This is a genomic window from Paenibacillus sp. FSL H8-0175, assembly GCF_045040615.1.
Classification (GTDB): Bacteria; Bacillota; Bacilli; order Paenibacillales; family Paenibacillaceae; genus Paenibacillus_AQ; species Paenibacillus_AQ odorifer.
In genome coordinates this window covers 5418895-5649580 of the sequence record NZ_CP150299.1, presented here as the reverse complement: position 1 = coordinate 5649580, position 230686 = coordinate 5418895, and the positions used below count along the sequence as shown (strand labels likewise).

The window sequence follows — 230686 nt, the reverse complement described above, 5'->3', positions numbered from 1 at the left end:
ATCCTGATATGTTCCGCTCCGCGTTTAATGGATTACCTAGTACATTGTTTGATATTGTGGCACCCGGAAGTTATACTGTATTAGGCGCTGACGGCTCTACCGCCACAATTAGCAGCTCGCAGAGTGCTGGCGTGCTTTCCGCATCGGGGAAGGTTAATGTGAATGGCAGTGGAACTGTAGTGATGGGCGGAGATTCTGCGGCCAGAGTGATCACTAACAGCTCGGGCTTTCTGTTCATTGGACAAGGCAACGGCCATGGTCTAGGCATGTCGCAGTGGGGCGTGAAAGGCATGGCGGACAGCGGGTATGATTACAAGCAAATATTGCAACACTATTATAAGAACGTTACTATAGTTAAGGAATGAAGACAGACCATGAATGTAGATGCTTATGATTTTCATTTGCCGGAAGAATTGATTGCCCAGACACCTCTCGCTGATCGCAGTGCTTCTAGACTGCTTCTAGTGAATAAGGAGGATGGAGAGCTGGCTCACCGGCATTTTACCGATATTATTGATTATTTTAATCCCGGAGACACGCTTGTTCTAAATGATACGAGAGTCATTCCAGCGAGATTGTTTGGAGTGAAAGAAGATACTGGTGCTAAGGCGGAAGTGCTTCTCCTAAAGAATCTTGGGGATGATCGCTGGGAAGCACTTGTAAAGCCAGGGAAAAAGCTCAAGACAGGCGCGGTGATTATCTTTAGTGATGAGCTTCGTGCCGTTATCGAGGACGAAGCTGATATGGGCGGCCGTACGCTTCGTTTCATATATCAGGGTATTTTTCAGGAGATTCTGGACAGGCTGGGAACGATGCCGTTGCCACCTTATATTAAGGAAACACTGGATGATCGTGAACGATATCAGACTGTGTATGCTCGGCATGAGGGATCGGCCGCTGCGCCTACCGCAGGGCTTCATTTTACCCAAGAATTGCTGAAACAGATTGAGGCTAAGGGTGTAAATATCGCTTATATCACCCTTCATGTAGGTCTCGGTACTTTTCGTCCGATGTCTGTAGAGAAGGTTGAAGAGCATGTTATGCATTCTGAGTATTTCGTAATGTCTCAAGAAACGGCAGATACCATAAATGCTACTAAGGCACGAGGCGGCCGTATTATTGCAGTTGGCACAACGTCTTGTCGGACACTTGAAACGGTCGGAAGACAATGTGAAGGTGGTCCGCTTGTGGAATGCAGCGGCTGGACGGATATTTTTATCTATCCAGGGTATAAGTTCAGTGTAGTAAATGCGCTAATTACTAATTTCCACCTGCCAAAGTCTACTTTGGTTATGTTGGTTAGCGCTTTGGCAGGTCGGGAACATATTCTAGCTGCTTATGAAGAAGCGATAGAGCAGAAGTACCGATTCTTTAGCTTTGGAGATGCAATGTTTATTTATTAAGGTAAGAGGATGGGTTAACTTATGGCAGCAATTACTTATGAGCACATCAAAACGTGCAAACAATCCGGAGCCAGACTTGGAAGAGTCCACACTCCACATGGTGTGATTGAGACACCAGCATTTATGCCAGTCGGCACACAAGCTACAGTTAAGACCATGAGTCCTGAAGAGCTGAAAGAGATGGATGCCCATATTATTTTGAGCAATACTTACCATCTATTTCTAAGACCAGGCCATGATATTGTTCGTGAAGCTGGTGGACTGCACAAGTTCATGAACTGGGATCGTCCGATTCTGACAGACAGCGGCGGGTTTCAAGTATTCTCGTTAAGCGACATGCGCAAGATTACGGAAGAAGGAGTTCATTTCCGTTCCCATTTAAATGGGGATAAGAAATTCCTGTCTCCGGAAGTAGCGATGGAGGTTCAGAACTCTCTGGGTTCAGATATAATGATGGCATTTGATGAATGTCCTCCATTCCCGGCTGAATATGATTATGTGAAAAAATCCCTAGAGCGCACCACGCGCTGGGCAGAACGTTGCCTGAAAAGTCATGCTCGTCCTAACGATCAGGGTCTTTTTGCTATCGTGCAAGGGGGCATGTATGAAGATCTGCGCCGTCAGAGCGCGGCTGATTTGACTTCCATGGATTTCCCGGGGTATGCTATTGGGGGGCTCAGCGTCGGAGAGTCCAAGCAGCTAATGTATGAAGTGCTGGATTATACAGTTCCCCTGCTGCCACAAGGCAAACCTCGCTATTTGATGGGCGTGGGTTCACCGGATGCGCTGCTGGAAGGATCAATCCGAGGAGTAGACATGTTCGATTGTGTCTTGCCTACTCGTATTGCCCGTAATGGAACAACGATGACCAGTCAGGGAAGACTCGTTGTACGCAACGCTAAGTATGCCCGTGATTTTGGGCCGCTTGATCCGGAGTGTAATTGCTATACATGCCGGAATTATTCCCGCGCTTATTTGCGCCATCTAATCAAAGCCGATGAAACCTTCGGACTTCGATTGACGACATACCACAATTTGCACTTCTTGTTGGATTTAATGCGTAAAGTGCGTGAAGCCATCAAAGAAGATCGGCTGCTTGATTTTCGCGATGAGTTTTTTGCCAAATACGGATTATATGATAATCTTAAAGGCTTTTAGGGTTTGATTTAAGAGTCATGCTTTAATGTACTTTGAAAGGGGGGAGAAATATGATTCAATCGTTTCAATATGCAGCTGGCGCAGGTGGTGGAGGTAGTATACTAGGCCTGGTAGGTCCCTTTGTCCTTATGTTTGTAGTATTCTACTTCTTGCTGATTCGTCCGCAACAAAAGAAGACCAAAACTCGTAACGCAATGTTGAAAGCTCTGAAAAAGGGCGATAAAATCGTTACTATTGGAGGACTTCACGGTACGATCATGGAGATTTCCGATGATATCGTGGTTCTGCGGGTCAACGATGTAACTAAGCTGACTTTTGATCGCGGTTCCATCAGCCACGCTGTGGCGACGGATGTCGAAGAGAAAGTATAGAATTGTTATTTAAGTACATAAAAAGCGGTGTCTTCTCATTGGAGAGGACACCGCTTTTTTGATCTTTAAGGTTATTAAGATTTAGCAGTTTAACTTTAACGTACATTTGTTACGCGGCTCGGAACGGTAAGCGACTCTTCACGTCCCCGCAAAGTTAATTTGGCGAGTTGAACGCCAACTGTAGAGGCTAGTACAGCTAGCAAGGTTCCACCAATCATATCTGTAAGCCAATGAATGCCCAGATAGAAAATTCCAAAGACGATTACAACTGCGGAAATACTAGTGATGGCCATCCAGCGGCGGTTCCCTGAACGGAAGGCCAGAAGTGCCATTGTAACAGATATGGACGTATGTAGACTCGGGAAGCAGTTATTGAGACCGGATAGCGGTCTATATTCCTGTTCGAATTTCGGAAATACATCCAGCATAGTAAATTTGACGCCCGCTGGCAGATAGGACCAAACCTCGTTTACCGGGAAGTAAAGATAGAATGGAATCGCCAAGGCATAGTTGATAATAATAGCATAGCAGGTGGCATATAACATCACCCGGTTTTTATCTAACAGATAGACCCCTAATGATGCTGCTAGAACAGACTGAAGCATGAAAATGTAGAAAAAGACGATGATCGGTGTTAACCATGGACTGTAGAATATATCCTGAACGGCTTGGACAAAATGACCCTCTAGACCAAATATAAACGGCGTATAATCAGAGGTAAGATGCATTTTTTGTTCAATTTGCAGTTCATATTTATTTATGGCTAATACGCCAAACATTCCTGCAATCAGCAACAAAAACTTATAGGATCGCAGCATCTCTTTCCCAATTTCAACCAATGCCATGAGTGGATTACGTTTAGCGCCAATCCATACTAATATCACTACTAATGCAACTGTGTACAAAACAATATGGTTCATTGATTGGTAAAACAAAGCAATCGAAGCCTCCTTGATCTCTTAATGAAGTCAGATGATCACAGTTTAACATATTTTCAAGGAATGTTTCGAATTTAATGGAATTATAATTTTAGCTTTTTTGTAAATTAACGCCAAACATTCCGCCGAGAGCGCCAATTGCAGCAGCTGCCAGAACCCATAGCAGATCCACACCAGAGGGTGCGCTGTCCAGTGCCAAAAAACCGATCAACAGAACGATAATTCCATAAAATGCGCCTGTAAGACTTCCTTGATACCAGCCTTTGCTCGTGGCTCTGCGACCGGCGGTTAGTCCTCCGAATGCTGCAGCTATGCCGTGTACAATGTATGTGTACATTGAGAGATCCTGCTCCTTCAGACTGCTGCCCCATAACAAAAGTGAGAGGACAAACGCACCCATCAGCATCCAAAGGAATGATCGACATAGGCCAGATAACACAGGATTGGCTATTCTCCACGAGAACATGCGCCGGATTAAATACATGGTACAACCTCCTAAAGTTTTTTTGAGGAAAAAGAATCAACATAGTTATTATTCATTGTATGGGATGGCTTGCCCCAATAGTACAAGAAAGGGCATTGCAGCCTTTTTACCATTAATTAATATGCCGGCTTCCGAATGTTCCCTGCACAGAGCGGTCAGAATAGGGTTACATTAATCCACCCGGGAAAACAAGTCTGCGGGTGAGAATGGAGGGGAGCGAAGCTATATGTTCCAGCATATCTCTACCCATATTTTCTTGACCGTGCTGATGTATTTCTTCATATTCCTGTGTATGCGCATCATGGGGAAGAGGGAAATAGGTAAGCTGTCTGTATTTGATTTAACGATCTCCATCATGATTGCCGAGATTGCTGTTTTTGTGCTTGAGGATATTAATCGGCCGATCTATGAAGGAGTCGTTCCGATGGCAACATTGGTGTTGATACAGGTAATTGTGGCTCAGCTCAGTCTTAAGAGCAGAAAGCTCAGACTTTTAATGGACGGCAAACCGAGCATACTCATTTCTGGCGGCAAGCTGCACCGGGGTGAAATGCGTAGGCAGAGATATAATATCGATGATCTGCTGCAGCAATTGCGTGGACAGAACATCGCCAGTCCTGCTGACGTGGAATTTGCAATCCTGGAGCCTAGTGGACAGCTAACGGTATTCGAGAAAGAGAAGGGGAGTTCATCCTCTAACCCATCAGGCAATAGCAGTGCAGCTGCTGAGCATAAAAAGAGTGACGATAATAAAGGAAATAAGAACCGTAAGATAGAGCTGCCGAAGAATAAGATCAGATATGAAGGACTTCCAATCCCTCTGATTATGGATGGCAAGGTGCAGGATCAGAATTTAGAGATGATTGGAAAAACCAGATTTTGGTTAAGAACTCAAATTCGTCAAAAAGGAGTATCTGATTTCAAAAATGTATTTCTATGCTCCATAGATCATAAGGGCAGAATTTATGTCGACCGTTTGGACAACAGATAGCTTTTTAGAGCCTGCGTTTGATAAACGGCAGACGGTCCAAATCACGAATTGAGATAAGGCCAGCTAACAGACTGATTCCGAAATACAGGACCATTCCTATCGCAGAGGCAAATATAAATTGAATCCATTGTACATCTGCAATGGGAATGGAAGTGTATACATAATGCACGCCCGCTCCCATAATGACCATTGCACATAAGGTTTTTATGGTTTCGGTTACTCTTAAAGATAATGAAATAAGACTGACCACACTGTATCCGTGAAGCATCGTAACCAGAATGCTGTTCACAATAATGGCTATGATGGCGCCGTAAATTCCATATTCAGGTTGCGATGCCAGTATTACGATCAGAATGATTTTGACTACTGCTCCAATTAAGGTATTGATGAGTGCCCTGCCCGGTCGATCCATAGCTTGCAGCGCAGCTTGTAAGGGAGCTTGAACATAAATGAACAAGGCGAATGGAGCCATGAGCTTCAGCATAGGAGCTGTATCCGCGTTACCATATAACAAATTGCATAGCGGAACCGCCAGGATATACATAAGAACAGCAAAAGGAGCCCCTGTTACCAGCGCAAGCCGCAACGCTTGATGCATACGCTTGTGAATGGTGGGCAAGTCCTTTCTTGCCGCAGCTTCTGATATGGAAGGAACCAGAGACACAGCAAGTGAAGAGGTTAATGCCCCGGGCAGCAGCAATAAAGGAACAACCATCCCTTGTAAAGACCCGTACTGAGCTGTAGCGGCAGCAGCGGCTATACCTGCCAAGGCGAGACTGCGCACAGTAATAATAGATTCCAGCAGATAAGAAAAAGAGCCTACAAGCCGACTTGCCGTAACGGGAATGGATATGCCTAGTAACCGCCGTAATATGGGGGAGTTGGCTTTCACACCTTGTGTATCAGATGGGATAACCTCCGGCTCGAGAGCGGGTTGCTCTGGAGTCGGATTTGTCTGCTTTTTATCTTTTTTAGTAATGACATAATATTGCCACAGAATCGCTAACATTCCGCCAATTTCTCCTACCGTCACACCTAACATCGCTCCAGCCGCCGCCATAGCAATACCCTTAGGAAGCAACAACCAGGAGAACCAGAGCATAAAGAATATTCGAACTAAAGATTCGAAGATGGAGGAGAGCGCCGATGGTATCATGTTCTGCTTGCCTTGGAAATAACCGCGGTAAATTGCAGATACGGCGACAATCCCAATCATTGGGATCATGGCAATAAACGTATAATAAACCCGATGGTCTGTTAAGATAACATTGGAGACCCATGAGGCACTTACCAAAGCAACCAATGTAAAGAAGATTGCAAGTCCAATACTAAGAGCAAGTCCAGTACGTAAAATCAGCCGTGATTTTTCAGGCCGATTCTCTCCTTCTGTTTCCGCCACCATCTTGGCTATCGCCAGTGGAATCCCGCCTGTAATGACAGTAACCAGCACAAGAAAAAAAGGATACGCGAGCTGATACAGACCCACGCCTTCTGCTCCGATAATACGGGGTAAAGCAATCCGGGGAATAAATCCAAGCATCCTATTAATGATGCCGGCGGCTAGCAAGATTAAAGTTCCTTGTATAAAGCTCTGTTTCTTCAAAGGTCACGCCTTCTTCCCAAAATGAAATAAAACGCTGGCGAACTTGTCTATTCTTATGGATATGCTGTACCCCTATCTCGGCATGCCTTGTTTTAGTGGCATTAACTTTTTGTGACGGAAGAAGGAAAGCGAAGAACAAGAGTCGAATATCTATGGTGAGCATACGAACATGAGCGATCTTTGGAGGTGTCAACACGTGGAATCGGAACAGTGGAATCATGATCAACATAGTGAAGAAATCGAAGCCATGTGCCGCAGCAAAGCTGAAGAATTCCGGCTCCTCGGCTATGAGTATGTAACCAGCAAGGATATTTGGGATTGCATCAGCCGTAATTATGATAAGGAAGGCTTGCCTCCCCTACATAAGCTGGTAAACGACATTTATTCCTTGAAAGCCAATAGTTACATGAATTATTTGACTATTGCGGCCTATCGGGGGTTGAACTGAACAATAAACCACATATTTCTTTTTGCGAACTGCCTGATAAAGCAGTAAAGTAAGAGAATAATAACTCCACATCTCCTATTAAAACGGATGTCTTGCTGATTTAGGCAGGGGCGGCCGTTTCTTTGTGTGAGTATAGCTCTATCAATGCTGTGAATTGACGGTCATTTCGCGTGTAGCTATAATAGGAATATTGAGTTAATGAAAGGGGAACTAGCTAGAGCATGAAGAGACTAATGGGCTTTTTTATTACCGTGCTCGTTTTGACAGGCGTTATGGCATTTACTACTCCTGGACTGCTGGACAAGGTTAGACTTGGTCTTGACCTGAAAGGCGGATTTGAGATTTTGTATCATGCTGAGCCTATGGAAGCGGGAGCAGCATTGTCCCGAGCTTCTCTGCTGAAGACAGCGGAAAGCTTAGAAAAACGGGCGAATGCGCTCGGAACAAGTGAACCAGAGGTAACTACTGAAGGTACGGACCGTATCCGTTTGAAAATTGCGGGCGTAACGGATGAAGCCGAGGTTCGTAAAAAAATGAAGGAACCTGCAGTTCTGACTTTCCGTAGTGCTGCTGAAGGTGACGCTGAGGGAACTTACAGCAAAATCGAACTGGTAGGTAGTGATTTTGTTGAAGGTGCTGCAGAAGTTGGACGGGATAACCTGAATCAGCCAATCATCAGCATCAAGATTAAGGACAAGGACAAATTTGCAGAGATTACTAAACGTCTCTTGGGAAAGAATCTCGCAATTTACTTGGATGAGAACAAACTATCTGACCCTACGGTACAAGCAGTACTTACCGATGGCAGTGCTTCTATTTCTGGTAACTATACAATTAAGGAAGCGCGCGAACTTGCAGACACGATTAACCTAGGTGCATTGCCACTGAAGCTGACGGAGAAATATTCCCAAAGTGTGGGTGCTACCCTGGGTAAGCAATCGCTTGATCAAACGATTCGAGCAGGTCTGCTGGCTTCTGTGATTATCCTTATTTTCATGATCGGAATGTATCGTTTGCCAGGTCTTTTGGCTAGTTTTGCCTTGCTCTTGCATACATGGGCGCTAATTGCGGTCTTCGTCTTCGCGGACTTCACCTTGACGCTGCCTGGTATAGCCGCATTTATTCTGGGTATAGGTATGGCGGTCGATGCCAATATCATTACCAACGAACGGATAAGGGAAGAAATGCGCAGTGGAAAAAGTATACTGTCCTCCGTTAAGGCAGGGAATAAATCCTCTTTCCGGACAGTAATGGACTCCAATGTGACTACTATTATTGTAGCAGCAGTTATGTTTGCCTTCGGTACAGGTGCGGTCAAAGGCTTTGCATTGGTGCTGATTGTAGAAATCGTGCTGAGTATCGCCACGAATCTTTATTTCTCCCACTGGTTGCTTAGCCAGCTTGTCAAAGCGGGTAAGCTGAACAAACCGAAGAGCTTCGGTGTTAAGGAGAGTGAAATCCGTGCGCTTTAAGAAAGAGCTTGATTTCGTACATTTGAGTAAATATTTCTATATTTTCTCTATCGCATTGACAGTAGCAGGATTGATTTTCCTGGCGACATTTGGCCTGAATTACAGCGTTGACTTTAAAGCTGGATCTAATGTGGACATCTCCCTATCCAAGAATTTGAACTTGGATCAGGTTAAGACTGCAACTAGTGCAATCGATGTCGATCATGAACCGACGATTTCGTTTGGTGATCAGCGTGTGAATATTCGTTATGACGAAGTTCTTGATGAGGCTCAAGATGAAGCCCTAAAAGCTGAAATCCTTAAGCTGGATGACAAAGCATCATTTGAAATTAACACCGTGGACACTGAAATGGCTAAAGAATTGGCACGTAATGCTATTTATGCAGTTCTGATTTCTTGTCTGGGGATTATTATTTATGTAAGTATTCGTTTTGAATGGCGTTTCGCCGTGGCATCGATTGTGGCCTTGCTCCATGATGCCTTTATCGTAGTCGCGCTCTTCTCTATCTTCCGCTTGGAAGTGGATTTGACGTTCATTGTAGCGGTGCTTACGATCATCGGTTATTCCATCAATGATACGATCGTTATCTTTGACCGTATCCGTGAGAATTTACGTTTTGGTAAACAGAAAACTTATGAAGACTTGAAACACCTTGTGAACAAAAGTGTGGCTCAAACGCTCATGCGTTCTCTCTATACTGCATTTACCGTATTTATTGCGGCGTTCTTCCTGTTATTGTTCGGAGGCGAGTCGATTAAGATGTTCTCGCTTGCGATGGTAATCGGTTTGCTCTTCGGAGCTTACTCTTCCATCTTTATTGCAAGTCCACTCTGGTTAGTGCTTAAAAAGCGTGAGAAGGTTAAAGTGAAGAGCAGCCCGAATAAAGGTTAGAAGAAATTAGCATCGAAGTTCTACTTTTCTTATACGTTTAAGAAAGCCGCGTCAAATGCGACGCGGCTTTCGAAATCTTTAGGGTCATGTCATGTGTATTGAATCATCATGAGATTACTTGCTATTGGTAAGGAGGGCCTCGTATGAATAAAGAACGATCACCGCAAAGCGAGACGGTTGCTTGGACAGGGATCATTAGCGATGTTACTTTGGCAGTAGCTAAGGGGAGTTTTGGCTATATTTCAGGGAGCAAGGCATTAATGGGGGATGCTTTGTATTCCGGAGCAGATGCAGCAGCTAAACTGGCGGATATTCTTCCGTGGCGCTCTGAGCAAGGGAGAAAGAGTAAGCAACGGATCGAAGAACGGCGGGGCACTAAGGAGCCGCTGCTGGCTATACTTTTTTCGGTATTTATTCTTATGGGGGGACTGCAGATCGCATTCTCTGCAATCCGCGACTTAACAGATGGAAAATCATCTACACACGGACAGCTGGCGTTTGTAACCGTCTTAGTATCTATTGTGTTTAAAGAAGCTGTTTTTCAATATCAATATCGCTACTTTAAAAAAATAGGTGATGGCAGTCATGCTGCATATGTTAATAGTCATCGTTTCAGCTTATATACATCTATCACAGTATTAGTCGGAATTTCGTTATCCATGGGTGGTACCTATTGGCATCCTCTATCTTATATGGATCCTATTGCTGCACTCTTAACCGGAGTTTTAATTCTTCGTAAAGGCTATTCACTCATTGCTAGCTCTATTAACACTAAAAATGCGCAGGAGCTTCCTTCGGAGGAAGCCGCTAATTTTATTGAAACAGTGCAACGTGTTCATGGCGTCATTCGCGTAGAACATTTGAAGGCACTTGAGCAAGGGAATTATGTGAATCTTCAAGTGAAAATCAGTGTAAATCCGCGGATTACGGTGATGGAAGCACAGGATATTTCGGAATGCGCTAGGAAGCTGCTGCAGCACCGGTTTGTTCATGTCGGTGAGGTGCATATGGACGTTGTTCCTTATGATCCCGGCTATCCGTACAAAAGCAATTATGAATTGCCGGATAATGATATTCCTACGTTGCTTCAGTAGTTTGCAAGGTGAGAGAAAGGTGAGTTCTATTGCTTTATTCAAAAACAAGATGGCAATCTCCGGCAGCCAATCCCGACACAGTTAGGGATATGGCCCGGAGCCTTTCTATTTCTCCACTCTTATCCTCACTATTAGTAAATAGAGGAATGAACACGCCTCATGAAGCTCTAAGCTTCATGGATGGCAGTGAGGAAGAACAGCATGATCCGTTCCTACTCAAAGGAATGGCTGAAGCGGTTCCTAGAATTAGAAAGGCTTTAAAAGATGAAGAACATATTCTTATTTATGGCGATTATGATGCCGACGGGGTGTCCAGCACAGCACTTATGATTCATCTGCTGCGCTATTTAGGCGCTTCCTTTGATATTTATATCCCACACCGCTCTAACGAGGGTTATGGGCTGCATAATCATGCCCTGGATTGGGCTTTACAGCAAGGTGTCTCCTTAATCATTACAGTAGATACTGGCATTAGCGCTTATCATCAGGTTGCTTACGCTAATGAACTGGGGATCGATGTGATCGTTACGGATCACCATGAACCTCCTGAGCTTTTGCCAGAGGCCTATACGCTTATTAATCCCAAGCTGCCAGATTGCCCTTATCCGTTCAAAGGATTAGCGGGTGTAGGTGTGGCTTATAAGCTTGCTCAGGCTATTCTAGGGGAAGAGACTCCCACAGAATGGGCAGAGATTGCAGCGATAGGAACGGTTGCGGATTTAATGCCGCTGCTTGGCGAGAACCGTGAGATTGTTAGAAATGGCTTGGAAAGTATGCGGCATTCAAGTTTCCCGGGGATTCGTGCCTTACTCGCTGTCAGCGGTGTGAACATGAGCACTGTGAGTGCGGTCAATATCGCTTTTGGCATGGCGCCGCGCATCAATGCCAGTGGTCGCCTGGATCATGCTGGACGGGCTGTGTCCCTCCTCACTACCGAGCATGCGGCTGAGGCAGAGCAGCTAGCTGGAGAGCTTGACCTGCTTAACAAAGAACGCCAATTGGTGGTAGAAAGAATTGTTGTTGAGGCCACTGCCAAGCTGGAGCAGATGACACAGGGTGGCGAAATCCCAGACATCATTGTTCTTGCTGATCATGGCTGGAATGTAGGTGTGGTAGGTATAGTGGCTTCCAAACTACTGGAGCGTTATTATCGGCCTGTGATCATTCTGGATATACATCCAGAGACCGGAATGTGCAAAGGTTCTGCTCGCTCCATACCTGGACTTGATATCTACGCTGCACTTTCTTCTTGTTCTGATTTAATGGATCATTTTGGAGGTCATCCAGCCGCTGCGGGAATGAGCCTGCATCGGGATGGATTAGAAGCCTTTGCTGCAGCATTAAATGAATATGCGTCCGGGGTGTTAACGCCAGAGCATTTCGTTCCTGTTGCTTCCGCTGATGCAGAGGTGTCAATCTCGGATTTATCACTGCAGACCGCGCTAGAATTGGAAAGGCTTGCACCTTTCGGAATGTCTAATCCGTTGCCAAAGTTTATTATTCGTGGGGCTACCGTGAAAGAGACACGTACAATGGGTCAAGATGGAAAACACCTGAAGATTGTATTGCAGCAGGGGAAAAACAGCATTGAAGCCTTGGCGTTTGGTAAAGGCGCTTTATCCAGGCTGCTACCGGCGGGTACTACGATCAACGTGTTAGCTGAGCTGTCGATCAATGAATGGAATGGCTCACGCAAATCACAGCTGATGCTGCAGGATTTATCTGTGCAGGATGCCCAGTTATTCGATCTTCGTGGTGCTGCTGATGCCGTACGGCAAGCCGCACATATTAGGGAACTACTTCTTCCTTATAGCGGTGCGGGTCCGTATAGAGCTGCTGCAGTGTTTCAGAACGGACGTAGTACGCCTGCAAGTGAATTGATAGGAATGTCTTTATGGGTATATGATAATGAAGCTGGCATTAGCGCTGCTGTTAAGGATGAGCCCCTTCAGGAATCAGGGCATGTCTCTCTGTTATGCTTACTGGATATGCCGGAGACTCCTGAACAACTGGATGCGCTACTCCAAACCTTTCCTAATGCTGATAATATTGCGTTATTGCATTCTATCAAGGATGGCCGAGAACGACTTATTACTCCGACACGGGATCATTTCAAAATACTATATAAACTGTTGGCTTCGATCACCTCAGTTGCAACGCCTGAGAACGAAGTTTTGCTGCGGTTAAGCCGCCAGTCCTCGTTAAGTATCCGCATGCTTAACAACATGCTTGATGTGTTTGAGGAGCTTGATTTTATTAAAAGAAGTCAGGGAAGTGTGGCATTTATTACTCAGCCAGTAGCTAAAAGTCTGACAGCATCGAGTCATTTTGTTAGACTGGGACAGATGGCGGAGATGGAGCAATACTTCATGGAGGGCAGCCTGTCAGAGTTACAGGACTGGATGTTATCGCGTCGTTTAGGCGTATCATAATCCATGCAAATATGAGCTGCTGAGCGTACCCAATGGTGTATAAAAATGCAACGCTCATATAACAAAGCGAATGCTTACGAAGCAAGTTTTGCCGATCTGAAATCAATGCAGCTATGCTAACAAAACAAAGCGAATGCTTACGAAGCAAGTTTTGCCGATCTGAAATCACTGTAGCTTATGCTTACAAAACTTATAGGAGATGATAAATTTGGATTTTAAAGATAGTATTCGTGTGATTCCTGATTTCCCTAAAGAAGGTATTAGTTTTAAAGATATCACCACATTGCTTAAAGACGGTGAGGCTTACCGCCAAGCGATTGACGCGTTGAAAGCTCTCGTAGCGCACTTGGAAATCGACGTTATCGCTGGACCAGAAGCACGTGGCTTCGTAGTTGGAGCACCTCTTGCTTATGCGATGGGGGTAGGTTTTGTGCCGATTCGTAAAAGCGGTAAGCTTCCATATGAAACTATAGAGGTAGGTTATGATCTTGAGTATGGCAAGGACACCCTTGCTGTTCACACAGATGCTATCAAGCCTGGTCAAAAAGTATTGATCGCTGATGATTTATTGGCTACTGGTGGAACCATTGCTACTTCGGTTAACCTTGTAGAACAGCTTGGCGGTAAAGTGGTAGGTGCTGCTTTTCTGATTGAGCTGGTTGAGCTTGCTGGGCGTAATAAGCTTTCTGGAGTTGAAGTTCTTTCCTTGGTGAATTACGAGGATTAATCTTGTGAAGTTTGTCTTTTCCCGGGAAATAAACGGGGATTCGGCTCGAATTATGCTGAAAAGTGCAAAGATTAGCGCGTGACGCAAAGGGTGGAAGTTAAACAGTAATTGGAAAATGTAAGATAATAACAGCAGCTGTCTGCCTTGTGGCGGAGAGTTGCTGTTTTGTATCTGCGTTAATAAAAAAAGCTGCCCAAGTCCATAAATGGATGTTGGAGCAGCTTTTTTAAAATTCTATTTTTACAATCGATTAATGGGCAGTTTTATCACTTTCTCCGCCATCATTAGACAGTCCAAGCACTTCAATGAGTTTGAAGAACAATGCCAATACGATACCAACAATTGTAGCCAGCGCCATACCACTTAGTTTAACGTTGCCCATAGTAAGGGTTGTACCACTGATTCCGACAACGAGTACCAACGTAGCCATGATCATGTTCGTAGCCTTGGAAAAATCAACTTTTTGCTCAACGAAAATACGTAATCCGGAAGCCGCAATTACACCAAACAGCAACAGGGATACACCACCCATTACAGGGGTTGGAATATTAGCGATGACGGAGGAGAAAGTACCAGAGAATGAAAGCAGAATAGCAATCACCGCTGCGCCGCCGATTACATATACCGAATATACTTTAGTCAAAGCCATAACCCCGATATTTTCACCGTAGGTTGTATTTGGAGTAGAACCGATAAAACCGGAGATAATTGTAGATATCCCGTTCCCCATCAGAGAGCGGTCAAGTCCAGGATCTTTTGCCAAGTCTCTGCCGACAATATTGCTTGTAACAAGTAAATGTCCAATGTGCTCAACAATAACAACTAATGATACCGGGATAATAGTGAATATTACATTCCAATCAAATGAAGGAGTAACAATGGAAGGATGCGCTAAAAATTTTGCATTAGAGATAGCAGCGGTATCCACCATTTTCAAAATATATGCTAAACCATAACCAGTGACGATACCAATAAGGATGTGAATGATTTTTGGAAAACCGCGGAAGAGTACAGCTCCAATTACAGTTACACCAAGTGTCACCATAGAAAGTGCGATTGTTTTGCCATCTGGAGTCCAGTCTGCAACTGCAACGCCTTCAGGAGCAATAAGTCCTGCCATTCGTGCGGCAACAGGTACAAGTTCAAGTCCGATCGTAGCTACGATCGCTCCCATTACTGCTGGAGGGAAAACAACATCAATCCATTTGGTTCCTGCATAACGAATGATCAATGCCACGAGCACGAATATAATACCAGTGACGATAAAAGCACCCAAAGCAAGCGAGTATCCTTTCATGTGATCATTTGGGTAACGACTGAGTACTGACAATACCGGTGCAATAAAGGCAAAGCTGGAACCAAGGTACGCAGGGATTTTACCACGACAGATCCAAATGTACAGCAATGTACCGATACCATTCATAAGCAAAATCATTCCAGGGTCGACCCCGAACAAGTTAGGCACTAGCACTGTACTGCCAAACATGGCAAACAAATGCTGGAGACTTAATAGAAAGCCTGGGCCCCATGGAAGTTTTTCGTTAACTTGAATTTCGCGTTGCAATGGAGTTCACTCCTCTTTCTTATCTGATATTAGGTTGTCCGGCGAAAATCCGCCTTTACTAGATTAAATAGAACTTGGCTTTTTTACAACAACATTTTCACAAGTGTTATTAATTTGTCCGAATTTAATTACTTTTACTTCTGGAATACCATGAGATGGCAAGTGTTGACGTAATCCTCCTTAAGCCTCATAATTATAGACAACTTTGAATAAGGGCGTAAGTAAGCTTGGACAAATGAAATGATTGGAACCTGCAGATTTTTGAACAGTTGCGGGTTCATTTTATTATAGAAAGGAATCGGATACGACGAGAATGGGCATTGAGCGATTAATTGATAAGGCTGGCGCCTATATAAAAGATAAAGATCTTCTCCGCATCCGGGAAGCTTATGAATTTGCCGATCAGGCTCATCACGGGCAGATCCGCAAGTCGGGGGAGCCATACATTCTGCATCCGCTGGCGGTGGCAGATATTGTCGTCAATATGCAAATGGATGTTATATCTATTGTTGCAGCGCTTTTGCATGATGTGGTGGAAGATACGACGGTCTCACTGGAACAAATCCGCGCTAAATTTGGCGATACCTGCGCAATGCTTGTTGACGGCTTAACGAAGCTGGAACGTATTCGCTTTCGCTCAAAGGAAGAGCAGCAGAACGAGAATTACCGCAAAATGTTTATTGCTATGGCCCAGGATATCCGGGTCATTGTCATTAAACTGGCGGACCGTCTGCATAATATGCGAACGTTAAAATACCAATCTGAAGAGAGCCAGCGCCGTATTTCTTATGAGACGTTGGAGATCTTCTGTCCTGTAGCTGACCGGCTGGGGATTTCCGCGATTAAGTGGGAGATGGAGGATATTGCGCTTCGTTACTTGAACCCGCAGCAGTATTACCGGATTGCTAATCTGGTGCATAAGAAGCGGGCTGAACGTGAGCAATTTATCGACAGCGTAATTGGCCGTATTCGTGCCAAGCTGGATGAAATGGGCATTGAAGGTGATCTTTCCGGTCGCCCGAAGCATATTTACAGTGTTTATAACAAAATGAGCACAAAAAATAAGCAGTTTAATGAAATTTATGACCTGCTGGCCATTCGTATCATTGTGGATAATATCAAGGACTGTTATGCAACCCTTGGAATTATTCATACCTTATGGAAGCCAATGCCGGGGCGTTTTAAAGATTATATAGCTATGCCAAAAGCCAATATGTATCAATCTCTGCATACTACTGTGGTAGGACCAGGCGGAGAGCCTACTGAGGTGCAAATTCGCACCTGGGAAATGCACCGCACGGCAGAATACGGGATAGCCGCACACTGGGCATACAAAGAAGGCAGCAGTAATAATGCTAATCCGGAGAATCGGATGCCTTTCTTTCGCGAAATATTGGAGCTGCAGCATGAAGCTAAGGATGCCGAAGAGTTCGTAAAATCACTAAAAATGGATTTTTTCTCAGACCTCGTGTTTGTATTTACTCCTAAAGGTGAGGTTATTGAGCTTCCTGCCGGTTCTGTGCCTCTTGACTTCGCGTTCCGCATTCATACAGAAGTGGGCAATCGTACGATTGGTTCCAAGGTGAATGGGCGGATCGTGCCGCTTGATCACAAGCTGAAGACGGGCGATATTGTTGAGATTTTGACGTCTAAGCATTCTTACGGACCTAGCCGTGACTGGCTCAAAATTGCACAATCCTCTCACGCAAGAAGCAAAATTAAACAATGGTTCAAAAAAGAAAAACGTGAGGAAAATGTCGAAAAAGGTCGCGAAGCGATTGAACGTGAGCTGAAGCGCCTGAATGTTGAAGTTTCCGAGTGGATTTCTGATGAAAAACTGTTGGAAGCTGCGAAAAAATTTGCTTTTAATGATGTAGAGGATATGTTGTCTGCCGTTGGTTTTGGTGGGATTACCGCTTCGCAGATTGCCTCCCGTTTGACGGAGAAGCTGCGCAAGGAGCAGGAAGAAGCTGCTAACCACTTGGAGCTTACTTCAGAGATGAAGGAGATCAAGTCTTCCGGCGAGAGACGAAATCAACCCACCAATGGCGTTAGTGTAAAAGGAATTGAAAACTTACTTGTTCGTTTTGCACGATGTTGCAACCCGGTTCCGGGTGACGACATTGTAGGTTATGTTACACGGGGCCGGGGCGTATCTGTACACCGCCAGGATTGTCCTAACATTCCGGGTGAAGGTGACGGAGAAGAAGCAGCTAGAGTGATTGAAGTGGAATGGGAAGGCACGATGGAAGCAAACTATAGTGTGGATATTGAGATTACAGGCCATGACCGCAATGGACTGCTCAATGAAGTACTGCAGGCTGTGTCCGAGAGCAAAACGAACATTTCAGCGGTCACTGGGCGCTCTGACAAGAATAAGATGGCAATGATTCATATGACCATCCTTATTCGTAATACGGAGCATCTGCAATCCGTTGTAGATAAAGTGAAACGAGTCAAGGATGTATATACAGTGAATCGGATCATGCAATAAGGCAAGGAGCGAAGTAGTGCGATGAGAGTTGTAGTACAGCGTTGTAAGGACGCCAAAGTAACCGTGGATGAGACAGTGACCGGAGCGATTGGCAATGGCCTGATGCTGCTTGTCGGCGTTACCCATGAAGATACAGAGAAGGATGCCAAATATTTAGCGGATAAAATAGCTGGACTGCGTATTTTTGAAGATGATGCTGGCAAAATGAACTATAGTGTCACGGATACTAACGGGGCTATTCTTTCAGTGTCCCAGTTTACTTTATACGGAGATTGCCGTAAGGGAAGACGGCCGAATTTCATGGGAGCTGCAGCTCCTGCGGAGGCCGAGCGTCTTTATGATTATTTTAATCAAGAGCTTAGAGCTGGAGGTCTTCAGGTGGAGACGGGCATATTTGGAGCGATGATGGATGTGTCGCTGACCAATTGGGGCCCAGTTACTCTCATTCTGGATAGCCGCAGCTAACGAAATAGAGGATGTCGAAGATTGCTTCTGGCCGGAGCTAACTTTCGACATCTTTTTTTTATGCGGATAGAGCTTCTTTGGGCTGGATAAACTAAATGCAGGCAGATATCACGCATAAGGCAGGGAGTTTAAGAATGAGACAATCACAGAAGGCATGGGTATGGAGAAGTATCCCGGCATTACCGACTGGGAGTCCTATGGAAGCCTGTGCATTAGCCAAAAAGCTAGACGGCGAGACCGAACCACTAGTGATGAAAGGAAGAAGCCGCAATCTCTTGCCGCGTACCTGAAGCGGGTGGAAAATGCGGCTTTTTCGGTGTTGTGAAGGAAGCCTTTTTTCCGATTAAAGGTTAGAAAGCATCCTCATAAGGGTAATAGACCACAAGAAAGAATAATTAGAACATCATTAATTGCTAAAGACAGAGAGGAGAAACTATTACATGAGTAACGTTGCTTTCTTACTGGCTAATGATTTTGAAGATTCTGAAATGAAGGTTCCTTATGATGAAATTATAAAGGCAGGACATCAAGCTGACATTATTGGTTTGAAAAAAGGGGAGACCTTGCTAGGTAAAAAGAAAGAAGTCTCCTACGCATCAGACAAGGCGATCGCCGATGTTCAAGCAAGTGATTATGACGCGATTGTCATCCCGGGTGGTTCTTCCCCCGAGAATTTACGGCAAAATGCCGATATTTTGAAGTTTGTAAAAGAAGCAAATGAAGAAGGCAAGCCTATCGCCTCTATTTGCCACGGACCGCAAATTCTGATCAGTGCAGACTTGCTTAAGGGACGCACCATTACCTCTTATCCTCCGCTGAAGGATGATGTTGTGAATGCCGGCGCGGAGTTTAAGGATGAGGAAGTAGTGGTTGATCGCAATTACATTACTTCGCGTACACCAAAAGATGAGCCTGCATTTGTTCGTGAAATATTGAAGGTCCTGAAATAAATAAGCATTTTTTATTTTAGAGTCTTATAATCCAAGGAGGTAATGGCAATGAGCAGAAAAATCCAAGCGTATTTCAGAACTGAAAATGAAGCAGAAGGCGCAAAAACAGCATTGATTAGCTATAAGGTGGATGGCTTGGAGGTTTGGCCACTCACAGACCCTATCGGCAATGATCGTAATATTCTGTTTCCAATCATTCCACTGGATAGTGCATCTGTAGTCGCAGGCACAACTGGAACGCTTGGAACGGCTAGCACACCTGCAGCTGGAGCTATGCTGGTTCCTGGCATTGCCGCTTCCGACACTCGGGCTGACCCTGAAACACATTATAGTGTGAATGAAGATCAGGTTAGTGCGAACGTGGCAGAAGGAGATCTCGAAGATGGGGATTTAAGTGAACTTCGTTATGTGATGGAGCTAAGTATAGCAGAAGAAAATTATAATGAAGTTGTGGAAATCCTTCGGGGCAAAGGGGCCTATGTTGAACAATTCGAATAGTATTCTATTAAAAATAAACCGCTTTCATGGAATGTAATATAATCGTAATATTACGTACATGATTCCTTAATATAGCGTGTTTATAATAAAGGCATGACCCCCTTTTTAATAATATATGATGATGGACCTGCAGCATTCGGCTGCAGGTCATTTTTTTTGTTACAATATAATTGCTGAATAAAAAACTCGGAAGCTGTCAAAATTTATACCAGGCATCCTTTTTACTTCCTTGACTTTAATGCAGTAGTTCAGTAGAATATTAACAATATACGATTTTATCATATGGTTTTGATGACGGGACCAAGTAATTCGAGAACCCACAACTCCAGAGAAGAATCCCTTGTCGATTCGGATGACATCTACTTAAGTGGATGATGAACCGGTATCGCTTGGCTGCAAGGATTCTGTTGATGAGCGAATGAATGACCTCCCCGAGAACGTACGGCGAAAGTGGGCAGTGTTGATTGCCGCGATCAGTAGCCGTTTACGCGTAGGCGGGCGTTAACCGCTTTGAGCGGCTTCAGTATATTTTTACTGATCCGGAATGTGGGTGGTACCACGTGGTGTATTATTGGTTATGATAATCCCTCGTCCCTGTTTTTTTATAAAACAGGGCGAGGGATTTTTTGCTTTTTCTGCAATAGAAACAGATGAAGAGAACAGCTTTAGAGGGGTTATTTTTTAGGAGGGATAGACTGTGGCTAAAGAAAGATTCGAGAAACCAACAGGAACGCAGGACGTGCTTCCGGGTGCTGTGGAGAAATGGCAGTATATTGAGGGGAAGGCCAGAGATTTATGCCGCCGTTTTAACTACCGGGAAATTCGCACACCTATGTTTGAGCACACAGGGTTATTCGAACGTGGAGTAGGCGAAACAACGGATATCGTGGAAGGCGAAATGTATACGTTCAAGGACAAAGGCGACCGTGATTTGGCTCTTCGTCCAGAAGGAACGGCTGGTGTCGTGCGGGCTTACGTTCAGAACAAGCTATACGGTGAACCTGATGTAAGCAAGCTGTATTATATCGGACCTATGTTCCGTTATGAGCGTCCGCAGGCCGGAAGATATCGCCAGTTCCATCAGTTTGGGATTGAGGCGTTTGGGGCCGTGGATCCGGCTATTGATGCAGAAGTAATCTCTATGGGCTATCAATTCTATAAGGATCTAGGTCTTAAGGATGTAAGAGTGGAGCTTAATTCCGTGGGTAATGCACCAAGCCGTGCGGCTTACCGGGAGAAGCTGCTGGGATTCCTTAGACCGATGAAGGATAACCTCTGCAGTGACTGTCAGCGTCGAATCGAGCGTAATCCGCTTCGTGTGCTGGATTGCAAGGTGGATCAGGATAAATTTACAGATGCGCCTTCCATTTTGGACAGTTTGGATGATGAATGCATAACTCATTTTGAGAAGGTTAAGATGCATCTCGACATCATGGGTGTGGAGTTCACGATTAATCCTCGTCTTGTACGTGGTTTGGATTATTACACGCATACTGCGTTTGAATATAAAGCAGCTGGCATTGGCTCTATTGATACCGTAGGCGGCGGAGGCCGTTACAACGGTTTAGTTGAAGAAATCGGTGGACCGGATCAACCGGGTATTGGTTTTGGGATCGGGCTGGAGCGTATTCTTCTTATTCTGGAAGATCAGAAGGTAGAGCTGGAGACTGCGAAGCCACTGGATGTGTATTTTGTAGCTCTTGGCGAAGAGGCTGACATTGAAATCTCCAAGCAGCTATACTTTCTGCGTAGCCAAGGGTTCTCGGCAGAACGCGACTACCTCGGCCGGAAGATGAAGGCGCAGATGAAGTCAGCTGACCGTATGTCGGCACGTTATACTGCGATTCTTGGCGAAGACGAGCTGAAGAATGGTGTAATTGCGCTGAAGTCGATGAGCACAGGGGAACAGCAGACTGTGAAGCTCGAAGAGCTGGCTCAGGCGTTGGTATAGAAGAAGACTTTTTAAATAGAAACTTATTTTTAACTAAAAAGGGGAATGGTGAATTATGCAAAGAAGTCATAACTGTGGGCAATTAACACCAGAACATATTGGACAAACGGTAACCTTGAACGGATGGGTCCAGACCCGCCGCGACCTTGGGGGCGTACTTTTTATTGACCTGCGTGACAGAAGCGGTATTGTGCAAGTTGTATTCAACCCGGACTACTCCGGCGAAGCACTGCAAATTGCGGATAAGGTTCGCAGTGAGTATGTTTTGGCTGTCAAAGGAAAAGTGGTTAAACGTGATGAAGAAACCATTAACCGCAATCTGCCAACAGGTGAGATTGAAGTTCAAATTACAGATATCGAAGTGCTGAACGCTGCTAAGACCCCTCCATTCTTCATCGAAGATGGAGTGGAAGTAGACGAATCTCTTCGCCTGAAATATCGTTACCTGGATCTGCGTCGTCCAGAAATGCAAAAAACATTGTTGCTACGCTCGAAAGCTTCTAAGATTTTCCGCGATTTCCTTGACAGTGAAGGATTTATTGATGTAGAAACACCAATCCTAACTAAGAGCTCACCGGAAGGTGCGCGTGATTATTTGGTGCCAAGCCGTGTGCATGAAGGCGAATTTTTCGCATTGCCGCAATCTCCACAAATCTACAAGCAGCTATTGATGGTGGGTGGCGTTGAACGCTATTATCAAATTGCTCGTTGTTTCCGTGATGAAGATTTGCGTGCTGACCGTCAGCCGGAATTTACACAAGTGGACATCGAGACTTCATTCCTGTCTCAGGATGAGCTGCTTGGCATGATGGAGAACCTGATGCAACGTCTGTTTAAAGAAACTGTAGGAGCGGATATTCAGCTTCCATTCCAACGTTTGACTTATGCTGAGGCTATGGGCAAATACGGTTCAGACAAACCTGACCTGCGTTTTGGATTAGAGCTTGTGGAAATGAACGATATTGTTGCCACAAGTGGCGTGAAGGTATTCGCTTCCGTGATCGAAAAAGGCGGAGAAGTGAAATGTCTAAATGCTAAAGGCTGTGGGACTTGGACTCGTAAAGAAATCGATGATCTCGGACCTTATGCTGCGCGTTATGGAGCGAAAGGTTTGGCTTGGATTCAAGTGAAAGACGGCGAGTTCAAAGGGCCGATTGTCAAATTCTTCACTGAAGAAGAAATTGCCGCTGTGAAGGAGCGTACAGGCGCTGAAGAAGGCGACCTACTGTTGTTCTCCGCTGATACCAAAAAGGTTGTAGCGGACGTTCTAGGTGCCCTTCGTGTCAAAATCGGACGTCAGCTGGGTCTGATCGACGATAACGTGTTCAAGTTCGCTTGGGTGACTGACTTCCCATTGCTTGGTTATGATGAAGATCAGAAACGTTATGTAGCAGAACACCATCCGTTCACTCGTCCACGTGAAGAGGATCTGCATCTGTTCGACACAGATCCAGGTGCAATTCGTGCACAAGCCTACGATATCGTTCTGAACGGTTATGAAGTAGGCGGCGGCTCCATGCGGATTTACAAACGTGAAGTACAGGAAAAAATGTTCCAAGCTCTCGGCTTCTCAGATGAGGTTGCTTACGAGAAATTTGGTTACCTGATGGATGCGTTCGAATATGGTACACCTCCACATGGTGGTATTGCCTTCGGTTTAGATCGTCTAATTATGCTGCTGGCGGGTCGTACAAATCTGCGCGAAACCATCGCATTCCCGAAAACGGCAAGTGCAACGGACCTGCTTATGGATGCACCTGCACCAGTAGACGGTTCACAATTGGAGCAACTGCATATTAAGCTGGCTCTTAAACCAAAGAAAGAAAAAGAAAAAGAATAATTAAATAAAGCGGGCGAGGCAGATTTCTGCTTCGCCATAGCTTTTGAAGGAGGCTGACCTCATGCTGCATCAGTTCTCACGTACGGAACTGGCGATCGGACCGGAAGGTCTGGAGATTATGAAGAACAGCACAGTAGCGGTACTTGGTATCGGCGGTGTTGGCGGTATGGCTGTTGAGGCATTGGCTCGTAGCGGGATCGGCAGACTGATTCTGATTGATAAGGATTCCGTCGACATTACCAATGTGAATCGGCAGATCCACGCACTTACTACAACGGTTGGGCAAAAGAAGGCCGAACTGATGGTAGACCGTGTGAAGCTGATTAATCCGGAATGTGAAGCGATTGCGCTGAACATGTTCTATACGGAAGAAACCTATGAGGAACTGTTCAAGCTGAAACCGGATTATGTGATTGATGCCTCGGATACGATTATCTACAAGGTCCATTTGATTAAAGAATGTCTGGCACGTGGAATTCCTATGATCTCAAGCATGGGCGCTGCCAACAAAATGGATCCTACAAGATTCCAGGTAGCGGACATTTCCAAAACAACGTATGATCCGATTGCCCGGGTCATTCGCCAGAAGCTGCGTAAGGATGGGATTAAGAAAGGCGTGAAGGTGGTTTTCTCTACGGAGCCGCCAATGAAGCCACGTCAGGATGTTACGGACAAGATTGTTCCGGAGAATGCGCCGGATCGACGTAAAGCGAAACAACCGCCAGCCAGCAATTCATTTGTTCCACCGGTAGCCGGCCTAATTATGGTCAGCGTTGCCGTGCGTGACTTGCTTGAGGCTGGAGGCGTCAGCTTGTAAGTGAATCGCTGAGCTGAGGCTGTTTCAATTATAGTTATAGGATTAGAGTAATGGACAAAAGGGCGAGTAGCTGGAATCCGGCTGCGTACGCCCTTTTGTTGTCCTTAAACAGGCGGGTTCTGCAAGAAGCAGGCCACAAATAGGCATAATAGCTGAACCGGGATGAACGGCTGATTATTAGATTTATAATCCGGGTAATATCCGCCTGCGGAACTTAATATCAGTGGAGGTTTTTGTACATGAAATCGAATTTTTGGCGAAATAGTGTGGGGCTTGCGCCTGAGAATGACTGGAAACGGGAATGGGCTGCAGGGATTCTCTCCTATTTTGCTTCAGTTTATATTGTTATGGTGAATGCGACGATTCTCCATGACGCGGGGATGCCGCTTAGACCGGCAATGGTGGCTACACTGTTGACCGCAATTACCGGCTGTCTGCTGATGGCTTTTGGCGGGAAGACGCCTATCATCGTGGTTCCCGGGATGGGGATTAACGCATTTTTCACTTATACGCTTGTTCATTCCATGAAGCTGGACTGGAGAGAGGCGCTTACTGTAGTTGTTATAACAGGCGTGTTATTCGCTATCGTGGCCTTCACATCACTTTATCGTATTCTTAGTGAGGCAATTCCCCAAAACCTGCAGCATGCCATTACAGTCGGTATAGGGCTGTTTCTGACCTTTATAGGGCTGCAAAAGAGTGGGATAGTGATTGCCCATCAGACTACTTTTGTTGCCATAGGACATTTTAGTGATCCTGCAGTTATTACATCCTGTGTGACTTTATTGCTGGCTTTAGTGTTATTTATCCGGGGAACTAACGGAGGCCTGCTGATAAGTATGCTGGTCGGTACAGGACTAGCCTACCTGCTGGGAGCTGCACATGCACCGGAAAAACAGGCCTCAGGGCATGTATTCTCAGGTTATGGCAGCCTATTTTTCGGAATGGACTGGAGCGGCATTGTGAGCCTGGTGTTCTGGATTGCTGTATTCCTGTTATTGTTAATCGTTGTATTTGAAAATATCGGTCTTGTAGCCTCGCAGACGATGATGGCAGGCCGTCCAGAACGCTTCAAAAGCAGCCTGCGTGCGCTCTCGCTTGCTAATATCGCCGCGGGTCTTTTCGGAAGCAGTCCGGTCGTGGCCGCTGCAGAATCTAATGCAGGAATAGCTGCGGGCGGGCGTTCGGGTCTCACCTCGCTGGTAACAGGGCTTCTATTCGGGGCGACCTTCTTATTCCTACCGCTGTTATCCTATATTCCCGATAGTGCGATCGCACCGATCCTGATTGTGATTGGCGGGCTAATGGTACAGAATGTGCGTGAGATGGACTTGAGTGATTTGACCGAGCTGTTCCCGTCTTTTCTAATCATGGTTATGATTCCATTCACCTATAGCATCGTGGACGGTATGGCTTTTGGTTTTATTACCTACCCAATTGTGAAGCTGGCGCTGGGCAAAGGGAAGGAAGTGCCACCTGCGCTGTATGGAATTGCTGGTTTGTTTGTGGCTAACTTTATTTTGCAGGCTGTGCTATAGTGCGGCATCCAGTTTCTTTGATTGCGAGGGACCTGTTGCACACTAATCAGCTCTATTAGCCAGCGTTGAAATTAAAGAGGTAAATGCCGTTGTGCCGCTGATTGGAGCAAATGTGCGTAGACGTCGAAAAGAAAGGGATAAATACCGTTGACTGGAGCTAAATGCGTGTAGACGACGAAATCTAAGGTATAAATACCGTTGAATGGGGCTAAATGTGCGTAGACGTAGAAAACAAAGGTATAAATACCGTTGATTGGGGCTAAATGCGCGTAGACGACGAAAACAAAGGTATAAATACCGTTGATTGGGGCTAAATGCGTGGAAGCGCCGAAAACAGAGAGATAAATACCGTTGATTGGAGCTAAATGCGCGTAGACGACGAAAACAAAGGTATAAAAACCGTAGATGGAAGCTAAATGTGCCTGGACGTCGAAACCAAAGGCAAAAATGCCTCTGATTGGAGCCAAAAGTGTGCGAACGCCGAAACCAAAGGCAAAAATGCCTCTGATCGGAGCTAAATGCGTGTGAACGCCGAAACCAAAGGCAAAAAAGCCTCTGATCGGAGCTAAATGCGTGCGAACGCCGAAACCAAAGGCAAAAAAGCCTTTGGTTTGTCCCAAACATTCGGCGCTTGTGCATGCTAAGGTGCACCAAAGGGCTTTAGGTTGGAGAACAACTTATAAGTTTAGTCAAATCATTTGAAAGATTTGGTATTTAAGTGCTGATTGTGCTACAATGGGTATCCTTTTGCGTGAGAAATGGGCGTAGGAGCATGAAAATTTAAGCTCGATAAACTTTTAGGAGGTAACTGAAATTGGAAGACAACTTTCAAAGTGCCTATCAAGAGGAAGAAGACAGGCTGAATCAAGCGCTTACTGAAATTGACACTTTGCTGGAGAAGCTCCAGCAGACACCAGTGTACACGGGACATGACTATACGGAACAGGTGCTGGAAGCGAACCGTGATCAGAAGCGCAAAGATCTTGCTAAGCTTAGGCAGGAGCCTTATTTCGGACGGCTTGATTTTCAAGGCAATGATGAGAATGAACGGAAGGCACTCTATATAGGCAAAATCGGCGTAGACCGTGAGCAGGTAAGCGACCGTCCGCTAGTCATCGACTGGCGCGCACCGGTAGCAAGCCTGTTTTATTCGTTTACCGGCGGTACCGAGCCAGCCTCCTATGAAGCCCCTGAGGGACTAATAGAGGGGCTAGTATACCTCAAACGCAACGTGGTGATTCGGAAGCAAATTCTGGAGCGGGTCGCGGATACGTACAATCGGGAAAGCGATGCACCGATTGTATCAGATGAGTTTCTCGTCTATCGACTTGGGGAGAACAAGGATAATCGTCTACGGGATATCGTATCGACCATTCAAGAGGAGCAGGACAAGATTATCCGTGCTGCCAAAAATACAGCGCTAATCATTCAGGGCGTGGCAGGAAGCGGTAAAACAACCGTTGCACTGCACAGGCTTGCTTTTCTGCTGTATCAATACAAGGATCAGGTTTCTGCGGAAAAAATGATCATTTTTGCACCAAACCGGATGTTTTTGGATTACATCTCGGACGTATTGCCTGAGCTCGGGGTAGGTAATATTGCTCAAAGTACATTTCCGGATTGGGCGGCTAATGTACTAGGACTGGAATTGCCGGAACAGGATGCGACAGAGACGATGAACCGCTGGTTCGAAACCCCTGGCGGCATGCCGGTAATTACAGAAGAGACGCCGGGGCGCCTCAAGGGTTCCACGGTGCTGATGGGAATCATAGAGTCCAGCATCAAGCTATTGGAAAGCAGCTCTGTACCTGAGGGTGATTTTAGCCCGTGGGAGGGTGCGGTGCTACGCCGTTCTATGATTTTGCGCTGGCATAATGAGGAGTATGCTCCCTATCCTCCAGCCAAGCGCAAGGAACGGGTAATGGCGCGGATTCATCGCTGGATTGAGATGGAACTGAAGAAGAGTCCGTCAGCTGCTGCTATGAAGGATCGCAAGAAAAAAGGCGCGCAGCGAGAGAAGGCTTATAGTGCCAAATGGCCTAAATATGATCCATTAACGATCTATAAGCAAATTTTCCGAGCAGCTAAACTTCCTGAGGATTGGCCGGTTGAACCGCCTGAGGAAATTCCGGCAGCTGTACTGAAGGAAACGGCAAAAGAGCTGAAAAAAGGCATCATACGTGAAGAGGATTTACCTCCGCTGCTGTATATCCATTATCTTTTGAATGGTGATGAGGGCGTTACTCGCTTTGACCATGTAGTAATCGATGAGGCTCAGGATTTTTCACCTTTCCAAATTGCCGTTCTGGATTTATATGTGCGAGGCCATTCCTTTACGATCCTGGGTGATCTCTCGCAGGGCATACATGCCTATAAAGGCGTACACGCGTGGGAAGAGATGCAGACGTTGTTTGCACCTGAGAACACGGCTTATCACGCGCTGACACGCAGCTATCGTTCTACTATGGAAATTATAGACTTCGCTAATGGAATTCTATCTTCAGGTGTGGAGAGCTCATTGCTGGCTGTTCCTGTGTTTCGTAGTGGAGATCCCGTGCGTATGATCGCCTATGGCGAGGATGCCGGGGAACTGGTGGCTGATGAGCAAGCTCGCTTGCGGACAATAACCTCTGCACTGAAGTCTCTGTCAGGAAGGGAATACCGTACGGTGGCTGTCCTAACAAGAAATCTTCATGAGGCTGCAGAACTATATGCGGAGCTGGCACAGCATTTTGAAGATATTCATCTGATTGATGGCAGTATGACGCAATATCAGGGCGGGTTATCGGTGCTGCCTGTCTATTTATCAAAAGGTTTGGAGTTCGATGCGGTGATCTTAGCAGATGCCGATCAAGACCATTATGGAGCGACGGCTTGGGACGCGAAGCTGATGTATGTCGGCTGTACACGTGCTCTCCATGAGCTGTGGCTGCTCCATAATGGGGAAGTTCCTTCCTATGTGCAAACGGCGGCTGGAAGCGATTCTGAGGGAGAATAAGACTGGTGGAGAATGGTTATAACTGTTCTTGGTCTTGTAACTCCCCCATAGGTATGGCTTAATAATAAGTGTCCGGCCGGGCAAGAACACTTCTGGAAGGAGGCTGATTGAAATGATTTCAGTATACGAGGTGGTTTCCGTTTAAGACGGAAACCTGCTTAAAGCGAGGAGGCCTTACGGCCTCCTTATTACTAACATAAGAAGTACCACACTTATCCATAAGAACGAAATTTATGAAATCGAATGTAGACGCTACCAAAAGGTTTTTATATAATGAAATTACGGATTTTTCCAAATATGAGGAGAAGAAAGGAGGCAGGTGACGTGATTATAACTAAAAACTTAGTTGACCGACGCATAGGGACACACCTGTTGAAGGAGGAAATGCAAGTTGAGTTATGTAAATGGGAAGGATGTGCTCCCCCCTGGCTTGCTCGAAGAGCTTCAGGGATACATCCAAGGTGAACTGCTCTACATCCCAAAGAAGACGGAAGAGCGGGTTCGATGGGGCGAGAACAGCGGTTCGAGGAAAGAAATAGCGAACCGGAACAAGGAAATTTTCAGTTGTCATCGAAGCGGTGATTCCGTAGCGGAGCTTCAGAAGAAGTACCATCTATCGGAAGAAAGCATTCGTAAAATCATATCAAAAATGCGGCTGGCAGTAAATTGCTAGCTTGCAATTCAAGCATAAACGCCTCTGGTGTCCTTAGAAGGACGGTAAGCGTTATGCGAGAAATCATAAGGATAAAGTATAGCGTGAAACCTATACTTTCTTATATTTTGAAAAAAGAGCATGGCTCCCGCCTTTCTAAGACGAGATCATGCTCTTTTTATTTTGGCGTAAAATAAGTCTATGCTGATACTGTTACCTTGACCCGGCAGGGCATCCTAATCCTTCCCTGTGATATGGTATGATAGAGAGGATTTACATTGAGCTTTTACAAGAATATAGCAAGGAAGTGGAGTTATGGATTTATTTTCTTTCGGAGAGGACACCGGGGGCGGACGGCTGCTTGCGGACCGGATGAGACCGGAGAATCTTGATGAATATATTGGTCAAGAGCATATCATAGGTCGGGGGAAGCTGCTGCGAAGAGCGATTGAGGCGGATCAAGTCTCTTCGATTTTGCTCTATGGCCCCCCGGGATGCGGCAAGACGACACTCGCGCATATTATTTCTCATCACACGCAAGGAGAGTTCGTACGTCTGAATGCGGTGGAAGCTACCGTGAAGGATGTACGGGAGGTTATTGAGCGAGCTCAGAACAATCAAACATTGTACGGCACTAAGACGATCCTGTTCCTGGACGAGGTGCATCGATTTAATAGCTCACGCCAGGATGCGCTTTTGCCAGCAGTAGAAAAAGGGACTATTACCTTCATTGGAGCGACTACAGAGAACCCGTTCCATTATGTTAATGGGGCGCTTATGAGCCGCTCCACCTTATTTCAGCTGGAGGCATTAACGAGTGAACACAGCTTGATCGCAATGCGCAGAGCCTTGGCGGACAAAGAGAAAGGTCTTGGATTTATGGAGCTTCAGGTCGATGAGGAGGCTTTGTTGCATATTGCAACAATGGCTAATGGAGACATCCGGCGGGCACTAAATGCACTGGAGCTGGCAGCCCTGACTACCGCACCACAAGTTGATGGAAGTGTTCATATCACGCTGGAGGTGGCGGAGGAATCCATTCGGCGCCCCATTGTGAAGGCTGATGAATCTACGCAGTATGATGTGCTATCCGCTTTTCATAAAAGTATTCGCGGTTCCAGCGACGCCGCGTTGTTTTGGTTTCTGTATGCGGTAGAAAAGCTTGGAATGGACCCTATGACTTTTATTCGGCGCCTGATTGCAGCCAGCAGTGAGGATATCGGCTTGGCTAATCCCCAAGCTATGGTTCAAGCGGTGAGTGCGCTGGATGCGTATCGAAACAATGGTTGGCCAGAGGCGAAGCTGAACATTGCCCAAGCTATTCTTTTTGCAGTGGAAAGTCCGAAGTCTAATGCTGTGGTTATGGCTATTTCCAATGCAATGGCAAGTATGGATGAGATCAAATCAGCGGAGGTACCGCTGCATCTGCGTGATACGCACTATAAAGGTGCAACTGCGTTAGGGCATGAAGGATATCAATATCCGCACAATTTTCCGGGGCATTATGTGAAGCAAGAGTATTTGCCTAAGGAGATTTCTCAGCGTGTTTTTTATCAAGCTACTGAGCAAGGCAATGAGATTAAGATTCGTCATAATCAAAAGCTTCGGCGGGAGCAGTGAGCAGCTAGCGACTGTAATACCTTCCAATTTCATGCTGGAAAGCCAAAGATTTTAACTTTCAGTCGAACTAAATAATTCCCAAAAAAAGGCGGCCTAGAGCCGTTTTTTTGTTGCCTACGTTACTTTTAATCACATCGATTGAAAATTTTTTATAGGAAAAGATTGATAATTTACCATAAGTTAATTAAAATGAACTACAAAGTTACGAGATGTTCATTTTTATTTCCGATTGAACTACTGGTAGTATTCTTAACAGTGTTAATTATCATCACATTGGTTATTTCAAAATGTTTCATGAAAATCAACACTATTTATATCAAAATTTACATAATATTTTCATTGTGTTAATTTTGAAATCCTTGTCGTTAGGGTGATGAATATGGGCGAAGAACTACTAGAAATCAAAAATTTGTCGACATCGTTCAGAATTGCAGACGACTATTATGCTGCGGTTGATGATGTTACCCTGTCTGTTCGCAAAAATGAAATTCTGGCTATCGTTGGAGAATCTGGTTCAGGAAAAAGTGCGCTCGCCTTTTCTATTATGGGGCTGCATACCAGAGCCAGAATTGACGGACAAATCAAATACAAGGGCCAGGACATCGTTACTATGTCTCCTGCTGCACTAAACAAGCTGCGCGGCCAAGAAATGTCTATGATTTTTCAAGATCCTTTATCCGCTTTAAACCCGCTAATGATCATCGGTTCACAGATTGAAGAAGTACTTATCCTACATGATTCCAAGCTTTCTAAGAAACAGCGAAAAGAGAAGGTCATTGATCTTTTGACCAAGGTTGGAATTTCCCGTCCCGAGCATACATATCAGCAGTACCCCCACGAATTATCCGGTGGCATGAGGCAGCGGGTGGTTATCGCCATTGCGATAGCCAATGGACCCAAGCTTTTGATCGCCGACGAGCCTACCACAGCACTAGATGTGACTATCCAATTACAAATCCTTGAACTTATTAAAAAATTAAAAAACGATATGGAAGCAGGCATTATCTTAATCACTCATGACTTAGGGGTTGTAAGCGAAATGGCTGACCGTGTTGCGGTGATGTATGCCGGACAAATCGTCGAAATCGCAGATATTTTTACGTTGACGTCTAATCCGAAACATCCATATACGAGATCCTTATTAAACTCCATTCCAACGGCAAAAGAAGAAAAATCCAGGTTGCATGTGATTCAGGGGATTGTTCCACCACTGCAAAACCTTCCGCGTAAGGGCTGCCGTTTCTCGGCACGGACGCCTTGGATTCCTGAATCGGAGCATGAGGAGAACCCACAGCTGCATGAAGTCGCACCCGGACATTTCGTTCGCTGCACCTGTTATAACAATTTCCATTTCCCTGATACTAACGAGGAGGCAATCCACAATGGGACTTCTTGAGGTTAAAAATTTAGCAGTACATTTTCCGATCCACGGCGGTGTTTTTCGAAGGGAAGTTGGCGTAGTTAAGGCTGTCGATAATGTTAATTTTACCATTGAAGCTGGGCAAACCTATGGTCTGGTTGGTGAATCTGGTTCCGGAAAGACGACAACGGGTCGCGCGATTATAGGTCTTAATTCTATTACTAGCGGCAGCGTGATTTTTGAAGGGCAAGATTTGGCCTTGAGGGGTGTACGAAAGCAAAGAAATGTCCGCAAAGACATTCAGATGATCTTTCAGGATCCGTACTCTTCCTTAAATCCTAAGAAGCGTGTACTCGATATTATTGCAGAACCGTTGCGTAATTTCGAAAAAATGTCTCCAGGGGAAGAAAAACGCCGGGTGCAGGAATTGCTTTTACAAGTAGGCTTAAGTCCTGAGAACATCCTGAAATATCCGCATGAATTTTCTGGCGGCCAGCGGCAGCGGATCGGAATTGCCAGAGCAATTGCACTCAAGCCAAAACTTATTATTGCTGACGAGCCGGTATCTGCGCTAGATGTCTCAGTACAGGCACAGGTGCTTAACTTCATGCAGGACATTCAAAAAGAGCTGAATCTTACTTTTCTATTTATCAGTCATGATCTCGGGATCATCAGGCATATGTGCGATCATATAGGGATTATGTATAAAGGACGACATGTGGAGCAAGGGACTGCTAAAGATATTTTTGACAATCCTCAGCATATTTATACCAAACGACTCATTGCCGCCATTCCTGATATTGATCCGAAACAGAGAGAAAAGCAGACGGAATTCAGAAAATCAGTAAGCAAGGAATATGAACAAGCGCACCGGAATTATTTTGATGAAGAAGGCATGGCTTATCCATTAAAATCAATTTCCGAGACTCATCTGGTAGCCTTGCCTGAGAAAGGTTGAGAATATGTGGAAGATTATCGTTCGTAGAATTCTTATAATGATCCCTCAAGTAGTTCTATTAAGTATTCTTGTTTTTCTTATGGCGAAGGCGATGCCTGGTGACGCACTCTCAGGAATGCTCGATCCGAATATTGATCCGGCGGCCATTGATGCGATGAGAGAAAAGCTCGGTCTAAATGATCCATGGTACATCCAGTACTGGGATTGGATCACTAAAGCGATACAAGGGGATTTCGGCCAGTCCTTCCGTTTCAAAATGCCGGTCTCAGAGCTAATCGGACAACGCCTGATGAATACACTTTGGCTGGCGATTGTTACGCTGATTCTTACATACCTTATTGCTATCCCGCTTGGTATTACCAGCGGACGTTATAACGATTCGTGGCTGGATCGCTTGATAACTGGCTATACCTATATTGGATTTGCTGCACCGTTGTTTATTTTTGCACTTTTAATGGTATGGGTTTTCGGATTTCATTTTCATTGGTTTCCTACCAGCGGCAGTGTCAGTCCCGGGGAAGTTCCAGGTACACTAAGTCACTTCTGGAGTAAATTCTACCATCTGCTTCTGCCTGCGTTATCTATGGCGCTAATTGCAACGGTTGGGACCGTACAATATCTGAGAAATGAGATCATTGATACGAAGCAAAAAGATTTCATTCTCACTGCTAGAGCTAAAGGGGCTTCAGAGTCACGCGTATACAATCGTCATATTTTGAGAAACTCCTTGCTGCCGATCGCTGCATTTTTTGGATATGAGATCACTGGGTTAATCGGTGGTACGGTGTTCGTTGAAACGATCTTCAGCTATCCAGGAATGGGTTTGCTGTTTCTAAGTTCGATAACGATTCGGGATTTCAGCGTGGTAACAGCCCTCGTTCTTCTGTATGGGGTTGCTTCCATCGTCGGTGCGTTGTTATCAGACATTATTTTAAGTATCGTAGATCCTCGTATCCGGATTAAATAAGAAGATGAACACTTTGGGGTGAATGAAATGGCAAAGACGAGCGCAGAGATAGCTCTGCTGCAGGAAACTGATAAAAGTCCATCGGGCTTCAAAATTGTTTGGCGGGAGATGGTGCGGGATAAGCTGGCACTGGTCTCGTTGATTTTCCTATTTACGATTATTGCTGCTGTATATGGGATCTCCTTATTTTTAGATCAGAAAGAAATTGTCACGGTTGACTTGTTCGCCCTATATGAGAAGCCTTCGGCTGTGCATTGGCTGGGGACTGATTATGGAGGACGGGATGTATTCGGTCAATTAATTATAGGAACACGAAATTCCATGTCTATTGCCTTTATGGTTACATTTTTTACGGGAATTATCGGTATTCTGGTAGGTTTAGTCTCAGGTTACTTTGGGGGAACGGTAGATAATGTCGCGATGCGTATTGTAGATTTCTTCATGATTCTACCTTTTCTAATGATTGTTATAGCTTTTGTCAGCGCAGTTCCTAAATACAATACGTTGACCTTCTCCTTTATCATGACAGCATTTCTTTGGATGGGGATTGCCAGGCTCATTCGTTCCAAGACATTACAAGAGAAGGAATTGGATTATGTTCAGGCATCTAAGACCCTAGGCTCCTCCAATCTAAAAATTATGTTTACGCAAGTTCTGCCGAACTTAAGCTCAATCATTATCGTAACAATGACCTTGAATCTGGCAGCTAATATTGGATTGGAATCAGGCCTATCCTTTCTAGGTTTTGGTTTTCCAGAAAGTACACCCAGTCTGGGTACTCTAGTAAGCTATGCGAGAAATCCGCAGACTCTTGAGTTCAGATGGTGGATCTGGTTACCCGCATCATTGCTGATCCTGGTATTGATGTTGAGTATAAATAATGTGGGTCAAGCGCTAAAACGTGCGACCGACGCAAGACAAAGAAAAGGATAATAAGGGAGGAAATGATTAAATGAGAAAAGCCATTCGTTCAAAAGCTTTACTAGTTTCATTAATGTTTGTAATGTTGTTCGCTCTTGCGGCTTGCGGCTCCAAGAACAACAACGAAGCGGCTGAATCAACAGCAGCTCCTAACGCCAGCGCACCTGCGGCAACCGCAGAAGCAACGGCCGCGCCTGAGGCAGAAGACGGACTTTATAACATTAAAGATTTCAGTAACGTTAAGACTAACCAAGGTGAAGCTATTGACGGAGGGACAATTACATTTGGACTTGTTTCCGATAGTCCATTTGAAGGCACTTTGAACTGGAACTTCTATTCTGGAGATCCAGATGCTCAAGTTCTGAACTGGTTTGATGAAGGTTTGTTAACTTGGGATAAAGACTATGTTTATACTAATGATGGTGCGGCTACTTATGAAGTTGCAGAAGATGGACGTACCTTTACCTTTACGATTCGCGACAATGTAAACTGGCAGGATGGTAAGCCAGTAACGGCTGAAGACTGGTTGTTCGCCCATGAAGTTATTGGTAATCCTGCTTATGATGGTCCTCGTTACGGTTCTGACTTCACTAATATTGAAGGCATGGATGAGTACCATTCCGGTAAGGCAAAGACCATATCCGGGATTAAAGTGCTGGGTGATAAGAAACTGCAAATTACTTATAAGCAATCTACACCTTCCTTGTTAACGGGTAGCGTATGGATTTATCCATTAGCCAAACATATCTTTGGCGGCATGGATGTTGCCAAAATCTCCTCTTCCCCTGAAGTCCGCCAAAAGCCAATTGGCTTCGGAGCTTTTAAAGTAGAGAGTATCGTTCCTGGTGAGTCTGTAGTATTTGTTAAGAATGAAGATTACTGGCGTGGAGCCCCTAAACTGGATAAAGTAATTTTGAAGGTTATCAACCCAACAACGATTGTACAAGAACTGAAATCTGGTGGAGTTGACTTGGTGGATTCCTTCCCTATTGATCAATTCCCAGATAATGCGAAGCTATCAAATGTTGAGTATCTCGGGGCGGTTGACCGTGCGTATACGTATATTGGATTTAAGCTTGGCAAATGGGATGCAACGAAAAAAGAGGTTGTTACCGATCCTAAAGCTAAAATGGCGGATGTGAATCTTCGTAAAGCAATGTGGGCTGCGGTTGACAATGATACTGTTGGTAAAAAGTTCTATAATGGTCTGCGTTGGAATGCGACTACCTTGATTCCACCATCCCATCCAGAATTCCATGATACTACCAATCCGGGCGTAGCTTTTGATCCAGAAGCAGCTAAAAAGATCTTGGATGACGCTGGTTACAAATTAAACGGTGAATTTAGAACGAATCCAGATGGCAGCGAGCTGAAGATTAATTTCATTTCGATGACTGGTGGAGACATTGCTGAGCCGCTGGCTCAATATTATGTACAATCCTGGAAAGCGATTGGTCTGAATGTAACTTTGGAAATGGTAGAGTTTAATACCTTCTATGATCGCATAGGTCAAAATGGTGAGGATGATCCTACTGTTGATGTGTACCAAGGTGCTTGGGGGGTAGGGATTGACGTTGACCCATCAGGCCTGTACGGTAAAGATGCAATCTATAACTTCCCACGTTACTCCAGTGCAGAGAACGATCGTTTGCTCGCCGAAGGGATCTCTGAGGCTGCATTTGATGTAGACAAACGTAAAGAAATCTATAAAGAGTGGCAACAATTTATGGTTGATGAGATTCCAGTATTCCCAACACTTTATCGTGCTGTGATTGTGCCGGTTAATAACCGTGTTCTAAACTTTGCAATTGGTGATGGAACCGGACTCTATTATAACGACATTGCGGTTTCTGCAGATAAAGCTACGGTGGCTCAGTAAGAGGGGATTAATGAACAGCAGTTCAAGGAGAAATCCTGAGCTGCTGTTTTTTATTTTCCGTTAAATTAACAATTATTCCTATATTTTGTGCATTATTTACTGTAAAAATATAGTGTTTTAATGAAAGATATGGTATATTTTGGGTGAGAGCGAAACTTTCGCTTAAATATAGCTCTTAGAGTGAGGTGAGTGGATGATCGCAATGACAGGTACCTGATTCGAGTGAGGGAGGTGTTACGGGACTGAGGTGTAATCTTTCTTGTGGCATTCACTGAAGAGAGGGGCAGTAGAAATGATCAAGAGGTATAGGAAACAAGGACTGGTGTTCAGTTTGTTGTTTACGCTTACATTTTGTTCAAATGCTGCATTTCAACCGGCGATAGCAGAGGCAGCGGCCGGAGACTACAACTATGCGGAGGTTCTACAAAAATCTATTTATTTCTACGAAACCCAGCGGTCTGGTGAATTGCCAGATAACAATCGGGTGGAATGGCGGGGCGATTCCGGTCTTTTGGACGGGGCGGATGTGGGACATGATCTGACTGGTGGTTGGTACGATGCCGGTGATCACGTTAAATTCGGTTTGCCTATGGCTTATTCTACAACGATGCTGGCGTGGTCGGTTTATGAGTACAAGCAAGGATATGAGGGGTCTGGGCAGCTGGAGGAAATTTTAGACAATATTCGCTGGGCAACCGATTATTTTGTGAAAGCTCATACCGCTCCTAACGAGCTGTGGGGACAAGTTGGTAACGGAACAACCGATCATAATTGGTGGGGACCCGCAGAAGTCATGCAGATGCAGAGACCTTCCTACAAAATTGATGCCACTCATCCCGGATCAGATCTTGCCGGAGAAACAGCTGCAGCGTTAGCTTCAGCATCCATTATTTTCAGGGATACGGATGCCGTATACGCGGACAAGCTGCTGCTGCATGCTAAACAGCTTTACAATTTTGCAGACACTTATCGCGGCTCCTATTCCGACAGCATTACCGACGTCAAACAATATTATAATTCTTGGAGCGGTTACGCGGATGAATTGAGCTGGGGGGCTGTCTGGTTGTATTTGGCGACTAACGATCAGCAGTATCTCAATAAGGCTATTGCAGCAAGCGATCAATGGGGAACGAATCAGGCTGGAAACTGGGGGTATCAGTGGACACAGTCTTGGGACGACAAGCATTATGGCGCTCAATTACTGTTGGCACGAATCACCGGGCAGACCAAGTTCATTCAATCCACTGAACGGAATATGCAGTATTGGACGACTGGAGTGGGTGGAACAAGTGACCGTGTTGCCTATACACCTGGCGGACTAGCCCATCTGGATCAATGGGGCGCATTGCGTTATGCAGCCAATCAGGCTTTTATGGCCTTCGTTTACTCAGACTGGGTGAGCGATCCGGTGAAAAAAGATACGGCGCGCTCTTTCGCGGAGAGACAAATTACGTATATGCTTGGTGACAATCCACGAAACAGCAGTTATGTTATCGGTTTTGGTAACAATTCTCCTCAGCATCCCCATCATCGAACCTCACATGGATCATGGAATGATAGTCAGAGCGTTCCGGTAAATCATCGCCATGTCTTGTACGGAGCGCTAGTTGGAGGCCCGTCCAAAACAGACAGCTACACCGACTCCATTAACGATTATGTCTCGAATGAAGTTGCAACCGATTACAATGCAGCTTTTACAGGAGCTATTGCAAAAATGGTGCTGCTGCATGGACAAGGGCAACAGCCGCTTGCACAATTTCCACCTGCAGAGACACGTGAAGATGAGATGTTTGTCGAAGCCTCTGTGAATGCTAGTGGCAGCAATTTCGTAGAGATTCGAGCATTGCTGAATAACCGTACGGGCTGGCCGGCAAGGGCCAGTAAAGAGATGTCTTTTAACTATTATGTGGATCTTAGTGAAGCGATAGCGGCTGGTTATGGTCCTGAGGATATTACGGTTACAGCGGGAGGCTACAATCAGGGTGGAACGGTGTCTGCACTTCAGCCTTACGATGCAGCTAACCATATCTACTATACTAAGGTTGATTTTACAGGTACTTTGATTTATCCGGGTGGACAATCTGCTCATCGTAAGGAGATTCAATTCCGAATTGCAGCTCCGCTGAACACTAACTTCTGGAATAATGCTAATGATTTTTCATTCCAAGGGGTGGCAGCTCAAGGAGTAACTCCTGTAAAAACAGCGAACATTCCGGTGTTTGATGCAGGTGTACACATGTATGGAGAACTTCCAGCGGGTGGCGGACAACCTGGAGAACCTCAAGTCCCTGCACGTCCGACTAATGTTCAGGCTGTAGCAGGTAATGGAACGGTCCATTTGACTTGGAATGCGATTAGCGGGGTCAGTGAATATACCGTTAAACGCAGTGAAGTGAGTGGAGGCCCGTATACGGTGCTTGAGAATGTCACGGGAACGGATTACATGGATAGTGGACGGGTGAACGGAACCACTTATTATTATGTGATCACTGCCACGAATAGTGTAGGGGAGAGCTTGCCATCTATACAGGTTAGTGCTAAACCCCAAGAACCGACACAGCCCACAACGGGAAATTTGAAGGTGCAATATCGTACGAATGATACGAATGCCAGTGATGGACAGCTGCGCCCTCAGTTCCGAATTATGAATACAGGAACCGAGTCTGTGGCACTTAGCGGCTTGAAGCTGCGTTATTATTTCACTGTGGATGGGGATAAACCACAACAGTTTCATTGTGATTATGCTGTTGTGGGCAGTGGTAATTTAAGCGGCAGTTTTGTTAAGCTGAATCCCGCCAGTACGGGCGCGGATTATTATCTGGAGATTTCTTTTGGTGCAGGGGCTGGAAGTATAGCGCCTGGTGGAGATAGCGGCGAGATTCAGGCTCGCACCAATAAGACGGACTGGACGGCTTATAATGAAACGGATGATTATTCCTACAGCGCGGTTCAGCAGACATTTGCCGATTGGAATAAGGTTACACTTTATCAAGGTGAAACACTTGTATGGGGCTTAGAACCATAAATATATCCAAGAGAGGGAGCTTGCCTAAGATGATGAAATTGAGCTTAATAAAGAAGCCTGTTTCTGTAATAATGGCCGCAGTCCTGTTTCTCTCACTCATGACCGGTCTATTTAATTTTAGACCTCAGACTGCTCACGCTTCAACTACGGAGCAGACGCGATTTCTGCAATTATATGCGCAGCTAAAAGACCCCGCAAATGGTTATTTCTCTGCCGAAGGAGTACCTTATCATGCGGTAGAGACCTTGATGAGTGAAGCCCCTGATTACGGACATATGACGACCTCGGAGGCTTACAGTTATTGGATGTGGCTTGAGGTACTCTATGGTTATCACACAGGGGACTGGACTAAGCTGGAATCCGCTTGGGACAACATGGAGAAGTATATCATCCCTATTAACGAAGGTGATGGCAAGGAAGAGCAGCCAACCATGAGTTATTACAATCCGAACAGCCCGGCTACGTATGCAGCGGAGCATGCTCAGCCGGATCAGTATCCAAGTCAGCTAGGTGGCCAGTATACAGCAGGTAAAGATCCGCTAGATGCTGAATTGAAGGCGACGTATGGCAACAACCAGACCTACTTGATGCACTGGCTGGTAGACGTGGACAACTGGTACGGCTTCGGCAACTTGCTGAATCCTACGCATACAGCTGCTTATGTGAATACATTCCAACGGGGTGAACAAGAGTCCGTTTGGGAGGCGGTCCCTCACCCGTCTCAAGATGACAAAACGTTCGGAAAAGCAAACGAAGGCTTCATGAGTCTGTTCACAAAAGAAGCTAACGTGCCTTCCGCTCAATGGCGTTACACGAATGCTACAGATGCCGATGCACGGGCAGTACAAGCAATGTACTGGGCTAAAGAGCTCGGCTACAACAATACAGTGTATTTGAATAAAGCTAAGAAAATGGGCGATTTCCTGCGTTACGGTATGTATGATAAATACTTCCAAAAAGTAGGAAGTGCTGCTACTGACGGCACCCCTGATGCCGGGACTGGCAAAGACTCTAATCAATATCTTCTGGCTTGGTATACCGCATGGGGCGGTGGACTTGGAGCAACAGGAAACTGGGCTTGGAGAATCGGTGCGAGCCATGCCCACCAAGGGTATCAGAATGTCGTGGCTGCCTACGCACTTTCTGATTCGGATGGTGGTCTGATTCCGTCATCAGCTACAGCTGGGCAGGATTGGGAAAACTCTCTGAAACGTCAATTGGAATTTTATACTTGGCTGCAGTCCTCTGAAGGGGCAATTGCCGGTGGAGCGACCAATAGTTATCAAGGCGCTTACAAGGCTTATCCAGCTGGAACCAGTACTTTTTATGGCATGGCCTATGACGAAGCTCCAGTCTACCACGATCCTCCATCCAATAACTGGTTCGGAATGCAGGCATGGAGTGTGGAGCGGGTAGCGGAGCTGTACTATATCCTTGCTTCTAACGGAGACACTACATCTGAAAACTTCCAAATGGCAAAACAAGTTATAGAAAATTGGGTAGATTGGTCTAAAGATTATGCCTTTGCCAACAAACGTCCAGTTACGGATGCAGAAGGTTACTATCTGAACAGCCAAGGAAATCGAATTCTTGGAGGCGCCAATCCGCAAGTGGCTACAGTCTCTGCACCAGGAGAATTCTGGATTCCAGGGAATGTGGAATGGACAGGACAACCTAATACGTGGAATGGCTTCAGTGGTTCTGCCGCAAACAGTAACTTGAAAGCTGTAACTAAGAGTCCAAGCCAAGATACAGGTGTACTGGGCAGCTATATTAAGGCACTTACCTTCTATGCGGCTGGCACCAAAGCTGAACATGGCAGCTACAGTACTCTGGGAGGAGAAGCTCAGGTACTGGCTAAATCTTTGTTAGACACGGCATGGGGTTATAACGATGGAATTGGTATTGCAACTACCGAAAGCCGTGCAGATTATTCTCGCTATTTCACTAAAGAAGTCTATTTCCCAAGCGGCTGGACAGGTACATTCGGCCAAGGAAATACAATCCCTGGTACATCAACAGTGCCTTCCGATCCTGCTAAAGGCGGAAATGGGGTATATGCAAGCTATACCGATATCCGTCCAAATATCGTAAATGACTCCAAGTGGCAATATCTGCTGGACAAATACAATACTTCTTTTAATAAAGTGACTAAAACTTGGGACAATGGAGCCCCTGAATTTACCTACCATCGCTTCTGGTCGCAAGTAGATATGGCAACTGCTTATGCAGAATACGATCGACTGATCAACAGCAGCGTGCCTACTGAGCCAGTAGCTCCAAAAGCACCTTCTAAACCAAGTGCGGTCGCTGGTAACCAAGTTGTAGATCTTAGTTGGAACAACGTAACTGGAGCTACAAGCTATACTGTGAAAAGAGCTGCAACAACTGGCGGTCCTTATAGCGATGTGGCTGTTGTCACTCAAGCTACTTACAGTGATGCTTCCGTGGTTAACGGTACGGATTATTACTATGTAGTTAGTGCTTCCAACGTGGTTGGGGAGAGTCCGAATTCCCCTGAGGCACACGCCAAGCCTATGGATGTACCGATTCCGGCACAAGGAGATTTGGTGGTGAAGTATCGGACAAGTGATACCAATCCGGGAGATAATCAGTTCCGCCCGCAGCTGCAAATTGTTAACAATGGGGATACGGCTGTAGCGCTTAGCGATGTAAAGCTGCGGTATTATTACACGATTGATGGCGATAAACCTCAACAATTTAATGTTGACTATGCTAACATCGGTGGAAGTAATATACAGGGAACATTCGTGAAGGTAGACCCTGCCAAAACTGGAGCGGACTATTATTTAGAAATCTCCTTCGGCGCAGGTGCAGGCAGTCTTGCACCGGGAGCCAACACGGGTGATATCCAGATCCGGGTCAACAAAACGGACTGGAGTAATTACAACGAGGTTGGAGACTACTCTTATGACCCTACCAAAACATCGTACACGGAATGGAATCATGTGCCGTTGTACTTGAATGGTGCTCTAGCATGGGGACTTGAGCCTTAAAGTCTAAATGAGGGAAGCCCTAGCCATTTGGCTGGGGCTTTTTTTGTTATTGGCTGGTTAGCGACTGCACTGCGACTAATTGTGGCTTCATGTCCATTTTAATTGTATTTCCTACAACTAAAATAGGCTCTAGCCGCGCCAACGTAATTTAATTGCACTTCATACAACTATTTATCAGTATATGGATACTTATTGAGATATAAGCTCAGTTTAACTGTACAATGTGCAACTAAAACCCAAAAAGAAATAAAAAAGCACGAAATAGCTGTATTAAATACAACTATTTCGTGCTTTTGGTATGTTAGTTAGATATTGTGAGTTACTACGAATACTTGTAGATCAAGCTTTTATAGAAGCTTGGTTTACATTCACACTTGTGCTGAAGGAACAACCTTCTCCGCGTATTCTATCGTTCCGCCGCCGAGACATTGCTCACCGAGATAGAAGACAACGGCTTGACCAGGGGTGATCGCTTTTTGTGGAACATCAAAGGTTACATTAATCGTTCCATCTTCCCGCGCTGTAAGGGTCACGCCTTGATCTGGCTGGCGATACCGGAATTTGGCGGTGCATTTCAGCGGCTCTTGCCCAAGCGCTTGACCGTCAATCCAGTTAACACCGGAAGCAATCAGGCTAGTGGAGTACAGGCTGTGGTGCTTGTCTCCTTGTACTACATAAAGAATGTTGCGGCTAAGATCTTTTTCAGCCACAAACCACGGTTCGCCGTTGCCAGAGCCACCAATACCAAGGCCTTGGCGTTGGCCTAACGTGTAATACATAAGTCCGTCATGGCGGCCTTTGATCTCTCCAGTTACTATGTCAACCATATCGCCAGCTTGTGCCGGGAGATATTGGCTGAGGAATTCGCGGAAGTTGCGCTCGCCGATAAAGCAGACGCCTGTGCTATCTTTTTTCTTGGCAGTGTAAAGTCCTGCTTCTTCAGCAATTCTCCGCACTTCAGGTTTCGGCAGATGTCCAATAGGGAACATTGTTTTAGAGAGTTGATGTTGCCCCAGTGCATTCAGGAAATAGGTTTGATCCTTATTGTTGTCTACGCCGCGGAGCAGCTTGTACACACCATCTTCTTCTATAACACGTGCGTAATGTCCAGTTGCGACATAATCGGCACCAAGCTGAAGAGCTTTGTTCAAAAATTCTCCAAACTTAATCTCGCGGTTGCACATGACGTCAGGATTTGGCGTCCGGCCGGCCTTATATTCATCGAGAAAATAAGAAAATACCTTATCAAAGTATTCCTTCTCGAAATTAACGGTATAGTAAGGAATATCAATCTGCTCGCATACGCGGCGAACATCCTCTGCATCGCTTTCGGCCGTACATACTCCGAATTCGTCGGTATCGTCCCAGTTCTTCATGAAGATGCCGATGACGTCATAGCCCTGCTGCTTGAGCAGAAGCGCCGTGACGGAGGAATCGACCCCTCCGGACATGCCGACGACGACACGGGTGTCTTGTTTTGCTTTTGTCATCGTAATCACCATTTCTGTACCCAAAATACCGGTCATTCATGGAACACCCGGCTCAAAATGTATTATAACATACCTGTCTACTCTAAACCTCTGAAATAAGAGACTGGAAACAACAAAATGTCCACCTGGGGTGAACATTCTCGTAAAATGTTTTGTTTTCCATTTCATTTGTGACTTCGGATATGATAACATAAACTGAGAGTAATTATCGGAATACCTTGATATGACAATCCAAATGACTTGCCGAATCAATAGTATACAATAATCAGACATTAAACTGAAAGAGGTGCCCCTTTGAAAATATCAACTAAAGGTCGTTACGGACTAACAATTATGATGGAGCTTGCACTGAAATTTGGTGAAGGACCAACTTCACTTAAGAGTATCGCTGAGAAAAATGGTCTTTCCGAGCATTATCTGGAGCAACTAATTGCTCCTCTGCGCAATGCAGGACTTGTAAAAAGTATTCGTGGAGCATATGGCGGATACATTTTGTCGCGTGAGGCGAATGCTATCACTGCCGGTGATATCATCCGTGTGCTGGAGGGCCCTATCTCTCCTGTAGACTTCACGGAAGAGGACGATGCAGCGAAACGGGATTTATGGTTGCGTATTCGCGACAGTATTGCCGATGTGCTGGATTCCACAACACTTTATGATTTGATTAACTACAAAGAAGAAAGTTTGGCTGACAATTACATGTTTTATATTTAGATCTCCAATGAAAGATAACTCAACAGTATTATGAATCAACCTTTAGGCTCCCATTTGGGAGTCTTTTTTTATCTTTTATTATCTGTGATTCTATTTGTTCTTACGTTTATTAAGGAGCGCAATCCAGCAGCAAAAGGCTCCGATGAACGCTGCGAGAATCGGTATCCATTGATTAGAAGTCAAGTTAGCACCTCCACAGTACTTATAATTCTTTCGTCATAAAAACACTATAGGGGTCTTCAATGTAATCTGCAAACGGACTACAGTATTCAAACCCATATTGTTCATATAGTTTTCTAGCCGCTTCGAACCCTTCAGTGGATCCGGTTTCCAAGCTCAGCCTCCGATAGCCTTGTTGCTTAGCTTCTTTAATAATATGGGCAAGCATTTTAGATGCAATGCCCTTCCTAAGATGCTTGGTAGAAGTACGCATGGATTTGATTTCACCATGATGGCTACCCATGTCTTTAAGAGCACCGCAACCTAAGAGTTCGCCCTGCTCCCAGGCACTCCAGAAGGTGATTTCTGATGTTTTTAATTTATCTAAATTTAACGCATGTACACTCTCTGGGGGAGATTGCTCAAACATGCTCTGAAGATGTTCACTGATCAATGCTATGATTTCGGTTCCGGTTAAGTTATCGATTCTAATCTCCATATTATTCACTCCCAATGATAAGATTATGGTTTGTTGTATATATCAAGTTTCTTTAGCGGAGTTCGCTGTTGTATGTTGTAGCAATCGGTCCAAGGCTTTCTGTGTAAGTGGCATAAAGTAATTAAGAATTAAGCCGCCTAAACAAATGGTAAGTAGAGTGCCAATCCCAATAGGTCCATTGAAAATAATAGCTGCAAATAAGAAAACAAGATAAATGATTGTTCTAGTAAATAGTATACTAAGCCTAGTTATCGTTTGCAGTACTAATGTTAGCCGGTCCACTGGAATCGGTGCGAAATTTGCGTATAAATAAATGGATGTACCTAATCCAATTGCGATTAAGCCTAAACCATAAAAAGCAATTTTACTGATCCACAGATTAGGCTCGATCAGATGGTTAAACAAAAAAGCCACATATCAATACCTAAGCCTGCTATGAATGCAGTTACCAGCCCTAATAATTCCGGTCTTTGCTTGGATAAACATGAATTACATCCAATCAATAGGCATGCGATCAGCACTTCCCAACTGCCTACTGTAAGACCGACATTTTTGGATAGACCCACTAAAAGTGCATCAAAAGGTGACGCTCCAAGGTCAGAGATTATTGTTAGTGAAACGCCTAGGGTTAAGATGAAAATCCCGCAAGTGAAAATGGAAAACGTAGTTACACTAAACTTCTTCATTCTTTTGAAGCAGAAAGATCTTTAGTCATTAAAAGATGAGGGATGCCATCCTCCATAAATTCAGTAGATGAAGCCCGATAACCAAGTTTTTTATAGAAGCCCTCCGCCTGAGTTTGCCCGTGCAATTTAACTTTTTGATTCCCCTTTTCCACCACGATCTCTTCTAATGCAGAAATAATTTTTTTCCCAATTCCAAATTTACGATAAGGTTCTAGGATGCAAATACGCTCTAACTTACCTATACCATCAAGAACGCGGATCCTTCCTGTGGCAACTGGTTGCCCATCATAATAGGCCAGGACATGTTCACATTCTCCATTCAGTGTATCGAATTCATCAAATTCATCATTAAGGGGAACGCCTTGTTCCTCAACAAATACTTTTTTTCTGATTGAAAATGCAGCTTCAAGTTCCTCGATTATTGTAATTCTTTTAAGATTCATTCTTGCTTACTCCATTCTGTATTTGTTTTTTTTAGGAAAAACGTCATAATGAATTAACGACAATTATAAGTATATATACAATCAATATTGTTGTAAATACAACAATATTGGAACTGGTAGGTGATTGAATGAAAGAGATCCTTCGTGAAGTTGGAATGATAGCGAGGGCATTAGATTCCATAAGTAATATAGAGTTCAAGGAATTAGAGCTTACAAAGGGGCAGTATTTATATCTGGTCCGGATATATGAGAATCCGGGCATTATTCAAGAAAAGCTGTCGGAAATGATAAAGGTGGACCGAACAACAGCAGCGCGTGCGATTCAGAAGCTTGAAATCCAAGGTTTTATTGAAAAGAAAGACGATGAAACAAACAAAAAAATAAAAAGGTTATTCACAACTGAAAAAGGTAAACAAGCCTACTCTTTTCTGAAGAGAGAAGGGGACCATACCGACTTGGTTGCGTTAGCAGGATTATCTGAAAAAGAAACGGAAGTCTTGTTTCAACTTTTGCAAAGAGTTAGGAAAAATGTTGAGGTTGAGTGGGAATACGTAAAGAAGGGAAATAAAAGAGAGTACTAAAATCAGCAATTGTTATTGAACTAACCCAACACGATCGCAAGAAAAAATGTCTTGCTAGTGATTATACTGGCAGGGCATTTTAATGAGATGATTCATATATCAACGGAGCCGTGGAACGTACGGAGCGGAGAATAAAAAAAGAACACCCTAAAGTGTTCATTAAGGTTAATTAATGTTAATTATTGTGCTGCGGGGGTATTTCCCATTGCAATAGAAATTCTGTTCCAACTGTTGATTTGATTAATAATCAGCACAAGATCAACATATTGTTTCTCATCGTAATGTTCACGTACTTGCTTATATAGCTCATCCGGAACTCTTTTGGAAGGGATCAGCGTAATATGCTCAGCTAGTTCGAGAGCAACCTTCTCTTCAGGTGTATAAAAACTACATTCCTCCCAAACATTTAAACAATAAATTCGTTGTTCAGTTTCACCCATTTTACGAGCTTCGGATGTATGCATATCTATACAGAAAGCACATCCGTTAATTTGAGAAACTCTGATTTTGATAAGTTCTCTTGTAGTCCGATTAATCGTAGATTTTTTGGTGTACATCTCCATATCCATCATGATTTTCATACCCTCAGGTGCAACTTCATTGTAAGCAACTCTTTGACTCATTAGGCAAGACTCCTTAGGCTTTAGTTTAGGAATAGTATAACTTTATTTTAACACTATTATTCTTTATATGCGAACATTTGTACTTATTTTTTTTATTTATAAGAAGGCAGAAATCACCCGCCGACATATCCTCAAAGCGGAACGGAAATGATGTCAATATAATCTTCTACCTGTCTAATTGGCTGTTATTCCACGAGTTTCCCCTTCCTCTTGCCTCACAACTATCGGCTTCCTGGTGAATAAGTTGATAGAAACCAAGAGGAGGAGTGAGGAAATGCCTTATACAACAGGTCTTATTACAAATACAAGAGCAACTGGTACTGCAGCAAGTAATGTAGTAGTCAGTGTTCGTAACACAAGTAATGCGAGTGCAATGATGATCGTCGAAGTTTTTGGTGTTCCATATTCGATGCCAGCTCTTACTCCGCTTTATGTCACAGGGTATTACGTTCCTGCAAAGAGTTCTGATATTAGAGAGTTTTTCATTGGGGGCAATTTGGCTTACGAGGTACAAATTAGTAGTCCTTTTCCTTTGGCAGAAGTAGTTACCTCCGTGTATGGGCTGGACGAGTTCGGAAATCTAGTTACTGATCAGCGAGTGCTTCAATCTGAATTGACGCAGATTACGGCATTATCTATCCCTATATAATAGTAACGTTTAGACCATTAAGCAGCAGTCGCTGACAGAAATAGGGCGATTGCTGCTTTTTTAGGCGCAATAAAGTATTTTAGGGGCATTCACACAATCATATGAGAGGAATCAAAATATACTGATTTTATACTCCAATGTAGAGAGAGGTAAAAATCATGGCGGATGTAGGAGTAGTTATGCCTGTGTATACCCAAAAGCCGGAGTTTCTGCGGCAAGCTCTGCAGTCTGTTCTACACCAATCTTTTACCAATTTTCGGCTGGTTGTTGTGATCGATGGAGCACCAGATATGGAACCGCTCGTGAGATCCATTATTGTCGAAGATCCGAGGGTAACGGTTATCTCTTACGCACAGAACAGGGGTATAGCACATGCACTGAATACTGGCTTTGATCTTTTGTTTAGTGAGCCCAGTATTCAATATTTGAGTTGGGTTTCCAGCGACAATGTTTATGAACCCCGTTTCCTCGAAATCCTTCGGGGGGCGCTAGTTAGAGGTCCACAGGAGTTAGGCATCGTGTTCAGTTCTTTTCAAAGCATCGATAACGAGGGAAAGTTTCTTCACAACGAACATCAATTGGCTACGCAGCGTAATTATCAGTCACAGCCCAAAGAGAGATTGCTGGATTATTCGCTCATTGGCGTATCTTTTATGTACAAAACACAGATTGCGAAGCTTGTTGGAGCTTATGGAATGGAACCGGTGGAAGATTATGATTACTGGCTGAGACTGGCTGAACATTGTGAGATTCGCTTTATACCGGTGGAACTGGTGAATTATCGTGTAGATTCTACCTTTAGTGTATCTGCCCAGTTACATTCGGTTGAAAATCATCGTAGATGGAGATATGCCTATCATTTGACCCGCCATCAGGCGCGGTTTCGCAGAGGGATTCCGGCGTTGATTACCGTTTTATATCCTGTAGTGAATGCTTGTGCGGATGAAATAACGAGGATAGAGAATCTGTACGAACAAACGTATAGCAATTATGAATGCCGGGTGCTGGATTTATCAACTACACGTCAGCCATCAGCTCTATTGGAAACCATACCTCATCCTGCGACAGCGTTCGCTTGGCTGCCTGGGGCTGTGGAGTCACACGCGATTTGCAGTGCTATTGAGCAGCTATCCACCCCATTTACGATAGTTTTAGGTCCAAAGGTTTTTATAGGAGCGCTCGATATTGAGTACATGCTGGAAGCTTTGATTACTACGGGTGGGGATACGATTTCCAACTACTACACGGATGATCATAGCTTGATTGGATTTCGACACAGACATGTCCCCTCGACCAAAAGCCACTATTATAATGAGCTGTTTCGCAGCGCGGATTTGTATGATTTGTTGAAGACCTCTTTTACCTAAAATAATTTGCGAATGAGTGATCATGATGAAGATTTTGTTCACTTTTTATAACCCGAGTGGTGGTATGCAAACTCTGAACCGAGTTCGCTGCCAAGCGTTATATGCTCGCGGTGTAGAGTGCCATTTACTGTATACACACCATGGAAAAGGACAGCAGAATATCCGTAACATTCAAACGCATATTACCAATAGTGATGACGAGATCAGGGCAATGCTTGCTCGGGAAGCTTTTGACTTAATTGTAGTGTGTACGGATATTAACTTAGCAGAGCGGATTCGAGGGTTTGGGTATAAAGGGGCGCTTGTTTTTGAAGTGCAGGGTTTAGGTACCTTAGATGAAGCTGAGCAGGTCGTTAATAATTTTACAGAGCGCATTTACAGGCTCACCGATGCACTGCTGTATCCGGAAACAACCCATTTGCAGGCGCTTTTCAAAGGCGGATTTCCAACCATTCCACAATATTGTTTTGATGATCCGATCGATTGCGATCAGTTTGGATATACCAATTATCCCGCGAAAAGTTTCCCTATCCTCGGTTGGGTAGGACGCATTCAAACGAATAAGAATTGGCGGGAATTTCTGCAAATCGGGCAAAGGCTGCTGACGATCCATCCCGAGCTTTATTTATGGATTTTTCAGGATGATACGTTGTTTGATCCAGAGCAAAAAGAAAGCTTTGATCAATTTGTAGCTGAGACAGGGATTTCTTCACGATTAATTTCGTATTCCAATATTCCTCATGAGCAAATGGCAGATTATATGAGCATTATTGGTGATTCGGGAGGTTTGCTCCTTTCGACCTCGATTTTGGAAGGATTTGGATACGCGGTTGCTGAGGCGATGTTGTGCCGTTGTCCTGTACTTACTACAGATTCAGACGGCGTTCGAAGACTTGTCATTAACAATCACACTGGAAAAATATACACGAGAGGGCAGCTGGATGAAGCTGTGAATGCTGCTCTATCCTTAATGGATGATCCGGCACTGCGGGCCAGAATCAGGATGAATGGAGAATGGCATATCCGGACTAACCTGTCCTCCGAGCTGTATGCAGACAGATTTCTACAGATGTATCATCAATTGATGGGACGTAGAATTCAAATTGAGCGGCGCTGGTCTTAACTCTGCGGTTAATCTGCAGGGCTAAGATGTTTTTTCATGGATTAACAACGAGGTCAGAATTAGTGTCAATAAAAGGGTGACAATCATTCCTACCATTTGAATAATATTGTTTTCTATATCTCATTGATTAATTCCTTCGTATTATTCCGGACATTTCCCACTGCAGTGGAAACCGGATAGGCTCTCATTTGATGCTGATCATAGGGTTTAAGAAGCTTTATTAACGAAGTTGCGTCCTGATTGCTCCGGCTTAGCCATTCAGGCTCATCCTCAGGCTTCAAAATAACTGGCATACGGTTGTGGATTTCAGCCATAAGTTCATTTGGGGTAGTCGTTATAATCGTGCAGGTACTTAATTTATTACCTTCAGGGTCCATCCAAATATCATACAATCCGGCCATTGAAAAAATACCCCCATCGCGCATCACGATTCGCATGGGCTGTTTACTGCTGCCCTGTGCCTTCCATTCATAGAAACCATCAGAAGGGATGATGCAGCGGCGGGAGCTTACTAATCGCTTGAAAGAAGGCTTCTCAAGGAGTGACTCTGCCCGGGCATTGATCATTTTACTGCCGATTTTATCATCTTTGGCCCAAGAAGGAACCAGACCCCAGCGCAGTTCCCCAAGTTTATTGCTGGACCCTGTGTTAATGACTGCCGGAATTTGCTGCATGGGTGCTGCGTTATATGCTGGAGCATAGTGGATAATGGTAGAATCATTGGCAAAATATCTGACCATCAGCTCTTCCATGGTGACTGTTATTGTATATCGTCCGCACATTTTATACACTTCCCATTCGGTCGTTTTTGAGGCTAGATTTGTTTACAGCTTGTAATCAGCATGTTATGCTCGAAATATTTCTTAGCTTGAACGGCTGTTGAGGGTTGTATCTTATTATAAACGAAGCACAATGAATGAAGAAAGCGGTGCATATAGGTGATTTTGGTAAGCTCTTGTTTAGCTGGCATGAAGGTAAGATATAATGGTACGGATTGTTTGGATGAGAAAATTCAGAAGCTTTTGAATGAGAATCAGGCTATTGCTGTGTGTCCGGAATTATTAGGGGGATTCTCTACGCCTAGAGAGCCAGCTGAAATTGTCGGCGGGGATGGTGAGGATGTGCTTGCAGGAACGGCAAAAGTAGTGGACCGGTCGGGAACAGATGTAACAGAACTATATTTAAAAGGGGCCTATATTACGCTTGAAAAAGCTCAAGAGGTTTCAGCCACGATGGTAGTCCTCAAGGAAAACAGTCCTTCTTGCGGCAGCACCATGATTTATAACGGAGAGTTCAAAGGGAAGAAGATCGCTGGCAACGGCGTGACTGCGGCTTTACTTAGAAAAAACGGCATAGAAGTTACCTCTGAAGAGAATTGGCTGTCATTATCCTAGCCTATACAGGGAATTGATTACAATATTGTGTTCTTTAGTTTGTGGAAAACTAACTTCTCGCGCGGTATAATTTAATAGTTCTTAAAAACGAACTATTGTCCTATACCCTAGAAGTGGAGAAATGAATGATGAAAACCATCTATTTGGACCACGCCGCATCAACTCCGGTTCATCCCGAGGTGGCCAAGGTCATGCTGAATATAATGACAGAACAATATGGAAATGCGTCCAGTGTACATCAGTTCGGACGTTCAGCCAAGAGAATATTAAATGGGGCGCGCGATACTATCGCCGCCTTTTTAGGCTGCTCGCCGGAAGAGTGGGTGTTCACTGGCGGCGGAACCGAAAGCGACAATCTAGCCCTCTATGGAGCTGTCGCTGCTGTTGCCCAGAAAGGCAATCATATTATCACCTCTGCGATAGAACATCATGCAGTGCTACATACCTGCGAAGAGCTGGAGAAGGAAGGCTTTAAGGTTACTTATCTTCCTGTGGATTCTACAGGCCGAGTATCCGTTGCAGACGTAGAAGCAGCGGTGCAGGAAGACACGGTGCTAATCAGTGTAATGTATGCCAACAATGAGGTAGGAACCGTTCAGCCGATTCAGGAAATTGGCCAGCTTGCCAGAGAGCGGGGAATTCTGTTCCATGTTGATGCTGTACAAGCTCTTGGTGCCTTACCGATCACACTGCGGGAGCTTCCGGTAGATTACATGAGCTTTACAGCTCACAAAATCAATGGACCTGGGGGGATCGGTGGCCTTTATGTGCGGAGTGGAGCACCGCTGCATCCAAGACTCCACGGTGGCCTTCAGGAGCGCGGCAGACGAGCCGGAACAGAAAATCTAGCAGGTACTGCTGGATTTGCCAAGGCTGTTGAGATAGCAGTTACAGGTCTATCAGAACGTCGACAAAAAGTGCAGCTCCTGCGCAATAGACTACTTGAAGAGCTGGATACGCTGATTGGACGGGAAAGTTATTCGATTAACGGCAATACCGAGCATTTTTTGCCAAGTATACTGAATTTGAGCTTCCCGGGAGCTAGAACAGATGTTATGCTGATGAACCTGGATATGGACGGGATTGCGGCGGCAAGCGGTTCAGCCTGCACGTCAGGATCACTGGAAATATCCCATGTTCTGAGAGCAATGGAGCTTCCAGAAAATATTTTAGGGTCCGCGATTCGATTTAGCATGGGTTTGGGTAATACTACTGAAGAAATTGAGTACGTTGCTCGAAAAGTTGAAACCATTCTGAATCGGCTGCGTATCAGAGACTAGTTACTTCTAGGCTATGATAGGTATCCCGATCATTCGGGCTTTCACTTTTTGAGAACTCGTAATTACACTCAAAGTGAGGAGACCGAGCAGCCATGAAACTTCAAGATCTGATCGGCTTGGCTGTATATGAAGTTGAAGAGGGTAACGCAATCGGCAAAATTGTCGATATTTTGCTCGATTCAAACTGGAATATTACGGGTATTGAACTGGAAAGCAAATCTTTTTTTGGTGGCCATGTGAAATTTGTGGCATGGGAAGATATTGTGGCCTACGGCGAGGATGCTGTCATGATTCGTAGTAAAGAGTCGATTGATAAGATAGATGCCGATCATATACCTTGTACTTTTCTACTTGGAAAGAACAAACTTAAGGATTTAAAAGTGCTAACTACAACTGGAACTATACTCGGACGAATATCTGATGTTTATTTTGACCAAAATTTGGGAAACACAATAGGAGCGCTGGAAATTAGTGACGGGCTTGTCACTGATTTGATCGAAGGCCGCAAATGGCTGCCTTGTTCTGACGAGATGTCCATTGGTGAGAATGCATTAATGGTTCCTGCGATGAGCGAAGAACGGCTACAAAAAGCCATTAATATTGTTAACGGATAGGTGGAATGTATTATATGAAGTGTCCAAACTGCAACTCCAAAGATATCGGAAAGATCGGTTCCCACCAGTTTTATTGCTGGGGCTGTTTCATCGAATTGACGGTAAATGGCGAGAAAATGTCGGTTTATCAAGTTGAAGAAGACGGCACACTAAGCTCACTGGACGACCTGTTCTCCGGGGATGATATGACTCAGGATTTCCCGCAAATTCATGCGTCGTCTTAACTATGAATCTTGCTTTGTAAGCAAGACTGCTCTATGTACTTAAGCGTCAATTTCCTTTCAGCTGAAATCAGTTGCAAGGTTATTGACGCTTTTTTGTGTGTTTGATGGTTATTTTGCTGCGGCCATACATATACTTATTTACGAAGCTAGTCCAGGCTCTACCGCAGGAGGGTACTCTCATGGAACAATGGTCCCAAAGTAAATGGTTCCGCTGGATGATCGGAGTGCTGCTATCCCTGATCATTTTGTATTTTGTTTGGTTGCTTCGTCCGATGCTGCAGGGGATTTTTGTATTCTTAAAGGCAATCCTCGCTCCATTTCTGGCAGCTATGATTATTTCCTATGTGCTGAATCCCGTGGTTAGTATGCTGGCCGGACGGAAGATGCCGCGTAGCGTAGCTGTTCTACTTATATATGCAGTGTTTCTAACGGCGATTACCGTGATCGCAATCAACCTTATCCCGATGTTTATTGAGCAGCTTGAAGAGTTAAATGAACATCTGCCTGAGATCACACTGCAAGCCCAAGGCCTGATGAGCCATATGAATACAAGGCTAATACCACCTGGGGTTGAAATGGGGATGAACAACTGGTTTTTTCAACTGGAGAATCGTCTGGCCGAAGGGATTTCTCATTTTCTCGATAACATAGGGACAACGATTAACTTGCTGTTCAATGCTTTTATCGTGCCGTTTCTGGTGTTCTATATTCTGAAGGATTTTGACGTATTTGAACGGACGGTGGTCTCTTGTCTGCCCCGCGCACGCCGCAAGTCTATTGTTACTTTGTTAAAAGATATTGATGCCGCGCTCGGCAATTACATTCGTGGACAATTTCTGGTCTGCATCATTATAGGTGTGCTCGCCTATATCGGCTATGCTATCGTCGGAATGCCTTATGCCTTACTGTTCGCCAGTGTGGTGGCAGTATTTAATATTGTTCCGTATATGGGTCCTTTTCTAGGGGCTGCACCTGCTATTGTGATGGCTTCGACCGTCTCTTTTCGATTAGTTCTACTGGTTGCTGTGGTAAACACTTTATGCCAAATTGTGGAGAGCAATATTATTTCTCCACAGGTAGTAGGCAGGACGCTACATTTGCATCCGCTGCTTATTATCTTTGCATTGCTGGTAGGTGGTGAGCTGGCAGGGATGATTGGACTGATCCTTGCTGTACCGTTCTTTGCAGCTGCAAAAGTCGTTATTCAACACTTTATGGCGTTTTTAATCAAACGAAAGCCTGTATAAAGGGATAATCATTGACTATTGATAACAGTTTTGTATATAATGTTGGGGAATATTACTGATGACTCAGTATATAGTTGTTCGATGATGAGGAGTATTAATTCTATACCGTTATTGCAGAGAGCCGGCACTAAGGTGCGAGTCGGTTAACGGAACAGAGTGAACTCACCTCGGAGTAACGGTGCAAGTTTACAGGATATCCATAAGAGATAATGGATGTCATGAATGAACCGCCGTCGCCTCACCCCCGCTAAAGGGTGCAAAGTGAGTGGCAGAATAAAGTATATTCAGCCGCTAACTAGGGTGGTACCACGGGAATTATAACCTCTCGTCCCTAGCGATAATACGCTAGGGATGGGAGGTTTTTTTGTAAATATAAGAGAGTATACGTTTCACGCAATACTTCATGTCTTATATTTCCCGCATAAATGCTTACCGTCCTTATATGGACACCGAGGGCGAATATGCTTGGTTAAGAAATAAGAAATCTAAGAAGTAACACTCCAAGGAGGAGCAGACAATGAGCGACAACCAAACAAATAGCATACCCGCTACTGGTTACCGGGCGCAGGCTATTGAGCCGAAATGGCAAAAGTTCTGGGATGAGAACAAAAGCTTTAAGACAGGAGAAGATCCTGAAAAACCCAATTTTTATGCACTGGATATGTTTCCGTATCCTTCAGGTGCAGGACTGCACGTAGGTCATCCAGAGGGTTACACAGCGACGGATATCGTTTCTCGCTACAAACGGATGCGCGGTTTCAACGTATTGCATCCGATGGGCTGGGATGCTTTTGGACTTCCGGCAGAGCAGTATGCGATGGATACCGGCCAGCATCCACGTGATTTTACCGATAAGAACATCGATAATTTCCGTCGTCAGATCAAATCGCTGGGTTTCTCCTACGATTGGGACCGCGAGATCAGTACGACAGATCCGGATTATTATAAATGGACACAATGGATTTTTATCCAGTTGTATAACAAAGGCCTGGCTTATGTAGCAGAAGTACCTGTTAACTGGTGTGAGGCACTGGGTACGGTACTTGCCAACGAAGAGGTTATCGATGGTAAAAGTGAGCGCGGAGGTCACCCTGTCGTGCGCAAACCGATGCGTCAATGGATTCTGAGAATTACAGAGTACGCTGAGCGTTTGCTGGAGGATCTGGAAGAGCTGGATTGGTCCGAAAGCATCAAGGATATGCAGCGCAACTGGATCGGGAAATCAACAGGTGCAGAAGTGAACTTTAACATTGAAGGTCACGAAGCTAACCTGACCGTGTTTACTACACGTCCAGATACACTGTTCGGAGCAAGTTACTGCGTATTGGCACCAGAGCATGAGCTTGTTGATGTGATTACAACTGAAGCACAGCGTGCTGCTGTGGCAGGATATCGTGAAAAAGCTTCACGTAAGAGCGATCTGGAGCGTACGGATTTGGCGAAAGAGAAGAGTGGTGTCTTCACAGGCGCATATGCAATTAATCCTGTGAATGGTGCGAAGGCGCCAATCTGGATTGCAGATTATGTGCTTGCTGGTTACGGAACGGGAGCAATTATGGCAGTTCCGGGTCACGATACTCGCGACTGGGAATTTGCTAAACAATTCGGCCTGAATATCGTGGAAGTCGTTCAAGGCGGCAACGTTGAAGAAGAGGCTTATTCCGGAGATGGGCCGCATGTCAATTCTGATTTCCTGAATGGACTCAAGAATGAAGAAGCGATTGCGAAGATGATTGCTTGGTTGGAAGAGAAGGGCGTAGGTAAAGGCAAAGTAACTTATCGTCTGCGTGACTGGCTGTTCAGCCGTCAACGCTACTGGGGAGAGCCCATTCCAATTCTGCATTTGGAAGACGGCACAATGAAGACTGTTCCGGTTGATCAGCTGCCGCTGGTACTGCCAGATGTAGAGGCAATCAAACCTTCGGGTACAGGGGAATCTCCACTTGCGAATGTAACAGAGTGGGTGGAAACTATCGATCCTGAGACTGGCATGAAGGCTCGCCGCGAGACGAACACCATGCCGCAATGGGCGGGCAGCTGCTGGTATTACCTGCGTTATATTGATCCGAAAAATGATCAAGAGCTGTGCTCCCCTGAGAAACAAAAAGCATGGCTTCCAGTAGATCTGTATATTGGTGGAGCGGAACATGCCGTGCTTCACTTGCTCTATGCACGATTCTGGCACAAGGTGCTTTATGATCTCGGCGTAGTTGAAACAAAAGAACCTTTCCATAAGCTGGTTAACCAAGGTATGATTCTTGGAAATAATAATGAAAAAATGAGTAAATCACGCGGAAATGTCATCAACCCTGATGAGATTGTGGAAGCATTTGGTGCAGATACGCTGCGTGTGTATGAAATGTTTATGGGCCCTCTGGAAGCAACCAAACCTTGGAATGAAAAGGGTGTAGAAGGAGTTCACCGTTTCTTGTCCCGTGTATGGCGCCTGTTCGTGAGTGAAGATGGTAAGCTGAGCACCAAAATCACAGCAGACGGTGGCACTGACGAGTTCAAACGCACTTGGCACAAGACCATTAAGAAGGTCACTGATGATTTCGAGCATCTGCGTTTCAATACCTCAATTAGCCAATTGATGATTTTTATTAACGATGCTTATAAGCAAGAAACTTTGTCCCAAGAAGCTGCTGAACACTTCGTACAAATGTTGTCACCACTGGCGCCTCACATCGCTGAAGAGCTGTGGCAGCTGCTCGGTCACGAAGGAAGTATCAGCTACGTGGCTTGGCCAACGTATGATGAAGCATGGACGGTGGATGCTGAGGTTGAAATCGTTATTCAGGTAAATGGTAAAATCGTACAACGCGCGTTGATCCCGCAGGATATGGGTCAAGAAGAGATGCAAGCTCATGCGTTGTCACTCCCGAATGTGAGTGCAGCAGTAGAAGGTAAAACCGTACGCAAGATCATTGCGGTTCCTGGCAAGCTTGTAAATATCGTAGTGGGTTAAGCGAAGAACGCAATATTGCCCGCAGCAACGGAGAATTCCGTGCTGCGGGTTTTATTGTTTTCTAACGGTCTACGGGACTTTGAATAATACCGTCATGCCCAAATAACGCATCCAGCTTGGTAACATCCTCATCGTATTTATCATGGGTAGTCATGATGAGACGTTCGAATACGCCCTCAAGGCTAATGCGAAGATGGTTCAGTGCTTCTGCGGTAATCCCACCACGGACAGCTACACGTTCTTGAAGCTCTTGCGGGGTGAATTCTCCTTCTGTTAGCAGCTTGCCTGTTCCAAGCAGCATTTCACCTGCAAGCCGGCTGATTAACGTCTCTTCAATCCCGGTAACTTCCACCGCAGCTTCAATCCAGCGTTCAATGAAATAGCTCAAGAACGCAGGTCCGCAGCTGGAGAAATCAGAAGCGATTCGGGTATGGGCCTCTTGAATTTCCAAAGGAACACCTATGAAAGACAACAGCTGCAGCAGCACGAGCCTGTCTTCTTTATTAAGCCTGCTGCCAAATATGCACAGTGATGTCCCACTTTTGACACAGTGTGTAATGCTGGGGATGATCTTGGCTATTTTGGACGGCAAAGCGGATTCCAGATGTTGCAATTGAACGGGACTTGTAATGGATACGACGATTTGATCGCTGCGGAGATAAGGGCCGATCTCATCTGTTAAGGTTTTGAATTCCAGCGGTTTTACACATAAAAAAACAATGTCACTTCCAGTCGCTGTTTCACTATTGCTTCCGCATAAGTTTATGCCGGGATGACGATCTTCTAGCTCCAGCAGTTTATTCAGACTGCGGTTGCTGGCGAGTACATCGCACGGATTCAGGGCTCCGGAAGAAAGAAAGGCGTCAATCAGCAGGCTGCCCATGCTGCCTGTTCCGATAAATCCAACTTTCACCTGTGGTTCCTCCTTTCTAGCGTTGCTTATTTACTAACTGACATGAATGCTCTTCGTTATATGTATGCAGGATAGACTTGGACAGATGACAGGTTTTGTATGAATTATTAAAGGAGTTTCCAGCCGCAGGAATGTATGAAGATTCACAAAAAGGCATAAGAAGAATTTTTGTGAGGAGGAAAGTAATATGAATAAAGGAAGTATCGTACTCGGAGTGGCTGCTGCTGTAATAGGAAGTGGGCTTTTATGGGCGGCAGGGAGCAAGGGCGATTCCGGGATTGCCGGGTGGGAGACTTTGAATGTTGGTATGGAGCAAGCGGTTGGAATCGCTGAGTCTGGTGCCGCTCCAGCTGCTGGGGGCAGTGAGGGAGGTCATCAGACGAAGGGAAATAAGCTACATTTAGAGAAAGATGCAGGGCAGGCTGAAGCTGCTGGGAATGCTGAAGACGGTGAGAAGGTTAAGGAGGCTGCGCAAGCAGAACAAGCTGACCAAACTTCGGAAGCTGAAAAAGCTTCGACAGCAGTTGCGGGGGAGAGAGCAGAAGGAGCGGGCCAAACGCCAATGGCAGAAGGCCAAGCACCAGCAGGGGCAGAAGTTCAAATGCCAAACATTGCAGGGAAGCAAACGCCGGCAGGGGATAAAGTTGTTGCGGCTAAGGAGACAACTGAGCTTTCCATATCAGCAGCTTCACAGGAAGGTAAAGTAAATGTGAATACTGCGGGTGTTAAGGAGCTGATGGATCTTCCGGGCATCGGAGAAAAGAAGGCTCAGGCAATTATGGATTACCGCAACCGTGCAGGGACCTTTCGCAGCCTGTCTGATCTGGGGAAGGTAAAGGGGATAGGACCTAAAATGCTGGAGAAGTTAAAAGCTTTAGTAATATTTTGAAGATAATAAGAAATGAAGATCGTTGGAAGTGCCACAACCGTTGTCCTAGTGAAAACTTGCGGGGATGTGCTACAATAGTTAACAACTATTTAGAAGGATATGGAGATTGATTATGACTACTGCCTATCGTAAAGACTGGGATACTTATTTCATGGACATTGCCTGTATGGTCTCAACTCGTTCACGCTGCTCACGACGACATGTAGGTGCTGTACTGGTGCAAGGCAAGAAGCTGCTTGGTACCGCGTACAACGGGGCGCCAATGGGCGTACCTGATTGCTCAGAGGCAGGTTGTATGCTCTCGGAGCAATATGAGATGGAGATCGTGGATGGCGTAGAGACTATGGTGAAGAAACAGCGCTGCATTCGCACGATTCATGCCGAACAGAATCTTTTGCTATTCACAGACCGGATTGACCGGGAAGGCAGTACCGTCTACGTGACGGATGAGCCTTGCTGGACCTGTGCAAATATGCTGGCTAATAGCGGTATTGTGGAGATTGTGTATTATCGTCCTTACCGTAAGGATATGGAAAAGGTAGAAGCAATGATGGCTGCCAAAGGCATCGTATTTCGCCAATTGGAGAACTATGAGCCGCCAAGTGAAACGATGATTAAAGTAGCGGAGTAGCTGTATTGTACAACCCTAATTGAATAAGATGGCTTGAGGAAGAACCTCTCGTGCGCTTTTATGGCGTATGCAGAGGTTCTTTTTTTTTATCTTGCGAAAGGAGGAGAGTGGAGGCATGAAGGAGAGACCCTTATTAAGTTTTACAGTGTGCTGGATTGCTGGAAGTGCAGCAGCGTGTTTAGGTTCAGGGTTTAGAACGTGGTTGGCGTGGGCTGGTTTATTAATTTTACTGGTGAGTATGAGGGTTTGGGTGAACATGAGCTGGAAACAGCTGGCGATATTTTGTTTGGCGATTAGTTTATCCGCTGGATATTGGGAATGGAATGAAGGCCGTAATTTAAGTCACCTGCCTGAAGCGCTAGGGAGATTATTGTCGGAGTTGAATGAGACTGCCGTGGAGGCTAAGGGGACGATAGTTTCCGTGGTGGAACGGGACGGGGACCGGGTTGATTTTACGATGAAGCTCTCAGAGTTATCATTGATTACAGAGGAAGATGCCGCTTCACCTGATCCGCGGGACGAACAAGATAAAAGAGTGCATGGGGAGTTAATTATGGTGCAGATCAAACTACTTGCCGAGCAAGAAATCGCTATTGCTGCGGAGTGGCGCAGAGGGGATCAGGTGTCGCTAAACGGTGTACTTGAAGAGCCAGCAACAGCGCGGAATTACGGAGGGTTTGATTATCGGGCCTATTTGCATACGCAGAAGATTCACTGGCTTCTAAAGAGTCAAGGTGCAGAAAATGTACAAGCAACTGCTCCAGATTCATGGAATCCGTTAATGATCTTACGCTGGAATGATAAAGCGCGGGCAGTTCTTGGAGCGGAGACGGATCGGCTGTTTCAAGCGCGCCACTCTGGATATATGAAGGGTTTGGTGATTGGGATGCAGGATGATCTCGATCCGGATACCTTTAAGCAGTTCTCACAACTTGGTTTGACACATATCCTCGCCATTTCAGGTATGCATGTTGCGGTGTATGTTGGTGTTCTTTTATTTATATTCAGGCGCTTACGGATGACAAAAGAAACCACGCTAACAGTCACCTTAGTGCTCGTTCCTGTATACGTCCTGTTGACAGGTGCGGGTCCGTCTATCGTGCGTGCGGGATTAATGAGTATGATTGCATTGCTCGCTGCACGAGTTGGCATGCTGAAGGATGGACTGAATATTTTGGCTGCAGCGGCACTGGTTATGCTGATTTGGAATCCTTACATGCTGCTCAGTGTCAGTTTCCAGTTGTCGTTTCTGGTGACCTTAGGATTAATGGTCTACGTTCCGCTTATGGACCCTCTGCTGAGCGCACTGCCACGCTGGCTTAAAAGCGCCGTCTCTGTGACTCTAGTTGCCCAGTTGGTCTCATTTCCATTGACGATTTATTATTTTAATCAATTTTCTCTGCTGTCTTTAGTGGCTAATCTGGTTTTTGTGCCCTTTATTACTTTTATCGTATTGCCGTTAGGAACGCTTGCGCTACTGCTTGGACGATTGTGGGGAGATGCCGCGATTTTTTTGGCACATATTACGGAGCTGCTGAATAACGTTACTTTTTATGCGGTTGAATGGATTAATGGTTTTGCTGGCGGAGTTCTGATTTGGCGCTCGCCTTCACTGCTGTGGATCGGAGTGTATTATGTCTTATTGTATGGGCTGTTGTATGCTGCCAAGCTAAGAGTAGAAGCCCGCGCAACACCTCAGTATATGGAGGATGAGACGAGGCCGTTAGCTGAGATTGGTTTATCTGTGAACAAGCACGGCGGGTTTGGGAGAACGGGGAGCGCACAGTATTTTTTGGATGAACCTAAGATTGTACGTTGGAGCGGAGCGATTGTTCTACTATCTGCGGTTGGACTGGGCCTAATGCTGTACAAGGGTTATCAGTCAGAACGTCAGGCGGGTAAAGGGACGATTAGTTACCTGGATATCGGGCAAGGCGACAGTATCCTCATCACTACACCAAAAGGAGCTCATATTCTTGTAGATGGTGGAGGAACGTTAAATTTTGGGCAAAAAGAAGAATGGCGCATTCGCCGCAGCCCGTTCGAGGTAGGGGCTAAAGTGTTGGTGCCTTTGCTTAAAAAACGTGGGATCCACCGTCTGGACGCGATTATTTTGACTCATGGGGATCAGGATCATGCCGGGGGACTCCAAGCCGTTATGGAGGCAATTCCGGTTTCGGCACTGCTTTTTAATGGCACACTCGCTGACCGTGAATCTTATATGGAGATGATGCGGACTGCGCTGGAGAACAATGTTCAACTGTATGCCGTACATCAGGGAATGAGGCTTTCCCCGGATGATAAGACGGAGCTGTCCTTTTTATGGCCGGAAGAACAAGATAGAGAGGGAGCAGCGTCAGGTTCTTCTATGCTGAATAGCATCCCACTGTTGGAGGATCAGAACCACGATTCTGTAGTTTTTCGTCTAGAGATGAACGGAAGAAATTTTCTATTTACCGGAGATATGGATCTGGAAGCCGAGGAGGAGATTGTGCAGCAAGCCCTGCAAAAGGGCATTAACGCAGGACCTGCCATTGACGTTTTAAAAGTAGCTCACCATGGGAGCAAAACTTCAACAGGCGAGTCTTGGCTGCAGTTTTGGCAACCAGCTGCTGCGGTGATTTCTGCGGGAGTAAATAATCTATATGGTCATCCGAAAGCTGAGGTATTGGAACGTTTGGAAGTTAATCAAGCTGCTATTTATAGAACGGATCAGCAGGGAGAGATTCAGATGCGTGTGCGGGCCGAAGGGATTATTGTGCGTCATAAGTTGGCGGAGGGAGCGGATTAGGGAGGTAGTCGAGTAATGTGATTGAGCGCTGGGTGGTGTATGTTAATTTTCGCAGACTCTATAAAGTCCCTTTAAAGCCCCTTTAAGGCCCCTTTAAAGCTCCTTTCGTGGTCTTTTACACCACTATAAAACTAAAACCTTGTTTAGTTGCACTTTGTGCAATAGATCGCAATTTAAAGTAGCTGGTTCTTCATTTAGTTGCACTTTGTACACTTAAAATCTGAAAAAACGCCTATTTTTCTAAATTTGAGCAGAAATAGTTGCATGAAGTGCAACTAAATCACTTTATGAGCTGGAAAGATCTTTTTTAGTTGCACTAAGTGCAACTAAACGCTCCATATGAACATATCAAAGCACCTCAATTACATATTATCGTTGTAGCGATACTAACTTTCACATAAGTTCCTGTTACTTGCTGATGATCCCAGTCCATTTGTTCTAGCACCTGCTGTTCTAAGTATGTAACTGTTGTCCCTGTCTAGCACCAGCTGCTCTAATGCTAGTAACTGTTGTCCTTTCTAGCACCAGCTGCTCTAATCCAGTAGCCGTCGTCCTCCTCCAGTAATTATTACGCATGCACAATCTATGTAAACGCTTTATAATAGAGATAGAAGATTCTGGTAAACTCTATGCCTACTTAAACTATGTTGCAAAGTGCGGTGGTGAGAAGCTTGTGTCCTCCGTGTTTTGTAGCGAATTAGGAGATGAAGCGATAGTGAATACATATGCAGAATTTAGAGTCACAGCGGAAAGTGTATATGATGTTCAAGTGGAACGCAGTAATCCAATTGGATATGCTTGGCGGATGATCGCCAGGGATCATGAGCAGGTGTTCGGAAAAGCTCCGGTACAAGGAGCAGCAGCTACTGTAATTATTCGTTATGCGACAGAGGATGATGGCTGCCCGGAATGGGCGGAGGGTTTTTGTTTGCGTTTTACAGGTAGTGAAGAGGATCGGATCTTGCATATTATCGGCCGCGATGAATTGGGCATTATTTATGGGATGCTTCATTATAGCCGCCACGTGCTTGGTGTCGATCCCTTCTGGTTCTGGGCGGAGCTTCCTCCTGTTAAGAAACATGCGATCAATTTACCTATTTCTGATTACAACAGCATTCAGCCAAAGGTACGCTACCGAGGTTGGTTCGTGAATGATGAAGTGTGTCTTATCGGCTGGAAGGAGGATTATCCTCCGACGGCGGAGGTATGGAAGCCTGTTTTTGAAGCGCTGCTGCGCTGTGGTGGAAATATGGTAATCCCCGGGACGGATTTGCCGAGAAACGGAATTCATCATCAGCTTGCGGTGGATATGGGACTGTGGATCACACATCATCATGCGGAGCCGCTTGGCGCGCAAATGTTCCTACGTGCTTTTCCGGGCAAGCAAGCCAGCTATAAAGAATATCCAGAATTGTTTGAAAAGCTGTGGAGAGAGGCCATTGAGCGGCAAAAAGATGAAAAAACACTCTGGGTGCTCTCTTTCCGCGGACAGGGTGATAAACCTTTTTGGGAGAATGATCCCTCTTTTGATACTCCGGAGAAACGGGGCGATTTGATCTCATTTGTAGTTCGCAAGCAATACGATATGATCTGTGAATATGTGGACCAGCCTGTGTGCTGTATGGCGATGTACGGAGAAATTGCGGAGCTGTATAAACAAGGAAAGATCGAAGTGCCAGAAGGTGTTATTAAAATATGGGCGGATAACGGATACGGTAAAATGGTGTCGCGACGACATGGCCATCTGAATCTGCGCGTGCCTGCTCTACCCGAGGCAGGAGATCAAGGCAAAAACGGGGTATATTACCACGTCACCTTCCACGACTTGCAGGCCTCCAATCATCTAACACAATTCCCAACGGATCCGTCCTTTATAGTGGAGGAATTACAGGGGGCATTTGCGGCAGGGGCTAGTGAATATCTGCTAGTGAATTCAGGGAATATTTTGCCTCATCTCTATACATTAGATCTGACAGCAAAGTTGTGGATGGATGGAACAGCAGATGCTGATGAACAGCTTCAGACCTTCGTTAACCGTTTCTACACAGCGCAGCAGGGGCGAATTGCACAATTGTACAAAAGCTACTTCAAAAACACCATAGTATATGGTCCTAATGCTGACGACCGCGCAGGCGATGAATTCTATCATCATCCGGCAAGGCAGATTATAGGGCATTGGCTGCAAAATAAGACGGAGAGCGATGAGCGACTGCGCTGGGCCGCAGGGGATGTTCCTTTTGTAGAGCAGGTTCGATGGTTCAGGGATCGAGCTGAGCGAGTTGTACTAGTCTGGTATCTGCTGCGAAAGCAGTGCCAAGAGGTGATGGAACTTTTACCCGAAAAAGAGAGAAACAGGCTGCATGTTCAACTGCTAGTTCAAATTGAGCTGCATTGGAGCGGGTGCAGAGGGTTATCCTCTCTTTGCCAGGCGTATATGTGTTACCAAGAAGAGCGATTTCCAGAGGCGTTTATCGAAGCTTCTCATGCGGTTTGGGATTATAAGGAGGGCCAGCAGGCTCTTTTACGGGCAGAGATCGGCCAGTGGAAGCATTTTTATCGGGCTGATTGGTTGACCAATATTGCCAACACTATAGATCATGTAGAAACGGCCCGTAAATTTTTGCGGATTCAGGGGGATAGTCCGGATATGTTTCTATGGTATAAGGAATATTTGATGCCCGAGACCGAAAAACATATCTATCTGGAAAATACGCATCGTAATCCGTTACCGGACGATGAGCTTGCACGGCGGCTGGAGGAGAAATTCAGCTCTCTTTAAAAAATATCCACACATCACTAGTGAACGCTTAAACGTTCATCGGTGGTGTTTTTTTATGAATGACCTATTTTTTATTTTACAGGGAACTTTTTCAAGTTTGGAAAGTCTTATTAGGCAAGGGGTGAGGCGAAACATGCTAAGCGAAGATATACCATATACAGCACCGTACGCGCCCGCAATGAGTTTGCGGGAAATGATGGAGGCGTATGGCTCGGATGTGTGGAATTATGCTTTTTTCTTAACTAGAAGTCGAGAGCAGGCAAATGATATCAGCCAAGAAGTGTTTTTGAAGGCGTACAAGAATGTTGGAAAATACCGGGGGCAATCTTCGATGAAAACCTGGCTGCTTACGATTACCAGAAATACGGCCTTCAGTTGGAGCAAAAATAGCTTTTGGCGCAGATTCATAGCTTTGGGTGATCAACCTACTGCTGTTAATGCACCTTCTGCGGAAAAAGAAGCCCTTGGCAATCAGTATGCGAACCGGATCTGGGAAATTATTATGACCCTTCCAGAGAAGAACAGAGAGGTGCTTGTGCTAGATATTCAACATGGATTATCCATTGCCGAAATGTCAGATTTGCTGAATTTAGCACAAGGAACCGTGAAATCTCGGCTCGCGCGGGCGAGAGAGAAGGTTAAAGAGGCTATCCAGAAGGAGGAGAGGGAATGAAACGCAACACGGATGATAGTAATCCAGTGATGATCGGGCAGACGGATTGGTATGCGCAAGCAGGCAAAAATCCTTTCATTGAAGATGGTTTTACGCCTGAGTTAATGATGCGGATCGAACAGGCTGCTGCGAATAAAAGTTCAGCTTACAAACGTTATTGGATAAATAAAAATGTGGTGTTGACCAGTCTGGCTACGATTTTGTTGATAGGTGCGCTTACCTTCCCTATGGGCATATGGAAAAACACAGGGCCAATTCATTCGTCATCCGTTCAGTCACAAGGCGCAGGCATACTGCCTTCTTCTAGTCCTGCAACTAATGATAAAGCAATAGAGCCTCCGACAAGTCCAGTAGAATTTGAGATTAGCGGTAAGAAATACTACATGCCTTTGCCAATGAACAGAGATAAGAGTAAAGCGTATGCCGTTGAGACAACAGCGGGAATCCTTTGGTCGCCGCCACCCCCGATGGTGGACTACAAGAAGCCAAAGTACACACATCCTACAGAACCGTTAACTCTTTACCTGAGCTCGAAGGACCAGACGGAATTATCGGCTTCTTCAGCTACTAGGATTTATACTTTACCTCTTTATGCAGGAGGGGCAAGTACTTATCAATATTTGAGTGGATTTTTTGGAGCGGGCGATTACGCTCTGCTATTTACCTATACGAAGACTATAGGTTCAGGCATTATGGAGAATGGTAGATTTTTTATTCTAAATGTTAAAAAAGCAGCGACAGGGGAATCTGTGGTACCGAAAGAGCTTACGTCCTTTGATTGGGAGCTATTAGAATATAAGTCAATAATCGCAGTGGATAAGGAGCATGACCAGATCGTATTTAGTTACCTAGAATACCCGGTAGATAAGACATACCAAGATAAAACAGTGCTTTATGATATGGAGACCTTAAGCATTCAAACACCTGCATCGACCATTGGATTTAGAGACATTAATGGACAATCGTTAACCATGGAATATGAGATGAATGGGGAACTTTGTAAAGCGGATATTCTTACGAAAGGTGGACCAGGGTGGATAGATGAAGATTGGGCATTTTTATCAGAAGAGCGACAAAATGAGCTGTATCAGGAATTTTACAGTCAGACTCCCTAGTAGATAATTCACTAAATAAAAGCTATACTTTTTGATAAAGTATTTTCTTTTGAGAAGAGTGGAGCCGAAGCGATGAAGAAGTTAACGATTGATGATGTGGCTCAAAAAGCGGGAGTTTCGAAAAGTACGGTCTCCCAATTTTTGAACAAACGTTTTAAATATATGAGCGAAGCGACGAAAAACCGGATTGAGGCCGTAATTGAAGAGCTTAATTATCAGCCAAATGGTCTGGCGCGCAGTCTGAAGCAGAACCGGACGCATATGGTCGGGATCATCGTAGCTAATATTGACTACACGCTGTCAATCCAATGTATCCGGGCGATTGAGAATGAGCTGCAGCATCACGGAATCCAAGTGATCATATGCAACGCAGATGAGAATGCGGAGAAAGAAAGCAAATATGTAGAAACCTTAATCGCTCGTCAGGTGGATGGGCTGATTATTTTTCCTACAGGGAATAACCCGTCTGCCTATAGCAAGCTGGTAGAGGCTGATTTCCCGCTAGTCTTTATGGATCGTCTAGTAGATGGAATCACCACGCAGAGTCTATTGCTGGATAATGAAATGGCGGCAAAGATAGGCGTAGGGCAGCTAATTCAGCAAGGCCATGAGCGGATTGCTCTGGTGTCCCTTCCAATTGGGGAGCATGCGATTACCCCTCGGAAAGAGCGGATTAGTGGCTACAAAAAAGCGATGGAAGAAGCGGGCATAACGCTGCGTGAGGAGTATATTTGCAGTGTATCCAAAGAGGAATTAGCTTCGGGGCTGGAACACTTATTAGCACTGCCGGAGCCGCCAACTGCACTGCTGGCTACGAACGACATCACACTAGCGGAAATTCTGAAATATGCGAATCGAAATGCCATCTCTATTCCAGAACAGTTGTCGGTCATCGGGATAGATGATGCGGAATTCGCGCAAATTTATAATCCGGTCATTACGACAATCCGTCAGCCTGCTTACGAGATGGGGATGCAGGCTGCCAAGATTATACTCTCTTGTATCGAGGATAAGGGAGCTTCTGTTCCAATTACATACCGTTTCCCGCCGACCTTGCAGCAAGGGCAGTCGGTGAAGTCTTACAAATAAGTTTGAACTATAAAAAGGGGAGTGCCCAGCAGCTATTTCTTAGCTTGTTGGGCACTTCCCCTTTTATTGGACCTAACTTTATCTAAACACTAAACTTGGGTTTGATTGGGTAATATTCTCGCGTAGGAAGTCACTATCGGACTCAGCTGACCTTATATGCAGTATAATCCCATATTTGGAGTACTATCGGACCCCATCGCAGCTATCGGCATGGAAAACATGCTAAATGCCCTTTTTCATAAGGAATAGTGTCACTGGAGTCCGAAACTACGCCGCAAAGGTAAAAAAATTGCAAATAGCGTCTTTTGGGTCCGAAAGCCCCAGAGCGAAGTGATTACACTGCTGAAGCATAGCAATAGCAATAGCCATAGCTATAGCCGTAGCAATAGCCATAGCCGTAGCAATAGCCATAGCAATAGCATAGCCATAGCAAATAGCATAGCCATAGCCATAGCCATAGCAATAGCAGCCAATCAGCAACCCAAAAAGCAGAGCAGCGATTCTCCAATAACGGAGAATCGCTGCTCTGTGTCTTTTTGCGATTATTAGACTTCTTGTTGCATAAACTTCGCAAGTTCCTCACGGGTGGGAAGTCCGTCCATATCGCCTGGCGACATGACGGCTAACGCACCGATCGCATTGCCGCGTTTGACGGCCTCAGCAATCGGAAGCTTTTCCAGCATCGCACTGATTACGCCAACCGCAAATCCATCACCTGCACCCACCGTATCAACAACCTGCTCCACCTTGAATCCGTCCACGTAACCTTCCCCAGCAGAGGATTTATAGTAAGCGCCTTCAGGGCCAAGCTTGATGACGACTAAGCTTACGCCACGCTCCAGGTAATAGTCTGCAATCTCTTCGGGTGTGCTCAGTCCGGTAAGGATTTTACCTTCACCGAGTCCCGGCAGGAACCAGTCGCAGCGTGTAGCCAGATCATTGATAGTACTCACCATTGTTTCTGTATCCGGCCATAAGCTAGGACGCAGATTAGGATCCAGAGAGATCGTCTTTCCTTTACTCTTCATAAATTCCATAGCGTGAATAGAAAATTCAAGACAGCTCTTGGACAAAGCAGCGGAGATACTTGTAACATGCAGATGTCCTGCGGAATTGAAGTAGGCCTCGTCGAAATCCTCCAGACTAAGCGTGGAGGCCGCGGAGTTTTTGCGGAAGTATTCGACCTTTGGATCGCCGGTAACCACTTTCGATTTGATAAGCATGCCTGTTGAATACTCTTTAGTAAAAGTAATATTGTCCGTATTAATGTTCTCGTTCTTCATCGCCTGAGCAATGAATGTGCCAAAGTTATCTTCGCCAAGCTTCGTAACATAACCTGTAGGATGATTCAATCGCGACAAGCCTGTAGCCACGTTGCTTTCTGCACCTGCTAATGCTTTGGAGAACGAAAATACTTCATGCAGAGGACCGGCCTCATTCGCATAAAACATCGCCATCGGCTCCCCGAAAGTGACGGCATCCAGCTGTTTACTCATTTTTAGTTCCTCCTAGGGTAATGATTTTATCCCAGTATAATGATTTGTAATTTGAAATTATCACATAAATCGGTTTTGTACAATAAAAGAATGATTGTTAACCAAAAAACTTTTTTCGTAAAAAGAAAATAATGTTTCCATAAACCCTTGTTTTATAAAGGTTTTTCTTAGATTTTATTACTTATTTCCACCTGATGTAATAAAAATGTATTGACTGTTAATCGTATTGTTATTACTATTTCCTTATAGAACAAAACGCAATAATTAGTAAATTAAATAAAAAAGTTTATCTAAAAAAGTATTTCCTGTTTATCTATGATCGTACCAAGAGAAAGGGAGTCTACTGATGAAGAAAATGAAAGTATTGCAGAATGTGGCATCCGTCGGGGTTGTAGCGGTTATTCGAGCAGATAGTGCTGAGGAAGCTTTTAAGATGTCCGTTGCTTGTATAGAAGGCGGTCTAAATAATATTGAGGTAACTTTTACTACACCAGACGCGGATGTGGCGATTAAGAGATTGGTTGCTGAGTACGGAAGTCGTGCGGTGATTGGCGCCGGAACTGTCTTGGACCCCTTAACAGCTAGAATAGCCATTCTTGCAGGTTCAGAGTTTGTCGTTAGTCCCTCCTTTGAAGTGGAGACAGCTAAGATGTGTAATCTTTACGGCATTCCCTATATGCCTGGTTGCATGACATTAAATGAAATGAAGGAAGCGCTGAAGTACGGCGTGGATGTGCTTAAATTGTTCCCTGGCAGTGCTTTCGGTCCGGATTATGTAAAAGCGGTTAAAGGTCCTATGCCACATGTAAATATTATGCCGACCGGTGGCGTGGATTTGAACAATATGGAGAAGTGGATTGCAAACGGCTGCATGGCTGTGGGCATTGGGGGGAATTTGACTGCACCGGCGAAGAATGGCCGATATGATCAGATTACCGATCTTGCTGCCCAATATGTGGCGAAGTTTAAAGAAATAAAAGGGATTTAATGTATAGTTCGAACGGAGATTGAAATCCAGATTCGCGTTTTTATTTATAGGCTGTGTGGCTGACAAACGTTGGCCATGCAGCCTTTTTATGTTGATTTTCTTTGAGCTGTCCATATTCCTTTTATTCTATGCTTTTTAGAAAGTATAGAATCGGGATAAAGATAATAAACTATATAATAGAAGAGTAGTGATACATGGACTGAACGTCAGGATTTATTATCCAGCCGGGAGTGAGTATATGCCTGCTTATAATGATAAAAAGCTGTATCAAGCAGCGGATGAAGATGATGCTGAGTACGTAGAAATTGAGTCGGCATTCCATGGTTGTAAGGTGACGGAAGGGCAGATCTACAGATTAGAGCGCAATTACAATAACCCTCAATTATTTGAGAATGGAGAAGCCTATGTGGTGGATGATGAGACTAGGGAAAACTACGCGGTCTTCATGCTCTGCAAAATTGCGCTCTATAAATAGAGTTTCTTGCTCGATACCGGAGGGTAATATTTAAGACAGACGGCTTCATTTCCGACAAGGGGATAGGCCGTTTCTTTTGATGTCATTTTTGTTACTAAGATAGTGAAAAAGAGTATTTGAATGATTGTTGTTTCCCCTGTATGCTTAGTAGGAATTATTGGCTGTGCAATGCGGGATAGCGCGTTGTAACGGCTGGCTTAACATGACGTTCTAAGAAAAGTTTGGTATTCTAAAAATATTAATTACACGGTTGCAACAAATTCGCAGTCTTGCGCGTCAGTAAGATTGCATAGAGAGGGGGAACCTTCGTGGTGGAGCAGGGACTCATCAGAGCCGCTCAAGCGGGCGATCGCGACGCTCTAATCACCCTATTGCGAGAAATTGAAGGACATGTATATAAAACGGCCTTCTACATTTTGCATAATGAACAAGATGCGTTAGATGCATCTCAGGAAGCCTTGATCCGGGTTTATACAAAAATCGGCTCATATGAGGAGAAGGCCCAGTTCAAAACGTGGGTTCAGCGAATCGTCACTAACATTTGCATTGATAAATTCAGAAGAACTAAACCTACAGTTTCTATTGATGAACATGAAATGGTGTTTCAGGATAAACACAATGTGGAACGTGAGGTTCTATCCTCTTATTTAGCTGAGGATATACGCGAAGCGATTGATCAATTGCCCGAGCATCATCGGACAGTCATCGTCCTGCGCTATTTACAGGATTTTTCTTACAACGAGATTGCAGATTGTCTGGATTTGCCCTTGAATACAGTGAAATCATACTTATTTCGGGCTAGACAGCAACTGCAGAATAGACTTCAGGAGTACCAGAAAGGTGGTGTATCGGGATGAAATGCGCGGAGGTGATGGAATGGATGCACCGCTATTTAGACAAAGATTTGAGTCAAGATGAGATTGTTGAGATGTTCCGTCATATCGATAATTGTCCTTCCTGCGCGGAAGTCTTTGAGCGCCTGACACTTCTCTCCAATGAATTGGAGCAGTTGCCAGACGTGAAACCCCCGTTTAGTCTGGTTGACTCTATTTTACCTCAGCTTGCAGAATTGGATCGAAGCAGTCGTGAACAGAGTGCTGTGAGATCTGAGGAGCCGGTTGTTGTCCCATTTTCACGTGAAAGCTCCCGCGGTAAACCTTCCAAGGGAACCTCTATAGCAACACGGACAGGCATTGGAGCTATTGCAGCTGCCGTTCTATTAGGGATCGCAATATTTAATATGCCCGATAAAATGCCTGGGGCAGAAGTAGAACAAAGGATGCAGGATAGTGCTAAAACAGCCAGCGATGATACTAAGGATACAGCAATGGAATCACAAGCTTCTATTACTGCTAACTCTGATGGAGCTTCACCTGCAGCTGGTGGAGAGAACGAGGGCGCTGCCCAGTATAAGACGGATGCACCAGAGATGAACGAAGATAACGCCGCTTTAGATAGAGCGACGGGACCAGTGGACCCTACCTCGATGCCAAGTGCACCGGCGGATGCAGCTGATGCGGGAGCTGGAGCTGGAGGGCGGTCGATCACCGAACCGCCTCAAAGCGCAGATCCTAAGCCTACAGAGAAAATTGTTTCGCCAAAGCAGGATGTCGCCACGAAATCTCAAAATTCAGATTCTAGTAATGCCAGTAGCAATCAGCTAAAGGTGGATAATAAGGAGCAAACTGCTGATATGAATTCAGACAGCGCAGCTGATTCTGCTCCGCTGATGGAGGATTCTTTAAAGATTCCTTATGACTATGGACGGGAAGTTATGAGCTTAAGCAGTTCTGATGAATCTAATGTGCAGACCTGGACTTCCCCTGATGGTCAGTATGCTATAGAATTTGTTGGGCTGCAGCTTGTGATTTATAAGAAGTCGCCAGCGGGCTCAACGGAAGAACGGTTAGCCGTAAACTCTTATCCGCTGGAAGGAAATTGGATTTCTGGTGAATGGTCTGCGGACAGCTCGAAGTTTACGTACGTGACTGAAAAAGATGGTGTGAATGTAACCAAGGTGTACACTGTACAGGAAGCAGCTTCTTCAAGTCCGGCTGCATCCCCTGGGGCGACACCAACGAACACTCCAACCTCATCTTCAACAAATTAAAGTGGGGTTGGAACTTTTTTCGAAGTTTCTGAATATACTATATCAACAGGACAGGAACTAGAAAGTATAGGTTTTGCAGAACATCGGTATGACCGCCGGATGTGGAGTTTCTAGAGCTTCGCACTCCGTCGTTTATATAGATGCGCCGCTTAAACGGAGAGGCTTTGGCCATGGCTGCCAGAGTTTCTCCGTTTTTGCATGCATTTTTGTAGTTTTTTTTGCTACAATAGAACTCTGGACAAAATGGGCTAGATGAATGGAAAAGGAAGTGGCGGGATGGATGCCAAAACGGCGATAAAAGAAATCAAACAAGGGAAGATCTCACCGTTATATGTTTTATATGGCAGTGAGAAATTTCGAATGAATGAATTCACGGCACTGCTGGAAGAACAGCTGATTGCTAAAGAGGATCGTGATTTCGCAGTTATTCCCTTTGATCTCTCTGAGACGCCGGTGCAGGCTGTGGTAGAAGAAGCTGAGACTGTGCCATTTATGGTAGAACGTAAATTATTGCTGGTGCGGGATGCCTCGTTATTTACAGCGGGCAAAGAAAATGCCAAACTGGAGCATCGTATAGATCTTTTAAGTGACTATTTGCAGCATCCTGTAGACTTCAGTGTAATCGTCTTTATGGTGAATAATGATAAGCTGGATGAGCGTAAAAAAATTGTGAAGACTGTCAAATCAGTGGGCACAGTATTAGCCTTTAATCCGCTGGGAGCTGAAGAGCTGCTGCGCTGGGTGGAAAAAGGAATTCGTGAGCGGGGTTGTGTAATGGCACCTGGCACGGCAGAAATTCTTATAACGAATGCAGGCACAGGCTTGCAAGGTTTATCTGCAGAGATGGACAAGCTTTGTTTATTCGCTGGTAAGGGCGGCACTGTAGATGCGGGGGCCGTAGAGAGTCTGGTACACCGTGGAACAGAACAAAATGTGTTTACGCTTGTTGAGGATATCGCTAATCTGCGTCTTGATAAGGCGCTTGATACATTATATGAGCTGCTGAAGCAGCGTGAGGAACCGATCAAGATCGCAGCGTTGGTTGCGCGGCAGTTCCGCATTATTTTGCAGGTTAAGGATTTATCAGCACATAGTTATTCGCAGGGACAGATTGCGTCACAGATCGGATTGCATCCATATGCGGTTAAACTTGCTGGGGAGCAGGCCCATAAGTTCTCCAGTGAACGATTACGGCAAATCTTAAGTGCATTGGCGGATCTGGATTATAAAATGAAAACAGGGGCTATAGACAAAGTTCTAGGGCTGGAGCTGTTCATGCTGCGTTTAGGTGTCTGAGCTAAGAAGGGGAAAAAGTATTGGAGATGATCTGACTATGAAAAGAATATTTCAATATTCGGCACTGCTGTTACTCGTTCTATTAATTAGTTCCTGTGGCAAAACGGATACTAATTCACCGTCAGGTTCAGCTTCTGAGTCGCCTGCGAATACGAATACCTCTGCAGATGCACCTTCTTATTTTGGGGAATGGAGTGTACAAGGTCTAGTAGGTTCTACACCTGTCTCGGCAGCGGAGGATGAAAAGCTTATTGGCATGCGGGTAACTTATTCGCAAGAAAAGGCATCTTTTGATAAAGATGAAATTATGAACCCTGAATATAAAGAAGAGAGCATTACAAAGGATGACTTTTTTAACGAATACAGAAATGAATTAAGTGACCTTGGCATCGAGACGGAATCGGTTAAGACGGTATCTATAAATAATTGGACGAATCCCGGCAGCAGTTTTATTGTTAAAGACGATCAAACGATGATTTTTTTATGGGATGGTAACTATTATGAAATGAAAAAAGAGAATAAATAAATGAAAGAAGACCGCCTCTCTGAGGCGGTCTTCTTTCATTTAATAAACATCTCTTAAACACTACTTATTATTAATTAATAGACACAAAAAAACCTAACCGTATGAAACATAGCGGTCAGGTTCTTCAATTGCTCATTATGAATGTCGTCTTAGGCTTGAGCCGTAAGAGCGTTCAATTTCTTCGCCAAGCGGGATTTTTTGCGGGCAGCCGCATTTTTATGAACCAGACCTTTACTTACGGCCTTGTCCAGCTTTTTGGAAGCAGCTAGGAAAGCAGCTTGAGCAGTTTCTACTTCCGTACCAGTCAGAGCTACATCAGCAGTTTTCACAGCTGTACGAAGCGCGGATTTTTGGGAAGCATTCAGTGCACGGCGTTTTTCGTTCGTGTTTACGCGTTTAACCGCGGATTTAATATTTGGCATTGCATTCACCTCCTGTAAGACATTCGAAATCATTATCAAATGATTCACAACTTAAAATAGTTTAGCATGACCGGTAGCAAAAAGCAATACTTAAAGCTTTCAAATTAAACCTCCGTATCCTGCATAAACATTGGCTTTCTCTCGCACACTATCGACAAAAGAGCATAGGCAGAAGCTTGCCAAATGAGGATGAACTCATGGAAGTGTATGCTTACAAAACTAAGCAGCTGCTTTCGAAGTGAGTTTTGTTCGAAGTAATTCATGGAAGTGTATGCTTACAAAACTTTTAGGAGGCTGGTACACAATGGAACCGGATCTGCAGCTATATTCTGTGCGCACCGATTTGGCATTAGAGGCAAAGGAAATGGCTCAAGGCCCACAACGAACGCCGATCCCTGGTGTGAACGAAGAAGTGGAAGAGTCTGATGGGATTAAAGTGACCCGTCTTGGTGTAGCTAATGCTGCCGGATCACAGGCAATAGGACGCGCAATTGGCAACTATGTAACCCTTGAGGTACCCGCTCTGCGTGGCGGAGATACAGGCTTGCAGCAAAAGGTGGCAGAAGTTTTTGCCCGCGAATTTGAGGACTTTTTGATCAGAATTGGGATTGGCAAGGATGCATCTGTGTTGATTGTTGGTCTTGGTAACTGGAATGTTACACCGGATTCACTGGGTCCGTTGGTGGTGGAGAACTCACTCATTACGCGGCAGTTCTATGAACTGGTTCCGGATCAGATCTCCCCTGGTTATCGTAAGGTGAGCGCTATTGCTCCTGGAGTGCTTGGGCTGACTGGAATTGAGTCGAGTGAAGTCGTGCAGGGAATCGTGGATCGGACGAAACCTGAGCTTATTATCGCCATAGATGCGTTGGCATCCCGGTCACTGGAGCGTATCAATACGACGATTCAAATTGCCGACATTGGGATCCATCCCGGTTCGGGAATTGGCAACAAGCGACGTGGATTAACCCAAGAAATTCTGGGTGTTCCTTGTATCGCAATCGGAGTGCCCACTGTCTGCTATGCCTCAACTATTGTAAATAATGTGCTGGAGATGATGAAAAATCACTTCGGGCAAGGAGCAAACCATACGAAGGAAATCATGGGGATGCTGGACGATATCTCTGAGCAGGAACGCTTGTCATTAGTGAAGGAAGTGCTTGAACCTCTGGGGCACGATTTGATTGTCACTCCCAAGGAAATCGATGAATTTATTGAAGGGATCGCGAATATTGTGGCCAGTGGTCTGAATGCGGCTTTACATGATGCGGTTGATCCTGAGAATGTTGGCGCGTATACCCACTAACTGAATTATGGTTTGTTTAGCCCGGCGGGATGCTGAATTAAGGTATCCTGTACGGGCTTTATGTCTATTCTCTCATTTTCGGTTCTAGTATTGCTCTTGCGCTCATAGATTTGGAGTATAAGAGATTACAGAGGGCTGGAGGAGGACATAACTACAATGAATAAAAAATGGTTTCAGCTTTGGAACATCGGCCGTTTAAGGGGAAAAATGCTGGATGTTTTATCGCTGGGGAGAACGATGCTGCTGTTGGCCGGAGGTTCGCTAGTATTTTTTATGCTGCTTGGAGCCGGTGGATTGGCCGGACAGAAGCTTAGCTCTTCACCCATTCCTTCAATGAAGGGGCTTGCTGCCTCTCTGTCTAGTGGTTTTTTCATGGAGCTGCTGGGGATGGAGGTGCCGCATTTACCGCAGGGTAAAGAGCCTTCCGCTTTTTCAGGTGAAAAGGTAACTTCTTTCGTATTTCAGTTGCTGACCAGCGTGAATCCAGGTGACCCTAAGAGTCTAGTCTCTCGTGAAGTGCCGGGGATGGCGGCGGATGATCCATTTCTTTTGCGGAAAGGTTCAGGTGGATCTACAGGAGCACCAGTGGATTATCATCCTGGGACTGATGAACTGGCTGAGGGTGGTGAAGATGCAGAAACTTCTGTTCCGGACGAAGGGGACAAGCATGGAGATACTACAACACAGCAGCCTGAAGCGACGGTTGCACCATCCCCTGAACCATCAGCGGAGGAAGGGACGGATAAGAGTGATCCGCAAAGCGGCACAGACAGCACTAAGGATACCTCGATCAAACGGATTCTAATCTATCATTCACATCCTAGAGAGGCCTACAACCCTCTGTTAGGGGCAGCAAATGAAAATCCCAGCTCTGGAGTTTCAACTAAAAATGTAATGCTGGTAGGATCATATATTACGAAAAGACTGGAACAGCTCGGGATTGGTACGGTTCATGCCAAAGAAGATTTTCCAACCAAAATCACCGACTATAACTGGAACTTTTCCTATAAATATTCCCGGATCTTGGTTAAATCAGCACTCAGCGCAAATGAGGAAATGGATAGTTTTATCGACATTCACCGCGATTCGCAGCGTCATAGCAAAACAACAGCTGTTATTGACGGGAAAAGCTATGCACAGGTCTATTTTATCATTGGACATGCAAATAAAGACTGGAAGAAGAACGAAGAGTTTGCCAATAAGATTCATCAACAGCTTGAAAAGAATTACCCGGGAATATCTCGTGGGATATGGGGAAAAGCTGCGGGTAAAGGAAATAACGGGGAGTACAATCAGACCCTCTCTCCTAATAGTGTTTTGATTGAAGTGGGCGGAATTGATAATTCGGCTGAGGAATTAAAGCGTACGGCTGATATTTTGGCGGATGCTATCGCTGATGTTTACTGGAGCAGTCATGACGCTGAGAAGGTGAACGCACCTGAAAAAGTGGCGAATCCCACTACAACACCAAAGAAATCAAACGGAGCTTCTTAAAATAAATTACCAAGGATTAAAAAGGAGTGGTGTACATGTCGCGTTTCGGAAAAAAACTGGTTATGGTCGGGATTTGGGCAGGGATTGGCATCCTCTTAGGGATGCAGTTCGGCGGAAGCGGTGGTTCAACAGTCTCTAAGATTCTGCCCGGCTGGAATGCCAGCCCGACTACACCCACCAGTCAAGTAACAGGCATGCAGCCACAGCCACAACTGCAAAAGAATGGTGTGACACAGGGTGGGCAGACTTATGTATATGTGCCAATGGTGATCGATCCTGTCACAGGTGCATATACGGCCGTCTCTCCTTTGCCTCAAAATAGCAATACAACGCCAGCCGCAGATCCTCCTCAGCAAGTTGTGGATGATTATAGTACGAAATCTCCGGAGCAAATTCTAATTCCTGAGGAGCAAAAGCCTACAGTTGATGTTCTGGCAGATAAGACGGCAGGTCTCTTGCAGCAGGCTTCCCAGAAGGGAATCCGCTGGGTAGTTTCATTGTTCGCTTCGGCAGAAAATTAACAGCAAATTTAGAAGAAACGGTTATTTCACGGGATCGTGTATAGCTGTTTCTTTTGTTTTGGGCCAGCGCGGGATTGATGGAGTAAGCTTGTACTGTTATAATAAGTGGATTAATATCAGGCTGTCTGTGGGGGTAAGGAATGACTGACGTTCAGAAAAGACAACAACAAATTCGCAATTTCTCGATTATTGCACATATAGACCATGGTAAATCGACACTAGCTGACCGCATTTTGGAATACACGGGGGCACTAACCACGCGTGAAATGCAGGAACAGGTACTCGATCAGATGGATCTGGAGCGCGAACGTGGTATCACAATAAAGCTGCAAGCCGTGCGTTTAACCTATCGTGCAGACGATGGTGTAGAGTATTATCTCAACTTGATTGATACACCGGGGCACGTCGATTTCACCTATGAAGTTTCCCGCAGTCTTGCAGCATGTGAAGGCGCACTGCTGGTTGTGGATGCGGCTCAAGGAATTGAAGCACAGACGCTGGCCAATGTGTATTTAGCACTGGATAATAACCTGGAAATCCTACCTGTGCTCAACAAAATTGATTTGCCAAACGCTGACCCTGACCGGGTAAAGCAGGAGATTGAGGATGTTATCGGGCTGGATACCAGTGAAGCGGTTATGGCATCTGCCAAAGCCGGTATCGGAATCAAGGAAATTCTGGAGCAGGTGGTGAAGCAGGTTCCTGCGCCATCCGGTAATTCAGAAGAGCCGCTTAAAGCATTGATCTTTGACTCTCACTACGATCCTTACAAAGGCGTTATCGTCTATGTGCGCGTAATGGACGGGAAGATCCGTGCAGGTTCGAAGATTAAGATGATGGCAACTGAGAAGACCTTCGAGGTCATTGAAGTTGGCGCATTTATGCCACGTATGACCATTGTCGATGAATTGAACATCGGTGATGTTGGCTTTATCGTAGCTGGGATCAAGCATGTTGGAGATACCCGTGTCGGTGATACTGTCACTGACGCAAAGAATCCTACTGCTGAGCCGCTTCCAGGTTACCGTAAGATCAACCCGATGGTCTATTGCGGGTTGTATCCGATTGAGACCTCCGATTATAACGATCTTCGTGAGGCGCTGGAGAAGCTCCAGCTGAATGATGCTTCGCTAAGCTTTGAGCCGGAAAGTTCAAGCGCGCTTGGATTTGGTTTCCGTTGCGGTTTCCTTGGACTCTTGCATATGGAGATCATTCAAGAGCGGATTGAGCGCGAGTTCAATTTGCCGCTAATCACAACAGCACCGAGTGTTATTTACCGAATTATGCTGACCAATGGCGAAATGATCCAAATCGACAACCCGTCACATTATCCGGAGATCGGTACGATTGACTACATTGAAGAGCCGTATGTTAAAGCAGCGATCATTGTGCCTAACGACTTCGTGGGTACTGTAATGGAGCTGTGCCAGAACAAACGCGGCGAGTTCGTAAATATGGAATATCTAGATACTAATCGTGTAACGATTACGTACGAGATTCCGCTGTCAGAGATCGTTTATGATTTCTTTGATCAGTTGAAATCCGGTACGAAAGGATATGCTTCTTACGACTATGAAATTTGTGGATACCGTCGTTCGAATCTGGTCAAGATGGATATCTTGCTTAACAATGAGCAGGTCGATGCCTTGTCCTTTATCGTTCACCGCGATCGTGCCTACAACCGCGGACGTATCATTTGTGAGAAGCTGCGGGGGATTATCCCGCGTCAAATGTTCGAAGTGCCGATTCAAGCCTCTGTGGGTACGAAGGTGGTTGCGCGTGAAACCGTTAAGGCGATGCGCAAAAACGTACTTGCTAAATGTTACGGCGGCGATATTTCCCGTAAACGGAAGCTGCTGGAGAAGCAAAAAGAAGGTAAGAAACGCATGAAGCAAGTGGGTAGTGTAGAAGTACCACAAGAAGCGTTTATGGCAGTACTGAAGATCGATGAGTAGAAAATAGGTAGAGCCGGGAGAATATCCCGGCTCTATTTTTTTAAGCAGGAGCAGATTACAATAGGGGGAAGGATTGTAAGCACATACAAAGTGAGGGGAGTCCTCGTGAAGCGATTATATTTGAAACTTACGCCAAGTACCTTTAAGAATCGGATTTTGTTAGCCTTCTTGCTGTTGGTACTAACACCCATTGCCATACTCGTTCTATATAACTTTAAAGAGACAGAACAAATGCTGCAGGATAATGCGGAAACGAAGAACATAGAGCAGCTTATTGGTATTAAGAATGGTTTTGTTGATCTCATGAGTCTCGTGATGAAAACAGGGTCATTACTCGAACAAGATACGACGATTTTATCGATAATGAAGAATCCCGAGCAATCTGATGAAATCACGAGAAAAAAACTCGTTGAAAACAAGTTTGGAGCGATTGAAAATACATTCTTTATGAGTGGAGCGACGGTGTATTATACATTAATCGATCTTCATGGAAACGCATACACTTCCTTTATGCCAAAGGAAACCTTGAGCTACGACGAAATCCAATCGGAGGATTGGGTTCAAGCCTTGAAGCGAGAAGGAACGAATCGATATATATGGAATCCGAATGACAAGAATAATGTGGTCCGGGAAAGTACAACAAGTAAGAAAATGCTTAGTCTCTATGAGGTTATGCGTGATAATGGTTTGAATATTTATGCCTATGCAAGATTAAGTATCGATTATGAGGAGTGGTTTACCAGATCAACGTTAGGGAGTAAACAGGAAGGGGCTTTATTTCTACTCGATGCCTTGGGGGGTGTGATGCTTAATCCGCTTAAGGATGAGACTTTTTCCCCTGATATTGCGCAGAGTATTGTGAAGAGTGCCAACCAGCGGCAGACGGGGCGTGCTGCATCCATTGTCGATCCGAAGGAGGAAAGTTTATACACATACAGCTACATCGAGGAGTTAAATGGCTACGTTGTTAAAAAGGTGCAGCTAGCACAGCTATTTCTTGAGGTAGACAAGCAGAAACGACGGTTTTTTGGTGGATTTGGAATCATTCTGCTGCTATTTGTTCTATTAACTTATTTCATATCATCGACGATTACAGTACCGCTTAAGAAGCTACAGAAGAAGATGGAAATGACCGCTAAGACGAATCTCAAAATGAAATTACCCGAGCAAGGGCGGGGAGAGATTCTTGCCCTGACTCAGAGTTTCAATATCATGATCCATGATTTAAATGAGCTGTTACAGCGACTTCAGCTTGAAGAAAAACAGAAGCAATTCGTTCGATTTCAGGTATTACTTTCGCAGATGAACCCGCATTTTCTACTAAATACATTGAATACGATAAAGAGCATTGCCTTAGATAAAGATGATGATGAAATTTATGGAATTTGTGTTGCACTAGGAAAAATATTGGAGACAACCTTAAATACTGAAGTCGATTTGATCCTGTTAAAGGATGAAATCGTACTAATAGAATCTTACATGGAGATACAGCGGCAACGTTTTGGACATGGGATTGAAATTCAATATGATATCAACGAGGAACTGCAATACGCATTAATCCCTAAATTTTGTCTGCAGCCCTTAATTGAAAATAGCTTGATTCACGGCTTCGGTCAGTCTGTAAAACAAGGGAGAATTGATATCTCCGCTAAAGTGACTGAGCAACAGCTGTATCTGCAGGTTAGAGATAACGGCATGGGGATAGAAAGAGCACAGCTGAATAAGGCTACACGGAAACGTAAAGGAATCGGTGTTCAGAATATTAGGGAGAGCTTAGAGCTGTTGTTTAAGAATCAACGGACAGGTATGGACATTGTATCTTCGGATACAGGAACTGAAGTGATCATCCATTTTCCATTCCTTATTTCAAAACCTTACGATGGAGGTAAGCTCACATGTGGAGAACGTTAATTGTGGATGATGAACAACCTGCGGTTAAAAGTATACGGAAGCTATTCTTAAAGGCTGGAATTCCGTTTGAAATTATAGGTGAGGCGGAGAATGGAGAAGTAGGCTTGCAAATGATTCGTGAGCTGCAGCCTGATGTGGTAGTGACGGATATCAATATGCCAGTGATGGATGGGGTGAAGCTTCTTCAAATTGCGCGAGAGGAAGGCTTCGACTGCCGGTTTGTAATGTTGACCGCATTGAGTGAATTTGAATACGCCCGGCAGGCGCTCGTTTTTGGGGCTTCGGACTACATTTTGAAGTTATCTTTAGATCTCCAAGGTTTGAAGCAGACTATGGGTAAGGTTCAGGCCGAGCTGGAGCGAATGGTGAAGATGAAGAAGGCCGATAAATGGTTTCCTGAGAAGCAACAAACGGGACCGACAGATCATGTGGAGATGAACAAAATTATAGCTTATATTGAAGAACATTATGCTGAGGACATCTCGCTCAAATCCATGTCAGAGTTGATCCGGATGGATGCCAGCTATATAAGTGACTTATTCAAGAAAAAGACAGGGAAAACGTTGACCAATTATATTCAAGAGCGTCGGATTCAGGCTGGGAAAATGCTGCTTGCAGAAACGAAGCTAACAATTAGCGAGATTGGGCAGCAAGTAGGCTTTGAGAACGATAATTATTTTATAAAAATCTTCAAAAAGTGGTGTGGTGTCACGCCAAATGAATTCCGTAAAGAACCAAAAAACGTTCTATAAGTTCCCAAATGTAGTTCATCCCCCAGAATCCGCTCTGATGATAAAGTTATAGATGTAGAGCACAACACATAATCCTTCCAAGGGGGAAGCTATCTATGAAGAAAAAGTGGTATCCTGCAGTGCTTTCTGTCTTATTAGCAGGTACGATGCTGGCTGGTTGTGGGAGTGGTGGAAGTAATGCATCGCAGGGCAGTGCAAATGGAGAACCAGCAAAGGAGAAAATAAAGCTTACGATGTGGGGGGCAGTTCCTGCAGAAGCCGGGCCTCAAGCTGTAGTTGATAACTGGAATAAAGATCATCCAGATATTCAGGTCGAGTATATCCGTAATGTAAATGACGATGCAGGCAACTTAAAGCTGGACACTGCTTTGATGACCAATCAAAACATAGACCTTTTCATGAACTACGATCTTGCTCATTTACAGAAACGTATGGATGCAGGCGTTGCCTTGGATCTAAGCACGAAAACAGATTATGATATCGACAGCCAGATCGGCGAGGACGCAGCGATGTGGAAAATCAATGATAAATACTATGGGATTCCTACAAAGAAAAACATGGCGTTTGTATGGTTGAACAAAGATATGCTGGATGCAGCAGGATTACCGATTCCTGCGGTGGACTGGACTTGGTCAGATCTTGAGGAGTATGCGAAGAAGCTAACGAAACCTGGTGTGTACGGATTATTGCAGGCAGATTCCTCCTTCGCAACAACGATGGACGGTACGCTTGCTGGAATGGGTGTGAAACAGGCGGATGGTACTTCAAACTTTGGAAATGATCTCTGGAAACAGCAACTGGAAATATTGCATAACATGATGTTCGTGGACAAATCCACACCGGAATATGGGGAGCAGCTGACCAGTAAAATGCCGGTTGACACCATGTTCCTGCAAGGCAAAGCGGCAATGCTGGCAGCAGGTGAGTTTATTTTCCGCAATGCGAACAACTTGAAGGACTATCCGCATGATTTCAAAACCGCGTTCGCCGCTATTCCAAAAGTGAATAAAGATCAAAAGGATTATAAATATTCGGGCGGTGTGGGCGACATGCTTGCTCTTAATGCAAAGTCCAAGAACCTGGATGCGGCTTGGGAGTTCGCAAAATGGTATGCGGATGGCGGTATGCTGCCAATGGCAAGCGGGGGTCGTATTCCAGCCTCTAAGAGTGTGGACAGTAAGGAAGCGATGAGCCTTCTCTTGAATGGTGTAGAAGACAAATATGATACAGATTCAATGAATAATATTGTATTCGGCAAATTCCCATCCTTCCAGCTAAATGTACCTCAACAAGCCATTGATGCACGTAAAGAAGAGTATGAAAAATACTTCTTAAATAAGCAAGATATTGATACCACGATGAAAAATATGCAAACCCGTTCGCAAGAGTTAATGAAATAAAGAAATAGCTGGCACAAAAGAGAAGGAGGAAGAATTCTTCGTTCTTCTCTTTCGTGTACCCATTTTTCAGCATACGAAAGGCGGCGATACCGTGAAGCGGAGAAGCTGGATGGACAGACAAGGCTGGATCGGCATGACTTTTATTCTCCCGAATATGATTGGTATTCTCTTATTCTTTGTGATTCCTGCAATCTTTTCCTTTGTCCTGATGTTTACGAATTATCAATTTTCAAATCCGAATTGGCAATTTACCGGGCTGGATAATCTCAAACGGTTGTTCCATGACGATAATTTCTATGCCTCGATCAAATATACGGTGATATTCCTGATATCGGTTCCAGTATCGATGGTGCTCGCTTTTATTGTGGCGCTATTTCTAAACCGCAGTGTGTATCTTAAAGGATTATTGCGTGGAATGTTTTTCCTGCCGTATATCTCTAGTGGAGTAGCCGTTGCATTTGTCTGGATGCTGCTATTTCAGCCTTCACAGGGACCCATCAATGAACTGCTTCGCTGGATTGGCATAACATCGCCGCCAGGGTGGTTTGCGGATACGGAAACCGCAATGTATGCCATTGATATCGTACAGATCTGGCTGATGCTTGGCTACAATATGATCATATATTTAGCAGCACTACAGGAAATTTCGACAGAACAGCTGGAAGCTGCCCGGATCGATGGTGCAAGCACATTTAAAACAACATGGAAAATTGTATGGCCTCTTGTTAGTCCAACAACTTTTTTATTAATGATTACCGGATTAATTATGACGATGAAATCGTTCTCGATTATTCAAGCCATTACGGCTGGAGGACCTAGCGGAAGTACGACGGTCTTATCACTATTCGTTTATAAAACAGCATTCAGTTATTACGATATGGGATATGCTTCAGTCATTTCATGGTTCTTGTTCGCCGTCATTCTCGTCATTACAGTCATTCAGTGGATCGGCCAAAAGCGCTGGGTTCATTACTAATTAAACCCACAAAGTGGAGCTTTGCGGGAGGCCCCGAAACCATAAATTAAAGGAGCAGGCGGTATGAATGAAAAAGCAGGAAACATGAAGGTGAAGCTGCCAGTGACGATCATCATGTTTGTTCTAGGACTATTTATGATTGTGCCTTTTCTATGGATGCTCAGCACATCTTTTCAGACACCTGCCGAGGTGTTTAACGAATGGCTGCCTTCATCTCTCAACTGGAGCAATCATATTCGGGTGTGGACAGGAAGTTATGATTTTGTTCCGTATTATTTAAATTCACTTAAGATATCGATTATTGGGACTGCGGGAGCTGTGTTTCTATCTGCCCTTGCCGCTTACGGATTTTCACGTACTTCGTTTAAAGGGCGGGATGGCCTATTTGTCATATATCTATCCATGATGATGGTTCCACCGCAGGTGCTTTTTGTTCCTAAGTTTATCATGTTTAACTGGGTTGGGATTTACAATACGCATTTGGCCCTAATCCTTCCAGCCATGTTCTCGATCTTCGGTGTATTTATGCTTCGGCAGTTCTTCATGGGCATTCCTAAGGAAATCACGGAATCTGCTTTTCTGGATGGAGCCGGGCATTACAAAATATTTTTCCGCTTAATTCTGCCATTAGCGAAGCCGGCAATCGCTACGTTTGCTATTCTTGATTTCTCCTGGCAATGGAATGATTATGAGAATGCGCTTGTATTTTTGCAGAGCCCTAAGCTATATACCATTCCGCTTGGATTGCAGAATTTTATTCTTGAGAACAATGTGGATTACAACGGGATGATGGCCGCTTCGTCGGCTGCGATCATTCCAATGATTGTTATCTTCTTCATAGGTCAGAAATATATTATTCAAGGGATTTCTAGCTCGGCTGTGAAAGGCTAACTATAGGAGGGATACTGACATGAGAACAGAAACGGTTAAATCCGATGTGACAGTGGTCGGGGGTGGACTTGCAGGGATGAACGCGGCGATTGCTGCAGCACGTCTTGGGTTAAAGGTAGCACTGGTACAGAATCGTCCTGTACTTGGTGGTAACTCGAGTTCAGAGGTTCGGGTATGGGTATGTGGTGCAACAGGACATGGTGTAAATCGCTATGCACGGGAGACAGGCATTATGGGTGAGCTGTTCATCGAGAATCAATACCGGAACCCGGAAGGGAATCCATATCTATGGGATCTAACCTTGCTCGAAGCGGTGAAGGCAGAATCGAATATCAGCTTGTTCCTAAATACCGATGTACGTGAAGTGGAAGCGGAAGGTGAGGCAGAGGAGCGTACGATTCAGAGTGTGACCGGCTGGATGATGGGATCTGAGCGTTTAATCACGTTCGAGAGCGATGCTTTCATCGATTGTACGGGTGATGGTTTAGTGGGCTTCCTAGCAGGAGCGGATTTCCGATTAGGACGTGAAGCCCGTCATGAATTTAATGAGGAATGGGCACCAGAAGTGCCTGATAATATTACATTAGGCAGTACATTATTATTCTATACACAGGATACTGGAAAACCGGTACGTTATGTTGCACCCTCATTCGCGAAGGATATTACAACAACGTCTATCCCGATCCGCCGGGTCATTCGGAGTGGGGATTCAGGCTGTCACTACTGGTGGATTGAGTGGGGCGGCGAGCTTGATACGGTGGATGAGAATGAACGTATACGTGATGAACTATCCTCTGTTATTTATGGGATTTGGGATTACATTAAAAACTCAGGTCATTTTGATGCCGAAAATATGACGCTGGAGTGGGTTGGCTCAATTCCGGGTAAACGTGAATACAGACGGTTTGTTGGCGATACGATCTTAACGCAAAATGATATTCTTGCGCAGCGTGAATTTGCAGACCGGATTGGATTCGGAGGATGGTCGATTGATCTGCATCCACCGCAAGGGATGTACGCAGAAGAGAGTGGCTCCAAGCATCTGCATGCGGACGGGATCTACCATATTCCATTTGGTTCGCTATATTCGAAGAATGTGCGGAATCTATTCTTCGCGGGTCGTAATATCAGTGCATCTCATGTGGCTTTTGGAACCACACGTGTTATGGCAACCTGTGCGATCATGGGTGAAGCAGCTGGAGCAGGTGCCGCTTTATCCGTCATCAAAGGTGTGACTCCACGTGTAATTCGCGAGCATCATATGCATGAATTACAACAGGTGATGTTGAAGCAAGATGCTTCGATTATTGGATTACGTAACGAAGATCCACTGGACCTCGCCAGAAAAAGCGAGATTCATGCATCCAGCACGTTGAATGGTATCCTGCTGGATCGTCCAGCCGAAGCTTATGAGCTTTCTCATGATGTAGGGATTTTGTTTCCGGTTGAAGGAAGTATCCGTGGGTTAAGGCTGCTTGTGTCAGCAACTATTCAGACGCAGCTGACCGTGGAGATCTGGACGACTGGACGCGCGGAAAATTACGTGCCGGCGGAGTGCAAACAGGTTGATTTTATAACAGTAAAGGCTGGAGAGCAGCAATGGATTGAAGTTCCGATACAAGAGGAGAAATGTAGTCTTATCGGCGAATGTAATATCTTCGCTATTATTCGAGCTAATGAACACCTTCAATTTCATATTTCAGAAACCCCAATCACAGGTGTCATTACATTTGAGCGCGGTGCTAAATCCGTTGTTGATTCAGCGCTGGAAGATCATCAGCCAGATCAGCCGGTGATAGAGTGGAGCATGAAACAACTTGTACGCAGGCATTTCTGCTTTGCAGTAGAAACATCGGCATATGCTGCATCTAAAGTCATTGATGGGTATGTTCGACCTTTCGCGGGACCGCATAGCTGGGTTTCTGAGCCGATGACCGCGGGTAGATCGGAGTGGGTAGAGGCGCGTCTCCCGGATGCTGTTCCAGTCTCCGAAATCCATTTCACCTTTAATGATGATGTCAATGAAGATCTCATCAACTTACATCACCATGAAACGCCATTTCTAGTGATTCCTGAACTGGTAAAGAACTATGATGTAGAGCTGCTCATTGATGGCGCGTGGCAAGTCATGCTCCGTGTCAAAGATAACCATCGCCGGAAAAATGTTCATCGATTAGAGAAGCCTGTCCTTACAGATGCTGTCCGGATCGTTATTCATGAAACTAACGGTGGAGTACATGCCGAACTTGTGGAAATGCGGATTTATCAAGAAGCAACGGCTTTGCCGTCCTTATAGGGACGGTATCCGTTTCTGCGGGAAATACAAAATATATAGGATAACGTAAAACTTATACTTTCTTATATTATAAAATAGAGTTCATCTATAAATGAACGCCCTCGGAGGGAAGCTGTCAGGCTTCCCTTTTCTTGTTTTTTAGATTACACTATTCAAACGATATTTTTATATAAAGGAGACAGCTAATGACAACGAAGACTAATGGCCGTCCCCCTGAGGCTGTATACATTCATATCCCTTTTTGTACCAATAAGTGCTTTTATTGTGATTTCAATTCCTATGTACTCAAGGATCAGCCAGTTATGGATTATCTCGAAGCTTTGGATCGAGAGATGGAGCAGACCGTCAAGAACACCCCTCCGGGTGTTATCAAAACGATCTTCGTCGGCGGAGGCACACCCACTGTTTTAAAACCTGATGAAATGGCTTATTTCTTAAAGTCTGTTCGCACGCATTTCCCCAACTGGGATAAAGATATTGAGTTTTCTATGGAAGCTAACCCTGGAACAACGGATCTGGACAAGCTGACGGTTATGAAAGAAGGCGGCGTGAACCGGGTGAGCTTTGGTGTTCAAGCATTTCAGAACGAGCTGCTCACAGGCATCGGCCGGATTCATAATGTAGATGATGTATACCGGAGCCTAGAGAATGCACGTGCAGTTGGACTAAATAATCTTTCGGTTGACCTGATGTTTGGGCTGCCTAATCAAACTGTTGAGATGTTGGGCGAAAGTATCCGCAAGGCGTTGGAGCTGGATCTACCCCACTATTCTATTTACAGCTTGAAGGTGGAGGAGAATACTCTTTTTCACACGCTGTTTAATAAGAACAAGCTTCCTCTTCCTAATGAAGAAGATGAATTGCAAATGTACCTCCTGTTGATGTCCTCTATGAAGGAAGCGGGTTACAATCAATACGAGATCAGTAACTTCGCGAAACCAGGAATGGAGAGCCGCCATAATATCACCTACTGGCGTAATGAAGATTATTATGGTCTAGGAGCAGGAGCGCATGGATATGTGGGACGTCAGCGGCATATTAATGTTAAGGGCGTAAATCCATATGTAGAAGCCACACGTAAAGGGCTGCCACGACTGGATGCATACCCAATCTCAGAAGCAGAAGCGATGGAAGACTTTATGATGGTCGGCTTGCGTATGCATGAGGGCGTCTCTAATGAAGCTTTTCAGGCGCAATTCGGGCGTTCAATAGAGGAAGTATTCGAGAAATCCTTGCATAAAATGCTGCATGCAGGGCTGTTGGAACAAGAAGCAGGGGTTTACCGACTCAGCAAGCAAGGAATCTTGTTTGGGAACGATGTTTTTGCTGAATTTGTAGGCGCCCTGACAGAAGTTTAATTTTAAAATACCCCTTGAATTGTAATTCACTCTGTTGTATATTTATTCATATTATCAACAGAGGGGTGAACCAAAGTGCTTGCCAAGACGGAAATGATTCGCCATTCGTCTCCAGCGGGAGACGCACAGGTGATTTGTAGAAATGCTGTGGTAGAAGACGTTGAGCCATTGTATCTAATGATAGAAGAGTATGCCCAGCGCGGCATCATGTTGCCCCGTTCCCGGCAGGCGCTGACACGCCAGATCGATCAATTCGTAGTTGCCGAAATCGAAGGCAGATTCGTAGGCTGTGGTTCACTTTTCAAGCTCGGGAATGATCTCGTAGAGATTCGTTCAATTGGATTGAATGATGAAGGTAAGGGTAAAGGCGTAGGCTCCATGATATTGGCGAAGCTGGTCGAGGAAGCTAGGAACCAGAAAATCCCAAAGGTTATGGCACTAACCTATGCTGTTGATTTTTTTCTTAGAAATGGATTTGAAGTCGTCCAGAAAGAGATTTTCCCTGAAAAAGTATGGACAGATTGCGTGAATTGTAAAAAGCAGCATGCCTGCGATGAAATAGCAGTGCTTAAGATACTGAACTGACTTGACAATGTCAATGTCAGTTTGGTATTTTTGTATTAGTGGTTAGCACTCATCTGAGTCGAGTGCTAACGAATCGGAGCCACAGCCGATAGGAGGGAATAACATGTTAACTGATCGCCAGAGAATGATACTAAATGCAATTGTGGATGATTATATTTCATCGGCAGAGCCAGTAGGATCTCGCAGCATTTCTAAACGGGGAGATGTAGGATACAGTCCGGCTACGATTCGAAATGAAATGGCTGACCTAGAGGATTTAGGTTATCTCGAGCAGCCTCATACATCGGCGGGAAGAATTCCTTCCCATAAAGGATACCGATATTATGTGGATCATTTGGTACCGTGGAATTCCGCCGAAACGGCAGAAATGGGCACGATCCGCGCTTTTTTTGCCGAGAAGCTAAATGCAATGGAGCAGGTAATCCAACATGCGGCGATGATTCTTTCCAATATGACGAATTATACTTCCATCCTGCTGGGACCGGAGGTTTTTCATACTTCATTGCGTCATTTTCAGTTGTTACCACTAGATGATACAACCGCTGTGGCCATTATCGTCACAAGTACGGGGCAAGTTGAGAATCGTACGGTGAACATTCCGCCGGAGATTTCTGTTTCCGAGATGGAGAAAGTGGTTAACCTACTGAATAGTAAACTGGTCAATGTACCACTCTATAAGCTGAAGACTCGGCTCTATTCCGAGCTTGGCGAAGAAATGCAGCGTCACATCTCACATTATGAAGAATTAATGCAGGTGCTGGACACCGCGCTGGAAAGCGATCAAGAGCAGCGCATCTATCTCAGCGGAGCAACGAATATGCTGACACAGCCTGAGTTCAAAGACGTAGACAAGGTGAAGAGTATTCTTGATCTGCTGGAAGAGACACCGACACTGCTCAAAATGCTGGCCCCTACAGTGGGTGGCACAGGTATTCAAGTACGAATAGGAACAGAAAACAATCACGAAGCGTTCGCTAACTGTAGTCTGATCACCGCCACTTATTCACTTGATGGGCAGGCACTAGGAAGCATTGGGATCCTTGGGCCGACCCGTATGGAATATGCAAGAGTGATGGGGATCTTGGGCATTTTATCCCGAGATTTGACAGCGATGCTGGCGCACTGGTATAAGTGAACAGAGTCAACATGATTTCGTGAATGATTTTAAGGAGGTGAAGACAACTTGAAAAAGGAACAAGTTCAAGATTCTAATGAATTCAAAGAGGAATTGATCAATGAGGAGCCTGTGGCTGAAGTAGTCTCAGATGCCGACTCATTTACAGCTGAAAACGTTAGTGAAGGTGCTTCAGATACAGGTGCTGAGGTGAAACGCCTACAGGATCTTGCTGATGAATATCAAGGTCGTGCACTGCGTGCACAAGCTGATTTTGATAACTTCCGTCGTCGTACCCAGAAGGAAAAAGAAGAGTTGGCTCAATATGCTACCTCCAAGCTCCTGACGGAATTGCTTTCCGTGCTGGACAATTTCGAGCGTGCGTTAGTCACTACTCCAGCTAATCCTGAATCCGAAGCTTTCGCGAAGGGCGTTAATATGATTTTCCGTCAGCTGGATGGGGTATTGAAGGCTGAGGGGCTTACAGCTATGGAAACAGTAGGACAGCCTTTTAATCCTGAATACCATCAGGCTATTATGCAGGTTGAGAGCGAGGAGTACGAAGAGGGGATCGTTACAGAAGAGGTTCAAAAGGGATATCTTCTGAAAGATAGAGTTCTTCGTCCGGCCATGGTCAAAGTCAGCATGTAGTCTGTCTATATAGGACGGGCAGTTTCTGCTCGCCATAAAGCAGCAGTGCTTTTGCCTACTATTTATCCGATTGCAGGCTGTTGCCCGGATAGTTTATTATCAATCGAATTTTTTTGATATTTTTATAAATTTATTGAGCTTAGGCTCCATATAACTTTAGAGGAGGCAAATTATTGTGAGTAAAGTTATCGGTATTGACTTAGGAACCACGAACTCTTGCGTTGCCGTTATGGAAGGCGGCGAAGCCGTAGTAATTCCAAACCCAGAAGGCGCGCGTACAACCCCTTCGGTTGTAGGCTTTAAGAAAGACGGCGAGCGTATCGTCGGTGAAACGGCTAAACGCCAAGCAATTACTAACCCTGATCGTACGATCAGCTCTGTTAAACGTCACATGGGTACTAACCACAAAGAAAGCATTGATGGTAAAGACTACTCCCCACAAGAAATTTCGGCAATGATTCTGCAAAAGCTGAAATCCGATGCAGAGGCTTATCTTGGCCAAACTGTTACTCAAGCAGTTATCACTGTTCCTGCTTATTTTAATGACAGCCAACGTCAAGCTACCAAAGATGCAGGTAAAATTGCAGGTTTGGAAGTTCTGCGTATTGTGAACGAGCCAACAGCAGCAGCTTTGGCATATGGTCTGGAGAAATCCGAAGATCAAACCATTCTAGTCTATGACCTTGGTGGCGGTACTTTTGACGTATCCATCCTTGAACTTGGTGATGGCTTCTTCGAAGTAAAAGCTACAAGCGGCGACAACAAGCTGGGTGGCGACGACTTTGACCAAGTGGTTATGGATTACCTGGTATCCGAATTCAAAAAAGAGCAAGGCATTGATCTGAGCAAAGATAAATCTGCTGTGCAACGTTTGAAAGATGCAGCTGAAAAAGCGAAAAAAGAATTGTCAGGCGTACTGACAACAACTGTATCGCTTCCGTTCATCACTGTGGTTGACGGCGTACCTCAGCACTTAGAGATCAACTTGACTCGTGCGAAATTTGATGAACTGACTGCTGGTCTGGTAGAACGTACATTGGGACCAACTCGTCAAGCATTGTCTGATGCTGGCATGACCCCTGCAGACCTTACTAGAATCGTTCTGGTTGGTGGTTCTACACGTATCCCAGCTGTACAAGATGCTATCAAAAAGCTTACTGGCAAAGAACCACACAAAGGTGTGAATCCGGATGAAGTAGTAGCTCTTGGTGCTGCTGTTCAAGCGGGTGTATTGACTGGTGATGTTAAAGACGTTGTATTGCTTGACGTAACTCCGCTTTCCCTGGGTATTGAAACTGCAGGTGGCGTGTTCACGAAGATGATCGAGCGTAATACTACCATTCCTACAAGCAAATCCCAAGTATTCTCAACCTTTGCTGACAACCAACCTAGCGTAGAGATTCACGTGCTGCAAGGTGAGCGTCAAATGGCAAATGGCAACAAGACACTGGGACGTTTCATGCTGAACGAGATTCCACCAGCACCACGTGGCGTGCCACAAATCGAAGTTTCTTTCGATATTGATGCCAACGGTATCGTAAATGTATCTGCGACAGATAAAGGCACGAACAAGAGCCAAAAAATCACTATCACTTCTTCCAGCGGCCTGAGCGACGCAGAAGTAGAACAAATGATGAAGGATGCCGAGCTTCACGCTGAGGAAGACCGTAAGCGTAAAGAACTGGTAGAAGCGAAGAACGGTGCTGACCAACTCGTGTATTCTACTGAAAAAGTAATTAAAGACCTTGGCGATAAAGCTGATGCTTCTGATGTTGAAAAAGCAAATGAAGCTAAAGATAAAGTTAAAGCAGCACTTGAAACTGACAATCTTGAAGAAATCAATGCAGCTACAGAAGCATTGACTGAGATTGTACAACAGTTGTCCATGAAGCTGTACGAACAAGCTGCTCAAGCTGAGCAAGGTGCTGAAGGTGGCGCTGGAGCCGCTGAAGGCGCTCCTAAAAAAGATAATGTAGTTGACGCTGACTATGAGGTTGTTGACGAAGATAAGAATCAAGGGTAACCTTATACGATAAGTGTAATAGGAAACTGATAAATTCTTATATAGTTAAGAAGGGAAGGTCAAAACCGGGTCATCCCGTGTTTTGACTTTCCTTTTGTAATATCAGATTGCACACTCTTTGCGAATGCGCCTTCTGATATTGTAAGAATAAACATCGCTGAATCTGGATGGTCAGATCCTGAGGTTTTATCGTATAATGGTTTGTTTGACAGGTAATAAGGAATTTGAGTATGTATGCACGGAGGTGAAAGCAGTGGCAGATAAACGCGATTATTATGAAGTGCTTGGCCTTAGTAGAGATGCTTCAGACGATGAGGTGAAAAAAGCGTACCGGAAATTAGCGCGCCAATATCACCCAGACGTGAATAAAGCAGATGACGCTGAAGCTAAGTTTAAGGAAGTAAAAGAAGCTTATGATGTTCTTAGTGATGGACAACAGCGAGCTAGATATGACCAATATGGCCATATTGACCCTAACCAAGGTATGGGCGGCTTCGGAGGCGGCGGTGGTGGCGACTTCGGAGGACTTGGCGATATCTTTGATATGTTCTTTGGAGGCGGCGGACGCCGTGATCCTAACGCACCGCAGCGCGGTGGGGATTTGCAGTATACCATGACCATTGAATTCAAGGAAGCGGTATTCGGCAAAGAAACCGATATTACTATTCCACGTACAGAAACTTGCGATACCTGCTACGGCTCCGGGGCTAAACCGGGCACTAAACCAGAGACTTGTTCCGTATGTCATGGTAGTGGACAACAGGAATTCGTACAGAATACACCGCTTGGACAGATGCGTAATCGTCGTCCTTGTTCACATTGCAGTGGTACAGGTAAGATTATTAAGGAAAAATGTACGACTTGCGCCGGACAGGGTAAAGTTAAAAAGCAACGCAAGATCCATGTGCGTATCCCGGCCGGTGTTGATGACGGTGCACAGCTGCGCATGACTGGCGAAGGCGAAGGCGGCTTACGCGGCGGTCCTGCTGGAGACTTGTATATTGTTATCCGTGTCAAATCGCATGATTTCTTCGTGCGTGAGAACGATGATATTATGTGCGAGGTTCCGCTTACGTTTGCACAGGCAGCACTTGGTGATGAGATTGAAATTCCAACCTTAACCGAAAAAGTGAAGCTGAAGATTCCTGCCGGAACGCAAACAGGCACTTTCTTCCGCCTCAAAGGTAAAGGTGTTCCACGTCTGCGTGGATCTGGCCAAGGTGATCAGCATGTACGGGTAATTGTTGTGACACCTAGCAAGCTCAATGAAGAGCAAAAAGAATTGCTACGCCAGTTCGCTTCTCTGAACGGAGAAAACACACATGAGCACGAGCAGTCCTTCTTTGATCGTGTGAAACGTGCGTTTCGCGGGGACTGATATCCTAACTCATTCATTCAGTAAATGAATAGAAAAAGACAGCAGAGCAGCGACCTCCCGTTCTTGGGGGATCGCTGCTCTGCGTTTTTGTCCAGGCATGAGATTAGGGCAGGGCCAGTTAACTAACCTCATGCAATTCTTTGGTTGAGCTGTGATGCTGGAACCTGCGGAATTCTGCGTGTTTGGCTAACTGGTTCAATCCCGTAACCCCGGTAAACCTGGTAACCCCGGTAACCCCGGTAAATTCGGTAACCCCGGTGACCCCGACAAGTCCGGCAACCCCGGCAACCCCGGCAACCCCGGCAACCCCGGCAACCCCGGCAACCCCGAACCGCGAACCGCGAACCGCGAACCGCGAACCGCGAACCGCGAACCGCGAACCGCGAACCCTGTAACCTTGAAACCCCCGACTGGTCTCCAGCTTTTTTAAACACACTATATGCTTTGAATTATCTAGGTGGGCTTGCGGACTCAGCTGACGCTATTTGTACATTTTTCTCCTTTTGAGCGAAGTTTCGGACTCCAGTGCAGCTATTGCCTAGAAAAGTGCTCATATTTGGTGTTTTTCGTGCTAATAGCGACTATGGGGTCCGTTGGCATGGCAAATAGCGCATAATCCAGTGTTTAAGTGCAACGGTGTCCGATAGTGCCGAGCATAATCTTCTGCGTGGATAGGACCCGGAAGACGCTGGAGGCATACGGACCCAGATGACGCTATTTGCACATTTTTCTCCTTTTGAGCGAAGTTTCGGACTCCAGTGCAGCTATTGCCTAGAAAAGTGCCCATGATTGGTGTTTTTTGTGCTAATAGCGACTATGGGGTCCGTTGGCATGGCAAATAGCGCATAATTCAGCGTTTAAGTACAACTGTGTCCGATAGCGCTGAGAATAATCATCCGAGTGGATAGGACCCGGAAGACGCTGGAGGCATACGGACTCAGCTGACGCTATTTGTACATTTTTCTCCTTTTGAGCCAAGTTTCGGACTCCAGTGCAGCTATTGCCTAGAAAAGTGCTCATATTTGGTGTCTTTCGTGCTAATAGCGACTATGGGGTCCGTTGGCATGGCAAAAGTCGCATAAATCAGCGTTTAAGTGCAACGGTGTCCGATAGTGCCGAGCATAATCTTCTGCGTGGATAGGACCCGGAAGACGCTGGAGGCATACGGACCCAGATGACGCTATTTGCAAATTTATCGCCTTTTGAGCGAAGTTTCGGACTCCAGTGCAGCTATTGCCTAGAAAAGTGCTCATGATTGGTGTTTTTCGTGCTAAAAGTGACTATGGGGTCCGTTGGCATGGCAAATGTCGCATAATCCAGCATTTAAGTGCAACTGTGTCCGATAGCGTTGAGTATAATCATCTGAGTGGATAGGACCCAGAAGAGGCTGGAGGTATACGGACTCAGCTGACGCTATTTGCACATTTATCGCCTTTTGTGCGAAGTCGGACTCAGCTGATGCAATTAGCACATTTTTCTCCTTTTGTGCGAAGTTTCGGACTCCAGTGCAGCTATTGCCTAGTAACACGCTCATATTTGGTGTCTTTCGTGCTAATTGCGACTATGGGGTCCGTTGGCATGGTAAAAGTCGCATAAATCAGCGTTTAAGTGCAACTGTGTCCGATAGTTGCCTCGTATACGCCGCAGATGTGACCTTAAGACGAGAAAGCCCCAGCAGCCAAATGGCTGCTGGGGCTTTCTTTGAGAGTTCAACTAGATACTGGTTAAGAACGTAGGTCCTCAAACACACGGCTCAGAATGGTTGCTGCTTGTGCACGAGTCAGAGTGCCTTGTGGATTGAAGTTGTCCGCACCAACGCCCTTGAGATAACCTTTGCTTACAGCATAGGCTACGGCGTTACGTGCTTCTGCAGCGATGTTGTCGGCATCCTTAAAGCTCAAAGGAGTCTTAGCTACTGTAAGATCAGCGCCTAGGGCCTCAGCAATGATAAGGGCTGCTTCTTCGCGAGTCAGCACATCGCGTGAACCACTTTGTTTGATACGAGTATTCCATGTGTCACCTTTTCCGAGTAGACGGTCGAAGAGCGTTAACAGTTCCGCTTGATTTAAGGTGTCAGCAGGCTTGAAGCTGCCATCGGTTCCTTTGCCGGCAATGATGCCATGAGCAGCAAGAACTTCGATATCGCCTTTAGCCCAGTGTGTGCCGATATCCTTGAAGCTTACATTACGGGATGCCACGCTATAAGAGCCGTCGCCAGTAACTGTAAACTGTAGAATACCTTCTTTAGAGAAAGATCCAGGTTGCAGATAGGACCATTTATGATCCTTTGTTTCTGCATAGGCGGCAGTTTTTCGAGCATCACGTAGACTGCTGTCTTTTAGATTAAGCTGAAGGGTAACCGGCTTTCCGGTTGTCCAACCATTTTTGATGGTAAGAATGGAAGAACCAATATTGATCGCAGCTGAGCTTTCTGATAACACTGCTGCATCACTAGCATCAGCCAGACTTATCGTAAGCAACAAACCACTGCTGCTAATGAAATCCGGAAGGGTTGCCGCTGGAATAAGAACATTGAATCCATTACCGTTAAGGCTGAGTGCATTCTCCGATTTCTTCAACTGTTCAGCTTGCGCCGGGGTAAGCGTAATAACGACTTGGCTATACTTATTGAAATTCACATCGCTAAGATCAAGTACAGAAGTCTTATCTTTTGCATTCTGAATCGAATTTGTTAATGCAGTATCTAAGATATTAAACACCGCTGAAGCTTTACCACCAGCTGGATCGGCTGTCTCTACTAGCTTCCCGGATTTGGAAGAAGGTCCAGGAGTGGGAGTGCTGGTTGCTGTAGGTACATACGACTCAGAAGATGGAGGCGATGTAGGCGATGGTGTTGGTGTCGGTGTTGGTGTTTCTGTTGGATCTGGCGTTGCTGATGGTGTTGGCGTTGGTGTCGGTGTCGGCGTTGGTGTAGGTTTTTCAGGTGTGTTTACAGTTACACTTACTGTTCTCAAACCAGATGGGATAGTTGATGTTGTGGCATCATTCCAAATCTGGACATCATATAGCTCAAAGGAATAATCTCCTGCTGTTGCTGGTTCGAAGGTTATTTGGGCTAGTGAGCCAGAGCCGTGATAAGCACCTCCTGACAGATTGACACTATATTGTGTCAGTTTGTGGCCGTCTCCAAGGTCATACGTTTGTGAATATTCTGTAAGTGGAACACTAGAGAAATGCTCCTCTTGATACGTAACCAGCTGTACGCTTGGCTGGATTACCGGTGTTTCAAGGGAATCATCGTATATGACACCGAATGAAGCCCCATAGACGCCATAAACCTCATCTGTCACGGAATAATCTAAATTAACGGTCACAGATTGTCCTACTTCAATGGTGGATGCAGAAAGAGCCGGAGTTACTGTGAAAGTACCGTCCCCTGTGCTATAAAGCAGCCGCTGAACGTAATCATCGTCGTCTGCACCATTGCCAACTTTATCGACCACATGGACTTTGTACTCATTTAGCCCCTCGTTAACAGGAACATCAATGGTAAAGGCACCGTTATTTGCAATCACACCGCCAAATTTATAAGCATTCCCATCATAATGTTTGCCTTCGGCATATACGGTAAACCAGTTTCCAATAGGGTTTGTATTAGAAATATAATAGGCCATTAGGTCATCATCAATGAAACCACTAATTTGTGCCACGCCAGGATCGGTTGGCGCTTCGCGTTCATACTCCTCAATGGTGATGCCGGAAACTAGCGGCTTCTCGGTATCAATTGTGAACTCGGCCTTTTGTTTCTCGAGCAGTTGCCCATTGGGAAGCACAGGAATGATGTAGTAGTGACCATCTGCTAAAGTAGACTTGGCGGAGGTCTCCAGGTCTGTTAATGTTCCATCCCAATTTGGAACTTCGTATACACCACGATAGATCTTCTCATCGATCGCATAAACTTCACCTAAAACTGTTGCGGGAGCATCTTTTGAAGAGGCAACGAAACTTATGCCTTCCAGCTCTTCATTGACAGAAAAGGTAAAGGTGGTGTCGTCTGAGCGACCATCACCATTAGGTGAAATTTGTGGACTTTCAAAAGAGAGCTGATTAATAGGTGCTACATTAAATTGGTCACCTACAACAACGTTAAATGGCAGACGAAGGGTTTCTGTATCAGAGGTAAGTAACAGGATGCCTTCATATGCGCCCTCTTTTGCTGTTTTAGATACATTGAGTGTAAATTGTGCATATTGATCTGCCCCTGAGGTAACGCTGTTTGGTGCAAAATCAATACTAATATCAGTAGGAGCTTCTGTCAGCCATTTGGTGGACAGGGTGTATGTTTCTCCGTTTCCTTTAAAGTCCTCTACATAGACAGCTTTCGTTACAGTAACACCCTTTGGCTGTAAGCCGAAGGATAAGGAACCTGTGTAATAAGGGATTTCAACAGTACCCGGAAGACCGCTGTTAAGGATCTCACCGACTTTAGCAATGGATTTAGCGTTTATCGACTTCTCCAGATTAATTAAACCTGCACCTTGTTGGTACAAGGAGTAAGAATTCCCATCACGGTTAAAAATAGGATCAGCATTGTTCATCAGCAGAGCTTTAATTTCATTTGGCTTCAGATCAGAGTTTTTACTCAGTAACAAAGCCACAGCTCCTACAACATGTGGGGTTGCCATGCTAGTGCCATTTTTTAAGCCGAAAGCATGGTCATAGTTCCCATCCCAGCTAGGGATCGTCGAGTTGATATTGACTCCGGGCGCTACAACATCAGGTTTTATTAGATAATCGGGCATCCCTGGACCCATAGAACTGAAGTTTGCTAACTGATTTACTTCAAGCGCTATATAGTAACTGATTATATCTTTAGCAGCAGCCATCTGAGTTTTTATTTTTTTGCCATCGGCTTGACTGATTCCGTAGGTAGGAATGTAATCCCCAGGCGCACCAAGGGTGGGGCTGATTTCACCAGGCTCATTATTGGCAATCAGCAAAAGCTTCGCACCAGCAGCTTTGGCATTAAGAGATTTGTCTGAGAAGCTCAGCGAGCCCCGATCAACAAGCACTACCTTATCTTTGACATCCAGATTTTTGTAATCGGAAGGACTCCCAAGACCAGCGAAAACGATCTTACTGCCAGCAATATTATCGATTAAATCTGGGGAGTAACTGGCTAATGTCCCGGGAATCTTTTTAACATCACCAATATCAAAGAAAGGGGTATTTATCGGAGTAGTAGAAGCTCCAACACTAAGCGCGAGTTGGGCACCAGCGGGTTCGCCCAGTGTTCCTGCATCCGGTCCAGCGTTACCGGCGGCAATAATAACGTTCACGCCCGATTTTACGGTATTGTCTATCGCGATTGAACTCGCGGAATAGCTTTGGTTGACACTAGAGCCTAGAGATAGGTTAATAACATCTGCTCCGTCATCGACCGCTTTCTCAATACCCGCAATTACATCCGCTGTGGAACCAGATCCATAGGGACCAAGTACGCGATACGCATACAATTCTACCTCAGGTGCCACATCTAAAATTGTCCCGGCAACGTGTGTACCATGCGAGGTTTCGTAAGGAGTACCTGCTCTTGGAGGGAAGTTAGCATCAGGGGCTGTTTCAGCAGGATCATCATCCTGATCATATACATCATAGCCGCCCTTATAATTATCTTTTAACAAAGGGTGATTCTTATCAATACCAGTATCGACAACAGCTACCTGTACATCTTTGCCTGTGTAACCTAAATCATGTAGTTTGTCCGCGCCTATTAGCTTGCCGCTGTCTGAATAGGAACGTGTAACAGGTAATGTCGCTACTTCAACACTGTCTGCTAGTGCATGTACTTCTTCATTTGGATAGATAGCCGCAACGCCTGGAAGCTCTAACAGCTTGTTTACTTGATTGGCTGGCAGCGTAATGGAATACCCGTTAAAAATCTCACTGTATTCAAAACCGATATCGGCATCGATTTTCTGTGTTGAGGAAATAAAGCTTTTATGCTCTGAGATAATTTTACTGCGTTGTGAGGAGACTGAGGATCGTAAAGAATAAGTTTTTGCCTCATTTACATACACACTGACTGGTTTATTAGTCAATTCCACAATTACTGAAACTGGTGCTGAACCTTTGAGTATTCCAGCATAGTTATGAGGGGTTACACTTTGAGACTGTACATCCGTAACCAGGGTTGAAGATTCAAGGGATGAGTTCGCAAATGCAGCTGATGGAAAAAGAACAGACACAGCCAGTCCGAAGCTTGCCGCTCCAATACCAAATCTTTGAATAGAGTGTTTAAAGGTACGTTTCAAATAAGTTCATCCTCCCAAATGAATTTTTTTGTATTGCAATGTGTCTGTGGTTCTCCTCCTCAAAATAAAATGTAAAAAATTATGAAAATTAAATTTATTCTACAGCTATAACTTCAAATCGAATATACAACTTTAGTACCATATTGCAGCGAAGCGTTGAGGAAAATGTCGAATTCCCAGTAGATAAGTGGAATATAAGAAAATCAGAGCATAAAACAAGTGAAATTAAGACAATATAAATGAATGCAACAGATGTCTGAATTTCAAGCGAGAGCGGGGATAAGATGTCGGAAAGATATATTTTGGCATATTTTAAAAGTCCAGAGGAAGCCGAAGGCGTCGCGCGCAAGCTTCGTGCACTTCGGGCCATTGAAGTTTCCATTGATCGCTTCAGTAGATATGGAGGTACCAGCTTTAGCTCAGGGGTAAATCCGGTGACAGGCAATGTGGCCAGAATGGACTCCATGACTGCTGAGCATGCACACACAGGCATACTTGCAGCTGCGGACACCAGCTCTAGCGGGATGAGTCATGGTGGTAACGGTGGTCCAACGGGGAGAGATATTTTGCTTACGGTTATTGTGCATACGGAGTCCTACGATCAGGCTCTGCGCTTAATTGAAGAAGCAGGCGGGATGGTCTGATCAGGCACTTCATTGAGTAAGAAGAAAGGAGACGAACAATGGATAGAGAGAACTCACAAATCTTCTCCAAGACGGAGAAATTGAAAATGTTATACGAAGCTAAAGCAGAGGATGTAGAATTCTCCGCGGCGGAAGCCGATCTTGATGATATTGAAGCTCAGGATCGCGCACAAGAAGCGGACAAACGTCAGCTGAATGAGATTATGAAGAAAGAATAGCAGCTAAAAAAGCTAAGGCGGATACCTCACTTTGTGGGGTATTTTTGCGTTTGGGCATGTATAATTAGGGCGAAGAGCTTAAGTGTGGGGGGAAAAGATGGATAACGTTATTTTGTGGACAGGGTTAGCCTTATTGATCGCATTATTAACCTATTTGAACCAGAAGCAGTTGTACTCTCCAAAAGTAAAACGCGCCTATCGTGAGTTGCGGGAGCTGACAGAGAAGGTTCGTATGGAGCGCTCTGAGGCGAGCGATTTGTATCGATGGGAAGCAAGATTAACCGAACTAGAGAATCATCCGAATGAACTGAATAAATTGGATGCTGAAATTAGGTTTCATCACGCATTTTTGTTATATCTTGAACGTCACTACCCTTTAGACCCAAGGATTATTGGTTTGAAGCAAGCTGACGCATATCAGAAGGATATGGTTTTGGGGATTAAGATAAAAGATTATAAATCCAATAAGTAAGATACTTTTGACTGTGCGTACAATGGGAGAAGGAAAATATTCGCCCAGGTTGCAGATAACTGCTGCACGAAGGCGAGGGTAGGCGTGGCTTGCTGCGCCGCAGTCTGGCTGGAGTGCATTTGAATCGGAGGAACTTCCATACTTTGCTACATGGGATTGAGAATGATAGGAATTTGAAAATGAAATTGAGAGTTTGAACCCTAGCTGATATTTGCAGCTGGGGTTTTTGGTAATGGATCAGTAAAAATGAACTAAGTTAGGCAAGTTTTTAGCTTATAAGTAAGGTTACCGCTAAGAAGAATTTGGGGGTCTCATAGTCGACGTAGCTGTAGATATTTTTCTGTTGGAAAATGAAATTAGGGAAAACCTCCCTGAAAATCCCCTGAAAAGATAGAAAAAGGCCTGATTTCATGAGTTTTTGGGGAGTATTTCCCTAAATGATAGATCAACCTTCGAATCTTGCACATCATTAGGGATGTTTTCCCTAATTATCATCATTTCGAGTATATTAACGTCTGCAGATGTTATAAATATTTTAAGTAAAATAGCTAATATCCCACTACAGATTAAGGATGTATAATTGTTCGAATATACTAGCTACGACCAATCAACTATTGAATTTTTTCAGGGGGAATTAGAATGGGGCTGGTACACTCTCAAGGAGTTACTGATGAGCTTGTTGTTAGATCTTTAGAAAGAAATTTAGCTATTATCCGGTTTGACCTTGATCGCCGGGTAGCTTATGTGAATGAAGTTTTTGCAAATTCCATGGGATATAAAAAAGATGAAATGTACGGAATGCATCATAAAGAGTTCTGTTTTCCACATTTCGCAGATAGCCCAGGTTACGAACGGTTTTGGCAGGATCTTTTTACAGGGAAGAGTTTTCAGGATAAGATCGAACGAATGGATTCGAAAGGAAATGCGGTTTGGCTTGAAGCTACCTACATGCCAGTATTTGATGAAAGCAATGAACAAGTCATCGGAGTATCTAAAATAGCAACTAATATCACCCAAAGACAAAACAACATGAGTAATGTTGTGCAACGGATGCAAGAGATGGCAGACAGCTTGAATCAAAGAGCAGATTTAGGTATTGAGCGCAGTCAAGAATTATTACGAAGCATCAACAAAATCGCCGAAGTATCGATAGAAAATACACATACTTTAGCTAATCTTGAAAAGCAAGCTGTAGCGATTCATAGCATCGTGCAAACGATTCGCGATATTGCTTCGCAAACGCAATTATTAGCCCTAAATGCTGCTATTGAGGCAGCGCATGCCGGGGAGTATGGGCGAGGTTTTGACGTAGTGGCAAAAGAAGTAAGAAAATTATCTTCCATGGTACAAGATTCGATCATAAAGGTACGGGATAGTGTGGATGCGATCACGCTGGAAATTGGAAAGATCTCTATAGGTACAAATCAAGTACAAGAAAGTATAGAAGATAGTCAGCAGCAGGTTCTGGTAGCGTTGGAGGATTTTTCGAAGATTGCTTCTTCTGCACAAAATCTCGACACACAAGCGCGCGAGGTTATGGATATCCTTTAATTGTTAATATGTATGTTGATAGATTGAATATCAGCAAAAAAGGGTCGGTCTCCTACTTGAAAGAGATGGACCCTTTTATTGTTGGTATTATCCGATTTTGTTAACAATCAAGGTAGGAATCATATATCTATGATTTGTGATGACTCCGTCTACAGTAATACTAACCTTAGTAACTCCGGTGTCCCCAATCGCCCCATCAGAGCCAGTCCCACCTTTAGCCCCCCGTCCCCCCAGTTGCCCCAGTTGCCCCATATCCGAGTAATTCTGCTGTAGCTAATCGATGCTGGGCTACTAATTTCTCTGCACTGTCTTTACCCCAAAATGAGAGTTGGATTGGATGATTTGGCATCACATCTAGCAGATCACCTACATATTGAATTCTTTCTTCATTCATGTAGTAGCCTTCGATCAGAACTGTGGAAGCAATCTGACCGCTACCATTAGCAATTTTGACAGTGACCTGTTGTGTAAGTCTTGTGTTGTTTTCTGAGTTAACATTGTTTTCTACGGACCAGTAGTTAAAAGAGTCATTGTCCTTCCTCCATTTGCTTCATTCAGATTATTAAGCCTGTTTGATTTTCTCTATGTCTTTAAGAGTAGCGATAGTTTATGCTCAGAAAAACGAACCTTTTCCAAGGATTGGTTGTCATATAGATATCTCAGTCAAGAAAGGAGGGCGTAAAATTTGGAGAGTAACCGGGAGTTATTTGAAACCTACAATAAAGATGTATACCGGACTTGCTACTATATGGTGCATGACGCGGCGGATGCAGAGGATTTGACTCAGGATGTCTTTATTACCGTATTTCGCAGTAATCGTGAGCACGTGGAGCATATCAAGGCTTGGATTATGAAAATAACGGTCAACCATTGCCTCAATCATTTGAAACGAAAACGGACTTTACAACAGAAGATTACGGACAACCTTCATTTCTTTAATAAAACGGCAGAAACAGCTGTGGAGCAGCAGATTGAGCAGCGTGAGACGGAGGTCGAGTGGGCGCAATATATGAGCAAGGTCCCTATCAAACTTAGGATGGTGCTCACACTTAGGTATATGCATGATTTCAGTCTGGCTGAAATTTCGGATCTGCTGTCCATTCCACTTGGAACGACCAAATCTAGGCTGCATAAAGGGCTAACGGTAATGAGGAGAATCCTGCAGGAGGCTGGGGTTCAACTTGAACTAAAGGAGGGCGAAGCTTTTGAAAAAGTTAGAAAATATGCTGGAGCATCGTTTAAATGAAGATAAAGGCGTGCCTTATCCAGATTTTGAACGCATGTGGGGACGTTTAGAGCAAGAAAACAGTACAATGACTCCCCTACAACTTCGTATGGCGAATGGTAGCGGGAACAGAGGGAGAAACTGGAGTAAAATAGCTGTGGTGGCTTCATTTTCAGTACTTATTGCAGCGGCACCCGTATATGCAGCAGTGCATTATGATTGGGATAATTTGCTCCATGGGAGAGGAGGCGTTCAAGCAGCGCTGGCCCAAAATCTCGGACAACAACTGAACCAGTCAGTGACGCAGGATGGAGTAACTCTGAAGCTACATACAGCGATTGTGGATGAGAATCGGACGGTTATCTTATTCACTTTGGATGTAGGAAAACGCTTGGAAAATGAAAATTGGAATGTTAATGGAATGACTTTGAAGGGCGCAGATGGGGCGAATGGTCCTAGTGAGTTCAGTTATGTGTTATGGGATGAGAAAAATCAACATTACAACGGATATTTCGAGAGTGATTGGACACCGAAAAAGGATACTGTGAATGTGCAACTAGTTGCAGATAATCTGCAAGCCTTTAGCACACAGGAGTTAGATTTACCGCTGGATATCCAATCGCAGGAGACACAAAATTTTCCTATTGGACAGGAAGGAATGCGCAGCATAGAGGTGAAACCTTTTACCCAAGGACAAGAAAAAATATTATTCTCTTCAGCGATCATTTTTGATCAGCCAGAAACAAAAGAATGGGCCTTTCCAAATATAGTCGCTTACAAAAACGGAACGCTCATAAATTCGCTGGCTGGAGGTGCTTTCGGTACACCGGGAGAAAACGGGGAATATACGTCCCAGCAATATTTTAAGGCGGCTGATATTTCCAGCGGAGAAGTGAATTACAAGCTGCAGTACATGAAACAAGAGAAAAAGGTTGAGGGGCCCCTAGCTTTTGATCTTCAACTAAGCAAAAAGCAGATGGAGAGCGGGACCATAAATACTTCATTGAATCTGCCGCTAGAAGAGGGCGAACCTAATTACACGCTGGAGAAAATGGTAGTGACGCCTACTCAAATTCGAATCGCTATTAGAAGTAAAGAGAAAGGCAACAATTTCCCGTATCAAAAGTCTACTCTTGAAGTAGCAGGCAAGACGCTGGAGGGCAATTTCTGGAGATCTCCAGAAGGTGAGCCGGAATTAACAGTGCTTCGTTTTGAGCGGCCAGTTGACCTTGAAATCACAGAAGAGACGCCAATTACCTTTGTTGCTAAATACAAGGTGACTCAGCACGGCAGCTATAAAATTAACAAGGACGAAAAAACACCACTTCTGTTGACGAATATATCTGATAAGAAACAGACGCTTATCCAGCAGCTTAGCGGATACCCGGTAAAATGGACGTACTATATGCAGGGTGCCGATCTTTATGTAGAGACTGAAAGTGAAGATGCTCGCTTCGGTGGAATTAACCAGACCCATATCGGACTGGGGAAAGAGCGTATTTTAGGTAAACCTCTGACCGTTAATTTCACGGGGGATGGAAACAATAAGGCCATTGATGTTTACAAGGGTTTCAAAGGTACAGAAGCTTCTATTTATATATTCTTCTATACGACTGACGATCCGGATAAAGAAACAAGAGTGCAGCTGCGGCCATAGAAAATCTTTTTTAGGGAGGAACCTTGTGTTCTTCCCTTTTTTTCGTTTACAGTGAGTAGATGCTGAGTGGACTCAGCGAGGATTAGCGTAAAGGAGAGAAAAGGATGGAAATCACTCGCTGTGCTTGGGTTAATGAGGATCCTTTATATATCGCATACCATGATGAAGAGTGGGGCAAACCTCTGTATGATGACCGGAAGCTGTTTGAATTACTTATGCTCGAAGGCATGCAGGCAGGGTTAAGCTGGTACACCGTCTTAAAAAAACGGGCACATTACAGAGAGGTATTTGATGGATTTGATCCGGAAAAAATTGTGCATTATGATGAGCTGAAAATTGCTGAGCTGATGAACGATCCCGGGATTATTAGAAATCGCTTAAAGATTGATTCTATCATTCGTAATGCAAAAGTATATTTGCAAATTAGTGCGGAAACAGGCAGCTTTTCAGATTATCTCTGGAGCTTTGTGGGGGGCGCGCCTACACTTAACCATTGGAAGACACGTGCGGATGTCCCTGCTTCAACGGCTCAGTCTGACGCAATGAGTAAAGCATTAAAAAAGCGAGGCATGAAGTTTGTCGGCTCTACCATATGTTATGCTTTTATGCAGGCATCGGGGATGGTAGATGATCATTCGCTCGATTGCTTTTGCAGGAACAGCACGGGCATGGCAGAGCGTTGATCTGTAGTTTGGCGTTACCCCAAGAAGAAATGTTATACTATGAAGCGAATGCTCACAAAACTAAGTCTATGCTTACGAAGCCAGTTTTGCACGAAGTTAATCAATGAAGCTAACGCTCACAAAACTAAGCCTATGCTTTCGAAGCCAGTTTTGCACGAAGTTAATCAATGAAGCTAACGCTCACAAAACTTTAGGAGGATCACATAAAGATGTTATGGCATGAAGTGACGATACATACAACAGAAGATGCACAAGAAATGATTTCGAATTTTTTATATGAAGCAGGAGCGGGTGGGGTTTCTATTGAAGAATCCGGAACACTCAGTAAAGAACGGAATACGCGTTACGGTGAATTATACGACCAACCCTTGAATGATATCCCAGAAGGGGAAGCGGTAATCAAAGGTTATTATGCCGATTCCACGGATATGGATGCTGTTATAGAAGAACTGACTCCACGGGTAGCAGAATTGCGTGAGTACGGCATTGATCCGGGCAAATCGCTGATTTCTTGGAAAACCGTAGATGAAGACGAATGGGCGCATGCTTGGAAGCAATATTTTAAACCGCTCAGGGTATCGGAGCGTCTCACGATTAAACCAACTTGGGAGGAATATACGCCTGAGAGCCCAGATGAAGCAATCATTGAGCTGGACCCTGGTATGGCATTTGGTACAGGGACTCACCCTACAACAGCTTTGTGCCTGCGTGCGCTTGAGAAGAATATTAGCGGCGGCGAAGAAGTAATCGATGTTGGTACGGGTTCAGGAATATTGGCTGTAGGTGCGATGCTGCTCGGTGCGAAATCCGTGCTGGCGTTAGATTTGGACCCTGTAGCTGTTGAAAGTGCGCGCGAGAATGTAGCACTGAATAAACTTGAAAAGTTCATTACGGTAAAAGAAAGCGACCTGCTCTCCTTGCTAGGCGGTGAAGGTGTAGCTGACACGGCTGCTGGAGAAATGTGGCCATCCGCTAGACCGGGTCACACTCTTGAGGGAACACCTGCTGAGCAAGTAACAGAGGATAGCCTCGGCGTTACACTCCCGGTGAAGATTGTAGTTGCGAATATTTTGGCAGAAATCATCGTATTGTTTACGGATGATGTGTATCGTGCACTTCAGCCAGGAGGCTTGTATATTACCTCTGGTATTTACAAGGATAAAGAAGGGCTTGTGGCTAACGCACTACAAGAGTCCGGCTTTGAGATTATGGAAGTATCCCGTGAAGAAGATTGGGTGGCATTTACAGCCGGAAAGAGGTAAAAATGGATATATTGCAAAGTATAATACGTGTAGATCTGGATCAGCTTCCTTTTCTGCTCATTACGATTTTAATTGCTTTTACAGTACATGAATTCAGTCATGCTTATTTCGCAAATAAGTTCGGTGACCCTACCGCTAGATTATTAGGACGTATGACGCTTAACCCTGCTGTACACTTCGATTTTTTTGGTATTTTACTGCTGCTGGTTGCTGGTTTCGGGTGGGCACGTCCAGTTCCTGTAAACCGTGATAACTTTAGCCGCCCCCGTCTGATGGGAGTCATTGTATCTGCTGCGGGCCCAATCAGTAACCTGTTACTAGGGATTATTGGTGCTTTAATATATGGGGGGCTTGCGGCAACCGGTGTATTAGAGTCGATCTCCAATGATCGCGTTTTAGAGGCAGTCTATCTGTTCTTTGGCACCTTTATTCAATGGAACTTCTTTTTATTCTTGTTCAATCTGATTCCATTGCCTCCGCTGGATGGATACCGGATTGTGGAGGATATTGCTCCTCGCTCCATTCGGGGCAGATTACAGCAATTTGAGCAATGGGCTGTATTTATCTTTTTATTAATTCTGTTTATTCCAGGGTTACGAACCTATACCATCGATCCTCTTGGCCACTGGGCTAGTGAAATGTCGAGAACATTTGTGCAGCTATTCCTAAGAATGTTTGGCAGCTAAGGTAGGGACTGAAGTCTGGTCAACCCTGCTTAAACATTGTATTATGTAATTTGTTGAAAAATAGGATAGTTAAATTTCGCCTGATCCATAGTTATATTTCTCTAAGAAACGGGTGACGTCTTTATTAAGGCGTCTTTACCGTTTCTTCTTACTGAATTCATGAACAGGATGATGAAGAGATGCAGCGATATTTTGTTACACCAGAGCAGTTTGGTGCAGATAACGTTAGAATTGACGGGGAAGATGCAAGGCATATTGCCAAAGTCATGCGCGGTAAGGTTGGGGACAAGCTTATTGTCAGCGATGGCGTCTCCCGTGAAGCGTTAGTGGAGATTGCTCAGATCGAAATAGGGGAAGTGACAGTGAACATCCTGGAAACCCTGGAGATGACGCATGAACCGCGGATAAAAATCACAGTGGCTCAGAGCTTACCCAAGGCCGATAAGATGGAAACTGTCATTCAAAAGTGTACAGAAATTGGAGCCGTTGGTTTTATTCCTTTTCTGTCGGAGCGCACGATTGTACAATACGATGAACGCAAGGAAAGTAAGCGGCTGGACCGCTGGCGTAAAATTTGTAAAGAAGCTGCCGAGCAGGCACACCGGAACATCGTTCCGGCTGTAGGCTCACCGTTATCCTGGAAGCAGCTGCTACAGACTTTTAGTGAGTATGATGCTGTTTATTTCTGTTATGAAAAAGAAGAAGGCTTGCAGCTTCGCAGCAGTGTTGCCCCTTGGTTATCCTCGCTTTCACCACAGGCTGGTGGGAAGGTACTGATTGTAGTAGGTCCTGAAGGGGGTTTTACACCAGAGGAATGCCAAAAGGCAGAAGAAGCTGGTGCGGTTTCCGTAGGACTAGGACGGCGTATTCTGCGCTGTGAGACAGCGGGCATGGTTGCCGCTGCTTGTATTTTATATGAATCGGGAGAAATGGGAGGAGCTTAAGAGATGCCATCCGTAGCATTTTATACTTTAGGTTGTAAAGTGAATTTTTATGACACCGAAGCCATCTGGCAGCTATTCAAAAATGAAGGTTACGAGCAGGTCGATTTCGAGGGACCCGCCGATGTATATCTGATTAATACTTGTACTGTAACTAATACAGGTGACAAAAAAAGCCGTCAAATGATTCGTCGTGCCGTTCGCCGCAATCCGGAAGCTATCGTGGCGGTTACTGGCTGCTATGCGCAGACCTCTCCTGGTGAGATTCTTGATATTCCTGGTGTCGATCTTGTTATTGGTAACCAGGACCGCGATCAGATCATGACGCATGTAAAGAACATTGAAGCCTCACGTCAGCCGGTCAACGCTGTTCGTAATATTATGAAGACACGTGAATTCGAAGAGATGGATGTACCTGGCTTTGCGGATCGGACGCGTGCTTTTATGAAGATTCAGGATGGCTGCAACAACTTCTGCACATTCTGCATCATTCCATGGTCGCGTGGACTTTCCCGCAGCCGTGATCCCAAAAGTATCGTAACCCAGGCACATCAATTAGTAGAAGCAGGGTATAAGGAATTTGTGCTCACGGGTATTCATACCGGTGGTTACGGTGACGATCTTGATAATTACCGTCTAGCCGATTTGCTGTGGGATCTAGATAAGGTGGATGGACTGGAGCGGGTACGTATCAGTTCGATCGAAGCAAGCCAGATCGATGAGAAGCTGCTGGAGGTGCTGAACCGTTCCTCTAAAATGTGCCGTCATCTGCATATCCCGCTGCAAGCCGGACATAATGATGTGCTGAAAGCGATGCGCCGTAAATATACGACAGAAGAATATTACGCCAAAATGCAGCTGATCCGTCAGGCGATGCCAGATGTCGGGATTACTACGGATGTTATCGTTGGGTTCCCGGGGGAGACCGAGGAAATGTTCCGTGCCGGCTACGACTTCATGAAGGCTATTAATTACTCCGAGATGCACGTATTCCCTTACTCCAAGCGGACGGGCACTCCGGCAGCGCGGATGGAGAATCAGATCGACGAAGAAATCAAAAATGTACGCGTGCAGGAACTGATTGATCTTTCGGAAGAAATGCAAATAGCTTATGCTCGCAAATTTGTAGGCCAGACATTAAGTGTTATTCCGGAAAGAGCTGCTAAAGGGGCGCCGGGGCGCAATATCCAGCATGGATTTAGCGACAACTATTTGCAGGTGTTCTTCGATGGTGAAGATTCACTCCAAGGAGAACTTTGTCAGGTGAGGATAACGGAAGCTGGCGTGAACGAATGCCGCGGTGAGTTGGTCGGGGTTAGTCAGACTGGGCTTCAGCAGGCTGTCCGTTAAGCAATTGATATCCGTTAAGCAATAGATATTAGTAAAAGACAACAGAGCAGCCATTTTCCCGTTAGCGGGGAAGGGCTGCTCTGTTTTTAAGTTGTTGCTGTCTAGACCACCAATTCATAACAATCTCATGATGCTTTCGGACCCAGATGGCGTTATTTGCATTTTTTTTGCCTTTTATGCTTAGTTTCGGACTCCAGTGCAGCTATTCCTTAGAAAGTGGTTCATAATAGGTGTTTTTCATGACAATAGCGACTATGGTGTCCGTTAGTGTTCCAAAAGTGGGATAATGCTGCGAATAAGGTCAACTGTGTCCGATAGTGACTTCAACGCGTAGAAGTGGATCAAAAAAACATCCGTAGGATCATGATTGAAACAATCCCCGCCAGTACAGTGCCTAGCAAGCTCCGGGTTTTTATCGCAACCAAAAAAGTAGGCAATGCCGCAAAAAGCTCAATGTTATTAGCTAAAGACGAAAATTTCCCATCATTCAAAAATATCTCCTGACCTATTAATGCTGCCATAACAGAGATAGGAACATAGTTTAACCAGCGCATTCCCCATTCTGGCAATTCAAACCGGCTAAGGATCATGAGCGGAGCCACCCTGGGAATAAAGGTCACAAAAGCTGCTCCTAGAATGATCAGAAAGACATCCCATCTTACTTCCATTTTTCAAACACCATCCCTATCGTTGAAGCAATGACTGTAGCGATAATCACTCCAACACTGCTGGAGAATAGGAAGGAGCTTCCTACTGCTATGATCACGGCAAGGATTGCGACAACCAAATCTAGTTTGATTTTATTACGGTCAATCATGGAAATTACAAGAATGCCAATAAACATCGCAGGTAAGGCAAACTGTAAACCGAATTGATCAGGGTCTGAGATCCACTGAGCTAAAAAAGCTCCCGCTACATTCGCAAGAAACCAATTTAAATAAGCGGTGAGATTTAGACCGTGCATCCATTTTTCACTGATTTGCTGCTTATTCAAAGCTTGATTGATGGCAACTCCGAAGGTCTCATCAGTCAATAAAGAACCAACCAGCATATTTCTCAGTGGGGAAAGATGGCGGAAATAAGGTGAAAGAGCTGCACTAAGCAAAATATGGCGAAGATTCACGATAAATATCGTAATAATAATGGCCGCAGGCGAGCTGCTAACAGCTATCATTCCAGCAGCTATAAACTGAGCTGAGCCCGCGTAAAGAATCAAGCTGATTAAGGCAATCTCAGCAATGCTGAGCCCGGCTGTCTTTTGAACAACACCTGCTGCAAGTCCGATGCTTAAGTAGCCTAGTAGTGTGGGAATACAATCTTTTACCCCTTTAAGGAAGCTATCTTCCTGTTTAGGAGACGGGATTGCTTCTAGTTGGACGTTCTCTGCACTCATCGTAGCCCCCTTGTTTCAAGAAAGAATGTAGTAGTTAGCATATTACTTCCTAATATTTTGATCAACCTTTACCGTATTATCTAGTCTGAAAGTCCCGAATTTCGCTTTATAGAGCCAGGGGGTAAACACTTAGGGTACAATTGTCGATATAAGTAAAAGAGTGTGGGGATAAACCACCGAACGACATTATAGCCTAAGGGAGAGAACAAATGACTGTGTACAGGAAAATGACGAAAATGCTCCTCATCATGATATTGTTAGCTACTGCGGTTTTTCCGGTAAGTGTCTTTGCAGCGACCGGCGATATCAACTCGATTGAATTCGAAAGCTCCGCTAAAGTAGAGCTTACGGTTGGACAAACGCCAAAGCAACTTAAGGTATATGCGAATGTGGAAGGGTCCTCATCTAAAAGAGATGTGACAGGTGCAGTTGTATGGAATTCTTCTAACACAAACGCTGTAAAGGTAGTAAATGGCCTATTGACTCCGATTGACAGTGGAAAAGCTATTATTACAGCGACTTATAATCATGCACTTGCTACCATTGAAGTTGAGGTAGCCCATCCTGTTAAAGAACTGAAGCTCGAATATAGTTCTGAAGGGAACTACAAATTGGGTGATGATGAGGATAAACTGCTGGTCAAAGCCAATGCGATTGGTGGAGAAACAGCGACTTCTGCTAAGGATGTAACGGCTGATACTACTTGGAGCAGCTCCAACACAAGCGTGTTGACCATTGCAGAAGGTAAGATCACTTTGGCTGGTGAAGGTACAGCAACGATCACTGCCAAATACAAGACCTTAACAGCAACCTTTAAGGCTGTAGTGAAATTGCCTTATTCTGAAATTGAGCTTAAACATGACGACAAAATCGTTAAAGAACTAGAGATGCTAGTCGGAGATGCACCTTTGAAGTTGGTTGCAGAGACTAAAGAAACTACAAAATCCAGCGCAAATGATATTTCAGAGAAAGCAGAATGGTCCTCTTCTAGTGCTAGTGTAGCTACAGTAGACAAAGGCGAGATCAAAGTGTTGTCTGCTGGTAAAGCTGTAATTACAGTATCCTATCTAGGGATTACACAAACAGTAGACGTATATGTACGTGCTCCTTATGAAGCGCTACTACTTACTCCTACAGGAGATCAATTCCTGTTTATGGGCGAAACCCTGAACGTTAAAGCTGAGGTTCGCGATGCTGCGAATTCTACTCCGAACATTTCAGGCAGCGCAGTATGGACTTCGGATAACCAATTGGCGGCAACCGTTACGCCTGGTAGCGATACTGCGGCAGTGACTGCTAAAGCAGTGGGAACTTCGGTTATTAAAGCAGAGTACAGAGGAATTAATAAAAGCTTTAAGCTGACAGTGTATCCTACGATCACAGAACTGGCAGCCGACAAGACGGAATTGGAGCTTTACACAGATGACACCGTAAGCCTTCCAAAAGTAAATGGTACAAAGCTTGACGGAACAAAGCTAGATCTTAGTAGTGATATTGAGTGGACCTCTGCGGATGATGAGATTGCCACCATTAAAGACGGCAAGATTGTAGCTGAATCGGCAGGTATTGTGAAGGTTATCGGTAAAATAAAATCAGAAAACCCAACGACTTCAAAAACTGCTGTAAGAGAAAAAAGTGTTGAAGTAAAGGTTACAGTGAAAGATAAAGTCCTTGTCTTGCTTGGACCAGAAGAAAACCTGGTGATTGTTACTGGTGAAGAGAAGGCTGTTCCTGAAGTAAAAGCTGTGATGGAAAACGGCAGTGAACTTGATGCTACTGCAACTATGGAATGGGAGCTTACCGGTACGAATGCGATTATCAAGACAACAACTTCCGGTAAGGTAATCAAAGGACTGGTGAAGGGTTCTGCTACTTTAAAGGGAACTTACGCTAATAAAACCATCAGTATCCCAGTTACCATTGAACAAAAGGTTACTAAGCTAGTTGTAGAACCTACTGCTATCGAAATGAACATTAAAGGCTCTAAAGCGATAAAGGTAACGGCTTATTATTCTAATGGTAAGACAGGGAATGTCTCCAGCAGTATGAATTGGGAGTCCTCAAACGAGGCGGTTGCTACGGTTAAAGCTACAACCGTTAAAGCAGTAACAGAAGGTACTGCTACGTTGACAGGATCTTACCAAGGGATTGCTGCTAGTGTCAAAATTACTGTAGTTCCTAAATTAACAAAGCTGACCGTTAATGAGAGCAGACTGAAAATGGCTCCGGGAGCCGTTCAGAATGTAGTTGTGACTGCACAGTATGATACTGGTAAGACTGCTGTTGTTACTGGAAGTGCGGTATGGACTAGCTCCAAGCCTTCTGTAGCGAGAGTATCTGCAAGTGGTCAGATTGTAGCTGTGAGTAAAGGAACGACATCCATTAAAGGAAAGCTAGGCGGCAAAACAGTTACAGTATCAGTGACAGTGAAGTAATAGAGAATAGGATCTGAATTATCAACTATGAATCTGCAAAGCCAACATTATGTTGCTTTGCAGATTTTTTTATTTAGATTCTATAGTAATTCCGACTATTCCGATGTATAATCACATAAAACATAATAGATGCGTTGGGGGAGATGAAAACATGGCAAAACAAAAGGTGTTGTCGATCAAGACGATTGTAGCGATTGGTATTGGTTCTGCTTTATTCGTTATATTGGGGAGATTCGGCTCGATTCCTTCGGGTATTCCAAACACTAACATCGAGACTACATACGCATTACTGGCATTGTTCTCCCTATTGTACGGCCCGTTTGCCGGATTATTTATAGGCCTGATCGGGCATACCCTGAAGGATACGATATCTTATGGATCGCCATGGTTCAGTTGGGTCATATCATCAGGAATTGTAGGGCTGGTTATTGGCTTGTTAGTAGCTAGAATCGCTATTCATGACGGGGAATTCGGACGGAAGGAAATAATACGCTTTAATCTGGCTCAGATTGCAGCGAATGCTGTAGCTTGGTTCCTTGTAGCCCCAGTGTTGGATATTCTGATCTATGCAGAACCCGCTAATAAAGTATTTACGCAAGGACTGACCGCAGGTGCATTAAATATAGCTTCGGTGGCAGTGATCGGATCTTTACTAGCCATTGCGTATGCTAAGACAAGAACGAAACAGGGCAGCTTGACTAGAGAAGCTTGAGTGGAATACATATCCAAGCTAAAAAGCCGGTGGAAATCACCGGCTTTTTTCTCTTCACATTAACCCAGAGGAAGGTCTCAGATGAAAAAAGTAATGATTGAATTTAAGGATTTCAGCTTTCAATATCGGGCGCAGCAGGAACCCACACTACAGGGGATTAACTTAACGATTGTTGAAGGGGAGAAGGTGCTTATCGTGGGACCCTCAGGTTCTGGGAAAAGTACACTGGCTCATTGCATTAATGGTCTCATCCCTTTTGCTTACAGAGGGGAAATATCAGGTTCATTACGGGTTATAGGCCAGGAGCAGAAGGATCTGAGTATCGCAGAGCTGTCCAATCAGGTAGGTACCGTATTGCAGGACCCGGATGGACAATTTGTAGGATTAACGGTTGGTGAGGATATCGCCTTCAGTCTAGAGAACCATGTGGTTCAGCAGACAGAAATGAAGAGCAAAGTGGCGGCTGCCGCAAGAGCGGTGGATATCCACGATTTTCTGGCCTCTTCTCCTCAGGAGTTATCGGGTGGACAAAAGCAAAAAACGTCCTTGGCAGGTGTACTGGTAGGTGATGTGGACATCCTGCTCTTTGATGAACCGCTGGCAAGCTTAGATCCTTATACCGGTACAAAAGCGATTGAGCTTATTGATCGAGTGCATAAAGAGACAGGTAAAACCGTTATTATGATCGAGCATCGTCTTGAAGAGGTGCTGCATCGGGCGGTGGATCGTATTATTGTGATCCATGAAGGACGTATTGCGGCGGATATGCCGGCTGCAGAGCTGTTGAGCACAACGTTGCTTTCAGAAGTTGGCATTCGGGAACCTCTCTATTTAACGGCTTTGAAGTATGCCGGATGTTCGATTACAGCAAATATGAATCCGCAGCATGTGAACGATATTCAGTTGGAGGCGTGTTCTAATAAACTTAAGATCTGGTATGAGTGCAATCAATCACGCCAGGATAAGCTGGAGAGCCCACCCATCCTTGAACTGCAAGATATTTCTTTTGGATACGAAAAAAATCAGCAGGTGCTGGATAAGCTCAATCTCTGTATTCATAAAGGAGAGATGGTCTGTATAGCGGGGCGAAATGGGGCTGGGAAATCTACAGTTTCTAAGCTGATTTGTGGCTTCTATAAACCTACTTCCGGATCAATACGGATGCATGGGCGTGATATTGCTCAGGACACGATTAAGGAGCGGGCAGAGCGGATTGGTTTTGTTATGCAAAATCCCAATCATATGATTTCTAAGACACTTTTATATGATGAGGTTGCCCTAGGACTAAGACTCCGAGGTTGCCCTGAGGAGCTCGTTCGTGAACGCGTCCATCAAGTCTTGAAGGTGTGCGGACTTTATGTTTTTCGCAGCTGGCCGATCTCGGCGCTCAGTTACGGCCAAAAGAAACGGGTCACGATTGCCGCCATTCTGGTACTGGAGCCGGAAGTGATCATTTTGGATGAACCGACTGCTGCTCAGGATTACAGGCATTATAACGAAATGATGGAGTTTCTCTTGACGCTGCGGGGGCAGGGGATGACGGTCATTATGATTACGCATGATATGCACTTGATGCTGGAATATGCCGATAGAGCTATAGTGTTAGCTGATGGCGTGAAGCTTGCGGATGATAGCCCTGAGCGAATATTAACGAATACTGATGTGGTGAAAAAAGCGAACTTGAAAGAAACCTCGCTTTTTGCCCTAGCTATAAAAGCTGGATTGAAACAACCGGAGGAGTTCGTTAGAAGGTTTATTGCGTATGATAGGAGGAGCCGAGGCGGATGAAGGCCAAAATGTTAACTTTTACGAAGCAGGATTCACCTATTCACCGTCTTACCGGCGCTACGAAGTTGATTTTATTTGTAGTGTGGTCTGTGACGGGGATGATTACATATGATACAAGATGTCTAATTGTGATGCTGTTATTTAGTTTGCTTGCCTTTAGAATTTCCAAAGTTCAATTTCAGGATTATGCTTTCGTATTATATTTTATTTTGATTTTCTTTTTGCTTAATCATATAGCTATCTTTATTTTTTCTCCTTTGGAGGGCGTACGTGTTTACGGGACACGTCATGATATTATGCATATTGCAGGCCGGTATACGGTAACTTGGGAGCAGCTATTTTATCAATTCAATATTGCCCTGAAATATGCGGTGGTCATTCCTATGGCATTATTATTTCTTCTAACGACCAATCCCAGTGAATTTGCAGCATCCTTAAATAGAGTTGGAGTGAACTATAAAATTGCATATTCTGTATCGCTGGCACTGCGGTACATTCCGGATATTCAACGAGATTATGAGAATATATCGTTTTCTGCTCAAGCAAGGGGAATAGATATTTCTAGAAAAGAAAAGCTGCCTAAGCGGCTAAAAAATATCATTTCGATTCTGATGCCCCTAATTCTGACTAGTATCGAGCGGATTGAAAATATCAGTACCGCTATGGAGCTGCGCGGCTTTGGCACTGAGACCAAACGAACTTGGTATAGCCGTCGCCCGTTCACGAGAGACGATTATTTTGCATTGGCTTTGTTTGCGCTGATTGGAATTTTCTCGACGGTGATCACTTTTTACGACGGTTCGCGGTTTTATAATATTTTCGATTGAAGTATAATAGTACAGTTGTGGAAAACTGGGATTATAATAAACGGCACCTTTTTGTTAAGACTGAAGACGTTTCTCCAGTTTTGACCATATAGACAGGTAGCATAATGGCAGTGCTAGAAGTGAGCAGACTACGTTGAAAATGGTCTGGGCGTGGGCGATTTGTGAAGCAGGGCCTCCACCAATCCATGCAGCACTTGCTTGTAGCAGCCCGATCATGGGCAAGAATAGTAGTGCACCGCCTACATTAAGCGCAACATGGGACCAAGCGACGAAGACGCCGGATGGCGTGCCGCCGATGGAAGCGATGACCGCTGTGACACAGGTGCCTACGTTGGCGCCCAGCACAATGGCTATACCTAGCTCAGGCGGCATGGCACCCGAGGCGGCAATGCTCATAGCCATAGCTATGACAGCAGCGCTGCTATGGAGCATGGCTGTTAGGCACGCTCCAGCGGCGAGCCCCCATAAGGCACTAGTAGCGGCATGGTTTAGGAACCAGAGGAATAAGCCACTTTCCTGAAGTATTCCGCCGATAGACTGCATGACAGCGATGCCCCATAGGACGAGGGAGAAGCCTGATACAGCCAGACTGATAAATTGCAGCGGCGGGGATATTTTGTGGCAGAGCTCTGCCACTCGCGATGTAGGCGGCAGTTCGCCTGCAATAACTGCCGCTGCCCACAGACTGAGCGAGGCTGCCAGCAAGGGCGTGGCCATGGTATTGATCTGAAGTCCGATCAATTCTGTAGTTAATGTGGTGCCGATGTTGCTGCCCAGGATAATGCCAAGTGTGCGGGCATAGGTAAGCAGGCCGGCATTGACCATGCCGATAGTCAACACCGTTACAGCAGTACTGCTCTGGAGTAAGGCGGACAACAGGCTGCTGGCAATCATTCCTTTAATAGGTGTTGAGGTAGCTCTATTTAGGCTTGTAGTTAATAGAGGGCCTGCTAGCTTGGACAACGCCGTTTCCATCAGCTTCATGCCGGCTAGAAAGATAACAAGACCATATATGATAGGGAACAGCAAATCACTGAACATAGGGCATACTCCTTTGGACGAGGGTTGTACACCAATATATGAATGTATTGCATGGGACATGTATAAAAACATTTTTAGAAAAACAGGGAGTTGAAGTCATTGCCATCGGTTATTTTAGAACGCAATCGCAAAAAAAGACTGGAACAGGGCCATCCATGGGTCTATGCAGGTGAAGTCGCATCGGTAGAAGGGAATCCGGAAGCGGGGGGATTAGTAGATGTCCTTAATCATCAGGGCCGATTTTTGGCCGTGGGATATTACAATCCAGCGTCACAGATTCGGGTAAGAATTGTATCGCAGGGACCCCTTGCGATCATGGATACAGCCTTTTTTGCAGAACGGTTTGCGAATTGTCTGCAACACAGAAACCGGTTCCTTCCGGGTGCGGATGCTTATCGCTTGGTTTATGGTGAAGCGGACTTTTTGCCGGGGCTTATTGTAGATCGATTCGGAGATATTTTGGTTGTGCAGCTGCTTACCCTCGGAATGGACAAGCGGCGTGCAGAAATCGTCGAAGCATTGGTGCAGGTTATGGCACCGCGCGGAATCTATGAGCGCAGTGATGTTAGTGTGCGCGAGCTTGAAGGTATGGAGCAGACAACGGGTGTGCTGTACGGGGAATGTCCAAGGCATGTAACCGTGAGCGAGAATGGCCTGAAGCTGGTCGTTGATATTGAAGAGGGCCAGAAGACAGGTTACTTCTTTGACCAACGTGAGAATAGAGCTTCCATTGCTCCGCTCATGAAAGGGTGGGGAGGACGAAGCGGCATTACGCTACAGGAAATTGAAACTGAGGATGGTTCACTACAGACCTTACCAGTTAATAAGAGCGGCAAACATGTAACGTTCCCTTATTGGGACGGTGCGACAGTGCTGGAATGCTTCTCGCATACGGGCAGCTTCACGCTGCATGCCTGCAAGTATGGCGCGAAAAAAGTAACCTGCCTTGATGTTTCAGCACACGCCATTGAGAGTGCCAAAGTGAATGTGGAGCTGAACGGCTTTAGCGATCGTGTTGAATTCGTAGTGGATGATGCTTTTGCATATCTACGGAATCAGGTTAAAGGACTAGAGGAACGTTCTGAACGGGCGACAGTTGCAAGTGGAACAGAGACGGCAGCAGCTGCTGCAAATCCTAAAACCGGAGGCAAAACAGCCAAAACCGACACATCCAAGCCGATGACAGCAGGTGGAGGAAGAACTTGGGATGTAGTCATCCTGGACCCTCCGGCGTTTGCCAAAACCAAAAGTGCAGTAGCTGGCGCTTGTCGTGGTTACAAGGATATCAATCTGCACGGGATGAAGCTGGTGAACGAAGGCGGCTATTTGGTTACCGCAAGCTGTTCTTACCATATGCAGCCAGATCTGTTCCTCGAAACGATTGCCGATGCGGCTAAAGATGCTGGCAAGGTGCTGAGACTTGTGGAATGGCGGGCCACAGGCAAAGACCACCCACAAATACTTGGCGTTAACGAAGGACACTATCTGAAGTTTGCGATTTTTGAAGTGCGGAGTAAAAAATAAGCCTGAAGGTCAAAAAGGTTTACAGTGCCAAGTAACAAGTAGGATAAACGGGCTGGACGTAGGGTGGTCGTGAGTCGACTGTAATGCAAGGAGTTGCTAACGGACTCAGATGACTCTATTTAGCGCAAACAGGCTATTATTGAATTCTTACGGACCCCAAAGGCGCTATTGCCCCAAAAACACCCGTAATGTCACACATTTTCGAAGAATAGCGTCAGTGGGGTCCGAAAAGCTGCCATAACAGCACTGAATCCACGAATAACGGCTCCTGGGTCCGTAAGTAATTAATGAAACAAGCCGAGCCGAAATGTTGAATGTTAAATTCGGAATACTAAATGGTAAACAACGAATGATGCTTATTGAATTATGATATGCGGAATGCGGATTACAAAACGATCGGTGTAGAGTGCTAATGTTGAGTGCGGGGTGTTGAGTATTGAACGCCGAACGCTGAACAGTCTAACATTGACCCTATGCTCTGACATTGGCAGCTCCAATCTAACGTTGCACATCTGGCATTAAAAACAAACTAAACACTCTAAAAAGCAAGCCGCCAAAATTCGGAGGTTTGCTTTTTTTATTTGTACTCGTAGCTGTTTATCCTTTGTAAAACATTAGAAAATACTAGCAAACACATGTTCCGATTAGTGTGGTTATGATATACTGAGGGGACGAGGAATCACTGAACTTTTTTAATTGGAGTGTAATCAATGGGTGGATATTTCACCCTGTATTCTATATATTTTCTCCGCTACGGAAGGAGTCTATCATTTATGCCGGTAACCTTTTTACTAGGCCGCTCGGGCAGTGGCAAGACAACAAAAATATGGGAATCTATCTCTTCTTCCTTAGAAAAGGAACCGCTTGGTGCGCCGATTATTATTCTTGTGCCAGAGCAAGGTTCTTTTGGAGCAGAACGGGGGCTTCTGACCGTAGGGAATGTGAAGGGAAGCCTTCGGGCGCAGACACTGAGTTTTTCGCGGCTTGCCTATCGTGTGAAGCAGGAAACTGGTGGCAGTGCAAGTCTGCCAATCAGTGAAGAAGGTAAGAAAATGTTAATTTACAAAATCATCAGTCGCCGCAAAGAGGAACTGAAATTATTCGGTGCCTCAGCAGACAGACCGGGTTTTGTGGAACGTCTGAACCAACTGCACATGGAGATGAAACGTTGCTGTTTGGGTTCCACTGATTTAGAGGAACAGCTGTCCGCTATGCGAGGAGCTATTGCAAGAAGTCCTATTCTTGAGGGTAAGCTGGATGATTTGCAGCTGGTATTTAGCGATTTAGAGAAGGAAATGTCCCGTCTTTATATCGATGAAGAGGATCGTTTAGCAGAACTGGCTGAGCATATTCCAGATTCCTCCTACATTCGCGGGGCAGAGATTTGGGTAGATGGGTTCCATGGATTTACTCCGCAGGAATTCGTAGTGCTTCGAGAATTGATGCAGCAAGCTTCGAAGCTGACGGTTTCGCTTACAATTGATCGTCCTTACCCCTATGGAGATCAGTTGAATGAGCTTGAATTGTTTCACCCAACTGCGGTTACTTACATTAAACTGCGTGGAATTGCTGAAGAGCTGGGCATTGATGTATGGGACGAGCTGCTGGAGCCAATGGTTCTTCCACGTTTTGAAGAAAGTCCAGTACTTGCTCACCTTGAACGGGGATATGATCGCAGGAAGGCTTGGATAGGTGCGGATGAACTGGCAAGAGAGGCTATATCCATAGGCGCCGCAGTTTCGCACAGAGCAGAGGTTGAGGGAGCCCTGCGCGAAATGACTAGACTGGCGCGGGATGAAGGTGCAAAATATGGCGAAATGGCCGTATTGATGCGCAATATTGGCGATTACGAGCAGCTGGTTCAGCCGTTGTTCCAAGATTATGGAGTGCCATTTTTTCTGGACCAGAAGGTGAATGAGCTGCATCATCCGCTAGTGGAGTTTATACGTTCCGCATTGGATGTAGTGCGTCGTCGCTGGCGTTATGAGGATGTATTCCGTTGCGTAAAGACGGAGCTTCTGCTTCCGCTAGACGGTAGTATTACGCGTGAAGATATGGATGCTTTAGAAAACTATGTGCTGGCTTGTGGGATTCAGGGGTACCGCTGGACAGATGGCCGCTCCTGGAAAGGTATTCCTAGCTTGTCGCTGGAAGGCGGCAGACAGATGGATGATGAACTGCTTGCTACTATGGAACGATGCCGTGCTAGTATAACAGGTCCATTATTTGCTTTTGAGAAAAGAATCCAGAAAAGTCGTAGCGGTCTTGAACTTTGTACGGCATTGTACAAGCTGCTTGAAGAGACGGATGTTGCGCGAAAGCTGGAGAAACTCAGTGTTAAGTCTATGGAGAAGGGCCAACCCGAGAAGGCTAGGGAACATAGCCAGTTGTGGGGTGCGGTACTTGATCTTCTAGATCAGATAGTAGAAATGATGGGTAATGAAAGACTTGAGTTTGAAGTGTTCACTGGAGTTCTAGAGACAGGTCTTGCTGAACTTAAAATGGGACTAGTTCCGCCCGCACTGGATCAAGTATTGGTCGGCAATATGGATCGGACTCGCCCAACGGGGGTTAAATACGCTTTTTTGCTTGGATTTAATGAAGGTGTTGTGCCTGCGCAGTTTAAGGAAGATGGAATTCTCTCGGAAGGTGAACGCTCCGTACTAGAGAATGCTGGAATGGAGCTTGCTCCCGGCGCTTCTCGTAAACTGCTGGACGAGCGGTTTCTGATCTATAATGCACTAACGACAGGAAGCCGAAAGCTCTGGATTAGCTACGCTACAGCGGATGATGAGGGCAAAGCTCTCCTTCCCTCTGAGGTTATCCGGCATTTGCATAGAATGTTCCCAAGGGTTCAAGAGCACAGCTTGTCAGCACTTCCCCCTTCGGGACTACCTATAGAAGTCGGAAATCCTATCCATCTCGGTTTCATTGGTCAACCAGAACAGAGTCTTCGCGCATTGATTATGCAGCTGCGGCAGTGGCGCCAAGGAACAGAAATTCCGGAGCTATGGTGGGATGTGTATAACTGGTTTACTAAGAACGAAGATCGTAAATTTCAACTGGAACGTTTGCTAAGTTCACTGTTCTATCGTAATGAGGGAACGAAGCTAAAGCGTGGCACAAGCCTCAGATTGTATGGTGGCTCAACACTGCGGGGCAGTGTGTCCCGGATGGAGAAATTTGTTGCGTGCTCATTTTCCCATTTTGCGTCCTACGGACTAAGACTGAAAGAGCGCCAGTTATATAAGCTGCAAGCACCTGATATTGGACAGCTGTTCCATGCTGCGTTAAGTGATATGGCGATAAGACTGAAACAAGAGGGACGGGGCTGGGGCAGCTTATCTCCGGATGAATGTCGGCGTGAGGCCAGTGAGACAGTAGAACGGCTATCTCCGATGTTGCAGGGTGAAATTCTAATGAGCTCCAAACGTTACGGGTACATCTCCCGTAAGCTTAAGAATATTGTTGGACGTGCTTCTGTGATTCTGGGCGAGCACGCCCGCCGGGGCAGCTTTGAGCCAGTAGGGCTGGAGCTGGATTTTGGACCGGATAAGGAGTTGCCGCCTTTAAGAATTACGCTGCCGAATGGCTGTGTGATGGAGGTCGTTGGCCGGATTGACCGTGTAGACATGGCCCGTGGAGAGAACGGTATTCTTCTGCGGGTAATTGATTATAAATCGAGCCAAAAGGATCTCAAGCTGCATGAGGTGTATTATGGCTTGTCGCTGCAAATGCTGACTTATTTGGATGTGCTGCTGACATATTCGGAGCAATGGCTGGGGCAGCCGGCACTTCCAGCAGGCACACTTTATTTCCATGTGCATGATCCGTTGTTAACCTCATCCAACGGGATGAACAAGGAACAGGCTGAGCAAGAGCTGTTGAAACGCTTCAAGATGAAAGGACTGCTTACAGCTGATCGTGAGGTTGTCTCCCTGATGGATACCACTTTAGACAAAGGGTATTCTTCTATCGTGCCTGTAGCAGTAAAAGCTGACGGCAGCTTTTATAGCAGTGCTTCAGTAGCTACACCAGAGCAGTGGAGCCATCTATTATCCTCCGTTAGAGGGACGATCTCGGATATCGGGACACGGATTACAGAGGGTGATGTGGCGATTGAGCCGTACCGAATTGGGCAGGAGACCGCCTGCACATTCTGTTCCTTTAGGCCTGTCTGCCAGTTCGATGAAGCTGTGGAAGGCAACAGCTATAACAATCTGGGTAAGCCAGGGAAGGACGTTATATGGGATCTGCTGTCCCGCAAAGGAGGAACTACACCTTGAGTATGAAGGCTGAAATAGAAGCGAAACCGGAAGGAAGTATATGGAGTGATGACCAGTGGCGCGCCATTGCGGAGAGCGGTGATGACATCCTTGTTGCTGCGGCAGCAGGTTCCGGCAAGACGGCGGTGCTGGTAGAACGGATTATTCGAAAGATCAGTAAGGAAGAGAACGGCTTCAGTGTAGACAGGCTACTAGTAGCCACGTTTACCAAAGCTACGGCTGCCGAAATGCGGCAGCGGATCAGGGAAGCCCTTGATCGGGAGCTGGAGGAGAACGGGGAGAACGACCATTTGCGCCGTCAGCTATCCCTGCTGGGCAAAGCTTCGATTACAACATTGCACTCCTTCTGTCTGGAAGTGATCCGGCGTTATTATCAAATGATTCCGATTGATCCGGGTTTCCGCATATTAAATGAGCATGAAGCGGAGATGATGCGGCAGGAGCTGCTCGAAGAGTTGCTGGAGGAAAAGTACGGTGAGGTAGGTGCGGATGGCGAGGATAGCATATTTGTGCAGCTCGCTGATTGGTTCAGTGGTGAACGCAGTGATGATGCAGTGCATGCGCTCATACAACGATTGCATGATTACGCCCGCAGCCATCCTTGGCCAGCGCAATGGCTCCGTGATACTGCAGCTGATTTCTCATTGCCAGACACCGAAAGTCTGGGTGGAACGCCATGGGTGCTGAGCATTCTTGAAGAAGCGAAGCTGACACTTGCGGGTGCAGCCAGTCAGCTGATGCAAGGCCGGGAGATTGCACTACAACCGGGTGGTCCGGCACCCTATGCTGAGAATTTAACCACTGATCTTGAGATGGTAAATGCACTGCAGGATGCCGTTAACGAACGACCTTGGGCAGAATTATATGATATTTTTATGGAAGTATATTTTGGAAAATTAAAGGCTTGTAAGAAGGATTCGACAGATCCTGGACTGCAGGAGATGGTGAAGGAACTGCGCGACAGTGTGAAGAAGAGTATTTTAGATCTTCAGAAAGCATTGTTTGGCCGTCCGCCTGAGGTTTTTTTGAAAGAGCTGAACGAAGCGGCTCCACTGATGGCAGAGCTTGCAGAGACAGTGATAGCATTCGGTGAACGTTATAGAATTGAAAAAGCAGGAAGAGGTCTAGTCGACTTCAGTGATTTGGAGCATTATTGTCTGCAAATTCTACGCCATCCGGACTCTACGCCCGGTCATTCCCTGCCTTCTGATGCAGCTATGGAATACCGTGCTCAATTCGATGAGGTTCTGCTGGATGAGTATCAGGATACGAATAGTGTGCAAGAGGAGATTGTGCGGCTAATATCCCGTGAAACACCCGGTAACCGGTTTATGGTCGGAGATATGAAGCAAAGTATCTATCGATTCCGTCTGGCGGAGCCGGGGCTATTCCTGGATAAATACCGCAGCTTTGGCTCACACCCAATCGATGATCCATCTGAAATTACTAATGAATCGTCTAGCGCTTCGGTTATCGATCTGGCCCGTAATTTTCGCAGTCGCATGGAGGTTGTGAATGCCGTTAATATGATCTTCCGGCAGATTATGAATGAGACGGTAGCGGAGATTAATTATGACGAACGCGCTGAGCTTGTTTACGGAGCGAATTTCCCAGGTGCAGCAGAGAAGGGTCCCGATACCTTTTTTGCACCGGAGTTATTATTGATAGATCGTGGTTCAACAGCAGGGAAGTCAGAAGAGACTTCTGAAGACGGTGAGGCGCCACTTCAGGAGAGTGAAGCCATTGAGAGCGAGACGGCGCAGCTGGAAGCACGGGCAATTGCCCGGCGTATTTCACAAATGACGGGGATGACCGGTGGATCGCCGCTGCTTATCTACGATAAAGGACTCAAGATTATGCGCCCGGTTATTTACGGTGATATCGTAATCCTGCTTCGCTCGGCAAGAATCTGGACCCCTCTAATCATCGAAGAGCTTCGGATGGAAGGAATCCCTGCTTATGGTGATCTGAATAAAGGTTATTTTGAAGCTACAGAAGTGGAAATTGCACTCTCCCTCTTAAAAATAGTTGATAATCCTCAGCAGGACATTCCGCTGGCTGGCGTACTTCGTTCACCTGTGGTCGGATTAACGGAAGAAGAATTGGCTACGGTGCGTATGTGTAGTCAGGGTCCTTATTTTCAAGCAGTACAGATGGCGGTGGAGATGCAATATGCAAAAGAGGCTGAAGAAGAGTATGACCTCTTCTCGGCTCATGTGATTGAATCCGCAAGCACCGTCGAAAATAATGTTTTACCTGATAAAGATCTGCCGCAGATCAGTCCAGAACTGAAGCGCAAGCTTAGACATTTCCTAGAACAGCTGGAAAGCTGGAGAAATGCGGCTAGACAAGGTAGTCTCAGTGAGCTGATCTGGCGTATCTATGGGGAGAGCGGCTATCTGGAATGGGTTGGAGGACTGCCTGGAGGCTCGCAGCGCCAGAACAATCTTAAAGCTTTGTATGATCGGGCTGTGCAATTTGAGAATGACACCGCAGCGCGTGGATTGTTCCGTTTTCTGGTGTTCATTTCACGGCTTCGTGAGAACGGCGGAGATCTGGGTGTAGCTGGCGGTGGCGGTGAAGAAGGCAATGGCGTCAGAATCATGACCATCCATAAATCCAAAGGGCTGGAGTTCCCTGTTGTTTTTGTAGCCGGGATGGCAAAACAGTTCAATCGACAAGATTTGCATTCGCCATTTCTTATGCACAAAGAGCTTGGCTTTGGGCCGCGTTTTGTGGAACGGGAAACGCGAGTTAGCTACCCAACACTTCCTTATCTGGCTATTAACCGGCGTACACGGCTTGAATTATTAGCGGAGGAGATGCGTGTATTATATGTAGCGTTAACTCGTCCGAGAGATAAAATGATTCTAGTAGGCACTGTAAGAGATTTGCCGCGCAAAATCGCTAGCTGGAGCAGCGTACAGAACCGGGATGAGCTGCTGCTTGCAGATCATCTGCTGGCCCGAGGGCGCAGCTATTTGGACTGGGTTGGACCGGCATTGATCCGGCACCCTGCGGCGGCGATTCTTCGTAAGCTGGGCGGTTCAGAAGGTACCGTCTCCACGGTGCTGCACAACGATGTCTCCAACTGGAGCATCAGTGTGCAAAATGCTTCCGAACTTAATTCTGGGGCGTTCCTGCCAACGGTTCAGACTGAAGAGAAGGTAGAGGAACGGCAAGCTGTACTCGAAGCACTGCATAAGGGTGAAGCTGTAAATATATATGAAACAGAGACTAGCGATGAAATTGCTAGAAGACTGGAATGGAATTACCCGTATGCGGCAGCCTCAGGTATTCCGGCTAAAACTTCTGTTACGGAGTTAAAAGCGTTGTTGTCGTTGCAGGAGCAGCCCTCTTTTGATCTGCTGGAAGAAGGCAATTCTACAACCTCAATAGAAAACGATAAACGTCCAAGTGTTGCAGGTGCGGACAGTCTTCATTTGCGGCGTCCGAAATTTATGGAAAAACGCAGTCTAACCCCAGCGGAACGCGGGACAGCATACCATACAGTCATGCAGCATATTCCGCTGGAGGGCTCGGTTGATCCTATGGTTGTGGAAGAAACCTTAGCCCGACTTCAGAGAGTGGCTATTCTAACTGCTGAGCAGGTGGAGGCTGTAGCTCCCGATCAGATAGAAGCTTTTTATACTAATGAACTGGGACGTAGATTAATAGCTTCTTCTTGGAAGCTTAGAGAAATGCCGTTCAGTTATATGGTTCCCGCAGGTGAGGCTTATCGAGGGCTCGATTATATGAATGAAGCCGTCTCGGAGCTTTCCCCTGAGAACAATAAGGAAGGCTTTAGTGAGGCTGTGCTAATTCAAGGGGTCATTGACTGCCTGTTCCGTGAAGAGGACCGGATTATTCTGCTAGACTATAAGACGGACTCTGTATTAGAACATCAGGGCGGCTTAGAGGCACTTAAGGAAAAATATCGTTTTCAGCTAGAGTTATACAGCAAGGCATTACATGATATTTTGGGAGAACCGATCAGCGAGATTTGGCTGTACTTTTTTGACGGCGATCATGCTGTGAAATTATAAATTATTCATTGCCGCATAGGAGCGGGGAAAGAGGACGAAGATGCGGATATTGCATACGGGGGATTGGCACTTGGGCCGTACGCTGGAGGGAAGAAGCCGCCAGAAGGAGCAAGAGCAGTTCATAGATGAATTGGTGGAGATCGCCGATTTTCATAAGGTGGATTTGATTATGATGGCGGGAGATGTGTACGATTCCGTTAATCCACCAGCGGCTTCGGAGCAATTATTCTATGAGGCTGCTGCCAGGCTGACTTCAGGGGGCAGGCCCCTTGTGGTGATTGCCGGAAATCATGACCAACCGGAGCGCGTATCTTCAGTCTCCCCGCTTGTATTAAGGCAGGGGATTACCTTGGTAGGACTTCCAACCTCAGAGCCAGTGAAAGTTCATGCTGCGCGGACAGGTGAGATTGCCAAAATCGCAGCCCTTCCCTATCCCTCTGAGGCACGTCTCGGTGAGTTGCTTGCTGGGGACAGCGGGGAAGAGGAGCTTCGACTAGCTTACAGCGCACGGGTTGGCAAACTTATGCAACTGTTGGGACGGGAATTTACGCCACAAACCGTGAATTTGGCGATGAGCCATATTTATGTGCTTGGAGGTGTAGAGAGTGATTCGGAACGCCCAATTCAGGTGGGCGGGGCTTACACTGTAGACCCTTCTGCTTTATCCTGTGGAGCGCAATATACTGCACTAGGCCATCTTCATCGCGCTCAGCGTGTAAAAGGGGAAGGGATGATCCGTTATAGCGGATCCCCGCTGGCATATAGCTTTTCGGAAGCAGGACAAGCTAAGTCGGTGACGCTGATTGATGTTGCGCCGGGCGGTGAGCCGACCTTCGAAGAAATCTATCTTCGCTGTGGGCGTCCACTTGTAAGATGGAGCTCTACGGGGGGATTGCAAGAGGTATATAACTGGTTGGATGAAGGGAGAGATGCTACCGCTTTTATAGATTTGGAGATTCGGCTCAGTGAAGCTATGTCGATGAATGATATTCAGCGCCTGCGTAAATCACGTGAGGGGATCATTCATATTCGTCCGATTTATCCGCAAATGGAGCTGGAGCTCGAACAGATTTCCCGTTCACGTATGCCTGTACAAGAATTGTTCCGTAAATTCTATCAGCGCCAGACGGGCGGGGCGGAGCCGGAGGATCGTTTGATTGAGCTGTTCTTACAGCTAACCGAAGAAGAACGGCAGCAGCCGGAGGAAGGAGAGGAGAACTAAGGTGAAGCCTATTTTATTAAAAGTTGCAGGATTGCAGAGTTATAGAGAAATGCAGGAAATAGATTTTGAAAGTCTGTGTGAGACCGGGCTGTTTGGGATTTTTGGACCTACGGGCAGCGGCAAGTCCAGTTTGCTGGATGCTATTACTTTGGCGATGTACGGCAAAGTGGAGCGCGCCGTTAATGGAACACAGGGGATTATGAATCACTCTGAGGATTCACTCAGCGTGGCGTTTACCTTTGAGCTCACTTCTTCCGCTGGGGCACATCGTTATCGCGTTGAACGTAAGTTCAAGCGGACAGGTGAGCAAACAGTCAGTAACACCATTAGCCGTTTCATTGAAGTTACACCTGACGGGGATAACGTTATGGCGGATAAACTCGCAGATGTTACACGTTGTGTGGAAGAGCATATTGGGCTCAAGATGGATGACTTCACGCGAGCAGTTGTATTGCCGCAGGGGAAATTCGCCGAATTCTTATCGCTTCGGGGCGTAGACCGCCGACAAATGCTGCAGCGCCTGTTCCATTTGGAACAGTATGGCGATCAGCTTGCGTTGAAGCTTAGCCGACGGGTGAAGGAGAATGAGGCTGCGCTCCGCGCGCTCGAAGCGGAGCAGCAGGGGCTTGGCAGCGCAGGCAAAGAGGATGTAAAGGCAGCGGCGGAGCGCCTCGAACAAGCAGCCCAGCATGCTGCGGAATGCCGCCGCAAGCTGGAGGCGGCGCTGCAGGTCGCGGAGCGTTTCACGCGCATTCGCGAGCTGCAAGAGGAACGGACCCGCCGCGAATTGCAGCGGCAGGGACTGCTCTCCAAGGAGGAGGAGATTCTCCTCCTTGAACGGAAGCTCGGCCAAGCTGACGAGGCCGAGGCTAGGCTTCCCGCGCTGAAAGCATGGCGAAGCGCGGAAGACGCCTTCAAGAGCCGATTGACCCGCGCGGAGGGTCAAGAGGTGCTGGCCGCCGCTGCCGAGCAGGAGGCGGCGCGTGCCTCTGCGGCCGCGGCTGCTGCGCAGGCCGCGCTTGCGGCGGAAGAGCCGGCCCTCCGGCAGGGGGCCGACACCTACCGCCGCGCGCTCGAGCTCGAGTCCGAGCTCGGCGCCCTGCGGCGCGAACTCGCGGCTCTGCGCGAGCGCCGCGAAGAGGCCTCCCGCAAGCTGGCGGAGCTGCGGGAGGGCATGGCCCGGGAGCGTGAGCTTTTGGCCAAGGGCCAAAAGCGCCAGCAAGAGCTGCAGCAGAGCTTGCAGCCGCTCGGTGTCCGCTCCCAGGAGCGGCAGTCTCTGCAAGAAGCGATGCAGAGACTGCAAGGGCTGCACTCCGCCGAATCCCAGTGGGATAAGGCGGAGAAGGAGCGCCGCGAGCGTGCCGCTGCACTCGCGGCTGCGCAGGCGCGCCTCGCGGAGGCCGAGGGCCGTCGCGGGCAGCAGGAAGCTTCTCGCGGGCAGCAGATCCGCGAGGCGGCGATGCATCAAGAGAAGCTGCTGGCGACAGAAGAAGCTGCGTGCACCGCAGCAGAAAGTCTGGAGCAACATATCAGTTCTTTGGAAGCGGCCCTCAAGGGGCATGAGTTGCACAGACTGTCGCTTGGATTGGCTAAAGAATTGGAAGCAGGACAACCTTGCCCTGTATGTGGCAGCGAACACCACCCGGCCCCTGCTGTATTGCAGGATAACGTAGAGCAACAGGAACTGGAGTTAAAGCTTCAACAGGCTCGGGTGTTGTCCAGACGTGCTTTGGAAGCACGCCATATGTTCCGTGGTCTGCGGGAGCAGGACCTGGTTTGGCTGGAGCAGGTGTTTGGTGATGGAGCTTTTGATACGGTAAATCATCCTGCAGCGGCAGGCTCAGAAGTCAGCACTACTGAGGTTTCCTCTACCGATAAGTCCATTCCAGATGAAAAGGCTTTGGCAGAACTTGATGCTGCATTTTTAGCATTAAAAAGCCAGTCTGGAGAACTGCGCCGTACAGCGATACAGTGGCAGCAATCGATGCAGGAAGTTCAGCAGCTATGCCTCAAAGAAGCAGCGGGTGCCGAAGGTGAGCGAAGCTGGGTAGAAGGCCTAACCGCCAAAGCCGAGGAACTGAGTGGCCAACTAGCCGCATTGCGGCAGAACTGGGTACAGCAGTTCCCTGATTTGGCACCGGAAGAGGTAGAAAAAGCTTATCGTGAGCTGTTAGCCAAGGATGCTCAAGCTGAGGAAATTAGATCCCGACTGGAAATCAGTGTCAAGTTTCTGGATGAGAAAAGCGCTTCGGTGCAGAATCTTCAGGAGACCATCACCGGACTCGATAAAGAGCTTACTCAGTGGAATACACAGATGGAAGGCAAAGAAGAATTGCAGCGTGAAAAAGAACGGCGTCTTTTGGAGTGGACTAATGGCCGCGCTGCTGCCCCTCTTCTAGCAGAGTGTGAGCGTCGTCTGCAGGAATTGTTAGCAGCTGTGGAGACCAGCCAACGATTACATCTCACGGCAGCTGAAAAAGCGCAGCATGAGATCAAGGAGGCAGCGATTACCCGCCAGGCTGCAGAATCTGCTCGAGAGCATTATGTGACTTCAAGCCATCTGTGGGAGCAAAGCTTAACCTCTTCACCTTTTAGTTCCGCCGCTGAGGTTGAAGGAGCAGCTCTCGCACCTGAAGAGCGGGAAATTTCTTCTTCTCGGGTACATGCCCATCGTGCGGAAGAAGCTGAAGTCTCATTGCAGCTGCGCAATATTGAAGAGAAGCTTGACGGAGCCAGCTTAAGTGAAGAGGAGTGGCAAGTTAGCCAGGAGAGCTTAAGCGTGTGTAAGTCAGAGGATGAAATGTCGCTGCAAGCAAGAGCGCGCGCAGAGCGAGATCTGGAGGATCTGCGGCATCGGCATATTCGCTGGATGGAGCTCGAAGCCCAGCGGCTAGAACATGCTTCTCTACAGGATCATTTGTCCAAATTGCAGACGGTTTTACGTGGAAATGCTTTTGTTGAGTATATTGCGGAGGAACAATTGATGCAGGTATGCCAGTCTGCTTCCCAGCGGCTTCGTTTCCTGAGCAAACAGCGTTATGCGCTGGAGGTTGATTCGGGTGGTGGCTTTGTAATCCGTGATGATGGAAACGGTGGTGTAAGAAGACCGGTCTCCACGCTTTCCGGCGGAGAGACGTTCTTAACTTCCTTGTCACTTGCACTTGCACTTTCGGCACAGATTCAGCTGCGGGGGCAGTATCCATTGCAATTTTTCTTTTTGGACGAAGGCTTTGGTACGCTGGATCCGGAATTGCTCGATACGGTAATCACCTCATTGGAAAGACTGCATAACGACCAACTGTCTGTCGGCATTATCAGCCATGTTCCAGAGCTTCGGGCACGACTGCCACGCAAGCTGGTAGTAGTACCTGCTGAGCAGGGTGGAGGGGGATCTCGGATCCTTTTGGAAAAAATGTGAAGATCTACAATGTGTGTGATTCTTATCACAGATACAGTATCAACGCGCTGTTATAATACAGCTAAGCCGACATTACTTTAGAAACACCTCGGCGGACGTATGGCAGGGAATGAACTCCTTTTCATACGTCCGCCGCCGAATCAGCTTTATAAGCTGTGAAGGGTGTTTCTCTTTTTTTTGTCTTTTTTAGGCCTAACGGTGTTGATATATTTATTTAATGGTTCATTCTGTAACAGATACAGTTTAGGGCAGATTATGCTGAGTTTGCTTGCTGCTTTCGTAATTGATGATTATCCTGTATGATTATCTTATGATGAAGTGGGATTTCACCAATTTTTAGGAGGCAAGCACTCTATGGAGACCGTGTTTAGCAAAATTATTGAGGGTACTATTCCTTCCAAAAAAGTATTTGAGAATGAACGTATTCTTGCATTTTACGACATCGAGCCGGCTGCACCGGTACATGTGTTGATCATTCCCAAGAAGTTCATTGCTTCAATGAATGATGTTACACCTGAGGATCTTCCGCTAATTGCTGAAATCCACAGTGTAGCCCAACAGATCGCCAAAGACCTTGGAATTGCTGAGTCTGGTTATCGTTTAATCAATAATTGCGGACCTGATAGTGGACAAGCTGTGCCTCATCTTCATTATCACCTGCTGGGTGGAGCCAAGCTGGGTGCGCTCACTGGAAACTCAGCTTCGCACGCATAGCATAATCATTTAATGTTGAAGAACTTGCCAGAAAAAAGAATAGCACGAAGGTTGACACGTTATTTCCGTTTGACCTATAATGGAGTTTGATAAACCGTGTTATGCTCTTGGACGGTATGGTCGGAGGGAGGGGAAACCTGTGTCTGAAACGAAAGTTCGCAAAAACGAGACAATTGATGCTGCACTTCGTCGCTTTAAACGTTCCATCGCAAAAGATGGTGTCTTGGCTGAGGTGAAGAAACGCAAACATTACGAAAAGCCGAGCGTTAAGAAAAAGCTGAAGTCTGAGGCTGCTCGTAAGAGAAAGTTTTAGGAGGATTACCCACGCATGAATCTTAGCGAGAGATTGAACGAAGATATGAAGCAAGCGATGAAGAGTAAGGACAAGTTCACGCTCTCCACGATTCGAATGGTTCGTTCTACAATAAAGTATCTTGAAATAGATCTGAAGAGAACATTGGACGACAACGAAGTGCTTGATATCCTTAGTCGTGAAATCAAACAGCGCAAAGATGCCCTCCAAGAATTTGAATCAGCGGGTCGCGACGAGCTTGCCGCGAGTACAAAAGCAGAAATCGAGATTATTATTAAATATCTTCCCGAGCAACTTTCCGAAGAAGAAATTAAAGTAATTGTACAGCAGACCATCCAGGAAACCGGTGCTTCTTCGAAGAGCGAAATGGGGAAGGTCATGAGCGCACTGATGCCTAAGGTCAAAGGTCGCGCTGATGGTAAACTCGTGAACCAGGCGGTTCTGCAATTTCTGCAATAATATAGCACTAGCACCCCTTGCAAAAGGGGTGCTTTTCTATGTTATGAAACGTAAATCCAATTTCAGCGTATTAAAGGTTATGAGTTCTGGGTCAAGCTAAAGAAGGGAGGTAAAATCATTGAGAAGATTACGGAAAATACTGTTAGCTAGCATTCCTGTGGTCCTGCTGTTACTCCTCCTGACACCCTTTGCAACGAATGTAAGCGCTGACGGGACAGCCCCGAAAACACCGGGGGTTACGAACAGTGAGCTGAAAAAAGGTCCCGTGTTTATTATTCCGGTAGATCAAAAGATTGAACGGGGTTTGCAAAGCTTTTTGGAAAGAGGATTTGAAGAAGCCGCTAATTATGGAGCAGTCCTTATTCTACTAGAGGTCGATACACCTGGAGGGCTGGTAAAATCGGCAGAAGAGATTGGGACGATGGTAAGAGAGAGTGAAATACCAACAGCTGCCTATATTAAAGGTGATGCCGCTTCTGCAGGCAGTTACATAGCACTTAATGCAGGTGCAATAATCATGAAGCCGGGCAGTATGATCGGCTCCGCTTCCTTGGTAGACATGAATGGTCAAAAAGTCGATGATGCCAAAATGATATCCTACTGGAGATCTAAAATGATCGGCGCTGCTGCTCTGAATGATCGTGATCCAGACATTGCTGCTGGAATGGTGGATAGTAATTTGGTCGTGGATAAGCCAGAGCTTGGAGTGACTAAGACACAGGGAGAAATCATTGCCTTGTCTAGTGAAGAAGCTTTAAAAGCTGGTTACGCTGATCAAATTACAGATACCCCTGAAGAGGCAATTCAGTGGCTTGGATATACTACAGACGACATCTTTCGCGTAGAGCATACCGGTGCGGAAAAAATGTCGCAATTTCTGACCAATCCGATTATTATGACGATTCTGCTGTTCATTGGGATTACAGGCGTTGTCATTGAACTGATTGTTCCAGGCTTTGGTGCGCCAGGAATTATCGGGACGTTGGCTTTTGTGTTATATTTCTTCGGCAACTATGTTGCAGGATTCGCCGGAGCGGAAACTTGGCTCTTGTTTATCATTGGGCTTGTCATGCTTGTGCTGGAGCTCTTTGTGCCTAGCTTCGGAATATTGGGGCTCCTAGGCTCTGTCAGCCTTGTAGCGGGTGTTGTACGAGCTGCTTACAGCTATAAGCATGCACTGCTCAGTCTAGGTATCTCTTTCGTAGCTGCGACTATAGTTGTAGTAATTGTTGCGGTCATTTTTAAAGAACGAGGGATATGGAACAGATTTATTTTGAAGGAAAGCCTTACTAAAGATCAGGGATTTGTGCCTGTAGAAGAGAAGCTTAGCTTATTAGGCGCTACAGGAACCAGTATTACTCCACTTCGTCCCTCAGGAACGGCTATGATAGGCGGCGAACGTGTGGATGTTGTTACAGAAGGTAGTTTTATTAGTGCTAATGCACCGGTCTCTGTTATTAAAGTAGAGGGCGGACGGATTGTTGTGAAAGAAATCAAGGAATAAGGTAAACACTGGAACCAATAATAGTTCTACAATAAATTTACGGAGGTTATATAGTATGGGTGAAGCATCTTTGATTCCTATTCTGTTCATCGCGGTAGTGGTGATTATTGTATTGAGCGTGTTTTTAAGTTTCTTCCCGGTTATGCTCTGGATTTCAGCATTAGCATCGGGCGTTAGAATCAGTATTATTACGCTGGTGGCGATGAGACTGCGTCGTGTAACCCCAAGTCGTATCGTTAACCCAATGATTAAAGCGACTAAGGCAGGTCTTGGACTGAACATTAATCAACTGGAGAGTCACTATCTCGCAGGTGGTAACGTAGACCGTGTTGTTAATGCGCTTATTGCAGCACAACGTGCAGATATTCCTTTGGAATTTACTCGCGCAGCAGCCATTGATCTTGCAGGACGTGATGTGCTGCAGGCTGTGCAAATGAGCGTTAACCCTCGTGTAATTGAGACACCGGTTGTTGCGGCTGTTGCTAAGAACGGGATTGAAGTTAAGGTAAAAGCGCGCGTAACTGTTCGTGCCAATATCGACCGCCTCGTGGGTGGTGCGGGGGAAGAAACGATTATTGCCCGTGTTGGTGAAGGGATTGTAACGACAGTAGGTTCGAGTGATTCCCATAAAGATGTCCTTGAGAACCCGGATTTGATTTCGCGGACGGTATTGTCCAAAGGGCTTGACTCAGGTACTGCTTTTGAGATCCTCTCCATTGATATTGCGGATATCGATGTAGGCAAGAACATCGGTGCTTATCTACAAACCGAGCAAGCAGAAGCAGATAAACGCATTGCCCAAGCCAAAGCGGAAGAACGCAGAGCGATGGCTGTCGCTCACGAGCAAGAGATGAAGGCGCGCGTAGTAGAGATGAAGGCGCTTGTTGTGGAAGCTGAATCTCAGGTGCCTATGGCAATGGCTGAGGCGCTCAGAAATGGCCAAATCGGCGTGATGGATTATATGAATATCAAAAACATCGAGGCAGATACCCAAATGCGGGGCTCTCTCGGCAAAATGAATGATCAGGACGACAATAACCGTCCTAACAATAATAAATAAAAGGGGATGTGAATCTCCATGAGCTGGATCTATATTATTGCGGTTATTATATTCGCGATCGTATCCAATGTGAATAAAGCAACTAAAAACAAGCCCAAAGGAGCTCCTCGCGGGGGAATGCCCACTTTTGGGGGCGGAGAGGATTCTCCGCTCCGCCGGGTAAAGCGCCCGGATATCGATGGAGGGCGCCAAGCGGAGTCTGGCAGTGGATTTCCTGCTCCTGTTAGCACCTCTTCCCGGCAGTCGAGGTCAGAGGATAACCGGGAGTATGATGCCTCTCCTGCCTTTCCAGAACCCGCGTATATACCAACTCCAGATTATTCTACTGGAGAAGGAATGTCTTTGGAGCATGCCGATGACGGAGTTGAATTACGCACACAAAGAATGCAAGAAGAGGTGCGGCGCCTTCAATCTGCTTTTGACGGGATAGCGGGTGCAGATACCAAAAGATCAAATAAGACTAAAAACACAAACTCACCCTCTGCGGCAGACCAGACACATGGAACAGGGAGTCGTGACGACCTGCGCAATGGTGTAGTCTGGGCAGAGATTCTGGGACCACCGCGTTCTCGTCAGCCGCATTCCACCCGAAGATAATATTTACGGATCATAGTAACAATAAAGCCTCGGTTTCCTATCTTTACGATAGGTTGCGGGGCTTTTTTTTGCTTTTTTCACACTTGAAGGGTCCTCCTTTGTTACTTCTTCTCATAAAAAAAAGCGTTGCCGCATAAGGTGTACAGAAGGCAGGAAGGGGGAACGTCTACTTATGACCCGTATTGGCCGCAGGCTGCGGGGATGGACAAACGGGGTACTGGATCTACCACAGGACTTATTACAGGAAATGCCCCGGATCACCCTGATCGGCAATAAGGAACTGCATATTGAGAATCATCGCGGCGTGCTGCATTTTTCCTCTGGTCAGCTTAAGCTCGCGTTAGCTAAAGGATCGCTTGAAATCACGGGCGAGGGACTTGTCATCCGAAATATTCTAGGCCAGGAATTGGCTGTAGAAGGCGTTATCGGGGAGATCAGATATAACGAAAGCGAGGAGAGATCATGAAGGAGCCACCTCTGTCATCACTGCGGGGGTTCGTTACACTGCATGTGACGGGACCTCAGGTGGAGCGATTTATTAATTTCATTTCTGAAGCAGGAATCATGATTTGGGATGTGAGGCCCGCTGAGGGCGGCGCTTCCCTTAAGCTGCTTCTGGATGATTTTTATGTCCTCCGGCCGATTTTAAAAAAGACAGGCTGTCGTATGCACGTTACCGGTAGAAGCGGACTTCCATTTCTTATGGCGCGGCTGTGGAAAAGGAAATTTTTTGGCATAGGTATTTTGATGTTTGGAATTACACTTTTTATGTTATCTACGATGGTATGGAGTATTAGAGTCGAAGGGAATGAAAAAATTGCTTCTGAGGATATATTGGCTGCCGCTCGCCAGGAGGGTGTGTATCCTTTTCAGTGGATATGGCGTCTGGAGGAGCCGGACAAGCTCTCTAAGGGGCTGCTGGCCCATTTACCGGGTGTTTCTTGGATAGGGCTGCAACGGACGGGGACGAGCATCAAAATTCAGGTTGTAGAGGCTAAACAGCCCGATATCAAACCTTTGCTTAGCCAACGGCATTTAATTAGCCGAACAGATGCGGTGGTAACAGAAATATATGCGGAGCAGGGCAGACCGGTAGTAGCGCGTAATTCGCGTGTGAAAAAAGGGGATATCCTGATTTCCGGTGCTCTTGGAGACGAAGAAAATGTAGAGTATGTGGTAGCCAAGGGTGAGGTTAAGGGGTTGGTTTGGCATGAGTACAATATCGAGGTTCCGCTTGAAACAACCAATAGCACCTACACTGGGGAGCGTAAGGATCGCACCTATCTCGTGTTGGGGAAATGGGCTATTCAGCTGTGGGGTTATGGCAAATCCTCCTTTGAGAATTCAAAGACGCTCACAGAGCATGATCCGCTGTCTTGGCGCTCTATTGAGCTGCCGCTGGGCCTGATGACTGAGAAAGAAATGGAGATCAATGAAACAAAGGATACGATAACTCCAGAAGCTGGAGTTGCGAGGGGAATTGAGCGGGCGAAGAATGATATTTTAGCTCGATATGGTGTTGATAGCGTCATCAAAAGTCAAAAAGTTTTGCATGAGAAGAAAGAGAATGGTAAAGTTTATATGAAAGTGATCTTTGAAGTAGAAGAAAAAATTTCCGAAGAACTGCCAATAGTAAACAATTGAGGAGAATGAGGCTACTTGTCAGAACAGACTGCAAGCATTCGTATATCTTTGCAAAATGCGGGAGAAGCGCAATCGCTGTTTGGCCCGCAGGATGGATTCTTAAAAATCATCGAGAGTGAAATTCCCGCCATTATTGATTCGCGTGAAGCAGAGCTAACGATTCGTGGAGCTGAGCGGGAAGTAGACATGCTGGGGCAATTGTTTAATGTGCTACTGTCCCTCATTCGGAGCGGTTACATACTTACTGAACGTGATGTGCAGTACGCTGTGGAACTGGCGAAAGATTTTCGTGCTGATCAATTGCTCGATTTGTTCAAAGGAGAAATTACTACAACTTTTCGCGGAAAGCCTATCCGTGTCAAAACGGTCGGCCAGAAGCATTATGTGACAACGATCAAGAAGCGTGATATTGTATTCGGAATCGGTCCTGCAGGAACGGGGAAGACCTACTTGGCAGTGGTGCTTGCAGTTACGGCACTGAAAGAAGGTTCGGTTAAGCGTATTGTTCTTACGCGTCCCGCAGTAGAAGCAGGAGAGAGTCTAGGATTCCTTCCAGGGGATTTGCAAGAAAAGGTAGATCCATATCTGCGTCCGCTTTATGATGCATTATACGACGTTATGGGGCCCGATCAGGTGGCTAAGGCACTTGAACGGGGATTGATTGAGATTGCTCCGCTGGCTTATATGCGCGGACGTACATTGGATGATTCATTTATCATCTTGGATGAAGCGCAGAATACAACACCTGAGCAAATGAAAATGTTCCTGACTCGACTCGGCTTCGGGTCCAAAATGGTGATTACAGGTGACGTTACCCAGATTGACCTGCCCCGCGGCAAGAAATCCGGTTTGATTGAAGCCAAAGCGATTTTATCCGGCATAGAAGAACTTGGCTTTGTCTACTTCGCGGAACAGGATGTAGTACGGCATTCCCTGGTGCAGAAAATTATCGTTGCCTATGACCGCTCTGCCGAAAACCTCCAATAAAGGGGATTGTCTTCATGGCTTCAAAGCAACCATCTAAATTAAGCGGTTTTGTATATACGAACAACGGATGGAAGTATAGCGCAGTGACACGCTATGCTCTTTTCCTGTTACTCGGACTAGTGTTCTACTTCAGCTTGTCGCCAGAATTGCTACCTAAGAAATATGATATTAAAGAGAATACTTACAGTGCAAAGGAAATAACGGCACCGAAACAAATTAAGGACACCAAAGCTACGTTAAAAGCAGCTGAGGAAGCGGCCGAAAGCGTATCTCCCAAGTACAAAATTATCCCGATGAGGGCAGACAACCTAGTGACCTCGCTGCTGGACCGGATAGATCGCCTCAATCAGGATGATCTGATCTCGCAAAGCGATAAGACGGGGATTTATCGTGATGAAATCCCGCAGAGAGCCAGCGATTTCATCTTGAATTTCGTAGCTTCCAATCGCGGCAGCGCTACATATTCAGATCACCTCTTGGATGAAATGCAATCTGTCATCAAAGAGCAGACCTATGTCATTCCGGAAGAGACTTACATTAAGATTCCGCGCCTGACCTCTCAGGACATTATCGAGATGAAGCCTGTCGCCCGAGATATTGTAACTAGGCTGATGAATGATCAGATTACGGATGCGCAGACCGCTCGCGCCAAGGTAGCGGAACAGGTCAGTATTAGTTCTCTAAGCCAGCGTACAGCGCGTGAGGTTGTTCAGGAGCTTGTACGTCTTGTGATCACAAGTAACAAGTTCTACGATGAGGATGCTACCAAGGAAGCAAAGGTACAAGCCCGGGAGAACACACCTGATGTATTCATTGAGCAAGGGGACACGCTTGTTGCTAAGGGGCAGCTAATTACTCCAGAGCTCTACACTCTTTTGGATGAGAATGGACTACTAAGCAATGAGGTGAATTACTGGCCACAGTTAGGCCTATTGATTCTCTCTGCGATGCTCTCCGTCGGTTTGCTTGCGTTCATTCGTTATTCAGGCGGCACCTCAGGCTTTAAGTACAACAATTCTCAGCTATTGATGCTGGTGCTTGTATTTGTTATAACTATTATCTCTATGCGGCTGGCCGCTGTTTTGCAGACCGATGTCCGATCTTATATCGGATTCCTGGCACCGGTGGCGATCGGCGCAATGTTAATTGCAATGCTTCTGGACATGCCTTTGGCCTATTTCTGCTCCATTCTATTCAGTGTACTGGCGAGTGTTATTTTGAATGTGCAGCAGAATTCAATCTTTGATTTTAACTTTGGTTTCTTTGCTATCGTGGTTTCGTACGTGGCTATCTTTGCGACTCACCGTGCGGGTCAACGCTCCACGCTCCTTAAAGGCGGGATTATGGTATCGCTTTTTGGCTGTCTGACAGTCTTTATGCAGATACTGTTAGGTGGAGGAGCATGGAAAGAGGTAGGTACCTTGTATTCGGTTGGTTTTGCTTTTGCAGGGGGACTATTGACGGCTGTACTTGTGATTGGGCTAATGCCTTTTTTTGAGGCAACCTTTGGTATTCTATCGGCATTGAAGCTGGTAGAATTGTCTAATCCAAACCACCCGCTGCTGCGCAAACTGCTTACCGAAACGCCGGGAACCTATCACCATAGTGTAATGGTAGGTAACCTGTCAGAAGCTGCCGCGGAAGCGATTGGAGCAGATGGGCTATTGTGCCGGGTTGGATCGTATTATCATGATATTGGCAAAACAAAACGTCCGTTTTATTTTATCGAGAATCAAAATAATATGGAAAATCCACATGACTCTATTGAACCGAAGCTTAGTAAATCTATCATCGTTGCCCACGCCCGTGACGGGGTGGAAATGCAACGAGAATATAAGCTGCCAAAACCAATCCGTGATATTGCGGAGCAGCATCATGGAACAACGTTCCTGCATTATTTTTACCATAAGGCACTGAAGCTGGCGGAAGAAAAAGGTGTCGAGCCTGATTTTACCGAGGAAGATTTCCGTTACCCTGGACCGAAAGCCCAGTCGAAGGAAGCGGCTGTAGTGGGAATTGCCGACAGTGTCGAGGCTGCAGTGAGATCATTGCGTAAGCCAACTGTTCTGCAGGTGGAAACGATGATTGAGAAGATTATTAAAAGTCGACTGGATGATCATCAGTTTGACGAATGTGATTTGACGATTAAAGAATTGGATATTATTGCACGGACTCTGAAGGAGACGGTTATGGGGATTTTCCATTCACGGATCGAATATCCAGAAGATGTGCGTAAGCCGAAAAAAGAGGAAGGGGCACCTAACCCATGAGTTTGGAGATCGTTTGGGATAACGAGCAGGAAGAATACGAGATAAAGGACGATCTCATTACGCTGCTGGAGAGTATTTTGCAAAAAGCAGGTGAAGCGGAAGGGATCGATCGGGGCGAGGTAGCTCTTACTTTTGTCGATAACGTTCGTATACATGAGTTGAATTTGGAATATCGGGGCATTGACCGTCCGACGGACGTGCTTTCTTTTGCTATGAATGAAAGCGGAGAGGACGAGCTGGACATTATATACGAGGTAGAGGAAGGCGAGGCGCTGGAAGATGTTCCAGACGTACTTGGGGATATAATCATTTCCGTAACTCGTGCGCAGGAGCAGGCGCTGGAATATGGCCATTCACTGGAACGAGAGCTTGGTTTTCTTTTCGTTCACGGATTTCTGCATTTGTTAGGATATGATCATCAGGATGAAGCTTCAGAAGCAGAGATGATGTCCAAGCAAGAAAAAGTACTATCTCAGGTTGGGTTGACGCGCTAATGGTGAAGAACACGGCGGTAGGGCACAAGAAGTTCTGGCACTCTTTTCGGTTTGCATCGCAAGGCTTAGTGTCGGCATTCAAATCCGAGCTTAACATGAAGGTGCATTGCTGTTTAGCGGTGGTTGTGCTAATAGCCGCTGCCGTGTTCAGACTTCCGCTGGCCAGTTGGATGTTGCTGCTGTTCTCGATCACGCTTGTCCTAACTGCCGAATTGCTCAATACGGCGATTGAAGCGACGGTTGATCTGATCTCGCCAGAGATTCATCCACTGGCTAAGAGAGCAAAAGATACCGCCGCAGGAGCTGTGCTTCTCACGGCGGTGTTTGCTGTCTTAGTCGGGATCTATGTTTTTTATCACCCTGTGATGGACTGGATTAGCGGACTTATGTCATAATCAGGATACAAAATCAATTCAGGGGAGAGGCGGACCCGCGTTTTGCGATTCCGTCTCTTTCGTTACTGAATAATTTGAAGTGAGTTATGTACCCGAATATATCTCATGAAGTACACTGATAAAATTTAGCGCACGCTGAAAAAATAACGATAAACGAAACTAATTAGATGTTTACGAAGTGTGTTTTGTGCGAAGAAAAATCAATGAAGTCAATACTCACAAAACTTTAGGAGGTCAAAATATGGATTCTACTCTTCTTATGCAAGAGGCGATTAAAGCACGAGCAAAAGCTTACATTCCATATTCCCGATTCGGAGTGGGAGCTGCCCTTCTTGATCAGGATGGTCATATTCACCACGGCTGTAATGTGGAAAATGCTGCTTTTGGGCCAACCAACTGTGCGGAACGGACAGCACTATTCCGTGCGATTGCGGATGGACACGCTGTTGGTTCTTTTAAAGCAATTGCCGTAGTAGCTGACTCTGACGGCCCCGTTTCACCTTGCGGTGTGTGCCGGCAAGTAATGATTGAGTTGTGTTCGCCGGATATGAAGGTTATTCTTGGGAACATGAAGGGTGATATCGTTGAGACTACGGTGGGAGAATTGCTTCCAGGCGCTTTTGGTCCCGTAGATCTGAAGCAAGGACAAGCTCCAGAATAAAATGAGATTTTGATTTAATGCCTGTGCCTGTTTAAGGGCAAATCAGGCATAGTTAGACGAAGGTTGCTACTTTAATTGCACAATGTACAGTTAAATTGCTACTCTTTCGCGACAAAAATGAATTTAGTTGCAGATAGTACAATTAAATTTATGATAAAGCCCATATTTGGCTCTTAAGACAGGATTTAATTGCACAAAATACAACTAAAACACCAAAAACATAAACTCAACCTAAAATTAGTTGTACAAAGTACAATTAAAAGTGTTCTAGTTCTACCAAGTTAGGCTAAACTGGTGCAAACTATGTGTTTTTAGAGTAACATTACGAGGTAAGCGCCACGGCAAAAGCCGTCAGCGATTCTAATTACGTAAGGTTACTTGTAACACAGCCTAAAGCCAATCATCTCAGTAATCTTTATTCATGGTGAGGGCAATGCGAACCGTGTGAATAAGCGACAGTGAAGCGTGTCCCCGATAGGGGAGGAAAGCGCTCATGCACCATAGTCCCTCTAATCCAGCCTAACGTTGCAGTTACGCCCATTTCCGGGTGTCCAGAGGGCCGGGGCCCTTGGGGTCCCCCTTGGCTAAGGGGGATTTAGGGGGATCGAAAAAGATCTTAAAAGATTTTCAAACGCAAATTTAGAAGGTAAGTATGGAAGGAAGATAATATGAAATTCAAATCAGGCTTTGTCGCAATTATCGGCAGACCAAACGTAGGTAAATCAACACTCATGAACCAGGTCATTGGCCAGAAGATTGCCATTATGTCGGATAAGCCACAGACAACCAGAAACAAAATCCATGGTGTTTACACAACAAACACTTCACAAATCGTATTCCTGGATACACCGGGAATTCATAAAAGACAGTCCAAGCTAGGCGACTACATGAACCAGACTGCAATGAGTACACTGGGTGAAGTAGAAGCTGTGTTATTCCTTGTGGATGCGTCAGAGGGCTTGGGCGGTGGAGACCGTTACATTGCCGAGCAATTAAATGGTCTGAAGACACCGGTGATTCTGGTGCTCAACAAGATCGATAAAATAGAGCCGGAAGCTCTGCTCCCGCTTATGGCTCAATATAACAAGCTGCATGATTTTGCCGAAATTATTCCGATTTCTGCGAAGATGGGCAGCAATGTTAACACGCTGTTAGAGCAGGTTGCCAAGTACTTGCCGGAAGGCCCTCAGTATTATCCGGAAGATCAAATCACGGATCACCCCGAGCAATTTGTCTGCGCGGAATTAATCCGGGAGAAAATTCTGCATTTGACTCGTGAAGAAGTGCCGCACTCTATTGCTGTAGCCATCGAAGATATGAAGGTTGAGCCTAATGGAGTGGTGCATGTTTCAGCTGTTATTTTTGTTGAGCGTGATTCGCAAAAGGGAATTATTATCGGCAAGCAAGGGGCAATGCTGAAAGAGGTCGGCAGACGGGCTCGGACAGATATTGAGAACCTGCTGGGTTCGAAGATTTTTCTGGAGCTATGGGTAAAAGTGAAAAAAGATTGGCGCAATCAGGACCGCGTTCTGCGGGATTTGGGCTTCCATAAAGACCTTTAAGTTAATTCCGTTATTCCTCGTTTGGTAGGAATTGCAAGGATAGAACCTGCTCCATCGCACCATCCTAATTCTTGATAAGAGACATCGTCTTTCCCAAGAAAGGATGAATACGAATGCGAAACTTTTCGTGGAAGTATTTTGCAATGACAGGAGACGTCGATGCTTACCTGCTGTATAAGGAAGCTGGCCATCCGCTTGAAGATAGTGGATTACAGCTAGTGGAGGAAGAGAAGGCCTGTGATGAAGAAGCGCAATAAGGACTGGTTGCTTGCCGAATGGTTGGGGGAAGAGGCATGCTACACAGGGTGGAAGGGATCGTCATCCGCAGCATGGACTACGGCGAGGGGAACGCAATTATTACGCTTTGCACCGAGAACGCGGGAAAAGTAGGGGTTCTGGTGCGTGGCGCAAAGAAGGTCAAAAGCCGCCATGCTGCATTGATCCAACTGTTCACCGTTGGGGAATTTGTTTTTTTTAGAAATAATGGAGGACTTGGGACACTGAATTCTGGCGAAATTACGAAGTCGCACCATCCGCTGCGTGAGGATTTGATCAAAGCTGCTTATGCGTCTTATGCGTGTGAACTGCTTGATCGTGTTCTGCATGATGAGGAAACGGGAAGCTTCTGGTTTCACCAGCTTACGGCCTGTCTTAATGCACTTGAAGAGGACAAGGAACCCGGCGTTATCATAAATGTCTTTGAAATGAAAATCTTACAGGCAGCCGGTTATGGTCCTGAATTCGATTCTTGTGTAATTTGTGGTGCCGAGAAGCCGGATGATCAACTGCTGGTCAGCCCTCGCCTTGGTGGAGTACTGTGCCGCAGTTGTAAACATAATGACCCTCCAGCCATGGAGGTCTCTGCTCGTGCGTTGAAGCTGCTGCGATTATTCGCCAGACTTGACCTGACTAGACTAGGCAATGTGGATGTAAAGGAAAGCAGCCGGGATGAGCTGAAAAAAATTATGCGGGCCTTTATGGATGTGCAACTCGGATTAAAGCTGAAGTCACAAAGTTTCCTAGACCAGCTCGACAAGTACAAGATTTGACGAAAGCTGATTTTTCCGTTACTATAGGATCAGTTTATTATATGATCGTCGTTATGCTCCAATTGGGGAGAGGCGTGCATTGATCGGGAAAGTAGTGGACTGTATTGTCGTTATTCAGCGAGCTGGGGGCAGTGGAAGCCTAGCGGGACAACGTTCATGAACATGGCACCCGGGAGTACGAATGCGGCGAATGAAAGTGGATTTCGTTCTTGTCTTGGCAGCAAACTTGCTCATACAAGGTATGAAATCAAGTAGGGTGGAACCGCGGGAGAATAAGTTAAGCTCTCGTCCCTATGTCTGTTAATCAGGCATGGGGGCGGGGGCTTTTTGTTGCTGTCAGGAGCTAAAAGTGCCGCCTCCATGGTAGAAAGTTTTAGGCAAGCTGTTGTAAAAAACTTGTAAAGCGAAGGAGACGGTATTATGAACTTCCAGCAGATGATTTTGACACTGCAGCAGTTCTGGGCTGAACAGAACTGTATCATCGTACAGCCTTATGACACAGAAAAAGGCGCTGGCACGATGAACCCTATGACTTTTTTACGCTCGCTAGGTCCTGAGCCTTGGAGAGTGGCTTACGTAGAGCCTTCACGTCGTCCCTCCGATGGTCGTTATGGAGAGAACCCGAACCGTCTGTATCAGCATCACCAATTCCAAGTAATCATCAAACCCTCACCAGATAACATTCAAGAGATCTATTTGGATAGCTTGAAAGCACTCGGTATTGATCCGCTCTTGCATGACATCCGTTTTGTAGAGGATAACTGGGAGAATCCGTCACTGGGCTGTGCGGGTCTGGGATGGGAAGTATGGCTGGACGGTATGGAGATCACTCAATTTACTTACTTCCAGCAGGTAGGTGGCATCGAAGCTAACCCTGTTGCTGTAGAAATCACTTACGGTATGGAGCGCTTAGCCTCTTACATTCAGGATAAAGAAAATGTGTTCGATCTTGAATGGGTAAGCGGTATGACTTATGGTGATGTTTTTCATCAGCCGGAGTTCGAGCATTCTACCTACACTTTTGAAGTATCGGATGTAAAAATGTTATTCTCGCTGTTCAACATGTATGAAGAGGAAGCACGTAGAGCGATGGAGAAACATCTTGTGTTTCCAGCCTACGATTATGTGTTGAAATGCTCACATAGCTTTAATCTACTCGATGCGCGTGGGGCAATTAGTGTAACTGAACGGACTGGATTTATTACCCGAGTGCGTAATCTTGCCCGCTCCGTAGCGGCAACATATCTTGAGGAACGCGAGAAGCTTGGCTTCCCGCTGCTGAAGAAAGAAGGTGCTGACCGTGTCTAAAGATATCCTGTTTGAGATCGGTCTGGAGGAAATTCCTGCACGTTTTATCCGTGCTGCGATGGAACAGCTGCAAGATAGAATGTCCAAGTGGTTGGATTCTGCACGTATAAACCATGCTGGAGTTACTGCATATGCGACGCCACGTCGTCTCGCTGTATTTGTTAAGGACGCGGCTGAGAAGCAAGAGGATATTAGCGAAGAGGTCAAAGGACCTTCACGCAAAATTGCGCTGGATGCTAACGGTGACTGGAGTAAAGCTGCACTAGGATTTGCCCGCAGTCAAGGTGTATCTCCAGAGCAATTTACATTTAAAGAGCTAGCTGGCGTGGAATATATTTATGCCACAAAAAATAGTGCGGGTGTAGAGACTGCTTCTTTGCTCACAGAAGGACTTCTGGGTATTGTAAATGCGATGACTTTCCCGAAAAACATGCGCTGGGGAGCTTACGATTTTAAATTCGTTCGTCCGATTCGCTGGATGGTTGCTCTTTTTGGTAAAGAGATCATTGATTTGGAAATTACGGATGTAAAAGCGGGTAATGTGAGCCGTGGACATCGTTTTCTGGGTACAGAGACTGTAATCTCGGAGCCTGCACAATATGTGGAGAGCATGCGTGCGCAGCATGTACTTGTGGATGTGAAGGAACGGGAAACGCTTATCCTGGATCAAATCAACAAATTGGCTGAAGAGAAAAGCTGGACGATTGCGATTAAAGAAGATCTTTTGGAAGAAGTACTGTTCTTGGTAGAAACACCAACCGTGCTCTTTGGAACCTTTGATCCATCTTTCTTAGAGATTCCTCAGGATGTGCTGATTACCTCGATGCGTGAGCATCAGCGTTATTTCCCTGTTTTTGATGCAGCTGGCAAGCTACTGCCATTCTTTGTAACTGTACGAAACGGGAATGCAGAATCCTTGGATGTTATCGCTAAGGGAAATGAAAAAGTACTTCGTGCTCGTCTATCAGATGCCAAATTCTTCTATCAAGAAGATCAAAAGATGAAGATTGACGATGCGTTAGCCAAGCTTGAGAACATTGTTTACCATGAAGATTTGGGCAGCGTAGGGGATAAGGTGCGCCGTATTCGCCAAATCTCTGATCGTCTGGCTGTGAAGCTTGGACTGTCAGCTACTGCTGTGTCCGAAGTAAGTCGCACTGCGGATATTTGTAAATTTGATCTTGTAACTCAAATGGTTTATGAATTTCCTGAGCTGCAAGGAACAATGGGTGAAGATTATGCACGTAAAGCAGGCGAGCCTGAAACTGTGGCAAAAGCGATCTTCGAGCATTATCAGCCACGATTTGCAGGAGATGCTGTACCTTCAACAGAAGCAGGTTCAGTTGTCAGCATAGCGGACAAAATCGATACGATTGTTGGCTGCTTCTCCATCGGCATCATTCCGACAGGATCTCAGGATCCATATGCCCTGCGCCGTCAGGCTGCAGGTATTGTCCAAATTGTGCTTGAGCATAAATTGCCAATTACGCTGCGCGAAATTTTTGAAGCGGCGATTGAAATTCATGAAAATTCAGGAAATACGAAACATTCTGGAGATGAACTACGTATAAACCTGTACGAGTTCTTCGGTCTGCGTGTAAAACGTCTTTTATCTGACAATGTACGCTATGATGTTGTGGACGCTGTTACAGCGGCTGGTTTTGACGACGTGGTAGATGTTGTGGGCAGAAGCCGTGCTCTTATGGCTGCTGTGTCCGACCAAGCAGATTTCAAGATTACCGTAGATTCGCTTACTCGTGTCAGTAATTTGGCAAGTAAAGCAACCAGTGAAGTGATTGATCCTGCTTTACTTAAAGAAGATGCTGAATTGCAGCTTTTTAATACATGGCAGGAGCTTCACGCACCTTACCTTGAAGCTATGGCGGCAAAAAATGCCGAAGAAGCACTTCGGATTCTTTCGGGTCTAAAAGACGCCGTTACAACATTTTTTGATTCCGTTATGGTTATGGCGGAGGACGAGCAAGTGCGTGCTAACCGTTTGGCTCTGCTTGCTGGTATTGATGCTGACTCCAAGTCGTTCGCTGATTTCGCGAAGCTTGTCTGGTAATTTTAATCAAGAAAATTTGAATCTTATGGTATAGAATGTTGGTTTGGGGTATAAATATACGGAACGGTGCCAATGCGTCATTTGACATCCGTTCCGTATTTATGCTTAGAAAGAAGGATTTCTTGCGGAGAGGGCGTATATATATTACACGGGAAATTGGTGATGATCATGGAGAAGTCCCAGTCTAGAACGATAGTGGTGGATGGGGATGCTTGTCCGGTCAAAAAAGAGATCGCTGAGGTAGGTCGCACCTTTGGTGTTCCGGTACTTATGGTATCTTCTTATGACCATGCACTGAAAGCTGAAGAGGGTGTAACGGTTGTGCAGGTGGATCGAGGAGATCAGAGTGCCGATCTATATATTGCCAATCATATTACTGCAGGAGATGTGGTATTGACTCAAGATTATGGTCTTGCGGCACTTGCACTAGGTAAACGATGCAGTGTGCTTTCATTCCGTGGTCAGGAATACGACAATTTCAAGATGGATTTTATGCTGGAGGGTAGACATGCCAAGGCCGTGGAACGAAGACGGGGACATTATTCCAAGGGTCCAAAACCCATAACGGCAGAAGAAAAAACTTATTTTCAACATAAACTGACAAAACTTTTAATACTTTTGCAGGAGAATGTGGAGCAATAGCGAATTATATTTATTTGTTAAGAGATGAAGGTGGTTGAAGTGGCTAGCGGACACGGGAATATTCCGGAAGAGGTTATCGAAAGCGTGCTTGCGCGTCATGATATAGTCGATACAGTCGGTAAGGTTGTTCATTTGTCCAAGCAGGGGAAATATTTATGGGGCCTCTGCCCGTTCCATTCGGAGAAAACCCCTTCCTTTACTGTTACCCCCGACCGGGGAGTATTTCATTGCTTTGGCTGCGGTATGGGTGGAAATGCCATCAAATTTAGGATGGAAATCGAAGGATTAACCTTCCCCGAAGCTGTCAGAATAATGGCTGAAGAAAGTGATATTCCCGTTCCAGAAGGTAAGGGAGGTATGATGTCTCCCCCTGATCCGGAACGCGACCGGTTGATTCAAGCTTATGAATGGTCGGCAAAGTTCTATCATTACTTGCTGAAGAACACGGAACACGGCAAAGCCGCTATGGACTATTTAAGAGGCCGGAACTTCAGTGATAAAATGATTGACCAGTTTCAGATCGGATATGCTCCGGACCGCTGGGATACTTTGCTGCAGTTTTTGGAGAAGCGAAATTTTGACCTTGCGGAAATGGAGAAAGGCGGACTTCTGTCAGCCCGCGGTGAGGGCAAAGGCTACTTGGATCGTTTCCGTGGCCGGATTATCTTTCCGATTGCCAACCGTACAGGCAAGGTAATCGCATTCGCCGGAAGAATACTTGGAGAGGGTCAACCTAAGTATTTAAATTCTCCGGAGAGTAGATTGTTTAACAAAAGCCGGATATTGTACAATTTGCACCAGTCCAAAGCATCCATTCGCAAAACTCGACAAATCGTCCTGTTTGAAGGATACGGAGATGTCATCTCATCCTGGGAAGCGGGTGTGCATAACGGCGTAGCAACGATGGGAACGTCCTTGACGGAGGGTCATGTGGCACTGATGAAGAGCCTGGCTGATGAAATTATACTGTCTTACGACGGTGACCGGGCGGGACAAGCAGCAGCCATGAAGGCCATTCCGATGCTTGAAGGCAGCGGCCTGCGTGTAAAGATCGCCTTACTGCCAAGCGGGGTGGATCCGGATGAATTTATCTCCAAGCATGGAGGAGAAAGATTTAAAGATCAGGTTATTGATTCAGCAGTTTCATCCATAAAATTTAAGCTTATATATCTGAAAAAAAACCATATACTCCTAGAGGAAGATGGCAAAATCGCCTATGTCAAGGAAGCCTTAGAAGTTATTGCTTCACTGCATTCCTCAACAGAGCGAGAGGTTTATCTGAAGGAAATCGCTGCTGAACTCGAACTTTCATATGATAGTTTGAAGCAGGATTGTAATTTACTTAGGGCATCGATGCAAAAAAACATCCCTGAAGGGGATAATAACGACAAAAGGTGGAATAATGGTAGGCATAAAAAAGGGCAGGTGCAGACACCGACCTTACTACCCGCTTATCATGTCGCGGAACGGCGTCTATTGTCCTTTATGATTCAGGACCCGGAAGCCGCCACGTATGTGGGCGAACGCCTCGGAGAAGATTTCAACATCGTTGATCATGCGGCAATTGCTGCTTATCTATATGCCTATTACGCGCAAGGCAAACCACCCGGCATTAGTCGGTTTCTATCATCACTTCAGGATGATCGTCTGGAGAAAACTGCGACATCAATATCCATGATGGATACCCCTCCGGACTGGAATATGCAGGTTCTAGATGATTGTATTCGTGAAGTGCGGAAATACCCACTGCAACGCAAAATGGAACAGAAGCGTGAAGAGATGATTCAGGCTGAAAAGTCAGGTGATTTTTTGCGTGCGGCACAAATAGCAAGTGAGATTATAGCCCTAGAGAGACAATGACATGTTGACAGGATGTACCTAGGGAGGAGGGAGTCGAATTATGGCGAACGATCAGCATACTGAATTGGAAGCAGAATTTACTTTGGATCAGGTGAAGGATCAGCTCATTGAGCAAGGTAAGAAAAGATCATCATTAAATTACAAAGATATTATGGAGAAATTATCGCCGTTTGATCAAGACCCCGAGCAAATGGAGGAGTTCTACGAGCAACTCAGTGATTTGGGAATTGAGGTTGTAAACGAGAACGATGAAGAGGTTAACAGCCTCCGACCAAGTGAGGATAATGAGGATAAAGACAGCGATGATTTCAGCTTTGATGACGATCTGTCACTGCCACCAGGGATCAAGATTAATGACCCTGTCCGTATGTATCTAAAAGAAATCGGACGCGTTCCTTTGTTGTCGGCTGACGATGAAGTTGAGCTTGCTATGCGGATTAAGAATGGCGATGAAGAAGCTAAACGCCGTCTTGCAGAAGCGAACCTGCGTCTCGTAGTAAGTATCGCGAAACGTTATGTCGGACGCGGTATGCTGTTCCTGGATCTGATTCAGGAAGGTAATATGGGTCTGATCAAAGCAGTAGAGAAATTTGACCATAACAAGGGATTCAAATTTAGTACGTATGCTACTTGGTGGATTCGCCAGGCCATCACTCGTGCGATTGCGGATCAGGCGCGTACCATTCGTATTCCTGTACACATGGTGGAAACGATTAACAAACTGATTCGGGTTTCTCGCCAATTGCTGCAAGAACTGGGACGCGAACCTTCCCCAGAGGAAATTGCGGCTGAGATGGAACTGACGGTTGAGAAAGTTAGAGAGATCATGAAGATTGCCCAAGAACCTGTATCCTTGGAAACACCAATTGGTGAAGAAGATGACTCTCATCTAGGAGACTTCATTGAGGATCAGGAAGCATTGGCTCCTGCGGATGCAGCGGCTTATGAACTCCTGAAGGAACAGCTGGAGGATGTGCTGGACACGCTCACGGAGCGTGAAGAGAATGTACTTCGTCTGCGTTTTGGCCTTGATGATGGACGGACAAGAACGCTTGAAGAAGTCGGCAAGGTGTTTGGTGTTACCCGGGAACGGATCCGCCAGATCGAAGCCAAGGCATTGCGCAAACTTCGTCACCCTAGCCGCAGTAAACGGCTTAAGGATTTCCTTGAATAGTATTTCATGAACTGGACCTTCTGCTGCTCAGTGGCAGGAGGTTCTTTTATTTGAATTTACGCTGGTAAAAAATGTGTTGACCTTGTGTACCTGGAAAGAAGGATGAGCCAGTGAATTTGGAAAAACGCGACATCATTATAAAAGAGATTCAGTATTGGAGAAAAAGCCGGTTGCTGCCAGAGCAGTATTGCGATTTCTTAACCAATCTGTATGACGATGAGGATGCGAATAAGGATAACAATCCAATTTCGCTGAGAAATTTACAGCAGGGAAGCATCAAAATTTGGCTGTTTTCTTTTGGAATTATTTCCTTGATTTTCTTGATTAGTCTTTATTTTAGCGTTTTTCCCTGGCCTTTGCAACTTGCAACCGCACTATCTGTATTAATTATTTGTTATGGATACTCCGCCGTTTATAAGGACCGGAACAATGTTATCAGTCTTATCCTAGCGGGGCTGGGCAGCGTTTTAACGCTTGGTTTTGGGCTATGGCTGATTGATTTGCATGATCTGGATCCTCAGCTCTGGAGGCCTATTCTAATTGGGTGCTGCGGCTTGTTATGGTGTATTTTGGGATTTTTACTCCGGATAGGTTTGTTGCAGTACTGTGGTTTTGCTTTTTGGGCATTACTGTATGCAGGGTTCTTCGGTGGAAGAAGCCCGGAGGCCTCTATATTTGAACTGGAGTTCCTATGGCTGCCATTGTGTGTGCTGATGGTATGGTTAAGCTGGCTTTTGCATCATAAGGTAAGAGGTGTTGCCAGTGTTTATTTTGCAGTGGGAGTATCGCTTTGGATCATGCCAGAGCTTGACGCTCTTTTATTAAGACAGGATTATCCGCAGTGGATTTCATTGATGCTGATCCTAAAGATTGCAGCAGGGTTAGCTTTGTTGTTTGGGTTTCGAAAAAAATGGATAACGTGGGTGGCAACATGAACAATGTGAAATTATCAGATCGGCTTCAGCAATTGCTGGAGCAAATTCCGCAAGGAAGCAGATTAGCAGATATCGGTTCCGATCATGCCTTGCTTCCTGTGGCCGCTGTCGAAAGCGGTAAGGCTGTGTTTGCAATTGCAGGTGAAGTAAACCCGGGTCCCTTTGATGCTGCTTGTAAGGGCGTTGCAGAGGCTGGACTAGGGAAGGTGATCTCGGTGCGCCGTGGAGACGGCCTTGAGGTTCTGGAACCTGGTGAAGTCAATTGTATCACGATTGCTGGCATGGGAGGCGCATTAATTGCCGCGATTCTGGACCGGGGTCAAAGCCAGGGTAAGCTAAAAGAGGTTACAACCCTTTTGCTTCAACCGAATGTAGGCGAGGATATTTTGCGCCGCTGGTTATTAAATAATAAATGGGTACTCGTAGCTGAGAGAATTTTGGAAGAAGACGGGAAGCTATATGAAGTATTGACGGCTGTACCAGAAAATACGGAAGCTGGAATTACAAATGAAAGTGTATATCGTGAATTAACCTTGGGGGATTCCGCTAAAGTCCTTGGGCAAGAGGCCTTGCTTCAAATGGGACCATGGCTGCTTCAAGCACCAAATGCTGTGTTTTTTGCTAAGTGGCAGGGTGAGATTCAGAAATTGGAAGGCATTTTAACATCGTTGTCACGTTCAGAACTCGAATCTGCTGAGCATAAACGGAAACAGATTCAAGGTCAGATCAGGGAAATTACGGAGGTGCTACAATGTTTGCCAAGGGACAAACAGTAATTCAGTATATGGAGCAACTGGCTCCTAAGCATTTAGCTGAGGATTGGGATAAAATTGGTCTTCAACTGGGCACGCTGCAAAAAGAAATCACTAATGTATTAGTTGCTTTAGATGTGAATGATGAGGTAGTTGAAGAAGCGATTCGTCTAGGCTGCAATTTGATTATTGCGCATCATGCGATTATTTTCCGTCCATTGCAAGGAATCCAGACAGACACACCGGCGGGCAAAATGTATGAAAAATTAATCAAGAATGACATTTCGGTGTATATCAGCCATACGAATCTGGATGTTACCGAGGGTGGAATGAATGATTGGATGGCTGAAGCTCTTGGCATAGAAAACGGAGTACCCATCAAAGACATTCACTCCGAGCAATTATCAAAGCTGGTAGTATTTGTGCCGAAGGATCATCATCAGAAGGTTCTGGATGCTATCCTGAATGCTGGAGCAGGGGCAATTGGCAACTATAGTCATTGCAGCTTCAATATCGAGGGATACGGTACTTTTATTCCAGGAGAAGGCACGGATCCTTATATCGGGGAAAAAGGTAAGATGGAACGTGCCGAGGAAATTCGTATTGAGACGATCGTCCCGCACTCCATCCGCAATAAAGTGGTGCAGGCTATGCTTAAGGCCCATCCTTATGAAGAGGTTGCCTATGATTTGTACTCAATGGATCTTAAAGGCCGCAGCTTAGGACTTGGGCGGGTAGGAAAGCTCAAAGAGCCCACAACCCTTGGACAATTCGTGGAGACGGTAAAAAAAGGTCTGAAGGTAGACCATGTACGGGTTGTTGGTGATTTGGACCGTCCGATTCGTAAAGCTGCCGTTCTCGGCGGCTCGGGTGGAAAGTATTATAACAGTGCTATTTTCCGCGGTGCGGATGTCCTGGTTACTGGGGATCTGGATTATCATACAGTTCAGGATGCTGCGCTCGCCGGAATCACTCTGATTGATCCGGGACATAATGCGGAGAAGATCATGAAAGAGAAAGTAGCGGAGTGGATGGCTGGAAAATTGGCCGAGCATAAGTATGATACAGCTGTCCATGCTTCGCAGGTGAATACGGAGCCATTTAAGTTCCTATAAAATTGCCATTTAATAATGCTTGTGCCAGACATGTGATGTCTGTATAATATATAATGTTGTTCGGAAAGTTTGACAGACAATCGCCGGTAACGTGAAGACGTCACGGGAGGAAAGTCCGGGCTCCATAAGGCAGGATGCTGGATAACGTCCAGTCGGCGCGAGCTGAAGGATAGTGCCACAGAAATGGACCGCCGATGGCCGCCTTAGGGCGGCACAGGCAAGGATGGAACCGAGGTGTAAGAGACCCCGAGGAACGCTGGTGACTTCGTTCCTGGTAAACCCCATCTGGAGCAAGACCTAATGAGACGCAGCTGAATAAGCAGCCTTAGCCTGAGGCGCGTCTAGGTTGGTCGCTGGAGCTGTGCAGTAATGTATGGCCTAGATAGATGATTGTCGCTTATGGTGGGAGGGTAGTTCCCGATCGAACCACGACGAGCACAGAACCCGGCTTACGGCAAACTTTCCTAACTGCAACGTTATAATAACAACACCATACAAACGGCGACGTATCCCGGTAACCCGGCTTACGCCGCCTTTTTTGTTGCAAACAAATGCGGATACGGCAAATATATAAAGCGGTGAATGCGATAACATGCAGGGATTTGGAACGTGATATGCAGAAATTAGACTTTTTAGAAGAATTGCTAGCGGCTGATGGGCTGATGAGCAGATGGCTGGTGGTTGATGAGCTGGTGGTTGATGAGCTGGTGGTTGATGGTTGATGGTTGATGGTTGATGGATGATGGATGATGGATGATGGATGATGGTTGATGATTGATGATTGATGATTGATGATTGATGATTGATGGTTGATAGCTGATGGATGATGGATGATGGTTGATGGTTTGATGAGCTGATATGCTAACGGACCGAGATGCAGCTATTTGTGTATTTTATGCCTTTTTGGAGGAGTTTCGGACTGGAGAGCCGTTATTCGGCATAAATAGGGTGGATATCGGGCGTTTTGGATCGAATAGTGACTATGGGGTCCGATAGCAAACCAAATGAGCGGAATTGATGCAAATAAGAGCGCTGGGGTCCGATACAAACCTCCAGAACTCCAGAACTCCAGAACTCCAGAACTCCAGAACTCCAGAACTCCAGAACTCCAGAACTCCAGAACTCCAGAACTCAGAACTCCAGAATTCAGAACTCCCGAACTTCCGAACGCCATGGTTACTTTGACGCCAGAAATAGATTAGTAGCTAGCAAACTGTAACAATGCGGAGCTTGGCTAATCTTCTGCGGAAAGATTGGAGTTAGTAGCGAAATATCAATTGTAACCTCTGGCTGTAACTTCCTGTGAAATCGGAGTTAATTGAGTGGTAGATGTGTTGAGTAACTAGAGGATGTTTGGTGATGCGGAAAGCGAAATGTGGGAAATGGGATATATGACGTGCAAATTTGCTGAATGCGAAATGAGATGTGTAGAAATGCGAATGTGGAAATGCGAAATGAGATGTGTAGAAATGAGAATGTGGAAATACGAAATGAGATGTGCAGGGACGCTAAATGTGGAAATACGAAATAAGCTGTACAGAGGCGCTGAATAATGGCAATTCGAAATGTGAAGAGCAAAAATTGCTGAATGTGAAATGTGAAGATACGAAATGAGCTGAGCAGAAACGCTCAATGTGGAATTGCGAAATGTGATGTGCAAAAACACTAAAAGTAAAAATACAAAAATGAGATGTGCAGAAATGCGTAAAGGTCACATTCTGCAAATGCGCAAAAGTGAAAGCTCAGAAATCTGCTCACAAAAAACGGCTTCCCCGTCCAATAAAGGATGGAGAAGCCGTTTTATTTTGCCATCGTAGGTATTGATTACGAGCAGTTGTTTACGACCGAACGATGTTTTGATTTTGCTGCCATTGTACCAATGCTTTCTCTAGACGCTGGACAGCAACAGGAACTTGCTCTGGTGGCGTGTGTGTGAAGTTAAGGCGCATTTTGTTTTTGTGAGGCTCCGCTGAATAGAATACCTCTCCGGGTACGAACGCTACTCCGTTTTCCACTGCCAGCGGGAGTAATTCCTTAGTATTGATCTCTTCGGAAAGGGTAAGCCATAGGAACATGCCGCCTCTTGGCTCGAGGAAATGTGCTCCTTCCCAGTTATGTGATCTGAGTTCTGCGGACAGGAGCTTCATACGCGAATGATACTCTTTTGAGATGAGGCGGATATGCTGTTCAATATCAAAATGCAACAGCAGCTCATCTAAAGCACGCTGGTCGATGGTGCTGGAATGCAGATCGGCTGCTTGCTTTGCCTTGGCGATGGTCTTGATTAGTTCGGAATCGCCGATAATCCAGCCGGTGCGCAGGGCAGGGGCGACGATTTTGGAGAAGGTCCCTGTGTAGACTACACAATGATCCCCGCCGAAGCTTCTATCGATGGAGGCTAATGAGGGTGGATATAGAGTTTTATCTTCATCAAAGGTTATTTCTCCATAGGGATTGTCCTCTAGAATAAGAACACCGTAACGGCGGCAGATTTCAACCACCTTCTCGCGGCGTTCTTTACTCCAGGTTGCTCCAGACGGATTGTTGAAGGTCGGAACTGCGTATAGCAGTTTTGGCCGATGTATCCGAATCTGCTCTTCTAACTGATCCGGCAGAATGCCATGTTCATCATTTGGTATCGAATGAATAGCAGCCCGGTAAGAACCGAGCACTTGTAGTGCTGCCAGATAGGTGGGCGCTTCCACAAAAACTGCATCGCCGGGATCCAGCAATATTTTGCATAACAGATCTATAGCTTGCTGTGAGCCTGTAGTCAATACCATCTCAGAGGCTGTAACCGGGATGCCTTGCCGGGTAAGCCTTTCAGCAATTTTGTCACGTAGTGGAGTAAAACCCTCGGTAAGCCCATATTGAAGCGCTGAGGTGTCGCTGGAGAGCACGCGATTATAGGCATCACGTACGGCCTCCAAGGGAAACAAATCCTCCCCAGGCAGCCCGCCTGCAAGTGAAATGATGTCATTGCCCTGTGTAACTTTTAGAATCTCCCGAACTGCTGATGATCCTAGATGATTGGCTGCCGTTGAGTATTTGATATCCATAAATTAGTTCTCCACCTTTCGATTTGATGCTATCATAATAGGAGTGCTGTATAACAGTAAAGCGTTGAATATAACAGTGGAGGTGAAGGGTTCATGCATATCGATTTGAATCGCAGCGGCAGTAAAACTCTGCCCCATCAAATCAGTGAAACCCTCAGTCAGCGGATCTCATCAGGACTGCTTCAGCAAGGTGTCCGGCTGCCCTCCGTTAGAAGTCTAGCTATAACATTGAACGTGAGTCAGGTTACAGTAAGCAAGGCTTACGATATGCTTGAGAAACGAGGACTTATATACTGCAGACAGGGCAAAGGCTGCTTTGTGGCCGATCCAACCCATAATAGACGTCAAGAAGAGGGTTGCTGGCAGGATTTATATGATGATTATTTGCCGAGGGCTCAGCTTTGGCGGAATTTTGATGTTTCAGAAGTGAAATATCCCTTTCATTTAGCCGCCATCCACAGTGAGCTGCTGCCACTTCAAGATATTGGTGACACCTACGCATCCTTGGTCAAAGAGCAACCGGAGCTTATGGCAACCTACGGGAATTTTCAGGGAGATCTTGAGCTGCGGAATGTCATGAGAGAACATTTGAAATCGCGTGGGATTTCGCTAACTTCTTCCGATTTGATGATAACCAGCGGGACCCAGCAAGGCATTGATCTGGTGGCTCGTACATTTGTTGGTCCTGGAGATACAGTCTATCTTGAGGCGCCTAGCTATACTGGTGCTATTGATGTTTTTGCGGGACGAGGTGCAGAGATGATTTTTGTGCCTACGGATAGTGAAGGGATGCGAGTGGATGTTCTTACAAAAATGTGTGATCAAAGACCTCCAAAGCTAATTTATACCATCCCTACTTTTCAAAATCCAAGCGGCATAACTATGAGCATCACAAGAAGACAACGACTGCTGGAATTAGCGCGCAGCTACCGTTGCCTCATTGTTGAGGATGACCCATTTAGTGATTTATATTTCCATGCACCACCACCTAGGGCGATTAAATCAATGGATCCCGATGGACATGTAGTCTATATGAAAAGCTTTAGCAAAGTACTTGCACCTGGTTGCCGAATCGCCTGTGTGGCTGCAGAAGGAAATATTCTGTCCCGGCTGATCGCCGCTAAATCTGCGAGTGATCTAGGAAGTCCCTTGCTGACACAGAAGGCCGTATTACCCTTCATCGCTGAAAAATACGACGCCTACGCAGCACAGCTACGAATAACACTCCGTGGTCGTATGGAAAAGGCGGCGAAGCTTCTGAAGCTGTACGCTCCGCCTGGAGTGAACTATATTCTACCAGAGGGAGGACTTAATCTCTGGCTGGAGCTGCCCCCTTCTCCTGATATCGCAAGCCTGCATGACTTGGCGGAGCAGGAGAGCATTTCTTTTTTACCCGGTGATGTCTGTTACTCTGCGGAAACGCCTTCCCGCCACATCCGTCTTTGCTATTCGCAAATGAAGGAATCGGAAATGGAGGAAGGGTTACAGCGGTTTCTGCGCTTACTTGGCCGGTTTTTGCAATGACACGGTTATGGGGTGTTATTTGTTCTTTGTTTTAATTGATTCATTTGCTGGCGTACATGTTGAGGAAAAAGCTGCAATGGAACTTGATTGCCGCTTGCCGCTTGTAGCGTTTTATAAATATCGACCTGACCCCAGCCAAAGTATTTATCATGGCCGGAAGTTCCCAGATCAACAGCGTTTTTGGTCATAAGGTCCATAACTTCCTTATTCGTCAGATTAGGATTCAGTGAACGTACCAGACCCGCCAGCGCAGCGACATGGGGACTGGCCATCGACGTGCCGGATAAAGCGGCATACTGGCTGTCCGGATAGGTGCTTGCGATGCTTTCTCCGGGTGCAGCGACATCAATATAATCGCCGTAGTTGGAGAAGGAGGCTTTTTCCCCTGAAGCATTTGTAGCAGCCACTGCAATCACTTCGGGATAAGCTGCAGGGTATCCAGGCCGTTCTGTATTATCATTGCCTGCTGCAGACACAAGCACGATGTCCCGGTCATAGGCGTATTTAATCGCATCATGGAGGAACTGCGAGTCGGCATAATTCCCTAAACTTAAGTTAATAACCTTTGCGCCATTGTCAGCTGCCCATATGATACCTTCTGCTACGGAATAAGTCGTTCCGGCACCTGAGTTATCTAGCGCTTTTACAGGGAGGATCTTATTGTACCAGCTGATGCCAGCTACACCTTCCCCGTTGTTAACAAGTGCGCCAATGATTCCAGATACATGTGTACCGTGACCTACATCATCCTCGGGTGTGGAACCATTGGTAATGGCATTGTAACCAGTCAAAAGCTTACCTTGTAAATCAGGATGATTAATCTGTACTCCCGTATCGACTACGGCTACAACCACTTCTTTGCTGCCTTTGGAAAGATTCCAACCTAGCTCAGTTTCAATCGCCGGGAGGTTCCATTGGTAAGTGGAGAATAACATGTCGTTAGGCGTGACAGTTCCTTCAGCGTTTTTAGTGATGGTATCATTGGTTAAATACATATAGTGAGGTTCCGTATACTCGGGATGCCATTTGTTGGTGAAATAGGATTTCAGCTGATAATAGGTCATCTTCTCAGAGCGGAAGATATAGGCATATCCCAGCTTGCGTGGCTGCTTGCAGTGGATATCGGCGGTTATCGTCTGGAGCTGTCCCTGAGTCGGAGCATTTCCCTTAAAACGGACTACAATTTCATTCTCATAAAAATGGCTGGCATTTTCGTTATCATGGCCGGTCTTGACTGTAATGTCCTTTAAGTTATCGGTATGGACTGATTCCACATGGTATTTGCCTTCCTTAGGATACGGAATGAGACGCAGGTTCTTCAGCTGATGGTCTGCCACACGCCCAAGCACCTTTTGGTTAATAAGAGCAATAATCCCTACATTTTTCTGTTTGTTCCGCTGAGCGATAAAGTAATATTTTTCTTTACCGATTGTAAACGTTGGAGATTCATAGGATTGATGACCGTGGATTGCTGTTTTTGCCGTATTGAGATATTTTAGAAGCTGTTTGTTCTCCTGTTCGGTTCCTTTTGGAAAAGACGACTTAAAGGTCTCAGTCTTTTGTGTGCGGAAATCGATCCACATCAGCATGGAGATAAACCCGTGGTCTTGCTGCAATCGATTCGCATACACTGATTTATCATGAATCGAAGACATCCCGTCTGTTTCAGACAGGAGTTTAGTTAAGTGTCTACTGACATCGACTCTATTCAGATGATCTGTCGCCTCCACATCCTGGCTTAAGGAGGTTTTCTTTAATGTTTTTTCCTGAGAGGGATTTGGAGGTGAATGCAAAGCTGAAGTTGGAGCCGGATTCTGAACAGCGACTTTTGCGGCATCTCTGGTCGTCCCATTAGTGGCAGGGCGCAGGGCAAAGGTAAGTAACCCAACTGTAAAAGCTGCTGTAACCAAACCTGCAACTGTTAGATTTTTTCGTGACATGATTTCCGCTCCTCTATGCAATGTAATGTCTATAGGTTTAGAAGAGAGCGTATCTTTTATGCATCTTAGAAAAGGATACCTTCCTAACGTTTTTTATGATAATATCAGAGAGAATAAGTATCTCGAATTGTCTTCTTGATTTTGTAAGAGATACCTCATTAGATGTTGTTCTTAATAATTGTTCAGAAGGTTAGACTTCTCTGTGTTCACATCCTGATATTGCAAGAATAAAGAGATACGTCTTTAGGGCGGTTTCTTTCAGAGGATTAACTTTATTGACTACAAGAGCAGGGAATAATAAGGAGGAGCAACCGCTATGTCAGCAGCCAATGTGCAGAAATTATGTGAATCGACGAGAGATAAACTTAAAGTGGTAATCGACAAAATGGAAGTATTTCTAAATGAGCATGCATTGCCTCAGCTTGTAGTTGAGGGAGATGAGGAAACCGTACAATTTTACCAAGGTTTTCTGTCCGATCTTCGTCACCTATTAGTGTTCTCGGAAATGTCATATGAGAAATTAGGCGTTGCGCTGCGTCGTGCGACATTCGATGAATCTTTTGCACAGAAAGCGCTTTATAATGTATATCACTATGGCGTGAACAACTTCTTTTATCCGAAAAATGAAAGCTATTCTGAAGATGGCCGTTACGCTTATACAGGTCAGGATGCAATCCGTTTCCGCAAAAAGCCAGTACGTCCCGCGCGTGATATCATCCTAGAAATCACCAAAACGTATGAAGATCTTCGCGATGATCTCATTTATTATGAGAACGACTATTTGACCGAGAAACGTATGCAAAATCAGGTTTAACTTCTAAATAGTGATCTAAAGGGATCAGCACTTTGTCATTTTGTAATGACAATGAGCTGGTCCTTTTTTGCGTGGATTAAAAGCCCTGTCTCGATACATCAACTGGAAACCACTCTGTCGAATAGCGGGTAAATGGAGCGGACATAATGAAGCCGAGGTGATAATTATGTCGAGTGAAAAACCATTAGTAAAATGTAGCGTGAGCAATTGTCATTATTGGGGCGAGCATAATTTATGCCGGGCTGAAGAAATTGTCATCGAGATCGATAAGCACGTAGGCAATGGTTATAAGGAAGAATATGCTGAAGAAATGACAAATGAAGGTCACCGCGATCATGCCAGTACATCATCTGCAACATGTTGTCTGACGTTTAAGCCGAACGCTTAGGAGGCCGCCAGAATGGACACAGAAAAGGATAATGAATCAAGCTCATCACGGGAACAATCCGGTCCGAGAAAAGTCATTCTTCGTCCGCGGAGAGTGGACTATCCTCGTCGGGACAGAGAGCATCGCGAAGAATACGCTGCTGAGGTAAATCCGGTTCCAATGCAGGTTCGGGATGCCCCGCGGATAGTGGAAGAGCGCAAGGACAGTGAAGCGGAATATAGTGGAAGCCGGGTAATGGGGTATGTTGGACTGGGGATGGGGATCGCCTCATTGTTCATCTGGTCCTTTATTCTCGGACCCATCGCTGCCGTAGTTGGTTATTATTCCTATGTCAAAGAGCAAAAAACGCTTGGGGCATGGGCAATGGGCTTAGGGATTGTTGCGACACTAAGTTACTTCGTGATGATTCCCTTTGCGCGCTAAAAAGAACTGAATGGCTTTGATCTAAACAGGCTTTTAGACCTAAATATCAGGGTCTGAAGTCTGTTTTTTCATTCCAACATATAGCAATAATCTCAGATAAAATGTAAGATTAAGCCGTAATTCATCGAAATTTCAACGCGAAACCTTATATATGATTCGAGTAGGACAAAAAAGGAGTGCGCCAGCATGCAGATCAATCCCGCTGTAACCGACGGGTTAGGGCAGCTTAAATGGATCAACCTTAAGGCTACAACCGAAAAAACTAGCTCCGCGAATGGAAATGAACGGTCAACAGGAGTTTCAGCTTCTGGATTTGCGACAATGCTTCAGGCAATGTCAACCAGTAGTGAAAGTTCAAGCTATTTGACTTCTCTCCCGGATGCAACTTCAGTCAGCAGCTTGTTATGGCAGCAGATAGGTGGGACAACAGAAACCTTCAATAACATAATTTCCGGGGAAATAACGGGTTCCACACCTACGAGCTATGATGATCTCATCCAGAAGGCGAGTGCTAAATATGGCGTGCCGATTGATCTGATCAAAGCAGTGATTGATACTGAATCTTCGTTTAATCCTAATGTTGTCTCTTCGGCAGGGGCTAAAGGTTTAATGCAGCTTATGGATGGGACCGCGAGCGGCTTAGGGGTTACTGATTCGTTCGATCCGGCGCAAAACATTGATGGCGGTGTACGTTATTTATCTTATCAACTGAAACGCTTTGGCGGAGAGGAAAAGATGGCACTTGCAGCGTACAACGCAGGGCCGGGACGGGTAACAGATCTGGGAGTAACCAATGATCAGGAATTATTGGAGAAACTTAGCCTGCTTCCAAAAGAGACACAGTCTTATATCTTTAAAATAGAACGCGCTCGCGCTCAATACGCGGTATAATAAAAAGGATCAAACGGGAAACACCGTTTGATCCTTTTTCGATAATAAGTTCACTCAACGAAGTAAAGGAGACATTTGACATATGCTTTACTGGGATTATGCCGCCGCTACACCGCCCTATGAAGAAGTGGTGCAGACGATGGAACAAATTATGAAGCTGCATTATGCGAACCCTTCCTCTTTGCACCGTGCGGGCAGTGAAGCGGGTAAGCTGATCAGACGGTCGCGTGAAGTATGCGCTGCTGCTTTATCTGTACAACCGCAGGAGATTCTATTTACTTCTGGTGCAACGGAAAGCAATAATTTGGCGATAAAAGGCGCTGCTCTGCAATATCAGACTAGAGGTCGTCATTTGGTAACTACAGAAATAGAGCATCCCTCTGTATATGAGAGTTTCCTGCAATTGCAGCGAATGGGCTGGGAGGTTACTTTTGTAGCACCCGATAGCACTGGCGTTGTTGATCCTGAGCGCGTAGCTGCTGCTGTCCGGCGCGACACTGTGCTTGTTAGTGTGATGCATGTCAATAACGAGATTGGAACGATACAACCGCTTAAAGAGATGGGGAAGCTGATTAAAGCTGTGAATCCGCGAACCTTATTTCATGTAGATGGTGTTCAGGGATATGGTAAACTTGCAGTTGACTTAAAGGAATGGCAGGTGGATCTTTATAGCCTGTCTCCTCATAAGCTTCGAGGCCCACGTGGAGTGGGATTACTGTATATCAAAGAGGGAATTAAGCTATTCCCATTGCTTACAGGGGGCTCTCATGAAGAAGGACAACGCGCTGGAACTGAAAATGTACCTGCGATTGTCGCATCCTCCAAAGCTATCCGCATGAGTGGTGAGCAGCGAGAAACCTTCGTTGCCCAGTTGGTTCCACTCCGAGATCGATTATTACGCTTCTTGCGCACCGTTCCTGAATTTGTTATAAACAGCAGAGAGGATGGAGCTCCCCATATTGTGCATTTCTCTTACCCTGGCATGAAGGGAGAGGTATTCGCCCGCAAGCTAGAGGAACTGGGGATGGCTGTCTCCACCCGTTCGGCCTGCTCCTCACGACTGGCTGAGCCTAGTCGTGTATTATTGTCTATGGGTAAAGATGTCTCCAGTGCTTCAGGTGGGATTCGTATTAGCCTTGGCGACAGTCATACAGATGAGGATGTCGCTGCGCTTGAGCAAGCATTAACCACTGCGGTACAAGCTTTAAAGATTGCTGAAGGAGGAATGAAGTAACAAATGAGCATGATGAACAAGGAATCTGCAGAAGGCAGAGCCCATAGTATAGAATACGCTGATATGCTGCTCCTGCGTTTTGGAGAGTTTACTTTAAAGGGCAAAAATCGTACCCGATTTGAAAAAACCGTACTGCGTCATGTGAAGGAATTGATTAAGCCTTATCCAAACGTAGTTCTGAGCAAGGAATTCGGAAGAATTTACGTGGAATTGAACGGGGAATCTGCGATTGAATTGGTACAAGCACTGAAGAATGTATTTGGCATTGCTTCAGTTAGTCCAGTGAAGGTTTCTAAGTCAGAGCTTGAGGATATTGTAGCGGTCAGCCGTCAATTTTTGGAGATAATCGCGCCTGCTCCGGGCACCAGATTTAAGGTTAATGCTCGGCGGGTATGGAAAGAGTTCCCTTACGGCTCCATTGAGATGAATAAACTGATCGCGACACCACTATTGCAAGGATATCCTGGCCTCACCGTAGACGTTAAATCGCCTGAATTAGAGCTGAGGGTCGAAATTCGTCAGGGACATACTTATATTTTCTGTGAAAATATTGCCGGTGTAGGTGGATTTCCATTAGGCACTAACGGAAAAGCGATGTTATTGCTGTCCGGTGGCATTGATAGTCCCGTAGCAGGCTGGTCATCCATGCGGCGCGGACTTGAAGTGGAGTGCGTGCACTTCTACAGTTATCCTTATACAAGCGAGCTTGCTAGACAAAAAGTTGTGGATCTTGCGCGGGTATTGTCACGTTATGCGGGTGTAATCAAGCTGCATCTGGTACCCTTTACTGAAGTGCAGACTTCCTTTACCGGCATCGGCCAGGATAATCTGATTATTACACTGATGCGGCGGGCAATGCTGAGAATTACTACCCAGCTTGCTGAGCGGGAAGGTGCATTGGCGATTGTAACCGGGGATAGTCTGGGACAAGTCGCTAGCCAGACCTTGCCAAGCATGAACGTGATTGGCCGTGCGACAACCCTCCCCCTTTTGCGTCCGCTGGTAATGATGGACAAAAGTGATATCGTGGACCTGTCGAAGAACATCGGTACCTATGATTTGTCCATCCTTCCTTATGAGGATTGCTGTACTTTATTTGTTCCAAAATCACCTACAACAAATCCGAATTTACGGATTGTGGATAAGATAGAGGCTACGCTTCCGGGATATTCTGAACTTCTGGAAGCGGCGATTGAAGCCACAGAGACCGTGTTAATCACTCCCTATGGAGATGAGAAGCCTAGTGATGTTGTAAGTGTCGAGGCTGGTTTACAGGAAGAATGGTTCTAAAGTAATAAACCAAAAAACTGCCTTGAAGCGTAGTGAAATCTACGTTCTGAGGCAGTTTTTTTGTGGTTTAGACGAATGTGCCCTCCTGAGGCTCTTCTGGTTTTGATTGGCGTTTCCAATGTCCCGCTGCCAAGATACCTATAATGATCACGATTATAAACAGATATTTGAGCAGCGGATGATGATTAAAAAATGGCGCAAGCTGATGTTCATCCGTAATCATACTTGAAGCAGTAAAACCTAAGACAGCAGAACCAATATAAATGATCCATGGATATTTGTTGATTAATTTAATAAAAAGGGTACTTCCCCACACAACGATGGGAACACTGATCAGCAGTCCTATGATAACCAGTGAGATATTATGCTTGGCAGCTCCGGCAATGGCGATCACATTATCAAGGCCCATGGCAGCATCAGCTAAAATGATTGTCCCTACAGCGGACCAGAAGCTTTGACCTGCCTTGATATCTGTTGAAGTGTTCTCACTGGTTAACAGCTTATAGGCAATCAGAATGAGTAAAATCCCTCCGGCAAGCAGTAACCAGGGGATTTTCAACAGCCATACGACCAGAATCGTTGCGAAGATCCGCAACACTACAGCACCTGCTGTTCCAAATACGATAGCCTTCTTTTGCGTGTCTGACGGTAAATTACGCGCCGCAAGACCGATCACAATGGCATTATCTCCCGCCAAAATAAGATCTAGAAAAATAATGTTGAGCAGCGATAATATAAACTCCCAGATGGATGTATTCAAAGCGAAGTCACTCCCAAGTTTGTTAGATTGAGCTTCAAAATATGCTTAGTTTTGTATACGCAAAAAAAGGAGCCAACATGCGTTCACGCTCAAAAAAAGTTGGACAGGAAGCATAGCTTGTCATTTCCGAACATACAAGTAGTTACATGTGACTCGGGGAGGTAAGTGCGAATGGATTCATTATTGCTCCTTGGTGAAATATTGATGATTAATCTGGTGCTGAGCGGAGATAATGCAATGGTTATTGCAATGGCCAGCAAGGATCTTTCGGCGAAGCACCGAAAGACTGCAGTATGGTGGGGCTCAGCAGGCGCAGTTGTTCTGCGGTGTTTGCTTACTTTTGTTGCGGTATTGCTATTAAAAATCCCTTATATTCAGGCTGGAGGGGGAATGCTGCTGCTATGGATAGCGTTCAAGCTGCTTTTGGAGGAAGAGGAGGATCTCAGAGTAAGGGAATCATCCTCAGTCTGGAAAGCAATCCGAACGATTCTTGTAGCAGACTTCATTATGAGCCTGGATAATGTACTAGCCATTGCAGGAGTAGCTAAAGGAGATTTGGCTTTAATTGTCATCGGGATTGCTCTTAGCATTCCGATAGTAGTGTGGGGAAGCGGCATTATTGTCGGCTGGCTGCACCGGTTTCCAGTGCTCGTATTTATCGGTGCTTATATATTGGCGTTTACAGCAGGGGATATGTTGCTTCAGGATGCAAAATTAGGGACGATGCTCTCCTTTTTGTTCCCTTCCTCACATTCCTATTTGCCCATTGCCTTAGGAATATTAGTTGTCGTTACGGGAGCAATAAAACGCAGAAAAACATCTGCAGGTTAATAAATTGCAATAAAAGGCAATACTAAACGGACATCTCCATAAATTGGAATTGTCCGTTTTTTTTGCGTGATCAGAAGCGGTTATCGACACTGATTAATCACAGGGAGTGATGGCATTTTGTGTATGTTTCGGATAATATATGAGTAAGAATCCTGTCGCTTTCAGGCTATAAGGTGACGAGGAAATGAGGTAGACGTGAAATTGAAGGGATGGGTGAAGGATGTCTTCAAAGAAAGATATACAGCTAGGAATTTTTATTGTTGCTGCTGGCATCGTGATTTTATTAGGTAAGCTGGGCGTCTTCGGATTTTTGGGGCGCGCGCTTTGGCCTCTAGTGATTTTAATTCCAGGAATAGTACTACACATGTTATTTTTCAGCCGTCGTGCTTCGGCCTCGGTATTGGTTCCTGCCGGGATATTAACGGTGTATGGTTTGTTGTTTGGCCTCTGCAATATTTGGGGATGGGGGCTTATGAGAAGCTTATGGCCTGTGCTGTTGCTTGGTCTTGCCGTGGGCTTGTATGAATACTCCATCTATGAACCTAGACGGACGGGTGGCCTGTCAGCAATTGCTGTAACATTAGGCTTACTAAGCCTTGCGCTTTGTATTTTCAGCCTTATGGGCACCGGCGCGATCTACCTGATCGGGATTGTATTAATAGCTGTAGGAATTTGGCTGATTACCGGTCGAGGCAGAGCACGTGGCCGGAATAGATGGTATCGAAGCTAATTGCTGTAGGATCTTGTGAAAAAAAACGGAAATTGGTAACTGTTTTTTCATAAAAAGACTTGCTTTTCATGGTACTTTCACTATAATATTAATGTTATGTTGAAGCGTCGGCTTTCTGCCTGGCGCTTCTTTTGTGAGACTGCCGTGACATGCTATGAATTTTAACAGTTTTAATTTGATAAATGAGAGGATTTGGATACAAATCATGCATTCAAGAAAAGATATTCGCAACATTGCGATCATTGCCCACGTTGACCATGGCAAAACAACACTCGTCGATCAGCTCCTTCAACAATCGGGGATCTTCAGCGCCCATGAGCACTTGCAAGAACGTGCTATGGACTCTAATGATATCGAACGGGAACGTGGAATTACAATCCTAGCTAAAAATACAGCAATTACTTATAAAGAGTTTTTGATCAACATTGTGGATACACCTGGACATGCTGACTTTGGTGGCGAAGTAGAACGGATCATGAAAATGGTTGACGGTGTATTGCTGGTTGTTGATGCTTATGAAGGCTGCATGCCGCAAACGAAATTCGTTCTGCGTAAAGCATTGGAACAAAAACTTACACCGATCGTTGTCGTGAACAAGATTGACCGTCCAGCTGCTCGTCCTAAGGAAGTTATTGATGAAGTGCTCGATTTGTTCATCGAACTTGAAGCAAATGACGAACAATTGGAATTCCCGGTTGTTTATGCATCTGCTCTTAATGGTACATCAAGCATGGTTCCTGAGAAACAAGATGAAACGATGCTTTCGCTCTACGAAACCATTGTTGAACATATTCCAGCTCCAACCGAAAGTGTTGAAGAACCGCTTCAATTCCTCGTAACGTTGATGGATTATAACGAATACTTGGGTCGTATTGCGATTGGACGTGTTAACCGCGGTGTGATCAAACAAGGTCAATCTGTAACAGTTATTATGCGTGATGGTAAGAGCAAAACTGCACGTATCGAGAAATTGTTCGGCTTCCAAGGTTTGAAACGTATTGAAACAGAGCAAGCGGGCGCAGGGGATATCGTTGCTATTGCAGGGATCAAGGACATCAACATTGGTGAGACCATTGCTGATCCTGCAAACCCTGAAGCACTTCCGGTTCTGAAGATTGACGAGCCAACCATGCAAATGACATTCCTAGTGAATAACAGTCCTTTTGCTGGTAAAGAAGGTAAATGGGTAACTTCCCGTAAACTACGTGAGCGTCTATTTAAAGAACTTGAAACAGACGTGAGTTTGCGTGTGGAAGAAACTGATAGTCCTGATGCATTTATCGTTTCTGGACGTGGTGAGCTTCACCTTGGTATTCTGATCGAGAATATGCGTCGTGAAGGTTATGAAATGCAAGTTTCTAAACCACAAGTAATCATTAAAGAAATCGACGGTGTCAAAATGGAGCCGCTTGAGCGTCTAATGATTGATATTCCAGAAGAGAGCATGGGTTCTGTTATGGAGAGTCTGGGTACTCGTAAAGCCGAAATGGTCAATATGATTAACAACGGTACGGGTCAAGTACGTCTGGAATTCCTGATTCCTGCACGTGGATTGATTGGTTACAACACTTACTTCTTGACTTTGACACGCGGTTACGGCGTTATGAACCATGCTTTTGACAGCTACGCTCCACTGGTTGCTGGTCAAGTTGGCGGACGTCATCAAGGTGTGCTTGTAGCAAGTGAGACTGGATCAACAACTCAATACGGAATCGTGGGTGTTGAGGATCGTGGTATTCTCTTCTTGGATGCAGGTACAGAAATTTATGAAGGTATGATCGTAGGCGAGCATACCCGTGATAACGATATTATCGTTAACATCTGTAAGGAAAAAGCACTTACCAACATGCGTACCTCAGGCAAAGATGATACTGTAAAAATGAAGACACCACGCACCTTCTCTTTGGAAGGCGCACTTGAATATTTGAACGATGATGAATATTGTGAAATTACACCTAAATCCATTCGTTTGCGTAAAAAGATTCTGAACAAAGGCGAACGCGAACGTGTAGAGAAACAACGTAAAACAGCACAAGCCAACGCGTAAACACATGCTTATGAATAAGACCGCCGGATTATTGCATCCGGCGGCTTTTTTTAATATAAGAAACAAAAAATTCCCCTACTGATGATATAATGTAAACGTATCTTAAATTTGGGAGGAGTGCGGTTATCTATGCAGGTGTGGTTCGCTGAGCATCCAATCGTCGCTTATATTGTTATCTTTATATTGCTTACTTTTGTTTATAATCAAGTCTTTCGTGTGAATCAAAAGTTATCGATTGGCAAGGAAATCATGCTCTACATAATGATGGCGGTTGGCTCTGGCATGCTCCTCATTTTCCAACATGATAAGCTTCCGATTATCCAGTGTCTGTTGGTTGCTGTCGGATTAATGCTGATGGTACGGATACGTTATATAGTAGAAGCCCGACAGAAGAGAAAGGCTGCGGCAGCAGCGAAGAGATCGTAATCGCAACTTTTGTACCTTAAGGATCGTCTAATTAATGTAGCAATTCTAATTCTAAATGAAATGAAAAGGACTTTATTCTATTATGAGTACAAGAAACAGCGGTTTACCTCCAAGAGCAAACGGGCAACAACCTACTAATAGAAAACAGCCTGTGAAGGGTGCTTCTAAGAAAAAAACGAAAAAGAAAGTGAAAAAGAGAGGTTTTTTTGGCAGATTAGTTAGAGTATTGTTAACTTTGCTAATTATTGCGATCCTCGGCGTGCTGGGTTATGGCGGTTATCTGTATTGGAAGCTTGAGCATGGCGTATTTAATGCAGGGGTTGAGGGTACGGTTGCTCCAGGGCATTCCGCTTCAGAAAAACCACTGACGATGCTTATACTGGGAACGGATAACAGACCTAAACACGAGTCTTATTTGACTGACGTGATCATGGTTGCAGCACTTAATCCTAAGACTAAATCAGCGACTATTGTTTCGCTTCCTCGTGATACCTATGTGGAGCTAAGCGGCTATAAGAAGACGAAAATTAATGAATTTTATGCTCGCTTCAAGGGTAAGGAGAAATCCTCTGGTCTACTGGCTGAAGATGAGATGAAGACGATGATGGGTAAGTATTTGGATATTGATGTAGATTATACAACGATTCTTGATTTTCAGGGCTTCCGTGATGTAGTGGACGAGCTTGGGGGAGTCGAAGTAAATATTAGTGAAAATATGTGTTATACAGACACTGTGGATGGCACGAATATCAATCTGAAAAAGGGTCCGGCAGAGCTGGATGGAAAAAATGCACTGGACTATGTGCGGTATCGTAAATCCAATTGCAAGCCTAAGACCAACGCATCAGATGATTTTGATCGCAACAAACGCCAGAACGAAGTTCTGAACAGCCTGGTGGATCAGATGCAATCGCTTGGTGGCGTATTAAAAATCGGCAAGGTGCTTGATGCAGTGGACAGTAACATGAAGACAGATATCGAAAATTCGCAAATCAAAGATATGATTGCGACGTATTGGAAGATTTCCAAAGAGAATATCGAATTCAAGCCGGTTACTGGAACGTGGCGAAGTCCATATGTATATATTAATGATGAGGAGTTTGAGGCCGCTAAGAAAAGCTTGCAGGATCGGATTGCAGGAATTTCCACGGGAGCTGATTCGACAGCTGCTGAGACGCCTTGAGGACCTTAATATCTTCCATAGCTAAAATTGAATGCAAGTTTCAGCCTGTGCTATAATATAATAAATCGAATGAATTAACGTCGCATAGGGGGCCAGTACTTATGTCCGAAGCCGTTGCTCAGCTGAATGAAACTTTGCTATCGATGCTGCAATCGGAAACCTTTGTTCTTCTAAACACAGTTGATGCGGAGACAGGCGGTCCTACATCCACAGCTATTTCGTGGCTTTATGCTGTTAGTCCTAGTACTGTGCGTTTGGCTATTGATCATCGTTCAAGACTTGTGAATAATATGAAGGTTAATCCATTAATAACTATAACTGTGTTTGGTGAAGGAACTGTCTATGCCATTAACGGTAGTGCTGCTGTAAGGCAGGACCCGCTAGAAGATGTTCCTTTTAAGATGTGCTGTTTTGATGTTGAAATTCAAGCGGTCCGCAACGCGCTTTTTTACGGCGCGCAGCTGGACTCCGCCCCAAGATATGCGAAAGTTTATGATGGACGTGCCGCTGAGAAGTTGGACGGACAAGTATTTGCTGCCATGAAAAAAGCCTAGTGAAAATATCACTGGGCTTTTTTTGAACTCAAAGAACATCTTTTGTTCTTAACCTCTACTGTGCATTTTTTTGCGGCTTGGTATCCTCTGGCAGCTGTGGCATGATTCGTCCGATAATATCAGCCAGCTCGGATGAGAAACCGGATATCGGATGTCCCTTGGAGATATGGCGGCTCATTTCCGCTAATCTGCTGGAGAGATCCATATCCGCAGTGACAAGCGCCCGTACACTTCTTGGGTCTTTGCGGATGGCTTCCGCTACAGAATATTTGATGCTTCCTACACGTGAACGGCCCAGAGAACCTTCTACATCAAGACCAACAATGGCAACTTTGTTCATGACTACACAGTGTGCGCCGTTTACACCGGGAACTCTTTTGGCCAACTGTTCAAAATGATCCTTAAGTGCAATTTCACTTTCTCCATTAACATTGACGGCTTGACCAGCTTTTGAGGTGGCTTTAGGATTAGTCGCACCATCATTGGACAATTGCCGAACCTCATGGTTCCCCGTACCCTTTACAGCATTCGCAGATTGTTTATTCTGAGGAGAGGGTGATGTCTTTTTATTAGCGATACCGCAGCTTGTCAGTAGCAGCAGTACCAGCAACAGACATATTGATTTTCTCATATGTGATTACTCCTTTCAGCCAAAGAATCGTTTCTGTACCATATCTTTTCCCTTGGCGGAAAGAGTTATGTATGATCAATCAAACCAGGCGCTGTGGAGGGGATAATATGAACAAGATATTTGTGCTAGATACCAACGTGCTTTTGCACGACCCCAATTCAATTTTCTCTTTCAAGGAGCATGAGGTGGTTATTCCGGCTGTTGTGCTGGAAGAAATCGACTCCAAGAAGCGCAATGCTGACGAAATCGGTCGGAATGCCCGTACGGTATCCCGATTGCTTGATGGACTCCGGGAACTAGGTCATTTGCATAGTGGTGTGGAACTGGAGCATGGAGGCAAGCTGAAGGTAGAACTTAACCATCGCAGTTTTGTGAAGGTACAGGAAATGTTTGGCGAGGTGTCTAACGACAATCGGATATTGGCTGTTGCTCTCAATTATTTGAATGAAGAGAATGAGAAGCCCGATCCGCGTCCCGTTGTGCTTGTGAGCAAGGATGTACTGGTTCGTATTAAAGCGGATGTTCTGGGAATTACGCCAGAGGATTATTTGTCAGATCGTACTGGAGACTTAAATGAACTATACACTGGTTACCAATCTCTGCAGGTTCATCCCGCATTGATTGATGAATATTACAGTCACCGCTCTCTGACGGTAAAACAGCTTGCGTTGTCGTATCCGTTGTACCCTCATGAATTTGTGATTCTCAAGGATGAGATTGGCACTGGCAAATCAGCTCTTCTCAAAGTGAATAGTGATGCCACACGTCTGGAGCCACTCTATCTGGGCAATGATTCGGTTTGGGGGATTAGCGCCCGTAATGCTCAACAACGAATGGCACTGGAGCTGCTGCTAAATGATGAAATCCCACTCGTAACGATCACGGGTAAGGCTGGGACAGGGAAGACGTTATTGGCGCTTGCAGCCGGACTATTCAAAGTGGAGGATGAACATAAATACAAAAAATTGCTTATCGCCCGTCCGGTTGTTCCTATGGGTAAGGACATTGGTTACTTGCCCGGTGAGAAGGATGAGAAGCTTAGACCCTGGATGCAGCCTATTTATGATAATCTGGAATTCCTGTTCGATACCAAAAAAGCTGGCGATATCGATAAAATCTTAATGGGGTTAGGAAGTATACAGGTAGAAGCCTTAACCTATATTCGCGGCCGTTCAATCCCATCACAGTTCATTATTATTGATGAGGCGCAGAACCTTTCCCGCCATGAGGTGAAGACCATTGTCTCCAGAGCGGGAGAAGGAAGTAAAGTCATTCTAATGGGCGATCCGGAGCAAATCGATCATCCATATCTGGATGCTGCGAGCAACGGACTGAGCTATATCGTCGAGAAGTTTAAACAGCAAGGGATTAGCGGACATATTACTTTGGAAAAAGGTGAGCGTTCCCGCTTGGCGCAATTGGCCGCGGATCTACTCTAACGGTTCATCAATCCTATTTTCAGCCGGGAGAAGCAAACTCTCCCGGCTTTTTCCTGCCCGCCCGGAAACGGCAGAGGAATTTAAAGTTGGTTGTGGTGATTAGAGCCATGGAAAGAAAGTCTGGAACTGTAGAAGCGAAGCGTTCGCCTTTATCCTCGGATTTTAACCGCATGATGCGGTAATTAGATCAGGAAATCTGAGGATAACAGCGATCGGAAGTCCAAAGCTTTCTTGTAATGGCGGTCAGATCACCTTCCTATTTTTAATGCCTCTGGCGTATCACCCATATAATAGAAAGAGAACGGTTTCACAAACTAAAGACAAGCACCGGAGGGTTTGGTAAAATAGGGGAGACCAATCAAAAGGGAAGGTGGGAAATCGTGCTGAAACGCAAAAATTATTGGCTGCTTTTTGCAATTTTACTACTATCGCTGACAAGCCTGTCGCCCAGTATGGAATTGAGTACCAGTAACGATCCACGTCCTATGAAAAGACCACAAAGTCAGTCGACCCATCCCTCTTCCGGAGATGAGGGAACTATAGATAGCTTACACATAAGAGTATCGTTAAATAGCGAAGAATTTAGTGAACTGGAGCTCCTTAGCAACCGTTATACCTTAGAAAGTGGAGTAAAGGTTATTTTAAGCAATGTGGATATGGAGGATGCCGATGAGGTATTGAAGCATGATTTAACGATCGGGGACAGCCCGGATATAGTCATGGCAGATGGACGAAGCATTCTGGACTGGGCCACACGTGGATATTTATTGCCGATGGATGTGTATCAGAGCGTTCCGGGGAGTGCACCGTTAACACAGTTGATCCCCTGGATGCAGTGGAATGGATATAATTGGGGAGTCCCGTTAGATATAGATCCTTACGTGCTTGTTTATTCCCCACAACGGCTGGCGGAGCTGGGTTTTAATGCATTACCCAAAAGCCTCGAAGAGTGGAATATCCTGCTTCAGAATGTGCTAAAAGAGCAAGGGAAATATTTACTTGCGATGGATACCCGCAATCCTTATGGATTGTCAGCGGTAATGGAGAGCATGAATAGCAGCTTGTTAGCAGATAACCAAGAGGTGTTGAATTGGATTCAGAATGCCCGCAGTTATTTTTATCTCACCAGCCGCTACAATAAAGATGTCTGGGATATGCTCCAAGGAGGTAGTGTCGCCGTTGCTTCATTACCGTTATCCGAGTGGCAGAAGCATGGAAATTCATCCCTTGCTGCTGTACCGGCCCTGACTGCTAATAATGGGGGTGGGTTTGAATCCTGTTACAGTCGATCTTTTGCCCTTCCAGCTCAATCTCAAAGTCCAAAGGAAGCTGTGAATTGGCTGACCTTTATCACCTCAGAGGATGCTCAGCTGGATTGGTTGGAGAATACGGGGAGCTTGCCGGCGCTTGATGTTCTTTATCGTTCGGAGCATGCTTTTAAATACAAGCTTCCTTTCGATGTTGAGCTATTGCTGACAGAAGAAACCGCCCCGGAGGATGATTCACAGGGCGGCTGGAGTAAGGTTGTTGAAGCTGTATCGTTACTATTAACAGGGCAGATAGATGCGGAAGGCTACAAAGAATTTCTAAAAGAAGGCCTAAAATGAAATGGAAAGCTTAACATGCAAGACGCCCTCTTGGCTATCTACTGCCGTGGCACGAAGGAAAGATACTATTTTGCCTGGATAAAAGCCTAAGTCAAATTCTTCTTCCAACGTTTTTCTTGTTGTGTCAGGCAATTCAAGACCGTTAAATACAATATGATCGACTTGGAATATAAGGCCGTTGATCGGTTCTTCCTGAATGGTATAGTGACCGGTCAGTGAAAGGGCTAGCGCTCCGCTTTTTCCAGTGGCAGTAATCGATCCGTCATTGAAATGAAAGGCGAAGTCTTTAAACAGCGAATTCTGCGATTGCAAAAATTCATTCAGATCCTCTTCCTTCAGGTTTAGCTCATAAGTCATTCCTTTTCGGGTCAGTACACCCTCTCGATTCTGAACAAACTGTGGTAGTTTATTCATTGCGGAGGATAACGCCTTGAAATAAGTTTTTACCTCGTGCAGGCCGATATTCTCCCAATATAATGTGAATTCTTTAAGTAGAGTACTCATATTTTCAGGATCGCTGCTATTTTTAATCCCACCCTCAATATCCTTGTTGAGCGCGTTTACCCGAACTTGCTGTTCCTCCAGAGCCGTACGCAATCGGGCGAGCTCTTCCGAGTTTCGCTTCGCAGTCTGAAGGGTATCCTTCAAATCCTTATATTGTTCTTCATATTGTGAGAGAATATCGCGGTCATTTCCAATAATAATCTCATAATAATCGAACAGAGCCAGGAATCTGCTGATACTTTTTGCTGAAAAAAACGCGGCCAGAAGATTATCTCTATCCCCCATATAATAAGAACGCACAACTGCACCTGCCCGTTCCTGTTGGTCCGCAATGGCTGTTTTTTTCTGGGTAGCTTGTCTGTTCAGGCTTTCTACCTTTTGTTCAAGTGCTTTTTGTTCGGCTGTAATCTTGATGATTTCACGTTCAATTTCTGCAGAAGACAAGGTCTGTTCAAGTAGTTTACGGGTTTCTTCATTATCTGGTATAGCAGAATTGAAAAAATCACCGCTAGGATCGGCAGACAAGTACTTCACAGGTTGTAACGGAAACAAAGTACAGCAGAAGAGAATTAGTATGGTTGCAATCATGCGGCTTTGTAAATTGCGGGAGCGCACCACACCACCACCTTTTTTTTGAAATGATATATGTATGTACTAATAATATGTTTAACCCTTCTAAAATAGCATACAAACAAAAAAACGGAAGTGATCCTTATAAGATAAGGACCTCATCCGCTCCAAAAGAGTACTGCAATTTATAGTGGAAGACCCATTTGAAAGATCGTCCAATAACTAAATCCGGTGAAAGTCAGAATCATGTATGCCCAGAAGAGAAGAACATAAGTTTTTTCAGTAAATTTCATATAGCCAAGTATTACGAAAAATGCAGTTTGTAAAAAGAAAAGCAAGGCCATTTCTGTTAGACCTCCGGCGAAAGCCATCAATCCAATAGCTAATGTGAAAAAACCTAATACCCGAAACATGCGGTCCAAGAGAGAGTCCCCCTTCCAGTATGTATCTCACGAATATTCCTTCGATTTATTATACCCTCAACATAATTATGTGTAAACGAATTCATTGAAAAAAATGCACTAATCTTCAAAAAATGTGATTTTTATAATTGACCTGAGTGATTAGTGCTTTAAAAAAGAGAATTTATAGTTTTATGCGTATGATGTACGCAGATAATGGAAATACAAATTAGTATCAAATAGATTCTATGAACTCTATGAGAAGCATAGAAATGGAGTAAGCAGCTTTTATCCCTATTCACTACCCGGCAGAACTGCCGGTTATGGAGATGGTTATTTCATGACGTTGTTAGGAGGTTTGGCTTTATGACAGCCGTTAGACAGGACGCTTGGAGTGCAGAAGATGATCTAATATTGGCAGAAGTAACTTTGCGACACATTCGGGAGGGCAGCACACAGCTTGCCGCTTTTGAAGAGGTGGGTGAAAAAATCGGCAGAACTTCGGCCGCTTGCGGATTCCGCTGGAACAGTTGTGTTCGGAAAAGTTATGAAGGTGCAATCGGTATTGCTAAAGGGCAACGTCAAAAGCGTAGCTACCTGAAAAAGCAGCCGTCAGTAAGAGGAGCGCAAGTAGCTGGTCTCATTCTGGGTGATGTCGATGAGGAATTTGGGCGCGGTGAGGGATTAAGTGAAAACACATTATCCATTGATGCGGTCATTCGTTTCTTAAGACAATGGAAGGGTACGATCCAGGAAGCAGGACGTCAGCTGAAAATGCTGGAAAGAGACCTGCGCGAGAAGGAAGATGAATTAACAGAATTACGATCTGAGAATGAACGGTTGTCTAAAGAGGTTAATCTTGCTCAAAGCGACTACCGGGTAGTCAACGATGATTACAAAGCTTTAATTCAGATTATGGATCGTGCTCGCAGGCTTGCTTTCTTAAATGAAGAAGAAGAAGAAATGAAGACTCGTTTCAAAATGGATGGTAACGGAAATTTAGAACGCATTGAATAAACGATAGGTTAACTAACAATCCCGCAAGTGGTCTGCTTTTTAAGCACCACTTGCGGGGTTTTTGGTATACTTAGAAAAATTGTGCTTAAGATCAGCAGGAGGGTTATATGAAAATTGATATAATTGGTGCAGGTTCACTCGGGCTGCTGCTGGCAGGGAGACTGATCCAAACCGGGAATGATGTGAGACTGTGGTGCCGAGGGGTAGAACAATGCCAACGATTAGGGCGTGATGGCTTAACGGTTACCTACGAGGATGAACGCGAGCCGATAACAATTTCGGAAGATCAGTTTGTATCCGCGCCAATAGGGGAGTTCGCTGGTGCTTATCTAGAAGAGCCGAGTGATTGGATCGTGGTGACGGTTAAACAGAATACTCTACATAATGATTTGCCTGAATTTCTATCCCTACTTAAGGAAGAGCAAGTACATATGATTTGTTTTCAGAATGGTACAGGACATATGGAGATGTTAGGAGGCATGTTGCCAAACGCCAATTTATATGTAGCTGTGACTACGGAGGCTGCGAAGCGCAAATCATTAACTGAAGTCATTCATGCAGGAGCAGGGGAGGTGTGGATAGGAAAATGGAGCTTAGGGGATGGACAAGCTCATAGCATACATAATGATTTAAAAGCGAATAATTTAATAGAAGTTCTCATAATGGCAGGATTCGCAGCCTTTTTGTCGAATGAAGTGGATACCATGATTTACCGGAAGCTCTTGATCAATGCCGTTATAAATCCACTCACGGCGATTTGGCGTATTCCAAATGGGGAGCTGTTGTCTTCAGAGCAACGCCTCCAATTAATGAAGGAAGTTTTTGAAGAAGCAATAATGGTGTATGATTTCTGTGAAATTACTTATGATAAGGATGCTTGGGATAACATCCTTCAGGTGTGCCGGTTAACGTCTGGCAATATTTCATCTATGCTGGCAGATGTACTTGCTTCAAGAACCACAGAAATTCGTTGGATCAATGGAAGTCTTGTAGAAATGGCAGAACGATCTGGAGTGTCGGCACCATTAAATCGCTGGCTCTGCCAATTAGTAGAAGGTATTGGGGTATGATCTCTGGGGAGAGGTGAAGCTATGGGACTGCTGATGGATTCGGTTATTACTTTAAGCGTTATTCCGATTGTGCCGTTTTTGATTGTTTTTTTCATTGGAAAGGGCTTAAAAAAAGATAAAAAGAAAACTTTTATGCTCGCTATGGACGTGACCACATTTTTTTTATTATTATCGGTCTCCGCATTGTTTAATAACATCTTTAATTCCGGTTTTGGGTTTTACCTTATACTAATTATTGTATTAATATCCGCTGGACTGATTGGCGGAGCTCAAAATCGGATGAAAGGAAAGGTAGATGGGAAGCGGTTATTTCGGGCAGTTTGGAGACTTTCGTTCTTTTTTATGAGCTTCGGATATTTATTATTTATGTTTGTTGGGCTAATTACCTACATATCACAAGCGATGTAACGTTCCACTGCTTCGGTGAAGCGTCAACGTCACAAAAGTTTAAAGTTTTAAAAAAAAAATATTTTCTGAAAACATTGCACTAGATTTTTTTGACCACTGGTTGTATAATCATAAACCATATACCACATTCTATTTAGGGGGAACTGCTAGATGAAGAAGAGTAAAAGTCTATTGCTAATGATTGCATTAGTACTTGTTATCGGCACAGTGCTTGCTGGCTGCGGCGGAAACAATGCAAACAGCGGCAATAAAGGTAACAATGCTAACACTGGTAACACGGCAACTGGTAATGCAGCTACAGAAGAAAAATTGGCTGCTGACCAAACATTGAGAATTAACCTTAGTTCTGAGCCTCCAACATTTGACCCAGGATTGGCTCAAGATAGCCAAGCTCACACTGTCCTGACAACAATGTACGAAGGTCTGACTCGCATGAATGCTGAATCTGGTCAAGCTGAACCAGGTGTTGCTGAAAGCTGGGAAGTTTCCGCTGACGGTCTGGTATATACTTTCAAACTCCGTGATTCACAATGGAGTAATGGCGATCCTGTAACAACAGAAGACTTCGTTCGCGCTTGGAAACGCGTGCTCGATCCTGCTGCTGCATCCGCTGCACCTTACGCTTATCAATTGTACTACATCAAAAATGCTCAAAAGTTCTACAACAAGGAAATTACCGATTTCAGTCAAGTAGGTGTCAAAGCGGTTGATGAGAAAACTCTTGAAGTTACTCTTGAAGCCCCAACTCCTTACTTCCTTGGATTGCTTTCCTTCTACACTTATTACCCTGTACACAAATCCATTGAGAGTAATCCTAAATGGGCAACAAGCAAAGATACTATGATCGTTAACGGTGCTTTCACTCTTACAGAGTGGACTACAGGTCAAACACTTGTTGTAACTAAAAACGATAAATATTGGGATAAAGATTCCATTAAACTTAACAAAATCGACTTCTCCCTTGTAAACAGCGGTGCAACTGAGCTGCTCAGCTACAAGAACGGTGAATACGATCGTGCCGGTGGACCAACTGGTGAAATTCCATCAGAACAAATTCCAATCGTGCAAAAAGAACTTCCTAACGAATTCAGCCGTAAAGGTATTGCTTCCGTATACTACTACGAATTCAATATCACTGAAAAACCTTTCACAAACGCTAAAATCCGTAAGGCTCTTGCAATGTCCATTAACCGTCAAGCTTTGATTGACAATGTAGTACAAGGTGGACAATTCCCAGCATACGGTTATGTACCTCCGGGTATCGCTGGTGCTGATGGTGAATACCGTACAGCAGTTAAAGATAGCTACTTCACTGAAGATCTAGAACAAGCTAAAACATTGCTTGCTGAAGGTCTGAAAGAAGAAGGTATGGATAAACTGCCTACATTCTCCCTGACTTACAACACAAGTGAAGGTCACAAGAAAATCGCTTTGGCGATTGCTGATATGTGGAAAAACAATCTTGGTATCGACGTACAAACCGTTAACCAAGAGTGGGCTGTATTTATTGAAAACCGTCAAAACCTGAACTACCAAGTTGCTCGTGCTGGTTGGACTGCGGATTACAATGATCCAATGACTTTCCTTGATATGTGGGTAACAGGTGGCGGTAACAATGATACTGGTTACGCTAACCCTGAGTATGACAAATTGATCAGCGAAGCTAAAACAAGCACTGACTTGGCAGTACGTCAAGAAAAGTTTGCTGCAGCTGAGAAATTGCTCATTGAGCAAGATATGGTTCTGATTCCTTTGTACTACTACACTAACAACTCCCTGACTAAAGAGTACCTTAAAGGTGTTACTCTTGACTTTAGTGGTGCAATTGACTTGACTCGCGGATACTTGCTTGAGCACTAAGATATTGCTTTAGTAATTACAACAGAATAGTTAGTTGACTGAAGTTGCAGAATACTTCGGGATATATATGTGGAATTCCATATATATCCCTTTTTTTTGTATTCCTGTCTATTTGTTAATTAATGTTATTAATAACATATATAGAAAATAGACAAAAATCCGTTTTTTTCATAAAATCATTATTATGTGTATCAAAAATTGTCGGAGGAGGTGTGATGGGGATGGTTCGTTATGTCGCAAATAAGTTTTTCTATATGTTGGTTTCTCTATTTGTATTGATTTCAGCTACCTTTTTCTTGATGAAAGCTATTCCGGGGGATCCGTTTACTTCTGAAAAGAAGGTACCGCCAGAAATTAAAGCACGTCTGATGGAACAATATGGTCTGGACAAGCCGCTCTCTCATCAGTATTTTAAGTATTTAGGTGATATTATCCAAGGTGACCTAGGTGTCTCAATGAAACGCCTAAATCAAGATGTATCACATTTGATCAGTCAAACCTTTTCAGCGTCGCTGAAGCTGGGACTCGTCGCAATCGTTGTGGCGGTTATTGTCGGAGTATTTCTCGGCATGTTGGCGGCACTCTATCACAGAAAGTTTATTGACAGCGCAGCTATGGTGCTGGCAGTTCTGGGGATTGCGGTTCCGAGCTTTGTAGTCGCGTCATTACTGCAGTATGTATTTGCTTTCAAACTGGGTTGGGTACCGGTTTCAGGTTTTAAAGGGCCAATCTATTATTTCTTACCCGTGGCCGCGCTCTCGGCACAGCCGATCGCCTTTATCGCCCGCTTGACCCGTTCAAGTATGCTTGAAGTTTTGAATGCGGATTATATCAAAACGGCTAAAGCAAAGGGATTGAGCTGGATGGCTATTCTGAGCCGCCATGTACTTCGTAACGGAATTCTACCTGTTGTTACTTATATGGGTCCAATGACAGCTAACATCGTAACTGGTTCGGTTGTTATCGAGCAGATCTTTGGTGTTGGGGGTATTGGTAAACAGTTCGTGGAAGCGATTGGTGTCCGTGACTATACCGTTATTATGGGGATAACCATTTTCTATGGTGTATTACTCATGGTTGCCCGCTTTATTACGGATATTGCTTATGTATTAATTGACCCACGTATGAAATTAAGTGGAGGAAAGGAGGGCTAAATAGTGGCTACTGAAAATAACTTGCTAAATCTAAAACCGGAAGATTTTCAAAAAGTCGGTGTAGATGAAAAAGAAGCCGAAGTTATCCAGCGTGAGAGTCTCTCTGCTTGGAAAGACTCTTGGCAACGGTTGCGTCAAAATAAAATGGCGATGACTGCGCTCGGTATCCTGGGTTTGATTGTACTTGCAGCGATTTTTGCACCTTTTATCTCGAAATATAACTATTATTCTAATGATTTGATGAGCACCAATAAGCCCCCTTCCTCCGATCACTGGTTTGGAACGGATGATCTTGGTCGTGATATCTTTGTTCGTACTTGGTACGGTGCACGGATTTCCTTGATCGTTGGTCTTGCTGCGGCAGCCATCGACTTGTTCATCGGTGTTATCTACGGAGGCATTATGGGCTTCTTCGGCGGCCGTGTAGATAATATTATGAATAAATTCTCTGAAATTTTGTATTCTATTCCTTATTTGCTGGTTGTAATCTTGCTCTTGGTCGTTCTTGAGCCAAGTCTTGGAACAATCATCCTAGCTCTAACCATTACAGGCTGGATTACGATGTCGTGGATTGTGCGTGGAGAAATTATGCAGCTCAAGAATCGTGAATTCGTATTGGCGTCCCGTTCCATGGGTGCTGGTTCTGCGAGACTGTTGTTCAAGCACCTTCTGCCGAATGCGGTTGGTCCGATTATCGTAACCATTACACTGTCTGTACCAAATGCTATCTTTGCTGAGGCCTTCCTAAGCTTCTTGGGTCTTGGTGTACAAGCTCCTGTTGCTTCACTTGGATCGATGATCAATGACTCACTCACCGGCTGGTTGTACTATCCATGGCGCTTCTTGTTCCCTGCGATCCTAATCAGCTTAACAATGCTTTCTTTCAACATTTTCGGTGATGGTCTTCGTGACGCGCTTGATCCTAAGCTGAAGAAATAGGAGGAATATGGATGGAACCTATTTTACAAGTCAAAGATTTGCATATTTCCTTTTTTGTTAAGGGCGGAGAAGTACAAGCTGTCCGTGGTATGAATTTTGAAATTGGCAAAGGCGAAACGGTTGCCATCGTCGGCGAGTCCGGCAGCGGTAAGAGTGTAACTGCTCAATCGATTATGCGTTTGATCCCTTCCCCACCTTCTAAAGTGAAAAAGGGAGAGATTATTTTTCAAGGACAGAATCTGCTAGACAAAAGCATGAAAGAAATGGAATCTATTCGCGGTAAAGATATTGGCATGATTTTTCAAGACCCGATGACTTCTCTGAACCCAACCATCAAAGTGGGCAAACAGATCACTGAAGTTTTGATTAAACATCAGAAAATGTCAGCGGCCGAAGCGAAAAAGCAAGGTATGGAGATGTTGAAATTAGTAGGCATCAAAAATGCGGAGGCTCGCTTTAACCAATATCCCCACGAATTCTCAGGCGGTATGCGCCAGCGTGTAATGATCGCAATCGCGTTAGCTTGCCGTCCGGCTTTGCTGATAGCAGATGAGCCTACAACAGCTCTAGATGTAACCATTCAGGCGCAGATCATGGAAGTTATGAGAGAGATGCAGCAAAAACTAGGTACCTCCATTATTCTGATTACACATGATCTGGGCGTAGTTGCTGGCATGTGTGATCGGGTGATTGTAATGTATGCAGGTGAGGTTGTGGAGACCGGAACAAGATGGGAAATCTTTAAAAATCCACAACATCCATACACCAAAGGTCTGCTGCGCTCAATGCCGCGTCTGGACCAAAAGAAAGGCGAGCCGCTTATTCCGATCATCGGCACACCGCCAGATCTGATCAAGCCGCCGATCGGCTGTCCGTTCACTGCTCGTTGTAATGAAGCGATGCATGTGTGCGAACAAATCGATCCCGGCGCCACAGAATTCAGCGAAACGCATATGGCGCGTTGCTGGAATCTGCATTCGATGGCCAAGGAGGTGCAGTACTCTTGAGTAAGAACCTAATAGAGGTAGAAGGTCTTAAGAAATATTTTAATGTAGGTAAAGGTAAGGTTCTTAAGGCTGTTGATAATATTAACTTCACGATCCGTGAGGGCGAGACACTTGGGATGGTAGGTGAGTCCGGTTGTGGTAAGACTACTGCTGGACGTACGATTCTTCGCTTGTATGAGCCTACTGCTGGAAGTGTGAAATATAATGGTACAGACATTTATAAATTGCCTGGAAATCAAATGAAGGCTATGCGCCGCGACATGCAAATGATTTTCCAAGATCCGTACGCATCGCTTAACCCGCGGTTTACGGTTTCTGATATCATCGGCGAGGCACTGGACATTCACGGAATGGCTGGCAGCCGTGCAGAACGTAAGAAACGGATTGAAGAACTGCTGGATATGGTTGGTCTTAACCATGACCATGCAACCCGTTATCCGCATGAATTCTCCGGTGGACAACGTCAACGTATCGGGATTGCCCGTTCGTTAGCGGTTAATCCTAAGTTCATCGTTTGTGATGAGCCGATTTCCGCACTTGACGTATCCATTCAAGCTCAGGTCGTTAACTTGCTTAAAGAATTGCAAGATCGTCTTGGATTGACTTATCTTTTCATCGCGCATGATCTGTCCATGGTTAAACATATCAGTGATCGCGTAGCAGTTATGTACTTGGGTAAAATGGTTGAGTTGGCGGAAAGTGAAGAGCTGTATGCAAATCCTATCCACCCTTATACTAAATCCCTATTGTCGGCTATTCCAGTTCCGGATCCGGAAATTGAAGTCAACAAAAAACGTATTCACTTGCATGATGAGCTTGGCAGCCCTATTTATTCTGCTAACGATAAGACCAATGACAGTGACTTTGAATTAGTAGAAGTATCTAAAGGCCACTTTGTCAGCAAAAAATTCGCATAATTTATACTTAGGTTTTCAAAGGCGGGAGCATTATGCTCTCGCCTCTTGTATGTATTTAGGATATTATTTAATGAATTTATAGTATAATTGAACAGTTGGCTGTACCTGTGTTGCTGATATCAAGACATGTTTTACTTTGACGCGGCTCCTGACTTTGGATACAATCATAGAGAGTTTTTACGAACTTGGATTTACATATAACTGCTTAGTAGAACTGGAGGCACTAGCAAATGAATATTGTAACGGAACCGCTCAAGGGTGGATCTGCACTCTCGCGCGACTATATAGATCATTTTGAAAAGGTTAGTCATTTGTACGGTGGGGATTTCCGCAATAAAGAAAGTAGAAGTAGAAGGGCAGAGTGGCTAGACGGCAGAGAAAGCCTTCGTGCCGACCGGACTCAGATTGCTGAGTGTCTACGTCAATATAATGAAAAGCATAACTCGCATGATGCGGTGATGGCTTCGCTGGCTCTCTTAGAGCAGCCGGGGACATTAGTGGTGACAGGTGGGCAGCAAAGCGGACTATTTACTGGACCCCTGTTAGTGGTATATAAAGCTGCAACTACTATTATGGCGGCAAAAGAAGCAGCTGAACAACTCGGCCGACCGGTAGTTCCTTTATTCTGGATTGCAGGTGAAGATCATGACTGGGATGAAGTGAATCATACGTATGTACTGAATCGTACGCAGGAGATTACTAAGATTAAGATAGAAAAGTCAGAAGAGAAACGCTCCTCAGTAAGTGATATTCGTGTAGAAGAGGAAAGCTGGCAGCAGGTAGTGGAACAGTTAGACGGTCTGCTTCAGGAAAGCGACTTTAAGCCGCAGATTATGGAATTCATTCGCACTTCTTCTTTTAGAGCAGATAGTATGACAGATGCATTTGCCAAGCTGATGGGTTCATTATTTGGTAAATTTGGTCTAATTCTGCTTGATTCTGCTGATCCCAACTTACGTAAGTTAGAACAGCCATTTTTCACTTCGCTAATTATGCAGAATGATGCACTGGAAACAGCGTATATGAATTCTGCTTCTGATATTGTGGGCGCCGGATATGAGCTTCAGGCTGATGTTACAGCTGGCAATGCCAACCTCTTTTATATTCATGAAGGTACACGGCTTCTGCTTCACAAGAAGGACGGAATCTTTACGGATCGCAAGGGTCAGGTATCCTTTTCCCGTGATGAATTACTTGAGGAGGTGCAGGCACATCCGGAACGCTTTAGCAATAATGTGCTGACACGTCCACTTATGCAGGATTATGTGTTGCCTGTTCTGGCAACGGTGCTGGGTCAAGGTGAGATTGCTTACTGGGCCATTCCGCGTCGTGCGTTTGAGACCATTGGGGGAGAAATGCCGTTAATTATCCCTAGAATGTCTTTTACTGTCGTAGAAGGTACGCTGCACAAGCATATGGATAAATATCAACTTAGCTTTGAGGATGTAAGACAAGGACTGGATCATAAAAGACATGAATGGCTGGCCGCACAGGATGAGCTGGGGATTGAACGTCGTTTTGAAGAAACCAAGACCTCATTCGCCGCCATGTACGAACCGCTGATTGAGCAGCTTGGAACGGTTCAGGCCGGTCTGCTTAAGCTGGGGAATAACAATAAAGAGAAGATTCTAGATCAAATTACTTTTTTACAGGCGAAAGCCCAAGATGCAATGGCAAAACAGAACGAAGCTGCAATCCGGCAATGGGAGCGAATCGAGCTGTCGTTAATGCCACTGGGTAAACTGCAGGAAAGAGTGTACAATATCATGTATTACTTGAACCGGTACGGGCTTGCTTGGCTGGATGAGTTAATGACGGTTGAACCGGATTACAGTGGAACACATCGCATCATTTATATGTAATGGAAGTATCGCTTTCCACAAAACTAAGCTTTTGCTTACGAAGTGAGTTTTGTACGAAGCAGATTCAATGTAGTAACGCTCACAAAACAAAGCGTATGCTTACGGAGCAAGTTTTATTGCGAAGTGGATCATAGAAGTATAGCTCCATAAAACTTTTAGGAGGTTTCATAATGAGTTCATCTAAACAAAATAGTATCGTGGCTGATATGTCACTCGCACCGGAAGGGCATTTGAAAATCGACTGGGTTCGCCAGCATATGCCGGTACTGAACCGTATTCGTGAGCAGTTTGAAGCAGAACAGCCATTTAAAGGTCTGAAAGTATCGATCACATTGCATTTGGAAGCTAAAACCGCTTATTTGGCGAAGGTTGTCAAAGCTGGTGGTGCAGATGTAACCATTACAGGTTCGAATCCACTATCTACACAGGATGATGTATGTGCAGCGCTTGTGGAGGATGGAATCACAGTATTTGCTAAATACAATCCATCTCCTGAAGAATTTAAAGCCCTTAATATCAAAGCACTGGAGAGCAAACCGGACTTGATTATTGATGACGGTGGGGATTTTGCTACATTGCTGCATTCGGAGCGTCCTGATCTGATGGAGAATATTCGCGGGGGTGCTGAAGAAACAACTACCGGGATTATTCGTTTAAAAGCTCTGCAAAAGCAAGGCGTATTGAAGTTCCCAATGGTCGCGGTTAATGATGCCTACTGCAAATATTTGTTTGATAACCGTTATGGCACTGGTCAATCGGCATGGGATGGAATTATTCGCACAACCAACCTTATCGTAGCGGGCAAAACAGTAGTTGTTGTCGGTTACGGCTGGTGTGGTAAAGGTGTTGCCATGCGCGCCAAAGGACTTGGAGCAAAAGTAGTTGTCACAGAAGTTGATGCGATTAAAGCCGTTGAAGCACATATGGACGGTTTTGAAGTAATGCCAATGCTGGAAGCAGCTAAGGTTGGTGATTTCTTCGTTACAGTAACTGGTAACCGTTATGTAATTCGCGGTGAACATTATGATGTGATGAAGGATGGAGCAATCATGTGCAACGCGGGCCATTTCGACGTTGAAGTGAATAAGCCTGAGCTGTCGGAAAGATCCGTATCCCAACGTACCGTTCGCAAAAATATCGAAGAGTACCAGCTTCGTGACGGACGTAAATTATATCTGCTTGCTGAAGGCAGACTTGTAAATCTGGGTGCTGCTGATGGTCACCCTGCTGAAATTATGGATACAACCTTTGCACTCCAGGCACTGTCGCTGAAATATGTAAATGATAATTATAAGAGCATTGGCGTAAAAGTTGAAAATGTTCCTTATGAGCTGGATGAGCAAGTAGCACGTTATAAGCTGGAAAGTCTGGGCATTAACATCGATAGCCTCACTCCGGCACAAGTGGATTATTTGGACAGCTGGAATTTGAACGATTAATAACCGAACGCATAACAATAAAGTGTATTAACCAGTGTACCTTGAACTGAAGCAACTTTTTTAACAAAGCCATGCAACGGACAAGATTCCGATTGTATGGCTTTTTTCTGTGGAGAAATGTTTTTCGGGAAACGAGCTATCTGATTTAGGAAAAATTTCCTTGGCCAGAAAAAGGTTTTTGATTTTTAATGGCGAATCTATTATGCTTAAGTGGTGAAAAGTGGGGTAAAGTGGGGATTCGGGGATTAGGGGTGGGAAAAAGGATGTTCATGGGAGAGTATCAACACAGCATTGACGACAAAGGCCGAATCATTATTCCGGCTAAACTCCGTGAATTGCTCGGAACCTCCTTCGTGACGACCCGCGGCCTAGACTCCTGCCTGTTTGTTTATCCCATGGAAGAATGGGCAATCATGGAACAAAAGCTTAAAAGCCTTTCGCTGATGAAATCAGATGCCCGCGCATTTAGCCGCTTTTTTTTCTCAGGTGCAACTGAATGTGTTTGGGATAAGCAGGGAAGGGTAAATCTGCCGGCCAATTTACGGCAGTATGCCAAACTGGACAAAGACTGTGTCATTCTGGGCGTTTCGAACCGGGTGGAAATCTGGAACAAAGAGCTTTGGGAACAGTACTTCGAACAGTCCGAGGAATCGTTCAACGAAATCGCTGAGAAATTGGTGGATTTCAATTTTGATCTATAAAACACAATAACGAATACTGTCCTGGAGGGATGCAGCTTGTTTCACCACATCACGGTGCTTAAGGAAGAAGCGACAGAAGGGCTGCACATCAAAAAAGACGGAATCTATGTAGATTGCACTCTCGGTGGAGCGGGTCACAGCTCACTTATCGCTTCAAAGCTTAGCGGCGAAGGCCGTTTAATCTGTTTGGATCAAGATGATTGGGCTTTGGAGAACGCAAAAGAAAGATTAGCGGAATACGGAGACAAGGTTGTGACGATTAAGACTAACTTCCGTGATCTGGAGAGTGTACTTAAGGATGTGCCCTTTGTGCCACAAACAGATGGTATTCCCCAAGTAGATGGAGTGCTCTTTGATCTTGGCGTATCCTCTCCCCAGTTTGACGAAGGGGAACGAGGCTTTAGTTACAATCATGATGCTCCGCTGGACATGCGCATGGATCAGTCAGCACTTTTGACCGCTGCTGAAATTGTGAATACATGGTCCGAGCAGGAGATTGCCCGTGTTCTTTTCCAATATGGAGAAGAGAAATTCTCGCGGAGAATCGCTAGAAAAATTGTAGACAGAAGAGAAGAAGCTCCTATTGAGACAACAGGAGAATTAGCAGAACTGATCAAGGAAGGTATCCCGGCAGCTGCTCGAAGAACAGGAGGGCATCCCGCTAAACGTAGCTTTCAAGGATTAAGGATTGCTGTGAATGACGAATTGGGTGCTTTTGAAGAAGGGCTACATAGTGCAGTACGTTGCCTTGCACCAGGAGGCAGAGTATCCGTCATCACCTTTCATTCGCTCGAAGACCGAATTTGCAAGCAAATTTTTAGCAGCTATTTAAGCAGATGTACATGCCCGCCTGACTTTCCGTTTTGCGTATGCGGCGCGAAAGGCACGCTTAAGTTAATCAATCGTAAACCGCTTGTGCCTTCTGAAGAAGAGCTTGAGCTTAATACCCGAGCCCGCTCAGCTAAGCTGCGCATTGCAGAAAAATTGTAATTGACGATAAAGGAGAGTCAGAGATGGCCTATACCCGCGGCAATTTAGCAGTTCAGCCCAAAAGAAAAGAAGAGGTAAACCCCCTTTACCGCGAGAAGACAAAAGTAGTTACCAGACGAAGAGTACTTCCGCTGCAAGAGAAACTTTTGTATATGCTGACGCTAGGAGTATGCGTTCTGGTGGCGATCACCCTGATTTCACGTTACGTCCAAATTTATGATTTGAACTTGCAGGCTCAGAAATTAGATCAGGATATTGCAACAGCCAAGAAGCAGATTTCTACGTATCAGATGGAAAAGCAGAATCTAGAGCAGAAAGTCGCCCAAAAAGCACGGGATCTTGGTTATGTGTCCCCGGATGAGAATGCAACAATCTATATTCCGGCAAGCTCGGCAACGACTCCGGGTGATAATTAGTGAGCGATTGGCAAGATCGCAATAAAAAAAGTTGTGAGGTTCGCTTATGCTGAAAAGAATAAAACTTCGCACGCTGTTTATAGGAGGGTGTATTACCCTCTTTTTTCTTGTTTTGATCGTTAGAGTGTTCTGGATTCAAGTTATGCAAGGTGAGGAATGGCAGGAAAAGGCCGCCACGCTTTGGGCGCATACCTCAACTATCAAAGCGGAGCGAGGTACGATTTCTGACCGTAACGGGAGTGTGCTCGCTAGCGATGTCCCTGCTTATACCGTGGTGGTGAATCCTGAAGTGATTCAACAACAAGGCATCGGGGAAGAGGTAATCACAGGATTACACGAATTGCTCGGCAAACCAGAGGATGAGCTGCGTAAGCTGGTTGAAGCCAAGGACGAAAAGACGGGTGCTTACCTCAAGAACCGGGAAATTCGTAATGAAGGCTGGAAGATTGATCAGGAGCTTGCCGATAAGGTGAAAGAATTTTATGTAGCCCTAGGTAAAGAACATAAAATTCAAGAGACCGGTATTGGGCTTGTTAGAGAGCAGAAACGATATTATCCAAAAGATGAATTAGCTGCACATATCTTAGGTTATACAGATAGGGACGGCAATGCTATCATGGGACTGGAAAAATACTTTGATACGGAGCTTAAGGGTGCCGATGGCAAGCTGCTTTATCAAAGTGACGGTCAAGGGGTAAAATTGCCGGATTCACAAGATACCTATAAGCCAGTAGTAAATGGAAGTAATTTCAAGCTTACAATCGATAGTACGATCCAGCATTATATAGAAGAGGCCATGCAAAAGGCGTATGCGCAATATAAGCCAAAAAGTATGAGTGTCATTGCTGCTGATCCGAACACGATGGAGATTTTGGGATTAGCCAATATGCCTACCTATAATCCAAATGAATTTTGGAAGACCGGGGCTGAAGGGGCAGGATTCTATAATCATGCTATTAAATCTACTTATGAGCCTGGTTCCACCTTCAAAATTGTAACGCTTGCCGCCGCAGTAGAAGAGAAGCTTTTTGATCCTGTTGCGACATTTTTGTCCGGGTCCATCCGGATAAAGGGATATAGTAAGGCCCTGCATGATATTAATCATGCTGGATGGGGGCAAATCAGTTTTCTTGAAGGTGTGAAACGTTCTAGTAACGTTCTATTCGTTAAGCTATATGAAATGCTCGGACAGGACAAACTATTACAGTATATCAATGATTTTGGCTTCAATGAGAAAACGGGAATCGATCTGCCAGGAGAAGCAAGCGGAGTCGTTAACCCTAATGTTGGACGTCCTATAGAAATTGCGACACTCGCATATGGACACGGAAAAGTGCTAGTAACCCCACTTCAGCAGCTCGTTGCCGTATCTGCTATCGCTAATGGGGGGAAGTTGATGACTCCGTATGTAGTTAAGGAGGTCACAAACCCTAACACTGGTGAGACAAAGGTTACTCAGCCTAGTGTAGTGCGTCAGGTGATTGATGAGGAAAGCGCCAAGAAAACGGGTGAATATTTGGAGCAGGTTGTTGCTGACCAAGTAAAAGGAACAGGCCGCAACGCTTATATTGACGGCTATCGTGTGGCAGGTAAGACAGGAACGGCTATCAAGGTTGAAGGAAAGGATTATGTGAAATCCAAAGTACTTGTCTCCTTTATTGGTTATGCTCCTGTTGATGATCCAAAGATCGCTGTTATTGTCATTATTGACGAACCGAACGTTGAGGTTGGCGGCGGTAAGGCAGCTGCTCCAGTATTTAAAGAGATTGTATCCCAGTCTCTGCAATACATGGGAGTACCTAAGCTGGCGTCTGAGGCTAGTGATAGCAGCAGCAAAAAGCCGGCTAAGACTGAAACAGTCGCACTTCGGACTACACCAGATCTAACAGACAAGACGATGAAGGAAGCAAGAGAAGCACTTTTGGATCAAGGCTTCGATTATGTAGTGGTCGGTGAAGGATCTACTGTAGAGAGTCAATATCCTGAGGCAGGTACGAAGCTTGCTACAGGGCAACGGATCTATTTATTAAGTCCACAGGGGGCTCAGCCTACCATTCCAGATTTAAAAGGGGAATCCCTGCGTGATGCACTTGAAATTCTAACTCTACTAAAAGTAGAGATTGCGGTAGACGGTGAAGGTTACGTCTCAGAACAGATTGTAGGCACGCAAAATGGCAAGACCTTGGTCACTTTGAAAATGAAGCCATTAAATGATTATGGCGAAGATATTCCCGTGGCCCCGCCTGCTGATGAGGGGACAGATTCCGAGAGCGGAACATAGCTTGTTCTAACCCCTGTTTGTCCCGAATAGTCATGAAGATAAGAGCTCATGTCTATTGTTGAAAGTGGGGGAGAACGGAATGAAGGTTTCCAAAGTCGTAACACGGCGGAGAATGCTGTGGACATTGCTGGGACTGGCAGTGTTATTCGGTTCGCTGGTCGTGCGTCTTGCGTATGTGCAATTATCTCAAGGCGAGGAATTGACTGCGAAGGTAGAAGATTCCTTGCGCCGCAATATTCCTTTTACCGCTAAACGTGGTGAAATTATGGATCGTGAAGGTGTGCCGCTCGTTTCTAATATCACCACACCTACAGTGTATGCAGTACCGGTGCAGGTAAAAGAGAAGCAAAAGACAGCACAGCAATTAGCTCCACTGCTTGGGATGACTGAGGAGAAGCTGATGACATTGCTGTCCAAAAAAGAAATGTCGGTGAAACTTCAGCCCGGCGGCCGCAAAATTACGATGGATCTTGCCGCGAGCATCCGTGATTTGCAGCTGCCGGGCATCGTTGTCGCTGAGGATAGCAAAAGGTATTACCCTTACGGCGATTTAGCCGCGCATATTCTAGGCTTCACAGGTATAGATAACCAGGGTATTACAGGAGTAGAGAGTATATATGACAATCTGCTCAAAGGTATAGCCGGCAATATTTCTTATTTGTCTGATGCGGGCGGAAGACTTATGCCTGGCTCATCTGAGAAATATTCTGCCCCTCAAGACGGACTTAATCTGGAGCTGACGATTGATAAACAGATCCAGTCCATTATGGAACGTGAGCTTGATCAGGCTATGGTAAAATATCAGGCGCAGGGTGCTTGGGCTATAGCTATGAATCCGAAGAATGGTGAGATACTAGCCATGGCTAGCAGACCGGGGTATGAACCAGCATCATACAAGGAATATGATGCGCAGATTTACAACCGGAATCTGCCTATCTGGATGACCTATGAACCTGGTTCAACGTTCAAAATCATCACTCTGGCTGCTGCGCTGCAGGAAGGTAAAGTAGATCTTCAGAACGATCATTTCTATGATCCGGGGTTTATCGAGGTGGCGGGCGCAAAGCTGCGCTGCTGGAAAAAGGGCGGTCATGGTAGTCAAACCTTTCTACAGGTAGTTGAGAACTCCTGTAACCCTGGGTTTGTCGCCTTAGGGCAACGGCTGGGAAAAGAATCACTTTTCAAATATATTCGTGATTTTGGTTTTGGCAGCAAAACGGGAATTGATCTGAATGGGGAAGCTAATGGTATTCTGTTCAAGCTTAATCAAGTAGGTCCGGTAGAGCTTTCGACTACAGCCTTTGGTCAAGGGGTTTCGGTTACGCCTATTCAGCAGATTGCTGCGGTATCCGCGGCTATCAACGGCGGTAATCTCTATAAACCTCATGTAACAAAAGCATGGGTTAACCCGGTTACTGGAGAGACTGTATCAGAGGTGAAGCCAGAGCTTGTGCGGCAGGTCATTTCGGAGGAAACATCCAAGAAGGTGCGGGCAGCACTTGAGAGCGTGGTTGCCAAAGGCACAGGACGGCCGGCTTTTATTGACGGCTATCGTGTAGGTGGCAAGACGGGTACTGCACAGAAGGTTGTAAATGGACGTTATTCTCCAACAGAGCACATTGTTTCTTTTATTGGCTTTGCACCAGCGGATGATCCTCAGATCGTTGTGTACACTGCCGTGGATAATCCGAAAGGGATTCAATTTGGGGGTGTGGTTGCAGCTCCAATCGTGCAAAATATTTTGGAAGACTCGCTGCACTATATGAAGATTCCGGAGCGCAGTGATCAGCTTCCCAAAACTTATAAGTATGGCGAAACTCCGATAGTGACCGTACCTGATCTTACCGGAGCAACGGTGCAGGATATCTATGAGGATTTAAATATGAATTTTAATCTTGCACGTTCAGGCACAGGAAATACGGTCATCAATCAAGCTCCTAAGGCTGGGGCCAGAGTAGAACAGGGCTCAACCATCAGGATTTATATGGGAGCATCTAGTGAATAATGATTAAGGTATAAGGTTTCAGCTCGTATCCGAAAATGTAGAGTGAGGGATTACTATGAAAGTTAACGAATTATCTGCTTGTCTTGCTACTTCGCAACTATACGGGGATGGAGATGTGGAGATTACTGATCTTCAGACGGATTCCCGCCGTGTAGGCCCGGGAGATCTATTCATTTGTTTGCCTGGCCACACCGTGGACGGGCACAAATATGCGCCGCAAGCAGTAGCCTCCGGAGCGGCGGCTATTGTATGTGAGCACAAGCTGGAGCTTGATATCCCGCAGATTGTTGTGGATGACTGCCGGTTTGCGATGTCTGTCATGTCGAATGCTTTCTTTGGCTCACCTAGCAGCCGGATGAGAATGATCGGAGTGACGGGCACAAACGGCAAAACAACAACGACTTATCTCATTGAGCGGATTATGCAGGATCAGAATATGAAGACAGGTCTGATTGGAACGATTCAAATGCGCTATGACGGCAAAAGCTACCCTATGTCAGGCACAACTCCAGAATCGCTAGATCTGCAGCGTTCCCTTCATGATATGGCTTCCAAAGGTGTGGAATGTTGCGTAATGGAAGTATCCTCTCACGCACTTCAGCAAGGACGTGTGAAGGGTGCGGACTTCCGTACGGCAATTTTTACGAACTTAACCCAAGATCATCTGGATTATCATCATACAATGGAGGAGTATCGGGCGGTTAAAGGGCTCTTTTTCTCCAGATTGGGAAATGTGATCTCTCCGTGGAAGGAAGAACGCAAATATGCGGTGTTGAACGCGGATGATGAAGCCAGTCAATATTTTGCAGCCCAAACTGCGGCGGAAGTGATTACATATGGCATTGATAACAACGCTAATGTCCGAGCTTCGCAAATATCGATCACCGCAAAAGGAACTTTTTTCCATGTAGATACGTTTAAGGGGAAGACGGACATTTCGCTCCGTATGGTTGGTAAGTTCAATGTCTACAATGCACTCGCGGCGATTACAGCTGCTTTATTGGAAGATGTCTCTCTGGCTGATATCAAGACTAGTCTTGAGGCAATCGATGGTGTAGCTGGACGGGTGGAGTCAGTGGATGAAGGTCAAGAATTTGCTGTTATCGTTGACTACGCACATACACCAGACGGGCTAGAGAATGTATTAAAAACGGTCTGCGAATTTGCTACCGGCAAAGTGCTTACAGTATTTGGCTGTGGCGGTGACAGAGACCGGACGAAACGTCCATTAATGGGGAAGATCGCTGCACGATATAGCGACATGGTATTCGTAACTTCTGACAACCCCCGGACGGAGGACCCTCAACTAATCTTGAAGGATATAGAAGCAGGACTAATAGAGGATGGAGTCACCTCTGACCGGTATCATATGATTGTTGATCGCCGAGAAGCTATCGGGAAGGCTATTGAAATGGCAAGCCCTGGCGATGTAGTATTGATTGCGGGGAAAGGTCATGAGACCTATCAACTGATTGGCGGAGTGGTTCATGATTTCGATGACCGCATCGTCGCTAAAGAAGTTATAAGGGGCCGAAACTATTGATTACAAGAACGCTTGAAAATATTGCTGCCATGTGCGCAGGGGAACCTGCTGCTGTCGAAGCTATGAATACAACCCTTACGGGAGTCGTTACCGACTCCCGTAAGATCACACCCGGCTGCCTGTTTGTGCCTCTATCTGGAGACAAATTCGATGGTCACCACTATGCTGCCGCAGCACTGGCTGCTGGTGCGGGTGCAACCTTGTGGCAACGCGATAAAGGACCGGTTCCTGAAGGTGGCGGAGTTATTATTGTTGAAGATACACTAGAGGCTCTTCAGAAGTTGTCCGCTGCTTATCTGAAGGAAGTGGCTCCACAGGTTGTCGCTGTTACGGGCAGCAACGGGAAAACAACAACAAAAGATATCATTATGTCTCTGCTTGAAGTGCAGTTCAAAGTGCATAAGACAGCAGGGAATTTCAATAATCATATCGGTCTTCCGCTTACTATTTTATCCATGGCTGAGGATACAGAGATCGCTGTACTTGAAATGGGGATGAGCTCGCGGGGAGAAATTGCTCTGCTGGCTTCTTTGGCTGAACCAGACGTAGCGGTAATTACTAATGTAGGCGAGTCGCATTTACTGCAGCTGGGGTCACGTAAAGAAATAGCCCGCGCCAAGCTGGAGATTGCTGAAGGGCTGAAGCCGGGGGGATTGCTGATTTATAATGGTGACGAACCGCTGCTGACTGAGGTAATGCAAGAGTCCACTTTTAAGGCTCCAGAAGGGATGAGAACCTTCCGATTTGGTCTAAATGAGGATAATGATGATTATCCAACAGGGATGATGTCCCATACTGGTGGCATGACGTTCACGTCAAGCCGTCATAAGGAACATGCTTTTACATTACCGCTGCCAGGTCAGCATAACGTTGTTAACGCTCTGGCTGCACTAGCGGTTGCTCGTCATTTTGGGGTTACGGAGCAGAATATGAAGGACGGTCTCAGCAAGCTCAAGTTGACGGGCATGCGGATTGAAGTGATTCGGACTTCCTCCGGACTTACGCTTTTAAACGATGCTTATAATGCCAGCCCTACTTCTATGAAGGCGGCTATAGATGTCCTGCAATCTATGAAATGCAGTGGCAATAAAATCGCTGTGCTCGGGGACATGCTGGAACTTGGGCCGGAGGAAGTAGAATTTCATCAAGAAATAGGCTACTACCTTGACCCTTCCTTAACTGATTTTGTATGTACTTACGGACCATTATCCGTTCATATTGCCAAAGCAGCAGAAGAGAAATTCGGCAAAGAGCGCGTAAAAGCTTTTACAGATAAAGCGGAACTAACCGCTGTCCTTCTAGAGAAATGCAGTGCTAAGGATATTGTTCTATTTAAAGGATCAAGAGGGATGAAGCTCGAGGAAGTGCTTCAGAGCCTAAATAAAGATATTCAACAGACCTAAATCATTGGAGGGGGTGTACCCATGGATTATCAACTATTGTTATTGACTATTGCTGTTTCCTTTATCCTTGCGGTCATTGCCGCTCCGCTCTTCATTCCGCTTCTGCGCAGGATGAAATTCGGACAGCAGGTGCGAGATGACGGACCGCAAACCCATTTGAAGAAAGCGGGAACGCCGACTATGGGCGGTATCGTGATTATCGTAGCTTTTACCTTGTCTTATCTGAAATTTTCTGTGGTGAATACAGATTTTTACGTACTGCTCGTAGCTACGCTTGGTTTTGGATTGATCGGGTTTTTGGATGACTATATCAAAATTGTATTTAAGCGTTCCTTAGGGCTCACAGCACGTCAAAAGTTATTTGGACAGCTGCTGGTTGGTGCTCTGATGTGCGGTCTTCTGATTTATGCCGGACACAGTACAAGTATCAGCGTACCAGGTACTGATTTCAGCTTTGATTGGGGTGGCTGGTTCTATTATCCATTCATCATTATTATGATGATGGCAGTGACGAATGCCGTTAACTTTACAGATGGAGTCGATGGACTGTTGTCCGGGGTTAGTGCCATTGCTTTGGCCGCATACGCAGTGGTGGCAATGCAGGCTACGTCTATTGCGGCAGGTGTATGTGCTGCGGCCATGATTGGTGCTGTACTTGGCTTTCTTGTGTTTAATGCCCACCCTGCTAAAGTATTTATGGGGGATACGGGTTCGTTTGGTATTGGTGGCGCGATAGGTGCTATTGCTATTGTCACGAAGAGTGAGCTGCTGTTTCTCATCATTGGCGGTGTTTTTGTAATTGAAATGTTGTCCGTTGTGATTCAAGTCGTTTCATTTAAAACCCGTGGCAAACGTGTATTCAGAATGAGCCCGATTCACCATCATTTTGAGCTTGGTGGCTGGTCGGAGTGGCGTGTGGTAATTTCGTTCTGGGCGGTTAGCTTGGTGTTGGCTGCTGTGGGACTATTTATTAGCAAGGGGTTGTAGAGAATGAAACATCCAGATAAGTATCGTGGTGAAGAAGTTGTGGTTCTTGGGCTTGCTAAAAGCGGTGTCCAGGTGGCTAAAGTGCTGCATGAACGCGGCGCTGTAGTTACGGTGAACGATAAAAAGGAAAGAGATCAAAGTCCCGAAGCTTCCGAATTGGAATCTTTGGGAATTTGTGTTATATGCGGTGGGCATCCGGAAGGTCTTATTCATGAAGGTGTAAGTCTGGTAATCAAGAATCCAGGCATTCCTTATTCTGCGCCTCCTGTACAAAAGGCAATTGAGCTTGGAATTGAAGTGGTCACAGAGGTAGAGGTGGCATATCGACTTTGTGCAGCGCCGATGATCGGGATCACGGGTTCCAATGGTAAGACGACAACGACGACCTGGGTAGGCCATATGCTGGAAGCTGCGGGAATGAACCCTATAGTTGCGGGCAACATTGGTACGCCTCTCTGTCAGGCTGCACAAGAGGCTACCGAGGATAACTGGATGGTAGTTGAGCTTAGCAGCTTTCAACTTAAAGGTACGGAGACCTTCCAGCCTAAGATAGGCTGTCTGCTGAATATTGCAGAGACCCATCTGGATTATCATGGAAGCATGAAAGATTATGTGGATTCCAAAACCAAGCTGTTCGCTAATCAATTAGCTACGGATACAGCAGTGCTGAACTGGGATGATCCTGTCTGCCGGGAACTTGTACCCTATATAAAGGCTTCGATTCTTCCATTTTCCTTGTTTGAGGAGCTGCCTCATGGAGTATTTGTTAGCCCGTCCTACATTACGGGGCAAGATGATGAGCTGAAGCGCCACATTATCTATCGCGAATCTGCGGACAAGGAAACGATAATCGCGGATGTGGATTCCATCGCCCTACCGGGTCGCTTTAATGTGGGGAATGCGCTGGCTGCCTGTGGTATTGCTATTGCCGCTGGAGCTGCCCCCTCTCTATTAAGCGAAGTGCTTTCTTCTTTTCGCGGTGTGGAGCACCGCCTGGAGTATGTAGCTGATAAGGCTGGAGCCGCTTATTATAACAATTCCAAAGCAACGAACTCCAAAGCGACAATTACGGCTTTGACATCGTTTCAGCGGCCGGTGGTATTGATCGCTGGCGGATTAGACCGTGGCTCCGATTATATGGAGCTGCTGCCTGTCCTGAGCGGACGCGTCAAAGCTTTGGTGGCGTTAGGACAAACCAAGGACAAGCTAATAAATGTAGCACAGCTTGCAGGATTAAAGCAGATTATCTCCGTCGATAATGGGGAGAGCGCCGCCGCCGTGCTGCAAGCAGCTGTGCGGGAAGCTTCCGCTCTGGCGGAAGAAGGAGATATCGTTCTCCTGTCTCCTGCATGTGCTAGTTGGGATATGTTTACATCCTATGAAGAGCGCGGGTGTATTTTTAAAGAGGCGGTGCATAACCTTTAAGTAGGGGGGTGGATAAGCCCCTACTACGGATGCAAGAGGTGTGCTCCTGATGAACAAAACTCGTCATGCTCCCGATATTTGGTTGCTGATTCCCATTCTTTCTTTGCTGGTGATCGGCATGGTGATGGTATACAGCGCCGGATCTGTTTTAGGCTTCCGCAATTATGGAGATTCGTTTTACTTTGTAAAGAGGCAGCTTTTGTTTGCAGGACTGGGACTTGTTGCAATGTTTGTTACAGCGAATACAGACTACAAAGTGTTAAAAAAGCTGGCTAAGCCGGCACTGATTGTCTGCTTTATCCTGCTCGTTATGGTGCTTATTCCCGGCATTGGTGTAGTTCGCGGGGGAGCGCGCAGCTGGCTCGGAATCAGCTCCTTCGGGATTCAGCCCTCCGAGTTCATGAAGATGGGGATGATTCTATTTCTGGCGAATTGGCTGGGAAAAGAAGAGTATGATATCACCTCCTTCACTCGTGGCTTACTTCCCCCGTTAGCGCTTATCGGATCAGCTTTTGCACTGATTATGCTCCAGCCGGATCTGGGTACAGGTACCGTTATGTTTGGCGCAGCCTTGATGATGGTCTTTACAGCTGGGGCAAGAATGAAACATCTACTCTCACTAGGAGTAGCTGGGGTGGCTGGTTTTGTTGCTTTGGTTGCCGCAGCACCTTACCGGTTGCAGCGGATCACCGCTTTTCTTGATCCTTGGTCCGATCCCCTCGGTGCAGGCTACCAGATTATTCAGTCGCTATACGCGATTGGGCCTGGAGGGCTCGGGGGTCTCGGACTTGGAATGAGCCGGCAGAAGTACAGTTATGTACCTGAGCCGCAGACCGATTTTATTTTTTCTATATTGGCCGAGGAACTGGGGTTTATCGGTGGTTTGGCAGTGTTGATCCTGTTTCTTATTCTAATCTGGCGCGGAATGAAGGTGGCGATGAGTCTGCCTGACCGTTTTGGAAGCTATTTGGCCGTTGGCATCGTCTGTATGGTGGCTGTGCAAGTCATCATTAATATTGGTGTGGTCATTGGTCTGATGCCTGTAACAGGCATTACGCTTCCTCTGATTAGCTATGGAGGTTCTTCGCTTACACTGATGTTAACCTCCCTGGGCATTCTATTGAACTTATCCCGTTATGCGAGGTGAAAGACATGCGTATCGTATTAAGCGGCGGAGGCACGGGTGGTCATATCTATCCCGCAGTCGCTGTTGCTAGACAACTGGAATCAGAAGATAGTGAATCTACCTTCCTGTATATTGGTGGAACGCGTGGCTTAGAGAGCAAGCTTGTTCCCCAAGAGAATATCCCTTTCAAATCTATCGACATCACTGGCTTTCGGCGCAAGCTGTCCATGGACAACGTCAAGACGGTGATGCGTTTTTTAAAGGGCGTTAAGGCTTCCAAAGAAATGTTAAGAGAGTTTAAGCCTGATGTTGTAATTGGTACAGGCGGTTATGTATGTGGTCCAGTCGTTTACGCTGCATCCCGGCTGGGCATCCCAACCTTGATCCATGAGCAAAATGCTATCCCTGGTTTAACAAATCGTTTTCTAAGTCGTTACGCGAGTACAGTGGCCGTAAGCTTTGAAGGGACAGAATCTGCTTTTCCGGGGAGCAAGCACGTAATCTACACAGGTAATCCTCGGGCAACGACCGTTACTACGGCTAGTCCACAACGGGGGTTTGCCTCGCTGGGCATTCCGGATAACAGCACGGTTGTTTTGGTTGTTGGCGGCAGTCAAGGGGCTAAGGCAATTAATAAAGCCATGATTGAAATGGCCCCATTTGTGGGTAAGGGTAATGGTGTTCATTATGTTTACGTTACAGGTGAGCCTTATTTTGAGGATACCCGTGCTGAATTGCGTCAGAAGCTGGGTAGCACACCGAACTGGCTGCATGTCCTGCCTTATGTTCACAATATGCCGGAGGTCTTGGCTTGTACCTCCTTAATCGTAAATCGGGCGGGGGCATCCTTTCTCGCTGAGATTACAGCGCTGGGCATTCCTTCTGTACTTATCCCTTCTCCTAATGTGACGAATAATCACCAAGAGGCGAATGCAAGACAGCTGGAACGCGAAGGAGCCGCTGTGGTGCTGCTTGAGAAGGATTTGAATGGTAAGGCGCTTTATGAAGCTGTGCAAGCAATCATTGGAACTGAAGCTGTACGCCAAAAAATGTCCGAGGCTTCCCGACGACTGGGCAAAAGGGATTCTGCTGCCATTGTCACTAACGAACTCCGAAGACTAGCCGGTAAACAGTCTTAAGCCATTAACCTTTGAGAGGTTTTTCCTTATTGGCAGCTCTCTGTCACACACTTGGAGGAACGAACATAGGATAATCCTATAATCGTGACAATCACCCAGGACACTTCCTAACCTGAAAGGTAGTGCAGGATAATCTTGTACATTTCATATGACCTTGTATCGGAAGTGTTTGTGGTGGGTGAGCGGTAATCTCGGAGGTGATACATTGGACAAATTGGTGATTGAGGGTGGAAGTCCCCTGTCAGGCACCATTCGTATCCATGGAGCAAAAAATGCGGCGCTGCCGATTCTAGCGGCAAGCCTGCTGGCCGAAGGAGTTCACTCACTGCATAATGTGCCGAAGCTGCTGGACATCGAGACTATGCTAGACATCTTGGATCGGCTGGGCTGCAGGTGCGTGCATCAAGAGGATACGGTGACGATAGATACGTCAGCCGTGGGGACATCTCATGTACCTGAGGATTTGATGCGGCAGATGAGATCTTCCATTTTTTTAATGGGACCGCTGTTATCCAGATTTGGTGAGGTAACGATCTATCAGCCTGGTGGCTGTGCGATCGGGGAGCGTAAAATCGATCTTCATTTGCAGGGTCTTAAAGCACTGGGGGCGGAGATCGAGGAAAGCAACGGACGAATATCCTGTCGGGGCTCAAAGCTTGTAGGGAGTGATATTCATCTCGACTATCCAAGTGTTGGAGCCACGGAGAATATTATGATGGCTGCCGCCAAGGCAGAGGGGACAACTACGATATCGGGAGCAGCAAGAGAGCCGGAAATACAGGATCTACAGCAATTTTTGAATAGTATGGGTGCTCAGATTATCGGTGCAGGCACGGATACCATTACGATCCAGGGTGTCAAAAACTTATATCCCTGTACGTACGAGGTAATCCCAGACCGGATAGTGGCTGGAACTGTAATGATTGCTGCGGCAGCTACACGTGGGAATGTGACCTTGACACATACGAACGCCGGGCATCTGACTTCGCTTATTCATGTGCTTAAGCGGGCTGGTGTTCAAATCACAGTATGCAATGATATAATTAATGTCAGCTGCATGGGGCGTCCGCGTGCGGTTGAGAGAATTGTAACCTCTCCTTATCCTTCTTTCCCGACGGATCTGCAATCTCAGGTCATGGTGCTGCTGTCGCTCGCCGATGGTTTTAGTGTGATCAAGGAGACGGTGTTTGAGGGACGGTTCAAACATGTGGAAGAAATGGCCCGGATGGGTGCTGACATTTCTATCGATTTGAATCGTGCGTTTATTCGCGGCGTTCAGAGATTGTATGGTGCTACTGTGGAAGCTACTGATTTGCGGGCGGGTGCAGCTCTGGTCATTGCCGGGCTTGCTGCACAAGGGACTACGGTCGTTGAGCAAGCGCATCACATTGACCGTGGTTATGATGGAATAGAGAAGCTGTTTCAGAAGCTTGGCGCGCGTATAAGCCGTAAGGTGCCTGTAACGGATCCACTTGATTTGGCCAATTAAAGCTCCCTGTCTCCTTCCAGATCTCCCAGAGAAGGAGACAGGGCCTTATTACGGAGAATATGAGAATGACTACAACCCGATTACCTCTTCTTAAAGAGGACAAGCCTAAGAAAAAAATGAGCCGTAAGATTACGGCGATCCTGCTGCTGCTGTTCACTGCGCTTCTTGCTGTGATTTTTTTTAGATCGTCTATTAGCCATATTACAGTGATAGATTTTCAAGGTAGTAAGTATTCTACTAGTGAAGAGCTACTCTCACAAAGTGGAATTAAAATAGGTGGGCAATTCTTTGCTGTATCAACGAAAGATGTGGAAGAATCTCTGCTGAAGCTTAAGACGATTAAAGACGTCAGCGTGCAGAAGGATTTCCCCGGGGTGATCACAGTGAAGATTGAGGAATTTCCAGCGGTAGCCTATGAACTGGAACAGGGAGGCCTCTTAAAGGCGATTCTGTCCAGTGGAGCTGCAGTGCCTGTTAATGAGACTGGAATTGCTGTTGAGAAACCCATATTAACGAACTGGGACCCGGAAGATCCGAATAAGGCTAAGCTTTGTCAAGCATTAGCAAGCATTCCTAATGAATTGACAAGTGATATCTCTGAGATTGTTCCCTCGCCGACCTTGTCTTTTCCAGACCGGATCAAGCTCTATACTAGATCCCGTTTTGAGGTGATTACAGCCATCTCATTGCTAAAGAGCAAGGTGTCCTATTTGAATCAGATTATAGAGACTGAACAGCCTGGACTGATTAAAATGCTAGAAGCCGATTCATATGTTCCCTTTCAGGTTGTAAGCGATGAAGAAGATGTTGCGCAAGAGTAGTGTGGAGGTAAATAGTCCCTACTAATAGAGTTAAAAAAATGCTACAATCGGAGTTACGGGCAAGAAGCTATATCCCTCTTTTTTCTTCGATTTTTTTGAGATATAGTACTATATTTGGTTGAAATGACCAATTAGGCCGATATTTCTTGTGATAATTGCTGTTTTTACAATAACATATGAGTAACTATTCACATTTGGGGATGTTGGAATATTATTCCGTTCAAAAAATTTGTAGAAAAAAGAGGGAAAGGATTAGGTATGTTGAATATGTACAGAGAAGTTTCCCGGGACCGGGATAAGGTAATGCAATTAATTATGATTATAACAGGAGGTGCCATAGGACTTGAGCAACAATGACATCATTGTTAGTTTGGACATCGGTACATCCAAAGTTCGGGCAATAATTGGGGAAGTTACCAATGGAACCTTTAATATTATTGGCGTTGGATCTGCCGATTCGGAAGGAATACGTAAAGGCGCGATTGTAGATATCGACCAAACTGTGCAATCGATCAAAAGTGCTATAGATCATGCAGAGCAGATGGTGGGTATTCAAATATCAGAGGTTTATGTAGGCATTTCCGGTAATCATATTGGCCTGCAATCCAGCCACGGTGTTGTGGCCGTTCAGAATGAGGATCGTGAAATCGGCGATGATGATATCGATCGCGTAATTAAAGCTGCGGAAGTCATTGCTATGCCTCCGGAGCGTGAAGTGATTGATGTTGTTCCCAAACAATTTATCGTCGATGGTCTTGAAGGAATTCAAGACCCGCGCGGAATGATTGGTGTTCGTCTGGAAGTTGAGGCAACAATCATTACGGGTGCTAAGACGCCAATACATAATCTACTACGCTGTGTTGAGAAATCAGGGCTGAAGGTAAAGGATCTTGTGCTGATGTCTCTTGGAGCTGGTGGATTGGCGCTGTCCAAGGACGAGAAATCGATGGGATCTGTTCTGGTTGATATCGGTGCGGGCTCAACAACAATAGCCATATACGAAGAGGGTTCTCTTAGTGCAACCTCCACGATTCCGATCGGAGGAGAATTCGTAACCAATGATATTGCCTACGGACTTCGGACACTTACTGATCAAGCGGAGAAGGTAAAACTTAAATATGGTTGTGCTTGGATTGACGATGCAGCCTCAGACGTTGTCTTCAAGGTATTGCGCATTGGCAGTAACGTGGAGAAGGAATTTAACCAAGAGGATCTGGCGGCCATTATCGAGCCAAGGGTGCAAGAAATATTCCACCTGATTCGTCAAGAAGTTAAACGGCTTGGTTACAGTGAACTGCCTGGAGGTTATATACTAACAGGTGGGACTGTCTCGATGCCGGGTGTATTGAAGGCTGCTCAGACTGAGCTGGCTGCATCTGTACGCATCGCCGTGCCGGATTATATCGGTGTACGGGACCCTGGGTTTACCGGCGGTGTCGGTATTCTGCATAATGTTGTCCGTAGTTTCCGTGGAAGAAACAGTGGTGGAAGCAGCAACAAAAAGACGGTCAACCGGAGCAAGCAGAACGCCACTCCGAGTCAGGAAACTGTTCAGAAGCCCGGATTTGTGGAGCGTCTAAAAAATATGTTTAGCGAGTTTATATAAGTGTAAGTCCAGATATACTTGGACCGGCCATCCAAGCACATTGAGGGGGAGATGGAACAATATGTTAGAATTTGATTTTGAAATGGAGAGCTTGGCGCAAATAAAAGTCATCGGCGTGGGCGGCGGAGGTAGTAATGCTGTCAACCGGATGATTGAAAACGGCGTTCAGGGTGTAGAATTTATTACGGTTAATACAGACGCCCAAGCGTTGCATATGGCCAAATCGGAGCACAAGCTGCAGATTGGGGACAAGCTGACCCGCGGTTTGGGTGCAGGCGCCAACCCTGAAGTCGGTAAGAAAGCAGCGGAGGAATCCCGTGATCTGATTTCGAATACCCTTAAAGGTGCAGATATGGTATTTGTTACTGCAGGAATGGGTGGCGGTACAGGTACAGGTGCGGCACCAGTTATAGCTGAAATTGCTAGAGAGTGTGGAGCCCTGACTGTGGGTGTAGTGACTCGCCCGTTCACTTTTGAAGGAAGAAAACGTTATAACCAGGCAATGCTTGGAATCGAAGCTTTGAAAGAAAAAGTCGACACGCTAATCGTCATTCCAAATGACCGTTTGCTTGAAATTGTTGATAAGAAAACACCGATGTTGGAAGCTTTCCGTGAAGCAGATAATGTTCTCCGGCAGGCTGTTCAAGGTATCTCTGACCTAATTAAGGTTCCTGGTCTGATTAACCTTGACTTTGCGGATGTAAAGACGATCATGACAGAGCGCGGTTCAGCGCTTATGGGTATTGGTATTGCAAATGGTGAGAACCGTGCGTCTGAAGCAGCACGTAAAGCCATCATGAGCCCACTCTTGGAAACGTCTATTGAAGGCGCCCGCGGCGTAATCATGAACATTACGGGAGGATCTAACCTCTCTCTATACGAAGTCAATGAAGCGGCTGAGATTGTTACATCCGCCTCTGATCCTGAAGTGAATATGATCTTTGGTGCGATAATTGATGAAGGCCTGAAGGATGATATCAAAGTAACAGTAATTGCTACTGGCTTTGAACATAAACCATCGCCTGAAGCTCCAGGACGCCGTCCGGTCTCGACGAATAACGAGCCAGCGGCAGCACCGGATAAGAACGCTGCTAATCTGCGTCCGTTCGGGAATCAGAACACGTCAGATCAGTTAGATATTCCGACGTTCCTGCGTAACCGTAATCGTGGCAACAATGACTAATTAAATATTTTTATTAAGAGATATGAAGCACCGTATTCCCCAGCTAATAGAGCTAGGGCAATGCGGTGTTTTTTTTTATGTGAAATGCTGTTCAGTAGGAATAAAACCCTCCCGCGCTATAACTCGACAAAAAAACCTTAAGAATGCCCCCCAAGTTTAGACAGACTTTGAATGCGAGACTTTTTATACTAATCATATCGTCCAAAAAAACAGAGCCTGATCCATTTTGGCTACAGGATAGATTCCGCCATAGTAAGCAGGTGAATGCACTGGTTGTTTATATTGACTTGATATTCGCCGCCAATCTAGTGATCGACGGAATTCTTTTGTGGCTGACAGGCTGGATGGTCAAGCTGAGGATATCATGGTGGCGCTTAGTCCTCTCAGCTCTGGTTGGTGCGCTGTATGTGGTGATGATGTTTGTGCCGGAGTTGTCTTTCATGTATACCTTCCTCATTAAGTTTGGCTTGTCGGTGGTTATGCTATGGATTGCCTTTGGTTTTGGGAGTCTGCAAAGCTACCTTCGCACTATGGGAGCTTTTTATATTATCAATTTCGCAGCGGCTGGTGGGATTGTAGGTATTCACTATTTGCTGCAGAGCTCCGGTGATATTTGGAATGGTATTATGTTCACTGCTTCAGGAGGGCATGCTTACCGCCTAAAGATTGGCTTTTGGTTTGTAATTGCAGTATTTCCCCTGGTGTTAATCTGCTTCAAGGCAGTGCACTCCTCACGAATCAGAAGGGAGCAGCTTGAAACCTATATCGGTGAGGTGGTAGTAGAAATTGATGGAGTGACTGTTTCCTGTCCCGGCCTGCTAGACACAGGTAACCGGCTTTGTGATCCTTTGACCCGCATACCGGTGATGGTTATGGAATCTTCGCTCTGGGAGGGACATCTGCCTGAAACATGGAAAGGTAGACTCACTCAGGACGGAGCGGACAAACTTTTACTAGAAACGGACGGGCAGTCGTTTGCTTGGCAGGACAGGATGCGACTGGTGCCTTACAGGGGAGTTAACCGGGGGGCATCATTTATGCTCGCACTGAAGCCTGATCAGGTGACGATAAAGCTTGGTGAAGATATCTTTTATTGTAAAAGAGTATTGATTGGGCTGGATGGTGGGACATTGTCGGGGGATGGAGCCTATCGGGCTGTAATACATCCTGATTTGACTCAAAAAGAGAGCGCTACTGTTGCAGCACTGCCTTCCTAATCTTTAAAGCTAGCTGAACCAAACTTCTGATGGCTGAAAGCGGGATTTGAAAGCTTCACACGCGAACCGTGCACTTCTTGGAGGAGGAACAAATAATGGTCAAATGGAAAATTGCTCTGCAGCTGCAATATTACCGCATGCTGTTTCTACTAGGGCTGAAGAGTCAGGAAATCTATTATATTGGCGGGAGTGAGGCACTTCCTCCACCGCTGACACGGGAAGAAGAAGAATATCTGCTTCAGCGGCTGTCTAGCGGCGATGCAGCTGTTCGTGCGATGTTGATTGAGCGCAATCTTCGCTTGGTAGTATATATCGCTCGTAAATTTGAGAATACCGGCATCAATATCGAGGATCTGGTTTCGATTGGCGCTATTGGCTTAATTAAGGCTGTGAACACTTTTGATCCTGAGAAAAAAATAAAACTGGCTACTTATGCATCCCGCTGCATAGAGAATGAAATCTTGATGTATCTGCGGCGGAACAGCAAGACACGGAGTGAGGTTTCTTTTGATGAGCCGCTTAATATTGATTGGGATGGCAATGAATTATTGCTTTCTGACGTATTAGGAACGGAAAATGATACCATTTATCGGAACATAGAAGAACAGGTTGATCGCAAGCTGCTGCAAAAGGCACTGGAAAAGCTGAGTGACCGGGAAAGACTCATTATGGAGCTGAGATTTGGCCTGCGCGGAGGCGAAGAAAAGACACAAAAAGATGTGGCTGATCTGCTTGGCATCTCCCAATCTTATATTTCGCGGCTGGAGAAAAGAATTATCAAGCGGCTGCGCAAGGAGTTTAACAAGATGGTGTAAGGTGAAATTAGCAAGGAATAAAATGGCGAGCCCGGGAGATAATGTACAGTAATGTTTCTCCTTGGGAGGTAAATCATCATGACCCGTAATAAAGTCGAGATTTGCGGTGTGGATACTGCTAAGCTGCCTGTTCTAACGAATGTGGAAATGCGGCAACTGTTCACTTCGCTGCAGCAGCAGGGCGAGCGATCCGCCAGAGAGAAATTGGTAAACGGTAATCTTAGACTTGTTCTAAGCGTTATCCAGAGGTTCAATAATAGGGGAGAATTTGTTGACGATTTGTTCCAGGTGGGTTGCATCGGTCTGATGAAAGCCATCGATAATTTCGATTTATCACAAAACGTTAAATTCTCCACATATGCAGTTCCGATGATTATCGGTGAGATTCGGCGTTACCTGCGTGATAACAACCCGATTCGGGTATCACGTTCTCTCAGAGATATCGCCTACAAGGCGCTCCAGGTACGTGATAGTCTGACCAATCAGAACTCACGGGAACCGACGATATTCGAAATATCAGAAGCGCTGGGTGTGCCGAAGGAAGATGTTGTTTTTGCTCTTGATGCCATTCAGGATCCAGTGTCCTTATTCGAGCCGATCTATCATGACGGCGGCGATCCTATTTATGTAATGGACCAGATTAGCGACGATAAGAATAAGGATGTGTCGTGGATCGAAGAAATTGCATTACGTGAAGCGATGCGTAAGTTAGGACAAAGGGAGAAACGAATTTTATCCATGCGGTTTTTCGAAGGGAAAACACAGATGGAGGTCGCAGATGAGATTGGCATTTCACAGGCACAGGTCTCACGTCTGGAGAAATCTGCGATTCAGCAAATGCAAAAACACGTGAAATCTTAGAGCAGTAGCCATGAGGAGATATTCCAGAATCCGGGTTAAGGATTTTGGGTTGTCTCCTCTTTTTAATGCATGTTGACAAGCTTCCGGATCATATATTGGACTATAGGTCGGATTGTACAGGGGTGGTGAGATGAACGAGGATTATCAAGGGTCTGCCAAAAAAATGAAAATCTCAGATTTTCAGACGAAGGATGTTATCAACATTGTAGATGGCAAGCGGCTGGGGCAGATTAGTGATCTGGAGCTTGATTTGCGCCGTGGTGTCATTGATGCCATCGTTATACCCGGATACACTCGGTTTATGGGATTGTTCGGAGGCGGGACAGATCTGATTATTCCATGGCGGAATATAGTTAAGATCGGGTCCGATGTAGTACTCGTGAAGATTGAAGAGTCGCGGATGTCTCCGGGACAGGAAGAGCGTGAAACGATGTATCTGGAACGGGGAGATCGCAGCGAACGGCGCACTTATTAATTAGGTGCGTTTTTTGTTTTTTTATTTAAGAATTTAGGCGATCAGGCTTAACCGTCACTTTGTACGGGTATTTACATGTGGTACACTAAGGCGGAGGTGAGGAAATGGAACCGTTTGTGCAGGGGAAAGAAATGCTTATGCTGCTCCATCTGGAGCCTTGGCGAGTGGAGCATAACGAAATTACAGCGGGGTTTACTGGTAGACAGGGAGGGGCTAGCAAGGCGCCCTATGACAGCCTGAATTGTGCGTTTCACGTTGGGGATGCTCCTGAAGATGTCCTGAGCAATCGGAGAGCGCTTGCCGAAGCTCTTGATTTCAAGCCGGAAGCATGGACCTGTGGAGAACAAACTCATGGGGCAGAGATAGCTGTAGTAAGGGAAGTAGACCGTGGGCGGGGACAACAGGACAGAGCATCGGCATTTCAAGCTACGGATGGTCTGCTGACGGATGTGCCTGGGGTTTTGTTGACTTCTTTTTATGCGGATTGTGTGCCCCTTTATTTTTATGATCCCGTGCGTAGAGTCGTCGGTCTTGCGCATGCAGGCTGGAAAGGAACGGTGGCTCAGATTGCCGCAGCTATGGTGAGTAAGCTGCAAACGGTATACGGCAGCCATCCACATGATATTGTGGCAGCGATCGGTCCATCCATTGGCGACTGCTGTTATGAGGTGGATGATTATGTGATGGAGCATGTTCGGCAGCTGGAGGGCAGCTTGAATGAGGGGATAGAAACTTTCGATGCTGTGGAGCTTTACAGAGCCTCAGAGACTGATCAGAGTAAATACTTGCTAAACTTGAAAGAAATGAATCGACGCATTATGATAAAAGCAGGAATATTGCCGACTCATATCGAATGTACAACATGGTGTACAAGCTGTAATCGTGATTTGTTTTTTTCTTATCGCAAAGAAAACGGTATTACAGGCAGAATGACGAGCTGGATCGGAATAAAGGAGAGTTGAAAGTTGTCTTTAACACTGCAGGAGAGAATTGCTGAGGTAGAGGAACGTGTAGCACGTGCCTGCGCGGCAAGCGGCCGGGATCGTAATGACGTCAAGGTAATTGCAGTGACGAAATATGTTTCTCTGGAAATGGTATCCTCCGTATTGGAGGCAGGCCTAGAGCATGTTGCTGAGAGTCGCTGGCAGGATGCTGAACACAAATGGAAGGTTTTAGGGGACAAAGGGACATGGCATTTTATCGGGCATTTGCAAACCAATAAGGTTAAAGACGTTATTGGCAAATTTCAATATATACACTCTTTGGACCGGATGTCTCTGGCGCAAGAATTACACAAAAAGGCGCTTGCTGCTGATCAGGAAGTGAATGTGTTTCTTCAAGTGAATATCTCTGGCGAAGATACGAAGTTTGGTCTGTCACCTGAGGCAGTACCTGGATTTTTACGTGAAATCGCTAGTTTGGACCGCGTTAAGGTAATTGGACTTATGACGATGGCACCTTTAGAAGGTGATCCGGAGCTTACCCGTCCTGTATTTCGCGGACTTCGTGAGCTGCGCGATGAGCTTAATCAACTTGCTTTGACACCTGAGCCGATTACGGAGCTGTCCATGGGAATGTCGAATGATTTTGAAGTGGCGATACAGGAAGGAGCCACCTGGGTACGCCTGGGTACGGTGTTAGTAGGCCATTAGGAGGGATCGTGATGAGCGTTATGAACCGATTTATGAGTTTTTTGGGCTTGCAGGAGGAAGAGGAAGTTGTGGAGCGGGAGCAAATCCACGAAGAGGATGAGTATGAGCCGGCCCCTGTAGAAACCCGCAAAAATCAGAGGGGCAACGTTGTCAGTATCCATTCGCAAAAAAATGTCAAGGTTGTATTATATGAACCACGTTCATATGATGAGGCACAGGAGATTGCTGATCATCTCCGTTCGCATCGGACGGTAGTAATTAACCTGCAGCGTGTTCGCAATGATCAAGCAATGCGAATTATTGATTTTCTCAGCGGAACTGTTTATGCCCTTGGGGGAGGAATCTCTAAAATTGGGGGCAATATATTTATGTGCACTCCAGATACTGTTGAAATTCAAGGCTCCATTACAGAAATCCTAGGTGACGATCAAGACTATAACAGAATGAGGTGAATGGGCTTTGCTTCAAATTGATTACATTATCGATATTTTGTTTAACATTTATTTTTACATGATTATTTTCTATGTGCTAATGTCCTGGTTACCCAACGTTCGTGATAACTTCATTGGAGAACTGCTAAGTAAACTCGTAGAGCCGTATTTAACACCTTTCAGACGGTTTATTCCACCGCTCTTCGGTACACTTGATATCTCTCCAATCATTGCATTACTTGTCTTGGAATTCGCGGCAGGCGGACTTAAATCTATCCTGCATTTGATTTTTTAGGCAACTGTGATGAAGAACGAAGTTTACGGGCATTTTCATCCCGATGAACGTCAATTTGTGGACAAGGCCTTCGAATGGGTTACCAACGCTGGAGAATATCATGAGACTAAATTAACTGAATTTCTCGATCCCCGCCAAGGTTTTATTCTGCAAACTTTAGTTAACCGCCATCCTGATGTAATTGTTAAATGGGAAGGTGGACATGCTGAGGCAGAGCGGAAGCGAGCGCTTGTCGCTCCTGATTATCGTGACCTGGATCAGGAAGACATGGAGCTGAAGGTGCTTGCAATAACCTCAGGGGAGCAGAAGTTTCTGGCTCTGGAGCACGGGGACTACATGGGTTCTATTCTGGGGCTGGGCGTTAAACGAGGCAAAATTGGTGATATTCATGTTCTGGACGATGGTTGTCATGTTGTAGTCGCTGCTGATATTGCAGATTATTTAGCTATGAATTTAACTGGAGTGCACCGGATACAGGTAAGTACGGAAGTATTACCCTTTTCCGCCTTGCGTAATAGTGAGGTTAAGCTGGAATTGATGGATTTGACTGTAGCATCCCTGCGATTGGATGGCATTGCCGCAGATGTAACACGGCTTAGCCGAAGCAAAATTCTTGCTCCCATCAAGGCTGGACGCGTTCGGGTAAACTGGAAAGTGGAGGAAGACCCATCCTGCAGTCTTAAGGATGGTGACATGGTATCTATTCAAGGCTTTGGTCGCTTCAAGGTTCTAGAGGTCGGCAGTTTGACGAAAAAGGGCCGATACCGTGTTCAGATTGGTAAATTTGTGTGAATCCCTTGCAGGAATACGGTCTTACTTGTCGAAATTGATTATTTCGAGGGAATCAAACATTTTTTAAGCTGGACGCCGATACTTTTAAGAAGAGGCGGACCATGAATGGCAGGCGGAACACAGGAATACCTTCTGCCTTTACTTGAAGTACAGTCTTTCTTCTTTGTCTGCCGCTTAGTTGCGATTTAGAGATAAAGAAGGTCCGAAATTTCTAGGAGGTGCACAGCATGCCATTAACACCGCTCGATATACATAACAAGGAGTTTTCTCGGAGACTTCGCGGTTATGATGAGGACGAGGTCAACGAATTTCTGGATCAAGTGATCAAGGATTACGAAAGCGTCATCCGTGAGAACAAGGAACTGCAGAATCAGCTTTTGTCTATTCAAGAGCGTCTGGATCATTTTGTGAATATTGAAGAAAGTTTATCGAAGACGATCTTAGTCGCTCAGGAAGCGGCGGATGATGTGAAGAACAACTCCAAGAAGGAATCCCAGCTCATTATCAAGGAAGCGGAGAAAAACGCCGATCGTATTATTAACGAAGCGTTATCCAAATCCCGTAAGGTTGCTATTGAGACTGAAGAATTGCGCAAGCAAGCTTCGATCTATCGCACTCGTTTCCGGACATTAGTGGAAGCTCAGCTGGAGCTGTTATCACAGGATGACTGGAATGCCTTAGAGAGTCGTGAGGCGAGCGAGAACGTAGCTTTCAAGGATGATGTTCTTCATCGGATCTAAAGGTTTCAGAGATAATTGGCTAAATAGAGGGAGCTATTCCCTCTATTTTTATTTTCCGATAAAATAGACCATAATAAAGTGAACTCCATGCGCAAGTACGCTCATAATAGCTAGATTGGGTGAATGGTTGTTGACATTTAGATTCAAAAAGTCTATAAATAGAACATATCTGTATAATGTTTATATGTATTCGATGACGGGACAAGTACGACAAGGTAACGTTCTCCAGAGAGTCGGCGATTGCTGCGAGCCGATTGTTCGAACCCTGCCGGAAGATCTTCCCCTAGAAGTTAAGCTGAAGCGTTGATCGTGCGTAAGCCTAACCGTCTGCCGGACGTTACACCGGACCTGTGTACAAGATTTACGCGCAGGACTGAGATTGTGCTGAATACACTCCCCTTAAGGATGTGCTCATGCGCAGAATTAGGGTGGTATCGCGAGCGTCGTCTCGCCCCTTTGGGGGTGGGATGACGCTTATTTTGTTGTTCCGGGGCGGCCATCCCCCTAAATCCCCCTTTCTAAGGGGGACCCCAAGGGCTTCTGCCCTCTGGACACCCGCAAAGTAAAGCCTCGTGCAAACTAGGTACGGTGGTGGAAACGAACGGATTCATGTGGCTGAAGGAGCGGCCCTTCTTAGGCTCCCCTGGCGGGTTCGCCTGCGGGGCCTTTACGGCAAGAGCGGTGAGCGACCAGCTGCGCAAGGTCGCTCATTGGCGCCCCGAGCGATTGCTGCCCTGCGGGATCGCGGCTCGGGAGCCCGGGCAAGAGCGGTGAGCGACCAGCTGCGCAAGGTCGCGTATGGCGCCCCGAGCAATTGCTGCCCTGCGGGATCGCAGCTCGGGAGCCCGGGCAAGAGCGGTGAGCGACCAGCTACGCAAGGTCGCCCATTGGCCCCTCGAGCAATTGCTGCCCTAACGGGATCGCGGCTTGGGAGCCAGGGCAAGAGCGGTGCGACCAGCTGCGCAAGGTCGCGTATGGCGCCCCGAGCAATTGCTGCCCTACGGGAACGCGGCTCGGGAGCCCGGGCAAGAGCGGTGAGCGACCAGCTGCGCAAGGTCGCCCATTGGCGCCCCGAGCAATTGCTGCCCTAACGGGATCGCGGCTCGGGAGCCCGGGCAAGAGCGGTGAGCGACCAGCTGCGCAAGGTCGCCCATTGGCGCCCCGAGCAATTGCTGCCCTGCGGGAACGCGGCTCGAGAGCCAGGGCAAGAGTGGTGAGCGACCAGCTGCGCAAGGTCGCGTATAGCGCCCCGAGCGATTGCTGCCCTGCGGGATCGCGGCTCGGGAGCCAGGGCAAGAGCGGTGAGCGACCAGCTGCGCAAGGATCGCCCAAAGATCGAAAAGAGCTTTATAGACTAATCCATGAAAGGATTGACCATCACATGCAAAAAGTAGATGTCAGAGAAAAGGCGCGGGCAAGAGATGTCCGCATATTAAAGAAATGGAGCGACGAAAATACGTTCCGCAAGTCCATGGAGAACCGTGAGGGACGTCCAAATTATGTATTCTATGAAGGTCCGCCTACAGCAAACGGTGCGCCGCATATCGGACACGTGCTGGGACGGGTAATCAAGGATTTCATCGGTCGTTACCAGACAATGAAAGGTTACCGCGTGGTACGTAAAGCAGGCTGGGATACACACGGTCTGCCAGTAGAACTAGGCGTACAAAAGAAGCTTGGCATCTCCGGTAAACAAGAGATCGAGGAATATGGCGTAGAAAAATTCATCCAGGAATGTAAAGACAGCGTCTTTGGTTATGAGAAGCAATGGCGTGAATTTACAGAAGCGATTGGATACTGGACAGATCTAGATAATCCTTACGTAACCTTGGATAACACCTATATCGAAAGTGTATGGAACATCTTGGCTACAGTGCATGAGAACGGGTTGCTTTACCGCGGACACCGTGTTAGCCCGTATTGCCCGAGCTGCCAGACTACACTAAGCTCGCATGAAGTTGCTCAAGGCTACAAAACCGTTAAGGATCTCAGTGCAACCGCGAAGTTCAAGCTGGATGACAGCGGAGACTACGTATTGGCTTGGACGACAACACCTTGGACCTTGCCAGCCCATATGGCGCTAGCTATGAACCCGGACATGGATTATGTACGTGTGCAACAAGAAGATGGTGTGTACATCGTTGCTAAAAACTTGGTCGAAGAAGTAATGAAAGGCGAGCACACAGTCCTTTCTACACATAAAGGTTCCGAGTTTATCGGTAAAACTTACGCACCTCCATTCGGATATATTAAGGCAGAGAAAAGCAATGTTATCGTAGGCGCTTCTTTCGTTACAGATTCCAGTGGTACAGGGATCGTACACATGGCACCAGCACATGGTGAAGATGACTACAAGACTTGCCGTGAGAATGGCATCAGCTTCGTAAATGTGGTTGATAATTCCGGTAAGTATACGGATGTAGTCTCTGATTTTGCGGGACGTTTTGTTAAGGATTGCGATCTGGATATCATTAAGGTTTTGTCTGAAAAAGGATTGCTTTACGGTAAAGAGAAATACGAGCACAGCTATCCGTTCTGCTGGCGTTGTGATACACCACTTTTGTATTACGCAACAGACAGCTGGTTTATCAACACTACAGCGATCAAAGATCAGCTGATTGCTAACAACAACAGTGTGGCTTGGTACCCTGAGCATGTACGTGAAGGTCGTTTCGGGAAGTTCTTGGATGAACTGGTTGACTGGAATATCAGCCGTAACCGTTATTGGGGTACACCCCTCAATGTCTGGGTATGTCAAGAGACGGGCAAAGAGTTTGCACCACACAGCATTGAAGAGCTAAGAGCGATGGCGATTGGTGATGTTCCGGAAGATATCGAGCTGCATAAACCTTTCGTGGATAAGATCAAGCTGCGCAGTCCGTTTAGCGAAGGTGCAGAGATGGTTCGTACATCGGAAGTGATCGACGTATGGTTCGATAGTGGCTCGATGCCTTTTGCACAAAGCCATTATCCGTTTGAAAACGAGGATAAGCTGGATGATCAGTACCCGGCAGATATGATCTGTGAAGGGATCGACCAGACTCGTGGATGGTTCTACAGCTTGCTTGCAGTATCCACCTTGTTCAAGGGTAAAGCTCCATATAAAGCAGTTATTGCTCACGGTCATATCCTCGATGAGAATGGTCAAAAAATGTCCAAATCCAAAGGCAATGTTATTGATCCTTGGGAAATCATGAACGATTACGGCACGGATGCATTCCGTTGGGCTATTTTGTCCGACAGTGCACCGTGGAACAACAAACGTTTCTCGCGTGGTCTTGTAGGTGAGACAAAATCTAAAGTAGTGGATACGCTGGTGAATACACATGCCTTCTTGACGCTGTATGCGGGCATTGATGGTTACGATCCAGCCGATCATCCTTTTAAAGTATCAAAACATAAGCTGGACCGCTGGATTCTGTCCCGTCTGAACAGCTTGATTCTTTTGGTGGATAAAGGGCTTGCGGTAAATGACTTCGTGAATACGTCTAGAGCTATTGAGAACTTTGTGGATGAGCTGAGTAACTGGTATATCCGTCGTTCCCGTGACCGTTTCTGGGGGAGTGGCCTAGGTGAAGATAAACTGGATGCTTACCGTACGTTGACTCATGTGCTTTTGGCGACAGCAACTTTGATGGCTCCATTTACACCGATGTTGTCCGAAGATATCTTCACGAACCTTGGCGGCGGAGAAAGTGTGCATTTGGCAGACTACCCGGTTGCTGACGAGAACTTGATCGATAAAGAGCTGGAAGAGGATATGGAAAGTGCAAGACAGATCGTTGAGTTGGCGCGTAACGTACGTAACGAAACAGGCATTAAGAATCGTCAACCGCTGTCCGAGCTGATCGTTTCGATGAACCGTGACTTCCATTTGGCTGAGTATGAAGAGATCATCAAAGATGAGATCAACATCAAGAACATCGTGCTGGAGAACAGTGACAGCGGATTTGTTGATTTCACACTCAAGCTGAATCTTAAGGTAGCCGGTAAAAAATACGGTAAAAATGTAGGCTTCCTGCAAGGCTTCCTGAAAGGTCTCGACAGTGATTCTACCCGCAAAGCGGTACAGGACGGTAAAATTGCAATTGCGACACCTGAAGGTGAAGAGCTTGTAATCACTTCTGAAGAGCTGCTTGTTGAAAAACAAGCCAAAGCAGGTTTCGCCGCAGCTTCCGGATATGGAGTTACGGTTGCGCTCAATACCGAAATCACGCCTGAGCTTGAACAAGAAGGCTGGGTTCGTGAGATCATTCGTGCGGTTCAAGATTACCGTAAACGTCTGGATCTGCCGATCGAGAAACGGATCGCACTCACTTTGAAGTTAGATGATGAGCTAAAAGCAGCTGTTACAGCATTTGACAATGTATTGCGAGACAATGTTCTTGTGACTACGGTTGATTTTGATGGAGAACATGCTTTTGAGACGGTAGAAGTCGGTGATAAATCCATCGGTATCCATATCGAAGCATAATTCTGCATTACCTGTCCCAAAACAGCATATACTAGCGGCATAAGTGTAAACGGAGATCTTCCGTTTATGCGGGAAATATAGTCTTTATATTTCGGCGCAAAACTAACGAGTCCCGAGCTTAAGGAGATGAATTCTCTTTGGCCGGGCTCGTTTACTTTGTAGCGAAGGAAAGACATATGAGAGGAGCCGTAGCTGTGGAGGGAAATAAGAGGAGAATCTCCATTAAGACATCCGGCAATAAGAATAACCCAGACAAGGAAAAGGAGAATAAGGCTTTTCCTGAAGTTAATCCTGAGTATCTAACAGCAGATCCGCGTAATCCCGAGGATATTCCGCTGGAAGAAAAAATGAATACGATGTACCGTTTGACCTTTGAGTGGGCTCATATTTTGGAAAAATCCCGAATTTATCAATATACGGATCTGCTATATTCACCTTGGCGGTTGATTTGGAGAAATATTTTATTTGGAGCAGCTCGGGGAGTTGGGATTGCACTGGGTTTTACTTTTTTTGCGGCAACGATTATTTATATCCTTCAGGGACTAGGCGCGCTCAATCTACCGATCATTGGTGATTATATTGCGGATATTGTGCGGATCGTACAACGTCAGCTAGAGTTCAAATAGTCATCGAAACGTTAAGATTAAAAACAGCGAACCATTCCTCAAAACTGGAACAGTACGCTGTTTAAATGTTTTTGTATAGGGGACATTTGTGTTTAGTCTTCGTCGAGAGGATCTAGGCTATGAGTTGCCTCGTCACTGTCCAAATAACGCTGGTAGCTCCGTCCCGGCACTACAATTAGATTGTTGCCCGTGATATCAGTGGCGATAAAGTTCTCCCAAGGCTCTACGCAGCCTTCCAGCTCATCGGCTTCAATCTCCATATCATTATAAGAATCAATATTGTTGCCCTCCGCCATGGCGGGAGAATTCGAGGTACCCCAGCTTTCTACAATCTGCCAGGCATCCTCGCCGTCAAAACCGTTTTGATCGTCGCGCTCATCCAGACTGGTGCGTCCAAAAGGTGGAGATAACAGCTCCTCTTCTACTGGTCGAGTGAAAGGTGCGTTTTGCCGCGGGTTGTGCTCTTTACAATAAAGTGTGGAAGGGATGGCAGATAAACGTTCAAAAGGGATCGGCTCACCACTAGCCTTGCATATCCCATAGGTGCCATTATCCATAGCAGATAAAGCAGCTTCAATATCGTCCAGCTCATGCTCGTCCCGCTCTAACAGTGAAATGTCCATGGAGCGATTATACAAATCGGTGGCTGCATCTCCTGGATGGTTGTCATTCTCGGAAAGTTCTCCGGAGCCATCCCGCATGGATTCATCTAAGCCGTAATGTTCATTATTCTGAAGCCTGTGCTGAATCGTATCCCGATCTTTTTCCAATCGTGCGCGTAGCTCTGAGAGCTGCTGTACTGTCAGGTGCGTCATAATGAGAAAGCTCCTTTCTGTACCTTTTATAAGAATCATTCCGACTTGCCGGATAACACCGGATGGTTCTTCTGTTAGGTTGACCGGAGAGCAGGGATTTTAGCGCTGGAAAATAGTCCCCAAGATTGAACTTAGCGGATGTCCCGCAATAGACGATTCTTTAAGGGCTGTGCTACAATATACAAGTCTTTAAACAGTATTCGTACCGCATTTAGCGGGAAAAATAAGAACGGAGTGACAACTTCTGTGGTGTACTATTTGATTGCTCTTATTGTATTTTTGGTGGATCAAGGGACAAAGTATCTCATTGCTACACGTCTGGAGATCGGAGAACAGATTTCTGTTATCGGAGATTTTTTCCTGATTACCTCTCATCGCAATCGCGGGGCTGCTTTTGGGATTCTCGAAGGTCAGCAATGGTTCTTCTTTCTAGTTACGGTTGTAGTGGTTAGTGGTATCGTTTGGTATTTGAACAAGACTAGACACTCGCGGAAGCTGTTATCTGTTGCCCTAGGGCTTGTACTGGGTGGAGCTATCGGTAACTTCCTGGACCGGATAATCAATGGTGAGGTTGTTGATTTCCTTCTGTTCAATTTTGGGAGCTATAGCTTCCCGATTTTTAACGTGGCGGATTCTTGTATTGTCATTGGGGTTGGATTGATTCTTCTGGATTCTTTTCGTGACCTTAAGAATGGCGAAGAAATTACGGAAATAAAAGAAGTGAAAGAAGCAAAGGAAGTAAGAGAAGGGAATGAATGATTTGAATAAAGACGTCAATCACCAAGCGGCATCTACGAGCGAAGAAGAGAGGGACGTCACGGAATGGACCGTTTCGGCAGAGAACGCGCGGGAGCGAATCGATAAATATATTACGGAATCATGGGAAGAAGAAATTTCCCGTTCTCAGGTGCAGCTGTGGATCAGCGGCGGTAACGTTACGGTTAATGGCAAGCCAGTGAAAGCCAACTATAAGTTATCGGAAGGCGACGTGGTTAGCGTTGTTGTCCCTGAAGCAGAAGTAACGGATTTGATCGCGGAGAACATTCCTCTTGAAGTTGTATATGAAGACAGCGATGTCATTGTGATTAATAAACCCCGGGGCATGGTTGTGCACCCAGCTGCGGGACATCCGTCAGGCACCTTAGTAAATGCGCTGATGTATCACTGTAAGGATCTGTCCGGCATTAACGGTGAGATTCGTCCAGGTATTGTCCATCGGATCGATAAGGATACCTCTGGTCTTATCATGGTGGCTAAGAATGATGCCAGTCATGCCTCGCTTGCCGCACAGCTTAAAGAGCATAGTGTTACGCGCCGATATATTGCAGTCGTACACGGCAACTTGTCGCATGATAAGGGCACTGTTGACGCACCGATTGGCAGAGATCCACATGATCGCAAGCTATACACCGTAACCGAAAAGAACAGCAAGAAATCCGTAACCCATTTTACAGTAATGGAACGTTTCGGAGATTGTACACTGCTGGAGCTGCAGCTGGAGACTGGCCGCACGCATCAAATCAGGGTACATATGAAGTTCATTGGCCATCCACTTGTAGGTGATCCGATATATGGACGCAGCAAGGGCACTACGATGAATGGACAAGCGTTGCATGCGGCGGTGCTTGGATTTGTTCATCCTACCACAGGTGAATATAAAGAATTCAGCAGACCTATTCCAGAGGATATGGAAGAAGTGCTGTTCACACTACGCAGCAGATAAGTACAAATGAAGTGATAATTAGTCTATGGTATTGAACACTACTTTACGGCATATTTAAAAACATAAGGATAAAGAAAGGGTAATGCCTTATTCTTTATCCTTATTTTTATAATGAAACGGATATC

198 protein-coding genes, 1 other RNA gene, 1 pseudogene and 1 other annotated feature (1 of these 201 cut by a window edge) are annotated in these 230686 nt (G+C 45.6%); of the genes and pseudogenes, 171 read left to right on the top strand and 29 right to left on the bottom strand.

Annotation, left to right across the window (positions count from 1 at the left end; translation table 11 throughout):
• The 4 genes in view from MHH46_RS25080 to yajC are tightly spaced (at most 50 nt apart) and all read left to right on the top strand, a layout consistent with a single transcriptional unit that may run on beyond the window.
• Window positions 1-365, top strand: partial view of a SpoIID/LytB domain-containing protein gene (locus MHH46_RS25080; RefSeq protein ID WP_076193209.1) — the 3' portion only. The gene continues 1735 nt to the left of window position 1, outside the view; only the last 365 of its 2100 coding nucleotides appear in the window; its start codon lies beyond the left edge, outside the window; its stop codon occupies window positions 363-365.
• Window positions 366-374: 9 nt separating this feature from the next.
• Entirely contained in the window at window positions 375-1403 is a 1029-nt protein-coding gene (gene queA, locus MHH46_RS25075) for a tRNA preQ1(34) S-adenosylmethionine ribosyltransferase-isomerase QueA (RefSeq protein ID WP_076130401.1), read from the top strand.
• A 21-nt stretch (window positions 1404-1424) separates the two neighbouring features.
• Entirely contained in the window at window positions 1425-2561 is a 1137-nt protein-coding gene (gene tgt, locus MHH46_RS25070; RefSeq protein WP_036677666.1) for a tRNA guanosine(34) transglycosylase Tgt, read from the top strand.
• Between the two features lie 50 nt (window positions 2562-2611).
• Complete coding sequence (yajC, locus tag MHH46_RS25065; protein ID WP_038572999.1) at window positions 2612-2932, top strand: preprotein translocase subunit YajC; 321 nt, start codon at window positions 2612-2614, stop codon at window positions 2930-2932.
• Between the two features lie 95 nt (window positions 2933-3027).
• On the opposite strand, the gene MHH46_RS25060 is transcribed toward yajC, so the two are convergent.
• Both MHH46_RS25060 and MHH46_RS25055 read right to left on the bottom strand, forming a co-directional pair.
• Window positions 3028-3867 carry a phosphatase PAP2 family protein gene (locus MHH46_RS25060; protein WP_248549480.1) on the bottom strand — a complete coding sequence of 280 codons (840 nt, stop codon included), beginning with the start codon at window positions 3865-3867 and terminating at the stop codon, window positions 3028-3030.
• A gap of 94 nt (window positions 3868-3961) precedes the next feature.
• A complete protein-coding gene (locus MHH46_RS25055) occupies window positions 3962-4354 on the bottom strand; it encodes a TIGR04086 family membrane protein (protein WP_036677660.1) in 393 nt (130 codons plus the stop codon).
• Between the two features lie 226 nt (window positions 4355-4580).
• On the opposite strand from MHH46_RS25055, the gene MHH46_RS25050 reads away from it, so the two are divergent.
• Window positions 4581-5345, top strand: a complete 765-nt coding sequence (locus MHH46_RS25050; protein ID WP_076130399.1) for a DUF421 domain-containing protein — start codon at window positions 4581-4583, stop codon at window positions 5343-5345.
• 4 nt (window positions 5346-5349) lie between these two features.
• Here MHH46_RS25050 and spoVB read toward each other — a convergent pair whose 3' ends face one another.
• Window positions 5350-6948 (bottom strand): stage V sporulation protein B, encoded by a 1599-nt coding sequence (gene spoVB, locus MHH46_RS25045; protein WP_076193212.1) that lies wholly within the window; start codon window positions 6946-6948, stop codon window positions 5350-5352.
• Window positions 6949-7144: 196 nt separating this feature from the next.
• On the opposite strand from spoVB, the gene MHH46_RS25040 reads away from it, so the two are divergent.
• From MHH46_RS25040 to MHH46_RS25015, 6 genes are all read left to right on the top strand, one after another.
• Window positions 7145-7396, top strand: a complete 252-nt coding sequence (locus MHH46_RS25040; protein WP_036677655.1) for a post-transcriptional regulator — start codon at window positions 7145-7147, stop codon at window positions 7394-7396.
• 221 nt (window positions 7397-7617) lie between these two features.
• Complete coding sequence (gene secD, locus MHH46_RS25035) at window positions 7618-8868, top strand: protein translocase subunit SecD (protein WP_036677653.1); 1251 nt, start codon at window positions 7618-7620, stop codon at window positions 8866-8868.
• Window positions 8858-9760, top strand: coding sequence for a protein translocase subunit SecF (gene secF, locus MHH46_RS25030; protein WP_052097271.1), 903 nt, complete (start codon window positions 8858-8860; stop codon window positions 9758-9760). The genes secD and secF overlap by 11 nt, the downstream gene beginning before the upstream one ends.
• Window positions 9761-9903: 143 nt before the next feature.
• Window positions 9904-10854: a cation diffusion facilitator family transporter gene (locus tag MHH46_RS25025; RefSeq protein WP_036677651.1), complete on the top strand. Its 951-nt coding sequence runs from the start codon at window positions 9904-9906 to the stop codon at window positions 10852-10854.
• Window positions 10855-10883: 29 nt separating this feature from the next.
• Complete coding sequence (gene recJ, locus MHH46_RS25020) at window positions 10884-13286, top strand: single-stranded-DNA-specific exonuclease RecJ (protein WP_076193214.1); 2403 nt, start codon at window positions 10884-10886, stop codon at window positions 13284-13286.
• 208 nt (window positions 13287-13494) lie between these two features.
• Window positions 13495-14013, top strand: coding sequence for an adenine phosphoribosyltransferase (locus MHH46_RS25015; RefSeq protein WP_036677647.1), 519 nt, complete (start codon window positions 13495-13497; stop codon window positions 14011-14013).
• 250 nt (window positions 14014-14263) lie between these two features.
• Here MHH46_RS25015 and uraA read toward each other — a convergent pair whose 3' ends face one another.
• Window positions 14264-15577 (bottom strand): uracil permease, encoded by a 1314-nt coding sequence (uraA, locus tag MHH46_RS25010; protein WP_038572987.1) that lies wholly within the window; start codon window positions 15575-15577, stop codon window positions 14264-14266.
• 313 nt (window positions 15578-15890) lie between these two features.
• Between uraA and MHH46_RS25005 the strand changes: the two genes are divergently transcribed.
• The 10 genes from MHH46_RS25005 (at window position 15891) to MHH46_RS24960 (ending at window position 26130) form a co-directional block, all read left to right on the top strand.
• Window positions 15891-18071, top strand: a complete 2181-nt coding sequence (locus tag MHH46_RS25005) for a bifunctional (p)ppGpp synthetase/guanosine-3',5'-bis(diphosphate) 3'-pyrophosphohydrolase (protein WP_036677643.1) — start codon at window positions 15891-15893, stop codon at window positions 18069-18071.
• Between the two features lie 21 nt (window positions 18072-18092).
• Window positions 18093-18536 carry a D-aminoacyl-tRNA deacylase gene (gene dtd, locus MHH46_RS25000; protein ID WP_036677641.1) on the top strand — a complete coding sequence of 148 codons (444 nt, stop codon included), beginning with the start codon at window positions 18093-18095 and terminating at the stop codon, window positions 18534-18536.
• A gap of 134 nt (window positions 18537-18670) precedes the next feature.
• Entirely contained in the window at window positions 18671-18826 is a 156-nt protein-coding gene (locus MHH46_RS24995; RefSeq protein ID WP_175617366.1) for a hypothetical protein, read from the top strand.
• A 150-nt stretch (window positions 18827-18976) separates the two neighbouring features.
• Window positions 18977-19486: a type 1 glutamine amidotransferase domain-containing protein gene (locus tag MHH46_RS24990; RefSeq protein ID WP_076193216.1), complete on the top strand. Its 510-nt coding sequence runs from the start codon at window positions 18977-18979 to the stop codon at window positions 19484-19486.
• Window positions 19487-19534: 48 nt separating this feature from the next.
• Window positions 19535-19984 (top strand): hypothetical protein, encoded by a 450-nt coding sequence (locus tag MHH46_RS24985; protein WP_036677637.1) that lies wholly within the window; start codon window positions 19535-19537, stop codon window positions 19982-19984.
• Between the two features lie 367 nt (window positions 19985-20351).
• Window positions 20352-20489 (top strand): hypothetical protein, encoded by a 138-nt coding sequence (locus tag MHH46_RS24980; RefSeq protein WP_155288182.1) that lies wholly within the window; start codon window positions 20352-20354, stop codon window positions 20487-20489.
• Between the two features lie 192 nt (window positions 20490-20681).
• On the top strand, window positions 20682-21935 hold the full coding sequence (gene hisS / locus MHH46_RS24975; protein WP_036677635.1) for a histidine--tRNA ligase: 1254 nt from the start codon (window positions 20682-20684) through the stop codon (window positions 21933-21935).
• Between the two features lie 55 nt (window positions 21936-21990).
• Window positions 21991-23775: an aspartate--tRNA ligase gene (gene aspS, locus MHH46_RS24970; RefSeq protein ID WP_076193219.1), complete on the top strand. Its 1785-nt coding sequence runs from the start codon at window positions 21991-21993 to the stop codon at window positions 23773-23775.
• 61 nt (window positions 23776-23836) lie between these two features.
• The gene (locus tag MHH46_RS24965) at window positions 23837-24592 is read left to right on the top strand and encodes a ThiF family adenylyltransferase (protein WP_076130395.1); all 756 of its coding nucleotides are present in this window, start codon (window positions 23837-23839) and stop codon (window positions 24590-24592) included.
• Window positions 24593-24831: 239 nt separating this feature from the next.
• Complete coding sequence (locus tag MHH46_RS24960) at window positions 24832-26130, top strand: NCS2 family permease (RefSeq protein ID WP_076193221.1); 1299 nt, start codon at window positions 24832-24834, stop codon at window positions 26128-26130.
• A 71-nt stretch (window positions 26131-26201) separates the two neighbouring features.
• Here MHH46_RS24960 and MHH46_RS24955 read toward each other — a convergent pair whose 3' ends face one another.
• A complete protein-coding gene (locus MHH46_RS24955; RefSeq protein WP_076193224.1) occupies window positions 26202-26750 on the bottom strand; it encodes a hypothetical protein in 549 nt (182 codons plus the stop codon).
• Window positions 26751-26944: 194 nt separating this feature from the next.
• Between MHH46_RS24955 and MHH46_RS24950 the strand changes: the two genes are divergently transcribed.
• The 10 genes from MHH46_RS24950 to MHH46_RS24905 all read left to right on the top strand — a co-directional run bounded on the left by MHH46_RS24950 (window position 26945) and on the right by MHH46_RS24905 (window position 43527).
• Window positions 26945-29128, top strand: a complete 2184-nt coding sequence (locus tag MHH46_RS24950; protein ID WP_076193226.1) for a UvrD-helicase domain-containing protein — start codon at window positions 26945-26947, stop codon at window positions 29126-29128.
• 391 nt (window positions 29129-29519) lie between these two features.
• Complete coding sequence (locus tag MHH46_RS24945; protein ID WP_076129667.1) at window positions 29520-29801, top strand: CD3324 family protein; 282 nt, start codon at window positions 29520-29522, stop codon at window positions 29799-29801.
• Between the two features lie 294 nt (window positions 29802-30095).
• Window positions 30096-31400, top strand: coding sequence for a replication-associated recombination protein A (locus MHH46_RS24940; protein ID WP_076129668.1), 1305 nt, complete (start codon window positions 30096-30098; stop codon window positions 31398-31400).
• 379 nt (window positions 31401-31779) lie between these two features.
• On the top strand, window positions 31780-32796 hold the full coding sequence (locus MHH46_RS24935) for an ABC transporter ATP-binding protein (RefSeq protein ID WP_076129669.1): 1017 nt from the start codon (window positions 31780-31782) through the stop codon (window positions 32794-32796).
• On the top strand, window positions 32783-33718 hold the full coding sequence (locus tag MHH46_RS24930) for an ABC transporter ATP-binding protein (RefSeq protein WP_036677615.1): 936 nt from the start codon (window positions 32783-32785) through the stop codon (window positions 33716-33718). The genes MHH46_RS24935 and MHH46_RS24930 overlap by 14 nt, the downstream gene beginning before the upstream one ends.
• A 4-nt stretch (window positions 33719-33722) precedes the next feature.
• Window positions 33723-34685 (top strand): oligopeptide ABC transporter permease, encoded by a 963-nt coding sequence (opp4B, locus tag MHH46_RS24925; protein WP_036677612.1) that lies wholly within the window; start codon window positions 33723-33725, stop codon window positions 34683-34685.
• A gap of 27 nt (window positions 34686-34712) precedes the next feature.
• Window positions 34713-35618: an ABC transporter permease gene (locus MHH46_RS24920; RefSeq protein ID WP_076129671.1), complete on the top strand. Its 906-nt coding sequence runs from the start codon at window positions 34713-34715 to the stop codon at window positions 35616-35618.
• A 19-nt stretch (window positions 35619-35637) separates the two neighbouring features.
• Window positions 35638-37485, top strand: a complete 1848-nt coding sequence (locus MHH46_RS24915; RefSeq protein WP_076193228.1) for an oligopeptide ABC transporter substrate-binding protein — start codon at window positions 35638-35640, stop codon at window positions 37483-37485.
• Between the two features lie 292 nt (window positions 37486-37777).
• Window positions 37778-40510 (top strand): glycoside hydrolase family 9 protein, encoded by a 2733-nt coding sequence (locus MHH46_RS24910; protein WP_076193230.1) that lies wholly within the window; start codon window positions 37778-37780, stop codon window positions 40508-40510.
• 32 nt (window positions 40511-40542) lie between these two features.
• Window positions 40543-43527: a glycoside hydrolase family 48 protein gene (locus MHH46_RS24905; protein WP_081387886.1), complete on the top strand. Its 2985-nt coding sequence runs from the start codon at window positions 40543-40545 to the stop codon at window positions 43525-43527.
• Window positions 43528-43895: 368 nt separating this feature from the next.
• Here the strand turns inward: MHH46_RS24905 and mnmA are convergent, their stop codons facing one another.
• Window positions 43896-45017, bottom strand: coding sequence for a tRNA 2-thiouridine(34) synthase MnmA (gene mnmA / locus MHH46_RS24900; protein WP_076193287.1), 1122 nt, complete (start codon window positions 45015-45017; stop codon window positions 43896-43898).
• 294 nt (window positions 45018-45311) lie between these two features.
• Between mnmA and cymR the strand changes: the two genes are divergently transcribed.
• Window positions 45312-45731, top strand: a complete 420-nt coding sequence (gene cymR, locus MHH46_RS24895; RefSeq protein WP_036677599.1) for a cysteine metabolism transcriptional regulator CymR — start codon at window positions 45312-45314, stop codon at window positions 45729-45731.
• A gap of 202 nt (window positions 45732-45933) precedes the next feature.
• Here cymR and MHH46_RS24890 read toward each other — a convergent pair whose 3' ends face one another.
• From MHH46_RS24890 to MHH46_RS24880, 3 genes and pseudogenes are all read right to left on the bottom strand, one after another.
• A complete protein-coding gene (locus tag MHH46_RS24890; protein WP_076193232.1) occupies window positions 45934-46389 on the bottom strand; it encodes a GNAT family N-acetyltransferase in 456 nt (151 codons plus the stop codon).
• A 42-nt stretch (window positions 46390-46431) separates the two neighbouring features.
• A pseudogene (locus MHH46_RS24885) lies at window positions 46432-47075 on the bottom strand (YitT family protein).
• Window positions 47072-47518, bottom strand: a complete 447-nt coding sequence (locus MHH46_RS24880; RefSeq protein WP_076193234.1) for a GNAT family N-acetyltransferase — start codon at window positions 47516-47518, stop codon at window positions 47072-47074. The pseudogene MHH46_RS24885 and the gene MHH46_RS24880 overlap by 4 nt, the downstream one beginning before the upstream one ends.
• A gap of 128 nt (window positions 47519-47646) precedes the next feature.
• Between MHH46_RS24880 and MHH46_RS24875 the strand changes: the two genes are divergently transcribed.
• Window positions 47647-48099, top strand: a complete 453-nt coding sequence (locus tag MHH46_RS24875; RefSeq protein ID WP_076105880.1) for a MarR family winged helix-turn-helix transcriptional regulator — start codon at window positions 47647-47649, stop codon at window positions 48097-48099.
• Window positions 48100-48278: 179 nt separating this feature from the next.
• On the opposite strand, the gene MHH46_RS24870 is transcribed toward MHH46_RS24875, so the two are convergent.
• The gene (locus MHH46_RS24870) at window positions 48279-48722 is read right to left on the bottom strand and encodes a carboxymuconolactone decarboxylase family protein (RefSeq protein WP_076129676.1); all 444 of its coding nucleotides are present in this window, start codon (window positions 48720-48722) and stop codon (window positions 48279-48281) included.
• A gap of 274 nt (window positions 48723-48996) precedes the next feature.
• On the opposite strand from MHH46_RS24870, the gene MHH46_RS24865 reads away from it, so the two are divergent.
• From MHH46_RS24865 to MHH46_RS24855, 3 genes are all read left to right on the top strand, one after another.
• A complete protein-coding gene (locus MHH46_RS24865; protein ID WP_076129677.1) occupies window positions 48997-49371 on the top strand; it encodes a hypothetical protein in 375 nt (124 codons plus the stop codon).
• Window positions 49372-49529: 158 nt separating this feature from the next.
• Window positions 49530-50738, top strand: a complete 1209-nt coding sequence (locus MHH46_RS24860; protein WP_076193236.1) for a glycosyltransferase — start codon at window positions 49530-49532, stop codon at window positions 50736-50738.
• A gap of 22 nt (window positions 50739-50760) precedes the next feature.
• Entirely contained in the window at window positions 50761-51861 is a 1101-nt protein-coding gene (locus tag MHH46_RS24855; protein ID WP_256717216.1) for a glycosyltransferase family 4 protein, read from the top strand.
• 113 nt (window positions 51862-51974) lie between these two features.
• Here the strand turns inward: MHH46_RS24855 and MHH46_RS24850 are convergent, their stop codons facing one another.
• Window positions 51975-52643, bottom strand: a complete 669-nt coding sequence (locus MHH46_RS24850) for an SOS response-associated peptidase (RefSeq protein ID WP_076193250.1) — start codon at window positions 52641-52643, stop codon at window positions 51975-51977.
• 156 nt (window positions 52644-52799) lie between these two features.
• Here MHH46_RS24850 and MHH46_RS24845 point away from each other — a divergent pair, with 156 nt between their 5' ends.
• From MHH46_RS24845 to leuS, 6 genes are all read left to right on the top strand, one after another.
• A complete protein-coding gene (locus MHH46_RS24845; protein WP_076129681.1) occupies window positions 52800-53255 on the top strand; it encodes a DUF523 domain-containing protein in 456 nt (151 codons plus the stop codon).
• A gap of 128 nt (window positions 53256-53383) precedes the next feature.
• Window positions 53384-54535 carry a cysteine desulfurase family protein gene (locus tag MHH46_RS24840; protein WP_076185495.1) on the top strand — a complete coding sequence of 384 codons (1152 nt, stop codon included), beginning with the start codon at window positions 53384-53386 and terminating at the stop codon, window positions 54533-54535.
• Between the two features lie 92 nt (window positions 54536-54627).
• Entirely contained in the window at window positions 54628-55149 is a 522-nt protein-coding gene (locus tag MHH46_RS24835; RefSeq protein WP_076193251.1) for a PRC-barrel domain-containing protein, read from the top strand.
• Window positions 55150-55163: 14 nt separating this feature from the next.
• Window positions 55164-55373 carry a hypothetical protein gene (locus MHH46_RS24830; RefSeq protein ID WP_036677557.1) on the top strand — a complete coding sequence of 70 codons (210 nt, stop codon included), beginning with the start codon at window positions 55164-55166 and terminating at the stop codon, window positions 55371-55373.
• 179 nt (window positions 55374-55552) lie between these two features.
• Window positions 55553-56620, top strand: a complete 1068-nt coding sequence (locus tag MHH46_RS24825) for an AI-2E family transporter (protein ID WP_036677553.1) — start codon at window positions 55553-55555, stop codon at window positions 56618-56620.
• A gap of 517 nt (window positions 56621-57137) precedes the next feature.
• Window positions 57138-59588 carry a leucine--tRNA ligase gene (gene leuS / locus MHH46_RS24820; protein ID WP_076193256.1) on the top strand — a complete coding sequence of 817 codons (2451 nt, stop codon included), beginning with the start codon at window positions 57138-57140 and terminating at the stop codon, window positions 59586-59588.
• A 61-nt stretch (window positions 59589-59649) separates the two neighbouring features.
• On the opposite strand, the gene comER is transcribed toward leuS, so the two are convergent.
• Window positions 59650-60501: a late competence protein ComER gene (gene comER / locus MHH46_RS24815; RefSeq protein WP_036677548.1), complete on the bottom strand. Its 852-nt coding sequence runs from the start codon at window positions 60499-60501 to the stop codon at window positions 59650-59652.
• Between the two features lie 187 nt (window positions 60502-60688).
• Here comER and MHH46_RS24810 point away from each other — a divergent pair, with 187 nt between their 5' ends.
• From MHH46_RS24810 to MHH46_RS24780, 7 genes are all read left to right on the top strand, one after another.
• A complete protein-coding gene (locus tag MHH46_RS24810) occupies window positions 60689-61390 on the top strand; it encodes a ComEA family DNA-binding protein (RefSeq protein WP_076193258.1) in 702 nt (233 codons plus the stop codon).
• Between the two features lie 112 nt (window positions 61391-61502).
• On the top strand, window positions 61503-62021 hold the full coding sequence (locus MHH46_RS24805) for a dCMP deaminase family protein (RefSeq protein WP_076137388.1): 519 nt from the start codon (window positions 61503-61505) through the stop codon (window positions 62019-62021).
• 115 nt (window positions 62022-62136) lie between these two features.
• Window positions 62137-64812 (top strand): ComEC/Rec2 family competence protein, encoded by a 2676-nt coding sequence (locus MHH46_RS24800; RefSeq protein WP_076193260.1) that lies wholly within the window; start codon window positions 62137-62139, stop codon window positions 64810-64812.
• A 715-nt stretch (window positions 64813-65527) separates the two neighbouring features.
• Window positions 65528-67591 (top strand): glycosyl hydrolase 115 family protein, encoded by a 2064-nt coding sequence (locus MHH46_RS24795; protein ID WP_256717217.1) that lies wholly within the window; start codon window positions 65528-65530, stop codon window positions 67589-67591.
• 133 nt (window positions 67592-67724) lie between these two features.
• Window positions 67725-68264 (top strand): RNA polymerase sigma factor, encoded by a 540-nt coding sequence (locus MHH46_RS24790; protein WP_076193263.1) that lies wholly within the window; start codon window positions 67725-67727, stop codon window positions 68262-68264.
• Window positions 68261-69379, top strand: a complete 1119-nt coding sequence (locus tag MHH46_RS24785; protein WP_076193265.1) for a hypothetical protein — start codon at window positions 68261-68263, stop codon at window positions 69377-69379. The genes MHH46_RS24790 and MHH46_RS24785 overlap by 4 nt, the downstream gene beginning before the upstream one ends.
• A 72-nt stretch (window positions 69380-69451) precedes the next feature.
• Window positions 69452-70468 (top strand): LacI family DNA-binding transcriptional regulator, encoded by a 1017-nt coding sequence (locus MHH46_RS24780; protein ID WP_076179378.1) that lies wholly within the window; start codon window positions 69452-69454, stop codon window positions 70466-70468.
• Between the two features lie 267 nt (window positions 70469-70735).
• Here the strand turns inward: MHH46_RS24780 and MHH46_RS24775 are convergent, their stop codons facing one another.
• Window positions 70736-70879 (bottom strand): hypothetical protein, encoded by a 144-nt coding sequence (locus MHH46_RS24775; protein ID WP_405132528.1) that lies wholly within the window; start codon window positions 70877-70879, stop codon window positions 70736-70738.
• A gap of 134 nt (window positions 70880-71013) precedes the next feature.
• Window positions 71014-71964, bottom strand: coding sequence for a sugar kinase (locus tag MHH46_RS24770; RefSeq protein ID WP_076129690.1), 951 nt, complete (start codon window positions 71962-71964; stop codon window positions 71014-71016).
• Window positions 71965-72310: 346 nt separating this feature from the next.
• Between MHH46_RS24770 and MHH46_RS24765 the strand changes: the two genes are divergently transcribed.
• The 6 genes from MHH46_RS24765 (at window position 72311) to MHH46_RS24740 (ending at window position 77359) form a co-directional block, all read left to right on the top strand.
• Window positions 72311-72952 (top strand): bifunctional 2-keto-4-hydroxyglutarate aldolase/2-keto-3-deoxy-6-phosphogluconate aldolase, encoded by a 642-nt coding sequence (locus MHH46_RS24765; protein WP_038572952.1) that lies wholly within the window; start codon window positions 72311-72313, stop codon window positions 72950-72952.
• A 238-nt stretch (window positions 72953-73190) separates the two neighbouring features.
• Complete coding sequence (locus MHH46_RS24760; protein WP_038572950.1) at window positions 73191-73427, top strand: hypothetical protein; 237 nt, start codon at window positions 73191-73193, stop codon at window positions 73425-73427.
• Between the two features lie 308 nt (window positions 73428-73735).
• A complete protein-coding gene (locus MHH46_RS24755; protein ID WP_036677530.1) occupies window positions 73736-74284 on the top strand; it encodes an RNA polymerase sigma factor in 549 nt (182 codons plus the stop codon).
• Window positions 74281-75537, top strand: a complete 1257-nt coding sequence (locus MHH46_RS24750; protein ID WP_076193270.1) for an anti-sigma factor — start codon at window positions 74281-74283, stop codon at window positions 75535-75537. Before MHH46_RS24755 ends, MHH46_RS24750 begins: the two co-directional genes overlap by 4 nt.
• 276 nt (window positions 75538-75813) lie before the next feature.
• Window positions 75814-76833 carry a DNA polymerase III subunit delta gene (gene holA, locus MHH46_RS24745; protein ID WP_036677525.1) on the top strand — a complete coding sequence of 340 codons (1020 nt, stop codon included), beginning with the start codon at window positions 75814-75816 and terminating at the stop codon, window positions 76831-76833.
• 37 nt (window positions 76834-76870) lie between these two features.
• Window positions 76871-77359 carry a hypothetical protein gene (locus MHH46_RS24740; RefSeq protein ID WP_076193273.1) on the top strand — a complete coding sequence of 163 codons (489 nt, stop codon included), beginning with the start codon at window positions 76871-76873 and terminating at the stop codon, window positions 77357-77359.
• A 149-nt stretch (window positions 77360-77508) separates the two neighbouring features.
• On the opposite strand, the gene rpsT is transcribed toward MHH46_RS24740, so the two are convergent.
• A complete protein-coding gene (rpsT, locus tag MHH46_RS24735) occupies window positions 77509-77781 on the bottom strand; it encodes a 30S ribosomal protein S20 (RefSeq protein WP_036677521.1) in 273 nt (90 codons plus the stop codon).
• Between the two features lie 304 nt (window positions 77782-78085).
• Between rpsT and gpr the strand changes: the two genes are divergently transcribed.
• From gpr to dnaJ, 16 genes are all read left to right on the top strand, one after another.
• The gene (gene gpr, locus MHH46_RS24730) at window positions 78086-79087 is read left to right on the top strand and encodes a GPR endopeptidase (RefSeq protein WP_036677518.1); all 1002 of its coding nucleotides are present in this window, start codon (window positions 78086-78088) and stop codon (window positions 79085-79087) included.
• A gap of 156 nt (window positions 79088-79243) precedes the next feature.
• Window positions 79244-80581, top strand: a complete 1338-nt coding sequence (locus MHH46_RS24725) for a stage II sporulation protein P (protein WP_076129693.1) — start codon at window positions 79244-79246, stop codon at window positions 80579-80581.
• A gap of 35 nt (window positions 80582-80616) precedes the next feature.
• The gene (locus MHH46_RS24720) at window positions 80617-81102 is read left to right on the top strand and encodes a hypothetical protein (RefSeq protein ID WP_076185487.1); all 486 of its coding nucleotides are present in this window, start codon (window positions 80617-80619) and stop codon (window positions 81100-81102) included.
• A 140-nt stretch (window positions 81103-81242) separates the two neighbouring features.
• Complete coding sequence (lepA, locus tag MHH46_RS24715; protein WP_036677511.1) at window positions 81243-83057, top strand: translation elongation factor 4; 1815 nt, start codon at window positions 81243-81245, stop codon at window positions 83055-83057.
• 105 nt (window positions 83058-83162) lie between these two features.
• The gene (locus MHH46_RS24710; protein ID WP_256717218.1) at window positions 83163-84968 is read left to right on the top strand and encodes a sensor histidine kinase; all 1806 of its coding nucleotides are present in this window, start codon (window positions 83163-83165) and stop codon (window positions 84966-84968) included.
• Window positions 84953-85720 carry a response regulator gene (locus MHH46_RS24705; RefSeq protein ID WP_076141556.1) on the top strand — a complete coding sequence of 256 codons (768 nt, stop codon included), beginning with the start codon at window positions 84953-84955 and terminating at the stop codon, window positions 85718-85720. The genes MHH46_RS24710 and MHH46_RS24705 overlap by 16 nt, the downstream gene beginning before the upstream one ends.
• 95 nt (window positions 85721-85815) lie before the next feature.
• Window positions 85816-87120 carry an ABC transporter substrate-binding protein gene (locus MHH46_RS24700; RefSeq protein WP_076129697.1) on the top strand — a complete coding sequence of 435 codons (1305 nt, stop codon included), beginning with the start codon at window positions 85816-85818 and terminating at the stop codon, window positions 87118-87120.
• A 91-nt stretch (window positions 87121-87211) separates the two neighbouring features.
• Window positions 87212-88096: a carbohydrate ABC transporter permease gene (locus MHH46_RS24695; RefSeq protein ID WP_249267723.1), complete on the top strand. Its 885-nt coding sequence runs from the start codon at window positions 87212-87214 to the stop codon at window positions 88094-88096.
• Window positions 88097-88159: 63 nt separating this feature from the next.
• Window positions 88160-88987, top strand: coding sequence for a carbohydrate ABC transporter permease (locus tag MHH46_RS24690; RefSeq protein WP_076129699.1), 828 nt, complete (start codon window positions 88160-88162; stop codon window positions 88985-88987).
• 19 nt (window positions 88988-89006) lie between these two features.
• Window positions 89007-91283 carry an FAD-dependent oxidoreductase gene (locus MHH46_RS24685; RefSeq protein ID WP_076193278.1) on the top strand — a complete coding sequence of 759 codons (2277 nt, stop codon included), beginning with the start codon at window positions 89007-89009 and terminating at the stop codon, window positions 91281-91283.
• Between the two features lie 185 nt (window positions 91284-91468).
• On the top strand, window positions 91469-92641 hold the full coding sequence (gene hemW, locus MHH46_RS24680) for a radical SAM family heme chaperone HemW (RefSeq protein ID WP_076105910.1): 1173 nt from the start codon (window positions 91469-91471) through the stop codon (window positions 92639-92641).
• Between the two features lie 93 nt (window positions 92642-92734).
• Window positions 92735-93226 carry an N-acetyltransferase gene (locus MHH46_RS24675; RefSeq protein ID WP_051490987.1) on the top strand — a complete coding sequence of 164 codons (492 nt, stop codon included), beginning with the start codon at window positions 92735-92737 and terminating at the stop codon, window positions 93224-93226.
• Window positions 93227-93329: 103 nt separating this feature from the next.
• Window positions 93330-94361, top strand: coding sequence for a heat-inducible transcriptional repressor HrcA (gene hrcA, locus MHH46_RS24670; protein ID WP_036677493.1), 1032 nt, complete (start codon window positions 93330-93332; stop codon window positions 94359-94361).
• A gap of 48 nt (window positions 94362-94409) precedes the next feature.
• Window positions 94410-94991 carry a nucleotide exchange factor GrpE gene (gene grpE, locus MHH46_RS24665; RefSeq protein WP_036677491.1) on the top strand — a complete coding sequence of 194 codons (582 nt, stop codon included), beginning with the start codon at window positions 94410-94412 and terminating at the stop codon, window positions 94989-94991.
• Window positions 94992-95166: 175 nt separating this feature from the next.
• The gene (dnaK, locus tag MHH46_RS24660) at window positions 95167-97014 is read left to right on the top strand and encodes a molecular chaperone DnaK (RefSeq protein ID WP_036677488.1); all 1848 of its coding nucleotides are present in this window, start codon (window positions 95167-95169) and stop codon (window positions 97012-97014) included.
• A gap of 253 nt (window positions 97015-97267) precedes the next feature.
• The gene (gene dnaJ / locus MHH46_RS24655; RefSeq protein ID WP_036677487.1) at window positions 97268-98392 is read left to right on the top strand and encodes a molecular chaperone DnaJ; all 1125 of its coding nucleotides are present in this window, start codon (window positions 97268-97270) and stop codon (window positions 98390-98392) included.
• A 118-nt stretch (window positions 98393-98510) separates the two neighbouring features.
• Here the strand turns inward: dnaJ and MHH46_RS24650 are convergent, their stop codons facing one another.
• On the bottom strand, window positions 98511-98828 hold the full coding sequence (locus tag MHH46_RS24650; protein ID WP_405132527.1) for a hypothetical protein: 318 nt from the start codon (window positions 98826-98828) through the stop codon (window positions 98511-98513).
• 1288 nt (window positions 98829-100116) lie between these two features.
• Window positions 100117-104667, bottom strand: coding sequence for a S8 family serine peptidase (locus MHH46_RS24645; protein ID WP_076193280.1), 4551 nt, complete (start codon window positions 104665-104667; stop codon window positions 100117-100119).
• Between the two features lie 284 nt (window positions 104668-104951).
• Between MHH46_RS24645 and MHH46_RS24640 the strand changes: the two genes are divergently transcribed.
• The 4 genes from MHH46_RS24640 (at window position 104952) to MHH46_RS24625 (ending at window position 107552) form a co-directional block, all read left to right on the top strand.
• Entirely contained in the window at window positions 104952-105311 is a 360-nt protein-coding gene (locus MHH46_RS24640) for a hypothetical protein (RefSeq protein WP_036683926.1), read from the top strand.
• A gap of 38 nt (window positions 105312-105349) precedes the next feature.
• Window positions 105350-105529: a YfhD family protein gene (locus MHH46_RS24635; protein WP_036683923.1), complete on the top strand. Its 180-nt coding sequence runs from the start codon at window positions 105350-105352 to the stop codon at window positions 105527-105529.
• 97 nt (window positions 105530-105626) lie between these two features.
• On the top strand, window positions 105627-106001 hold the full coding sequence (locus MHH46_RS24630; protein WP_076193283.1) for a hypothetical protein: 375 nt from the start codon (window positions 105627-105629) through the stop codon (window positions 105999-106001).
• 639 nt (window positions 106002-106640) lie between these two features.
• Window positions 106641-107552 carry a methyl-accepting chemotaxis protein gene (locus MHH46_RS24625; protein ID WP_076128958.1) on the top strand — a complete coding sequence of 304 codons (912 nt, stop codon included), beginning with the start codon at window positions 106641-106643 and terminating at the stop codon, window positions 107550-107552.
• Window positions 107553-107766: 214 nt separating this feature from the next.
• Here MHH46_RS24625 and MHH46_RS24620 read toward each other — a convergent pair whose 3' ends face one another.
• Window positions 107767-107946, bottom strand: coding sequence for a hypothetical protein (locus tag MHH46_RS24620; protein ID WP_076128960.1), 180 nt, complete (start codon window positions 107944-107946; stop codon window positions 107767-107769).
• Window positions 107947-108237: 291 nt separating this feature from the next.
• On the opposite strand from MHH46_RS24620, the gene MHH46_RS24615 reads away from it, so the two are divergent.
• From MHH46_RS24615 to mtaB, 7 genes are all read left to right on the top strand, one after another.
• Window positions 108238-108798, top strand: coding sequence for an RNA polymerase sigma factor (locus MHH46_RS24615; protein WP_076192119.1), 561 nt, complete (start codon window positions 108238-108240; stop codon window positions 108796-108798).
• On the top strand, window positions 108758-110434 hold the full coding sequence (locus MHH46_RS24610; protein WP_143762742.1) for a DUF4179 domain-containing protein: 1677 nt from the start codon (window positions 108758-108760) through the stop codon (window positions 110432-110434). The genes MHH46_RS24615 and MHH46_RS24610 overlap by 41 nt, the downstream gene beginning before the upstream one ends.
• A gap of 104 nt (window positions 110435-110538) precedes the next feature.
• A complete protein-coding gene (locus MHH46_RS24605; protein ID WP_076192116.1) occupies window positions 110539-111117 on the top strand; it encodes a DNA-3-methyladenine glycosylase I in 579 nt (192 codons plus the stop codon).
• Window positions 111118-111326: 209 nt separating this feature from the next.
• On the top strand, window positions 111327-112379 hold the full coding sequence (gene prmA / locus MHH46_RS24600; RefSeq protein ID WP_036683907.1) for a 50S ribosomal protein L11 methyltransferase: 1053 nt from the start codon (window positions 111327-111329) through the stop codon (window positions 112377-112379).
• Between the two features lie 2 nt (window positions 112380-112381).
• On the top strand, window positions 112382-113065 hold the full coding sequence (locus tag MHH46_RS24595) for a site-2 protease family protein (RefSeq protein WP_076192114.1): 684 nt from the start codon (window positions 112382-112384) through the stop codon (window positions 113063-113065).
• Window positions 113066-113244: 179 nt separating this feature from the next.
• Entirely contained in the window at window positions 113245-114009 is a 765-nt protein-coding gene (locus MHH46_RS24590; RefSeq protein ID WP_076185272.1) for a 16S rRNA (uracil(1498)-N(3))-methyltransferase, read from the top strand.
• 3 nt (window positions 114010-114012) lie between these two features.
• Window positions 114013-115356: a tRNA (N(6)-L-threonylcarbamoyladenosine(37)-C(2))-methylthiotransferase MtaB gene (mtaB, locus tag MHH46_RS24585; RefSeq protein ID WP_076192111.1), complete on the top strand. Its 1344-nt coding sequence runs from the start codon at window positions 114013-114015 to the stop codon at window positions 115354-115356.
• A 341-nt stretch (window positions 115357-115697) separates the two neighbouring features.
• Here the strand turns inward: mtaB and MHH46_RS24580 are convergent, their stop codons facing one another.
• Window positions 115698-116024 (bottom strand): AzlD domain-containing protein, encoded by a 327-nt coding sequence (locus MHH46_RS24580; RefSeq protein WP_076192109.1) that lies wholly within the window; start codon window positions 116022-116024, stop codon window positions 115698-115700.
• Window positions 116015-116749, bottom strand: a complete 735-nt coding sequence (locus tag MHH46_RS24575) for an AzlC family ABC transporter permease (RefSeq protein ID WP_036683898.1) — start codon at window positions 116747-116749, stop codon at window positions 116015-116017. Before MHH46_RS24575 ends, MHH46_RS24580 begins: the two co-directional genes overlap by 10 nt.
• Window positions 116750-116958: 209 nt before the next feature.
• On the opposite strand from MHH46_RS24575, the gene MHH46_RS24570 reads away from it, so the two are divergent.
• From MHH46_RS24570 to MHH46_RS24555, 4 genes are all read left to right on the top strand, one after another.
• The gene (locus MHH46_RS24570; RefSeq protein WP_076128972.1) at window positions 116959-119184 is read left to right on the top strand and encodes a hypothetical protein; all 2226 of its coding nucleotides are present in this window, start codon (window positions 116959-116961) and stop codon (window positions 119182-119184) included.
• Window positions 119185-119335: 151 nt separating this feature from the next.
• Window positions 119336-119896, top strand: a complete 561-nt coding sequence (locus tag MHH46_RS24565) for an ECF-type riboflavin transporter substrate-binding protein (RefSeq protein WP_076128974.1) — start codon at window positions 119336-119338, stop codon at window positions 119894-119896.
• An 81-nt stretch (window positions 119897-119977) separates the two neighbouring features.
• Window positions 119978-121684 (top strand): ABC transporter ATP-binding protein, encoded by a 1707-nt coding sequence (locus MHH46_RS24560; RefSeq protein ID WP_076128977.1) that lies wholly within the window; start codon window positions 119978-119980, stop codon window positions 121682-121684.
• A complete protein-coding gene (locus MHH46_RS24555) occupies window positions 121681-122511 on the top strand; it encodes an energy-coupling factor transporter transmembrane protein EcfT (RefSeq protein ID WP_076128979.1) in 831 nt (276 codons plus the stop codon). Before MHH46_RS24560 ends, MHH46_RS24555 begins: the two co-directional genes overlap by 4 nt.
• A gap of 54 nt (window positions 122512-122565) precedes the next feature.
• Here the strand turns inward: MHH46_RS24555 and MHH46_RS24550 are convergent, their stop codons facing one another.
• Window positions 122566-123552, bottom strand: coding sequence for a Na/Pi cotransporter family protein (locus tag MHH46_RS24550; RefSeq protein WP_076192106.1), 987 nt, complete (start codon window positions 123550-123552; stop codon window positions 122566-122568).
• 99 nt (window positions 123553-123651) lie between these two features.
• Here MHH46_RS24550 and MHH46_RS24545 point away from each other — a divergent pair, with 99 nt between their 5' ends.
• The 31 genes from MHH46_RS24545 to MHH46_RS24395 all read left to right on the top strand — a co-directional run bounded on the left by MHH46_RS24545 (window position 123652) and on the right by MHH46_RS24395 (window position 162333).
• A complete protein-coding gene (locus tag MHH46_RS24545) occupies window positions 123652-125076 on the top strand; it encodes a class I SAM-dependent rRNA methyltransferase (protein WP_076192104.1) in 1425 nt (474 codons plus the stop codon).
• Window positions 125077-125849: 773 nt separating this feature from the next.
• On the top strand, window positions 125850-129362 hold the full coding sequence (addB, locus tag MHH46_RS24540; protein WP_076192101.1) for a helicase-exonuclease AddAB subunit AddB: 3513 nt from the start codon (window positions 125850-125852) through the stop codon (window positions 129360-129362).
• Window positions 129363-129364: 2 nt separating this feature from the next.
• Window positions 129365-133408 carry a helicase-exonuclease AddAB subunit AddA gene (gene addA, locus MHH46_RS24535; RefSeq protein WP_076192147.1) on the top strand — a complete coding sequence of 1348 codons (4044 nt, stop codon included), beginning with the start codon at window positions 129365-129367 and terminating at the stop codon, window positions 133406-133408.
• 40 nt (window positions 133409-133448) lie between these two features.
• Entirely contained in the window at window positions 133449-134630 is a 1182-nt protein-coding gene (locus tag MHH46_RS24530; protein WP_076192099.1) for an exonuclease SbcCD subunit D, read from the top strand.
• Between the two features lies 1 nt (window position 134631).
• Window positions 134632-138048 carry an AAA family ATPase gene (locus MHH46_RS24525; protein WP_076192097.1) on the top strand — a complete coding sequence of 1139 codons (3417 nt, stop codon included), beginning with the start codon at window positions 134632-134634 and terminating at the stop codon, window positions 138046-138048.
• 354 nt (window positions 138049-138402) lie between these two features.
• Window positions 138403-138762 carry a histidine triad nucleotide-binding protein gene (locus MHH46_RS24520; protein WP_036683863.1) on the top strand — a complete coding sequence of 120 codons (360 nt, stop codon included), beginning with the start codon at window positions 138403-138405 and terminating at the stop codon, window positions 138760-138762.
• Between the two features lie 139 nt (window positions 138763-138901).
• Window positions 138902-139075: a 30S ribosomal protein S21 gene (rpsU, locus tag MHH46_RS24515; RefSeq protein WP_036657994.1), complete on the top strand. Its 174-nt coding sequence runs from the start codon at window positions 138902-138904 to the stop codon at window positions 139073-139075.
• A 15-nt stretch (window positions 139076-139090) separates the two neighbouring features.
• Complete coding sequence (locus tag MHH46_RS24510; RefSeq protein WP_036683862.1) at window positions 139091-139534, top strand: GatB/YqeY domain-containing protein; 444 nt, start codon at window positions 139091-139093, stop codon at window positions 139532-139534.
• Between the two features lie 118 nt (window positions 139535-139652).
• Complete coding sequence (locus MHH46_RS24505; protein WP_076192094.1) at window positions 139653-141038, top strand: nodulation protein NfeD; 1386 nt, start codon at window positions 139653-139655, stop codon at window positions 141036-141038.
• 55 nt (window positions 141039-141093) lie between these two features.
• A complete protein-coding gene (gene floA / locus MHH46_RS24500; protein WP_036683849.1) occupies window positions 141094-142098 on the top strand; it encodes a flotillin-like protein FloA in 1005 nt (334 codons plus the stop codon).
• Between the two features lie 18 nt (window positions 142099-142116).
• Window positions 142117-142695 carry a hypothetical protein gene (locus tag MHH46_RS24495; protein ID WP_076128994.1) on the top strand — a complete coding sequence of 193 codons (579 nt, stop codon included), beginning with the start codon at window positions 142117-142119 and terminating at the stop codon, window positions 142693-142695.
• A gap of 172 nt (window positions 142696-142867) precedes the next feature.
• Entirely contained in the window at window positions 142868-143161 is a 294-nt protein-coding gene (yqfC, locus tag MHH46_RS24490; protein ID WP_036683844.1) for a sporulation protein YqfC, read from the top strand.
• The gene (gene yqfD, locus MHH46_RS24485; protein WP_076128997.1) at window positions 143158-144339 is read left to right on the top strand and encodes a sporulation protein YqfD; all 1182 of its coding nucleotides are present in this window, start codon (window positions 143158-143160) and stop codon (window positions 144337-144339) included. Before yqfC ends, yqfD begins: the two co-directional genes overlap by 4 nt.
• 15 nt (window positions 144340-144354) lie before the next feature.
• Window positions 144355-145326 (top strand): PhoH family protein, encoded by a 972-nt coding sequence (locus tag MHH46_RS24480; protein WP_036683834.1) that lies wholly within the window; start codon window positions 144355-144357, stop codon window positions 145324-145326.
• Window positions 145327-145340: 14 nt separating this feature from the next.
• Window positions 145341-147596, top strand: a complete 2256-nt coding sequence (locus tag MHH46_RS24475) for an HD family phosphohydrolase (protein ID WP_076185262.1) — start codon at window positions 145341-145343, stop codon at window positions 147594-147596.
• Complete coding sequence (gene ybeY / locus MHH46_RS24470) at window positions 147593-148090, top strand: rRNA maturation RNase YbeY (RefSeq protein WP_076129001.1); 498 nt, start codon at window positions 147593-147595, stop codon at window positions 148088-148090. The genes MHH46_RS24475 and ybeY overlap by 4 nt, the downstream gene beginning before the upstream one ends.
• The gene (locus MHH46_RS24465) at window positions 148090-148485 is read left to right on the top strand and encodes a diacylglycerol kinase family protein (protein ID WP_076129003.1); all 396 of its coding nucleotides are present in this window, start codon (window positions 148090-148092) and stop codon (window positions 148483-148485) included. Before ybeY ends, MHH46_RS24465 begins: the two co-directional genes overlap by 1 nt.
• Window positions 148486-148726: 241 nt before the next feature.
• A complete protein-coding gene (locus MHH46_RS24460; RefSeq protein WP_076129005.1) occupies window positions 148727-149146 on the top strand; it encodes a cytidine deaminase in 420 nt (139 codons plus the stop codon).
• A 668-nt stretch (window positions 149147-149814) separates the two neighbouring features.
• A complete protein-coding gene (era, locus tag MHH46_RS24455) occupies window positions 149815-150708 on the top strand; it encodes a GTPase Era (RefSeq protein WP_036683823.1) in 894 nt (297 codons plus the stop codon).
• A 113-nt stretch (window positions 150709-150821) separates the two neighbouring features.
• Window positions 150822-150965 (top strand): YqzL family protein, encoded by a 144-nt coding sequence (locus tag MHH46_RS24450; protein ID WP_076098533.1) that lies wholly within the window; start codon window positions 150822-150824, stop codon window positions 150963-150965.
• 36 nt (window positions 150966-151001) lie between these two features.
• A complete protein-coding gene (gene recO, locus MHH46_RS24445; protein ID WP_076192091.1) occupies window positions 151002-151757 on the top strand; it encodes a DNA repair protein RecO in 756 nt (251 codons plus the stop codon).
• 420 nt (window positions 151758-152177) lie between these two features.
• Window positions 152178-153065 (top strand): glycine--tRNA ligase subunit alpha, encoded by an 888-nt coding sequence (glyQ, locus tag MHH46_RS24440; protein WP_036683820.1) that lies wholly within the window; start codon window positions 152178-152180, stop codon window positions 153063-153065.
• On the top strand, window positions 153058-155133 hold the full coding sequence (gene glyS / locus MHH46_RS24435) for a glycine--tRNA ligase subunit beta (RefSeq protein WP_076129007.1): 2076 nt from the start codon (window positions 153058-153060) through the stop codon (window positions 155131-155133). The genes glyQ and glyS overlap by 8 nt, the downstream gene beginning before the upstream one ends.
• Window positions 155134-155295: 162 nt before the next feature.
• The gene (locus tag MHH46_RS24430; RefSeq protein WP_076129009.1) at window positions 155296-155775 is read left to right on the top strand and encodes a DUF188 domain-containing protein; all 480 of its coding nucleotides are present in this window, start codon (window positions 155296-155298) and stop codon (window positions 155773-155775) included.
• A 24-nt stretch (window positions 155776-155799) separates the two neighbouring features.
• Window positions 155800-157635, top strand: a complete 1836-nt coding sequence (gene dnaG, locus MHH46_RS24425; RefSeq protein ID WP_232061436.1) for a DNA primase — start codon at window positions 155800-155802, stop codon at window positions 157633-157635.
• A 40-nt stretch (window positions 157636-157675) separates the two neighbouring features.
• Window positions 157676-158809: an RNA polymerase sigma factor RpoD gene (gene rpoD / locus MHH46_RS24420; RefSeq protein ID WP_036683799.1), complete on the top strand. Its 1134-nt coding sequence runs from the start codon at window positions 157676-157678 to the stop codon at window positions 158807-158809.
• A gap of 110 nt (window positions 158810-158919) precedes the next feature.
• On the top strand, window positions 158920-159744 hold the full coding sequence (locus tag MHH46_RS24415) for a hypothetical protein (protein ID WP_036683797.1): 825 nt from the start codon (window positions 158920-158922) through the stop codon (window positions 159742-159744).
• Window positions 159745-159749: 5 nt separating this feature from the next.
• On the top strand, window positions 159750-160520 hold the full coding sequence (locus MHH46_RS24410; protein ID WP_076192145.1) for a class I SAM-dependent methyltransferase: 771 nt from the start codon (window positions 159750-159752) through the stop codon (window positions 160518-160520).
• Window positions 160496-161611, top strand: coding sequence for a Nif3-like dinuclear metal center hexameric protein (locus MHH46_RS24405; RefSeq protein ID WP_076129011.1), 1116 nt, complete (start codon window positions 160496-160498; stop codon window positions 161609-161611). Before MHH46_RS24410 ends, MHH46_RS24405 begins: the two co-directional genes overlap by 25 nt.
• A gap of 64 nt (window positions 161612-161675) precedes the next feature.
• An RNA gene (gene rnpB, locus MHH46_RS24400) (RNase P RNA component class A) lies at window positions 161676-162078 on the top strand.
• An 84-nt stretch (window positions 162079-162162) separates the two neighbouring features.
• Window positions 162163-162333 carry a hypothetical protein gene (locus MHH46_RS24395; protein WP_179088171.1) on the top strand — a complete coding sequence of 57 codons (171 nt, stop codon included), beginning with the start codon at window positions 162163-162165 and terminating at the stop codon, window positions 162331-162333.
• A gap of 1116 nt (window positions 162334-163449) precedes the next feature.
• Here the strand turns inward: MHH46_RS24395 and MHH46_RS24390 are convergent.
• Window positions 163450-164670, bottom strand: coding sequence for a PLP-dependent aminotransferase family protein (locus MHH46_RS24390; RefSeq protein WP_076192086.1), 1221 nt, complete (start codon window positions 164668-164670; stop codon window positions 163450-163452).
• A gap of 93 nt (window positions 164671-164763) precedes the next feature.
• Here MHH46_RS24390 and MHH46_RS24385 point away from each other — a divergent pair, with 93 nt between their 5' ends.
• Window positions 164764-166194 carry a PLP-dependent aminotransferase family protein gene (locus MHH46_RS24385; protein ID WP_076192083.1) on the top strand — a complete coding sequence of 477 codons (1431 nt, stop codon included), beginning with the start codon at window positions 164764-164766 and terminating at the stop codon, window positions 166192-166194.
• 5 nt (window positions 166195-166199) lie between these two features.
• Here the strand turns inward: MHH46_RS24385 and MHH46_RS24380 are convergent, their stop codons facing one another.
• A complete protein-coding gene (locus tag MHH46_RS24380; protein WP_076192081.1) occupies window positions 166200-168134 on the bottom strand; it encodes a S8 family peptidase in 1935 nt (644 codons plus the stop codon).
• A 316-nt stretch (window positions 168135-168450) separates the two neighbouring features.
• On the opposite strand from MHH46_RS24380, the gene MHH46_RS24375 reads away from it, so the two are divergent.
• The 6 genes from MHH46_RS24375 (at window position 168451) to thiI (ending at window position 173174) form a co-directional block, all read left to right on the top strand.
• Complete coding sequence (locus MHH46_RS24375) at window positions 168451-168948, top strand: YpuI family protein (protein ID WP_036683764.1); 498 nt, start codon at window positions 168451-168453, stop codon at window positions 168946-168948.
• A 67-nt stretch (window positions 168949-169015) separates the two neighbouring features.
• Window positions 169016-169336, top strand: coding sequence for a DUF1540 domain-containing protein (locus tag MHH46_RS24370; protein WP_405132526.1), 321 nt, complete (start codon window positions 169016-169018; stop codon window positions 169334-169336).
• 12 nt (window positions 169337-169348) lie between these two features.
• A complete protein-coding gene (locus MHH46_RS24365) occupies window positions 169349-169759 on the top strand; it encodes a hypothetical protein (RefSeq protein WP_038572882.1) in 411 nt (136 codons plus the stop codon).
• Between the two features lie 186 nt (window positions 169760-169945).
• Entirely contained in the window at window positions 169946-170650 is a 705-nt protein-coding gene (locus MHH46_RS24360) for a lytic transglycosylase domain-containing protein (protein ID WP_038572880.1), read from the top strand.
• 82 nt (window positions 170651-170732) lie between these two features.
• The gene (locus MHH46_RS24355) at window positions 170733-171884 is read left to right on the top strand and encodes a cysteine desulfurase family protein (RefSeq protein ID WP_076185255.1); all 1152 of its coding nucleotides are present in this window, start codon (window positions 170733-170735) and stop codon (window positions 171882-171884) included.
• A 3-nt stretch (window positions 171885-171887) separates the two neighbouring features.
• Window positions 171888-173174 carry a tRNA uracil 4-sulfurtransferase ThiI gene (thiI, locus tag MHH46_RS24350; protein WP_081382359.1) on the top strand — a complete coding sequence of 429 codons (1287 nt, stop codon included), beginning with the start codon at window positions 171888-171890 and terminating at the stop codon, window positions 173172-173174.
• A gap of 67 nt (window positions 173175-173241) precedes the next feature.
• On the opposite strand, the gene MHH46_RS24345 is transcribed toward thiI, so the two are convergent.
• Window positions 173242-173934, bottom strand: a complete 693-nt coding sequence (locus tag MHH46_RS24345; RefSeq protein WP_076192078.1) for a TerC family protein — start codon at window positions 173932-173934, stop codon at window positions 173242-173244.
• 171 nt (window positions 173935-174105) lie between these two features.
• Here MHH46_RS24345 and MHH46_RS24340 point away from each other — a divergent pair, with 171 nt between their 5' ends.
• The 6 genes from MHH46_RS24340 to MHH46_RS24315 all read left to right on the top strand — a co-directional run bounded on the left by MHH46_RS24340 (window position 174106) and on the right by MHH46_RS24315 (window position 179705).
• Complete coding sequence (locus MHH46_RS24340; RefSeq protein WP_076136549.1) at window positions 174106-174765, top strand: TerC family protein; 660 nt, start codon at window positions 174106-174108, stop codon at window positions 174763-174765.
• Window positions 174766-174985: 220 nt separating this feature from the next.
• Entirely contained in the window at window positions 174986-175495 is a 510-nt protein-coding gene (locus MHH46_RS24335; RefSeq protein WP_076192076.1) for a hypothetical protein, read from the top strand.
• A gap of 205 nt (window positions 175496-175700) precedes the next feature.
• Window positions 175701-177542: a translational GTPase TypA gene (typA, locus tag MHH46_RS24330; RefSeq protein WP_076129029.1), complete on the top strand. Its 1842-nt coding sequence runs from the start codon at window positions 175701-175703 to the stop codon at window positions 177540-177542.
• Between the two features lie 129 nt (window positions 177543-177671).
• Entirely contained in the window at window positions 177672-177968 is a 297-nt protein-coding gene (locus MHH46_RS24325) for a YlaH-like family protein (protein WP_076179286.1), read from the top strand.
• A gap of 82 nt (window positions 177969-178050) precedes the next feature.
• Complete coding sequence (locus MHH46_RS24320; protein ID WP_076129031.1) at window positions 178051-179151, top strand: LCP family protein; 1101 nt, start codon at window positions 178051-178053, stop codon at window positions 179149-179151.
• Between the two features lie 101 nt (window positions 179152-179252).
• The gene (locus MHH46_RS24315) at window positions 179253-179705 is read left to right on the top strand and encodes a pyridoxamine 5'-phosphate oxidase family protein (RefSeq protein WP_076129033.1); all 453 of its coding nucleotides are present in this window, start codon (window positions 179253-179255) and stop codon (window positions 179703-179705) included.
• Window positions 179706-179760: 55 nt separating this feature from the next.
• On the opposite strand, the gene MHH46_RS24310 is transcribed toward MHH46_RS24315, so the two are convergent.
• Window positions 179761-180336, bottom strand: coding sequence for a YhcN/YlaJ family sporulation lipoprotein (locus tag MHH46_RS24310; protein ID WP_076129034.1), 576 nt, complete (start codon window positions 180334-180336; stop codon window positions 179761-179763).
• A gap of 107 nt (window positions 180337-180443) precedes the next feature.
• Between MHH46_RS24310 and MHH46_RS24305 the strand changes: the two genes are divergently transcribed.
• On the top strand, window positions 180444-181775 hold the full coding sequence (locus MHH46_RS24305) for a PhoH family protein (RefSeq protein ID WP_036683710.1): 1332 nt from the start codon (window positions 180444-180446) through the stop codon (window positions 181773-181775).
• Between the two features lie 19 nt (window positions 181776-181794).
• Here the strand turns inward: MHH46_RS24305 and MHH46_RS24300 are convergent, their stop codons facing one another.
• Entirely contained in the window at window positions 181795-181947 is a 153-nt protein-coding gene (locus MHH46_RS24300; protein WP_405132525.1) for a hypothetical protein, read from the bottom strand.
• Between the two features lie 208 nt (window positions 181948-182155).
• On the opposite strand from MHH46_RS24300, the gene MHH46_RS24295 reads away from it, so the two are divergent.
• Entirely contained in the window at window positions 182156-183382 is a 1227-nt protein-coding gene (locus tag MHH46_RS24295; protein WP_076192073.1) for an extracellular solute-binding protein, read from the top strand.
• Here the strand turns inward: MHH46_RS24295 and MHH46_RS24290 are convergent.
• Together MHH46_RS24290 and MHH46_RS24285 are read right to left on the bottom strand one after the other, a co-directional pair.
• Window positions 183374-184420, bottom strand: coding sequence for a coiled-coil domain-containing protein (locus MHH46_RS24290; protein WP_405132524.1), 1047 nt, complete (start codon window positions 184418-184420; stop codon window positions 183374-183376). The two genes, MHH46_RS24295 and MHH46_RS24290, sit on opposite strands and share 9 nt — an antisense overlap.
• A gap of 221 nt (window positions 184421-184641) precedes the next feature.
• Entirely contained in the window at window positions 184642-184878 is a 237-nt protein-coding gene (locus MHH46_RS24285; protein ID WP_036683705.1) for a DUF2626 family protein, read from the bottom strand.
• A gap of 345 nt (window positions 184879-185223) precedes the next feature.
• On the opposite strand from MHH46_RS24285, the gene MHH46_RS24280 reads away from it, so the two are divergent.
• From MHH46_RS24280 to MHH46_RS24100, 37 genes are all read left to right on the top strand, one after another.
• Window positions 185224-185874, top strand: coding sequence for an RsfA family transcriptional regulator (locus MHH46_RS24280; RefSeq protein ID WP_036683702.1), 651 nt, complete (start codon window positions 185224-185226; stop codon window positions 185872-185874).
• 107 nt (window positions 185875-185981) lie between these two features.
• On the top strand, window positions 185982-186944 hold the full coding sequence (locus tag MHH46_RS24275) for a ketopantoate reductase family protein (RefSeq protein WP_076192070.1): 963 nt from the start codon (window positions 185982-185984) through the stop codon (window positions 186942-186944).
• A 21-nt stretch (window positions 186945-186965) separates the two neighbouring features.
• Window positions 186966-187352, top strand: a complete 387-nt coding sequence (locus MHH46_RS24270) for a DUF3397 domain-containing protein (RefSeq protein ID WP_076129040.1) — start codon at window positions 186966-186968, stop codon at window positions 187350-187352.
• Window positions 187353-187502: 150 nt separating this feature from the next.
• A complete protein-coding gene (locus MHH46_RS24265; RefSeq protein ID WP_076129042.1) occupies window positions 187503-189212 on the top strand; it encodes a peptide ABC transporter substrate-binding protein in 1710 nt (569 codons plus the stop codon).
• Window positions 189213-189433: 221 nt separating this feature from the next.
• Entirely contained in the window at window positions 189434-190366 is a 933-nt protein-coding gene (locus MHH46_RS24260) for an ABC transporter permease (RefSeq protein WP_036683691.1), read from the top strand.
• Between the two features lie 3 nt (window positions 190367-190369).
• A complete protein-coding gene (locus MHH46_RS24255) occupies window positions 190370-191305 on the top strand; it encodes an ABC transporter permease (protein WP_036683689.1) in 936 nt (311 codons plus the stop codon).
• Window positions 191306-191316: 11 nt separating this feature from the next.
• Complete coding sequence (locus MHH46_RS24250) at window positions 191317-192312, top strand: ABC transporter ATP-binding protein (RefSeq protein WP_036683686.1); 996 nt, start codon at window positions 191317-191319, stop codon at window positions 192310-192312.
• Entirely contained in the window at window positions 192309-193229 is a 921-nt protein-coding gene (locus tag MHH46_RS24245) for an ABC transporter ATP-binding protein (RefSeq protein ID WP_036683682.1), read from the top strand. The genes MHH46_RS24250 and MHH46_RS24245 overlap by 4 nt, the downstream gene beginning before the upstream one ends.
• A 230-nt stretch (window positions 193230-193459) precedes the next feature.
• Window positions 193460-195091, top strand: a complete 1632-nt coding sequence (gene bshC, locus MHH46_RS24240; RefSeq protein WP_076129044.1) for a bacillithiol biosynthesis cysteine-adding enzyme BshC — start codon at window positions 193460-193462, stop codon at window positions 195089-195091.
• Window positions 195092-195258: 167 nt separating this feature from the next.
• Window positions 195259-196530: an adenosylhomocysteinase gene (locus MHH46_RS24235; RefSeq protein WP_170914265.1), complete on the top strand. Its 1272-nt coding sequence runs from the start codon at window positions 195259-195261 to the stop codon at window positions 196528-196530.
• Window positions 196531-196793: 263 nt separating this feature from the next.
• The gene (gene mraZ, locus MHH46_RS24230; protein WP_036683674.1) at window positions 196794-197231 is read left to right on the top strand and encodes a division/cell wall cluster transcriptional repressor MraZ; all 438 of its coding nucleotides are present in this window, start codon (window positions 196794-196796) and stop codon (window positions 197229-197231) included.
• Window positions 197232-197267: 36 nt separating this feature from the next.
• Window positions 197268-198221, top strand: a complete 954-nt coding sequence (gene rsmH / locus MHH46_RS24225; RefSeq protein ID WP_036683671.1) for a 16S rRNA (cytosine(1402)-N(4))-methyltransferase RsmH — start codon at window positions 197268-197270, stop codon at window positions 198219-198221.
• Between the two features lie 23 nt (window positions 198222-198244).
• Window positions 198245-198637, top strand: a complete 393-nt coding sequence (locus MHH46_RS24220; protein ID WP_036683668.1) for a septum formation initiator family protein — start codon at window positions 198245-198247, stop codon at window positions 198635-198637.
• Between the two features lie 46 nt (window positions 198638-198683).
• Entirely contained in the window at window positions 198684-200918 is a 2235-nt protein-coding gene (locus MHH46_RS24215) for a penicillin-binding transpeptidase domain-containing protein (RefSeq protein WP_076192067.1), read from the top strand.
• A gap of 79 nt (window positions 200919-200997) precedes the next feature.
• Window positions 200998-202923 (top strand): stage V sporulation protein D, encoded by a 1926-nt coding sequence (locus tag MHH46_RS24210; RefSeq protein WP_076136530.1) that lies wholly within the window; start codon window positions 200998-201000, stop codon window positions 202921-202923.
• Between the two features lie 55 nt (window positions 202924-202978).
• A complete protein-coding gene (locus MHH46_RS24205) occupies window positions 202979-204466 on the top strand; it encodes a UDP-N-acetylmuramoyl-L-alanyl-D-glutamate--2,6-diaminopimelate ligase (protein WP_076192064.1) in 1488 nt (495 codons plus the stop codon).
• Window positions 204463-205869 carry a UDP-N-acetylmuramoyl-tripeptide--D-alanyl-D-alanine ligase gene (gene murF / locus MHH46_RS24200; protein ID WP_036683655.1) on the top strand — a complete coding sequence of 469 codons (1407 nt, stop codon included), beginning with the start codon at window positions 204463-204465 and terminating at the stop codon, window positions 205867-205869. Before MHH46_RS24205 ends, murF begins: the two co-directional genes overlap by 4 nt.
• A 21-nt stretch (window positions 205870-205890) precedes the next feature.
• Window positions 205891-206856 (top strand): phospho-N-acetylmuramoyl-pentapeptide-transferase, encoded by a 966-nt coding sequence (mraY, locus tag MHH46_RS24195; RefSeq protein WP_036683653.1) that lies wholly within the window; start codon window positions 205891-205893, stop codon window positions 206854-206856.
• Between the two features lie 3 nt (window positions 206857-206859).
• Complete coding sequence (gene murD / locus MHH46_RS24190) at window positions 206860-208281, top strand: UDP-N-acetylmuramoyl-L-alanine--D-glutamate ligase (RefSeq protein ID WP_076192061.1); 1422 nt, start codon at window positions 206860-206862, stop codon at window positions 208279-208281.
• A 49-nt stretch (window positions 208282-208330) separates the two neighbouring features.
• Window positions 208331-209428, top strand: coding sequence for a stage V sporulation protein E (gene spoVE, locus MHH46_RS24185; RefSeq protein WP_036683647.1), 1098 nt, complete (start codon window positions 208331-208333; stop codon window positions 209426-209428).
• A 5-nt stretch (window positions 209429-209433) separates the two neighbouring features.
• Window positions 209434-210546, top strand: coding sequence for an undecaprenyldiphospho-muramoylpentapeptide beta-N-acetylglucosaminyltransferase (gene murG, locus MHH46_RS24180; RefSeq protein WP_076192059.1), 1113 nt, complete (start codon window positions 209434-209436; stop codon window positions 210544-210546).
• A 205-nt stretch (window positions 210547-210751) separates the two neighbouring features.
• Complete coding sequence (gene murA, locus MHH46_RS24175) at window positions 210752-212035, top strand: UDP-N-acetylglucosamine 1-carboxyvinyltransferase (protein ID WP_036683642.1); 1284 nt, start codon at window positions 210752-210754, stop codon at window positions 212033-212035.
• 65 nt (window positions 212036-212100) lie between these two features.
• Window positions 212101-212856, top strand: coding sequence for a cell division protein FtsQ/DivIB (locus MHH46_RS24170; RefSeq protein WP_076192056.1), 756 nt, complete (start codon window positions 212101-212103; stop codon window positions 212854-212856).
• 343 nt (window positions 212857-213199) lie between these two features.
• Window positions 213200-214462, top strand: a complete 1263-nt coding sequence (gene ftsA / locus MHH46_RS24165) for a cell division protein FtsA (protein WP_076136520.1) — start codon at window positions 213200-213202, stop codon at window positions 214460-214462.
• 61 nt (window positions 214463-214523) lie between these two features.
• Window positions 214524-215645, top strand: coding sequence for a cell division protein FtsZ (gene ftsZ, locus MHH46_RS24160; RefSeq protein WP_076129065.1), 1122 nt, complete (start codon window positions 214524-214526; stop codon window positions 215643-215645).
• 269 nt (window positions 215646-215914) lie between these two features.
• Window positions 215915-216862 (top strand): sigma-E processing peptidase SpoIIGA, encoded by a 948-nt coding sequence (gene spoIIGA, locus MHH46_RS24155; protein ID WP_076129086.1) that lies wholly within the window; start codon window positions 215915-215917, stop codon window positions 216860-216862.
• A gap of 92 nt (window positions 216863-216954) precedes the next feature.
• Complete coding sequence (gene sigE / locus MHH46_RS24150) at window positions 216955-217677, top strand: RNA polymerase sporulation sigma factor SigE (protein WP_036683937.1); 723 nt, start codon at window positions 216955-216957, stop codon at window positions 217675-217677.
• Between the two features lie 78 nt (window positions 217678-217755).
• The gene (gene sigG / locus MHH46_RS24145) at window positions 217756-218538 is read left to right on the top strand and encodes an RNA polymerase sporulation sigma factor SigG (protein WP_036683631.1); all 783 of its coding nucleotides are present in this window, start codon (window positions 217756-217758) and stop codon (window positions 218536-218538) included.
• A 130-nt stretch (window positions 218539-218668) separates the two neighbouring features.
• Window positions 218669-219013: a YlmC/YmxH family sporulation protein gene (locus tag MHH46_RS24140; protein WP_036683628.1), complete on the top strand. Its 345-nt coding sequence runs from the start codon at window positions 218669-218671 to the stop codon at window positions 219011-219013.
• A 104-nt stretch (window positions 219014-219117) separates the two neighbouring features.
• Entirely contained in the window at window positions 219118-219975 is an 858-nt protein-coding gene (gene pgeF / locus MHH46_RS24135) for a peptidoglycan editing factor PgeF (protein ID WP_036683625.1), read from the top strand.
• Window positions 219976-219978: 3 nt separating this feature from the next.
• Window positions 219979-220665, top strand: coding sequence for a YggS family pyridoxal phosphate-dependent enzyme (locus MHH46_RS24130; protein WP_036683622.1), 687 nt, complete (start codon window positions 219979-219981; stop codon window positions 220663-220665).
• A gap of 11 nt (window positions 220666-220676) precedes the next feature.
• The gene (locus MHH46_RS24125; protein WP_036683619.1) at window positions 220677-221117 is read left to right on the top strand and encodes a cell division protein SepF; all 441 of its coding nucleotides are present in this window, start codon (window positions 220677-220679) and stop codon (window positions 221115-221117) included.
• Between the two features lie 7 nt (window positions 221118-221124).
• Window positions 221125-221391: a YggT family protein gene (locus MHH46_RS24120; protein ID WP_036683616.1), complete on the top strand. Its 267-nt coding sequence runs from the start codon at window positions 221125-221127 to the stop codon at window positions 221389-221391.
• Between the two features lie 9 nt (window positions 221392-221400).
• Window positions 221401-222183: an RNA-binding protein gene (locus MHH46_RS24115; RefSeq protein ID WP_076192054.1), complete on the top strand. Its 783-nt coding sequence runs from the start codon at window positions 221401-221403 to the stop codon at window positions 222181-222183.
• A gap of 227 nt (window positions 222184-222410) precedes the next feature.
• Window positions 222411-222923, top strand: a complete 513-nt coding sequence (locus MHH46_RS24110; RefSeq protein WP_051491297.1) for a DivIVA domain-containing protein — start codon at window positions 222411-222413, stop codon at window positions 222921-222923.
• A 184-nt stretch (window positions 222924-223107) separates the two neighbouring features.
• Window positions 223108-223382, top strand: a binding site (T-box leader).
• 922 nt (window positions 223383-224304) lie between these two features.
• Window positions 224305-227397, top strand: a complete 3093-nt coding sequence (ileS, locus tag MHH46_RS24105; RefSeq protein WP_076192049.1) for an isoleucine--tRNA ligase — start codon at window positions 224305-224307, stop codon at window positions 227395-227397.
• A gap of 335 nt (window positions 227398-227732) precedes the next feature.
• A complete protein-coding gene (locus MHH46_RS24100; RefSeq protein ID WP_282579970.1) occupies window positions 227733-228023 on the top strand; it encodes a DUF5665 domain-containing protein in 291 nt (96 codons plus the stop codon).
• Window positions 228024-228115: 92 nt separating this feature from the next.
• On the opposite strand, the gene MHH46_RS24095 is transcribed toward MHH46_RS24100, so the two are convergent.
• On the bottom strand, window positions 228116-228838 hold the full coding sequence (locus tag MHH46_RS24095; RefSeq protein WP_076098553.1) for a TraR/DksA C4-type zinc finger protein: 723 nt from the start codon (window positions 228836-228838) through the stop codon (window positions 228116-228118).
• Window positions 228839-229084: 246 nt separating this feature from the next.
• Here MHH46_RS24095 and lspA point away from each other — a divergent pair, with 246 nt between their 5' ends.
• Window positions 229085-229597 (top strand): signal peptidase II, encoded by a 513-nt coding sequence (lspA, locus tag MHH46_RS24090; protein ID WP_036683603.1) that lies wholly within the window; start codon window positions 229085-229087, stop codon window positions 229595-229597.
• Window positions 229590-230561: an RluA family pseudouridine synthase gene (locus tag MHH46_RS24085; protein ID WP_076192046.1), complete on the top strand. Its 972-nt coding sequence runs from the start codon at window positions 229590-229592 to the stop codon at window positions 230559-230561. The genes lspA and MHH46_RS24085 overlap by 8 nt, the downstream gene beginning before the upstream one ends.
• The last annotated feature ends 125 nt before the right edge of the window (window positions 230562-230686 follow it).

What these genes read in the sequence shown, in the direction of transcription:
- tgt (WP_036677666.1), top strand. Translation starts at nt 1,425, where the DNA reads ATGGCAGCAATTACTTATGAGCACATCAAAACGTGCAAACAATCCGGA.
- MHH46_RS24405 (WP_076129011.1), top strand. Translation starts at nt 160,496, where the DNA reads ATGTTTGCCAAGGGACAAACAGTAATTCAGTATATGGAGCAACTGGCT.
- addB (WP_076192101.1), top strand. Translation starts at nt 125,850, where the DNA reads ATGCCGGTAACCTTTTTACTAGGCCGCTCGGGCAGTGGCAAGACAACA.
- MHH46_RS24510 (WP_036683862.1), top strand. Translation starts at nt 139,091, where the DNA reads ATGAATCTTAGCGAGAGATTGAACGAAGATATGAAGCAAGCGATGAAG.
- MHH46_RS24875 (WP_076105880.1), top strand. Translation starts at nt 47,647, where the DNA reads ATGAAAGAGATCCTTCGTGAAGTTGGAATGATAGCGAGGGCATTAGAT.
- MHH46_RS24390 (WP_076192086.1), bottom strand. Translation starts at nt 164,670, where the DNA reads ATGGATATCAAATACTCAACGGCAGCCAATCATCTAGGATCATCAGCA.
- MHH46_RS24760 (WP_038572950.1), top strand. Translation starts at nt 73,191, where the DNA reads ATGCCTGCTTATAATGATAAAAAGCTGTATCAAGCAGCGGATGAAGAT.
- thiI (WP_081382359.1), top strand. Translation starts at nt 171,888, where the DNA reads ATGAGCATGATGAACAAGGAATCTGCAGAAGGCAGAGCCCATAGTATA.
- MHH46_RS24920 (WP_076129671.1), top strand. Translation starts at nt 34,713, where the DNA reads ATGGCAAAGACGAGCGCAGAGATAGCTCTGCTGCAGGAAACTGATAAA.
- holA (WP_036677525.1), top strand. Translation starts at nt 75,814, where the DNA reads ATGGATGCCAAAACGGCGATAAAAGAAATCAAACAAGGGAAGATCTCA.
- MHH46_RS24640 (WP_036683926.1), top strand. Translation starts at nt 104,952, where the DNA reads ATGTCGGAAAGATATATTTTGGCATATTTTAAAAGTCCAGAGGAAGCC.
- MHH46_RS24625 (WP_076128958.1), top strand. Translation starts at nt 106,641, where the DNA reads ATGGGGCTGGTACACTCTCAAGGAGTTACTGATGAGCTTGTTGTTAGA.
- MHH46_RS24810 (WP_076193258.1), top strand. Translation starts at nt 60,689, where the DNA reads ATGAATAAAGGAAGTATCGTACTCGGAGTGGCTGCTGCTGTAATAGGA.
- MHH46_RS24740 (WP_076193273.1), top strand. Translation starts at nt 76,871, where the DNA reads ATGAAAAGAATATTTCAATATTCGGCACTGCTGTTACTCGTTCTATTA.
- MHH46_RS24770 (WP_076129690.1), bottom strand. Translation starts at nt 71,964, where the DNA reads ATGAGTAAACAGCTGGATGCCGTCACTTTCGGGGAGCCGATGGCGATG.
- MHH46_RS24570 (WP_076128972.1), top strand. Translation starts at nt 116,959, where the DNA reads ATGACTGTGTACAGGAAAATGACGAAAATGCTCCTCATCATGATATTG.
- MHH46_RS25025 (WP_036677651.1), top strand. Translation starts at nt 9,904, where the DNA reads ATGAATAAAGAACGATCACCGCAAAGCGAGACGGTTGCTTGGACAGGG.
- spoVE (WP_036683647.1), top strand. Translation starts at nt 208,331, where the DNA reads ATGAACAAAACTCGTCATGCTCCCGATATTTGGTTGCTGATTCCCATT.
- MHH46_RS24385 (WP_076192083.1), top strand. Translation starts at nt 164,764, where the DNA reads ATGCATATCGATTTGAATCGCAGCGGCAGTAAAACTCTGCCCCATCAA.
- MHH46_RS24520 (WP_036683863.1), top strand. Translation starts at nt 138,403, where the DNA reads ATGGAGACCGTGTTTAGCAAAATTATTGAGGGTACTATTCCTTCCAAA.
- MHH46_RS24450 (WP_076098533.1), top strand. Translation starts at nt 150,822, where the DNA reads ATGCGAAACTTTTCGTGGAAGTATTTTGCAATGACAGGAGACGTCGAT.
- MHH46_RS24125 (WP_036683619.1), top strand. Translation starts at nt 220,677, where the DNA reads ATGAGCGTTATGAACCGATTTATGAGTTTTTTGGGCTTGCAGGAGGAA.
- MHH46_RS24205 (WP_076192064.1), top strand. Translation starts at nt 202,979, where the DNA reads ATGAAAGTTAACGAATTATCTGCTTGTCTTGCTACTTCGCAACTATAC.
- MHH46_RS24220 (WP_036683668.1), top strand. Translation starts at nt 198,245, where the DNA reads ATGGCCTATACCCGCGGCAATTTAGCAGTTCAGCCCAAAAGAAAAGAA.
- MHH46_RS24360 (WP_038572880.1), top strand. Translation starts at nt 169,946, where the DNA reads ATGCAGATCAATCCCGCTGTAACCGACGGGTTAGGGCAGCTTAAATGG.
- MHH46_RS24930 (WP_036677615.1), top strand. Translation starts at nt 32,783, where the DNA reads ATGGGACTTCTTGAGGTTAAAAATTTAGCAGTACATTTTCCGATCCAC.
- prmA (WP_036683907.1), top strand. Translation starts at nt 111,327, where the DNA reads ATGTTATGGCATGAAGTGACGATACATACAACAGAAGATGCACAAGAA.
- MHH46_RS24590 (WP_076185272.1), top strand. Translation starts at nt 113,245, where the DNA reads ATGCAGCGATATTTTGTTACACCAGAGCAGTTTGGTGCAGATAACGTT.
- MHH46_RS24830 (WP_036677557.1), top strand. Translation starts at nt 55,164, where the DNA reads ATGAAGTGTCCAAACTGCAACTCCAAAGATATCGGAAAGATCGGTTCC.
- MHH46_RS24555 (WP_076128979.1), top strand. Translation starts at nt 121,681, where the DNA reads ATGAAGGCCAAAATGTTAACTTTTACGAAGCAGGATTCACCTATTCAC.
- MHH46_RS24705 (WP_076141556.1), top strand. Translation starts at nt 84,953, where the DNA reads ATGTGGAGAACGTTAATTGTGGATGATGAACAACCTGCGGTTAAAAGT.
- lepA (WP_036677511.1), top strand. Translation starts at nt 81,243, where the DNA reads ATGACTGACGTTCAGAAAAGACAACAACAAATTCGCAATTTCTCGATT.
- dnaG (WP_232061436.1), top strand. Translation starts at nt 155,800, where the DNA reads ATGAAGGTGGTTGAAGTGGCTAGCGGACACGGGAATATTCCGGAAGAG.
- glyQ (WP_036683820.1), top strand. Translation starts at nt 152,178, where the DNA reads ATGAACTTCCAGCAGATGATTTTGACACTGCAGCAGTTCTGGGCTGAA.
- MHH46_RS24475 (WP_076185262.1), top strand. Translation starts at nt 145,341, where the DNA reads ATGGCTTCAAAGCAACCATCTAAATTAAGCGGTTTTGTATATACGAAC.
- MHH46_RS24940 (WP_076129668.1), top strand. Translation starts at nt 30,096, where the DNA reads ATGGATTTATTTTCTTTCGGAGAGGACACCGGGGGCGGACGGCTGCTT.
- MHH46_RS24260 (WP_036683691.1), top strand. Translation starts at nt 189,434, where the DNA reads ATGGTTCGTTATGTCGCAAATAAGTTTTTCTATATGTTGGTTTCTCTA.
- MHH46_RS24465 (WP_076129003.1), top strand. Translation starts at nt 148,090, where the DNA reads ATGGTGAAGAACACGGCGGTAGGGCACAAGAAGTTCTGGCACTCTTTT.
- MHH46_RS24860 (WP_076193236.1), top strand. Translation starts at nt 49,530, where the DNA reads ATGGCGGATGTAGGAGTAGTTATGCCTGTGTATACCCAAAAGCCGGAG.
- MHH46_RS24775 (WP_405132528.1), bottom strand. Translation starts at nt 70,879, where the DNA reads ATGGCTATTGCTACGGCTATGGCTATTGCTACGGCTATAGCTATGGCT.
- MHH46_RS24430 (WP_076129009.1), top strand. Translation starts at nt 155,296, where the DNA reads ATGATCATGGAGAAGTCCCAGTCTAGAACGATAGTGGTGGATGGGGAT.
- MHH46_RS24995 (WP_175617366.1), top strand. Translation starts at nt 18,671, where the DNA reads ATGAGACAATCACAGAAGGCATGGGTATGGAGAAGTATCCCGGCATTA.
- MHH46_RS24095 (WP_076098553.1), bottom strand. Translation starts at nt 228,838, where the DNA reads ATGACGCACCTGACAGTACAGCAGCTCTCAGAGCTACGCGCACGATTG.
- MHH46_RS25005 (WP_036677643.1), top strand. Translation starts at nt 15,891, where the DNA reads ATGGGCATTGAGCGATTAATTGATAAGGCTGGCGCCTATATAAAAGAT.
- MHH46_RS25050 (WP_076130399.1), top strand. Translation starts at nt 4,581, where the DNA reads ATGTTCCAGCATATCTCTACCCATATTTTCTTGACCGTGCTGATGTAT.
- MHH46_RS24915 (WP_076193228.1), top strand. Translation starts at nt 35,638, where the DNA reads ATGAGAAAAGCCATTCGTTCAAAAGCTTTACTAGTTTCATTAATGTTT.
- MHH46_RS24270 (WP_076129040.1), top strand. Translation starts at nt 186,966, where the DNA reads ATGGGACTGCTGATGGATTCGGTTATTACTTTAAGCGTTATTCCGATT.
- MHH46_RS24855 (WP_256717216.1), top strand. Translation starts at nt 50,761, where the DNA reads ATGATGAAGATTTTGTTCACTTTTTATAACCCGAGTGGTGGTATGCAA.
- MHH46_RS24630 (WP_076193283.1), top strand. Translation starts at nt 105,627, where the DNA reads ATGGATAACGTTATTTTGTGGACAGGGTTAGCCTTATTGATCGCATTA.
- murD (WP_076192061.1), top strand. Translation starts at nt 206,860, where the DNA reads ATGAAACATCCAGATAAGTATCGTGGTGAAGAAGTTGTGGTTCTTGGG.
- yqfD (WP_076128997.1), top strand. Translation starts at nt 143,158, where the DNA reads ATGAAGGAGCCACCTCTGTCATCACTGCGGGGGTTCGTTACACTGCAT.
- MHH46_RS24580 (WP_076192109.1), bottom strand. Translation starts at nt 116,024, where the DNA reads ATGGAAGTAAGATGGGATGTCTTTCTGATCATTCTAGGAGCAGCTTTT.
- rpsT (WP_036677521.1), bottom strand. Translation starts at nt 77,781, where the DNA reads ATGCCAAATATTAAATCCGCGGTTAAACGCGTAAACACGAACGAAAAA.
- MHH46_RS24865 (WP_076129677.1), top strand. Translation starts at nt 48,997, where the DNA reads ATGCCTTATACAACAGGTCTTATTACAAATACAAGAGCAACTGGTACT.
- sigG (WP_036683631.1), top strand. Translation starts at nt 217,756, where the DNA reads ATGACCCGTAATAAAGTCGAGATTTGCGGTGTGGATACTGCTAAGCTG.
- MHH46_RS24790 (WP_076193263.1), top strand. Translation starts at nt 67,725, where the DNA reads ATGCTAAGCGAAGATATACCATATACAGCACCGTACGCGCCCGCAATG.
- MHH46_RS24605 (WP_076192116.1), top strand. Translation starts at nt 110,539, where the DNA reads ATGGAAATCACTCGCTGTGCTTGGGTTAATGAGGATCCTTTATATATC.
- MHH46_RS24215 (WP_076192067.1), top strand. Translation starts at nt 198,684, where the DNA reads ATGCTGAAAAGAATAAAACTTCGCACGCTGTTTATAGGAGGGTGTATT.
- MHH46_RS24170 (WP_076192056.1), top strand. Translation starts at nt 212,101, where the DNA reads ATGACTACAACCCGATTACCTCTTCTTAAAGAGGACAAGCCTAAGAAA.
- MHH46_RS24880 (WP_076193234.1), bottom strand. Translation starts at nt 47,518, where the DNA reads ATGAATCTTAAAAGAATTACAATAATCGAGGAACTTGAAGCTGCATTT.
- MHH46_RS24620 (WP_076128960.1), bottom strand. Translation starts at nt 107,946, where the DNA reads ATGAATGAAGAAAGAATTCAATATGTAGGTGATCTGCTAGATGTGATG.
- hemW (WP_076105910.1), top strand. Translation starts at nt 91,469, where the DNA reads ATGACAACGAAGACTAATGGCCGTCCCCCTGAGGCTGTATACATTCAT.
- MHH46_RS24560 (WP_076128977.1), top strand. Translation starts at nt 119,978, where the DNA reads ATGAAAAAAGTAATGATTGAATTTAAGGATTTCAGCTTTCAATATCGG.
- MHH46_RS24325 (WP_076179286.1), top strand. Translation starts at nt 177,672, where the DNA reads ATGCAGGTGTGGTTCGCTGAGCATCCAATCGTCGCTTATATTGTTATC.
- MHH46_RS24320 (WP_076129031.1), top strand. Translation starts at nt 178,051, where the DNA reads ATGAGTACAAGAAACAGCGGTTTACCTCCAAGAGCAAACGGGCAACAA.
- MHH46_RS24890 (WP_076193232.1), bottom strand. Translation starts at nt 46,389, where the DNA reads ATGGAGATTAGAATCGATAACTTAACCGGAACCGAAATCATAGCATTG.
- typA (WP_076129029.1), top strand. Translation starts at nt 175,701, where the DNA reads ATGCATTCAAGAAAAGATATTCGCAACATTGCGATCATTGCCCACGTT.
- MHH46_RS24335 (WP_076192076.1), top strand. Translation starts at nt 174,986, where the DNA reads ATGTCTTCAAAGAAAGATATACAGCTAGGAATTTTTATTGTTGCTGCT.
- MHH46_RS24685 (WP_076193278.1), top strand. Translation starts at nt 89,007, where the DNA reads ATGAGAACAGAAACGGTTAAATCCGATGTGACAGTGGTCGGGGGTGGA.
- mtaB (WP_076192111.1), top strand. Translation starts at nt 114,013, where the DNA reads ATGCCATCCGTAGCATTTTATACTTTAGGTTGTAAAGTGAATTTTTAT.
- MHH46_RS24960 (WP_076193221.1), top strand. Translation starts at nt 24,832, where the DNA reads ATGAAATCGAATTTTTGGCGAAATAGTGTGGGGCTTGCGCCTGAGAAT.
- MHH46_RS24785 (WP_076193265.1), top strand. Translation starts at nt 68,261, where the DNA reads ATGAAACGCAACACGGATGATAGTAATCCAGTGATGATCGGGCAGACG.
- MHH46_RS24840 (WP_076185495.1), top strand. Translation starts at nt 53,384, where the DNA reads ATGAAAACCATCTATTTGGACCACGCCGCATCAACTCCGGTTCATCCC.
- MHH46_RS24990 (WP_076193216.1), top strand. Translation starts at nt 18,977, where the DNA reads ATGAGTAACGTTGCTTTCTTACTGGCTAATGATTTTGAAGATTCTGAA.
- MHH46_RS24310 (WP_076129034.1), bottom strand. Translation starts at nt 180,336, where the DNA reads ATGAGAAAATCAATATGTCTGTTGCTGGTACTGCTGCTACTGACAAGC.
- MHH46_RS24935 (WP_076129669.1), top strand. Translation starts at nt 31,780, where the DNA reads ATGGGCGAAGAACTACTAGAAATCAAAAATTTGTCGACATCGTTCAGA.
- MHH46_RS24720 (WP_076185487.1), top strand. Translation starts at nt 80,617, where the DNA reads ATGTCGCGTTTCGGAAAAAAACTGGTTATGGTCGGGATTTGGGCAGGG.
- MHH46_RS24805 (WP_076137388.1), top strand. Translation starts at nt 61,503, where the DNA reads ATGACTACTGCCTATCGTAAAGACTGGGATACTTATTTCATGGACATT.
- MHH46_RS24750 (WP_076193270.1), top strand. Translation starts at nt 74,281, where the DNA reads ATGAAATGCGCGGAGGTGATGGAATGGATGCACCGCTATTTAGACAAA.
- MHH46_RS24140 (WP_036683628.1), top strand. Translation starts at nt 218,669, where the DNA reads ATGAACGAGGATTATCAAGGGTCTGCCAAAAAAATGAAAATCTCAGAT.
- MHH46_RS24115 (WP_076192054.1), top strand. Translation starts at nt 221,401, where the DNA reads ATGAAGAACGAAGTTTACGGGCATTTTCATCCCGATGAACGTCAATTT.
- MHH46_RS24305 (WP_036683710.1), top strand. Translation starts at nt 180,444, where the DNA reads ATGAACAAGATATTTGTGCTAGATACCAACGTGCTTTTGCACGACCCC.
- floA (WP_036683849.1), top strand. Translation starts at nt 141,094, where the DNA reads ATGGGTGAAGCATCTTTGATTCCTATTCTGTTCATCGCGGTAGTGGTG.
- MHH46_RS24280 (WP_036683702.1), top strand. Translation starts at nt 185,224, where the DNA reads ATGACAGCCGTTAGACAGGACGCTTGGAGTGCAGAAGATGATCTAATA.
- MHH46_RS24800 (WP_076193260.1), top strand. Translation starts at nt 62,137, where the DNA reads ATGAAGGAGAGACCCTTATTAAGTTTTACAGTGTGCTGGATTGCTGGA.
- MHH46_RS24835 (WP_076193251.1), top strand. Translation starts at nt 54,628, where the DNA reads ATGAAACTTCAAGATCTGATCGGCTTGGCTGTATATGAAGTTGAAGAG.
- queA (WP_076130401.1), top strand. Translation starts at nt 375, where the DNA reads ATGAATGTAGATGCTTATGATTTTCATTTGCCGGAAGAATTGATTGCC.
- MHH46_RS24355 (WP_076185255.1), top strand. Translation starts at nt 170,733, where the DNA reads ATGCTTTACTGGGATTATGCCGCCGCTACACCGCCCTATGAAGAAGTG.
- mraY (WP_036683653.1), top strand. Translation starts at nt 205,891, where the DNA reads ATGGATTATCAACTATTGTTATTGACTATTGCTGTTTCCTTTATCCTT.
- MHH46_RS24110 (WP_051491297.1), top strand. Translation starts at nt 222,411, where the DNA reads ATGCCATTAACACCGCTCGATATACATAACAAGGAGTTTTCTCGGAGA.
- MHH46_RS24460 (WP_076129005.1), top strand. Translation starts at nt 148,727, where the DNA reads ATGGATTCTACTCTTCTTATGCAAGAGGCGATTAAAGCACGAGCAAAA.
- rpoD (WP_036683799.1), top strand. Translation starts at nt 157,676, where the DNA reads ATGGCGAACGATCAGCATACTGAATTGGAAGCAGAATTTACTTTGGAT.
- dtd (WP_036677641.1), top strand. Translation starts at nt 18,093, where the DNA reads ATGAGAGTTGTAGTACAGCGTTGTAAGGACGCCAAAGTAACCGTGGAT.
- MHH46_RS24825 (WP_036677553.1), top strand. Translation starts at nt 55,553, where the DNA reads ATGGAACAATGGTCCCAAAGTAAATGGTTCCGCTGGATGATCGGAGTG.
- yajC (WP_038572999.1), top strand. Translation starts at nt 2,612, where the DNA reads ATGATTCAATCGTTTCAATATGCAGCTGGCGCAGGTGGTGGAGGTAGT.
- recO (WP_076192091.1), top strand. Translation starts at nt 151,002, where the DNA reads ATGCTACACAGGGTGGAAGGGATCGTCATCCGCAGCATGGACTACGGC.
- MHH46_RS24725 (WP_076129693.1), top strand. Translation starts at nt 79,244, where the DNA reads ATGAATAAAAAATGGTTTCAGCTTTGGAACATCGGCCGTTTAAGGGGA.
- MHH46_RS24550 (WP_076192106.1), bottom strand. Translation starts at nt 123,552, where the DNA reads ATGTTCAGTGATTTGCTGTTCCCTATCATATATGGTCTTGTTATCTTT.
- MHH46_RS24575 (WP_036683898.1), bottom strand. Translation starts at nt 116,749, where the DNA reads ATGAGTGCAGAGAACGTCCAACTAGAAGCAATCCCGTCTCCTAAACAG.
- MHH46_RS24565 (WP_076128974.1), top strand. Translation starts at nt 119,336, where the DNA reads ATGGCAAAACAAAAGGTGTTGTCGATCAAGACGATTGTAGCGATTGGT.
- MHH46_RS24870 (WP_076129676.1), bottom strand. Translation starts at nt 48,722, where the DNA reads ATGAGTCAAAGAGTTGCTTACAATGAAGTTGCACCTGAGGGTATGAAA.
- MHH46_RS24675 (WP_051490987.1), top strand. Translation starts at nt 92,735, where the DNA reads ATGATTCGCCATTCGTCTCCAGCGGGAGACGCACAGGTGATTTGTAGA.
- MHH46_RS24985 (WP_036677637.1), top strand. Translation starts at nt 19,535, where the DNA reads ATGAGCAGAAAAATCCAAGCGTATTTCAGAACTGAAAATGAAGCAGAA.
- MHH46_RS24380 (WP_076192081.1), bottom strand. Translation starts at nt 168,134, where the DNA reads ATGTCACGAAAAAATCTAACAGTTGCAGGTTTGGTTACAGCAGCTTTT.
- MHH46_RS24340 (WP_076136549.1), top strand. Translation starts at nt 174,106, where the DNA reads ATGGATTCATTATTGCTCCTTGGTGAAATATTGATGATTAATCTGGTG.
- MHH46_RS24300 (WP_405132525.1), bottom strand. Translation starts at nt 181,947, where the DNA reads ATGCGGTTAAAATCCGAGGATAAAGGCGAACGCTTCGCTTCTACAGTT.
- gpr (WP_036677518.1), top strand. Translation starts at nt 78,086, where the DNA reads ATGGAACCGGATCTGCAGCTATATTCTGTGCGCACCGATTTGGCATTA.
- hrcA (WP_036677493.1), top strand. Translation starts at nt 93,330, where the DNA reads ATGTTAACTGATCGCCAGAGAATGATACTAAATGCAATTGTGGATGAT.
- MHH46_RS24375 (WP_036683764.1), top strand. Translation starts at nt 168,451, where the DNA reads ATGTCAGCAGCCAATGTGCAGAAATTATGTGAATCGACGAGAGATAAA.
- MHH46_RS24085 (WP_076192046.1), top strand. Translation starts at nt 229,590, where the DNA reads ATGAATGATTTGAATAAAGACGTCAATCACCAAGCGGCATCTACGAGC.
- MHH46_RS24910 (WP_076193230.1), top strand. Translation starts at nt 37,778, where the DNA reads ATGATCAAGAGGTATAGGAAACAAGGACTGGTGTTCAGTTTGTTGTTT.
- yqfC (WP_036683844.1), top strand. Translation starts at nt 142,868, where the DNA reads ATGACCCGTATTGGCCGCAGGCTGCGGGGATGGACAAACGGGGTACTG.
- MHH46_RS24365 (WP_038572882.1), top strand. Translation starts at nt 169,349, where the DNA reads ATGGACACAGAAAAGGATAATGAATCAAGCTCATCACGGGAACAATCC.
- era (WP_036683823.1), top strand. Translation starts at nt 149,815, where the DNA reads ATGAAATTCAAATCAGGCTTTGTCGCAATTATCGGCAGACCAAACGTA.
- addA (WP_076192147.1), top strand. Translation starts at nt 129,365, where the DNA reads ATGAAGGCTGAAATAGAAGCGAAACCGGAAGGAAGTATATGGAGTGAT.
- ybeY (WP_076129001.1), top strand. Translation starts at nt 147,593, where the DNA reads ATGAGTTTGGAGATCGTTTGGGATAACGAGCAGGAAGAATACGAGATA.
- ileS (WP_076192049.1), top strand. Translation starts at nt 224,305, where the DNA reads ATGCAAAAAGTAGATGTCAGAGAAAAGGCGCGGGCAAGAGATGTCCGC.
- MHH46_RS24905 (WP_081387886.1), top strand. Translation starts at nt 40,543, where the DNA reads ATGAAATTGAGCTTAATAAAGAAGCCTGTTTCTGTAATAATGGCCGCA.
- MHH46_RS24850 (WP_076193250.1), bottom strand. Translation starts at nt 52,643, where the DNA reads ATGTGCGGACGATATACAATAACAGTCACCATGGAAGAGCTGATGGTC.
- mraZ (WP_036683674.1), top strand. Translation starts at nt 196,794, where the DNA reads ATGTTCATGGGAGAGTATCAACACAGCATTGACGACAAAGGCCGAATC.
- mnmA (WP_076193287.1), bottom strand. Translation starts at nt 45,017, where the DNA reads ATGACAAAAGCAAAACAAGACACCCGTGTCGTCGTCGGCATGTCCGGA.
- ftsZ (WP_076129065.1), top strand. Translation starts at nt 214,524, where the DNA reads ATGTTAGAATTTGATTTTGAAATGGAGAGCTTGGCGCAAATAAAAGTC.
- MHH46_RS24635 (WP_036683923.1), top strand. Translation starts at nt 105,350, where the DNA reads ATGGATAGAGAGAACTCACAAATCTTCTCCAAGACGGAGAAATTGAAA.
- secD (WP_036677653.1), top strand. Translation starts at nt 7,618, where the DNA reads ATGAAGAGACTAATGGGCTTTTTTATTACCGTGCTCGTTTTGACAGGC.
- MHH46_RS24765 (WP_038572952.1), top strand. Translation starts at nt 72,311, where the DNA reads ATGAAGAAAATGAAAGTATTGCAGAATGTGGCATCCGTCGGGGTTGTA.
- aspS (WP_076193219.1), top strand. Translation starts at nt 21,991, where the DNA reads ATGCAAAGAAGTCATAACTGTGGGCAATTAACACCAGAACATATTGGA.
- opp4B (WP_036677612.1), top strand. Translation starts at nt 33,723, where the DNA reads ATGTGGAAGATTATCGTTCGTAGAATTCTTATAATGATCCCTCAAGTA.
- MHH46_RS24530 (WP_076192099.1), top strand. Translation starts at nt 133,449, where the DNA reads ATGCGGATATTGCATACGGGGGATTGGCACTTGGGCCGTACGCTGGAG.
- MHH46_RS24315 (WP_076129033.1), top strand. Translation starts at nt 179,253, where the DNA reads ATGTCCGAAGCCGTTGCTCAGCTGAATGAAACTTTGCTATCGATGCTG.
- murG (WP_076192059.1), top strand. Translation starts at nt 209,434, where the DNA reads ATGCGTATCGTATTAAGCGGCGGAGGCACGGGTGGTCATATCTATCCC.
- MHH46_RS24495 (WP_076128994.1), top strand. Translation starts at nt 142,117, where the DNA reads ATGAGCTGGATCTATATTATTGCGGTTATTATATTCGCGATCGTATCC.
- MHH46_RS24265 (WP_076129042.1), top strand. Translation starts at nt 187,503, where the DNA reads ATGAAGAAGAGTAAAAGTCTATTGCTAATGATTGCATTAGTACTTGTT.
- MHH46_RS24965 (WP_076130395.1), top strand. Translation starts at nt 23,837, where the DNA reads ATGCTGCATCAGTTCTCACGTACGGAACTGGCGATCGGACCGGAAGGT.
- MHH46_RS24595 (WP_076192114.1), top strand. Translation starts at nt 112,382, where the DNA reads ATGGATATATTGCAAAGTATAATACGTGTAGATCTGGATCAGCTTCCT.
- MHH46_RS24780 (WP_076179378.1), top strand. Translation starts at nt 69,452, where the DNA reads ATGAAGAAGTTAACGATTGATGATGTGGCTCAAAAAGCGGGAGTTTCG.
- MHH46_RS24690 (WP_076129699.1), top strand. Translation starts at nt 88,160, where the DNA reads ATGAATGAAAAAGCAGGAAACATGAAGGTGAAGCTGCCAGTGACGATC.
- MHH46_RS24250 (WP_036683686.1), top strand. Translation starts at nt 191,317, where the DNA reads ATGGAACCTATTTTACAAGTCAAAGATTTGCATATTTCCTTTTTTGTT.
- bshC (WP_076129044.1), top strand. Translation starts at nt 193,460, where the DNA reads ATGAATATTGTAACGGAACCGCTCAAGGGTGGATCTGCACTCTCGCGC.
- MHH46_RS24210 (WP_076136530.1), top strand. Translation starts at nt 200,998, where the DNA reads ATGAAGGTTTCCAAAGTCGTAACACGGCGGAGAATGCTGTGGACATTG.
- MHH46_RS24395 (WP_179088171.1), top strand. Translation starts at nt 162,163, where the DNA reads ATGCGGATACGGCAAATATATAAAGCGGTGAATGCGATAACATGCAGG.
- MHH46_RS24700 (WP_076129697.1), top strand. Translation starts at nt 85,816, where the DNA reads ATGAAGAAAAAGTGGTATCCTGCAGTGCTTTCTGTCTTATTAGCAGGT.
- pgeF (WP_036683625.1), top strand. Translation starts at nt 219,118, where the DNA reads ATGGAACCGTTTGTGCAGGGGAAAGAAATGCTTATGCTGCTCCATCTG.
- MHH46_RS24275 (WP_076192070.1), top strand. Translation starts at nt 185,982, where the DNA reads ATGAAAATTGATATAATTGGTGCAGGTTCACTCGGGCTGCTGCTGGCA.
- leuS (WP_076193256.1), top strand. Translation starts at nt 57,138, where the DNA reads ATGAGCGACAACCAAACAAATAGCATACCCGCTACTGGTTACCGGGCG.
- MHH46_RS25055 (WP_036677660.1), bottom strand. Translation starts at nt 4,354, where the DNA reads ATGTATTTAATCCGGCGCATGTTCTCGTGGAGAATAGCCAATCCTGTG.